General features: G+C 70.7%; 211 protein-coding genes and 3 pseudogenes (2 of these 214 running past the window's edge). 133 read left to right on the top strand and 81 right to left on the bottom strand.

Annotation, left to right across the window (positions count from 1 at the left end):
* The 7 genes and pseudogenes from YWY_RS0101840 to YWY_RS24970 all read left to right on the top strand — a co-directional run.
* Positions 1–182: the final stretch of an NAD-dependent epimerase/dehydratase family protein gene (locus YWY_RS0101840; RefSeq protein WP_028846239.1), read on the top strand. The gene continues 961 nt to the left of window position 1, outside the view; only the last 182 of its 1,143 coding nucleotides appear in the window; its start codon lies beyond the left edge, outside the window; the stop codon is at positions 180–182.
* Positions 182–1,492: a UDP-glucose dehydrogenase family protein gene (locus YWY_RS0101835; protein WP_028846238.1), complete on the top strand. Its 1,311-nt coding sequence runs from the start codon at positions 182–184 to the stop codon at positions 1,490–1,492. Before YWY_RS0101840 ends, YWY_RS0101835 begins: the two co-directional genes overlap by 1 nt.
* A gap of 170 nt (positions 1,493–1,662) precedes the next feature.
* A complete protein-coding gene (locus tag YWY_RS19690) occupies positions 1,663–2,943 on the top strand; it encodes an MATE family efflux transporter (protein WP_051309490.1) in 1,281 nt (426 codons plus the stop codon).
* A 33-nt stretch (positions 2,944–2,976) separates the two neighbouring features.
* Complete coding sequence (locus YWY_RS0101825) at positions 2,977–3,867, top strand: glycosyltransferase family 2 protein (protein WP_028846237.1); 891 nt, start codon at positions 2,977–2,979, stop codon at positions 3,865–3,867.
* Complete coding sequence (locus YWY_RS0101820; RefSeq protein ID WP_051309488.1) at positions 3,864–5,114, top strand: polysaccharide pyruvyl transferase family protein; 1,251 nt, start codon at positions 3,864–3,866, stop codon at positions 5,112–5,114. Before YWY_RS0101825 ends, YWY_RS0101820 begins: the two co-directional genes overlap by 4 nt.
* Positions 5,111–6,427 carry a glutamate-1-semialdehyde 2,1-aminomutase gene (locus YWY_RS0101815; protein ID WP_028846235.1) on the top strand — a complete coding sequence of 439 codons (1,317 nt, stop codon included), beginning with the start codon at positions 5,111–5,113 and terminating at the stop codon, positions 6,425–6,427. Before YWY_RS0101820 ends, YWY_RS0101815 begins: the two co-directional genes overlap by 4 nt.
* Before the next feature lie 21 nt (positions 6,428–6,448).
* A pseudogene (locus YWY_RS24970) lies at positions 6,449–6,586 on the top strand (VOC family protein); the annotation flags it as partial.
* Positions 6,587–6,921: 335 nt separating this feature from the next.
* On the opposite strand, the gene YWY_RS19685 reads toward YWY_RS24970, so the two are convergent.
* From YWY_RS19685 to YWY_RS0101715, 20 genes are all read right to left on the bottom strand, one after another.
* Positions 6,922–7,080 carry a hypothetical protein gene (locus tag YWY_RS19685; RefSeq protein ID WP_156899051.1) on the bottom strand — a complete coding sequence of 53 codons (159 nt, stop codon included), beginning with the start codon at positions 7,078–7,080 and terminating at the stop codon, positions 6,922–6,924.
* A 29-nt stretch (positions 7,081–7,109) separates the two neighbouring features.
* The gene (locus YWY_RS0101805; RefSeq protein ID WP_028846234.1) at positions 7,110–8,612 is read right to left on the bottom strand and encodes a right-handed parallel beta-helix repeat-containing protein; all 1,503 of its coding nucleotides are present in this window, start codon (positions 8,610–8,612) and stop codon (positions 7,110–7,112) included.
* A gap of 1 nt (position 8,613) precedes the next feature.
* Positions 8,614–9,267, bottom strand: a complete 654-nt coding sequence (locus YWY_RS0101800; RefSeq protein ID WP_028846233.1) for a phosphatase PAP2 family protein — start codon at positions 9,265–9,267, stop codon at positions 8,614–8,616.
* 77 nt (positions 9,268–9,344) lie between these two features.
* Entirely contained in the window at positions 9,345–9,629 is a 285-nt protein-coding gene (locus YWY_RS19680; protein ID WP_051309484.1) for a hypothetical protein, read from the bottom strand.
* 207 nt (positions 9,630–9,836) lie between these two features.
* On the bottom strand, positions 9,837–10,187 hold the full coding sequence (locus YWY_RS23915; protein WP_156899049.1) for a hypothetical protein: 351 nt from the start codon (positions 10,185–10,187) through the stop codon (positions 9,837–9,839).
* 81 nt (positions 10,188–10,268) lie between these two features.
* Positions 10,269–10,529 carry a hypothetical protein gene (locus tag YWY_RS23910; protein ID WP_156899048.1) on the bottom strand — a complete coding sequence of 87 codons (261 nt, stop codon included), beginning with the start codon at positions 10,527–10,529 and terminating at the stop codon, positions 10,269–10,271.
* 86 nt (positions 10,530–10,615) lie between these two features.
* Complete coding sequence (locus YWY_RS0101780; RefSeq protein ID WP_028846230.1) at positions 10,616–11,605, bottom strand: GHMP family kinase ATP-binding protein; 990 nt, start codon at positions 11,603–11,605, stop codon at positions 10,616–10,618.
* The gene (locus YWY_RS0101775; protein ID WP_028846229.1) at positions 11,602–12,309 is read right to left on the bottom strand and encodes a nucleotidyltransferase family protein; all 708 of its coding nucleotides are present in this window, start codon (positions 12,307–12,309) and stop codon (positions 11,602–11,604) included. The genes YWY_RS0101780 and YWY_RS0101775 overlap by 4 nt, the downstream gene beginning before the upstream one ends.
* Positions 12,306–13,424, bottom strand: coding sequence for an NAD-dependent epimerase/dehydratase family protein (locus YWY_RS0101770; RefSeq protein ID WP_028846228.1), 1,119 nt, complete (start codon positions 13,422–13,424; stop codon positions 12,306–12,308). The genes YWY_RS0101775 and YWY_RS0101770 overlap by 4 nt, the downstream gene beginning before the upstream one ends.
* Entirely contained in the window at positions 13,421–14,566 is a 1,146-nt protein-coding gene (locus YWY_RS0101765) for a glycosyltransferase family 4 protein (RefSeq protein WP_028846227.1), read from the bottom strand. Before YWY_RS0101765 ends, YWY_RS0101770 begins: the two co-directional genes overlap by 4 nt.
* Positions 14,567–14,587: 21 nt before the next feature.
* Complete coding sequence (locus YWY_RS23500; RefSeq protein ID WP_028846226.1) at positions 14,588–15,799, bottom strand: HAD-IIIA family hydrolase; 1,212 nt, start codon at positions 15,797–15,799, stop codon at positions 14,588–14,590.
* Positions 15,796–17,034 (bottom strand): O-antigen ligase family protein, encoded by a 1,239-nt coding sequence (locus YWY_RS0101755; protein ID WP_028846225.1) that lies wholly within the window; start codon positions 17,032–17,034, stop codon positions 15,796–15,798. The genes YWY_RS23500 and YWY_RS0101755 overlap by 4 nt, the downstream gene beginning before the upstream one ends.
* A complete protein-coding gene (locus tag YWY_RS0101750) occupies positions 17,031–18,551 on the bottom strand; it encodes a right-handed parallel beta-helix repeat-containing protein (protein ID WP_028846224.1) in 1,521 nt (506 codons plus the stop codon). Before YWY_RS0101750 ends, YWY_RS0101755 begins: the two co-directional genes overlap by 4 nt.
* A 13-nt stretch (positions 18,552–18,564) precedes the next feature.
* Positions 18,565–20,604 carry a heparinase II/III family protein gene (locus YWY_RS0101745; protein WP_028846223.1) on the bottom strand — a complete coding sequence of 680 codons (2,040 nt, stop codon included), beginning with the start codon at positions 20,602–20,604 and terminating at the stop codon, positions 18,565–18,567.
* Positions 20,601–22,796, bottom strand: coding sequence for a bi-domain-containing oxidoreductase (locus YWY_RS0101740; RefSeq protein ID WP_028846222.1), 2,196 nt, complete (start codon positions 22,794–22,796; stop codon positions 20,601–20,603). The genes YWY_RS0101745 and YWY_RS0101740 overlap by 4 nt, the downstream gene beginning before the upstream one ends.
* Positions 22,793–24,724: an asparagine synthase (glutamine-hydrolyzing) gene (gene asnB, locus YWY_RS0101735; RefSeq protein ID WP_028846221.1), complete on the bottom strand. Its 1,932-nt coding sequence runs from the start codon at positions 24,722–24,724 to the stop codon at positions 22,793–22,795. Before asnB ends, YWY_RS0101740 begins: the two co-directional genes overlap by 4 nt.
* Before the next feature lie 8 nt (positions 24,725–24,732).
* Positions 24,733–25,929 carry a glycosyltransferase family 4 protein gene (locus YWY_RS19675; RefSeq protein ID WP_038044304.1) on the bottom strand — a complete coding sequence of 399 codons (1,197 nt, stop codon included), beginning with the start codon at positions 25,927–25,929 and terminating at the stop codon, positions 24,733–24,735.
* Complete coding sequence (locus YWY_RS0101725) at positions 25,926–27,257, bottom strand: nucleotide sugar dehydrogenase (RefSeq protein WP_028846220.1); 1,332 nt, start codon at positions 27,255–27,257, stop codon at positions 25,926–25,928. The genes YWY_RS19675 and YWY_RS0101725 overlap by 4 nt, the downstream gene beginning before the upstream one ends.
* Positions 27,254–28,819: a Wzz/FepE/Etk N-terminal domain-containing protein gene (locus tag YWY_RS19670; protein ID WP_051309482.1), complete on the bottom strand. Its 1,566-nt coding sequence runs from the start codon at positions 28,817–28,819 to the stop codon at positions 27,254–27,256. Before YWY_RS19670 ends, YWY_RS0101725 begins: the two co-directional genes overlap by 4 nt.
* A complete protein-coding gene (locus YWY_RS0101715; RefSeq protein WP_028846219.1) occupies positions 28,816–30,219 on the bottom strand; it encodes a YveK family protein in 1,404 nt (467 codons plus the stop codon). Before YWY_RS0101715 ends, YWY_RS19670 begins: the two co-directional genes overlap by 4 nt.
* 273 nt (positions 30,220–30,492) lie before the next feature.
* On the opposite strand from YWY_RS0101715, the gene pgsA reads away from it, so the two are divergent.
* Genes pgsA through YWY_RS0101695 form a run of 4 tightly spaced genes read left to right on the top strand, consistent with a single transcriptional unit; the run spans position 30,493 to position 33,693 of the window.
* Positions 30,493–31,104 (top strand): phosphatidylinositol phosphate synthase, encoded by a 612-nt coding sequence (gene pgsA, locus YWY_RS0101710; protein WP_028846218.1) that lies wholly within the window; start codon positions 30,493–30,495, stop codon positions 31,102–31,104.
* On the top strand, positions 31,101–32,033 hold the full coding sequence (locus YWY_RS0101705; protein ID WP_028846217.1) for a phosphatidylinositol mannoside acyltransferase: 933 nt from the start codon (positions 31,101–31,103) through the stop codon (positions 32,031–32,033). Before pgsA ends, YWY_RS0101705 begins: the two co-directional genes overlap by 4 nt.
* Positions 32,030–33,202 (top strand): glycosyltransferase family 4 protein, encoded by a 1,173-nt coding sequence (locus tag YWY_RS0101700; RefSeq protein ID WP_028846216.1) that lies wholly within the window; start codon positions 32,030–32,032, stop codon positions 33,200–33,202. The genes YWY_RS0101705 and YWY_RS0101700 overlap by 4 nt, the downstream gene beginning before the upstream one ends.
* Positions 33,203–33,219: 17 nt before the next feature.
* Positions 33,220–33,693, top strand: a complete 474-nt coding sequence (locus tag YWY_RS0101695) for a LemA family protein (protein ID WP_169725204.1) — start codon at positions 33,220–33,222, stop codon at positions 33,691–33,693.
* 170 nt (positions 33,694–33,863) lie between these two features.
* Here YWY_RS0101695 and YWY_RS0101690 read toward each other — a convergent pair whose 3' ends face one another.
* A complete protein-coding gene (locus tag YWY_RS0101690) occupies positions 33,864–36,002 on the bottom strand; it encodes an elongation factor G-like protein EF-G2 (RefSeq protein WP_028846214.1) in 2,139 nt (712 codons plus the stop codon).
* Positions 36,003–36,263: 261 nt separating this feature from the next.
* On the opposite strand from YWY_RS0101690, the gene pdxS reads away from it, so the two are divergent.
* Positions 36,264–37,112 carry a pyridoxal 5'-phosphate synthase lyase subunit PdxS gene (pdxS, locus tag YWY_RS0101685; protein WP_245566520.1) on the top strand — a complete coding sequence of 283 codons (849 nt, stop codon included), beginning with the start codon at positions 36,264–36,266 and terminating at the stop codon, positions 37,110–37,112.
* A gap of 114 nt (positions 37,113–37,226) precedes the next feature.
* Here the strand turns inward: pdxS and YWY_RS19665 are convergent, their stop codons facing one another.
* Both YWY_RS19665 and YWY_RS0101675 read right to left on the bottom strand, forming a co-directional pair.
* Positions 37,227–37,433 (bottom strand): hypothetical protein, encoded by a 207-nt coding sequence (locus YWY_RS19665; RefSeq protein WP_038044229.1) that lies wholly within the window; start codon positions 37,431–37,433, stop codon positions 37,227–37,229.
* Positions 37,426–37,980: a helix-turn-helix domain-containing protein gene (locus YWY_RS0101675; protein ID WP_028846212.1), complete on the bottom strand. Its 555-nt coding sequence runs from the start codon at positions 37,978–37,980 to the stop codon at positions 37,426–37,428. Before YWY_RS0101675 ends, YWY_RS19665 begins: the two co-directional genes overlap by 8 nt.
* Before the next feature lie 76 nt (positions 37,981–38,056).
* On the opposite strand from YWY_RS0101675, the gene YWY_RS19660 reads away from it, so the two are divergent.
* From YWY_RS19660 to YWY_RS0101605, 14 genes are all read left to right on the top strand, one after another.
* Positions 38,057–38,749, top strand: a complete 693-nt coding sequence (locus YWY_RS19660) for an AzlC family ABC transporter permease (RefSeq protein ID WP_051309480.1) — start codon at positions 38,057–38,059, stop codon at positions 38,747–38,749.
* The gene (locus YWY_RS0101665) at positions 38,746–39,072 is read left to right on the top strand and encodes an AzlD domain-containing protein (protein WP_028846211.1); all 327 of its coding nucleotides are present in this window, start codon (positions 38,746–38,748) and stop codon (positions 39,070–39,072) included. The genes YWY_RS19660 and YWY_RS0101665 overlap by 4 nt, the downstream gene beginning before the upstream one ends.
* Positions 39,073–39,137: 65 nt before the next feature.
* Positions 39,138–39,761, top strand: a complete 624-nt coding sequence (pdxT, locus tag YWY_RS0101660) for a pyridoxal 5'-phosphate synthase glutaminase subunit PdxT (RefSeq protein WP_028846210.1) — start codon at positions 39,138–39,140, stop codon at positions 39,759–39,761.
* Between the two features lie 17 nt (positions 39,762–39,778).
* On the top strand, positions 39,779–40,528 hold the full coding sequence (locus tag YWY_RS0101655; protein ID WP_028846209.1) for a YebC/PmpR family DNA-binding transcriptional regulator: 750 nt from the start codon (positions 39,779–39,781) through the stop codon (positions 40,526–40,528).
* A gap of 39 nt (positions 40,529–40,567) precedes the next feature.
* On the top strand, positions 40,568–41,437 hold the full coding sequence (locus YWY_RS24340) for a hypothetical protein (protein ID WP_211227455.1): 870 nt from the start codon (positions 40,568–40,570) through the stop codon (positions 41,435–41,437).
* A 111-nt stretch (positions 41,438–41,548) separates the two neighbouring features.
* Positions 41,549–42,118: a DUF4262 domain-containing protein gene (locus tag YWY_RS0101645; RefSeq protein ID WP_084608774.1), complete on the top strand. Its 570-nt coding sequence runs from the start codon at positions 41,549–41,551 to the stop codon at positions 42,116–42,118.
* A 91-nt stretch (positions 42,119–42,209) separates the two neighbouring features.
* Positions 42,210–42,782 (top strand): crossover junction endodeoxyribonuclease RuvC, encoded by a 573-nt coding sequence (gene ruvC / locus YWY_RS0101640; RefSeq protein WP_028846207.1) that lies wholly within the window; start codon positions 42,210–42,212, stop codon positions 42,780–42,782.
* Between the two features lie 15 nt (positions 42,783–42,797).
* A complete protein-coding gene (gene ruvA / locus YWY_RS0101635) occupies positions 42,798–43,403 on the top strand; it encodes a Holliday junction branch migration protein RuvA (RefSeq protein WP_028846206.1) in 606 nt (201 codons plus the stop codon).
* Positions 43,403–44,461, top strand: a complete 1,059-nt coding sequence (gene ruvB / locus YWY_RS0101630; RefSeq protein ID WP_028846205.1) for a Holliday junction branch migration DNA helicase RuvB — start codon at positions 43,403–43,405, stop codon at positions 44,459–44,461. Before ruvA ends, ruvB begins: the two co-directional genes overlap by 1 nt.
* Before the next feature lie 197 nt (positions 44,462–44,658).
* Positions 44,659–45,063: a preprotein translocase subunit YajC gene (gene yajC / locus YWY_RS0101625; protein WP_028846204.1), complete on the top strand. Its 405-nt coding sequence runs from the start codon at positions 44,659–44,661 to the stop codon at positions 45,061–45,063.
* A 153-nt stretch (positions 45,064–45,216) separates the two neighbouring features.
* On the top strand, positions 45,217–47,037 hold the full coding sequence (gene secD, locus YWY_RS0101620) for a protein translocase subunit SecD (protein WP_028846203.1): 1,821 nt from the start codon (positions 45,217–45,219) through the stop codon (positions 47,035–47,037).
* Between the two features lies 1 nt (position 47,038).
* Positions 47,039–48,313, top strand: coding sequence for a protein translocase subunit SecF (gene secF / locus YWY_RS0101615; protein ID WP_051309478.1), 1,275 nt, complete (start codon positions 47,039–47,041; stop codon positions 48,311–48,313).
* 62 nt (positions 48,314–48,375) lie between these two features.
* Positions 48,376–50,694 (top strand): RelA/SpoT family protein, encoded by a 2,319-nt coding sequence (locus YWY_RS0101610; RefSeq protein WP_028846201.1) that lies wholly within the window; start codon positions 48,376–48,378, stop codon positions 50,692–50,694.
* Between the two features lie 603 nt (positions 50,695–51,297).
* A complete protein-coding gene (locus YWY_RS0101605) occupies positions 51,298–52,083 on the top strand; it encodes an enoyl-CoA hydratase-related protein (protein ID WP_028846200.1) in 786 nt (261 codons plus the stop codon).
* 105 nt (positions 52,084–52,188) lie between these two features.
* On the opposite strand, the gene YWY_RS0101600 is transcribed toward YWY_RS0101605, so the two are convergent.
* The gene (locus YWY_RS0101600; RefSeq protein ID WP_028846199.1) at positions 52,189–53,130 is read right to left on the bottom strand and encodes a peptidylprolyl isomerase; all 942 of its coding nucleotides are present in this window, start codon (positions 53,128–53,130) and stop codon (positions 52,189–52,191) included.
* A 122-nt stretch (positions 53,131–53,252) separates the two neighbouring features.
* Between YWY_RS0101600 and YWY_RS0101595 the strand changes: the two genes are divergently transcribed.
* Positions 53,253–53,909 carry an MBL fold metallo-hydrolase gene (locus YWY_RS0101595; RefSeq protein ID WP_028846198.1) on the top strand — a complete coding sequence of 219 codons (657 nt, stop codon included), beginning with the start codon at positions 53,253–53,255 and terminating at the stop codon, positions 53,907–53,909.
* Positions 53,906–54,589 carry a hypothetical protein gene (locus tag YWY_RS0101590; protein ID WP_028846197.1) on the top strand — a complete coding sequence of 228 codons (684 nt, stop codon included), beginning with the start codon at positions 53,906–53,908 and terminating at the stop codon, positions 54,587–54,589. Before YWY_RS0101595 ends, YWY_RS0101590 begins: the two co-directional genes overlap by 4 nt.
* On the opposite strand, the gene YWY_RS19650 is transcribed toward YWY_RS0101590, so the two are convergent.
* The gene (locus tag YWY_RS19650; protein WP_084608773.1) at positions 54,561–56,159 is read right to left on the bottom strand and encodes a YibE/F family protein; all 1,599 of its coding nucleotides are present in this window, start codon (positions 56,157–56,159) and stop codon (positions 54,561–54,563) included. The genes YWY_RS0101590 and YWY_RS19650 overlap by 29 nt on opposite strands.
* 271 nt (positions 56,160–56,430) lie before the next feature.
* Between YWY_RS19650 and aspS the strand changes: the two genes are divergently transcribed.
* Positions 56,431–58,206 (top strand): aspartate--tRNA ligase, encoded by a 1,776-nt coding sequence (gene aspS / locus YWY_RS0101580; protein WP_028846196.1) that lies wholly within the window; start codon positions 56,431–56,433, stop codon positions 58,204–58,206.
* 9 nt (positions 58,207–58,215) lie between these two features.
* On the opposite strand, the gene YWY_RS0101575 is transcribed toward aspS, so the two are convergent.
* Positions 58,216–58,746, bottom strand: a complete 531-nt coding sequence (locus YWY_RS0101575) for a DUF309 domain-containing protein (RefSeq protein ID WP_051309475.1) — start codon at positions 58,744–58,746, stop codon at positions 58,216–58,218.
* A gap of 32 nt (positions 58,747–58,778) precedes the next feature.
* Between YWY_RS0101575 and YWY_RS0101570 the strand changes: the two genes are divergently transcribed.
* The gene (locus YWY_RS0101570) at positions 58,779–59,951 is read left to right on the top strand and encodes a phosphotransferase (RefSeq protein ID WP_028846194.1); all 1,173 of its coding nucleotides are present in this window, start codon (positions 58,779–58,781) and stop codon (positions 59,949–59,951) included.
* A gap of 49 nt (positions 59,952–60,000) precedes the next feature.
* Positions 60,001–61,356 (top strand): replication-associated recombination protein A, encoded by a 1,356-nt coding sequence (locus tag YWY_RS0101565; RefSeq protein WP_028846193.1) that lies wholly within the window; start codon positions 60,001–60,003, stop codon positions 61,354–61,356.
* A gap of 30 nt (positions 61,357–61,386) precedes the next feature.
* On the opposite strand, the gene YWY_RS0101560 is transcribed toward YWY_RS0101565, so the two are convergent.
* Complete coding sequence (locus YWY_RS0101560; RefSeq protein WP_038044227.1) at positions 61,387–62,109, bottom strand: PE-PPE domain-containing protein; 723 nt, start codon at positions 62,107–62,109, stop codon at positions 61,387–61,389.
* Positions 62,110–62,315: 206 nt separating this feature from the next.
* On the opposite strand from YWY_RS0101560, the gene YWY_RS0101555 reads away from it, so the two are divergent.
* The 7 genes from YWY_RS0101555 (at position 62,316) to YWY_RS0101525 (ending at position 70,686) form a co-directional block, all read left to right on the top strand.
* Positions 62,316–63,275, top strand: coding sequence for an LLM class F420-dependent oxidoreductase (locus YWY_RS0101555; protein WP_028846191.1), 960 nt, complete (start codon positions 62,316–62,318; stop codon positions 63,273–63,275).
* Positions 63,276–63,356: 81 nt separating this feature from the next.
* Positions 63,357–63,761, top strand: coding sequence for a DUF948 domain-containing protein (locus YWY_RS0101550; RefSeq protein WP_028846190.1), 405 nt, complete (start codon positions 63,357–63,359; stop codon positions 63,759–63,761).
* Positions 63,758–64,090, top strand: a complete 333-nt coding sequence (locus YWY_RS0101545) for a hypothetical protein (RefSeq protein WP_028846189.1) — start codon at positions 63,758–63,760, stop codon at positions 64,088–64,090. Before YWY_RS0101550 ends, YWY_RS0101545 begins: the two co-directional genes overlap by 4 nt.
* A 78-nt stretch (positions 64,091–64,168) precedes the next feature.
* A complete protein-coding gene (alaS, locus tag YWY_RS0101540; protein WP_028846188.1) occupies positions 64,169–66,838 on the top strand; it encodes an alanine--tRNA ligase in 2,670 nt (889 codons plus the stop codon).
* Positions 66,835–67,344, top strand: coding sequence for a Holliday junction resolvase RuvX (ruvX, locus tag YWY_RS0101535; protein WP_028846187.1), 510 nt, complete (start codon positions 66,835–66,837; stop codon positions 67,342–67,344). The genes alaS and ruvX overlap by 4 nt, the downstream gene beginning before the upstream one ends.
* Before the next feature lie 1,070 nt (positions 67,345–68,414).
* Positions 68,415–69,818, top strand: a complete 1,404-nt coding sequence (gene mltG / locus YWY_RS24255; protein ID WP_051309473.1) for an endolytic transglycosylase MltG — start codon at positions 68,415–68,417, stop codon at positions 69,816–69,818.
* Positions 69,808–70,686: a shikimate dehydrogenase gene (locus tag YWY_RS0101525; protein ID WP_051309531.1), complete on the top strand. Its 879-nt coding sequence runs from the start codon at positions 69,808–69,810 to the stop codon at positions 70,684–70,686. Before mltG ends, YWY_RS0101525 begins: the two co-directional genes overlap by 11 nt.
* 1,059 nt (positions 70,687–71,745) lie before the next feature.
* Here YWY_RS0101525 and YWY_RS0101515 read toward each other — a convergent pair.
* Genes YWY_RS0101515 through YWY_RS0101505 form a run of 3 tightly spaced genes read right to left on the bottom strand, consistent with a single transcriptional unit; the run spans position 71,746 to position 73,854 of the window.
* Entirely contained in the window at positions 71,746–72,576 is an 831-nt protein-coding gene (locus YWY_RS0101515; RefSeq protein WP_028846185.1) for a hypothetical protein, read from the bottom strand.
* Between the two features lie 16 nt (positions 72,577–72,592).
* Positions 72,593–73,414 carry a serine hydrolase domain-containing protein gene (locus YWY_RS0101510; protein ID WP_038044226.1) on the bottom strand — a complete coding sequence of 274 codons (822 nt, stop codon included), beginning with the start codon at positions 73,412–73,414 and terminating at the stop codon, positions 72,593–72,595.
* Positions 73,411–73,854: a Rieske (2Fe-2S) protein gene (locus YWY_RS0101505; RefSeq protein WP_028846183.1), complete on the bottom strand. Its 444-nt coding sequence runs from the start codon at positions 73,852–73,854 to the stop codon at positions 73,411–73,413. The genes YWY_RS0101510 and YWY_RS0101505 overlap by 4 nt, the downstream gene beginning before the upstream one ends.
* 153 nt (positions 73,855–74,007) lie before the next feature.
* On the opposite strand from YWY_RS0101505, the gene YWY_RS19640 reads away from it, so the two are divergent.
* The 7 genes from YWY_RS19640 (at position 74,008) to YWY_RS0101470 (ending at position 80,112) form a co-directional block, all read left to right on the top strand.
* Complete coding sequence (locus tag YWY_RS19640; protein ID WP_051309470.1) at positions 74,008–74,418, top strand: hypothetical protein; 411 nt, start codon at positions 74,008–74,010, stop codon at positions 74,416–74,418.
* A gap of 189 nt (positions 74,419–74,607) precedes the next feature.
* The gene (locus tag YWY_RS19635; RefSeq protein ID WP_169725201.1) at positions 74,608–75,240 is read left to right on the top strand and encodes a prepilin peptidase; all 633 of its coding nucleotides are present in this window, start codon (positions 74,608–74,610) and stop codon (positions 75,238–75,240) included.
* Between the two features lie 34 nt (positions 75,241–75,274).
* On the top strand, positions 75,275–76,468 hold the full coding sequence (aroC, locus tag YWY_RS0101490) for a chorismate synthase (RefSeq protein ID WP_028846182.1): 1,194 nt from the start codon (positions 75,275–75,277) through the stop codon (positions 76,466–76,468).
* The gene (locus YWY_RS0101485; protein WP_028846181.1) at positions 76,465–76,977 is read left to right on the top strand and encodes a shikimate kinase; all 513 of its coding nucleotides are present in this window, start codon (positions 76,465–76,467) and stop codon (positions 76,975–76,977) included. Before aroC ends, YWY_RS0101485 begins: the two co-directional genes overlap by 4 nt.
* Complete coding sequence (gene aroB / locus YWY_RS0101480) at positions 76,977–78,083, top strand: 3-dehydroquinate synthase (RefSeq protein WP_028846180.1); 1,107 nt, start codon at positions 76,977–76,979, stop codon at positions 78,081–78,083. The genes YWY_RS0101485 and aroB overlap by 1 nt, the downstream gene beginning before the upstream one ends.
* Positions 78,080–78,520 (top strand): type II 3-dehydroquinate dehydratase, encoded by a 441-nt coding sequence (aroQ, locus tag YWY_RS0101475; RefSeq protein WP_028846179.1) that lies wholly within the window; start codon positions 78,080–78,082, stop codon positions 78,518–78,520. Before aroB ends, aroQ begins: the two co-directional genes overlap by 4 nt.
* Before the next feature lie 101 nt (positions 78,521–78,621).
* The gene (locus YWY_RS0101470) at positions 78,622–80,112 is read left to right on the top strand and encodes a glycoside hydrolase family protein (RefSeq protein ID WP_038044296.1); all 1,491 of its coding nucleotides are present in this window, start codon (positions 78,622–78,624) and stop codon (positions 80,110–80,112) included.
* A 125-nt stretch (positions 80,113–80,237) separates the two neighbouring features.
* On the opposite strand, the gene YWY_RS23005 is transcribed toward YWY_RS0101470, so the two are convergent.
* Positions 80,238–80,936: a hypothetical protein gene (locus YWY_RS23005; protein WP_156899043.1), complete on the bottom strand. Its 699-nt coding sequence runs from the start codon at positions 80,934–80,936 to the stop codon at positions 80,238–80,240.
* 201 nt (positions 80,937–81,137) lie between these two features.
* Here YWY_RS23005 and YWY_RS0101460 point away from each other — a divergent pair, with 201 nt between their 5' ends.
* Genes YWY_RS0101460 through nusB form a run of 3 tightly spaced genes read left to right on the top strand, consistent with a single transcriptional unit; the run spans position 81,138 to position 83,315 of the window.
* Positions 81,138–82,262, top strand: coding sequence for a M24 family metallopeptidase (locus tag YWY_RS0101460; protein ID WP_038044294.1), 1,125 nt, complete (start codon positions 81,138–81,140; stop codon positions 82,260–82,262).
* A gap of 52 nt (positions 82,263–82,314) precedes the next feature.
* Positions 82,315–82,878 carry an elongation factor P gene (gene efp, locus YWY_RS0101455; protein ID WP_028846176.1) on the top strand — a complete coding sequence of 188 codons (564 nt, stop codon included), beginning with the start codon at positions 82,315–82,317 and terminating at the stop codon, positions 82,876–82,878.
* Complete coding sequence (nusB, locus tag YWY_RS0101450) at positions 82,869–83,315, top strand: transcription antitermination factor NusB (protein WP_038044225.1); 447 nt, start codon at positions 82,869–82,871, stop codon at positions 83,313–83,315. The genes efp and nusB overlap by 10 nt, the downstream gene beginning before the upstream one ends.
* A gap of 593 nt (positions 83,316–83,908) precedes the next feature.
* Here nusB and bldD read toward each other — a convergent pair.
* Positions 83,909–84,403, bottom strand: a complete 495-nt coding sequence (bldD, locus tag YWY_RS0101445) for a transcriptional regulator BldD (protein ID WP_028846174.1) — start codon at positions 84,401–84,403, stop codon at positions 83,909–83,911.
* A 263-nt stretch (positions 84,404–84,666) separates the two neighbouring features.
* On the opposite strand from bldD, the gene pyrR reads away from it, so the two are divergent.
* The 12 genes from pyrR (at position 84,667) to metK (ending at position 97,378) form a co-directional block, all read left to right on the top strand.
* Complete coding sequence (gene pyrR, locus YWY_RS19625) at positions 84,667–85,275, top strand: bifunctional pyr operon transcriptional regulator/uracil phosphoribosyltransferase PyrR (protein ID WP_051309464.1); 609 nt, start codon at positions 84,667–84,669, stop codon at positions 85,273–85,275.
* Positions 85,272–86,225, top strand: coding sequence for an aspartate carbamoyltransferase catalytic subunit (locus YWY_RS0101435; protein WP_028846173.1), 954 nt, complete (start codon positions 85,272–85,274; stop codon positions 86,223–86,225). The genes pyrR and YWY_RS0101435 overlap by 4 nt, the downstream gene beginning before the upstream one ends.
* Positions 86,226–86,301: 76 nt before the next feature.
* A complete protein-coding gene (locus tag YWY_RS0101430; RefSeq protein WP_028846172.1) occupies positions 86,302–87,594 on the top strand; it encodes a dihydroorotase in 1,293 nt (430 codons plus the stop codon).
* Positions 87,594–88,076: a PH-like domain-containing protein gene (locus YWY_RS0101425; protein ID WP_028846171.1), complete on the top strand. Its 483-nt coding sequence runs from the start codon at positions 87,594–87,596 to the stop codon at positions 88,074–88,076. The genes YWY_RS0101430 and YWY_RS0101425 overlap by 1 nt, the downstream gene beginning before the upstream one ends.
* Complete coding sequence (carA, locus tag YWY_RS0101420) at positions 88,073–89,203, top strand: glutamine-hydrolyzing carbamoyl-phosphate synthase small subunit (protein WP_028846170.1); 1,131 nt, start codon at positions 88,073–88,075, stop codon at positions 89,201–89,203. The genes YWY_RS0101425 and carA overlap by 4 nt, the downstream gene beginning before the upstream one ends.
* Complete coding sequence (gene carB, locus YWY_RS0101415) at positions 89,196–92,513, top strand: carbamoyl-phosphate synthase large subunit (RefSeq protein WP_028846169.1); 3,318 nt, start codon at positions 89,196–89,198, stop codon at positions 92,511–92,513. Before carA ends, carB begins: the two co-directional genes overlap by 8 nt.
* Positions 92,510–93,358: an orotidine-5'-phosphate decarboxylase gene (gene pyrF, locus YWY_RS0101410; protein ID WP_028846168.1), complete on the top strand. Its 849-nt coding sequence runs from the start codon at positions 92,510–92,512 to the stop codon at positions 93,356–93,358. The genes carB and pyrF overlap by 4 nt, the downstream gene beginning before the upstream one ends.
* 196 nt (positions 93,359–93,554) lie before the next feature.
* The gene (gene mihF, locus YWY_RS0101405; protein WP_028846167.1) at positions 93,555–93,872 is read left to right on the top strand and encodes an integration host factor, actinobacterial type; all 318 of its coding nucleotides are present in this window, start codon (positions 93,555–93,557) and stop codon (positions 93,870–93,872) included.
* A 17-nt stretch (positions 93,873–93,889) separates the two neighbouring features.
* Entirely contained in the window at positions 93,890–94,462 is a 573-nt protein-coding gene (gmk, locus tag YWY_RS0101400) for a guanylate kinase (protein WP_342665083.1), read from the top strand.
* Between the two features lie 72 nt (positions 94,463–94,534).
* Positions 94,535–94,810, top strand: coding sequence for a DNA-directed RNA polymerase subunit omega (rpoZ, locus tag YWY_RS0101395; protein ID WP_028846165.1), 276 nt, complete (start codon positions 94,535–94,537; stop codon positions 94,808–94,810).
* Between the two features lie 27 nt (positions 94,811–94,837).
* Positions 94,838–96,061, top strand: a complete 1,224-nt coding sequence (coaBC, locus tag YWY_RS0101390) for a bifunctional phosphopantothenoylcysteine decarboxylase/phosphopantothenate--cysteine ligase CoaBC (RefSeq protein ID WP_028846164.1) — start codon at positions 94,838–94,840, stop codon at positions 96,059–96,061.
* A 108-nt stretch (positions 96,062–96,169) separates the two neighbouring features.
* Positions 96,170–97,378, top strand: a complete 1,209-nt coding sequence (metK, locus tag YWY_RS0101385) for a methionine adenosyltransferase (protein ID WP_028846163.1) — start codon at positions 96,170–96,172, stop codon at positions 97,376–97,378.
* A gap of 20 nt (positions 97,379–97,398) precedes the next feature.
* Here metK and YWY_RS0101380 read toward each other — a convergent pair whose 3' ends face one another.
* Positions 97,399–98,022, bottom strand: coding sequence for a PadR family transcriptional regulator (locus YWY_RS0101380; protein WP_028846162.1), 624 nt, complete (start codon positions 98,020–98,022; stop codon positions 97,399–97,401).
* 54 nt (positions 98,023–98,076) lie between these two features.
* On the opposite strand from YWY_RS0101380, the gene YWY_RS0101375 reads away from it, so the two are divergent.
* The 9 genes from YWY_RS0101375 (at position 98,077) to YWY_RS0101335 (ending at position 107,606) form a co-directional block, all read left to right on the top strand.
* Positions 98,077–99,270: an FAD-dependent oxidoreductase gene (locus YWY_RS0101375; protein WP_028846161.1), complete on the top strand. Its 1,194-nt coding sequence runs from the start codon at positions 98,077–98,079 to the stop codon at positions 99,268–99,270.
* Between the two features lie 114 nt (positions 99,271–99,384).
* Positions 99,385–101,370 carry a primosomal protein N' gene (locus tag YWY_RS0101370; RefSeq protein ID WP_245566513.1) on the top strand — a complete coding sequence of 662 codons (1,986 nt, stop codon included), beginning with the start codon at positions 99,385–99,387 and terminating at the stop codon, positions 101,368–101,370.
* Between the two features lie 73 nt (positions 101,371–101,443).
* Positions 101,444–102,376, top strand: a complete 933-nt coding sequence (fmt, locus tag YWY_RS0101365) for a methionyl-tRNA formyltransferase (RefSeq protein ID WP_028846159.1) — start codon at positions 101,444–101,446, stop codon at positions 102,374–102,376.
* Between the two features lie 143 nt (positions 102,377–102,519).
* Positions 102,520–103,860, top strand: coding sequence for an RsmB/NOP family class I SAM-dependent RNA methyltransferase (locus tag YWY_RS0101360; protein ID WP_028846158.1), 1,341 nt, complete (start codon positions 102,520–102,522; stop codon positions 103,858–103,860).
* 108 nt (positions 103,861–103,968) lie between these two features.
* Positions 103,969–104,631, top strand: coding sequence for a ribulose-phosphate 3-epimerase (gene rpe, locus YWY_RS0101355; protein ID WP_028846157.1), 663 nt, complete (start codon positions 103,969–103,971; stop codon positions 104,629–104,631).
* Positions 104,632–104,660: 29 nt separating this feature from the next.
* Complete coding sequence (locus tag YWY_RS0101350; protein ID WP_028846156.1) at positions 104,661–105,275, top strand: riboflavin synthase; 615 nt, start codon at positions 104,661–104,663, stop codon at positions 105,273–105,275.
* 35 nt (positions 105,276–105,310) lie between these two features.
* Complete coding sequence (locus tag YWY_RS0101345; RefSeq protein ID WP_028846155.1) at positions 105,311–106,633, top strand: bifunctional 3,4-dihydroxy-2-butanone-4-phosphate synthase/GTP cyclohydrolase II; 1,323 nt, start codon at positions 105,311–105,313, stop codon at positions 106,631–106,633.
* Positions 106,630–107,136, top strand: a complete 507-nt coding sequence (gene ribH, locus YWY_RS0101340) for a 6,7-dimethyl-8-ribityllumazine synthase (protein WP_028846154.1) — start codon at positions 106,630–106,632, stop codon at positions 107,134–107,136. Before YWY_RS0101345 ends, ribH begins: the two co-directional genes overlap by 4 nt.
* Complete coding sequence (locus YWY_RS0101335; RefSeq protein ID WP_051309462.1) at positions 107,133–107,606, top strand: PH domain-containing protein; 474 nt, start codon at positions 107,133–107,135, stop codon at positions 107,604–107,606. Before ribH ends, YWY_RS0101335 begins: the two co-directional genes overlap by 4 nt.
* Here the strand turns inward: YWY_RS0101335 and YWY_RS0101330 are convergent, their stop codons facing one another.
* From YWY_RS0101330 to YWY_RS24495, 3 genes are read right to left on the bottom strand one after another with little or no spacing between them, the layout of a single operon-like run.
* Positions 107,607–108,416: an exodeoxyribonuclease III gene (locus YWY_RS0101330; protein WP_028846152.1), complete on the bottom strand. Its 810-nt coding sequence runs from the start codon at positions 108,414–108,416 to the stop codon at positions 107,607–107,609.
* A gap of 58 nt (positions 108,417–108,474) precedes the next feature.
* Positions 108,475–108,690, bottom strand: coding sequence for a hypothetical protein (locus tag YWY_RS0101325; RefSeq protein WP_028846151.1), 216 nt, complete (start codon positions 108,688–108,690; stop codon positions 108,475–108,477).
* On the bottom strand, positions 108,687–109,076 hold the full coding sequence (locus tag YWY_RS24495) for a hypothetical protein (RefSeq protein WP_245566512.1): 390 nt from the start codon (positions 109,074–109,076) through the stop codon (positions 108,687–108,689). Before YWY_RS24495 ends, YWY_RS0101325 begins: the two co-directional genes overlap by 4 nt.
* Positions 109,077–109,214: 138 nt before the next feature.
* Here YWY_RS24495 and YWY_RS19620 point away from each other — a divergent pair, with 138 nt between their 5' ends.
* Both YWY_RS19620 and YWY_RS19615 read left to right on the top strand, forming a co-directional pair.
* Entirely contained in the window at positions 109,215–110,456 is a 1,242-nt protein-coding gene (locus tag YWY_RS19620; protein WP_084608767.1) for a helix-turn-helix domain-containing protein, read from the top strand.
* Positions 110,453–111,016 carry a GNAT family N-acetyltransferase gene (locus YWY_RS19615; protein WP_038044224.1) on the top strand — a complete coding sequence of 188 codons (564 nt, stop codon included), beginning with the start codon at positions 110,453–110,455 and terminating at the stop codon, positions 111,014–111,016. Before YWY_RS19620 ends, YWY_RS19615 begins: the two co-directional genes overlap by 4 nt.
* A 36-nt stretch (positions 111,017–111,052) precedes the next feature.
* On the opposite strand, the gene YWY_RS0101305 is transcribed toward YWY_RS19615, so the two are convergent.
* Positions 111,053–111,817, bottom strand: coding sequence for a maleylpyruvate isomerase family mycothiol-dependent enzyme (locus YWY_RS0101305; protein ID WP_028846149.1), 765 nt, complete (start codon positions 111,815–111,817; stop codon positions 111,053–111,055).
* 476 nt (positions 111,818–112,293) lie between these two features.
* Between YWY_RS0101305 and uvrC the strand changes: the two genes are divergently transcribed.
* The 4 genes from uvrC to whiA are packed head-to-tail and all read left to right on the top strand — an operon-like array spanning position 112,294 to position 117,157.
* Positions 112,294–114,240 (top strand): excinuclease ABC subunit UvrC, encoded by a 1,947-nt coding sequence (uvrC, locus tag YWY_RS0101300; protein WP_028846148.1) that lies wholly within the window; start codon positions 112,294–112,296, stop codon positions 114,238–114,240.
* Between the two features lie 41 nt (positions 114,241–114,281).
* A complete protein-coding gene (gene rapZ, locus YWY_RS0101295; protein ID WP_156899066.1) occupies positions 114,282–115,142 on the top strand; it encodes an RNase adapter RapZ in 861 nt (286 codons plus the stop codon).
* 19 nt (positions 115,143–115,161) lie between these two features.
* Positions 115,162–116,112, top strand: a complete 951-nt coding sequence (locus tag YWY_RS0101290) for a gluconeogenesis factor YvcK family protein (RefSeq protein WP_028846146.1) — start codon at positions 115,162–115,164, stop codon at positions 116,110–116,112.
* A gap of 58 nt (positions 116,113–116,170) precedes the next feature.
* Complete coding sequence (gene whiA, locus YWY_RS0101285; RefSeq protein ID WP_028846145.1) at positions 116,171–117,157, top strand: DNA-binding protein WhiA; 987 nt, start codon at positions 116,171–116,173, stop codon at positions 117,155–117,157.
* 121 nt (positions 117,158–117,278) lie between these two features.
* On the opposite strand, the gene YWY_RS0101280 is transcribed toward whiA, so the two are convergent.
* Positions 117,279–117,920 carry a LysE family translocator gene (locus tag YWY_RS0101280; RefSeq protein WP_028846144.1) on the bottom strand — a complete coding sequence of 214 codons (642 nt, stop codon included), beginning with the start codon at positions 117,918–117,920 and terminating at the stop codon, positions 117,279–117,281.
* 199 nt (positions 117,921–118,119) lie between these two features.
* Between YWY_RS0101280 and YWY_RS0101275 the strand changes: the two genes are divergently transcribed.
* The 7 genes from YWY_RS0101275 to YWY_RS19610 all read left to right on the top strand — a co-directional run bounded on the left by YWY_RS0101275 (position 118,120) and on the right by YWY_RS19610 (position 123,786).
* Complete coding sequence (locus YWY_RS0101275; RefSeq protein WP_028846143.1) at positions 118,120–119,298, top strand: winged helix DNA-binding domain-containing protein; 1,179 nt, start codon at positions 118,120–118,122, stop codon at positions 119,296–119,298.
* A gap of 51 nt (positions 119,299–119,349) precedes the next feature.
* On the top strand, positions 119,350–120,354 hold the full coding sequence (gene gap / locus YWY_RS0101270) for a type I glyceraldehyde-3-phosphate dehydrogenase (protein ID WP_028846142.1): 1,005 nt from the start codon (positions 119,350–119,352) through the stop codon (positions 120,352–120,354).
* A gap of 18 nt (positions 120,355–120,372) precedes the next feature.
* Positions 120,373–121,575 carry a phosphoglycerate kinase gene (locus tag YWY_RS0101265; RefSeq protein ID WP_028846141.1) on the top strand — a complete coding sequence of 401 codons (1,203 nt, stop codon included), beginning with the start codon at positions 120,373–120,375 and terminating at the stop codon, positions 121,573–121,575.
* Entirely contained in the window at positions 121,572–122,357 is a 786-nt protein-coding gene (gene tpiA / locus YWY_RS0101260; RefSeq protein WP_028846140.1) for a triose-phosphate isomerase, read from the top strand. The genes YWY_RS0101265 and tpiA overlap by 4 nt, the downstream gene beginning before the upstream one ends.
* A gap of 68 nt (positions 122,358–122,425) precedes the next feature.
* The gene (gene secG, locus YWY_RS0101255) at positions 122,426–122,656 is read left to right on the top strand and encodes a preprotein translocase subunit SecG (protein WP_028846139.1); all 231 of its coding nucleotides are present in this window, start codon (positions 122,426–122,428) and stop codon (positions 122,654–122,656) included.
* Between the two features lie 72 nt (positions 122,657–122,728).
* The gene (locus YWY_RS0101250) at positions 122,729–123,076 is read left to right on the top strand and encodes an RNA polymerase-binding protein RbpA (protein ID WP_028846138.1); all 348 of its coding nucleotides are present in this window, start codon (positions 122,729–122,731) and stop codon (positions 123,074–123,076) included.
* Positions 123,073–123,786 (top strand): hypothetical protein, encoded by a 714-nt coding sequence (locus YWY_RS19610; protein ID WP_051309454.1) that lies wholly within the window; start codon positions 123,073–123,075, stop codon positions 123,784–123,786. Before YWY_RS0101250 ends, YWY_RS19610 begins: the two co-directional genes overlap by 4 nt.
* 3 nt (positions 123,787–123,789) lie before the next feature.
* Here YWY_RS19610 and YWY_RS0101240 read toward each other — a convergent pair whose 3' ends face one another.
* From YWY_RS0101240 to tkt, 7 genes are all read right to left on the bottom strand, one after another.
* Complete coding sequence (locus YWY_RS0101240) at positions 123,790–124,989, bottom strand: sensor histidine kinase (protein WP_084608763.1); 1,200 nt, start codon at positions 124,987–124,989, stop codon at positions 123,790–123,792.
* Positions 124,990–125,384: 395 nt separating this feature from the next.
* Positions 125,385–126,161 (bottom strand): 6-phosphogluconolactonase, encoded by a 777-nt coding sequence (gene pgl / locus YWY_RS23900; protein ID WP_038044223.1) that lies wholly within the window; start codon positions 126,159–126,161, stop codon positions 125,385–125,387.
* Positions 126,158–127,099 carry a glucose-6-phosphate dehydrogenase assembly protein OpcA gene (opcA, locus tag YWY_RS23895; protein ID WP_051309452.1) on the bottom strand — a complete coding sequence of 314 codons (942 nt, stop codon included), beginning with the start codon at positions 127,097–127,099 and terminating at the stop codon, positions 126,158–126,160. The genes pgl and opcA overlap by 4 nt, the downstream gene beginning before the upstream one ends.
* Positions 127,096–128,634: a glucose-6-phosphate dehydrogenase gene (gene zwf / locus YWY_RS0101225; protein ID WP_028846135.1), complete on the bottom strand. Its 1,539-nt coding sequence runs from the start codon at positions 128,632–128,634 to the stop codon at positions 127,096–127,098. The genes opcA and zwf overlap by 4 nt, the downstream gene beginning before the upstream one ends.
* Positions 128,634–130,241: a glucose-6-phosphate isomerase gene (locus YWY_RS0101220; protein WP_038044222.1), complete on the bottom strand. Its 1,608-nt coding sequence runs from the start codon at positions 130,239–130,241 to the stop codon at positions 128,634–128,636. The genes zwf and YWY_RS0101220 overlap by 1 nt, the downstream gene beginning before the upstream one ends.
* The gene (tal, locus tag YWY_RS0101215) at positions 130,238–131,344 is read right to left on the bottom strand and encodes a transaldolase (protein WP_028846133.1); all 1,107 of its coding nucleotides are present in this window, start codon (positions 131,342–131,344) and stop codon (positions 130,238–130,240) included. The genes YWY_RS0101220 and tal overlap by 4 nt, the downstream gene beginning before the upstream one ends.
* Positions 131,345–131,361: 17 nt before the next feature.
* Positions 131,362–133,467 (bottom strand): transketolase, encoded by a 2,106-nt coding sequence (tkt, locus tag YWY_RS0101210; RefSeq protein ID WP_028846132.1) that lies wholly within the window; start codon positions 133,465–133,467, stop codon positions 131,362–131,364.
* A gap of 316 nt (positions 133,468–133,783) precedes the next feature.
* Here tkt and YWY_RS0101205 point away from each other — a divergent pair, with 316 nt between their 5' ends.
* The 3 genes from YWY_RS0101205 (at position 133,784) to YWY_RS19600 (ending at position 137,798) form a co-directional block, all read left to right on the top strand.
* The gene (locus YWY_RS0101205) at positions 133,784–134,734 is read left to right on the top strand and encodes a heme o synthase (RefSeq protein ID WP_028846131.1); all 951 of its coding nucleotides are present in this window, start codon (positions 133,784–133,786) and stop codon (positions 134,732–134,734) included.
* A gap of 156 nt (positions 134,735–134,890) precedes the next feature.
* Positions 134,891–137,176, top strand: a complete 2,286-nt coding sequence (locus YWY_RS0101200; protein ID WP_084608762.1) for an ATP-binding domain-containing protein — start codon at positions 134,891–134,893, stop codon at positions 137,174–137,176.
* Positions 137,177–137,225: 49 nt separating this feature from the next.
* Complete coding sequence (locus YWY_RS19600) at positions 137,226–137,798, top strand: FKBP-type peptidyl-prolyl cis-trans isomerase (protein WP_051309449.1); 573 nt, start codon at positions 137,226–137,228, stop codon at positions 137,796–137,798.
* A 37-nt stretch (positions 137,799–137,835) separates the two neighbouring features.
* Here YWY_RS19600 and YWY_RS0101190 read toward each other — a convergent pair whose 3' ends face one another.
* A complete protein-coding gene (locus tag YWY_RS0101190) occupies positions 137,836–138,507 on the bottom strand; it encodes a response regulator (RefSeq protein ID WP_028846129.1) in 672 nt (223 codons plus the stop codon).
* Positions 138,504–140,084: a sensor histidine kinase gene (locus YWY_RS0101185; protein ID WP_028846128.1), complete on the bottom strand. Its 1,581-nt coding sequence runs from the start codon at positions 140,082–140,084 to the stop codon at positions 138,504–138,506. The genes YWY_RS0101190 and YWY_RS0101185 overlap by 4 nt, the downstream gene beginning before the upstream one ends.
* 215 nt (positions 140,085–140,299) lie before the next feature.
* Here YWY_RS0101185 and YWY_RS0101180 point away from each other — a divergent pair, with 215 nt between their 5' ends.
* From YWY_RS0101180 to YWY_RS0101170, 3 genes are read left to right on the top strand one after another with little or no spacing between them, the layout of a single operon-like run.
* Positions 140,300–141,244 carry a Bug family tripartite tricarboxylate transporter substrate binding protein gene (locus tag YWY_RS0101180; RefSeq protein ID WP_245566516.1) on the top strand — a complete coding sequence of 315 codons (945 nt, stop codon included), beginning with the start codon at positions 140,300–140,302 and terminating at the stop codon, positions 141,242–141,244.
* Entirely contained in the window at positions 141,241–141,753 is a 513-nt protein-coding gene (locus tag YWY_RS0101175) for a tripartite tricarboxylate transporter TctB family protein (protein ID WP_028846126.1), read from the top strand. The genes YWY_RS0101180 and YWY_RS0101175 overlap by 4 nt, the downstream gene beginning before the upstream one ends.
* Positions 141,754–143,259, top strand: a complete 1,506-nt coding sequence (locus YWY_RS0101170) for a tripartite tricarboxylate transporter permease (RefSeq protein WP_028846125.1) — start codon at positions 141,754–141,756, stop codon at positions 143,257–143,259.
* Between the two features lie 43 nt (positions 143,260–143,302).
* On the opposite strand, the gene YWY_RS0101165 is transcribed toward YWY_RS0101170, so the two are convergent.
* Both YWY_RS0101165 and YWY_RS0101160 read right to left on the bottom strand, forming a co-directional pair.
* A complete protein-coding gene (locus tag YWY_RS0101165) occupies positions 143,303–144,010 on the bottom strand; it encodes a hypothetical protein (protein WP_028846124.1) in 708 nt (235 codons plus the stop codon).
* Positions 144,011–144,172: 162 nt separating this feature from the next.
* Positions 144,173–145,135, bottom strand: coding sequence for a quinone oxidoreductase family protein (locus tag YWY_RS0101160; protein WP_028846123.1), 963 nt, complete (start codon positions 145,133–145,135; stop codon positions 144,173–144,175).
* 105 nt (positions 145,136–145,240) lie between these two features.
* Here YWY_RS0101160 and YWY_RS0101155 point away from each other — a divergent pair, with 105 nt between their 5' ends.
* The gene (locus YWY_RS0101155) at positions 145,241–146,119 is read left to right on the top strand and encodes an ATP-grasp domain-containing protein (protein WP_028846122.1); all 879 of its coding nucleotides are present in this window, start codon (positions 145,241–145,243) and stop codon (positions 146,117–146,119) included.
* Between the two features lie 28 nt (positions 146,120–146,147).
* Here YWY_RS0101155 and YWY_RS19595 read toward each other — a convergent pair whose 3' ends face one another.
* The 4 genes from YWY_RS19595 to mptB form a co-directional block, all read right to left on the bottom strand.
* Entirely contained in the window at positions 146,148–147,131 is a 984-nt protein-coding gene (locus tag YWY_RS19595) for a COX15/CtaA family protein (RefSeq protein WP_038044221.1), read from the bottom strand.
* A gap of 77 nt (positions 147,132–147,208) precedes the next feature.
* On the bottom strand, positions 147,209–148,006 hold the full coding sequence (locus tag YWY_RS0101145; RefSeq protein WP_028846121.1) for an ABC transporter permease: 798 nt from the start codon (positions 148,004–148,006) through the stop codon (positions 147,209–147,211).
* Positions 148,003–148,929: an ABC transporter ATP-binding protein gene (locus YWY_RS0101140; RefSeq protein WP_028846120.1), complete on the bottom strand. Its 927-nt coding sequence runs from the start codon at positions 148,927–148,929 to the stop codon at positions 148,003–148,005. The genes YWY_RS0101145 and YWY_RS0101140 overlap by 4 nt, the downstream gene beginning before the upstream one ends.
* On the bottom strand, positions 148,922–150,544 hold the full coding sequence (mptB, locus tag YWY_RS19590) for a polyprenol phosphomannose-dependent alpha 1,6 mannosyltransferase MptB (protein WP_211227460.1): 1,623 nt from the start codon (positions 150,542–150,544) through the stop codon (positions 148,922–148,924). Before mptB ends, YWY_RS0101140 begins: the two co-directional genes overlap by 8 nt.
* A gap of 200 nt (positions 150,545–150,744) precedes the next feature.
* Between mptB and YWY_RS19585 the strand changes: the two genes are divergently transcribed.
* From YWY_RS19585 to YWY_RS0101070, 13 genes are all read left to right on the top strand, one after another.
* On the top strand, positions 150,745–151,494 hold the full coding sequence (locus YWY_RS19585) for a helix-turn-helix transcriptional regulator (protein WP_084608760.1): 750 nt from the start codon (positions 150,745–150,747) through the stop codon (positions 151,492–151,494).
* Positions 151,491–152,939: a Fe-S cluster assembly protein SufB gene (gene sufB, locus YWY_RS0101125; RefSeq protein ID WP_028846119.1), complete on the top strand. Its 1,449-nt coding sequence runs from the start codon at positions 151,491–151,493 to the stop codon at positions 152,937–152,939. The genes YWY_RS19585 and sufB overlap by 4 nt, the downstream gene beginning before the upstream one ends.
* On the top strand, positions 152,939–154,129 hold the full coding sequence (gene sufD, locus YWY_RS0101120) for a Fe-S cluster assembly protein SufD (RefSeq protein WP_028846118.1): 1,191 nt from the start codon (positions 152,939–152,941) through the stop codon (positions 154,127–154,129). The genes sufB and sufD overlap by 1 nt, the downstream gene beginning before the upstream one ends.
* Before the next feature lie 51 nt (positions 154,130–154,180).
* Positions 154,181–154,951: a Fe-S cluster assembly ATPase SufC gene (gene sufC / locus YWY_RS0101115; RefSeq protein WP_028846117.1), complete on the top strand. Its 771-nt coding sequence runs from the start codon at positions 154,181–154,183 to the stop codon at positions 154,949–154,951.
* A gap of 35 nt (positions 154,952–154,986) precedes the next feature.
* Positions 154,987–156,273: a cysteine desulfurase gene (locus YWY_RS0101110; protein WP_028846116.1), complete on the top strand. Its 1,287-nt coding sequence runs from the start codon at positions 154,987–154,989 to the stop codon at positions 156,271–156,273.
* A 46-nt stretch (positions 156,274–156,319) separates the two neighbouring features.
* Positions 156,320–156,784, top strand: a complete 465-nt coding sequence (gene sufU / locus YWY_RS0101105; RefSeq protein WP_028846115.1) for a Fe-S cluster assembly sulfur transfer protein SufU — start codon at positions 156,320–156,322, stop codon at positions 156,782–156,784.
* A complete protein-coding gene (locus tag YWY_RS0101100) occupies positions 156,781–157,185 on the top strand; it encodes a metal-sulfur cluster assembly factor (protein WP_028846114.1) in 405 nt (134 codons plus the stop codon). Before sufU ends, YWY_RS0101100 begins: the two co-directional genes overlap by 4 nt.
* 343 nt (positions 157,186–157,528) lie before the next feature.
* The gene (locus YWY_RS0101095) at positions 157,529–158,128 is read left to right on the top strand and encodes a LemA family protein (RefSeq protein WP_028846113.1); all 600 of its coding nucleotides are present in this window, start codon (positions 157,529–157,531) and stop codon (positions 158,126–158,128) included.
* Positions 158,129–158,173: 45 nt separating this feature from the next.
* The gene (locus tag YWY_RS0101090; protein ID WP_028846112.1) at positions 158,174–160,279 is read left to right on the top strand and encodes a M48 family metallopeptidase; all 2,106 of its coding nucleotides are present in this window, start codon (positions 158,174–158,176) and stop codon (positions 160,277–160,279) included.
* Between the two features lie 88 nt (positions 160,280–160,367).
* Positions 160,368–161,930, top strand: coding sequence for a deoxyguanosinetriphosphate triphosphohydrolase family protein (locus YWY_RS0101085; RefSeq protein WP_084608814.1), 1,563 nt, complete (start codon positions 160,368–160,370; stop codon positions 161,928–161,930).
* Positions 161,927–162,598, top strand: a complete 672-nt coding sequence (locus YWY_RS0101080) for an acVLRF1 family peptidyl-tRNA hydrolase (protein WP_028846110.1) — start codon at positions 161,927–161,929, stop codon at positions 162,596–162,598. The genes YWY_RS0101085 and YWY_RS0101080 overlap by 4 nt, the downstream gene beginning before the upstream one ends.
* A gap of 224 nt (positions 162,599–162,822) precedes the next feature.
* Positions 162,823–164,451 (top strand): ABC-F family ATP-binding cassette domain-containing protein, encoded by a 1,629-nt coding sequence (locus YWY_RS0101075; RefSeq protein WP_028846109.1) that lies wholly within the window; start codon positions 162,823–162,825, stop codon positions 164,449–164,451.
* Between the two features lie 466 nt (positions 164,452–164,917).
* Complete coding sequence (locus YWY_RS0101070; RefSeq protein WP_028846108.1) at positions 164,918–165,130, top strand: helix-turn-helix domain-containing protein; 213 nt, start codon at positions 164,918–164,920, stop codon at positions 165,128–165,130.
* Between the two features lie 7 nt (positions 165,131–165,137).
* On the opposite strand, the gene YWY_RS19580 is transcribed toward YWY_RS0101070, so the two are convergent.
* Complete coding sequence (locus YWY_RS19580; RefSeq protein WP_038044220.1) at positions 165,138–166,382, bottom strand: glycosyltransferase 87 family protein; 1,245 nt, start codon at positions 166,380–166,382, stop codon at positions 165,138–165,140.
* A gap of 253 nt (positions 166,383–166,635) precedes the next feature.
* On the opposite strand from YWY_RS19580, the gene YWY_RS0101060 reads away from it, so the two are divergent.
* The 3 genes from YWY_RS0101060 (at position 166,636) to YWY_RS19575 (ending at position 170,577) form a co-directional block, all read left to right on the top strand.
* Positions 166,636–168,507 carry an ABC transporter ATP-binding protein gene (locus YWY_RS0101060; RefSeq protein ID WP_028846107.1) on the top strand — a complete coding sequence of 624 codons (1,872 nt, stop codon included), beginning with the start codon at positions 166,636–166,638 and terminating at the stop codon, positions 168,505–168,507.
* A 7-nt stretch (positions 168,508–168,514) separates the two neighbouring features.
* Entirely contained in the window at positions 168,515–169,216 is a 702-nt protein-coding gene (locus YWY_RS0101055; RefSeq protein WP_028846106.1) for an alpha/beta hydrolase, read from the top strand.
* Between the two features lie 302 nt (positions 169,217–169,518).
* Positions 169,519–170,577: an LCP family protein gene (locus tag YWY_RS19575; RefSeq protein ID WP_342665082.1), complete on the top strand. Its 1,059-nt coding sequence runs from the start codon at positions 169,519–169,521 to the stop codon at positions 170,575–170,577.
* A gap of 30 nt (positions 170,578–170,607) precedes the next feature.
* Here the strand turns inward: YWY_RS19575 and YWY_RS0101045 are convergent, their stop codons facing one another.
* The 3 genes from YWY_RS0101045 to YWY_RS0101035 form a co-directional block, all read right to left on the bottom strand.
* Positions 170,608–171,069 carry a peroxiredoxin gene (locus YWY_RS0101045; protein ID WP_028846105.1) on the bottom strand — a complete coding sequence of 154 codons (462 nt, stop codon included), beginning with the start codon at positions 171,067–171,069 and terminating at the stop codon, positions 170,608–170,610.
* Positions 171,070–171,362: 293 nt separating this feature from the next.
* Positions 171,363–172,979, bottom strand: a complete 1,617-nt coding sequence (locus YWY_RS19570; protein WP_051309447.1) for an EAL domain-containing protein — start codon at positions 172,977–172,979, stop codon at positions 171,363–171,365.
* A 252-nt stretch (positions 172,980–173,231) separates the two neighbouring features.
* Positions 173,232–174,602 carry a cytochrome P450 gene (locus YWY_RS0101035; RefSeq protein WP_084608813.1) on the bottom strand — a complete coding sequence of 457 codons (1,371 nt, stop codon included), beginning with the start codon at positions 174,600–174,602 and terminating at the stop codon, positions 173,232–173,234.
* Between the two features lie 193 nt (positions 174,603–174,795).
* Here YWY_RS0101035 and YWY_RS0101030 point away from each other — a divergent pair, with 193 nt between their 5' ends.
* Genes YWY_RS0101030 through YWY_RS0100990 form a run of 9 tightly spaced genes read left to right on the top strand, consistent with a single transcriptional unit; the run spans position 174,796 to position 185,222 of the window.
* Positions 174,796–175,587, top strand: a complete 792-nt coding sequence (locus YWY_RS0101030) for a TIGR03084 family metal-binding protein (RefSeq protein WP_028846103.1) — start codon at positions 174,796–174,798, stop codon at positions 175,585–175,587.
* The gene (locus tag YWY_RS0101025) at positions 175,584–177,296 is read left to right on the top strand and encodes an acyclic terpene utilization AtuA family protein (protein ID WP_028846102.1); all 1,713 of its coding nucleotides are present in this window, start codon (positions 175,584–175,586) and stop codon (positions 177,294–177,296) included. The genes YWY_RS0101030 and YWY_RS0101025 overlap by 4 nt, the downstream gene beginning before the upstream one ends.
* On the top strand, positions 177,293–178,441 hold the full coding sequence (locus YWY_RS0101020) for an acyl-CoA dehydrogenase family protein (protein WP_028846101.1): 1,149 nt from the start codon (positions 177,293–177,295) through the stop codon (positions 178,439–178,441). Before YWY_RS0101025 ends, YWY_RS0101020 begins: the two co-directional genes overlap by 4 nt.
* A complete protein-coding gene (locus YWY_RS0101015) occupies positions 178,438–180,036 on the top strand; it encodes an acyl-CoA carboxylase subunit beta (RefSeq protein WP_028846100.1) in 1,599 nt (532 codons plus the stop codon). Before YWY_RS0101020 ends, YWY_RS0101015 begins: the two co-directional genes overlap by 4 nt.
* Positions 180,017–182,041 carry an ATP-binding protein gene (locus tag YWY_RS0101010; RefSeq protein ID WP_245566510.1) on the top strand — a complete coding sequence of 675 codons (2,025 nt, stop codon included), beginning with the start codon at positions 180,017–180,019 and terminating at the stop codon, positions 182,039–182,041. The genes YWY_RS0101015 and YWY_RS0101010 overlap by 20 nt, the downstream gene beginning before the upstream one ends.
* Entirely contained in the window at positions 182,038–183,198 is a 1,161-nt protein-coding gene (locus tag YWY_RS0101005; protein WP_028846098.1) for an acyl-CoA dehydrogenase family protein, read from the top strand. Before YWY_RS0101010 ends, YWY_RS0101005 begins: the two co-directional genes overlap by 4 nt.
* 35 nt (positions 183,199–183,233) lie before the next feature.
* Positions 183,234–184,130, top strand: a complete 897-nt coding sequence (locus tag YWY_RS0101000; RefSeq protein WP_051309445.1) for an SDR family oxidoreductase — start codon at positions 183,234–183,236, stop codon at positions 184,128–184,130.
* Position 184,131: 1 nt separating this feature from the next.
* Positions 184,132–184,758 (top strand): TetR/AcrR family transcriptional regulator, encoded by a 627-nt coding sequence (locus YWY_RS0100995; RefSeq protein WP_028846096.1) that lies wholly within the window; start codon positions 184,132–184,134, stop codon positions 184,756–184,758.
* Between the two features lie 11 nt (positions 184,759–184,769).
* Positions 184,770–185,222 carry a MaoC family dehydratase gene (locus YWY_RS0100990; RefSeq protein ID WP_028846095.1) on the top strand — a complete coding sequence of 151 codons (453 nt, stop codon included), beginning with the start codon at positions 184,770–184,772 and terminating at the stop codon, positions 185,220–185,222.
* Positions 185,223–185,226: 4 nt separating this feature from the next.
* Here YWY_RS0100990 and YWY_RS0100985 read toward each other — a convergent pair whose 3' ends face one another.
* A complete protein-coding gene (locus YWY_RS0100985; RefSeq protein WP_028846094.1) occupies positions 185,227–186,204 on the bottom strand; it encodes a helix-turn-helix transcriptional regulator in 978 nt (325 codons plus the stop codon).
* A 409-nt stretch (positions 186,205–186,613) separates the two neighbouring features.
* Between YWY_RS0100985 and YWY_RS0100980 the strand changes: the two genes are divergently transcribed.
* Both YWY_RS0100980 and YWY_RS19565 read left to right on the top strand, forming a co-directional pair.
* Positions 186,614–187,801: a hypothetical protein gene (locus YWY_RS0100980; protein WP_156899041.1), complete on the top strand. Its 1,188-nt coding sequence runs from the start codon at positions 186,614–186,616 to the stop codon at positions 187,799–187,801.
* Between the two features lie 96 nt (positions 187,802–187,897).
* Positions 187,898–188,167, top strand: a pseudogene (locus YWY_RS19565) (helix-turn-helix domain-containing protein).
* A gap of 12 nt (positions 188,168–188,179) precedes the next feature.
* Here the strand turns inward: YWY_RS19565 and YWY_RS25065 are convergent.
* From YWY_RS25065 to YWY_RS19560, 4 genes are all read right to left on the bottom strand, one after another.
* Positions 188,180–188,458 carry a hypothetical protein gene (locus tag YWY_RS25065; protein ID WP_028846092.1) on the bottom strand — a complete coding sequence of 93 codons (279 nt, stop codon included), beginning with the start codon at positions 188,456–188,458 and terminating at the stop codon, positions 188,180–188,182.
* A gap of 361 nt (positions 188,459–188,819) precedes the next feature.
* Complete coding sequence (locus tag YWY_RS0100965; protein ID WP_028846091.1) at positions 188,820–189,251, bottom strand: heavy metal-responsive transcriptional regulator; 432 nt, start codon at positions 189,249–189,251, stop codon at positions 188,820–188,822.
* Positions 189,252–189,286: 35 nt separating this feature from the next.
* Entirely contained in the window at positions 189,287–191,377 is a 2,091-nt protein-coding gene (locus YWY_RS0100960; RefSeq protein WP_156899040.1) for an acyltransferase family protein, read from the bottom strand.
* Positions 191,378–191,465: 88 nt separating this feature from the next.
* Positions 191,466–192,542 carry an AraC family transcriptional regulator gene (locus YWY_RS19560; RefSeq protein ID WP_084608755.1) on the bottom strand — a complete coding sequence of 359 codons (1,077 nt, stop codon included), beginning with the start codon at positions 192,540–192,542 and terminating at the stop codon, positions 191,466–191,468.
* 106 nt (positions 192,543–192,648) lie between these two features.
* On the opposite strand from YWY_RS19560, the gene YWY_RS0100950 reads away from it, so the two are divergent.
* Entirely contained in the window at positions 192,649–193,602 is a 954-nt protein-coding gene (locus YWY_RS0100950) for a beta-ketoacyl-ACP synthase 3 (protein ID WP_028846089.1), read from the top strand.
* Between the two features lie 60 nt (positions 193,603–193,662).
* Positions 193,663–193,911 carry a hypothetical protein gene (locus tag YWY_RS0100945; RefSeq protein WP_156899039.1) on the top strand — a complete coding sequence of 83 codons (249 nt, stop codon included), beginning with the start codon at positions 193,663–193,665 and terminating at the stop codon, positions 193,909–193,911.
* A 15-nt stretch (positions 193,912–193,926) separates the two neighbouring features.
* On the opposite strand, the gene ligD (YWY_RS0100940) is transcribed toward YWY_RS0100945, so the two are convergent.
* A complete protein-coding gene (gene ligD / locus YWY_RS0100940; protein ID WP_028846087.1) occupies positions 193,927–194,838 on the bottom strand; it encodes a non-homologous end-joining DNA ligase in 912 nt (303 codons plus the stop codon).
* Positions 194,828–196,246 carry a non-homologous end-joining DNA ligase gene (ligD, locus tag YWY_RS0100935; RefSeq protein ID WP_038044216.1) on the bottom strand — a complete coding sequence of 473 codons (1,419 nt, stop codon included), beginning with the start codon at positions 196,244–196,246 and terminating at the stop codon, positions 194,828–194,830. Before ligD (YWY_RS0100935) ends, ligD (YWY_RS0100940) begins: the two co-directional genes overlap by 11 nt.
* A 184-nt stretch (positions 196,247–196,430) precedes the next feature.
* Between ligD (YWY_RS0100935) and ku the strand changes: the two genes are divergently transcribed.
* Positions 196,431–197,303 (top strand): non-homologous end joining protein Ku, encoded by an 873-nt coding sequence (gene ku, locus YWY_RS0100930; RefSeq protein WP_028846085.1) that lies wholly within the window; start codon positions 196,431–196,433, stop codon positions 197,301–197,303.
* Positions 197,304–197,432: 129 nt separating this feature from the next.
* Here ku and YWY_RS0100925 read toward each other — a convergent pair whose 3' ends face one another.
* From YWY_RS0100925 to YWY_RS0100915, 3 genes are all read right to left on the bottom strand, one after another.
* The gene (locus tag YWY_RS0100925; protein ID WP_028846084.1) at positions 197,433–197,633 is read right to left on the bottom strand and encodes a hypothetical protein; all 201 of its coding nucleotides are present in this window, start codon (positions 197,631–197,633) and stop codon (positions 197,433–197,435) included.
* An 81-nt stretch (positions 197,634–197,714) separates the two neighbouring features.
* Positions 197,715–199,430 (bottom strand): GAF domain-containing sensor histidine kinase, encoded by a 1,716-nt coding sequence (locus YWY_RS0100920; RefSeq protein ID WP_245566509.1) that lies wholly within the window; start codon positions 199,428–199,430, stop codon positions 197,715–197,717.
* Positions 199,431–199,520: 90 nt separating this feature from the next.
* Complete coding sequence (locus YWY_RS0100915; protein ID WP_028846082.1) at positions 199,521–199,994, bottom strand: tRNA (cytidine(34)-2'-O)-methyltransferase; 474 nt, start codon at positions 199,992–199,994, stop codon at positions 199,521–199,523.
* A gap of 135 nt (positions 199,995–200,129) precedes the next feature.
* On the opposite strand from YWY_RS0100915, the gene fabG reads away from it, so the two are divergent.
* From fabG to YWY_RS0100900, 3 genes are all read left to right on the top strand, one after another.
* On the top strand, positions 200,130–200,834 hold the full coding sequence (fabG, locus tag YWY_RS0100910) for a 3-oxoacyl-ACP reductase FabG (RefSeq protein WP_028846081.1): 705 nt from the start codon (positions 200,130–200,132) through the stop codon (positions 200,832–200,834).
* 24 nt (positions 200,835–200,858) lie between these two features.
* Entirely contained in the window at positions 200,859–201,629 is a 771-nt protein-coding gene (gene fabI, locus YWY_RS0100905; RefSeq protein WP_028846080.1) for an enoyl-ACP reductase FabI, read from the top strand.
* Positions 201,630–201,748: 119 nt separating this feature from the next.
* Positions 201,749–202,774, top strand: coding sequence for a ferrochelatase (locus YWY_RS0100900; protein ID WP_028846079.1), 1,026 nt, complete (start codon positions 201,749–201,751; stop codon positions 202,772–202,774).
* Between the two features lie 239 nt (positions 202,775–203,013).
* Here the strand turns inward: YWY_RS0100900 and YWY_RS0100895 are convergent, their stop codons facing one another.
* The 3 genes from YWY_RS0100895 to YWY_RS0100885 form a co-directional block, all read right to left on the bottom strand.
* Complete coding sequence (locus YWY_RS0100895) at positions 203,014–203,799, bottom strand: hypothetical protein (protein WP_028846078.1); 786 nt, start codon at positions 203,797–203,799, stop codon at positions 203,014–203,016.
* A 67-nt stretch (positions 203,800–203,866) separates the two neighbouring features.
* Entirely contained in the window at positions 203,867–204,109 is a 243-nt protein-coding gene (locus tag YWY_RS0100890) for a hypothetical protein (protein ID WP_038044283.1), read from the bottom strand.
* Positions 204,110–204,165: 56 nt separating this feature from the next.
* Positions 204,166–205,368, bottom strand: a complete 1,203-nt coding sequence (locus YWY_RS0100885) for a S8 family serine peptidase (RefSeq protein ID WP_028846076.1) — start codon at positions 205,366–205,368, stop codon at positions 204,166–204,168.
* Positions 205,369–205,587: 219 nt separating this feature from the next.
* Between YWY_RS0100885 and YWY_RS0100880 the strand changes: the two genes are divergently transcribed.
* Complete coding sequence (locus YWY_RS0100880; RefSeq protein WP_028846075.1) at positions 205,588–206,190, top strand: TetR/AcrR family transcriptional regulator; 603 nt, start codon at positions 205,588–205,590, stop codon at positions 206,188–206,190.
* A gap of 111 nt (positions 206,191–206,301) precedes the next feature.
* Positions 206,302–207,540 carry a cysteine--1-D-myo-inosityl 2-amino-2-deoxy-alpha-D-glucopyranoside ligase gene (gene mshC, locus YWY_RS0100875; RefSeq protein ID WP_028846074.1) on the top strand — a complete coding sequence of 413 codons (1,239 nt, stop codon included), beginning with the start codon at positions 206,302–206,304 and terminating at the stop codon, positions 207,538–207,540.
* Positions 207,541–207,546: 6 nt separating this feature from the next.
* Here mshC and YWY_RS0100870 read toward each other — a convergent pair whose 3' ends face one another.
* Positions 207,547–208,788 (bottom strand): GDSL-type esterase/lipase family protein, encoded by a 1,242-nt coding sequence (locus tag YWY_RS0100870; RefSeq protein ID WP_038044215.1) that lies wholly within the window; start codon positions 208,786–208,788, stop codon positions 207,547–207,549.
* A gap of 3 nt (positions 208,789–208,791) precedes the next feature.
* Entirely contained in the window at positions 208,792–209,667 is an 876-nt protein-coding gene (locus tag YWY_RS0100865) for a PAC2 family protein (RefSeq protein ID WP_028846072.1), read from the bottom strand.
* 50 nt (positions 209,668–209,717) lie between these two features.
* Between YWY_RS0100865 and metH the strand changes: the two genes are divergently transcribed.
* Positions 209,718–213,263: a methionine synthase gene (gene metH / locus YWY_RS0100860; RefSeq protein WP_028846071.1), complete on the top strand. Its 3,546-nt coding sequence runs from the start codon at positions 209,718–209,720 to the stop codon at positions 213,261–213,263.
* Between the two features lie 41 nt (positions 213,264–213,304).
* Here metH and YWY_RS0100855 read toward each other — a convergent pair whose 3' ends face one another.
* Entirely contained in the window at positions 213,305–214,087 is a 783-nt protein-coding gene (locus tag YWY_RS0100855; RefSeq protein WP_038044214.1) for a thioesterase family protein, read from the bottom strand.
* Positions 214,088–214,116: 29 nt separating this feature from the next.
* On the opposite strand from YWY_RS0100855, the gene YWY_RS19555 reads away from it, so the two are divergent.
* From YWY_RS19555 to hisG, 3 genes are all read left to right on the top strand, one after another.
* Complete coding sequence (locus tag YWY_RS19555; protein ID WP_051309519.1) at positions 214,117–214,836, top strand: HAD family hydrolase; 720 nt, start codon at positions 214,117–214,119, stop codon at positions 214,834–214,836.
* An 86-nt stretch (positions 214,837–214,922) separates the two neighbouring features.
* Positions 214,923–215,186 carry a phosphoribosyl-ATP diphosphatase gene (locus YWY_RS0100845; protein ID WP_028846069.1) on the top strand — a complete coding sequence of 88 codons (264 nt, stop codon included), beginning with the start codon at positions 214,923–214,925 and terminating at the stop codon, positions 215,184–215,186.
* Between the two features lie 9 nt (positions 215,187–215,195).
* Positions 215,196–216,050: an ATP phosphoribosyltransferase gene (gene hisG / locus YWY_RS0100840; protein ID WP_028846068.1), complete on the top strand. Its 855-nt coding sequence runs from the start codon at positions 215,196–215,198 to the stop codon at positions 216,048–216,050.
* Positions 216,051–216,167: 117 nt separating this feature from the next.
* Here hisG and YWY_RS0100835 read toward each other — a convergent pair whose 3' ends face one another.
* From YWY_RS0100835 to YWY_RS0100825, 3 genes are all read right to left on the bottom strand, one after another.
* Positions 216,168–216,836: an O-methyltransferase gene (locus YWY_RS0100835; protein WP_028846067.1), complete on the bottom strand. Its 669-nt coding sequence runs from the start codon at positions 216,834–216,836 to the stop codon at positions 216,168–216,170.
* Positions 216,837–216,948: 112 nt separating this feature from the next.
* The gene (locus tag YWY_RS0100830) at positions 216,949–217,875 is read right to left on the bottom strand and encodes a ParA family protein (RefSeq protein WP_028846066.1); all 927 of its coding nucleotides are present in this window, start codon (positions 217,873–217,875) and stop codon (positions 216,949–216,951) included.
* Between the two features lie 112 nt (positions 217,876–217,987).
* Positions 217,988–218,890, bottom strand: coding sequence for a RecB family exonuclease (locus tag YWY_RS0100825; RefSeq protein ID WP_038044213.1), 903 nt, complete (start codon positions 218,888–218,890; stop codon positions 217,988–217,990).
* A 231-nt stretch (positions 218,891–219,121) separates the two neighbouring features.
* On the opposite strand from YWY_RS0100825, the gene YWY_RS0100820 reads away from it, so the two are divergent.
* Entirely contained in the window at positions 219,122–220,288 is a 1,167-nt protein-coding gene (locus YWY_RS0100820) for a site-2 protease family protein (RefSeq protein ID WP_425426096.1), read from the top strand.
* A 27-nt stretch (positions 220,289–220,315) separates the two neighbouring features.
* Positions 220,316–221,152 carry a tRNA (adenine-N1)-methyltransferase gene (locus tag YWY_RS0100815; protein ID WP_028846063.1) on the top strand — a complete coding sequence of 279 codons (837 nt, stop codon included), beginning with the start codon at positions 220,316–220,318 and terminating at the stop codon, positions 221,150–221,152.
* Positions 221,153–221,354: 202 nt separating this feature from the next.
* On the opposite strand, the gene YWY_RS22995 is transcribed toward YWY_RS0100815, so the two are convergent.
* Positions 221,355–222,044 (bottom strand): hypothetical protein, encoded by a 690-nt coding sequence (locus YWY_RS22995; RefSeq protein ID WP_028846062.1) that lies wholly within the window; start codon positions 222,042–222,044, stop codon positions 221,355–221,357.
* Positions 222,045–222,344: 300 nt separating this feature from the next.
* Entirely contained in the window at positions 222,345–223,142 is a 798-nt protein-coding gene (locus tag YWY_RS22990) for a hypothetical protein (protein ID WP_028846061.1), read from the bottom strand.
* Between the two features lie 388 nt (positions 223,143–223,530).
* Between YWY_RS22990 and arc the strand changes: the two genes are divergently transcribed.
* Complete coding sequence (arc, locus tag YWY_RS0100800) at positions 223,531–225,381, top strand: proteasome ATPase (RefSeq protein ID WP_028846060.1); 1,851 nt, start codon at positions 223,531–223,533, stop codon at positions 225,379–225,381.
* An 852-nt stretch (positions 225,382–226,233) separates the two neighbouring features.
* Here arc and YWY_RS24845 read toward each other — a convergent pair.
* The 3 genes and pseudogenes from YWY_RS24845 to YWY_RS0100790 form a co-directional block, all read right to left on the bottom strand.
* On the bottom strand, positions 226,234–226,485 hold the full coding sequence (locus YWY_RS24845; protein WP_342665085.1) for a carbohydrate-binding protein: 252 nt from the start codon (positions 226,483–226,485) through the stop codon (positions 226,234–226,236).
* A pseudogene (locus tag YWY_RS19540) lies at positions 226,480–227,706 on the bottom strand (glycoside hydrolase family 18 protein); the annotation flags it as partial. The gene YWY_RS24845 and the pseudogene YWY_RS19540, both read right to left, overlap by 6 nt.
* 469 nt (positions 227,707–228,175) lie before the next feature.
* A complete protein-coding gene (locus YWY_RS0100790) occupies positions 228,176–228,922 on the bottom strand; it encodes a GntR family transcriptional regulator (RefSeq protein ID WP_038044212.1) in 747 nt (248 codons plus the stop codon).
* A gap of 116 nt (positions 228,923–229,038) precedes the next feature.
* Here YWY_RS0100790 and dop point away from each other — a divergent pair, with 116 nt between their 5' ends.
* Together dop and YWY_RS0100780 are read left to right on the top strand one after the other, a co-directional pair.
* Positions 229,039–230,541 carry a depupylase/deamidase Dop gene (dop, locus tag YWY_RS0100785; RefSeq protein WP_028846058.1) on the top strand — a complete coding sequence of 501 codons (1,503 nt, stop codon included), beginning with the start codon at positions 229,039–229,041 and terminating at the stop codon, positions 230,539–230,541.
* A gap of 94 nt (positions 230,542–230,635) precedes the next feature.
* Positions 230,636–230,686, top strand: the start of a protein-coding gene (locus tag YWY_RS0100780; RefSeq protein ID WP_028846057.1) for a ubiquitin-like protein Pup. It continues 162 nt past the right edge of the window; 51 of the gene's 213 nt are visible here — the first part of the coding sequence; the start codon lies at positions 230,636–230,638; its stop codon lies beyond the right edge, outside the window.

Below are 230,686 nucleotides of genomic sequence, written 5' to 3'. Positions count from 1 at the left end.
AGCTCGCCGTCACGCACCAGCCGAGCCCGGAGTCGGCCTACCTGGTCGACAACCCCAACCGGCGCTGCCCGGACATCGGCAAGCTGCGCGCCCTCGGCTACCGGCCGCGGGTCGGCCTGGAAGAGGGCTTGCGGCGCACGTTGCAGTGGTATGCCGGCAATCCCGGCGGGACGGAGCAATGATGCGGATCGCCGTCATCGGAGCCGGATACGTCGGGCTGGTCACCGGCGTGGGCTTGGCCGAGCACGGGCATCGCGTCGTGTGCGTGGACGTCGACGCGGCTCGGGTCGATGTGATCAACGCCGGCCGGGCACCGATCTTCGAAACCGGTTTGGACGACCTGCTGGCACACCACATCGGGGCCGGGTTCACCGCCACGACCGACCTGGCCGGCGCCGTCAGCGGCAGCGACGTCACGTTCATCTGCGTGGGTACGCCCGCCAGGCCGGACGGCAGCATCGACACGTCGTTCGTGACCGCCGCGGCCGCGGAGGTGGGCGGCGCATTGCGGCCGGGGAGCAGTGTGGTCGTCAAGAGCACCGTGGTGCCTGGGACGACCGACGGCCCGCTGACGGAGGTCTTGGCGGAGACGTCCGGGCTGCGGCCCGGGCAGGACTTCGGTGTCGGCGCCAATCCCGAGTTCTTGACCGAGGGCCAGGCGGTCGCGGACTTCCTCGACCCGGACCGCATCGTCATCGGTGGCGACGACCTGGCGGTAGCGGCACTGCGCGAGGTGTACGCGGGCTTCGCGGGCACTCCGCTGGTGCAGACCAACGCGCGCACCGCCGAGATGATCAAGTATGCCTCCAACGCCATGCTCGCCACGGCCATCTCGTTCACCAACGAGCTGGCCAACCTGGGAGCGGCGCTGGGCGGCGTGGACACCACGGAGGTCATGCGCGGCGTGCACTTGTCGCGCTACCTCACCGCGGAATCGCCGGGCCCGGCGGGCCTTGCGGCGTTCTTCGCGGCCGGATGCGGCTACGGCGGGAGCTGTCTGCCGAAGGACGTCGCCGCGCTGACCGCATTGGGCGAGCAGGCAGGTTCGCCGCTGCGCGTGCTGCAGGCGGTCGCGGCGGTCAACGACGAGCAGCCCGTGCGACTGGCCGACATCGCCGAACGTGCCCTGGGCGGGCTCGCCGGCCGCCGGGTGACGGTTCTGGGCTTGGCCTTCAAACCGGACACCGACGACACCCGGCACTCGCCGGCGTTCCCGGTGATCCGTCAGTTGCGCAGCAGGGGCGCGGACGTGGTGGTGCACGACCCCGTGGTCGGCGCCGAGGCCGTGGCCGGCATCCCCGGCGTCACGCACGTGGCGGATCTGCCGGTCGCGGTCAAAGGTGCCGATGCGGTCGTGCTGGTCACCAGGTGGGAGCAGTATCAGCGGCTGCCGGAGGTGCTGTCCGGCCTCGGAGCGAATCCGCTGGTGGTGGACGGCAGGCGGGCGCTCGCCCCGTCGTCGGTGCCGCGTTATGCGGGGATCGGGCGGTAACGGGTGGCAGTCACCACGAGCAGATCGGCGAGCGACGCGGCGAGCGCATCGGTGCAGGCGCCGGGCGGCGGGCCACTCGGCAGCCGGGCAGGCCATCCGCAACCCGGCTCGCCGGCCGGAGCTGCCGCCCGGCCGGGCAGCGGATCGACGGCGAGGCCGGTGAGCGCCGCATGAGCACCGTCATCCGGCTGACCTGGGGCCTGGCCGACCAGGCCGTGTCCAGCATGACCAACTTCGCCGTCGGCGTCTTCGTGGCCAAAGCGCTCGGTCCGGTGGAGTTCGGTGTGTTCAGCCTGGCCTGGGTCACCTACACCGTCGTGCTCAACATCTCGCGCGGGGTGTCGACCGACCCGCTCGTGGTCCGGTTCAGCGGCGTCGCCCCGGCGCGGTGGGGGTTGGCGGTGTCCCGGTCCACGGCCACCGCGCTGCAGGTGGGACTGGTCGCCGGAGCCTTGTGCGTCGCGGTGGGGCTGATCCTCGGCAGCACGGTCAGCGGATCGGTCGGCACCGCCTTCGCCGGCCTGGGTGTCGTGCTGCCCGCGCTGATGCTGCAGGACAGCTGGCGGTTCGCCTTCTTCGCCGCCGGGCTGGGCAAACGAGCCTTCGGCAACGACATGGTGCGTGGCGTGGCGCTGGTCCCGCTTATGGTGCTGGCAGCCCAGCACGGCAGCATGCTCGGTTTCCTGCTGGCCTGGGGTGGATCGGCGGCCGTCGCCGCCGGATACGGCTGGTGGCAGACCGGCCTCCGGCCCGCCTGGTCGGGGACCAGGTCCTGGCTGCACGATCATCGCGAACTCGGCCCGCGCTACCTGGTGGAGAACGTCTCCATCAGCGGTGCGACCCAGCTGCGCGCCTACGGGCTCGGCGCCGTCGCCGGGCTGGCCGACGTGGGCGCCGTCCGCGGTGCCGAACTGCTGCTCGGGCCGTTCCTGGCGGTGCTGATGGGGCTGAGCCTGGTCGCCGTGCCCGAGGCAGCGCGCATGCTGCGCCGGGGCAGGCGGCAGCTGGTGTCGTTCTGCCGCTGGCTTGGCGGCATTCAGGCCGGGGCCGCGCTGCTGTGGGGCGTCGCCCTGCTGGTTCTCGTCGACGACGATCTCGGGCGGCTGGTGCTGGGCGACGTCTGGCCGCTGGCCTCGGAACTGATCGTGCCGGTGACGCTCGACGTGGCCGCGGCGGGGCTGATGAACGGTGCCGCGGCGGGCGTGCGCGCGCTGGGCGCGGCGCGCCGGAGCCTGCGCGCTCAGCTGATCACCGCCGGTGCCTATCTCACCGCGGGCCTGGCCGGAGCGGTCGCCGGCGGGGCCGCGGGGTCGGCGTGGGGGGTCGCCGTCGCGCTCGGCCTGGGGGCGGCCGCGTGGTGGTGGCAACTCGCCGCCGGACTGCGTGAACACGACTTCGCCGCCGGGGTCGCAGCCGGCACCGGCGAATCGGCGGCCACCCGACAGCGATGACGACATGAGCGACCCGAGCGAAATGAGGACACCATGACTGCCGCACCCCGATTGAGCGTCGGCCTCCCGGTGTACAACGGCGAGAACTACCTCGCCAAGGCACTCGACGCGCTGCTGTCCCAGACCTACACCGACTTCGAGCTGATCATCTCCGACAACGCCTCCACCGACGGCACGCCGGAGATCTGCCGCAAGTACGCCGCGGCCGACTCCCGCATCAGGTATCTGCGCCAGGAGGTCAACATCGGCGCCGGGCCCAACCACAACGTGGTCGTCCAGTACGCTCGTGGCGAATACTTCAAGTGGGCCGCGCACGACGACCTGTACGGCGCCGACCTGCTCCGCCGCTGTGTGGAAGCCCTCGACGAGATGCCGGACATCGTGCTGGCGCACGCCTACATGGGCACGGCAGGCGAGCACGGTGAGGTCATCGGCACCTACGACTACACCCTGGCCACCGATTCACCGTACGCCCCGGAGCGCTTCCGCAGCTTGCTGCTCACCGAAGGCGGAGACGACTTCTACGGCGTGATCCGCACCAGCGTGCTGCGGCGGATCGCACCGCACGCCAGCTACCACAACGCGGGACGGAAGCTGGTGATGGAGCTGTCCTTGCACGGGCCGTTCCACCAGGTACCGGAAGTGCTGTACTTCCGGCGCGAGCACCCGGGCCGGATCGAGAACTCCGGGTCGGTGCCGTCGGTGTGCGCCAAGCTGGAACCTCGCCGCGGTACGCAGTCCACTGCCCGGCTGTACGCCGAGTTCCTGGCCGGCCTGGTCCGTGCCATCTACCGAGCTCCGCTGTCCGTGGCCGATCGGCTGACGTGTTACCGCCATCTGACGCAGTGGCTTGCCTGCCGGGCCGGTGTGCGCCGTGCCGACGTCGCCGGCGCGCCCGCCGTGCTGCAGAACCAGGAGTCATGACCTTGCTCCGTTTCTTCCGGAAGAGGACGTCGCCCGGCGCGGCCCGGGTCGGCATGTTCGGCATCCTTTGTTCGGGCAACCTCGGTAACGACGGGTCGCTGGAAGCCGTCGTCACCGACCTGCGGGCCCGGTATCCCGATGTCCAGCTGGGCTTCTTCTGCATGGGGCCCGAGGAGGCGTCGGCCCGCTACGGTGCGTCGGCGACCTCGATGCAGTGGTACGAGGCGCATGCATGGTCGACCAGGGGTCTGCCGTCGGCCGTGCTCAAGATCGTCGGCAAACTGCTCGACCCGTTCCGCACGTTCGCCTGGGTACGCAAGTACGACGTGGTGATCGTGCCCGGCATGGGTGTGCTGGAGACGACGACCCCGGTGCGTCCGTGGGCGTTTCCGTACTCGCTGTTCTGGCTCGGCGTGGCGGCCAGGCAGTTCGGCACCAAGGTGGCGCTGATCAGCGTCGGGGCGAACGTGATCCGGGAACGCGTGACCCGGTGGTTGTTCGCCAAGGGGGCGCAGCTGGCGGACTACCGGTCGTACCGGGACGAGCTGTCGCGTGATGCGGTGGCCGACATGGGTGTCGACGTCTCGGCCGACAAGGTCTATCCGGATCTGGCCTTCGCGCTGCCGTCGCCCAGCCCCAGCAGGAATCCCGCAGGGCGTGTCGGTGTCGGGCTGATGGCCTACCGCGGCGGGAACGAGGACCGGCAGCACGCCGACGAACTGCAGCGCAACTACGTGGAGACGATGAAGAAGTTCGTGCACTGGCTGTTCGACGCCGGCTACGACGTCCGGCTCTTCCTCGGCGACGTGGAGGACGACGAGGTCCGTGTCGAGGTCCTGGCGGACGCGCTCCGCTACCGGCCGGACAAGGCCGCGTCCATCGGCGCGCCGCGAGCCACCACACTGGGCGAGCTGATGGAGCAGATGGCCAACGTGGAGATCGTGGTGGCCACCCGCTACCACAACGTGCTCTGCGGGCTGAAGCTCGGCAAGCCGACGCTGTCGATCAGCTACGCGGACAAGCACGACGTGTTGATGTCCGCCATGGGCATGGGCGAGTTCTGCGTGCCCGCGCGCTCGATCACCCTGGACGACCTGATCGACCGGTTCACCAAGCTGCAGGCCGTCCGCACCGAGCGCGCCGAACAGTTGCGCGAGCGCAGCAGGCAGGCCAGGGGGGAACTGGACCGTCAGTTCGCGGTGCTGGACCGGACGTTGTTCGCGAACCGAGCAAGGAGTTCGCCATGAATCACCCGCTGCCCAAGTCGGCCGAGCTCAACCAGCGCCTGCACGCGCTGATCCCCGGCGGCGCGCACACCTACGCCAAGGGATCCGACCAGTATCCGCAAGCGCTGGACCCGGTGATCTCCCACGGTCGCGGTGCCTACGTGTGGGACGTCGACGGCAATCGCTACATCGAATACGGCTCGGGGATGAAGTCCGTGACCCTCGGCCACGCCCACCCCCGGGTGCTCGCGGCGGTGCGCCGGGAGCTGGACCGGGGCAGCAACTTCGTCCGGCCCAGCGTGATCGAAGCCGTGGCCGCCGAGCGGTTCCTCGCCACGGTGCCCACGGCGGAGATGGTCAAGTTCGCCAAGAACGGCTCCGACGTGACCACCGCGGCCGTCCGGCTCGCCAGGGCCGCGACCGGCCGCCGCCTGGTGGCGCTGTGCCGCGACCAGCCGTTCTTCTCGGTCGACGACTGGTTCGTGGCGACCACGCCGATGGCGGCTGGCATCCCCGACGAGATCGCGGCGCTGACCGTCACCTTCCCGTACGGCGATCTCGCCGCGGTGGAGGAGCTGCTGCGACGGCACCCGGGCGACATCGCGTGCCTGGTGCTCGAGCCGGCCGCGATGCGCGAACCTCCGCCCGGCTATCTGCAGGGGTTGCGGCAGCTGGCGGACCAGTACGGCTGCCTGCTCGTCTTCGACGAGATGATCACCGGATTCCGGTGGTCGGCCTCCGGTGCGCAGGGTCTGTACGGGGTGGTGCCGGACCTGTCCACGTTCGGCAAGGCGCTGGGCAACGGCTTCGCCGTCTCCGCGCTGGCCGGGCGTCGGGACGTGATGGAACTCGGCGGGCTGCGTGATCACCGGGAACGGGTGTTTCTGCTGTCGACGACCCACGGTGCCGAGACGCATGCGCTGGCCGCCGCGGTGGCGGTGATGGACGTCTACCGGGAGCAGGACGTCGTCGGGAACATGCACGCGTTGGGGGAGCGGCTCGCTGCCGGGGTTCGCGAGGTCACCGAGGCCATGGGGGTGGGTGAGCACCTCGTGGTGCGCGGCAGGCCGTGCGCCTTGGTCTTCGCCACGCTCGACGAGAACAAGCAGCCGTCGCAGCAGTACCGGACGCTGTTCATGCGGCAGCTGATCCTCAACGGTGTCATCGGCCCGTCGTTCGTGGTGAGCAACGCCTTGACGTTCGCCGACATCGACAAGACGGTCGACGTCGTCGCACAGGCCTGCGTCGTGTATCGGAAAGCGCTCGAGGCGGGCGACCCGACCCCGTGGATGGGTGGCCGTTCGATCAAGCCGGTTTTCCGTCGCTACGCCTGACGCCCGCCGCTAGGCGGCCGGATGGCTGAGGTACGACAGTCCCGGGTCACGTTCGATTGCGCCGACCCGAGAGCGGTGGCGGAGTTCTGGAAGGCTGCCTTGGCCATGTCGACCCGCCCGCTCTCAGGAGGTTCGGCTGGTGGGACGGCTTCGACGCTTCGCCGCCGTCGGAGGAACAGGGCGCGCTTGCTGGGCGTGCCAGAATCCGCCCGGCGTCGGCCCACGGCGGTTCCTCCGGCGCGTGCCGGAGGGCAAGGTGGTCGAGATCCGCCCGGCACGCCGTCCAGCCGGCCCAGGACCGGCGCACCGTGGACCCGGGACGAGCTTGCCCCTCCCGTTCACCCAGCACCAGCGCACCCGCGCACCCGGGACGAGCTCACCCCTCCCGTTCACCCAGGACCGGCGCACCCGCGCACCCGGGACGAGCTCACCCCTCCCGTTCACCCAGGACCGGCGAGCCGTGCCCGTGGGGCTGGCACCGCAGGCGGCCCCGGTCAGTCCAGGCGGATCTCATTGCCCTCGACGTCCTGCATGGTCAGGCACGACTCGTTGAAGGCGTCCGCGGTCTGCAGGTACAGCTTCTTGCCGTCGAGGCTTTCCAGCCGCGCGCACTCGGCCTCCAGCACCGCCAGCCCCGTGGCCGCGTAATCCACGCCGACACGGATGTCCAGGTGGACGCCGGTCAGGACGACCCGGGGTCCTGCCGGTAGGGCGCTGCCCGCCACTTGTCGAACGTCAGATACCTGCCCGGCTCGTAGCCCACCCACTGCCACGGCCCGCGGTAGCGGTTGTCGTACCACCGGTTGTCCTGGCGGAACGTGATCGCCTGCTGCACCCTGCGCCCGTGGTACGGGGACCACTCCGGCCAGGTCCCGACGTTGGCCACCAGCGCGTGCACGGCACAGAAGCGGGGTTCGCATCCATCGTCCACTTTGTCCGCGTCGAGGATGAACGTGTTGTCGTGGATTCGCAGACGCTGCGTCTTCCACCGACAGTCGTCGTACCACGGTTCACGTTCGATGGCTGACCCGGTGCAGCGGTCGCCCTCGTCCTCGCCGACCAGCAGCGTGCATTCCGACGTGGTGTTGGTGCCGCAGAACCGGTCGGAGTTCTCCCAGCCGACGACCCCGCCCCAGTTGTTGTCGAAGACGTTGCCGGTGACCTCCAGCACCGACGTTCTGGCTTGCACGCGGGGCTCACCACCGGCCTCGGACAGGTAGACGGTGCCGACCGGGAACCAGTCGTCCTGGTCGGCGAAGTCACGGCCTTCCCGCCACGTGTTGCGACGCAGCACGTTGTTGCGAATCGTGGCGTTGTAGCTGATCTCGTAGAAGATCGCCTGCGCGTCGTTGGCCTCGATCAGGTTGTCCTCGATGAGGAAGTCGTTGTTGTTGGTGTCGGCCCAGATCCCCGGCCCGTGGTTGCGGTGGATCCAGTTGCCGCGGATGTCGGCGCCGTCGACCGACCAGAACTTCATCGCGCCGGTGCAGCCGCAGCCGTCGACCTTCGCTTCCCAGTCGTCGGTGTTGTTGCCGGTGAACTCGTTGCCTTCCACCAGCAGGCCGGTGAGCTGGTTGCCCGCCTGGTAGGCGTTGAGCCCGTACTGGCCGTTGTGCGCGACGCAGTTGCCGACGATCCGCTGGCCCGAGCCGGCCATCATGGCCGCCCCTTTGTTCCGGGTGAACGTGTTGTGCTCGATCCGCCATCGGTTGCCGGAGTCGTGGTTGACCACGCCCTCGTCGCGTGGTGCCGCGAAGTTCCGCACGGTCAGATGCCGGATGGTCACGCCCGCCGCGTTGCCGCCGAACGCGTAGCGGTTGACTCCGCGTCCGTCCAGCACGGCGCCGGGAGCTCCGACGAACGTGGTGTCGTCGGCCGGGCCGATCTGGGCGAATTCGTCGTCGCCCAGCGTGTGCGTGCCGGGCGCGAGCCAATACGTGGTGCCGGGGCGGGCGAAGTCGACGTCGCTGTTGTCGCCCGCGGGGACCTCGACCGCTCCCGCGGGTGGCTTGGCCGGCCCCCGCAGGGAGCCGGTGCCGCACACCTTCCCGGCCGCCGCGGCCGGGGTTTCGTGCGATGCCGCCGCGCCCACGGGTGGCGCCGGGGCTCCGCTGTCGGCCGCCACGGCGACGCCGAGCCCGACGGCCACCACCGCCAGAACGATCCAGGGTGCCCGGCCTGCCATGTCATGTCCTTCCCAGCTGCGGTAGATGGTCGATGGCCCAGCCGGTGGCCGGGACGACGACCAGCGCCGCGCACAGCCCGCCGACGGTGTCGGTCAGGTGGTGGGACACGAGCACCGTCTGTGCCCAGCCCATGGCCACACCGCACGCCAGGGCGGACCCCACCGCGACGACGGCGGCCTTCCGGCGATTCGCGGTGATCCGGCTTCCCACCAGCAGGCCGCCGACCAGGCCGACGGCGGTCAGCATCCCGGTGTGGCCGCTCGGGAAGGCCAGGTTGTCACCGTGGATCACGCGGCCGGTGAGCGGTTTGAGCGCCGAAGTCACGGCGACGGTCAGCACCGGCCCGGCGACGGCCAGGGCGGCGAGCCGTCGGTGGCCAAGCAGCCAGCACACGGCAGCGAGCGACGGGATGACGACGACCGCACCGAAGGGTTCGCCCAGCGCGTCGACGGCTACCGCGAGGGCGCGCAACGGTGGCTCGATGGCCGGGCCTTCCACTCCGTCGGTCGGCCACAATCGATGCCCGCTGACGTAGACGGCGGTCAGCGCGCTGAGCACCGTCGCGGCGAGCACGCCGGCGACGGACAGCAGCGGCCGCAACGTCCACGGCAGCGCAGGCGGGGCACCGGGGGACGTCGGGTTCCGGGAATGCATACCTGAACGTCGGAACTGCCGTCCGCCGCGTTTCCGTGCTCGCCGAGCTGTTTTCCGGGGCCGGGAACGGAACGCCTTCAGTGCGGTAGGAGTGTGAAGTAGGGCACGTGCCTCGGCTGCACCGTGTGGAATCCTCGGTTGTCAATCGTCGCCACCGTGGTGACCCGCAGCCGCTCCGCGACGGCGATGACTGCCGCGTCGCTCCCACCGAGAGGGAGATCGGCATACTTCAGTACGAGTTCGGCCATGCGGCGGTCATCGCACTCGACCAGCTCGACCGGAACGAACTGGCCGTCAGCCAACGATCGGAGAAGGCTGGCTTCGACCTGCGCGCCTGCATGTTCACCCAGGTGGCAGCACACTTCGGCGACTGTCGGGGACGGGACGAGAAGCGGTGCCGGACGGGCGGCCTCCCCGCCGTCCGAGCAGCGCTCCGACGGAGCCGGCGAGGGCGGTCGCCGCACTCGCAATCGGTTTCAGCGAGCTCGCCGAACATTGCTACCCACCGGCTGTGATCTGGGTCCCTTGTGAGCGCGGCAGCAATGAGGGGCCGCTGCCACGAACACCTTTCACTTACCGAAATCGTCGCCGAGGAATTCCTTCGCGTGCGCACCGATCGCCGATCCGTCACTTTCGTCACCGGCGAACCACTTGGGTGGCCATTGGCGAGCCTTGGTGCCAGGAACGTTCCCGGACTTCTCTTTGTGGCTGTTGGCCCTGGTGAGCTGGAAAGTGACCGCAGTTTTCACTTCGCGGACAGTGTGGAGGCGTTGCATTCGGCGGCCACCGGTCCGGCGGGGCAATGACACGACCTTGCTGACGGGGGTACTCAGCGCAGGCGTCACCTTTCCCACGACCGTGTCGGTCGTGGTTGCGGTGACGACGTGGTTCGGACCGTCCGCAGAGGCTGCGATCGTCATGCGGTGTCCTGTCGGTGGCGTCATCGTGCCGGTCCGCAACCTGCTGCAGCAGGTCGATGAGTTCGCCGACCCGCTCACGCGTCAGGTAGTAACGGCCATGCACGTCCACCGGCAGCCTCCCACCCAGGTGGGATGGCTCTCTTGCTGTCCGGCCGCGTCCGTTGCGGAGACGACCGGAAGAAAAAGGGCACAGGACGAGGTGGATGCCGTCGGGTTGTTGCCCGACATCGCTCCCAGCTGCACCATGAACTGATTGACTGGTTGCACGAGCAGCGTCGTGGCGTGAGTCCAGCCGACTTTGAGCCGGACGTCGGCCTCAGCGAGGTGTTCGTCCTGGGTCACCCGGCGAGTGTTGCCACGGCGAGCAGTGAACGGCCGGTCGTGGGCGGCGGCCGTACCTGGGCTCGTCCGTCGCTGCGAGTCTCCCGTCAGCCCCAGATGTCCCGGTGCACGTTGAAGATCACCCGCGAGCCCACCGGTTCCAGCTTGATCGGCAGCTCCCGCATGCCGGACAGGCGCTCCCGGACCGCGCGCTGGTGTCCCACCGGGCAGGTCACCAGCAGGAACCCGCCGCCGCCCGCGCCGGTCACCTTGGCGCCGGTCGCGCCCGCCGCCAGTGCCGACTCCACGGCGGCGTCGATGGCCGAGTTCGACACCCCGGAGGCCAGCGTCCGCTTCGCCTGCCAGCCCTTGTGCAACGCCACCCCGAGCGCATCGACCTGTCCTGCCCGCAACCCGTCCGCCGCCTCGCCCGCCAGATCGCGCAGCAGCTCCAGCTGCGGGATCCGGTCGCTGGTGTTGGCGTTCTGCTCCGACAGGATCGTCGTGGCGCTGCGCGTGCTCCCGGTGAAGAACAGCATCAGCTCCGCCTGCAACCTCCGCCGCGCCTCCACCGCCATGACCACCGGCTCCAGCCGGACCTGGTCGCCCGGCCCGAACCGGATGTCGTTCACCCCGCCGAAGGCGGCCGCGTACTGGTCCTGCTTGCCGATCGGTTTGCGGCACCGGTCGATCTCGACGGCACATGCGCGGTCGGCCAGCTCCTCGGCGCTCAGCTGCCGCCCGCGGTAGGCGAACAGCGCCTGCAGCAGGCCGACCGTGACGGCGGAGGAGGACCCGAGGCCCGAGCCAGCCGACGGGATGTCGGCGAGGGTGGTGATCTCCACACCGCCGTGCACACCCGCCATGTGCATGGCCTCGCGCACCAGTTCGTGCTCGAGGTCGGCGACGTGCCGGACGATCTCCTTGCGCGAGTAGTTGACGTAGATGTCGTCGTCGAAGCGCTGCTTGACGATGACGTAGACGTACTTGTCGATCGCGGCGTTGAGCACCCGGCCGCCGTACTGGCGGTAGAACGACGGCAGGTCCGTGCCGCCGCCGACCAGGCCGATCCGCAACGGGGTCTGCGTGATGATCATGACGCGCCTCGCCATTCCCGCCGGGCGCGCTGCAAGGCGTCCGGCGTACCGATGTCGATGAAGTAACCGTCGAGTTCCACCGCCCGCACCCGGCCGGAACGGCCGGCCAGCCGGGGGAGCAGGTGGTGACCGATGTCCGCGGGGATCCCCAGCGGGATGCGGTCGAGGACCGCCGGGTGGAAGGCGTAGATTCCCGCGTTGGCCAGGTTCGACCGCGGTGCCGCGGGCTTCTCCACGAAGCTGTGCACCACGCCGTCGTGCGTCTCGACGGTCCCGCACTGTGTCGGGTCGGCGGCTTGGAACACCGTCAGCGTGGCGAGCGCGGACGCCCCCGCGGCCCGGTGCGCGTCGACGAGCTGGCCGATGTCGAACGTGGTGAGGTTGTCGGCGTTGATCGCCAGGAACATTTCGTCGCCGGCGACGAACCGGCGATGCGCGCGGAGAGTGCCCGCACTGCCGAGCAACTGCGGCTCGTAGGTCAGCGTCACCGCGGGGCCCGTGGTGCGCGCGGACACGTGCCTGCGCACCTGGTGGGCGTGATGATGGGTGTTGATCAGCACCTCGTCCACCCCGGCCTTGGCCAGCGCGTCCAGCCAGATGTCCAGCATCGGCACACCGCCGACGGACACCAGGCATTTGGGCATGTGGTCGGTCAGCGGCCGCAAACGCGTGCCCAGGCCCGCTGCCAGCAGGAACGCCTTCATCCGTGGCTCCTGACGCTGCGGACGACCCCGAGCGAGCGCATGGCGGCGTCCGCCTCGGCCAGCACGTCGTCCAGATCCGGCATGGTCGGCAGCCACGCGGCGTACTCGGCGACCGAGTCCTCCGGGGTGCGCTGGGGCCGCCAGCCCAGTTGCTTGAGCGCGTCGATGTCCGAGCAGATGTGCCGGGTGTCGCCGAAGCGGTACTCCCCGGTCACCCGGGCGCGCTGCTCCGAGCCGAACCGCTTCCGCACGATCTCGGCCAGTTGCTCGGTGGTGTACGCGGTGCCGCCGCCGACGTTGAACACTCGCCCGACGGCCCGGTCGTCCTCGAGCACCAGCAGGTTCGCGTCGACGACGTCGTGGATGTTGACGTAGTCGCGTAACGACTGGCCGTCCTCGTACAGTGTCGGCGCGCTGCCCAGCAGGTAGTGCAGGCTGAAGATCCGGCAGGCTCCGGAGTAGGCGTTGTAGACCGACTGCCGGGGGCCCTGGACGATGCTGTAGCGCATGGCCGTCGTGGGGATCCCGTAGCGGCGCCCCAGGTTGAGCGCCAGCACCTCGGAGGCGTGTTTGGACATGCCGTAGGCGTTCTGCGGGTTGGCCACCCGCTCCGGCGTACGGCACACCGTCATCGAGCCGTCGCACACCGGGCAGCCGATGTCCCAGCGCCCCGCGCGCAGCACCTCGTCGGGCCGCATGGTCGGCAGCTGCTCCCCGTGCTCCGGACACCGGTAGAGCCCTTCTCCGGCGGCTGCTTGCGACGAAGCGACGACGACTCGCTGCAGGTCCAGCCGTTCGGCCACCGCGATCTCGTACAGCGCTGCCACGGAGGTGACGTTGACGTCGGTGAAGCGCGAGAAGTCCGGCAGATAGTCCTGGTAGGCCGCGAAGTGGTACACCGCATCGGTCCGGCGCAGGAGGTTGGCCAGCAGGTCGCGATTGCGCACGTCCCCGATGTAGAGGTCGGCGCCCGGCGTCACGTACATCGGCCTGCCACCCCGATGGACCGGGGCTGTGACGGCGTCCAGCACTGTGACTTCGTGGCCGCGCGCGACGAGTTGGTCGCACGTGTGCGATCCGATGAACCCGGCGCCGCCGGTGACCAGAATTCTCATCGCGACCTCCGGTTCGCATGCACCTCGCGGTAGACCTGCAGGGTTTGTTCGGCGGTGGCCTCCCAGGTGAACTTCGCCGCGTGCGCAAAGCCCCGTTCGCGCAGCGCGTTGCTGTCCTTGGTGGCCTGGATCAGTGCTTCGGCGATCGACTCCGGACTGCCGGGGTCGGCCAGCAGCGCGGCGTCGCCCGCGGTCTCCGGCATGGCGGTGACGTCGGAGGTGACCACCGGGCACCCGGTGGCCATCGCCTCCAGGATCGGCAGGCCGAACGTCTCGTTGAACGACGGATATGCGAACACCTCGGCGCAGCGGTAGAACCACACCGTCTCCGCCTGGGGGATCGCGCCGATCCACACCACGTCCCCGGCGACGCCGAGGCGGCCGGCCAGGTCGTGCAGCTCGCGCACGTAACCGGCGTCGCGGCCCGCCCCGACGACGACCAGCTGCATGTCGTCGCCCAGCTGCGGCTTGGCCCTGGCGAACGCCTCGATCAGGCCGTGGCAGTTCTTGTACCGCCACAACGAGGACACGAACAGCACGAACGGCTTGCGCACCTGGTAGCGGGTCATCAGGTGGTGCCACGCCTGGTCGGGGTCACCGGGCCGGAACCGGTCGTGGTCCACGCCCTCGGTGATCAGCCGCAGCTTCGACTCGTCGACGTCCAGGTACTGCTGCACCTCGGCCTTGAGGCTCTGCGAGTTGATCACGATCGCGTCCGCGGCCCGGGCCGTGTGCGGATAGCTCAACCGCCGGTACACCCGCGTGGGCAGCCCGATCGCGCCCGGCGTGGTGTAGGCGTGCAGCGTCTTGATGTGCGCGACCAGCCCGGGGGCGGGTTTGACGACCGGGGCCAGCAGCGTGTTGAACACGTCGATCCCGGCCCGGGGGAGCCGCACCGGCGCGTAGAGGTGTTCGCTCAGCGTGCGCGGCCAGCGGCGCTCGTTGGACCAGGGGAACATGATGTAGTGCACGTTCGGCCCGTAGCCGGTGTGCAGCGGCCGCATCTTCGGGCTGACCAGCAGGTGCAGTTCCTCGTCCCCGGTCATCCGCTTGGCCATCTCCGGGATGATGCGGGTCCAGAACCAGTGCGCGCCGGACGGATGCGCCGGGTCGTCGGTCAGCAGGTTGATGGCTACGCGCATGGGTGCTTCCCTCCGGGGCGCTCAGAAGGTCGTGGTGGCGACGGCGTCGGCGGGCATGCGCGACTGCCGCACGTACTGGGCGAGCAGGTGCATGCAGGCCTGATGGGTGTCCTCGATGACGCCGTAGTTGGTGGAGTCGACGTGCACCGCAACGGTGGCCCGCCTGCGGGCCGGGCCACCGCCGAACCCGGTCAGCGCGATGGTCGTCATGCCGTGGGCGTTCGCCCAGTCCACCGCACGCACGATGTTGGCCGAGCTGCCCGACGACGAGACGGCGATCAACACGTCGCCCGGCCGGGCCAGCGACTGCAGCTGGTACTCGAACACCTGCTCGTAACCCAGGTCGTTGGCGATGGCGCTGAGCAGCTCGATGTTGGTGCTCAGGCTCTGCACCCGGGCGGTCAGCCCGGTACCGGTGCGGACGCCCTTCACGTGGTCGCACTGCAGGTGATTGGCGATCGAGGCGGACCCGCCGTTGCCGCAGGCGAAGACCCCGGCGTCGCGCGAATACGCGTCGTCGAGGATCTGTGCCGCCCGGCTGATCTGTTCCAGGTCGACGGTGGCGAAAGCGCGCGCCAGCTCGGTGACGTAGGCGCTGCCGAAGCTGTCCGCCCGGTGGAACTGCTCGGCGGGGAACTTCACCGGGGTGGCCTGCGCGGACGCCCGCCGCGGTTCGTCGCCCGTCCGCCCGTCGCCGAGGACGAACCGCACGGCCGCCAGCAGGTCGGGGAAGCACGCCACCTCCGGGTCGAGCGGCGTCGCGGACCCGACCTGCAGCGGCCGGGCGCCCACCGCCCTGGCCAGGCCGATGTCCGCCGGGCTGTCCCCGATCACCCAGCTGCGGGCCAGGTCGAGGTCGAGCGCCCGCGCGGCGGCCAGCGCCATGCCGGGGGCGGGCTTGCGGTCGTTGCTGGTCCTGGCGAACGCCTCGACCGTGCCGTCCGGGTGGTACGGGCAGAACAGCCACTGGTCCACGTGCGCGCCGGCACGGGCCATCTCCGCGGCCATGAACTTGTGCACCTGCTGGACGTCGGCGATGTCGTAACGGCCGCGCGCCACGCCCGCCTGGTTGGTCACCACCGCCACCGGGATCCCCGCGGCGTTCAACGCCGCGATCGCCTCGATCGCGCCCGGGATGAACTCCACCCGGTCGACCGAGCCGACGTAGCCGGTGTCGACGATGATCGTGCCGTCGCGGTCGAGAAGCACACCGGGACGAGGGAGTCGGCTCATGACGCTCCTCCTGTCTTCGAAGCTGTTCGTGCGGTGCCGGGGCGGGAGGCCTGTGGGACCAGCAGGGCGGCGGCCACCGCCAGATGCAGCAGGTACGGGGACGCGTCGGCCAGCCCGGCCTCGGTGTAGGAGGCGACCAGGCAGTACGCGACGAGGAACAGGGCGCAGGCACGTTGCGGGGACGGCGGCCTGGTCACCGCCACGACCAGCAGCGTGATCAGGAACAGGGCCACCAGTGACGCGCCGATCAGGCCCTGCTCGTGGTAGGCGGCCAGCCAGCTGTTGTCGATCGGCAGGCCGCCGAACGACTTGTTGGACAACCCGGTGCCGAACAGCTCCTGGTACAGGGTGCGCGGCTCGGCCAGCAGCGCGTCCCACACCTTGGCGCGGCCGGTCAGCGTGCCGAAGTCGTCCTCGTCCTGGCCGCGCAGCACCCATGCCTGCAGCACGGGCAGGAAGACCACCAGGGCCACGCCTCCGGTGATCGCCCCCACGGTGAACACCCTGCGGGCGCGCGGATTGGTCAGCAGCGACGACAGCAGCGCCACGGTCAGCCCGGCGACGAGGCCGAATGCTGCGGTGCGGGTGTGCGTGAGGAGCAGCACGCCGATGGACGGGATCGCGACGAACGCGGCCACGCTGCCCGGGGTGAGCTTGCTCAGCCACAGGATCAGCACCAGGCCGGCGAGGACCGCGGCGTACTGGCCGACCTGCGGCGCGGTCAGCGGCCAGATCGCGCCGACCAGCCTGCCGTCGTAGTACTCGGGCAGTGCGTGCCCCGGCGAGACGAGCAGCCCGATCACCACCGACGCCACGACCACCATCAGCACCCGGACGTGGTAGCGCACGAACGCGAGCGACCCGTCCCACCAGCGGCTGATCAGCCACAACGTGGCGACGAACCCGATCAGCCGTGCGCACCGGAACAGCCCGCCGAGGCCCGATTCCAGCGGCATGCTCGCGGCCACGGCGACCGCGGCCAGCGCGGTCAGGATGAGCAGGTACGCGCTGGGGCGCACCAGCAGCCGCGGGTTGAGCAGCAGCGCGACGACGAACGCCAGCGCCACCGCCCCCATGGTGATCATCTGCGTGACCGTGCGGGGGATCGGGATGATCGTGTCCGCGCCCTGCGACCCGAGCGTGTTGACGATCAACAGGGCCCACACCGCGCCGACCAGCCGGGGCGGCCTGCCGGTGCCTGCCGATGTGCTCGAGCGGACGTCCTGGGTGGTCATGGTTCCTCCGCCCGGAGCGAGAAGACGCTGCCGCGGTCCTGGCGGTGCGGCGCGGATTGCCAGACGCTCGGTTCCAGCAGCCTGCTGGTGTCGTAGGCCATGAAGCGCCACGGGCCGACGTAGACGTTGTCGTGCCACTCGTTGCCCTGATGCCACGTGATGGCCTGCTGGATGCTCGCGCCGTGGTAGGGCGACCAGGCCGGGGAGGTGCCGAAGTTGGCCAGCACGGCCATCCGGGCGCACAGGTGTTCGCAGCCGAGCTTGACCGGGTCGACTTCGAACCGGTTGTGGTGGATGTCCACCCGCTTGGTCTTCCAGCGGCAGTCGTCGAGCAGCGGCTTGCGCTGGATGGCCGGGCTGCGGCATTGCCTGACGTCGTCGACCAGCAGCGTGCAGTACCCGGACGAGGTGTTGTGCGGGCTGTTGCAGAACCGGTCGGCGTTCTCCCACAGCGTGATGCCCGACCAGTTGTCGGTGAACCGGTTCCCGGTGATGACGAGCTTGTCGGTGCGCGCGGGCACCCGCGGCTCGCCGCCGGATTCGGAGACGTAGACCGCCGCCACCGGGAACGGGTCGCCCTCGGTGACGAACCTGCGCCCGTCCGCCCAGTTGTTGCGCAGGATCGTGTTGCCGGCGATCACTGCGTTGTAGCTGGTCTCGTAGATGATCGCGGGGCCTTCGTTGTCGCTGATGACGTTGTCGCGGATGACGAAGTCGTTGTTGTTGGTGTCCGCCCACAGCCCGGGGCCGTGGTTGTGGTGCACCCAGTTGCCGGTGACGTCGGCCCCGTCCACGGCCCAGAACTTGGCACCGCCGGTGCACCCGCACCCGGCGATCCTGGCTTCCCAGTCGTCGGTGTTGTTGCCGGTGATCTCGTTGCCGTGCACCACCAGGCCGGTGATGGTGCCGGAGTCCTGATAGGCGTTGATGCCGTACTGGCCGTTGTCCCGCAGGCAGTTGAACCGGATCCGCTGATGCGCCCCGGCGGCCAGCGCGGCGCCGCCGTTGTCGCTGATCGTGTTGTGCTCGACCACCCAGTGGTCGGCCGAGTCGTGGTTGACCACGCTCTCGTTGCCCGGCGCCACGAAGTTCCGCACGGTCAGGTGCCGCACGGTCACCCGCTCCGCCTTGCCGCCGAAGGCGTAGCGGTTGATCCCCTTGCCGTCGAGCACCGCGCCGGGGGCGCCGAGGTAGGCGTTGCCCTTCTTCGGCACGATCTGGGCGAATTCGTTCCCGCCGAGCGTGTGCACGCCTTCGGCCAGCCAGAACGTCGTTCCGGCCGGACGCTGCCGGGTCAGTGCGGCCACGTCGTCCACCCCCGGCTGCACCACGACCGCCCCGCCGGGCGGGCTGGCCGGTCCCGGCTCGACCCGGTCGCACACCCTGATCGGCCGCTCGGCCCGATCAGGGGCCGGTCCGCCCGCGGTGCACGACACCAGCCCGGTCACCGCGACCACGCCTGCCAGCACGGCGGCAAAGCGGCCGGGCCGGGGACGGGAAGACGGGCGGACGGGCACGACAGCCTCCAGGTCAACTGGTGAAGCGCAACAGCGTGGTGAACGTGGTGTGACCGCGGGCGCGGCCGACGCCGAGCAGGGTGGTGGCGGGTACACGCGTGCCGAAGCCTGCGGAATACCAGCCGAGCGGCGGATCGGTCTCGCCGCGATGCGCCGACCAGTGCAAGCCGGGGGGCAGCGCGAGGACGGCCGTGTGGCACGCACCGGGGATACGCCGGTGCGGCCAGCTCAGCCACGCGGTGTCCCCGATCAGCTCGGCGGTGATGAGCGGGCCGAGATGGAACGCGATGGTGCAGCGGCGCAGCGCGAACCCGCAGATCTCGTCGACCACGCGCAGTTGCCGGCACGCCTCGGACAGGTGCACGGTGCGCTTGTGCACCGCCGGGTGCTCGCCGTAGGCGTAGCCGTCGTGCGCGGCCTGCCAGAACCCGTGCTCGGGATCGGCCACCAGCACCGAGCTGCGGGCGTGCCGGGTCCACAGGAACGGCCCGCCGGAGACGGACTGGTCGGTGCCGTTGAGCTGCACGGTGTTGTGGCCGAGCGTGGAGCGGAAGTACGACCGCCAGGCGGGCCGGCCGTGGTAGCAGTAGGTGCCCGGGTCGGCCAGCACGTCGACGCCGTCGTGCCGCACCTCGATGGACAGCGCGTCGGCGTGGGCGTGCGCGGCGATGGACAGAAACCCGTGCGGGCCGCCGTCGCAGCGACACCAGATCTCGCCCAGCTCGCCGTGGTTGGTGGTCCGCAGCAGCGTCATGCCCGCGTCCGGGAAATGGTCCGGGCGGGTGGCGGGACGGGCAGATGGCCGAGTCGCCGGGTGCAGGCCAACACCCGGCGACTCGGCCGCACCTCCGGTGCGCACCGGACCCGCGGTGCGCCATGGTCGCGCCAGCGCCGCCAGCACGCTGGAGCGGACATCACCACCCGGAGGTTTCGGCCACCACGGCAGGCGCCCGAACAGGGCGTCGCCGGTGGCCAGCAGGGACGCCCAGCGGTCCGTGCCCGGGCCGTCGATGATCAGCCCGTGTCCGTCGTCGGCGTCGCCCTGGCGGGGCGGGCGGCCGGTGTCGTCGAGCATGGCCGCCACCGCGTCGGTCATCCTGATCAGCACGTCGTGGGTGCTGCCGGGCACGGTCACCCCGGCGCACTCGGCCTCGACGACCGCGGCCAGACCGAGTTCGAGCACCAGCGCGTGGTACTCGGTGGCCAGCTCCCGGTTGATGCCGGACGGGAACGTGTTGTTGCGCAGTTCGGTGTCCAGGGTGCGCAGCGCGCTGACCCGCCAGCGCGGCGACTCGGCGAACCAGCCGAACGCGCAGGCGGCGGACAGTTGCCCCGCGGCTTCGGCGATCACGTGGTTGTTGGCCGACGATCCGTGGCTGGAGAACGTGGCCAGCCAGCGCTGGTGCCAGTACAGCTGGCGACGGAACTCCGGGTTGTCCTCGAACAGCCTGCTCGCCGCGGGCCAGGCGTGCAGCAGCCGGCGGGTCCACACCCACGAGATCAGCCGGATGCCCAGCTCGATCCCGCTCACCCAGTGCACACCGCGCAGCGGGGGATTGGCCGCCCACCACGACCGCAGATGACGGGCGACCCGGGTGGCGTACCGTTCGTCGCCGGTGATGGCGTAGGCGGCGGCGAGCACGGTCAGGTGCTGGTGCCGGGACGGCTCCCAGATCTGCTTGATGTCGCCGACGGCGTCCTCGTCCCGGTACGGGATGTCGAACGCGTAGGTGACCGGCGCGTTCCGTCCCGTGCGCGGGTCGTGGTGCCAGTCGGGGTTGGCGAAGTCGGTGCGTTCCACGCCGAAGAACTCGGCCCGGCCCGCCATCAGCCGGTCTGCGGCGGCCAGCAGGGCGTCGACGGCGTCCGCGGGTGCGGCTTCCCACCAGTCCGCGGGCGGCGGTGCGGTGAATCGTGGCAGGTGCACCGTGTGCGGCACGGCGGCGGTGTCGGCGTGCCGCCACCGGCGGATCTCGACCGCGGTCGCCGTTCGGTGGGCGACTTCTCGCGGGCTCATGGCGGTCAGGCGGCGGAGGTACCAGGCGATGTTCATGACGGCGCTCCGTTCGGGCTGAGCGGGATCGGCGCGCCGCTGGCCAGGCTGTCGAACACGGCCAGCGTGGCGAGGGTGGTCGCGGTCAGCGACGACAGCGGAACCGGCATCGGGGAGCCGGAGCGCACGGCCTCGACGAACGCCGCGAGTTCGGCGGCCTGGCCCTTGTCGCGTCCGCGCGGCAGTCGGCCGGCCGCGCCCGCCCAGCGGCGGCCGCGGTAGACGCGAGCGCGCACGAAGTCGTCGAAGCGCAGGACCTTGCCGTCGGCGATCAGGTCGATCGTTTCCTTCGCGAACGACGCGTGCCCGGAGCCGGTGTAGGTGATCACCGCCGTCGATCCGTCCGGGTAGCGCAGCGTCGCCTGCACGTCCTCGTGCCCGCGGGTGGCCGAGGCGTAGACCGACACCGGGTCGGCGTCGAGCAGCCAGCTCACCGTGTCGACGAAGTGCCCGCCTTCCCCGGCGAACCGGCTGCCCTCGGTGTCTTTGCGGCGATACCAGCTGGACGACTCGAGCGGGCCGGCGTTGACCAGGTAGCGCACGGTCGCCGGGCCCACCCGCTGCCCGAACCGCTGCTTGGCCTCCACCAGCAGCGGAGCGAACCGGCGGTTGAACCCGACCTGCAGCCGGTCGTTGCCCGACTCGGCCACCGCGGCCAGCACCTTCTCCAGCTCCTGCTCGGACAGCGCAAGCGGCTTCTCCACGAACACCGCCTTGCCTGCCAGCAGGGCCCGGCGGGTCAGCTCGGCGTGCGAACTGTGCCTGGTCACCACGAACACCGCGTCGATCGTGTCGTCGCCGAGCACGGCGTCCAGATCGGTGGACGCCGCGGCGAAGCCGAACTTCCGGCGGGCGTTGGCCGCCGACAACGCGGACGTGGTCACCACGTGGACCAGCTGCACGTCCTCGCGGTCCGCCAAGTGCGGCAGCAGCATCGACGATGCGTAGTTGCCCGCGCCGACGAAGGCGACGCGCAGCGGCCCCCGGATCGGCGTCGCGGCCTGCGGCGGCGAAGCCGCTGCGGACAGCGCCTGCGGTGCGGCCGGAACCGCTGCGGGCTCGGGCCGCGCGCTGGGGTAGGCGAACAGGACACCCACACCGCCGAGCTCACCGCTGTGCAACCGCTCGTAGGTTTCCACGGCGGAGTCGAACGGCGCGATGTGCGCAATCAGCGCGGACACGTCGACCCGGCCGCGGTGCACCAGGTCGAGGAAGCACTCGAGGTTGCGGCGTTCGGTCCACCGCACGTAGCCGATGGGGTAGTCGTGGCCGTCCAGCTCGTAGCCCGGGTCGTACCGGCCGGGCCCGTACGAGCGGGAGAACCGCACGTCGAGCTCCTTTTCGTAGTAGGCGTTCCACGGCAGGTCCAGGCGGCACTTGCCGATGTCGACCACCACCGCGCGATCCCGGCTGAGCCGGGCCGCCAGCTCGACCGGCTGGTTGGTGGACCCGCCGGCGGCCAGGTACACCTGGTCCACCCCGGCGCCGCCGGTGAGCGCGGCGACCGCGCCGTCGACCTCCTCGGAGCCGGGCGCCCCGCACGCCAGCGCGCCGTGCTCGCGGGCCAGCTCGCAGCGCTGCGCGTCCGGGTCGACGCCGATCACCCGCACCCCTGCCGCGTCCAGCAGCTGCACGACCAGCTGGCCGATCAGCCCCAGCCCGATGACCAGTGCGGTTTCACCGAGGGCCGGCTCGCCGCGCCGCACGCCCTGCAGCGCGATCGCGCCGACCGTGGCGAACGCGGCGTGCCGGGGATCGACTCCGTCCGGCACCCTGGCGTAGAGGTTCTTCGGCACCCAGTTCAGTTCCGCGTGCACCGCATGGTCGTTGCCCGCGCACGCGACCAGGTCGCCGACCGCTACGTCGTCGACGCCCGCTCCGACCTGCTCGACCACCCCGCACAGCGAGTAGCCCAGCGGCGTGAGCGAGTCGAGCTTGCCCATCGCCTTGCGGTAGGTCGCGGCCAGCCCGTTGGTGGCCACGCTCTGCACCACCTTGGCCACCTGGTCCGGGCGCGCCTTGGCCTTGCCCAACAGCGACATGCCCGCCTCGGACACCTTCATCAGCTCGGTGCCGGTGGAGATCAGCGAGAACGCCGTGCGCACCAGCACCCCGCCCGGCTTCACCGCGGGCCGCGGCACGTCGATCAGCCGCAGCTGGCCGGACTTGTAGTTCTGCACGATCTGTTTCACGCGATCTCCTTCCACGGCCGGTGACCGGCCGTCGGGTGCTCGGTGGCGCGGCGGAACCAGTACTCCAGGGCCAGCACGTGCCACAGGTGCTTGCTGCGGTCCTGACGGCCGGCGGCGTCCTCGTCGGCCAGCAGCTGCAAGGCGTCCCGGCGCAGCAACCCGGAGCCGACCAAGGCGCCGTCGTGCACCACCTCGCGCAGCACCGGCGCCAGATCGCGGCTCATCCAGGCGCGCAGGGGAGCGGAGAACAGGCCTTTCGGGCGGTAGACGATCTCCCGCGGCAGCACCGCTTCGGCGGCCTTCTTGAGCGCGAGCTTGCCGTGGCGGCCCGCGACCTTGCGGTTGCCGGGCAGCGCGAACGCCGCCCGCACCACGTCGACGTCGACGAACGGGACCCGCACCTCGGTCGACGCGGCCATGCTGGCCCGGTCGGTGTAGGCCAGGTTCAGCCCCGGCAGGAACAACCGCGCGTCGGCCAGGCACATGCGGTTGACGAAGTCGTCCAGCGCCTGGTCGTGATAGACGTCGGCGTGCTCGGTGAGCACGTCGTCCACCGCGCTCGCCAGGTCGGGGTGGACCAGCCGCAGCAGCTCCGCCCGGTCGTACATCGTGTAGCTGCGGCGGAACGCCGTTTCCTCCGGCAGTTCGGCGAACGACAGGAAGCGTTTGGCGAAGCGCACCGACCGGTAGCCGCGCCGGGAGCTGGCCACCGGCAGCCTGGCCACCGTGGCCGAGACCGGTGTGCGCACGGCGCGCGGCAGCCGCTGGTACCGCACCGCCAAGGTGTTCGCCAGGTGCTTGCGGTAGCCGCCGAACAGCTCGTCGGCACCCATGCCGGACAACATCACCTTCACGCCTGCGGCGCGCGCCGCCTGGCAGATCAGGTACGTGTTGATGGCCGCGGGATCGCCGATCGGCTCGTCCAGGTGGTACGCCATGGCCGGCAGCAGCGACAGCACGTCCGGGGCGATCTCGATCTCGCGCAGGTCGACCCCGAACTTTTCGGCGACCACCCTGGCGTAGCGCAGGTCGTCCGGCATGGCCTCGAACTTGGCGTCGGCGGCGCGGAAGCCGATCGTGTACGCGGCCATCCCGCCCAGGTGCTGCGCCGCCAGCGCGGTGACGTAGCTGGAGTCGAGGCCGCCGGAGAGGAACGAGGCGACCTCGACGTCGGCGAGCAAGTGGCGCCGGGTGGACTCCGCGATCACCTCGTGCAGGTCCGGGGGCTCGGCGTGGGCGGCTTCCTCGGCCACCTCGCGCAGCGAGTAGTACCGCGCATGCCGCACCTCGCCGTCCGGCCGGATGGTCAGCCAGGTGCCCGGCGGCAGCTTCTCGACCTCGCGATACACGCACCTGCCGTCCGGCACCCAGTAGTACAGCAGCGACGCCACCAGTGCGGTCTGGTCGATCTCCAGCTGGTCGCCCAGCTCACCGGCCAGCGCCTTCAGTTCCGAGGCGAACAGCAGCCGCTCCCCGCGCCGCAGGTAGAACAGCGGTTTGATGCCCAGCTGGTCACGGGCCAGGGTCAGTTCACCGGTGCGCTCGTCGAACACCGCGAACGCGAACATCCCCCGTAGCCTGGGCAAGCACGCCGGACCCCACCGCCGCCACGCCTGAAGCAGGACTTCGGTGTCCGACGTCCCGCGGAAGCGCACCCCGGCGGCCTGCAGTTCGGCGCGCAGATCCGGCGCGTTGTAGATCTCGCCGTTGTAGGTCAGCGCCAGGCCGTCGGCCACCATCGGCTGGGCGCCTGCGTCGGTCAGGTCCAGGATGGCCAGCCTGCGGTGCCCCAGGTGCACCTCACCCGCCGCGGTGCGATGGCTGTACCGGCCGGACCCGTCCGGCCCGCGGTGGGCGACGGCGGTGGTCATCCGGTCGGTGACCGGCCCGCCGCCCGGCCACCCGTAGCTTCCGGCAATACCGCACATCGGTGCTCCTAGCTGCCCAGCAGGCGGTCGTAGACACCGACATAGGCGGGAATCTGGTGGCGCCAGGCGAGCACGTCCTCCACCCGGCGGCGGCCGAGCGCGGCCATCTGCTTGCGCCGCACCTCGTCGTCCAGCAGCCACACGATGACGTCGGCGTACTCGGCGACATCGTTCGCAGTGGCGTAGGCGGCCGCGTCGCCGGCGGACACCCGCGTCTCGACCAGGTCGAACGCCACCACCGGCAGCTCGAACGCCATGTACTCCATGGTTTTGTTCATCGTCGAGACGTCGTTGAGCGGATTGCGCGGGTCCGGGGACAGCCCGATGTCCGCGGTGGACAACAGCGCCGCCACCTCCGCGTCCGGGACACGGCCGGTGAAGTGGACGTACGGTTCCAGCCGCAGCTCCTTGGCCAGCGCGCGCAGCTCCGGCCCGGCATCGCCGTCCCCGACGAGGGTCAGGCCGATGTCGGTCCGCCCCCGGTCGTGCACGATGTGCGCCATCGCGCGCAGCGCCAAGTCGACGCCGTCCTGCGGGCCCATCACGCCCAGGTAGGCCAGCAGGTGGGCGAAGCTTCGGCGCAGCCCGGGCTGCGCCTCGCCGCGCCGCATGCGGTCCGGGTCCGGGCCGGTGCGCACCACGGTGACGTCGGACGGCTTCTTCCGGCCGCGTGTGACGGCGACCCGCTTGTAGGAGTCGTTCGTGGCGATGACCCGTGACGACAGCCGGTAGGTCATGCGTTCGGCGAGCAGCAGGGCCCGGTAAGGCAGCGCCGCCCGGGTGCCGAACCGGGACTCGTACAGCTCGGGGCACAGGTCGTGCTGGTCGAAGACCAGCTTCACCCCGCGCACCAGGAACGGCAGCGCCGCCACGAACAGCACGTCCGGCGGGTTGCACAGCTGGATCGCGGCGAACCTCCGCCGCCGGTAGGCCCGGACGAGCCCGAGGAACGTGGCCACGATCGAGTAGGTGTACTCGGCCAGGAACATGATTTGGCGGGTGATCGGCGGGAACGCCCGGTACTTGAACAGGTGCACGCCGTCCAGCTGCTGGTAGGAGGGATCGCCCTTGGCCTTCGGGCACACCACCGACACCTCGTATCCGGCGTCGCGCAGCGCCTGGCACTCCAGCCAGACCCGGCGGTCGAACGGCACCGGCAGGTTCTGCACCACGATGCAGACGTGCCGGCCGCGGGCGGCGCTCACCACCCCACCCCCTGGTAGCCGGCGAGCCGTTCCACCTCGGCGCCGAGCCTGCCGTTGAGGTCGAGCACGACCGGTGGCTCGGCCCGCCGCAGGGCGGCCAGCGCCTCGGGGTTCGCGGTGGAGACCACGACCACGTGGGAGCCGCGGATCGCGTCCTCGGCCCGGTCGTGGAGCACCCGGCCCAGGTGCGGCAGACGCTCGGTGACGTACCGCAGGTTCGACCCGGTCAGCCGCGACATGGTGACCACCGGGTCGTGCACCCGGACGTCGAGGCCCTTGCCGATGAGGATCTCCGCCAGCGCCACGTTGGGGCTTTCCCGCAGGTCGTCGGTGTCGTGCTTGAAGGAAAGGCCGAGCAGCGTCACCTGCCTGCTGCCGCCGCCTTCCTCCACGGCGTGCAGCACCCGGTCCGCGACGTCCCGGATGTGCATCTCGTTGGAGGCCAGCGACGCCTGCAGCAGGGGCAGGTCGACGAAGCTGGTCCGGCCCAGGTACAGCAGGCTGCGCAGGTCCTTGGGCAGGCACGACCCGCCGAACGCGAACCCGGGCCGCAGGTAGGCGGGGGAGATGTTCAGCTGCCGGTCCTGCACGAACACGTCCATGACCTGGCGCGAGTCGATGTCCAGGATCCGGTACAGCCGGGCGAGCTCGTTGGCGAACGACACCTTGAGCGCGTGGAAGCTGTTGCATGCGTACTTCAGGCTCTCCGCGGCGCGGGTGCTCACTTCGTGCACCGAGCACGCCTCGCCGAGGAAGGCGAACAGTCTGCGCACCACCGCGGCCGCCTCCGGTGTCCCGCCGATGACCAGGAACGGCGGGTGGAAGAAGTCGGAGACGCTGGTGCCCTCCCGGAGGAACTCGGGGACCATCGCCACCTGCAGGTCGTCGCCGACCCGGCGGCCGGACCGGCGCTCCAGCAGCGGCACGATGGCCTCGTCCACCGTTCCGGGCGGCACCGTGGACCGGATGATCACGGTGTGCGGCCGATCCTGGTCGACCAGCGCCGCCCCGATGTCACCGACGACCCGCAGCACCGAGCTGAGGTCGGTGCTGCCGTTCGGTGCCGACGGCGTGCCGACGCAGACGATGGACACGTCCGACTCGCGGACGTTGTCACCGACCGTGCGGGTGGCGTGCAGCGCGCCGGAGCGCACCGCTTCGGTCAGCAGCTCGGGCAGGTCCGGCTCGACCACCGGCGGGATGCCCGCGTTGACGTCGGCGACCTTGCCTTCGTCGGTGTCGATGCCGACGACGTGGTGTCCACGGGCGGCCAGACATGTGGCAGTGACCGTCCCGACGTAACCGAGTCCGAAGAGTGTGACGTTCACGTGACCTCCTGGTGCGCTGATGCCGTGCTGGCCGGGGCGGGCAGCGCGCCGGGGTCCTGGGCGCGGATGCCGGTCGTGATGTCCGAAGCCGCCCGGTGCTCCACCGGGGCGGTCGCGCCGCGGCGTCCGCGCAGCGCGGTGTGCAGGGCGTCCCACAGCGTTCCGTCGGTGCGGTCCCTGGGGTCCGGGTCGATCAGCACCACGCCGATCACCGCGATGCCTGCGTCGGCGAGCTGCCGGGCGACGGTGTGCAGCCACTCGGCCGGCGCCCAGCCTGCGCGGACCACCAGGACGGCTTCCGAGCCGAGGCGGGGCAGATCGGTCCACGCCGTGCCCGGGCGGACCGAGCCGACACCGACGACGTGGCCGGGGGCGTCGCCCGGTGCGTGCGGCCACTCGTGCGACGGCCAGTCCGCGCCGTCGGTGACCCGCACGAGGTCCGGGTCGTCGTCGGCCGGTTCCAGGGCGGACCGGTCGGCAAGGTCATTGATCAGGACCACGGGCGTGCCGTCGGCGGCGAGATCCGCGGCGATGTCCTTGGCGAGCGCGGCGGCGGCTTCCTCGGCACCGAGCTCCAGCACCGCGATCCGGCCCGGTGGGCCGCTCACGGTGCGGGCCAGTGTCGCCGCCACGCGGCGTCGGTCCTGGTCGCGGCTGCTGCGGCGGAAGAGCCGCGGGAGCCGGCGACGCGGCGACAGCTGGGCGATGACGGACGCACCGAGGTGGGCGGTGATCTCCCGGCGCAGTACCGGGCGGTCCTGCACGACGGTGGCGACCGCCGCCAGCCCCAGGCCGAGCACCAGGCCGAGCCCGAGCCCCACCAGCACCATGATCCCGCCGGCCACCAGCGGCGACTGGGGGAGCAGGCGGGGTGCGTCGACGACCTTGGTGCCCGCGATGATGCGGCCGGTACCGGCGCCCGCGGTCTCCGCTTGCGCGATCAGCTCCTGGACTTTGGCCTCGAGCGTGCCCTTGCGGCTGAACAACGACGACTGCCTGGTCGTCGAGGCCGGGTCGGTGGCGTCGGACAGTGCCGCGATCTGCTGGTTGACCGTGTTCAGCTGTTGCTCGGCCCGCCGCTGGCGATCCTGGATCTCGCGCACCGCCGCCTGGCTGGACGCCCGCACCCTGCGGGCGTGGTCGGCGATGAACACGCTGCTCAACGCGTCCGCGCGGGCCAGGGCCTGCTCGCCGGTGCCTGCTTCTACGGTGATCTCCATGACGTTGTTGGACAGCGGCGCGCCGCGGTAGTCCTCGACGAAGTCGTCCGGCTTGTCGGTCGCGCCGACCTTGTCCAGCGCCTGCCCGGCGATGCGCACCGTCTGCAGCAGCGCGATGTCGGTGGCGATCAGCGCCCCGCCGTCGTTGGGCTGGTCGTCCTCGTGCAGCACCAGCACCTTGACGGATGCGGTCGGCTGCGGCGGGGCGACGACGGCCACCGCGATGCCGGCCAGCAGGCCGAGCGCCACCATGGGCAGCCAGAGCCGTTTGCGCCACCGGATCCCGGCGATCAGCCGCTGCAGGTCGACGAGCGGTTCGGCGTAGGTGCGTGCGCTCGTCATGAGGCCCCCACGAGTTCGTGGCCGGCGGCGGCGTCCGTCCGGTCGTCCGGCGGTCGTCCGGCGGCCCTGACCGGCCGGGCCACCACGACCCCGGCGAGCCGGTGCCCGGTGTCCCGGCAGGCTTCGGCGAGTGCGACCAGCTCCCAGTCGGTCCGCCTGCCCGCCGAGGTGATCAGCAGGGCCCCGGACACGCTGTGGTCCTCCGGGACGTCCGGCTGCCGTGCGGACACCTCGGCCAGCCGCAGCGTGGGCCGCTGGGCGACCGGGGGATGAGACAGCCCGATCGCCTCGGTGCTGTGCCCGTTGCCCGCCACCACGGCGTCATGTGCCTCGGCGATCAGCCGTTGCGCCACCGCCCTGGCGTCGGGGTCGTCGTCGGCGATCACCACAAGCAGGCGCAGCGGCACGCCCTGCCCGGTGCGGAGCTTGGCCAGGATGCGCTGGTAGCGCCCGGGCCCGGTGACCTCGCCGTCCGGGGTCTGCCATGGGCGGTCGGTGCCGAGCAGCCTGGCGAGCCTGCGTCGGGAGGACGAGCCGTTCGCGCGGTGCTCGTGGTGCTCGTCGACGGTCACTTCGCCGACGGGCCTGGCGCCGAACGCCGACGCGATCGTGGTGGCGTCGCGCACCCTGCGGTCGGCGCGCGCCGCGATCAGATGTGCGGCGACGCCGATCAGGAACCCGGCAAGGGCCCCGGCCGCGGTCAGCTGCCAGGCACTCGGCGGCGCCGGTGAGCTGGGCACCTCGGCGGGCTCGACGATGACGGCGTTGGTGGCGGTGCCTGCCGCCTTGGCCTCCTCGAGTTCTTCGACCGCCCCGGTCAGCGCGTTGCGCACCTGCTCGAGCTCGGTCCGTACGTCCACCTCTTCCGACGTGAGCTGGTTCGAGGTCAGCTCGCGGTGCAGGGCGGTGAGCTTGCGCAGCGAGTCGCGCACCTCCACCTGCAGTGCGTTCCGCTGCTCGGCGATCACCTGCGCGGCTGCGTTCGCCGGGCTGCTGGCCAGCTGGCTGGAGTAGCTGACGAACTCCTTGGCCACCTGGTCGGCCAGCGCCTGGGCGCGGCGGGGGTCGTCGTCGGTGGCCCTGATCTCGATGACGTTGCCCTCGACGACCTCGGCGGTCACGTCGTCCCGCAGCTCGCGGACCGGATCGTCCCAGCGCAGCGCCGCCGCGGCACGCTCGAGCACGGTGGAGCTGACCGCGATCTGCGACTCGGTCAGCATCTCGTCCGCCTCCCGCGAACCCTGCATCAGCACCTGGCTGCTCGCCTGGTAGCCGGGCGAGATCACCAGGGAGACCAGGTAGCCGAGCAGCGCACCGAGCACCGCGGCGGCGACGAGGACGCGCCAGCGCCTGCGGATGACCTGCCCGACGACGGACAGCCGTACGACATCGTCATTCACCGCACGAGATCCCCTCTGCGTGCTGCGACGCTCGCCGATGGGAGAACCCCGCAGCGAGCTTGGCCTGTGTAAACGCCATTCGCGCAGATCGGGGTGTTGGTTACGATGTCAGCTGGTTGTCTGTCTTATCCGGTATGTCGGTAACGTTCGCGGCGGCGGAGGCGAAGAAGGCCCCGGCTCACCTGCGGTCGCGATCAGGGCGGCGCGGACGCGCCGGAAGCAGCCGTCGGAGCCTGCGGCCGTGGCGAACCCCACGTCGCTAGGCTGTCAGTGATGTTGAACGTCTTCGCTCGTGCGTCGGTGTCCCGTGTGCTCGACCCGATCGGTGCGATGCTGGTGCGGGTCGGGCTGACCCCGAACGCCATGACGGTGATCGGCGCCGTCGGGGTCATCGCGTGCTCGCTGTCGTTCTTCCCCAACGGCTTGCTGCTGTGGGGGACGTTCACGGTATGGGCCTTCGCCATGCTCGACCTGCTGGACGGTGCCATGGCCAGGGCGTCCGGGCGCAGCACCCCGTTCGGCGCGGTGCTGGACGCCACCTGTGACCGGCTGGCCGACGGTGCCCTGTTCGGCTCGATCACCTGGTGGTGCATCGCCAGCGGCGAGCACCGTGCGGCCGCGGCAGGCCTGGTCGTGCTGGTGCTTGCGCAGGTGATCTCCTACATCAAGGCGCGCGCGGAGGCCTCCGGGCTGTCCGCCGACGGCGGCCTGGTGGAGCGGGCCGAGCGGCTCATCGTCGCCCTGCTGGGCACGGGGCTGCAGGGCCTCGGCGTGGCGCACGCGATCGAGGTGTCGCTGTGGCTGCTGGCTGCGCTGTCGGTGCTGACCCTGGCGCAGCGGATGTGGTCGGCGATCGTGGCCGCGCGGGAGGTGCGATCGCCATGAGCAAGCTCACCGCGAAGGTGACCGACCTCGGGTTCGCCCTTGGCTGGTGGCTCACCCCACTGGTGCCCGCAGGCATGGCGCGCACCGTGTTCAACGTGGCAGGTGAGTTCGCAGCGGCCCGAGGCATGAACCGACGCGGTGGCGTGGCGCAACTGCGCCGCAACTTGCAGCGCGTGGTGCCCCAGGCGGGCTCCGCCGAGCTGGACGAGCTGACCCGGCAGGCGATGAAGTCCTACGCCCGCTACTGGCGGGAGGTCTTCCAGCTGCCGTCGTGGAACCGGGGCGAGGTGGCCGACCGGCACGTGGTGGAGGGCAGGGAGAACCTGGACGCCGCGCTGGCCGAGGGCAACGGTGTGGTGGTGGCGATGCCGCACACCGGCAACTGGGACGCCGCGGCGGTGTGGATTGTGCACTACTACCGCACGTTCACCACGGTGGCCGAACGGCTCCGACCCGAGTCGCTGTACCAGCGGTTCCTGCGGTTCCGGGAAGGTCTCGGCATGGAGGTGTTCCCGCTGACCGGTGACGGCCCGGTGGCGCCGCGGCTCACCGCGCGGCTGCGGGAGAACCGGATCGTGGTGCTGCTGGCGGACCGGGACCTGACCGGCAACGGCATCGAGGTGACCCTGTTCGGCGAGAAGACCACGATGCCCGCGGGTCCGGCGTACCTGGCGGCCCGTACCGGGGCGGCGCTGCTGCCGATGAGCACTTGGTTCACCGACGACGGCTGGGCGCTGCGCTTCCACCCGCCGGTGCGAGTGGCCAGCGTCCGGGAAGCGCCGTCGGCGACTCAGCAACTGGCCGACACGTTCGCCGGTGCCATCGCGGCCCACCCGCAGGACTGGCACATGCTGCAACCGCTGTGGCTGAGCGACCGGCCGGGCGGTGGGCAGCGGCAGGCGGAGACGGACCAAGCGGATGCCCGGTGAGTGACCAGCGACGGACCAAGCTCAAGATCGGCATCGTCTGCCCGTACTCGTTCGCGGTGCCGGGCGGAGTGCAGAACCACGTCGCCGACCTGGCCAAGGCGTTGCTGGCGCGCGGGCACGAGGTGTCCGTGCTCGCCCCGGCGGCCGCCGACGCGGAACTGCCGCACTTCGTCCAGCAATCCGGGCGCGCGGTCGGCGTTCCGTTCAACGGGTCGGTGGCCAGGCTCCAGTTCGGCCCGGTGGCGTATGCGCGGGTCCGCCGGTGGATCAGGGAGAACGCCTTCGACGTGCTGCACCTGCACGAGCCGGTGGTGCCCAGCCTGTCGATGCTGGCGCTGAAGGTCGCCGACGGGCCGATCGTGGCCACGTTCCACATGTCGACCAGCCGGTCCCGCACCATGCTCGGCTTCCGCCCGGTGCTGCGGCCGCTGTTCGAGAAGATCACCGCCCGGATCGCGGTGTCCGAGCTGGCCCGCAGGGTGCAGGTGGAGCACCTGGGCGGCAACGCGGTGGAGATCCCCAACGGAGTCGACGTCCCGTTCTACGCGGGGGCCGAGCCGCTGGACGGGTACCCGCGCCCGGAGCCGACGATCGCGTTCGTCGGCCGCTACAACGAGCCGCGCAAGGGCATGCCGGTACTGCTGGAGGCACTGCGGCTGCTCACCGCGCGGCTGCCGGACGTGCGCCTGCTGGTGGTCGGCCGCGGCGAGGAGGACGAGCTACGGGAGTCAGCCGGGCCGGACCTGTCGTCCCGCATCGACATGCTCGGCCAGGTCGACGACGCGACCAAGGCCAGGGCGCTGCGCAGCGCCCATGTGTACTGTGCGCCCAACCTGGGCGGCGAAAGCTTCGGCATGATCCTCACCGAGGCCATGGCGGCGGGCACGCCGGTGGTCGCCAGCGCGCTGGATTCGTTCCGGCGTGTCCTGGACGACGGCGCGGCCGGGGTGCTGGTGCCGGTCGGTGACCCGGTGGCCCTGGCGGACGGGTTGTACACGGTGCTCAGTGATCGCCGGCGGGCCGCCGAGCTGTCGGCCGCCGGGTCCAAGCTGGTGTGGCAGTACGACTGGTCGACGGTATGCGACCAGATCCTGCGCGTCTACGAAACCGCCGTCGCCGCCGACCCGCGGCGCGTCGCGGAAGTGCCGGTGCGGCGGGAGGTGCGGTGACCGGGCTCGACCAGACCGTGCTGATCGTCGTGGGCGTGGCGGCCCTGCTGTTGCTCGCGCTGCTGGTCACCACCGCGAACCGGCTGGACCGCCTGCACATCCGCACCGACGCCGCGTGGGCGGCGCTGGATGCGGCGTTGGCCCGCCGGGCGGTGGTCGCACGGGCAGTCGCCAGCACGCTGGCGGACGCCGAAGAGCTGCGAGCGGCCGCGTACGCCGCGGAGTCGGCGCCGCGGCGGGAACGGGAAGCGGCGGAGAACCGGCTGACCCGGCTGCTCGCCGACGTCGACCGCGGAGCGCTGCCGGAGGGCATCGCGGCCGAGCTCGCCGACGCCGAGCAGCGAGTGGTGATCGCCCGCCGCGTCTACAACGACGCGGTGCGCGACACGCTGAGCTTGCGCCGCCGCCGGAAGGTGCGCTACTTCCGGCTGGCCGGGTCGGCGCCTGCCCCGGAGTACTTCGAGATCGCCGAGCCGGACATCGCCACGTAGCGTGCCCGAGGCCCGGCTGGCCGTCGACGTTCGGCCACCGGCCGGAGCTGGCTGATCGCTTTTCCGGCCACCCCGGCAGGCGGGCACCACCGCCCGGCGGCGCGGCCCGCACCATCGTCCGGCGACGGGGCCCGCACGGCCGTCCCGCAGGCGGTTCGTACCGCCGTCCGCTAGTGCGCCGAGGCGAACGCCCCCTGTGGTACCGGCTCGTAGCGGGCGAACTTCCGGGTGAACGTCGCCGTTCCGGACGTCAGCGACCGCAGGTCGATGGCGTACCTGACCAGTTCCACCGCGGGTACCTGGGCTTTGACCACCGTGTGGCCGTTGTCCGCCGACTCGGTGCCCATCACCCGGCCGCGCCGCGACGACAGGTCACCCAGGACCGCTCCGAGGTATTCGTCCGGCAACGTGATCTCGACGTCGTCCAACGGTTCCAGCGGTACGACGTTGCCCGCGGCGGCAGCCTCCTTGACGGCCAGTGCCCCGGCCGTCTGGAACGCCGCATCCGACGAGTCCACGCTGTGCGCCTTCCCATCGACCAGCGTCACCCGGACGTCCACCACGGGGTAGGGATCGTCGGTGACGCCTTTGGCCAGCTGGGCCCGCACCCCCTTCTCCACGCTCGGGATGAACTGGTGGGGGATTGCGCCGCCGACGATCTTGTCGACGAACTCGAACCCGGATCCGCGTGGCAGCGGCTCGACGTCGATCTCGCAGATGGCGTACTGGCCGTGCCCGCCGGACTGCTTGACGTGCCGCCCGCGGCCGTGCGCCTTGCTGGTGAACGTGGCCCGCATCGGGATCCTGACGTCCTCGGTTTCCACCTCGGTGCCGCCCGCGCGCAGCCGGGACAGCGCGACGTCGGCGTGCGCTTCGCCCATGCACCACAACACCAGCTGGTTGGTCTCGGCGTTGCGTTCCAGCCGCAATGTGGGGTCGCCGGCCACCAGGCGGGAGAGGTTGCGCGCCAGCGCGTCCTCGTCCGACCGGTTCTTGGCGACCACGGCGATCGGCAGCAGGGGCTCCGGCATGGCCCACGGCTTCATCAGCAGCGGCTCGCGCGGATCGGAGATGGTGTCCCCGGTCTCGGCCGAGCCCAGCTTGGTGAGCGCGCACAGGTCGCCGGCCACGCAGTACGGCACTTCGTTCAGCTGCGCGCCCAGCGGGGAGTAGATGTGGGCGACCCGCTCGTCGGTGTCGTGGTCGGCGTGCCCGCGCTCGGCCATCCCGTGTCCGGACACGTGCACCGGGCGCTCCGGCCGGAGGGTGCCGGAGAAGACCCGCACCAGGGACACGCGGCCGACGTAAGCGTCCGCGGTGGTGCGGACGACTTCGGCGGCCAACGGGCCGGCCGGGTCGGCGGTCAGCTCTGCGTGTTCTTTGCCGTCCACAGTGGTCACCGGCGGCACCGGACGCTCCTGCGGCGAGGGGAAGCCCTTGGTGACGACTTCGAGCACTTCGGCCAGTCCCACCCCGGTGAACGCGCAGGCGGGCACGACCGGGTGGAACGACCCGCGGGCCAGGGCGGTCTCCAGGTCGTTGATCAGCGTCTCCACCGCGATCTCTTCGCCCGCCAGGTAGCGGTCCATCAACGTCTCGTCTTCCGACTGCTCGATGATGCCCTCGATGAGCTGGTTGCGGGCCTCGGTGAAGCGGCCCCGATCGGCTTCCGGCACGTCGCCGATCCGTGGCGCCGGTCCCGCGGAGTAGTCGATGAGCCGCTGGGTGATCAGGCCGAGCAGCGCCTGGGCGCCGACCGGCAGGTACAGCGGCTGCACACCGGCACCGAACGCGGACTGGCACGCGGCGAGCTCGCCCATGGCGTCCGCTCGTGGGTGGTCGAGCCGGGAGATCACCACGGCGCGGGGCATGCCGACTTCGGCGCATTCCCGCCACAACGCCGCGGTGGCCTCGTCGACCCCGTCGGCGGCGCACACCACGAACAGCGCGGCGTCGGCCGCGCGCAGGCCTGCGCGCAGTTCGCCGAGGAAGTCCAGATAGCCCGGGGTGTCGATGAGATTGACCTTGATGCCCTCGTGCACGAGCGGAGCCAGGGCCAGCGCGACGGAGCGCTGCTGCCGGACCGCGACCGGGTCGTGGTCGCACACCGTGGTGCCTTCGGTGATGCTGCCCGCCCGGGAGATCGTGCCGGTGTGCGCCAGCAGGGCTTCCACCAACGTGGTCTTGCCCGACCCGGACGGTCCGACCACCGCGACGTTGCGCACAGCCGTGGGGGAGTCGACCACCAGCGACGCGGCGCCGGCCTTGCCGTTGTGCCTGCCGCTGGAGTGGGTATGTCTGTCAGCCATGGCGGCCTCCTACCTGGCGCGATGCGAGCTGTCGGGTGTGTCTCCGATCACACACCCCGGCCGCCCGGGGTGCAAGGGGCCGGATGAAGTGGCCTGCCGAAACAGCTCGCCACTGGCCCGCCCGAAGGGGCCACAACGGCCGTACCATCGGAACGTATCCCCCGGAAGAGAGAAAGGCGTGAAGCGTTGACCGCTGAGCAGACCTCGACCGCTGGACAGCAGCCGAACTCCGAGACCGGCACGCCGCGGGTCAAGCGTGGCATGGCCGAGATGCTCAAGGGCGGCGTGATCATGGACGTGGTCACTCCCGAGCAGGCCAAGATCGCCGAGGACGCCGGGGCGGTCGCCGTGATGGCGCTGGAGCGCGTGCCTGCCGACATCCGGGCGCAGGGCGGGGTGGCCAGGATGTCCGACCCGGACCTGATCGAGCGGATCATCGACGCGGTGTCGATCCCGGTGATGGCCAAGGCGCGCATCGGGCACTTCGTCGAGGCCCAGGTGCTGCAGGCGCTCGGCGTGGACTTCATCGACGAGTCGGAAGTGCTCACTCCCGCCGACTACGAGCACCACATCGACAAGTGGCAGTTCACCGTGCCGTTCGTGTGCGGTGCGACCAACCTGGGGGAGGCGCTGCGCCGCATCGCCGAGGGCGCGGCCATGATCCGGTCCAAGGGCGAGGCGGGCACCGGGGACGTGTCCAACGCCACCACGCACATGCGCCGGATCCGCTCCGAGATCCGCAGGCTGACCTCGCTGCCCGAGGACGAGCTGTACGTCGCCGCCAAGGAGCTGCAGGCGCCGTACGAGCTGGTCAAGGAGGTGGCGCAGACCGGAAAGCTGCCGGTGGTGCTGTTCACCGCGGGTGGCATCGCCACCCCGGCGGACGCGGCGATGATGATGCAGTTGGGCGCGGAAGGCGTGTTCGTCGGCTCCGGCATCTTCAAGTCGGGCGACCCGGCCGCGCGCGCCGCGGCGATCGTCAAGGCGACCACGTTCTACGACGACCCGGACGTGATCGCCAAGGTGTCCCGCGGGCTGGGCGAGGCCATGGTCGGCATCAACGTGGAAGAGGTGCCGCAGCCGCATCGGCTGGCCGAACGCGGCTGGTGATCGTGGCGGGTGACGGCCCCGGCGCGCGGCGCTGGGGCCGCTCGGCGCACCCGGGACCGCACCGGGTCGCTGCGGGCTTCTCAGGCCGAGCGGCCCGGTCCGCGGACCTGGCGATCACCAGAATTCGGCAGGCAGCTTGCTTTCGATGTCGCGGACGTGCTCGCGGGCGCACCGGTCGCACAGCCACTGCGGCTGAGCCCCGGAGCGGTCGCACACCCAGCTGAGCGCTTCCAGCGGGTCGGCGTCCGTTCGCGCTCGCCCGCAGGTGCGGCAGCGGGCGCCCGTGTCGTCGCCCGGGGTGGGCTTCGCCGCGTCAGACATGCTCGGACACCAGGACGGCCGTGGTTCCGGGCTCGATCGCCTCGAACACGTGGGGCAGGTCGCCGGGGTAGGCGATGTAGTCACCGGGCTCGAGCTCGACCGGATCGTCCAGCAGTCCGATCCTGGCCCGGCCCGAACACAGCACGACGTGCTCGACGACGCCCGGCATGTGCGGATCCGACTCCCGGGCCGATCCGGGCTCGGCCGAGATGAAGTACAGGTCACGGCGGGCGCCCGGCGGGCACGCGGACAGCACCGTCGCCACGTAGTCGGCGCGCTCCGAGGCGACCGTGGGTCCTTCGCCGCGCCGCAACAGCTGCACGGTCGGCCGCGGCGGGTCGACCAGGCGCGCGAACGGCACGTCGAGCGCCACCGACAGCGCCCACAGAGTCTCCACGCTGGGATTGCCGGTGGCCGACTCCAGCTGGGACAACGTCGACTTGGCGATCCCGGCCCGCTTGGCCAGCTCGGACAGGGACAACCCGGCGCGTTCGCGCTCGCGGCGCAACGAGCGGGCGATCGCGGCCAGCGGTGGGGCGGACTTCACGTCGGACACTTGGTTCGCTCCATCGGTCAATCGTTCGCCTTGACGAACACTCCGGTATTCGTTCATTATAGAAGTCATGCGTTCGATATGGCGATCGCTCGATCCGGGGCTGGCCCGCGACATCGCGCTGGTCCTGGCCGCCGACACACTCGTCGGCGTGTCGTTCGGGGCGATCACGGTGAGCGCGGGCCTCCCGTTCTGGCTGCCCATGGTGTTGTCCGTGGTGGTCTTCGCCGGTGCCGCGCAGTTCATCTTCGTCGGCATGGTCGCCTCCGGCGGCAACCCGGTAGCGGCGGTGCTCGCCGGGCTGCTGGTCAATGCGCGGCACTTACCGTTCGGCTTCGCGGTGGCCGACACGCTGGGCACGGGGTGGCGCCGGCTGGTGGGCGCCCACCTGATCATCGACGAGTCGGTGGCCTTTGCGCTCGCGCAGCCGAGCCCGGACCAGCGGAAACGGGCCTTCTGGGTCACCGGGGTGAGCCTGTTCGTGTGCTGGAACCTCGGCGTGGTCGCAGGCGCTGCCGCGGGCACGGCCATCACCGACACCGACGCGCTCGGCCTGGACGCGGCATTCCCCGCCGTGCTGTTGGCACTGGTGCTGCCGTCGCTGCGGGACCGGCATGCCCGGCGCGCCGCGATCGCCGGCGCGGTCGTCGCACTGGCCACCACGCCTTTCCTGCCCGCGGGACTGCCGGTACTGCTCGCTCTGGCCGGGGTCGCCGTCGCCGAGGTCTCGCGGGGCCGTGAGCGCTTGCCGGAGTCGTCATGACCGCGACGGCGACGACCCTGCTGGTGTCCGCCCTGGTGCTCGGGCTCGGCACGTACGGGTGCCGTGTCGTCGGTCCGCTGCTGCGCGACCGGTTCTCGCTCTCGCCGCGCGTCGAACGCCTGATGGTGACCGCCACGGTGGTGCTGCTCGCGGCTCTGGTGGCCACCGCGGCGTTCGTCGAGGGGAAGGCGTTCGCCGGGTGGGCCCGGCCCGCCGGGGTGCTGGTCGGTGCCGTGCTGGCGATTCGGAAAGCCCCGTTCGTGGTGGTGGTGCTGGCCGCCGCCGCCACTGCGGCGCTGCTGCGGCTCGCCGGCGTTCCCTGACCCGGTCACCGGTGCGGGGCGCCGGACAACTACGCTGGTAGAGGCCGTTCAGGAAGGTTTCGCCGTTGACCACGAACAAGCCGCACGTCGGTGTTCTTGCCCTGCAAGGTGACGTCCGCGAACACCTCACGGCATTGGAGTCGGCAGGCGCGCGGGTCAGCGCGGTACGCCGGGTGTCCGAACTCGAGGCCGTCGACGGGCTGGTGATCCCCGGTGGCGAGTCCACCACCATGTCCCGGCTGCTCGACGTGTTCGGCCTGCTCGAGCCCTTGCGTGCCAGGCTGGCCGGCGGGATGCCCGCCTACGGGTCGTGCGCAGGCATGATCCTGCTGGCCGACAAGGTGCTGGACGGCAGGCCGGACCAACACCAGCTGGGCGCCGTGGACATGCTGGTCCGCCGGAACGCGTTCGGCAGGCAGGTCGATTCGTTCGAGGCCGACCTGGACTTCGCCGGGTTAGCCGAGCCGCTGCACGCCGTCTTCATCCGGGCACCGTGGGTCGAGTCGGTCGGGGCGGACGTCGAGGTGCTGGCCACGGTTCCGGACACCCCGGCTGCGGGACCCGCCGCGGGTAAAATCGTCGCGGTTCGGCAGAAGGCGGTGCTGGCGACCGCTTTCCACCCGGAAATCACCGGGGATCTGCGGGTGCACGAGCTGTTCGTCGGCATGGTGTCCGCCGCACGAGCGTAGGGAAGAGACGAGGAGAAATGGCCGGACACTCCAAGTGGGCGACGACCAAGCACAAGAAGGCCGCGCTGGACGCCAAACGAGGCAAGCTGTTCGCGCGGCTGATCAAGAACATCGAGGTGGCCGCGCGTACCGGCGGCGGTGACCCGGACGCCAACCCGACGCTGTACGACGCGATCCTCAAGGCGACCAAGAACTCCGTCCCGAAGGACAACATCGAGCGGGCCCGCAGGCGCGGAGCGGGCGAGGAGGCGGGCGGCTCCGACTGGCAGCCGGTGACCTACGAGGGCTACGCGCCCAACGGCGTCGCGGTGCTGATCGAGTGCCTGACCGACAACAAGAACCGCGCGGCGTCCGAGGTGCGCACCGCGCTGACCCGCAACGGCGGCTCGCTGGCCGATCCCGGCTCGGTCTCCTACCTGTTCAACCGCAAGGGCGTCGTGGTGGTGCCCAAGGGCGACCTGACCGAGGACGACGTGCTGATGGCGGTGCTGGACGCCGGCGCGGAAGAGGTCAACGACCTGGGCGAGAGCTTCCAGATCATCAGCGAGGCGACCGACCTGGTGGCGGTCCGCGACGCGGTGCGGGCGGCGGGCATGGAGTACGAGTCCGCCGACGTCAGCTGGATCCCCTCGGTCACCGTTCCGCTGGACGCCGAAGGCGCTCGCAAGGTCTTCAAGCTGATCGAGGCGCTCGAGGACTCCGACGACGTACAGAACGTTTACGCCAATTTCGACGTTTCCGACGAAGTGCTGGCCGAGGTCGGTTAGGCTGCACCCCGCAGTGAAGGGGGTTCGATGCAGCCTGGGATGCAGCCTGGCCTGAGTGGTGTTCAGCCGCCGCAAGCGCAGCCGTTTTCGCCGCAGCCGGCACCGCCGGTCACCAGGATTCGTCCGGGTGTCCTGCTCGGCGTCACCCTGTGGCGGCTGCTGATCGTCGCCTTCGCGCTCATCGGCGTCATCGCGGCGGTGCAGCAGGACGGCAACCCGTGGCCCGGTCTGAGCCTGCAGGCCAGCCTGTTCACCGCGATCGTCTACGGCGTGCTGATGCTGTGGCCGCTGTTCACGCTCGGTCGCAGCCACGAACCCCCGTCGGCGTGGATTCGCGGCGGCACCGCAGTGCTGTTGCTGCTGGTCATGTCGGTGTACATGACGCTGCTGGACGGCGACCTGAGCGAAACCTGGTCGCTGTTCGAGCACCTGCTGACGCCGCTGGTGGTGTTCGCCGACGCGTGCTTCGTCGGCGCGAGCGCGGCGCGGATGAAGTGGTGGTTCCCGTTCACCTGGGTGTCGCTGCCACTGGCCTACCTCATCTACTACATCGCCGACGACCTGAAGATGTACGGCGGCATGCTCCGGCCGGACAGCGACAAGTTCTTCGTCTACGTGCCGGTGCTGCTGGTGGTCACCATCGCGCTCGGATTCGTGGTGTTCGGGCTGGGCAAACTGCGCGGCCTCGTTGCGACGTCGGCTGTCACGCCCGGTGGCGGGCAGGCCCCCTTCGGTGGTCCCGCTCCCCAGCACTGGGGGACGGCGCCCCAGCCCGGCATGCCGCCGGCGGGACCGCAGCCCCCGGCCGGTCGTCCCGCTCCGCAGGGCGGGCAGCCGTACCCACCGCAACCGGTGCCGCCGTCGGGCGGTTTCCCGGGCCCGCAGCACTCGCCCGGCGGTCCGCGGTGACGTGATCCCGGCCGGGCGTGCTGCCGTCGGGCGGCTGGGCTGAGCCGTTCGGCGCAGGCGCCGCGGGAATGCCCGGCGGGCCTGTGCCGGTCACGATACGGATACGGCAAGATGTCCGCTGTGACGACCGACTCCTACGCCGACGCTTCTCGTACCCCGAGGCCCGCGCCGCGCCGGGCGCCCGCCTCGCCCGTGGACGCCGTCCTGAGCCCGGAAGAAGCAGAGCTTAAGGAGTGGATGCTCGAACAGGCGCAGACCCGCGGCAACGCGGTGATCTCGGTGCAGCCGGGCGACGGGGTCGGCAACTTCGAGTTCACCGCGGGGGCGTGGCGGACCCACGGGGTGGCCGAGGCCGTGGTGATCGGCCTGCCCAGGCCGATGGGCACGGTGCTGCTGGACGCCTACGTCGACCGGGCGGCGACCGGCGAGCAGTTCCGCATCGGCGTGCCGTACGAGGACTTCTTCGACGGGGTCCCGGTGCTGTTCCAGAAGGTCGCCGAGCGGTACTACCCGCAGTACTTCGGGTCGGCGTTCCTGCTGTACCCGATGGGTGACTTCCCCGCGCTGCAGATCGTCGTGCCGACGCCGCAGGGGCAGTGGCCGTGGAGCCCGGACGCCCCGCCGGGATTCCGCCGCTGGCAGCCGGTGCTCACCGACACCGGGCAGCCGGACCTGGCCTGACGCGGCGCGTCGCCGGCCGGGTGCGCGGCCGGTGGCGGTAGCCTGCGTGTCGAACGGATGTTCGTCGGCTCGGAGGGACGGAGGCGAGAGGGTGCGCGTGCTCGGGGTCGACCCGGGGCTGACCCGGTGCGGGATCGGCGTGGTGGACGGCGGCCCCGGCAGGCAGGTCACCTGCGTGCACTACTCGGTGGTGCGTACGCCGGCCGACGCCGAGCTGCCGTCCCGGTTGCTGGCCGTGGCCGAGGCGGTGGACCAGGCGCTCGAGCAGCACCGGCCCCAGGCAGTGGCCATCGAGCGGGTGTTCAGCCAGCACAACGTGCGCACGGTGATGGGCACCGCGCAAGCCAGCGGCGTGGTCGCGCTGTGCGCCGCGCGGCGCGGCCTGCCCGTCGGCTTCCACACGCCTAGCGAGGTGAAGGCGGCCGTGACCGGGTCCGGTGCGGCGGGCAAGGCCCAGGTGACGACGATGGTGACGCGGCTGCTGTCGCTGCCCCAGCGGCCCAAGCCCGCGGACGCCGCGGACGCGCTGGCGCTGGCCATCTGTCACCTGTGGCGGGAACCGCTGCGCAAGCGGCTGGCCGAGGTGGAACGGCACGCGGCCGAGCTGGCCAGGCAGCACAAGGCCAGGCTGAAGGAGGCGGCCCGGCTCCGGGCCCGAGCATGATCAGGGAGTGAGGAGATGATCTCGTCGGTACGCGGCACGGTGCTCTCCGTCGCGCTCGACCACGCGGTGGTGGAGGTCGGTGGCGTGGGACTGGCCGTGCAGGCCGCGCCGGCGACGCTGGCGACGCTGCGGGTGGGGGAGCAGGCGCAGCTGTTCACCTCGCTGGTGGTGCGGGAGGACTCGCTCGCCCTGTACGGCTTCTCCGACGTGCAGGCCCGTGAGCTGTTCGAACTGCTACAGACGGTGTCCGGTATCGGGCCGCGGCTGGCGCTGGCCGCGATCGCGGTGCTGGAGCCGGAGACGCTGCGTGCCGCCATCGCCGACGGCAACATCTCCGTGCTCACCCAGGTTCCCGGCATCGGCCGCAAGGGTGCCGAGCGGTTGAGCCTGGAGCTGCGGGACAAGATCGATGCCGCCGGCCAGGCGACCGCAGCGGCCGGGCCCGCCGCCGCGACGGCGAACTCCGCCGTGCGCTCCGAGGTGGTCGAGGCGCTCATCTCGCTCGGCTTCCCGGCCAGGCAGGCGGAGCAGGCGGTCGACGGCGTCCTGGCGGCCAACGGCGACGGTGACAAGTCGGCGGTCTTGCGGGCCGCGCTGAGCAGCATCGGGAAGCAGCGCTGATGAGCGACGAGGACTACGGCGAGTTCGGCACCGCGCGCTCTCCGGTCTCCGCGCTGCCGGAGACGGGGGAGCGGGAGCTGGAGACCGCGCTGCGGCCGCGCAGGCTGAGCGAGTTCATCGGCCAGGCCAGGGTGCGGGAACAGCTGGAGCTGGTGCTGGAGAGCGCCAAGCGGCGCGGCAGGCCGCCGGACCACGTGCTGTTGTCCGGTCCGCCGGGGCTCGGCAAGACGTCGCTGTCGATGATCATCGCCGAGGAGCTGAACAGCACGATCCGGATCACTTCGGGGCCGGCGCTGGAACGCGCAGGCGACCTGGCGGCCATGCTGTCCAACCTGGCCGAGGGCGACGTGCTGTTCATCGACGAGATCCACCGCATCGCCCGGCCCGCCGAGGAGATGCTGTACATGGCCATGGAGGACTTCCGGGTCGACGTGGTGGTGGGCAAGGGCCCCGGCGCCACCAGCATTCCGCTGGAGATCGCGCCGTTCACCCTGGTCGGTGCCACCACCAGGTCCGGTGCGCTGACCGGGCCGTTGCGCGACCGGTTCGGGTTCACCGGGCACATGGAGTTCTACGAGCCGGAAGAACTCGAGCAGGTGCTGCACCGCTCGGCGGCCATCCTGGGCGTGCCCATCGAGCCGGACGGTGCCGCGGAGATCGCCCGGCGCTCCCGGGGGACGCCACGGATCGCCAACCGGCTGCTGCGCCGGGTGCGGGACTACGCCGAGGTGCGGGCGGACGGTGTCGTCACGCTGGAGACGGCGCGCGCCGCGCTCGAGGTGTACGACGTGGACGAGCTGGGCCTGGACAGGCTGGACCGGGCGGTGCTCAAGGCGCTGGTCGAGTCGTTCGGTGGCGGTCCGGTCGGGGTGTCCACGCTGGCGGTGGCCGTCGGTGAGGAGGCGGCCACCGTCGAAGAGGTCTGCGAGCCCTACCTGGTGCGCGCGGGCATGCTGGCCCGCACCCCGCGTGGCCGGGTGGCCACCCCGGCGGCGTGGCGGCACCTCGGCCTGATCCCGCCCAAGGAGCAGCCGGAAGCCCCGACGCTGTTCGACTAGCAGCCTCCAGCGCGCGGTTCGCACGTGGCAAAGACCGATTCCCGGCACTGTTCGCCGAGGCCAAGGCCGGGGACGGGGACCTGCCGACCGGGTGCGGGGCGTACACTGGCACACTCGGCTGCGACGCGGACTTGACAGCCGGTCACAGACGGACGTTGACACAACCGGGCGCCGCGAGTGCCCGACAAGGGAGCAACATGGAAATCCTCCTTCCCATGTTCGTTGCGCTGCTGCTGGTGATGGTCTTCAGCGCGCGCAAGCAGAAAAAGGTGATCGCCGCCCAGCAGGAGATGCAGGACAGCCTCAAGCCGGGCGACCGTGTGATGACCACCTCCGGCTTGTATGCCACGGTGGCCGACGCCAGCGACGACACCACCATCGACCTGGAGATCGCCGACGGCGTGGTGACCACGTGGCTGCGCCAGGCCGTCCGGGAGAAGGTCGGCCCGGTCGTCGAGGACGACGAGGAGCTGACCGACGGCGACACCGACGGCTCCGCCGAGGCCGAGCTGTCGGCCGACGGCTCCGCCGAGGACAAGGCCGAGACCAAGACCGAAAGCGGCGCGCAGGTCGCCCCTCCGCTGGAGCACGGCACGAAGTAGCCATCGGCCATGGTGTCACACCGGGCTCACGCGGCACGGAGTAAAGTCTCCGTGCCGCGAGGTGAGGTGTGACCGTTCCCACGCGGCATCTCGTCGAACGTCAACTTCGGGCAGCCTCGTCGTGCGGCCCTGTCGAGGAGGAGTAGCACTCCCGTGGCACCACCTGCCGGGACCATCAGACCCTGGCGCCATCTGGCGATATTCCTGCTGATCGGCATCGTCCTGTACGGCTTGGTGTTCTTCACCGGCGACGGCAAGCCGGTGCCGAAGCTGGGCATCGACCTGCAGGGTGGCACCAGCGTCGTGCTGACCGCGCGTACCCCGGACGGCTCGGACCCGTCGCGGGAGTCGCTGAACACGGCGCGAGCGATCATCAACCAGCGTGTGGACGGCCTCGGCGTCGGCGGTGCCGAGGTGGTGCTGGACGGCAACAACATCGTCATCACCGTGCCCGGATCGGGCAACGCGGAGCAGGCCAAGACGCTCAGCCAGACCGCCAAGCTGGGTTTCCGCGAGGTCATCGCGGGCCCGTTCGACCCGGCCGCGGTTGCCGCCGGTGGTGACGAGAAGAGCGAGGCGGACGACGAGAAGGCGGAAAAGGGAGACAAGTCCTCCGGCTCCTCCGGTGACAAGCCGGATTCCGGGAAGAAGTCCGGCTCCGACGCCGACAAGGGCAGCAGCTCCGGCGGCGGCAGCGCCCCGGCCGGCCAGGGCGCGCTCGCGCAGCAGCCGGACAACGACGACGACCTCGACGAGCAGACCAAGAAGGAGATCGCCGCGGCGCGCAAGGTGCGCCAGCACAAGGACCTGGCCTCGCAGGACCCGGCCAAGCAGCGCGCGGCCATCGAGCGGGCGGTCAAGGAACTGCAGGGCTGCGCCAAGAACTTCGACGACCCGCTGCGCGGCAACGACCTGCCCGACCTGCCGCTGGTCGCCTGCCAGCGGCCGAGCGACGCCGCAGGATCCAGCGAGGACGCAGCGGACGAGCCGCGCCAGGCGTACGTGCTCGGCCCGGTGGTGCTGGACGGCACCATGGTGGCCAGCTCGACGTCCAGCGTGAACCCGGACAGCGTCGGCTACCAGGTCAACATCGACTTCACCAGCGAGGGCAACGACAAGTGGTCCGAGCTGACCGCCAAGCTGGCGCAGAAGTCGCAACTGCAGGGCCTGGACAACCCGGCCCGGGTGGCGTTCGTGCTGGACACCGAGGTGGTGTCGGCGCCGTCGGTGACCCAGCAGATCAGCGGCAGCACTCGGATCACCGGTGACTTCACCGAGCAAGAAGCTCGTGAGCTCGCCGAGATCCTGAAGTACGGATCACTGCCGCTGTCGTTCGAGACGCAGGACGCCCAATCGGTGTCGCCGACGCTGGGCCTGTCGTCGCTGCGGGCCGGGCTCATCGCCGGTTTCATCGGCTTGGCGCTGGTGGCGTTGTACTGCCTGTTCTACTACCGCTTGCTCGGGGTGCTGCTGTTCGCGTCGTTGATCTTCACGGCGGCCGTGGTGTACCCGGTGATCGTCCTGCTCGGCCGGTCGGTGGGCTACACCCTGGATCTGGCGGGCGTCGCCGGTCTGATCATCTCCATCGGTGTCACCGCGGACTCGTTCATCATCTACTTCGAACGCATCAAGGACGAAATCCGCGACGGCCGGTCGGTACGGTCGGCCGTGCCGCGGGCGTGGGTGCGCGCCAGGCGCACCATCCTGTCCGCCGACGCGGTCGTGCTGATCGCCGCGGTGGTGCTCTACATCCTCGCCATCGGGCAGGTGAAGGGCTTCGCGTTCACCGTCGGCCTGTCCACCGCGCTCGACCTGACCGTGGTGTTCCTGGTGACGCACCCGCTGATGGTGCTGGCCGGCAACTGGAAGATCTTGAGCAACCGGGCGCTGTCCGGGCTCGGACTGGTGCAGGACGAGGGCAACCTTGCGGCCGCCCGGCGCAAGGCTCGTACGGCGACGGCGAAGGGGGTCTGACGTGGCGGACGAGAAGACGTACTCGCTGGCGACCCCGATCGACCAGGAGCCGAAGAAGCACAGCGTGTTCGCCCGGCTCTACATGGGCACCGGCGCGTTCAACATCGTCGGCAGGCGCAAGATCTGGTACTCGGCGACCGTGGTGCTGCTGCTGGTGTGCATCGGCAGCATGATCTTCCGCGGATTCAACCCGAGCATCGAATTCGTCGGCGGGACGAAGATCCAGCTGCCCGCGGTCTCCGCGGAGGGCAGGCTCGACGTCGACCGGGTGGAGGAGGTGTTCGCGGACACCCTTGGCAAGGACCCGGTGGCGGTGCAGGAGGTCGGCAGCGGCCCGGACGCCACGATCGACATCCGGTCCGAGACACTGACCAACGCCGAGGTCGCCAAACTCAAGGACGCGCTGTACGAGCAGCTGCAGCCGCTCGGCACGGACGGGGAGCCGGATCGGGCGGCGATCAGCGACCGGGCGCTGAGTGGATCCTGGGGCGGCGAGATCACCGAGCAAGCGATCATCGCGCTGGTGGTGTTCCTTGCCCTGGTCGGGCTCTTCCTGGCGTTCTACTTCGAACGCTGGATGGCGGTGTCCGCGCTGCTGGCCCTCGGTTTCGACCTCACCACCACCGCGGGTGTGTACTCGCTGGTCGGTTTCGAGGTGACCCCGTCGACCGTGATCGGTCTGCTCACCATCCTGGGCTTCTCGCTGTACGACACCGTGGTGGTGTTCGACAAGATCAAGGAGAACAGCAAGAACCTGCTCGATCTGACCAGGATGACGTTCCCCGAGGCGGCGAACCTGGCGGTCAACCAGGTGCTGATGCGGTCGATCAACACGTCGTTGGTCACCCTGCTGCCGGTGCTGGCGCTGCTGGTGATCGGGGTCGGCATGCTCGGCGCGGGCACGTTGAAGGACCTGGCGCTGGTGATGTCGGTCGGCACCGTGGCCGGCACCGTGTCGTCGGTACTGCTGGCCACCCCGCTGCTGGTGGACTTCAAGATGCGCTACCCGGAGTACCGGGAGCACGAACGCCGGGTCATGGAGCGGCGGGCGCAGACCCAGCAGCGGAAGGGCCAGCTGAACGAGCAGATCTCCGTCGACGAGGAGACGCTGGAGGCCGAGATGCGCCGGGAGCGGGCGTACGCGGCGGCTTCCAGCGTGCCCGGTCGCACGCTGCGGCGGATCGACCAGCAGCGAGTGGCCGGTAAGGAGGCCAGGCGGTCCGGCCGGGGCAGCGGCCGCCCGACCGGTAAGCCAACCGGGAAGCGTCGTCGTTGAGCCGAGCGAGCTAACCTGGGTATTCATACCGACCGCGCCGGGACGACGTGAGGGAGGTGCGGGTGAGCCAGGAGCTCGACTCGACGGCGGGCGCGTCGACTGTCGCGCCCACACCAGGGTCCGGCAGGCCCGCGACTCCGTCGGCGACCAAACGGGTGCGGGCCCGGTTGGCCAGGAGAATCACCGCCCAGCGTGCCGCCTCGGTGAAGCAGGTGCTGGAACCGCTGGTGGCGGTGCACCGGGAGCTGCACCCGAACGCCGATCTCGCGCTGCTGCAGCGGGCCTACGACGTCGCCGAGGAGCTGCACCGCGGTCAGCGCCGCAAGTCCGGCGACCCGTACATCACCCATCCGCTGACCGTGGCCACCATCCTGGCGGAGCTGGGCATGGACACCACCACGCTGGTGGCGGCCCTGCTGCACGACACCGTCGAGGACACCGGGTACTCGCTGGAGCAGCTGCGCCGGGACTTCGGCGACGAGGTGGCACACCTGGTCGACGGTGTCACCAAGCTGGACAAGGTCAAGCTGGGCACGGCGGCGGAGGCGGAGACCATCCGCAAGATGGTGGTCGCCATGGCGCGCGATCCTCGCGTGCTGGTGATCAAGCTGGCCGACCGGCTGCACAACATGCGCACGATGCGCTTCCTGCCGCCGGAGAAGCAGGTGCGCAAGGCGCGGGAAACTCTCGAGGTGCTCGCGCCGTTGGCGCACCGGCTGGGCATGGCGACGGTCAAGTGGGAGCTGGAGGACCTGGCGTTCGCCATCCTGCAGCCGAAGAAGTACGACGAGATCGTCCGGCTGGTGGCCAAGCGCGCGCCCAAGCGTGACGAGTACCTGCGCCGGGTCATCGACGAGCTGAACAAGAACCTGTCCGAGGCGCGGATCGAGGCCAAGGTCGAAGGCAGGCCGAAGCACTACTACTCGATCTATCAGAAGATGATCGTCCGCGGCCGCGACCTGGACGAGATCCACGACCTGGTCGGGGTGCGGATCCTGGTCGAGGACGTGCGCGACTGCTACGCCGCCATGGGCGTGGTGCACGCGCTGTGGCAGCCGATGCCCGGCCGGTTCAAGGACTACATCGCCCAGCCGCGGTTCGGTGTCTACCAGTCGCTGCACACCACGGTGATCGGCCCGGACGGCAAGCCGCTGGAGGTGCAGATCCGCACCTACGAGATGCACCACACCGCCGAGTACGGCATCGCTGCGCACTGGCGGTACAAGGAGACAGGCGGCACGCACCGCGGCTCGGCCGACATCGACCAGATGGCGTGGATGCGGCAGCTGCTCGACTGGCAGCGGGAGGCGGCCGACCCCGGGGATTTCCTCGAGTCGCTGCGCTACGAGATGGCGACCAAGGAAATCTTCGTGTTCACCCCGAAAGGCGACGTGATCACGCTGCCCGCGGGCTCGACGCCGGTAGACTTCGCCTACGCCGTGCACACCGAGGTCGGCCACCGGTGCATCGGGGCGAGGGTCAACGGCAGGCTGGTCCCGCTGGAGCGCAAGCTGGAGAACGGCGAGGTCGTCGAGATCTTCACCTCGAAGGCGGAGAACGCGGGCCCGAGCCGGGACTGGCTGAACTTCGCCGGCTCGGCCAAGGCCAGGGCCAAGATCCGCCAGTGGTTCGCCAAGGAGCGCAGGGAAGAGGCCATCGAGGCGGGCAAGGAGGCCATCTCCAAGGAGATCCGCCGGGCGGGCCTGCCGCTGCAGCGGCTGATCTCCGCCGACGTCATGGGCGCACTGGCCACCGAGCTGCGCTACAACGACATCACCGCGCTGTATGCCGCGGTGGGCGAGGGCAACATCAGCGCCAAGCACGTCGTGCAGCGGCTGGTGGCGTTCATCGGCGGCCTGGAGGAGGCGGAGGAGGAGCTGGCCGAGCGCTCCACCCCGTCCACCATCAGCCGCCGGCGCAGCACGAACGACGTGGGCGTGATCGTCAAGGGCGCCGACGACGTCTGGGCCAAGCTGGCCCGCTGCTGCACTCCGGTGCCGGGGGACGAGATCCTCGGTTTCGTCACTCGCGGCGGCGGGGTGAGCGTGCACCGCACCGACTGCACCAACGCCGACGATCTGCGCAAGCAGCCCGAGCGGCTGGTCGAGGTGGAGTGGGCGCCGTCGGAGAACTCGGTGTTCCTGGTGGCGATCCAGGTCGAGGCGCTGGACCGGCACCGGCTGCTGTCCGACATCACCAAGATCCTGGCCGACGAGAAGGTCAACATCCTGTCGGCGTCGGTGACCACCTCGCGCGACCGGGTGGCGATCTCCCGTTTCTCGTTCGAGATGGGCGACCCGAAACACCTCGGCCACGTGCTCAACGCGGTGCGCAAGGTGGAGGGCGTCTACGACGTGTATCGCGTGACATCGGCCTCGTGACCGCGCAACCGGTTTGTGACGATTACGCTGAGTTGTCTTTGTCACGTTCGGTGAGCTGAACCCCGTCGCGTGCGGCCGACGTGTAGCGAGTGACAGCGCCGGACAGCAGTCGCGGCGGCTCCCCGCACGGCGCACAGCGTGCCGGTGCCGGGGATGTCGTCGGCTTCGGCCCACCGACGCTGTCGGGATTGACGCGAGACTGCGAACTCCGGTCGATCGCCCAGAGGTCACGAGTGGCCATCGCAGACGGGTGCCATCGGGTGAACGGGAGCGGACGGACGGCACGACGGGAATTCGCGGCTCGGTCGGGACCACTGGTGTGGTTTCTGCGCGCCACACCAGTCCTGGCGTCCGGCAAGCGAGGGGCATCGTTTCGCGCGACATGTGACGATGCAGGCAGGGACCTCGCTTGCCGGCGCCTTCGACCCCGTTTCGTGTGCGGAGGTCATCAGCACGCCGCGCAGCGCTAGTTGATCGCGTCTCGACCCGTTTCGTATGTGGAGGTCATGCTCGCTTGTGTCCGCGTGTCCGGTGCGTGGCCGGGTGCGTGAGCCTGACAACGTGTGCGGCACCGCGGGCCGCTGACGCCGTAATGTGCTGGACATGGTTGCCGGCCTCGAGTTCTCGGTCGATGCCGACTCCGGCATCGCGCGCTTGACGTTCAACCGTCCGGACAAGCACAACGCGATCACCCTCGACATGTGGCGGGCCATCCCGGAGCTGGTCGCAAAGGTGGAAGCCGACCCGACGGTCCTGGTCCTGCAGCTCACCGGCGCGGGCGGCTCGTTCTCCGCGGGCGCCGACGTCGCCGAGTTCCGCCACCTGCGGGCCGAGCCCGCCGACGCCGCCCGCTACGACGAGGCGGTGCTCGGCGCCGTCCGAGCCCTGCGCGAGATGGTGAAACCCTCGATGGCCGTCCTCCGCGGGAACTGCATCGGCGGCGGATGTCAGATCGCCGTCGCGTGCGATCTGCGGTTCGCCGCGGAGGGGGCCCGGTTCGGCATCACGCCTGCCAAGCTCGGCATCGTCTACGACTTCGAGTCGACCCGGCAGCTGGTGTCGCTGGTCGGCCCGGCGCGCGCCAGGTACCTGCTGCTGTCCGGCGAGCTGATCGACGCGGCGCGGGCCAGGGAGATCGGCCTGGTCGACGACGTGGTCCCGGCCGGCGAGCTGGAGCAGGTGGCCGACCGCTTCGCGGCCACCATCGCCAGTCGGTCGCAGGCGTCCGTGCGCGGGATGAACCGCATCATCGGCAAGATCGCGGCGGGCCAGCACGAGCCGGACGACGAGGTGCGGGACATTCGCCTGCGCGCGTTGACCGGCGAGGACTACGCCGAGGGTGTTGCCGCCTTCCTCGAGCGCAGGCCGCCGCGATTCACGTTCCGCTGACCGCCGGCGCGGCTGCGCTCGGTGCCGGTGTGCTTCGCCGCCGCGACCGGACGCAAGCTTCGAAAAGATCCGCGGGGCCGCGGCGGCGGGGCAGGCCCAGCTCGTTCAGTCGTCCTTCACCGAAACCTTGGTGAACTTCACCTCGAGTACGGGCTTGGCCGTCCCGTCGGCGTACTCGAGGTAGGACTTCGGATCGAGCCCCTTGCGGGCCACCTTCTCCAAGGTCTTCAGCCCGGTGTCGGAGATGGTGCCGAACACCGTGTACTGCCGCGGCAGCATCGAGCCGTCGGACATGGTGGCGGAGCCGTAGATCAGGAAGAACTGCCCGCCGCCGCTGTTCGGCGCCCCGGTGTTGGCCATCGCCACCAGGCCCCGGCCGTACTTCAGCTTGCTGTGGAACTCGTCCGGCACGGTGTACCCCGGCCCGCCACGGCCGGTTCCGGTCGGGTCACCGCACTGCAGCATCTGCAGCCCCTGGATGCCCAGCCGGTGGCACGACGAGCCGTCGTAGTAGCCCTGCTCGATCAGGCTGACGATGCTGTTGACGGTGCAGGGCGCCATCGACCGGTCCAGCGTCAGGCCGATCTCGCCCGCCGTGGTGTCGATGGTGACGTCCACCGTGCCGGACGCGGGCACCGTGGTCTGCTCGGGCGGATCGACGTCCTTGGCTGCTTCTTGCGCCGACTCGGGGTACTTGCACGTCGACGGGTTCGGCAGCGGCTTGGGGTGGGGGACCGGCTCGGTCCGCTTGCCCGGGATCTTCAGCTTGCGGACCATGTCGTCGATCTCGGCCTTCGCCTTGTCCAGCCGCTCCTTCTCGCTCGCCTTCTGCTCCGCGGCCGCCTTGGCCTGGCGAGCGGCTTCGGCCTCCGCTTCCTGCCTGGCCTGGTTGACGAAGATCAGCACCAGCGCGATGACGGCGACCACCGCCACCCCGGTGGCGACGGCGGCGATGATCCGGTTCCGCCGTGCCCGCGCCGCTCTGGCCTTGAGCTGGCGTTCCAACTTGCGCTTCGCGGCTTCGCGGCGCTGCTGGTTGGTCGACACAGGCCCTCCTGATCATGTTCGCCGATGGCGTGTCGGGGCGGATTCTAGGGCGAGCGGGTGTCAAGCCCTCGTGTAGGTCGCCTGCGCCTGGCCCGATGGAGCAGGACCGGTACCCTGACGGCGTGCTTGTGGTGGGGTTTCCGACCGGGGCGTTCCAGGCCAACTGCTACGTGGTGGCCGCGGACACCGGGCAGGACTGCGTGATCATCGACCCGGGGCAGGATGCCGAGCAGGGCATCGAGAAGGCGCTGCGCGAGCACCGGCTCGACCCGGTGGCGGTGCTGGCCACCCACGGGCACTTCGACCACGTGTTCGCGGCGCAGACCGTGGCGGACGCGCACACCATCCCGGTCTACATCCAGCCCGAGGATCGCGTGCTGTTGTCCGACCCGTTGCGCGGGCTCGGCCCGCAGCTGGCGGCCGTGTTCGCCGGCCAGGTCAGCATGCGCGAACCGCGTGACGTCGTGGAACTCACCGAGGGCACGCTGCGCGTCGCCGGATTCGAGTTCACCGTCGACCACGCCCCCGGCCACACTCCCGGTTCGGTCATCTACCGGGTGACCAGCGACGAGGGCGGCCAGGTGGCGTTCACCGGCGACGTGCTGTTCGCCGGCTCGATCGGCCGCACCGACCTGCCCGGCGGCGACCCGGAAGTGATGCAGCGTTCACTGAAGGAGAAGGTGTTGACGCTGTCCGACGACACGGTCGTGCTTCCCGGCCACATGGGAGCGACGACGATCGGTAAAGAACGCGCGAGCAACCCGTTCCTGCCATCATGAGCGAAACACCCGAACAGGCTTCCCGGCCCGGACCGGAGAAGGGGCCGGGCGAGCGGATCTTGTTGCACGGCTCCGATCCGCAGCAGCGCCGCAGGCGAGCCGTCGGCGCGATCGTCGTGGTGGGCGTGCTGGCCGCCGCGGTCGGCGGCATCGTCGGGTTGTTCGCCGACCGCACCGGCGGGCTCATCGCGGCCGCCGTGGTGGGGCTGCCGTTGTTGCTGCTCACCCTCTACTCGGTGCGCAGGCAGGTGTGGCTGGACGGCAACGACCTGGTGGTGCGCACGTGGGGAACGCGGCGCCTGCCGATCGCCGAGGCCACGCGGGTGGACGTGGTGATCACCCAGATGCGCGGCGCCCGCACGGTCGCCCTGCTGTTCGGCGGCAAGCGCACGTCGGTGAAGGTCGACCTGGCCGTCTACCAGGGGTCCGGCCTGGCCGCCACCGGCCGGGAGATGGGCATCGTGCCGCTGCGCAGGCTGGCGAACGCCCTGATGAACAACACCGAGGTCAACGGCATGGTGTTCGCCGAGCTGCTGGTCGCTCAGCTGCGCTCGGAGGCCAAGGGGGACGGGCTGGAGGACCGGCCGCTGTACCGGCTGGCCACCGCGGCCCCGGGGGATCGGCTGGCGCAGCGGTACAGCATGCAGGCGATCAGTCGGTTCGTCGCTTCGCTCGACTGACCTGCCCCGGCCTGCCCGCGCGCGCCTGCCGGGCCTGCCGGGCCTGCCGGTCGGGGGCGGGCCGCTTGGCTCCCGGGGCGCCCGGCTCGGGCTGCGTGGCGTGGGAAGCGGTCGGTTCGGCGGGCCGAAACCGCTGGGGCCGTTCGGCCGGTGCCGGCCCGGGATGGCGGCCGGGTTGGTCGGTCCGGGCGGCGGACGACCCGGAGCGCTGCGTATGTGGCTCGGCTGCTTGCTCGTCGTCGGTCTCGGCCGAGCCGGCGAGCCGTTCGCGGTGCACCACCAGCGCGGCCAGGGCCGTCGTGACCGGGACGGCGGCGATGATGCCCAGGCTGCCCGCCAGCGTGCGCAGGATCTCCTGCGCGATGTCCTGCGAGGTCAGGATGGTGCCGAGGCCGACGCCCGAGATCGCCGTGTACAGCATCACCGGCAGCGCGGCACCGGCGTAGGCGAGCACCAGGGTGTTCACCGCCGAGGCGACGTGGTCCCGGCCGATCCGCAAGGCCGAGCGGTACAGGCGCGCCCAGCCCAGCCCGGCGTTGGCCTGCTTGAGTTCCCACACCGCGCTGGCCTGGGTGATGGTGATGTCGTCCAGCACCCCCAGCGCGCCGATCACCACCCCGGCCAGCAGCAGGCCGCGCGCGTCGATGCCGTGCCCCAGCGCGCTGATCAGCGCCGCCGTCGGCTCGTCCAGGCCGGTGAGCACGGCCAGCCAGGAGAACAGTGCGGCGAACAGGCCGATCAGCGCCAGGCTGATCAGCGTGCCGAGCACGGCGACCGTGGTGCGCGCCGAGATGCCGTGGGTCAGGTACAGCGTGGCGAACATGATCAGCCCGGCCCCGGTGATGGCCACCAGCAGTGGGTCCCGGCCGTCGAGGATCGCGGGCAGGACGAACACCGCCAGCGCACCGAAGGTGAACGACAGCCCGGCGAGCGCGCGCAGTCCTTTCCAGCGCCCCAGCGCCAGCACCGCGAGCACGAACACCGCCGCGAGCAGCAGCAACGGTGTGGCGCGCTGGAAGTCCTTGATCTGGTAGGCGTCCGGTGAGGTGGGGTCGCCGCCGGTGTAGGCGAGCACGACGTCGTCCCCTGCGGTGAACCGGGGCATTGCCGGCTGGATCGGGACGATCTTGTGCAGGGTTTCCCCCGCGGCCGGGCCGTCGGTCAGCCGGAGGGTCACCGTCAGGCACTTCTTGCCGTCGGCGCCGTCGTCCGGGCTGTCGTCGACGGTGATCTCGCCCGGCTCGGTGCACGACCCGGACGCCACGGCGGTGACCGTGGCGTCGACCGGGTCGCCGGAGTCGATGGTGCTGCTCGGCAGATCGCCCGACGGCCACAGCAGCACCAGGCCGACCAGGGTGGCCAGGATGAACGGGGCCAGCAGCGTCCCGAGCAGCGTGCGCAGCCGCGCCGAAGCCGGTGGTGGCGGTTCGTGGGAGTGTGCGTGGCCGTGCGGCGGTTCGGGGCGCTCGGCCTGCTGATCGTCTCGTGGCGGCGCCGTGCGAGTTCGGGTCGGTCGTTGCGCGGGCCGGGAAGTGCGCGCCGCACGAGTGGCGGAGCCGCGGTGCGGCATCCCTTCTCCGGGCGTCGCCGGCACGCGCGGAATCAGATGGGTGGCGTCGTTCGGTCGTCGTGGACGGCCGTGCTGCGGGGGTTCGGGTCGCGTCACCCCTCGACTCCTGTCTGTTCGGACTGCTGGTGATCCCGGCGCCGACGTCGGCCCGGCGGCAGTATGCCAGCGTCGGCCGGTGGCCGTGACCGAAACCGGTGGCAGGCCGCGCGCGGGCGTTGGTTAGCCTTGCCGTCTGGGGAGAACAACGACCAACCGAGAGGCAGCGATACTCGTGCTCCGCACCCACGAAGCCGGCACCCTGCGTGCCGAGCACGCCGGCCAGACCGTCACGTTGAGCGGTTGGGTGGCCAGGCGGCGCGACCACGGCGGCGTCATCTTCATCGACCTGCGGGACGCGTCCGGCGTGGCGCAGGTGGTGTTCCGGGAAGGCGAGATGGCCGAGCGCGCGCACGATCTGCGCTCGGAGTACTGCATCCAGGTCACCGGCGAGGTGGCCAAGCGGCCGGAAGGCAACGAGAACCCGGACATCGCCACCGGTGAGATCGAGGTGCTGGCCACCGAACTGACCGTGTTGTCGGAGTCGGCCCCGCTGCCGTTCCCGGTGGACGACCGGGTGGACGTGGGGGAGGAGACCCGGCTGCGCTACCGCTACCTGGACCTGCGCCGGTCCGGCCCGGCCCGGGCGCTGCGGCTGCGCAGCGAGGTCAACCGGGTGGCCCGCGAGGTGCTGCACAAGCGCGGCTTCGTCGAGGTGGAGACGCCGACGATGACCCGCTCCACCCCGGAAGGTGCGCGGGACTTCCTGATCCCGGCCCGGCTGCGCCCCGGCAACTGGTACGCCCTGCCGCAGTCGCCGCAGCTGTTCAAGCAGCTGCTGATGGTGGCGGGCGTCGAGCGGTACTACCAGATCGCCCGCTGCTACCGCGACGAGGACTTCCGCGCCGACCGGCAGCCGGAGTTCACCCAGCTGGACATCGAGCAGAGCTTCGTCGACCAGGACGACGTGATCGCGCTGGCGGAGGAGATCCTGGTCGCGCTGTGGCGGCTGATCGGGTACGAGATCCCCACCCCGATTCCGCGGATCAGCTACGCCGACGCAATGGCCAGGTACGGCACGGACAAGCCGGACTTGCGCTTCGGGCTGGAGATCACCGACCTCACCGAGTACTTCGCCGACACGCCGTTCCGGGTGTTCCAGGCGCCGTACGTCGGTTCCGTGGTGATGCAGGGCGGGGCGTCCCAGCCGCGGCGCACGCTGGACGCCTGGCAGGACTGGGCACGGCAGCGCGGCGCCCGTGGCCTGGCGTACGTGCTGGTGCAGGAGGACGGCACGCTGACCGGCCCGGTGGCGAAGAACCTGTCCGAGTCCGAACGGGCGGGCCTGGCCGAGGCAGCGGGCGCCAAGCCGGGCGACTGCATCTTCTTCGCCGCGGGCAAGCCGAACGAGGCGCGTGCCCTGCTGGGCGCCGCCCGGGTGGAGATCGCCAACCGGCTCGGGCTGATCGACCCGAACGCCTGGTCGTTCGTGTGGGTGGTGGACTTCCCGCTGTTCGAGTCGGCGGAGGAGGCCGAAGCAGGCGGCGAGGTGGCGGTCGGCAGCGGGAACTGGACCGCGCTGCACCACGCCTTCACCTCGCCGACCCCGGAGTGGCTGGACAAGTTCGACAGCGACCCGGCGAACGCGAAGGCCTACGCCTACGACATCGTGTGCAACGGCAACGAGATCGGCGGTGGCTCGATCCGTATCCACCAGCCGGACGTGCAGCGCCGGGTGTTCAAGGTGATGGGCCTGTCCGAGGAGGAGGCGCAGGAGAAGTTCGGCTTCCTGCTGGACGCGTTCCAGTACGGCGCGCCGCCGCACGGCGGCATCGCGTTCGGCTGGGACCGCATCTGCGCGCTGCTGACCGGCGCGGAGTCGATCCGCGAGGTGATCGCCTTCCCCAAGACCGGTGGTGGGTACGACCCGCTCACCGGGGCTCCGGCGCCGATCACCGCCCAGCAGCGCAAGGAAGCCGGGGTGGACGTCAAGCCGCAGGCGCAGAGCTGAGCCGCGGCGTCAGCACGCCCGCAGCCGGGGGCTGCAGCTGGCGACCGAGTTCGGCATCCGGCCGGCTTGCACCTGGTCCGCCAGCGCTTGCGCCCACGTGCGCAGGCCGTCGACGTCGACACCGTAAGGCCGCTGCCCGGCATACGGCTGGAGGTTGGCCGCGCCCCGGCGCAGCAGCCGGACGCTGCCTTTGGGATTGCCTCGTCCGACGTGGGTGAGCCCGACAGCCAGCTGGGCCAGCGCCTGCCACAGCGGTTCGCGGCCGCCCGGCAGCCCGTCTCCGGCCTTCCACGCGTCCTCGAACACCTCGTGGGCGTGGAACGGTTTTCCTTCGTCCAGCAGCCGCTGAGCCTCGTCGAGCGTCTCGGACGGCGTGCGTGCAACGCCCTCCGGTTGCCGCGGCACACCCGCGGCACCGTAGGGCAGCGGGCGGCCGAGGCCGTCGCGCGGCCGCCGGTTGTGCGGCCTGCCTGATTCGTCCCGGTCTCGGTCGGGGAGTTCCCCCGAACTGCCCGCCGATGCCGTCCCGATGCTGGTCATGGTGACTGCCACGCTAGTAGGGTCGGCCGTTGATGCGTGTGAACACTCCGTCAACCGGCGACGATCTGCTCGCTGACGGGCCGGAGGAGGATCAGCTGCAGGCGGCGGTCGCGGCCGCCGAATCGGTTCTCGCTGATCGGTTCGGGTCGCCCATCGCGCTGACCGAGCCGGAGACTCTGGCCGGCAGCGGCCCGGCCGTGGTGGTGCGGGTCCGGGTGGCGTCCTCGCCGTTCGCCCTGCCGAAGACGCTGGTGGTCAAGCACTATCGCCGCCCGGCCGAGTTCGCCACTGAGGCGGCGAGCTACCAGCTGTTCACCGCGCTGACCTCCGAGGAGCGAATGTGCCCCGAGCCGATCGGGCACGACAAGACGCGCGGCGTGCTGGTGCTGTCCGATCTCGGCTGGGCACCGACCCTGAAGGACAAGCTGCACCAGCGCGATGCTCGCGCGGCCGAGCGTGCGTTGTTGTCGTGGGCACGCGCACTGGGCCGGATGCACGCCACCACGGCGCGACGTGAGGCGGACTTCCTCGCCTTGTTGCGGCGGCTGGGCGGCACGCCGGCCTGCGCGGACGACGAGCAGGCGGCCGTTGCCGCGCAGTTGCCGGGTCTGCTGCAGAACGAGCTCGGTGTCCCGACGTCGGACGTCGTTCGAGAGCAGGTGTCGGCCGCGCTCGCCCGGGTCCAGGCTGCGACGTTCCGCGCCTTCTCCCCGGTGGATCTGTCCCCGGAGAACAACCTGGTCACCAGCAGCGGGGTGCGGTTTCTGGATTTCGAGCACGGCTGTGTGCGCAACGCCCTGCTGGACGTGGCGCACATGCGGGTGCCGTTCGCGTTCTGGGAAGGAGCGCTGGCACTGCCCGCGGGCATGAGCGAGGCGATGATCGCCGGATGGCGCGCGGAAGTGGTGTCGGTGTGGCCCCGGCTGGCCGACGAGTCGGTGTTCGCCGAGGCGCTGCTGGACTGCCAGTTGCTGTGCGTCTGGCAGCAGACGCATCGGGAGCTGCCGGGCCTGGCGGGCAGCGCGCCCGTGCCGGGGACGAGCAGCAGGCCCGCCGCACTGCGTTCGTGGTGGCTGGAGCTGTCCCGGCAAGCGGCCATCTTCGGGGCGGACGACCTGGCCGATCACGCCGGGGCGGTGGCGTCGGGCCTGGACGACCGGTTCGGCCCGGGGCTCGAACTCGCCCCGTATCCGGCGTTCGCGTGACGGCGGCGTGACCGCTGGAGATGTGGCAGCGGCGCGGTAGCGTCGAGGCGTGCAGGACGAACTGTTCACCGTCAATCCCGCGCTGGACGAGTCGCCGGCGGTGGCGGGGGAGCCGGGGCCGGTCGACCCGATGGACCCGCTGGCGGTCCGGATGCGGCCGCGCACGCTGGACGAGGTGGTCGGCCAGGACCATCTGCTCAAGCCGGGCGCGCCGCTGCGCCGCCTGGTGGAAGGCGCGACCCCGGCGTCGGTGGTGCTGTTCGGCCCGCCGGGCACCGGCAAGACCACGCTGGCCTCGCTGATGGCCGGGGCGACCGGCCGCCGCTTCGTGGCCCTGTCGGCGCTCAACTCGGGCGTGAAGGAGCTGCGCGCAGTGATCGCCGAGGCGCGGCGCAGGCGGTCGCACGCGGCGGAGAACACGGTGCTGTTCATCGACGAGGTGCACCGGTTCTCCAAGACGCAGCAGGACGCCCTGCTCGGCGCGGTGGAGGACCGCACGGTTCTGCTGGTGGCGGCGACCACCGAGAACCCGTCGTTCTCCGTGGTGGCGCCATTGCTGTCGCGTTCGCTGGTGTTGCAGCTGCGTCCGCTGACCGACGACGACATCCGGCTGGTGCTGCACCGTGCGCTGACCGACGAGCGGGGGCTGGCCGGGAAGTTCGAGCTCACCGAGGAAGCCGCCGATCACCTGGTGCGGTTGTCGGGTGGAGATGCCCGGCGTGCGCTGACCGCGCTGGAAGCGGCGGCCGACGCCGCGGGGGAGGGCACCATCGACCTGGCCACGGTGGAGGCGACGGTCGACCGGGCGGCAGTCCGCTACGACCGGGACGGGGACCAGCACTACGACGTGATCAGTGCGTTCATCAAGTCCATCCGCGGCTCGGACGTCGACGCAGCGCTGCATTACCTGGCGCGGATGATCGAAGCGGGGGAGGACCCGAGGTTCATCGCGCGCAGGCTGATCGTGCACGCCAGCGAGGACATCGGCATGGCCGACCCGACGGCGCTGCAGACGGCCGTGGCGGCCGCGCACGCGGTGCAGTTCATCGGCATGCCGGAGGGCAGGCTGGCGCTGGCGCAGGCGACCATTCATCTGGCCACCGCGCCCAAGTCCAACGCGGTGATCTCGGCGATCGACGGCGCGCTGGCGGACGTCCGGGCGGGCAAGGTGGGCAGTGTGCCGCCGCATCTGCGCGACGGGCACTATGCCGGTGCCGAGCGGCTGGGCCACGCGCAGGGCTACCGCTATCCGCACAACGTGCCGGAAGGTGTGGTCGAGCAGCAGTACCCGCCGGACGGCTTGGTGGGCAGGGACTACTACCACCCCACCGAACGAGGCGCGGAGCGCCCGATCGCCGAACGGGTGCAGCGGCTACGCCGGATCGTGCGCGGCGAACGGGCGTGAGCGAAAACGGTCAGCCGCGGGCTGCGGCGCTTAGCACGGCCCGACCCGCGGCCACCAGTGGTTGCCGTGCACGACCTCGTCGGTGAGCGTGTGCGGCATGACCTTGGCCGGATAGCAAGGGTGCTGGACCAGGTAGCCGCCCGGTGCCTCGATGGTGGTGAAGTGACACACGCCGTCGGTCTCGATGCAGTACCGCTCCACCGGGATGCCGCCGAAGTCGGTCCGGCCGGGGCCCGGCGAGGTGAACCCGAACACGCCGATGCCCTTGGGCACGACGGCGCCGATGCCCGTGCCCGGATGCATCGGGTCGCCGTACAGCGAGCCGGACACCTGCGACTTCGGCACCCCGATGCGGCCGTCTGCGACGTCTTCGAGCACGAGGTTCGCCACGTGTGCACCTTGCGAGAAACCGACGATGACGAATTGGCCCGCCGGATCGTCGGCGTAGGTCTGTTCCAGCACGGCGCGCGCTGCCCGGTGACCTTCGGCCACGCTGGCGTCGTAGGAGATGCCGATCGGGCTGCAGAGCGGATTGCCTGCCGCCGGGTACTCCACCCGCAGCCGCACGCCGCCGCGCAGGTCGATGCCGTTGTAGGCGTCGGCGTGCGGATCACACGTGCCGCCGATCAGGACGAAATACCGCGCCCCGGCGGCGTTCTCGGCCTGTGCGGGTTCGGCCGCTGCCAGCCCGCCGGTCAGCGGCAACAGTGCCGTCGCGGCTGCGGCGGCCAGGCCGGCGAGGTGTCTGCGCATCACGTGTCGTGCCCTTCCGGTGGAGGATGCCCGGCAGGCACATTAGCGAACAAGATTGTTCACAAGTAATCCGGCGATCGGGTGGCGCGGTTGCCGGACGCAGGCGACGGGTCGTCGGAGCACGGGTGGGCGGATGGCGACGGGCGCCGGCGCGGCGGGTGCGTCGCTTCCTGCCGGGCAGGCGGCTTCGTGCCAGACTCGTGGCCATGAGCGTGCGCTTCGGAGTTTTCGTGCCGCAGGGCTGGCGGCTGGACCTGACCGAGATCGCCGACCCGGTCGAACAGTGGGAGGCCATGACCGCGGTGGCCAAGGCCGCCGATGCCGGCCCGTGGGACTCGATCTGGGTGTACGACCACTTCCACACCACCCCGGAGCCGACGCAGAACACCACGTTCGAGGCCTGGACCACCACCGCGGCGCTGGCCAGGGACACCCGCCGGGTCAACGTCGGGCAGATGGTGGGGTGCAACGGGTACCGCAACCCGGCGCTGTACGCCAAGATGGCCTCCACGGTGGACGTGCTCAGCCACGGCAGGCTCTACGCCGGGCTCGGCGCGGGCTGGTACGAGCACGAATGGAAGGCCTACGGCTATCCGTGGCCGTCGCTGAAGGACCGGATGGGCGCCTTCGCCGAGGCCACCGAGATCATCTACCGCATGTGGACCGAGGACGAGGTGGTCTTCTCCGGCCGCTACCACTCGGTCGACAAGCCGATCAACGAACCGAAGGGCGTGCGCAAGCCGCACCCGTCGCTGTGGCTGGGCGGCGGCGGCCCGAAGGTCACGCTGCGGCTGGTGGCCCGGTTCGCCGACGCGGCCAATTTCGGCGGCGGCGAACCGGAGCGGATCACCGAGAAGGCGGACATCCTGCGCAGGCACTGCGACGAGGTGGGCAGGGACTACGACGAGATCATCAAGTCCACCAACATCAACATCCTGCCCATCGACCGCGGCGACGACCCGGAACGGGCCATGGCCAGGGCGCACGTCGGCGACCCGGCGCGGTGGCGCTCCGGCTGGGGCCTGGTCGGCACCGAGGACGAGATCGTGGCCAAGGTGGAGTCGGTGCTCGCAGCCGGCGCGGACTATGTCAACTTCTACATTCCGGGCCTTGCCTACGACCTGGACCTGCTGGCGCGGGCGGAGGCGGTCGTCCGGCGGTTCTGACCGCTGGCCCGCTCCTGCCCGCGCGGACCGGTCGCGGTAGCCTGACCTGCATTCTCGGCAGCTGACGTCACTGGAGGAACGTTGTCCGCTGGCCACATCGCGGCGTTGATCGCCGCAGGCGCGTTCGTGCTGCTGGTCGTCCTGCTGGCGGTACCGCTGCTGAAGCTGGGCCGCGCGCTGGACGAGGCGACGATCGCGATCCGGAAAGCCCACGAGAACACCGACCCGATCCTGCACGGCGCCAACGACACGCTGACGCACGTCAACACGCAGCTGCAGCGGGTCGACGGGGTGACGGCCAATCTCCAGCAGGCCTCCAGCAACGTGTCCGCCCTGACATCGGTCTTCACCGCCACCCTGGGTGGGCCGTTGGTGAAGACCGCGGCCCTGGCCTACGGTGTGCGCAAGGCCGTCAAGGCCCGCAGGCAGGCCAAGGAGGAGCGGGCGGGCCGCCGGCCGCGCGCACGGAAGCGGGGCCGCCGATGAAGCGCACGTTCTGGTTCGGCCTCGGCGTCGCCGCGGGTGTCGCGCTGACCAGGAAGGCCGCCAAGTCGGCTCGTCAGGTCACGCCTGCCGGGTTAGCCTCGAACGTGGGCGAGGCGATTCGTGAGCTCGCCCAGGCCGTCGGTTCGTTCGGGGCGGACGTCCGAGCCGGGATGTCCGAGCGTGAGCAGGAGTTGCAGGAGCAGGTGACACGAGACACCGGGATTTCCCTCCGGCACCAGGAGGTGCGGTCGCGTGCGGGCAAGCACGCGGCGTCCGCGCGCCCGGACCAGCGGGCGGTGTCTCGCCGAGCGCCCAGGGCAGACGCCTGACGCGCCTGCGCGCGAGGCGCCTGCCGCCCCACTCGCTCACCCACAGCCGCCGCTTGATGAACCCGTAGGACTGTAGCCGTGCAGACACATGAGATCCGAGATCGCTTCCTGAAGCACTTCACCGCGCGCGGGCACACCGAGGTGCCGAGCGCGTCGCTGATCCTGGACGACCCGAACCTGTTGTTCGTCAACGCCGGGATGGTGCAGTTCAAGCCGTACTTCCTGGGCGAGGCGCCGCCACCGTACCCGCGGGCGACCAGCGTGCAGAAGTGCGTGCGCACCGCCGACATCGACGAGGTGGGCAAGACCACCCGGCACAACACGTTCTTCCAGATGGCGGGCAACTTCTCGTTCGGCGACTACTTCAAGGAAGGCGCCATCGAGCACGCCTGGGATCTGGTCACCAAGCCGCAGTCGGACGGCGGCTACGGGTTCGACGAGAGCCGGCTGTGGGTCACCGTCTACGAGCACGACGCCGAGGCGGCCGCGCTGTGGCGCAAGATCACTGGGATCCCCGAGGAGCGGATCCAGTACCGCAGCGCCAAGGACAACTACTGGGACATGGGCGTGCCCGGTCCTGGCGGCCCGTGCTCGGAGATCTACTTCGACCGGGGGCCGGAGTACGGCCGTGAGGGCGGTCCCACCGTGGACGAGGACCGCTACCTGGAGATCTGGAACCTGGTGTTCATGCAGGACCTGCGCGGCGAGGTCAGCCCGAAGGACGGCGGCCCGGTGCTGGGTCCGCTGCCGAAGAAGAACATCGACACCGGGATGGGCATCGAGCGGGTGGCCTACCTGCTGCAGGGGGTGGCCAACGTCTACGAGACCGATCTGGTCCGCCCGGTGATCACCAAGGCGGAGGAGATCTCCGGCCGTCGGTACGGTGCCAACCACGCCGACGACGTGCGGTTCCGGGTCATCGCCGACCATGCCAGGTCCGGCGTGATGCTGATCGGCGACGGCGTCACCCCCGGTAACGAAGCCCGCGGCTACGTGCTCCGGCGGCTGCTGCGGCGGATCGTGCGCTCGGTGCGGCTGCTCGGCGTGCACGAGCCGGTGCTCGGCGAGTTCGCCGCGGTGGTGCGGGACGCGATGGCCCCGTCCTACCCGGAGATCGCCCGCGACTTCGAGCGCATCAGCGAGGTCATGCGCAACGAGGAAGAGGCGTTCCTGGCCACGCTGACCAGCGGCTCGCGGATCTTCGACCTGGCCGCCGCGGAGACCAAGAAGAGCGGCAGCGGCGTGCTGAGCGGGGAGAAGGCCTTCCAGCTGCACGACACCTACGGCTTCCCGATCGACCTGACCCTGGAGATGGCCGCCGAGCAGGGGCTGCGGGTCGACGAGGAGGGCTTCCGCGCCCTGATGGAGCAGCAGCGGCAGCGCGCCAAGGCCGATGCGGCCAGGCAGAAGGTGGGCGTTGCCGACCTGTCGGAGTACCGCAAGCTGCTCGAGCAGCACGGCGAGACCCAGTTCCTCGGCTACACCGACCTGCAGGCCGAGGCCAGGGTGATCGGCCTGCTGCGGGACGGCCAGCCGGTCAGGTCGGTGCGTGCCGGGGAGCAGGCCGAGCTGGTGCTGGACCGTACCCCGTTCTACGCCGAATCGGGTGGCCAGATCGCCGACACCGGCGTGCTGGTCGGCGCGGGCGGCGAGGTCGAGGTGCTCGACGTGCAGAAGGTCGTCCCCGGCCTGTTCGTGCACAAGGTCAAGGTCACCCAGGGCGAGATCGGGCTGGACACCACGCTGACCGGCTCGGTCGACGAGGCCAGGCGCATGGCCATCCAGCGGTCCCACTCGGCCACCCACCTGGTGCACGCCGCGGTGCGCGGCGCCTACGGTCAGCGGGCGGCCCAGGCCGGTTCGCTGAACTCGCCGGGGCGCCTGCGGTTCGACTTCACCGTGCCCACGTCGGTGTCCACCGACGTGCTGACCGAGGTCGAGGAGGAGGTCAACGACTACCTGCTCTCCGACATCGAGGTGAAGGCCTACGTCACCTCGAAGGACAAGGCGCTGGAGATGGGCGCGATCGCGCTGTTCGGCGAGAAGTACGGCAGCCAGGTGCGGGTGGTCGACATGGGCGACTACTCGCGGGAGCTGTGCGGCGGGACGCACGTGGAGCGCATCGGTCAGCTCGGCCTGGTGAAGCTGGTGTCGGATGCGTCGATCGGTTCCGGGGTGCACCGGGTCGAAGCGCTGGTGGGTACCGACGCGCTGCGGTACGTGCGCAAGGAGCAGCTGCTGGTGTCCCACCTGGCCACAACGTTCAAGGTTCCGCCGGACCAGCTGCCCTCCCGGATCGAGGACGTGCTGACCAGGCTGAAGAACGCCGAGCAGGAAGTGGAGCGGCTGCGCACCGAGCAGGTGCTGTCGTCGGCGGGCAGCCTGGCCGGCCAGGCGCGCGAGGTCGGCGAGTTCACGCTGGTGGCCACCCAGGTGGCCGACGGGGTGGACGCGGGTAGCCTGCGCAAGCTCACCGCGGAAGTGCGCAACCGGCTGGGTTCCCGTCCCGGCGTGGTGGCGCTGTTCTCGGCCGCCGACGGCAAGGTCAGCTTCGCCGTGGCCACCACCGAGCAGGCCAGGGACAAGGGCCTGGCCGCGGGCAAGCTGATCGGGCACTTCGCGGGCGAGGTGTCCGGCCGCGGCGGCGGCAAGCCGGACCTGGCCCAGGGCGGTGGCAGCAATCCGGCCGGAGTGGAGCAGGCGATCGCGGCGCTCGAGCACGCCGTGCGGTCGGGAGCGGCCGGTTGACCCGGGGTCCGGACACGCCCGGCGCCGACGATCCGGGGCCGGGCAGGCGGCTCGGCGTGGACGTCGGGTCGGTGCGGGTCGGCGTCGCGTTGAGCGATCCGGCTCCGGTGCTGGCCACGCCGCTGGTTACCCTGGCTCGCGATGCCGACAACGATTCCGACCTCGCCACGCTGGCTGAGCTGGTGGCCGAACACGACGTCGTGGAAGTAGTCGTGGGCCTGCCGCGCACGCTCGCCGACCGGCACGGCGCTGCCGCCGATGCCGCGGTCGACTACGCGCAGAGGCTGGCTGAGCGCATCGGAAACGTTCCGGTGCGGCTTGCCGACGAGCGGCTGAGCACGGTCACGGCGTCACGGATCCTGTCCCAGCGCGGCGTGAAGGGGCGCAAGCAACGAGCGGTGATCGACCAGGTGGCGGCGGTGGAGATCCTGCAGGGGTGGCTCGACGCGCGCGCGTCGTACCGGGCCCGCCACGCCGGCCGAGAGCAAGGCGGGATGCCGAAGTGACTGGCAGGTACCCGGACGACGAGCAGAACGAGCGGTCACCGCGCAGGCAGCAGCCGCGCCGGATGCCGCCGCCGGGGGCTCGTCGTGCTGCTCGCGCCTCGGACGGCCCGCGGCGTGCCGAGCCGCAGCGGGTGCGCAGGGCGTTCGAAGGCGCCGACGACAGGACGTCGGCAGAGCGATCGGAAAGCGGGCAGGTGCCGAGGCAGCAGCCGAGGTCGCGGGCGCCGGTCCCCGATGATTCGCACACCCAGCCGTTGGCCAGGATCCGGCGCGGCCGGCCTCCAGCGGCCGACGACCGGGAAGCACAGCCTGCTGGTGAGGGCCCGCGTGGCCGTGAGCCCGGGCGCCGGAATGCGGGACCGCGCGCCGACAGGGCCGAGCAGCGGCGTGCCGGGAGACTGCCCCGGGCGCCGCAAGGTGATACCACGCAGCCGAACAGGGCGTCGCGGGTGCACGGGGATTCGCCGGCCCGCAGTGGACGCGCACCTGTGACAGGCCCCGAGTCTCGCCGCTCTGGTGCCGCGTGGGCAGGTGGCCCTGAACCTGCGATGCTGGGAGCACCGCGTCCGCATGGGCAGGGCTCGCCCGGCTCGGGCGCGGTCCCGGGTGGCCGGGGCCCGGACCGGCGTCCTGGTGGCCGTCGTCCGGTGGACGGTGACGCGGCACGGCCCGGTGGACGTCCGCGCGTGCCCGATGCCCCAGCCGGCGGGGGACGCGGTGAGCTACCCCCACGGCAGCGCGGTGCCCATCCGGCCTCACTGCCGGCAGGCGGCGTCCCCCCAGTCTCGTTGCCGCAAGGTGGGGTTCCTCCGGTCTCGTTGCCACCGGGCGGGGTTCCTCCGGTGCACGGGCCGCCGGGCCCGCCGGGGACGCGGCCGTCGATGCCGGCGGCACAAGCGGCGTCTGCGGGCGAGGCCGGTGGGTACCCGGGGCACCCGATGCGGCCGGGCCCACCGCCTGGGCACGGCAGATACGGAGAGCCGGATGAGCCCTCGCCCGGACCGCAGCACGGGAACGATTCCGTCGACGAAGACGTACCGTTCGATCCGGACATCGCCAGGAACCCAGCGATGCGCTACGAGGATGACGCAGGTCGCGGCGCCGGTCGGACGCCCGAACCCGGCGATCGGCAGGACGGGCTGTCATTCGGTGGCGACGAGCGGGACGAACGCTACGCAGACGACTACGAAGGCCGCGGCGAGGAGCACGACGAGGACTACGACGCGGACTACGGCGAGGACTACGAAGCGGACTACGGCGAGGACTACGACGATCATCCGGTCGATGCCCTGCTCGCCGACGAGGAGTCCGAGGAGGCCCCGGAGCCGGGCAAGCTGCGCGGCAGGCGCCGGTCGGCCGTTCGCCGGCTGGCCGGATGGGCGGCGGCGATCGCGGTGATCGCGGCGATGGCCGGTGGCGCGTGGTTCGGTGCCAAGGAACTGCTGGGCTTCGGGTACGAGGACTACCAGGGCGCTGGGCAAGGCGACGTCGTGGTTCAGGTGGAGCAGGGTGACTCCACGGCGGCGATCGCCGCGCGGCTGGTGAAGGCCGGAGTGGTGGCCAGCAGCGAGGCCTTCCTGGAGGCGGCGGAGAACAACGAGGACATCCGGAGCATCCAACCCGGGTACTACCAGTTGAAGAAGCGCATGTCCGGCGCGGCCGCGGTCCGGGCGATCGTGGCCGACGAGGCCAGGGTCGGGCACGTGCAGATCCGCAGCGGAACTCAGCTGGACGACCTCCGGCAACCCAACGGCGAGAAGATCCCGGGGATCTACAGCCTGCTGTCGAAGGCGACGTGCGCCAAGATCGACGGCAAGAGCACCTGTGTGCCGGTCAAGGAGCTGCGCAAGGTCGCGGAGACCGCGGACCTGACCAAGCTGGGCGTGCCGCGGTGGCTGGCCAGCGGTGCCAAGAAGGCGCCGAAGGAGCGGCGGCTGGAGGGCATGGTGCTGCCCGGCGTGTACGACATCAAGCCCGGCTGGAGTGCCGAAGAGGTGCTGAAGGAAGTGCTGTCGGCGTCGGCAGCCCAGTTCGAGGCCGTCGGCCTGCCCGACACGGCCAAGGCCACCAAGCGCACGGCGTACGAGGTCGTCGTTATCGCCTCGATCGTGGAGCGGGAGGCGGTGAAGAACGACTTCGGCAAGGTGGCCAGGGTCATCTACAACCGGCTCGACGACGGCATGCGGCTGGAGATGGATTCCACGATCAACTACGTGCTGGACCGCCCGCACATTCGCACGTCGCCGAAGGACAGGGCCAGGCCGGGCCCGTACAACAGCTACCAGAACACGTCGCTGCCGCCGACGCCGATTTCGTCGCCGAGCACCGACGCGATCAACGCGGCACTGAAGCCGCCGCGGGGGTCGTGGCTGTACTTCGTCAAGTGCGAGAAGAACGGCCTGTCGTGCTTCTCCACGAGCTTCGACGAGCATCAACGGAACGTCGCTGACGCGAGGAAGCGTGGTGTCTGGTAACGGCGATCGGCGGTCACCGGGCGCGCGCCGCGCGGCGGTGCTGGGCAAGCCGGTGGCGCATTCGCTGTCCCCGGTGCTGCACCTTGCCGCCTATCGTGCGCTCGGTTTGACCGACTGGACCTACGAGCGTGTCGAGGCCGATGCCCAGCGGTTGCCGGAGTTGCTCAGTGGCTTCGGGTCCGAGTGGGTGGGCGTCTCGGTGACCATGCCGGGCAAGCACGCAGCGCTGGAATTCGCCACCGAGGCGACTCCGCGTGCCCGGGCGGTCGGTGCGGCGAACACGCTGGTGAAGCTGGGTGATGGCGGCTGGCGCGCGGATTGCACGGACGTCGACGGTGTAGCGGGAGCTGTGCTGGCCGTCTGCGGCAAGCCGCGGACGGATCGGCCCGCTGTGGTGATCGGCGGGGGTGGCACGGCGTCGGCCGCTGCGGTGGCGTGTCACCAGCTGAGGCTGTCCGAGGTGCTGTTCGTCGTACGTGAACCTGCGCGCGCCGCCGGCGCAATGGCCGCCGCCCAGCGCGCCGGCTTGTCGGCCGAGGCACGGCGCTGGGCCGACGCGGACTGGGCGGAGCTGGCGGCGACGGCGAGCGTGGTGATCAACACGGCACCGGCCGACGCGGTCCGGCCGCACGCAGCGGAGCTGGCGACTGCGGCGAGCGTGCTCGACGTGATCTATCACCCGTGGCCGACACCGTTGGCGGAGGCGGTGCTGGCGGGCGGCGGCCGGCTGGCGACCGGGCTGGACATGCTGCTGCACCAGGCGTTCGGGCAGGTGGAGCAGTTCACCGGCAAGCCGGCGCCCCGAGCGGAGATGCGGGCTGCGCTGCGGGAAGCGACCGGGGGAGTGCACGAGCTTCCGCTGGGCTGAGTACTGAGACGGCCGCACCCGGCCGTGGAAGGCGCGTCGTGCCGCTCTGCGATCCGCGTGTCACCGACGCGATTGTCGGGGGCATGGCTCCTGGTGACGCGATCTCGGCGACGCGATGCCTCGGCGACGCGGTGGAGAATGCCGCCGTATCGCTGCGGGATCGCGATCCGGGGCATGGAACCGTGGAACCGTGCCCTGGAACGGTAGAACCGTGTCATGGAACCGTAGGCGCCGCTTCCCGGCCGGGCGTCCACCCAAGCTGGCTCCAAAGCTGTCGGCATCCCTCCGGCCGCGGTGGGCGGGCGTGATCGGGGTGTTCGCGGCTGTCCGGACTTCAGCTGTGTCCGGCCAGGCGTCCGGTCACTGAGCAGGTCCGCTGGCCGCCCCCTCGGCGGGCTGGAGCGCGAGCTGCCCCGTGTCCTCCAGTGGTCTGCGGGCTCCCGAGCGTTCAGCGGGTCGCTGGCAGGTCCGTCAGCAGTGTGCCGACCCAGGCCCCATCGTCTCCGCTACACCGGGCGTTCAGCGGTTCGTCAACTCGCTCTTGTGTGGGTCGTCGACTCGAGCCTGCAGTGGGCCAGCCAGCTCCGAGCGTTCAGCCGACGCGCTGACCGATCCTCTTGGTGGGACTGCCGGCTTGGTGGGACTGTCAGTGTCTCCGGCCCCGAGCGTTCAGCTGGTCTGTTGGCGCGAGCCCTCAGTGGACCGGTCGACTCGTCTTCAGTGGGTCGTCGACTCGAGCCTGCAGTGGATCTGCCGGCTCAGTGTGTTCAGCCGACCCGCTGGCCGATCCCCTCGGGGTTGCCGAGCCCCGGCTCTGCGTCGCTTCGCCGACCCGAGCCGCTTCGCCGACCCGAGCTTGCCGCAAGTCTGTCGGCTGCGAAGCCTCCGTGGATCTGTCGGTCGGGTTCTCAGCCGGTTCGCCGGCTCGGAGGCTTCAGCCGGTTCGCCGGCCCGAACCTCAGTAGGCCTGCCGGGTCGAGCCCGCGGGCAGGCTGTCGGCCCCGGTCATGCCGTTCGCGGCTACCAGGGCCGGCGGACCATGCGACTGCCTGACAGGAGTCAGCTCGGCGGTGGCCCCCACAGCTGACCGGCCGGAAGCTGGTCGAGCAGGTCGTTGAGGTAGTTGGCCTTGACCTTGCCGACGTTGGTGTCCGTGCCGGTGCCCCACGTGATGATTTCCTGTCCGTCGCACCACACGACGTACTTGCGGGCCTTGTCGGACTTCAGCAACCAGGCCCGTGCCTGCGGGGTCAGCAAGGCGCGAACCCGATCCGGTTCGGTCGACCGCACGACGAACACGTCGTCGAACTGCGGATCACCCATCTCGACCTTTCCGCCGGTGTAGTCCTTGCCGAACAGCAGCTGGCCCGCCTTCGCACCGATCACGTTACCGGCGATGTTGCCGACAAGCTGTTCGGTGAACCGCGACCGTTCTTGCCGCAACCGTTTGCCCTGTCGTTCTTTGGCGCTGAGCTCGAACTTCGGCAGCTCGGTCGGCACGCCGACGGAAACCACGCCGTAGGACTTCTTGACCTGGCGCGTGTCCCGCTTGCCGTCGTTGTCACGGTCCCCGTCGTCGAAGATGTGGCGGGACTTCACCGGCTCCTCACGCCTGAATGCGAGGGTGAACATGGTGATCGGGCGACCGCGGTACTGGCCGCGCATGACGTGCTTGGCCCGCACCGAGTCACCGTCGACGATCGGCAGGTGCCGGTACTTGCGGCGCAGGCCCTTGCCGAATCGCTGGTAGGTCCAGCCGTTCTTTTCGGCCTCGCGCTTCTTCTTCTCGTACGTCCGCTTTTCCTGCTGGAACCACAGCCACAGCGCGACGCCCACGAACAGGACCCCACCGACGGTCAGCAGAATCTGCTGGATGTCGATCGTGACCACCTCCCCCGAGACCCGGTCAGCGCCGGGCGTACTCCGCCAGTACCGCGTCGGTGAACCGCGGCCACGCCTCCTTCGCCCAGTCCCCGAAGTCGCGGTCGGTCAAGGTTACACAGCCGAGCCCGGCCTCGGGGTCGATCCACAAGAACGTCCCGGACTGTCCGAAGTGTCCGAATGTGCGCGGTGAACTGGTGCTGCCGGTCCAGTGCGGATCCTTGTGGTCCCGCAGCTCGAAGCCCAGGCCCCAGTCGTTCGGACGCTGGTGACCGAAGCCGGGCAGCACACCGTTGAGTCCGGGGAACTGCACCGTGGTCGCCTCGGTGAGCGTCTGCGGGCTGATGAGGGTCGGCCGTTGCAGCTCGTGCGCGAAACGAACGAGGTCGGCAACCGTCGAGTAGCCATCGGCCCCCGGGGAGCCCGCCAGCCGGGTGCTGGTCATCCCCAGCGGGGTCAGCAGCGCTTCCTGCTGATAGGTGTCGAACGCGATGTCGGCGTGCTCGGTGAGCGCCTCGGCCAGCATGTCGAACCCGGCACTGGAGTACAGCCTGCGGGTGCGCGGGGCAGCCACCACCTTCCGCTGGCTGAACGCGACCCCGGCGGTGTGCGCCAACAGGTCCCGGACGGTCGCCCCTTCCGGGCCCGCGGGCGTGTCGAGCTCGAACACGCCTTCCTCGACCGCGATGAGCACGGTGTAGGCGGTGAGCAGCTTGGTCACCGAGGCCAGGTAGTACTCCCGCTTGTCGTCGCCCACTGCTCCGAGTACCCGGCCGTCAGCTGCGACGACAGCGGCCGCGGCGTTGGAGACCGGCCACTGTGCGACCTGATCCAGTGCGCCCGTCACGCCGACCCCGTCATGATCCAGCCGTCTGCGATGTGCACGTCGATCGTCGCCAGCGGCTTCGGCGGCGGTCCCTGGATGACCTCGCCCGTGGCCGGGTCGAAGTCGGCTTCGTGGCACGGGCAGTGCAGGGTCTTGCCCTTCGGCTTGACCAGGCACTCGGCGTGGGTGCACAGGTTGCTGTAGGCCTTGACGGTCTTTTCGTCCGTGCGCACCAGGATGATCTGTTCGAACTCCTGCCCGGGCAGCATCCGGCCGTTGGGGTGCTTCACCAACTTGGGCTTGCCGATCTCCACCTCGTCGGCCTTGACCAGCCGTTTGGGCGGCTCCTTCGGCTGCTGTGGCTCCTCGCTGCCGCAGCCCGCGATGGACACGGCTCCTACGGCGCCGACGGCGACGCCGAATGTCAACGCGTCGCGGCGGGTGTGACGTTCGGGGCTCATGGACGGTCATGCTAGGAGCACAAGGCCGTCACAACCTGACCGGGGCGCGGAGCGTCCGGTGTTCTGGCAGCACACTCGGGTGTCTACTGGTTGAACCGGTAGCAGGAACCACCGCGTTGTGGTGATATGGGTCACCGAGCGAAAGGACGCGTGATGGCCAGAGTCGTGCTGGTTGCGCTACTGCTGTTCGGACTTCTCGGTTCGGCTGTGGTGCATTTGCTCGAGTGGGACGACTGGGCCAACACGCACGAGGTGATCGGCCCGCTGTTCCTGGTGAACGTGGGTGCCGGCATCGTGATCTCCGGTGGGGTGCTGTTCTGGCGGCACTGGCTGCCGTTGCTGGCCGCGGTGGGATTCGGGGCGGCGACATTGGGGGCGTACCTCCTTGCTCTTACGGTCGGTTTGTTCGGCATCCAGCAGCAGCTGACGACGTCGGCCGAGGTGTGGGGACTGGTGACCGACATCGCGTGCATCGTCTTCGGCGGGTTGCTGTTGGCGCGCCGGGATTGGCGCTCCGCGTCGACCACTGGAGCGGAAACCCCGGGATCGACGGCCGCCGGCTAGCCGCCGTCCCGATCGGCTCCGACGGTAGGTCCAAGTCGGCCCCGTGTCACCATCCGGCGCCGCGAATGGCGCATCCCGGGTCGGAAATCGCCGGTTCAGTGACGCGAGTGGCGTCCTGGGTGTCGTCGTGCGTTGTGGACTCGGCGTCGCGTCCCGATGCTGGGCGGCATGACATGGCAACTGACATGCGTGTTCGCCGCGATCGGCGTCCTGCTGGGCGCTGTCAGCCGGTGGGTCCTCGCGGCTCTGCCGCGTGGGTGTCGGATACGACCGGGGCCGCTCGAAGTGACGTCCGCTCTGCTGTTCGCTGTCGTCGCCGCTCGCGCCGGATCGTCGTGGCCGGAGTGGTGGCTCCCCGTGCCGGTTGCGCTGACGGCATTCGCGGTGCCTCTGACGGCCGTGGATCTCAAACACATGCGCCTGCCCGATGCGCTGACCATGTCGGCGACGGTCGCTGTCGGGTTGGCCGTCGGTGCAGCGGCGGTGGCAGTGCAGAGCGCGTGGCTGATGGTTTCCGCGGCCGCCGGGGCCGTTGGCTTCTTCCTTTGCCACTGGTGCGTCCACACGCTACGACCGGCGTCATTGGGCGCGGGTGACGTCAAGCTGTCCGGCGGATTGGGTGGTGTCCTCGGTGCGCTCGGCTGGGCCTCGGTCCTGGTGGGTGCGGCGCTGGCGGCCATGACCACGGCAATGCTCGCGCTGGCCGGACGGCTGTCCGGCAGGCGCGCTTGGCGCGATGGCGTGCCGCACGGACCGGGCCTGCTGGTGAGCACGTGGGTGATGGCGGTGTTTCCCGGGGAGAGATTCGGTGTGGGCCCGTAGCGAGCGCAGGTGCGCGACATGACACGATTCATGGGTGTTGCGCTGGATCACCGCAGGAGAGTCCCACGGTCCGAGCTTGACCGCCGTGCTGGAAGGCATGGTGGCCGGGGTGCACATCACCTCGGCCGAGATCAGCGAGCAACTTGCTCGCCGCCGGCTGGGCTTCGGCCGCAGTCCTCGTATGGGTTTCGAGAAGGACACGGTCGAGATCACCGGAGGCGTACGGCACGGTGTGACGCAAGGCGGGCCGATCGCCATCCACATCAGCAACACCGAATGGCCGAAGTGGGAAAAGGTCATGGCGGCCGATCCGGTGGATCCCGGCGAGCTGGAGGGCCTGGCGCGGAACGCTCCGCTGACCCGGCCGCGGCCCGGCCACGCAGACCTGCCAGGGATGCTCAAGTACGGCTTCGACGACGCCCGTCCCGTGCTCGAGCGGGCCAGCGCGCGGGAGACCGCCGCACGGACCGCGCTCGGTACGGTGGCCCGCGCCTACCTGCGTCAGCTGCTCGGCGTGGAGATCGTCAGCCACGTGGTGGCGATCGGCGGGGCAACGGCCCCGGAAGGGCCGCTGCCGCGGCCGGAGGACCTGCCCGCGATCGACGAAAGCCCGGTGCGGGCGTTCGATCCGGCGGCGACCGAGGCCATGGTCGCGGAGGTCGAGGCCGTGCGGAAGGCGGGCGACACCGTGGGCGGGGTGATCGAGGTGATCGCCTACGGGCTTCCGCCCGGGCTGGGCTCACACGTGCACTGGGACCGGAGGCTGGACGCCCGGTTGGCCGGGGCGCTCATGGGTGTGCAGGCGATGAAGGGCGTGGAAATCGGCGACGGATTCACCACGGCCCGCCGATGGGGTTCTCAGGCGCACGACGAGATCGACCTGGGCACCGGGCCTGCCGGGGTCACCAGGCGGTCGAACCGCGCGGGCGGCCTGGAGGGCGGCATGACCAACGGTGAGCCGCTGCGGGTGCGTGTCGCCATGAAGCCCATCTCCACCGTGCCCCGCGCGCTGGCCACGGTGAACACGGCCACGAAGGAGCCTGCCGTGGCCATCCACCAGCGCTCCGACGTCTGTGCCGTGCCCCGTGCGGGTGTGGTGCTCGAGTCGGTGGTCGCCCTGGTGCTGGCCGACGCCGCTGCGGAGAAGTTCGGTGGCGACTCGCTGGCGGAGAGCAAGCGCAACGCCGAGTCCTACCTGGCCGCACTGGAAAAGTGGTGGGCGCGATGAGCCCGGTCGCCGTCATCGTCGGCCCACCCGGCTCGGGCAAGAGCACGGTCGGGCCCCTGCTGGCCGAGCGGCTCGGTGCCGCGTTCGTCGACGCCGATGCCGAAATCGAGCAGACGGCGGGAAAGTCGATCCCGGACATCTTCGCCGAGGACGGCGAACCGCGATTCCGCGAGCTGGAGGAACAGGTCATCGCCGAAGGACTGCAACGCCACGACGGTGTCTACTCGCTGGGCGGAGGAGCCGTGCTCTCGGCGGCCACCCGGGAGCGCCTGGTGGGCCACCGGGTCGTGTTCCTCAACGTGGGGATGCCCGTCGGGGTCAGACGGGTGGGCCTGTCGACGGCGCGGCCGCTGCTGGCCGGGGTCAACCCGCGGGCAACGTACAAGCAATTGCTGGAGGCTCGGCTCCCGCTCTACCGAGAGGTCGCGACCGTGCAGGTGGACACCGACCAGTTGACGCCGGACGAAGTGGTCGACGCCGTGGTCGCCGAGCTGAAGAAGGTGTCGTGATGACGGAGCCGACGCGTATCGAGGTGAAGACGGCCCAGCCGTACAGCGTGATCATCGGTCGCGGGCTGCTCGGGGAGCTCGCCGAGGCGGTGGCCGGGGCGTCCACGGTCGCCATCGTCCATCAGCCGACGCTGGCCACCACCGCCGAGGCGGTACGCGAAGACCTCACCAAGGCCGGGCACGACGCGCACCGGATCGAGATCCCGGATGCCGAGGACGGCAAAGCCCTGGCGGTGGCGGACTTCTGCTGGAACGTCCTCGGCCAGATCGGCCTGGACCGCAAAGGCGTGGTGGTCGGTCTCGGTGGGGGAGCGGTGACCGACCTGGCCGGCTTCGTCGCCGCGACGTGGATGCGCGGCGTTCGGTTGGTCAACGTCCCGACCACGTTGCTCGGCATGGTGGACGCGGCGATCGGCGGAAAGACCGGCATCAACACCGACGCCGGGAAGAACCTGGTCGGTGCCTTCCACGAGCCGAGCGCAGTGCTGGTGGACCTGACCACCCTGGAGACCTTGCCGCGCAACGAGCTCGTCGCAGGCATGGCCGAGATCGTCAAGGGCGGGTTCATCGCCGATCCGGTCATCCTGGACCGCATCGAGGCCGATCCGGCGGCGGCGACCGACCCCACCGGGGACGTCCTGCCCGAGCTGATCCGCCGCAAGATCCAGGTCAAGGCGGACGTCGTGGCCGCCGACCTGACCGAGTCCAGCCTGCGCGAGGTGCTGAACTACGGGCACACCCTGGGGCACGCCATCGAGCGGCGGGAGCGCTACCGGTGGCGGCACGGCGCGGCGGTCAGCGTGGGCCTGGTGTTCGCCGCCGAGCTGGCCCGCTTGGCCGGGCGGCTCGACGACGAGACCGCGGCGCGGCATGCCCGGGTGCTGACCGCCCTCGGGCTTCCGGTCAGCTACGACCCGCAGGCCCTGCCGGAGCTGCTGGAGATCATGCGCAGGGACAAGAAGACACGCTCCGGGGTGCTGCGATTCGTCGTGCTGGACGCGCTGGGCAAGCCGGGCAGGCTGGAGGGCCCGGACCCGGCACTGCTCGCGGCCGCCTACTCGGCGGTGTCCGGAGAACCGGGCGAGACGAAGAAGGTGCTGCTGTGAACGTGCTGATTCTCAACGGCCCCAACCTGAATCGCCTCGGCAAGCGGGAGCCGCACATCTACGGCGAGACGACTTACGACGACCTGGTCGACTACTGCCGCTCGACAGCGGCCGGGCTGGGGCTCCAGGTCGATGTCCGGCAGACCAACCACGAAGGCGACATGGTCGAGTGGTTGCACGAAGCCGCCGACAACCAGTGGCCGGTGATCCTCAACGGGGCGGCGTGGACGCACTACTCGATCGCCCTGCGGGACGCGTGTGCGCAGCTGACCGCACCGTTGGTCGAGGTGCACATCTCCAACATCCACGCACGGGAGGAGTTCCGGAGGCACAGCGTCACCGCGGCGGTGGCCGACGGGGTGATCACCGGCTTGGGCATCACAGGGTACGGTTTGGCGCTGCGATGGATCGCCGAACGGGTGAAATCAGCCGACTGACCCCCGCTGTGGCGGGTGTCGGAGGCAGGGGCGGGAGGCTCGCCGCGAAGCGTGCCGCGCGGCGTCGGCGGGTGGCCGCGGTCGTTCAGATCGTTCTCCTGATGACGCTGGCCGTGCTGTCGGGCTGCGACGACGGCAGTTCGGAGGCGCTGCCCGCCCAGTCGCCGGCGTCGCCGTTGCACGGGCAGCAGCCACGACAGCATCCGGCACAGCAGCAGGTCGAGCCGAAACTGAAGCTGCGCGCGGTCAACCACCGCCAGAGCCCAGGGGTGGTCGCCGCCGGCTGGGCAGATGCACCGTACAACTACGGCCCGACCGTGATGGTCGAGGGCGACCGCAAGCGCATGTGGTGGTGCAGCCAGTACGGCGCGGCGAAGCCTGCAGGCGACGACATCCTGTACGGGGAAGCGCGGACGCTCGACGGGCCGTTCCGTGACGCCGCGGGCACTCAGGGGCCGAAGGCGGTGTTCAGTGGCAGCCGTCGGGGTTTCGACGCCAAGCACACGTGCGACCCGTCGGTCATCAAAGTCGACGGGGTCTACTACCTGTACTACACAGGCGCCCGCAACGACGACCACAACTTCGGCAACGCGATCGGCGTGGCGACCAGCCGCGACGGCATCACGTGGCGCCGGGCCAACGGCGGCAAGCCCATCGTCACCCCGTCGCACGGCCGGAAGCGCGACAACGCCTACGGCGTCGGCCAGCCGTCGGCCGTCTACCTGGACGGCTGGTTCTACCTGATGTTCACCGACACCACGGCCGAAGCGGCGGGGTGGAACGGCGCAGGTCAGTTCCTGCTCAGGTCCCGTGACCCGCGCTTCAACTCCGGGGTCGAAGCGCTGGCGCCCACCGGGTTCAAACCGGTTCCCAACACCGCGGCCCCTCGGGAGAGCTCGCTGGTCGACGCGTTCAGCGCGGATCTGATGTGGGTGGACGTGCTCGACGCGTTCGCGATCGCGCACCAGACGAAGGCAGGCACCACACTCACCTTCTGGGACCGGCATTTCACGGTGAACCCGTTCCCGCCGGTGTCGATCCGCGGTCCGTGGCGGGAAGGCCCCGGCTTGGTGCGCACCGCGCACGGCCACGCGCCGTTGTCCGAGGACGATCCGTGCGGAACCGTGCCGCTGGACGTCATCAGGGCAACGCAGAATTCCGAAGCGCCCACGGACATGCGGCACTTCGGCATGGACCTGGAAGGTGCACGCGGGTGCCAGGACCCGCAGCGAGCGCTCCGCATTCTCGACGGTTACACCTTCCCGTCGCCCGAGCGGACCATGGATCTGGTCACGAACGGCAAGCTGATCAGGGTGGACCGGCGGTCGGTCGCCGAGGTCCTGGCCAGGCACGTGCTGGAGGAACGACCCGCGGATTTGCCCGAGCTGCCGGTGGCGGCCCGGCTGCGTGCGGGAGCGCCGATTTTGCAGTCACCCGACAACAAGGCGGGCATGTTGCTGGAGGACAAGCGGCTGTGGCTGGTGCCCGATCAGCGGCTCGTCTCGAAGCTTGCCCAGCTGAACGGCTCGAAGTCGCGCACCGTCAGCGACAACGCGTGGAGCTCGCACCCGCACGGTGGCTCGCTCGGCTGACGTCGTCCGCGGCCATCCGCCTGGCGGTGTTGATCAACTGTGGCGGAATGTGATCACTTGACGCCTTCGGCCGTGGGGGCGCGGGGCAGCCGGGGTGTGGCGAGCGCCCGCGCAGCGGTGACCGCCTAGTCCTCGGACCCGGACCGACCGGACGAATCCCGGTCCGGGCGCGGACGAGGAGACGGAGTTCTGTTCGCCGGGCCGGACGTCCCCCGGCTTTTTCCCGCCGAACCCGGACGCTGCGCAGTCCGCGAAGCCGGCTCGTCGCGCTCTTGAAGGGCGGTAGGCGACGGTTTGCGATTATGGGGCGAGGGCCGCACCTTGGCGGTTCGCGTTGCCGCACGGGAGCGCGCCGCTTCTTTCGCCGATGCGGCCCGATCCCGGGGAGCGGCTGCGGATGAGACCGCGCCCGCGGCCCCAGGCTCCTGAGCAACGGGCGGATCGAGCCGTGCGCCGATCGCGACCCCGACCCAGGCCGGCACCATGATCAACAGCGCGGTGAACGCCGCCCCACTGGTCAGCTGGGCAGGCAACTGCGACACCCCGGTCTGGTCGACGAACAGCGCGCGCCCGGCCACGTTGAGTACACCACCGAGCAGGCCGCCGACGACGCCCGCGACGAACCAAGTGACCACCGGCCGGTCGATCCGGCGCCAGCCGTCGACGGAGCCCCACAACCACGCGACCCCGATCAGGACCGCGATGGTGATCCAGGTCAGAAACGTCGGTGGCATGACCCCGGCCAGCTTCAGCTTGAGCAGCACGACCGTGCCTGCGGCGTGCACCACCGCCATCACGGGACCCCGAACCGACCACGCACTCATGACCAGCACCCTAGTCGGTGCCACGGGGTGGGGGCGCCGTGCTGTGGGGGTGCCACGAAGGCTTGGGCGCCGTGCCGAGGGAGGTGCTGCGGGGTGGGGGCGCAGTGCCGAGGGAGGTGCTGCGGGGCTTGGGCGCCGTGCCGAGCGGGTGCCACGAGGCTTGGACGCTATGCCGAGCCGGTGCCACTAGGCTTGAACGCCGTGCCGCGAACACACACCGAGGACGTCCACCCCCGCCGCCGCGCCGCGCTGCGCCGCCTGCTGGCGGAGCGGGACGTCGACGCGATCCTCGTCACCGACCTCCGCAACATCAGGTACCTGACCGGGTTCACCGGCTCGAACGCCGCGCTGCTGGTGCACGTCGCAGACGAGCCGGCCAGCGAGCAGCGCACGGTCTTCTGCACCGACGGCCGCTACACGACGCAGGCGAAGGCCGAGGTCCCCGACCTGCAGACGGTCCTCGACCGGGCCAGCGCGGCCGCCCTGGTGCGGCACGCCGCGAGCGATGCCCAGGCCTACCGGCGGCTCGGCTTCGAAAGCCAGCACGTCAGCGTCGACTTCTACGACACGATGACCGAGCTGGCGGACGGCATCGACCTGGTCCGGACCCCGGGACTGGTCGAGCAGCTGCGCGCGGTCAAGGACGCCGGGGAGATCGAGGCGCTGCGGATGGCGTGCGCGGCCGCCGACCGTGCCCTGGCCGACCTGATCGAACACGGCGGGGTGCGCGCGGGCTGGACCGAGCGGCAGGTCGCCCGCGAGCTGGAGAACCTGATGCTCGATCACGGCGCCGACGCCATCGCGTTCCCGTCGATCGTGGCCACCGGGCCCAACTCGGCGATCCCGCACCACCGGCCGACCGACGCCGTGCTGGCCGAGGGCGACTTCGTCAAACTGGACTTCGGTGCCGTAGTGGGCGGTTACCACTCCGACATGACCCGCACCCTGGTCATCGGGCGGCCCGCCGCGTGGCAGCGCGAAATCTACAGCCTGGTCAGCACCGCGCAAGCGGCCGGCCGCCAGGCGGCCGTGGCAGGGGCCGACCTGGCCGCGGTGGACGCGGCCGCCCGCAGAGTGATCGACCGCGCCGGATACGGGGACGAATTCCCGCACGGTCTCGGGCACGGCGTCGGCCTCGACGTGCACGAGGCGCCGCGCATCGCCAAGACCGGCGCCGGTAAACTTTCCGCTGGTATGACGGTCACCGTGGAGCCCGGTGTGTATCTGGCCGACCGCGGGGGCGTACGGATCGAGGACACCCTCGTCGTCGCCGAGGGCGACAACGAAGTTCTGACCTTGTCGATTAAGGAATTGGTGACCGTTTGACAGAGCATGGCGCGCGCCGGCGCGCACGACGAACACGGGAGAATGGCAACCAGTGGCCACCACCAATGACCTGAAGAACGGCATGGTGCTCAACCTGGACGGTGAGCTGTGGACCGTCCTGAACTTCCAGCACGTCAAGCCCGGCAAGGGCGGCGCGTTCGTGCGCACCACGCTGAAGCACGTGCTCAGCGGGAAGGTGCTGGACAAGACCTTCAACGCGGGTGTGAAGGTGGACACCGCCACGGTCGACCGGCGCGCCATGACGTACCTGTACAAGGACGGCGACGACTACGTGTTCATGGACGCCAAGACCTACGACCAGGTGCCGGTCTCGGCCGAGGTCGTCGGTGACGCCGCCAAGTACATGCTGGAGAACACCGAGGCCACGGTGTCGTTCCACGAGTCGACGCCGCTGTTCGTCGAGCTGCCCACCTCGGTCGAGCTGGTCGTGGAACACACCGACCCCGGCTTGCAAGGGGACCGGGCCACCGGAGGCACCAAGTCGGCCAAGCTCGAGACTGGCGCGGAGATCCAGGTGCCGCTGTTCGTCAACACCGGTGACAAGGTCAAGGTCGACACGCGTGACGGCCGCTACCTCGGCCGTGCATCCAGTTGAGCGGGCGGGCATCCCGGCCTGCTGGGCGCCGCGCGGCGCGCCAGCGGGCCGTCGAGCTGCTTTACGAAGCGCACCTGCGCGGCGTCGAGCCGGCCGAGGTGCTGTCCGCACGTGTCGGGTCGCCGGACGCTGACCCGGTCCCGGACTACGCCATCACCTTGGTCGAAGGGGTGGCCGAACACCGGGAACACATCGACGAGCTGCTGGCCGAGTACGCCAAAGGCTGGACGATCGAGCGTATGCCGCCGGTCGACCTCGCCGTGCTGCGCATGGGCGTCTTCGAGCTGCTGTGGGCCGAGGACGTGCCGGATCCGGTCGCCATCGACGAGGCCGTCAGCATCGCCAAGATGCTCTCCACCGACGACTCGCCCCGTTTCGTCAACGGCGTGCTGGGCCGGATGGCCACGGTGGCCGACAAACTGCGCTCCGTGCTCTGACCGCCGGGGTGCGGCTCTGGTCGGCCGGGGTGCGGTGTTCTGACCGCCGGGGCGCGGCGCTCTGACCGGCCGCGGTGCGGCGCTCTGTCGCCAGGGTGCGGTGCTCTGACCGGCCGGGGTGTGCTCCGGGCAGACCGGCTGCCGACTTCGGGCGACTGGAGCCGACGCCGGATGGAGCGTGTGCAGGACTCCGATCCGGTGTTACGCGCTCCGGTCACCTGGGCTGCGCGTTTCGGGTCCGGGCAACGGGGTTTCGGACGGTCGCGACCGGCTGTGTTCGCGCTCCAACTGGCTGCGGTGATCGTCCCTGCACGCTGTGCTTGCCGCCACCAGCCTCGCTGGTTGCGATCCGAGCACCGCTTTCCCGGTCGCCCCGAGCTTGCCGGCTACGCCGACCCCCAGCCGCGCTCACGTCCGCGTTCCCTTGCCCCGGCGGCTGCGTTCCGTACCGATTGCCACCTGACCCACTTGAACAGCAAAGCTCGGTGTTCTGCGCAACCACCGGCGCACACCGTGCTGGCCGCTGCGCGGGGCGCCGGACAACGACCAAGGCTCCGGCCCGCCCAGCGTGCCGGAGCCTTTCGTGCGACGTGTCAGTTGTTGTCGTCCTTGGCCGGTCGCGCCTCCGGCGGCAGCACACCCCACTCGATCAGCTGCTCGGTCAGCTCACCCGGCGTCATGTCGTAGATGATCGCCAGCGAGCGCAGGTCCTCGGTCCGGATGGACAGCACCTTGCCGTTGTAGTCGCCGCGCTGGCTCTGGATGGTCGCCGCGTAGCGGGCCAAGGGGCCGACCTTCTCGGCGGGTAGCTGCTGCAATCGCTCCAGGTTGATCACGATCTTGGTGGCCGGCTCGGCACCGGACGGCACGCGTCCCTCCGGCAGCAGCTCGACCACCGGCACGCCATAGAAGTCGGCGAGTTCGGCGAGCTTCTGGACGGTTACTGCCCGGTCGCCCCGTTCGTAGGAGCCGACCACGACCGCTTTCCACCGGCCACCGGACTTCTGCTCGACGCCGTGCAACGACAGCCCTTGCTGCTGCCGGATGCTGCGGAGCTTGGCGCCCAGCGCCTTGGCGTAATCGCCCATGTGCTCATCTCTCCGTTCCCTGTGCCCCGCCACTGTTGTCGGACGGGCGAGCTTCGTGAGGTGAATACTCAGCGTAATGGTTACCGCTCGTGGTCACCAGTTCAACCCGATCATCCGGGGGAATCGTCCCAAATTCTCGACACCACCCAGTCGGCTGAGTAACGGACCCTGCTACTGTCGGGGCGACGCTGCCGCGCACACGCGGGGTAGCCGATCTGGAATCCTTTAACGACCCGTCCCGTGAGGCGGGGAAGGAGCTGCACGTGGCGCCGCGCACCCGCGGCGCGACGGGACCGGCAGAGCGCGAGCTGCTCTCCGCCGGTGACGTCGCGCGCACCATCGCCCGCATCGCGCATCAGATCATCGAGAAGACGGCCATCGGGCCCGGAGGCGAACCGGTCCCGGTCCTGCTGGGCATCCCCACCAGGGGAGCGCCGCTGGCGGCTCGCCTCGCCGGGCGCATCACCGAGTTCTCCGGTCAGCCGGTTCCCCACGGCAGCCTCGACGTCACCCTCTACCGGGACGATCTGCGCCGTCGCCCGCCGCGTCCGCTCGAACTCACCCAGCTGCCGGAAGGCGGCATCGACGACCGGACCGTCGTCCTGGTCGACGACGTGTTGTATTCCGGCCGCACCATCCGCTCCGCGCTGGACGCGCTGCGCGACATCGGCAGGCCGCGCGTGGTGCAACTGGCCGTGCTGGTGGACCGCGGCCACCGTGAGCTGCCGATCAGGGCCGACTACGTGGGCAAGAACGTGCCGACGTCGCGCCGGGAAGAGGTCGCGGTGCTGCTGTCGGAGGTGGACGGGCGCGACGCGGTGCTGCTGCGCGCGGCCGCGCCGGATGCAGGCGGGGGAGAGGGTTCGCGGTGAAGCATCTGCTGACCACCGAGGGACTGGACCGGGACACCGCAACGGCGTTGCTGGACACCGCCGACGAGCTCAAGCGCACCTTGCTGGGGCGCGAGGTGCGCAAGCTGCCGACGCTGCGCGGCCGCACCGTGATCACCATGTTCTACGAGAACTCCACCCGCACCAGGGTGTCGTTCGAGCTGGCGGGCAAGTGGATGAGCGCCGACGTGGTGAACGTCTCGGCCAGCGGCTCGTCGGTGGGCAAGGGCGAGAGCCTGCGCGACACGGCGCTGACCCTCTCGGCGGCGGGCGCGGACTGCGTCATCGTGCGGCACCCCGCGTCGGGCGCCGCCCAGCGGCTGGCCGAGTGGCTGGCGGATACCCCCACTTCGGTGATCAACGCCGGTGACGGAATGCACGAGCACCCGACACAGGCGCTGCTGGACGCCGCCACGCTCCGCGAACGGCTTGGGCCGTTGGAGGGACGGCGAGTAGTCATCGTGGGTGATGTGCTGCACAGCCGGGTCGCCCGCTCCAACGTCCACCTGCTGACCACGCTCGGTGCCGAAGTGGTGCTGGTCGGCCCGCCCACGCTGGTGCCCGCCGCGCTGACCGGCTGGCTGGCGTCACGCCGGGTGCGGGTCAGCTTCGACCTGGACGCCGAGCTGCCCGCCGCGGACGCGGTGATGATGCTGCGGGTGCAGGCCGAGCGGATGCACGGGGCGTTCTTCCCGTCGGCCCGCGAGTACTCGATCAACTACGGCCTCAACGCCGCGCGGGCCGCCTTGCTCCCGGAGCACGCGGTGGTGATGCACCCCGGCCCGATGCTGCGCGGCATGGAGATCGCCGACAGCGTGGCGGACGCGGCCAATTCCGTGATCGTCGAGCAGGTGCGCAACGGCGTACACGTGCGGATGGCCGTCCTCTACCACTTGCTGGCCGCGCAGACCCGGGCCGGCGAGGACGCATGACCAGCCGAGCGCAGCACACGGCAGGCGGGGGACGCATGGCCTGCCGGGAACGAGCACCGAGACGAGCGGAGGCCCGATGACCGACGTTGTGATCAGCGGCGCCCGGCCCTACGGCGAGGGCGACCCGGTGGACGTGCTGGTGTCGGACGGGGTGATCGCCGCGATCGAGCCGAAGATCACGCCACCGGACGGCGCGGAAGTGATCGAAGCGGGCGGCCAGGTGCTGCTGCCCGGTTTCGTCGACCTGCACACCCACCTGCGGGAACCCGGGCGGGAAGACGCCGAGACGATCGCCACCGGCAGCGCGGCCGCCGCTCTCGGCGGGTACACGGCGGTGTTCGCGATGGCCAACACCGACCCGGTTGCGGACAACGCCGTCGTCGTCGAGCACGTCCGCCGGATCGGCGAGTCCGTCGGGCTGGTCGACGTGTACCCGGTCGGTGCGGTGACCGTCGGGCTGGAGGGCGAACAGCTCGCCGAGCTCGGCACCATGGCCTCCTCCCGGGCCCGGGTGCGGATGTTCTCCGACGACGGTTTCTGCGTGCACGACCCGCTGATCATGCGCCGCGCGCTCGAGTACTCCCGGGCGCTGGATGCGGTGATCGCGCAGCACGCGGAAGAACCCCGCCTGACCGTCGGGGCGCAGGCGCACGAAGGTGAGCTGGCGGCGCGACTCGGGCTCGCCGGCTGGCCCGCGGCCGCTGAAGAAGCGATCGTCGCCCGCGACTGCATCCTGGCGCAGCACGTCGGCGCCCGCTTGCACATCTGCCACGTCTCCACCAAGGGGACGGTCGACGTCCTGCGCTGGGCGAAGGAGCGCGGCACCCAGGTCTCCGCCGAGGTGACCCCGCATCACCTGCTGCTCACCGACGAGCGGCTGACCAGCTACGACCCGGTGAACAAGGTGAACCCGCCGCTGCGCACCGAGCCGGACACCGCGGCCCTGCGCCAGGCACTGGCCGAGGGCATCGTCGACTGCGTGGCCACCGACCACGCCCCGCACGCCCCGCAGGACAAGGACGTGGAGTGGCAAGCCGCCCGCCCGGGCATGCTCGGCCTGCAGACCGCGCTGTCGGTCGTCGTGCAGACCATGGTCCGCCCCGGCCTGCTGTCCTGGCGCGACGTCGCGCGGGTGATGAGCGAGCGGCCCGCGGAAATCGGGCGGCTGGCCGACCAGGGCAGGCCGGTGGCCGTGGGTGAGCCCGCGACGCTGGCGTTGGTCGACCCGGACCGGGAGTGGACGGTGCACGGCGACGAGCTGGCCAGCATCGCCGCGAACACCCCGTACGAGGGGATGACGCTCCCCGGCGTCGTGACGGCGACCATGTTGCGTGGGCGAATCACCCAGTTGGATGGGAAGGTTCGCTAGTGGAACGTTTTCTGCTCACGCTGCTGGTGCTCGCGGTCTTCCTGCTCGGGGTCTGGGCGATGTGGCTCGGCTGGCGGCGCAAGGCTCGCGAACAGAGTGTGCTGTACCCGCCTTTCCCGGACGTCCCGGAAGATCTCGGGCCGGAGCTGGCGGCGATGGACGGCGTGTACGTGGCGACCACGCCGCACGGCCGATGGCAGGACCGCATCGTCGCCCGTGGGGTGGGGATGCGCGGCCCGGCCACCCTGCGGCGGCACGACAGCGGCGTCGTGGTCGAGCGGCACGGTGCGCGCAGCTTCTTCATCCCGGCTTCGGCGATCACCGAGGTCGGCACCGCACGCAGGATGGCGGGCAAGGTGATGGGCATCGACGGTCTGCTGGTGATCACCTGGCGGCTCGGTGATGCGCTGCTGGACACCGGCTTCCGTGGCGACGACATGGACGCATATCCCGAGTGGACGAGCATGAAAGGTGCGGCATGAACGGCACCGTGACCCCCTCGGCCGCGCTGGTGTTGGAAGACGGCCGCATCTTCCGCGGCGAGCCCTTCGGCGCGCGTGGGACGGCGCTGGGCGAGGCGGTGTTCTGCACCGGCATGACCGGGTATCAGGAGACGCTGACCGACCCTTCGTACTACCGCCAGATCGTGGTGCAGACCGCGCCGCACATCGGCAACACGGGGTGGAACGACGAGGACGACGAGTCGGCACGCATCTGGGTGGCCGGCTACGTGGTGCGCGATCCCGCGCGCATCCCGTCGAACTGGCGTGCCACCCGCACCCTGGCGGACGAGCTGGACCGGCAGGGCGTGGTCGGCATCGCCGGGGTGGACACCCGGTCGCTGACCCGGCACCTGCGAGAGCGCGGCGCGATGCGAGCGGGCGTGTTCTCCGGTGAGACTTTGCCGCCCGAGCAGGAGATGCTGGAGCAGGTGCTGGCTTCGCCGCCGATGGCCGGTGCGGACCTGGCCAAGCACGTCACCACCGCCGAACCCTACGTGGTGCCTGCGCACGGTGAACGGCGGTTCCGAGTGGCCGCGCTCGACCTCGGCATCAAGTCCAACACGCCGCGAATGATGGCCGAGCGGGGGATCGAGGTGCACGTGCTCCCGGCGTCCACGTCCGCCGAGGAGCTGCTGGCCATGGAGCCGGACGGGGTCTTCTTGTCCAACGGGCCGGGCGACCCGGCGACGATGGATCACGCCACCGAGGTGACCAGGCAGGTGCTGCGCCACGAGGTGCCGTTGTTCGGCATCTGCTTCGGCAATCAGATCCTGGGCCGCGCGCTGGGCATGTCCACCTACAAGCTGCGCTACGGGCACCGCGGCATCAACATCCCGGTGATCGACGTGCGCACCGGCACCGTGGCGATCACCGCACAGAACCACGGTTTCGCGCTGGAAGGCGAACCCGGCGAGCGCTTCGACACCGACTTCGGCGCGGCCGAAGTCAGCCACTACTGCCCGAACGACGGGTGTGTGGAAGGTGTGCGCGCGCTGGACGTGCCCGCGTTCAGCGTGCAGTACCACCCAGAGGCGGCGGCCGGACCCCATGACGCGGCGCCGTTGTTCGACCAGTTCGTGGCTGTGATGGAGGCCAAGGGTGCCTAAGCGCGACGACATCGAGCATGTCCTGGTGGTCGGCTCCGGCCCGATCGTCATCGGTCAGGCCGCCGAGTTCGACTACTCCGGGACGCAGGCCTGCCGGGTGCTGCGCGCCGAAGGGCTGCGGGTGAGCCTGGTCAACTCCAACCCGGCGACGATCATGACCGACCCCGAGTTCGCCGACGCCACCTACATCGAGCCGGTCACGCCCGAGTTCCTGGAGAAGGTCATCGAACGGGAGCGCCCGGACGCGCTGCTGGCCACGCTGGGCGGGCAGACGGCGCTGAACGCCGCCGTCGCGCTGCACGAGCGGGGCGTGCTGGACGCCTACGGCGTCGAGCTCATCGGCGCCAACATCGACGCCATCCAGCGCGGCGAGGACCGGCAGAAGTTCAAGGACATCGTCCGCTCCATCGGCGCCGACGTGCCGCGCAGCCGGGTGTGTCACTCCATGGACGAGGTCCGCCAGACTGTCGCCGAGCTCGGCCTTCCGGTGGTCATCCGGCCGTCGTTCACCATGGGCGGCCTCGGCTCCGGCATGGCGCACACCGAGGAGGACCTGGAGCGGATGGCCGCCATCGGCCTGGAGGAGTCGCCGGTCACCGAGGTGCTGATCGAGGAGAGCGTCCTCGGCTGGAAGGAATACGAGCTCGAGCTGATGCGCGACAAGCACGACAACGTGGTCGTGGTCTGCTCGATCGAGAACGTCGACCCGATGGGCGTGCACACCGGCGACTCGGTCACCGTGGCGCCCGCGATGACCTTGACCGACCGCGAGTACCAGCACATGCGCGACGTCGGGATCAAGGTGATCCGTGCGGTCGGGGTGGACACCGGCGGCTGCAACATCCAGTTCGCGGTGCACCCGCGGACCGGCCGCATGGTCGTCATCGAGATGAACCCGCGGGTGTCCCGGTCGTCTGCGCTGGCCTCCAAGGCCACCGGTTTCCCGATCGCCAAGATCGCCGCGAAGCTGGCCATCGGCTACACGCTGGACGAGATCCGCAACGACATCACCGGGGAGACGCCCGCGTCGTTCGAGCCGACGCTGGACTACGTCGTGGTCAAGGTGCCGCGGTTCGCGTTCGAGAAGTTCCCCGGTGCCGACCCGACGCTGACCACCACGATGAAGTCGGTCGGCGAGGCGATGGCGCTCGGCCGGAGCTTCACCGAAGCGCTCGGCAAGGCCCTGCGGTCGCTGGAGACCAAGGCGGCGGGCTTCTGGACGCAGCCGGATCCGGCAGGCGCCACGCTGGAGTCGACGCTGGAGGAACTGCGCACCCCGCGCGACGGAAGGCTGTATGCGGTGGAGCGGGCGCTGCGGCTCGGCGGCACCGTGCAGCAGGTGGCCGAGGCGTCCGGGATCGACCCGTGGTTCGTCGACCAGATCCAGTCGCTTGTGGAGCTGCGCAAGCAGATCGTGGACGCGCCGGTGCTGGACGAGCCGCTGCTGCGGCGGGCGAAGCGCTACGGCATCTCCGACCAGCAGATCGCCGCGCTGCGGCCGGAACTGGCCGGGGAGGACGGCGTGCGTGCACTGCGGCACAGGCTGGGGGTGCGGCCGGTGTTCAAGACGGTCGACACCTGCGCCGCGGAATTCGCCGCGCGGACGCCGTACCACTACAGCGCCTACGAGCTCGACCCGGCCGCCGAGTCCGAGGTCGCCGAGCAGCGCGAGCGGCCCAAGGTGATCATCCTGGGCAGTGGGCCGAACCGGATCGGCCAGGGCATCGAGTTCGACTACTCGTGCGTGCACGCCGCGCTGGCGTTGCGGGACGCCGGCTACGAGGCCGTGATGATCAACTGCAACCCGGAGACGGTCTCCACCGACTACGACACCTCGGACCGGCTGTACTTCGAGCCGCTGACGTTCGAGGACGTGCTGGAGGTCGTGCACGCCGAGCAGCAGAGCGGCACAGTCGCCGGGGTGATCGTCCAGCTGGGCGGGCAGACGCCGCTCAAGCTCGCACAACGGCTGGCCGACGCGGGGGTGCCGATCGTCGGCACCCCGCCGGAGGCGATCCACCTCGCCGAGGACCGGGGCTCGTTCGGCGAGGTGCTGCGGGCCGCCGGGCTGCCCGCGCCGAAGTACGGCACCGCCACGTCGTTCGAAGGCGCCAAGCGCATCGCGGACGAGATCGGCTACCCGGTGCTGGTCCGCCCGTCCTACGTGCTGGGCGGCCGTGGCATGGAGATCGTCTACGACGAGCAGCACCTGGCCAGCTACATCGAGCGCGCCACCGAGGTCACGCCGGAGCACCCGGTGCTGGTGGACAACTTCCTCGACGACGCCATCGAGATCGACGTGGACGCGCTGTTCGACGGCGAAGAGCTCTACCTCGGCGGCGTGATGGAGCACATCGAGGAAGCCGGTGTGCACAGCGGCGACTCGTCCTGCGCACTGCCGCCGATCACGCTCGGTGTCACCGACCTGGAGAAGGTCCGGGCGTCCACCGAGGCCATCGCCCGCGGGGTCGGCGTGCGCGGGCTGCTCAACGTGCAGTACGCCCTCAAGGACGACGTGCTGTACGTGCTGGAGGCCAACCCGCGCGCGTCACGGACGGCGCCGTTCGTCTCCAAGGCCACCGGTGTCCCGCTGGCCAAGGCGTGCGCGCTGCTGATGATGGGGCAGTCCATCAAGCAGCTGCGGGAAAGCGGTGTGCTCCCGGCCCATGGCGACGGCGGCACGCTCCCGCCGGAGGCTCCGGTGTCGGTGAAGGAGGCGGTGCTGCCGTTCCACCGGTTCCGCACCCCGGAAGGCCAGGGCGTCGACTCGCTGCTCGGGCCGGAGATGAAGTCCACCGGCGAGGTGATGGGCGTCGACTCGTCGTTCGGGATGGCCTTCGCCAAGTCCCAGGCGGGCGCCTACGGCTCGCTGCCGACGTCCGGCCGGGTGTTCGTGTCGGTGGCCAACCGGGACAAGCGCGCGATGATCTTCCCGGTGAAACGGCTGGCCGACCTCGGCTTCGAGGTGCTGGCCACCGCGGGCACGGCGGCCGTGCTGCGCCGCAACGGCGTCCCGTGCACCGTGGTGCGCAAGCACTACGAGAGCGCCGGCGACGGCGAGCCGAACATCGTCGAGATGATCCTCGACGGCGCGGTGGACATGGTGATCAACACCCCGTACGGCAACAGCGGGCCGCGCATCGACGGCTACGAGATCCGCACCGCGGCGGTGTCCAGGGACATCCCGTGCGTCACCACCATCCAGGGCCTGGCGGCGGCCGTGCACGGCATCGAGGCGGCCATCCGCGGTGACATCGGTGTGCGGTCGTTGCAGGAGTTGCAGGCGGCGTTGCGGGCGGAGCGGTCATGAGTGCGGGTACGAGGTTCGGTGAGCGGCTGCTGGCCGCGATCCGGCGGCGCGGGCCGCTGTGCGTGGGCGTGGACCCGCATCCGGAGCTGCTGCGGTCCTGGGGCCTGCCGGACGACCCGTTCGGGCTGGCCCGGTTCGCCCAGACCTGTGTGGACGTGTTCGGGCCGGAAGCGGCGGTGGTCAAGCCGCAGTCGGCGTTCTTCGAAAGCTACGGTGCCGCGGGCATCGCGGTGCTCGAGCGACTGATCGACGGCCTGCGCGCCGCCGGGGCGCTGGTCCTGCTGGACGTCAAGCGCGGAGACATCGGCTCGACCATGGCCGCCTACGCGCGCGCCTACCTCTCCGACAAGGCGCCGCTCGCGGCCGACGCGATCACCGTCTCGCCGTATCTGGGATTCGGGGCGCTGCGGCCCGCGGTGGAGCTGGCCGCGGAAACCGGCCGCGGGCTGTTCGTGCTGGCCAGGACGTCCAATCCGGAGGGGCACCAGCTGCAACGGCAGGTGGCGCAGGAAATCGTCGACGCGGCGGCGGAGCTGAACGCCGGGCGCGCGCCGCTCGGCGACGTCGGCCTGGTGATCGGCGCCACGCTGCCGGAGCTGGACGTCGACATCGGCAGGCTGAACGGTCCGGTGCTCGCCCCCGGATTCGGCGCTCAGGGCGCCACAGCGGACGATTTGCGGCGGTTGTTCGGTGCCAGCCCTGGGAACCTCGCCAACGCCGTCCACGGCGCTTCTGGCGGCCGGAACGTGGTGCTTCCGGCGTCCGCGCGGGACATCCTGCGGCACGGTCCGGACCCGGACGAGCTGCGCGCTGCCCTGCGTCGCGTGGCCGCCGGCGTGACGTGATTCATCCGTCGTCTCCGACGATCACCCGGTCATTGGCAGGCCGGGGTTTTTATGTTGGGATAGACCCCGATCCGCGACGGCCACCGACCAGCACGTCTGGCAGCGGTCACCCGATGCAGACCCCGCGTTGAGGTGGTCGGTCGCAGGTAGGTAACGTCGCGGCGACGAAGCGACCGTAAGCAAATCGGAGGACATCGTGGCACTTCCCCAGCTGACCGAGGAACAGCGCGCCGCTGCCTTGGAGAAGGCTGCTGCGGCTCGCCGGGCCCGGGCGGAGCTCAAGGAGCGGCTGAAGCGAGGTGGCACCACTCTGGCCGACGTGCTCAAGCAGGCCGAGACGGACGAGGTTCTCGGCAAGATGAAGGTCTCTGCGCTGCTCGAGGCGCTGCCGGGCGTGGGCAAGGTGCGCGCCCAGGCGACCATGGAGAAGCTGGAGATCGCCGCCAGCCGTCGGCTGCGCGGGCTCGGTGAGCGGCAGCGCAAGGCTCTGCTCGCCGAGTTCAGCGGGGAGTGAAGCGCACCGGTGAGCCGGTGTCGGGCCGCCCGGCCCGGCGCCGGCTCACTGTCGTCTCCGGTCCGTCCGGGGTCGGCAAGTCCAGCGTCATGGCGGTGCTGCGTGAGCTGGCGCCGGAGATCTACTTCAGCGTCTCGGTGACCACCCGCCCGCCGCGGGAGGGCGAGGTCGACGGGGATCACTACCACTTCGTCGACCGGGAGACGTTCGCAAAGATGGTCGCCAACGGCGAGCTGCTCGAGCACGCCGAGTACGCGGGCAATTTCTACGGCACGCCGCGCGCACCGGTGATCGAGGCGCTGGAGTCCGGCAGACCCGCGGTGCTGGAGATCGAGCTGCAGGGCGCCCGCCAGGTGCGCGCCGCCATGCCCGACTGCCAGCTGGTGATGCTGGTCCCACCGTCGTGGGAGGAACTGGTCGACCGGTTGACCGGGCGAGGCACGGAGGAGGACGCCGCCGTGGCGGCACGGCTGGAGGCCGCCAAGCGGGAACTGGCCGCCGCAGGCGAGTTCGACGCGTGCGTAGTCAATGCCGACGTGCAGCGTGCCGCCCGCGAGTTGCTAACCTTGGTTGTTGCAGACCGTGAGTGAGGCATGGCGGGGATGACGCTGTCCGGGCGCATGTCCGATTCGCCGGCCGGTACAGGCAAGGAGACGAAGCGAGTGACCACCACCACGCAGGAAACGACGGGCGAGAAGCTCGAGGGCATCATCAACCCGCCGATCGACGACCTGCTGGAGAAGGTCAGCTCGAAGTACGCCCTGGTCATCTACGCGGCCAAGCGGGCGCGGCAGATCAACGACTACTACGCCCAACTCGGCGAGGGCCTGCTGGAGTACGTCGGTCCGCTGGTCGAGCCGGGCCCGCGGGAGAAGCCGCTGTCGATCGCGCTGCGGGAGATCCACGCCGGTCTGCTCGAGCACACCGAGGGCGAGTAACGGCCCCGCCGCACGAAAGGTCCGGCGATGACCGACCGGAAGCCGAGCGTCGTGCTCGGCGTGGGCGGCGGGATTGCCGCCTACAAGGTGTGCGAGGTGCTGCGCGGGCTCACCGAGTCGGGCCACCGCGTGCGGGTCGTGCCGACCGCGGCCGCGTTGCGGTTCGTCGGCGCCGCCACGTGGGAGGCGCTGTCCGGTCAGCCGGTGCACACCGACGTGTTCTCCAACGTCCCCTCGGTCGAGCACGTGCGCATCGGCCAGGAGGCCGACCTGGTGCTGGTCGCGCCCGCGACGGCGGATCTGCTGGCCAAGGCCGCGCACGGCGTGGCGGACGACCTGCTCACCGGCACGCTGCTGACCGCGCGGTGTCCCACGATCTTCTTCCCCGCGATGCACACCGAGATGTGGGAGCATCCGGCGACCCAGGAGAACGTGGCGACGCTGCGGCGGCGCGGGGTGGTCGTCCCGGACCCGGACACCGGCAGGCTCACCGGTCCCGACACCGGCAAGGGCCGCCTGGCCCATCCGGCGGAGATCGTGGATCTGGCCAAGCTGCTGCTGGCCGACGCGGATGCGCTGCGCCGCGATCTCGAAGGGCTGTCCGTGGTCGTCTCGGCCGGGGGCACCAGGGAGCCGCTGGACCCGGTGCGCTACCTGGGCAATCGTTCGTCCGGCAAACAGGGCTACGCGCTGGCGCGGGTGGCGGCCGCGCGCGGCGCGAAGGTCACGCTGGTGGCCGGTCACACCGTGACGTTGCCCACGCCTGCCGGGGTCGATCTGGTCTCGGTGTCGACGGCGCTGGAGATGCGCGAGGCGATGCTGGAAGCGGCGAAAGAGGCCGACGTGGTGGTGATGGCCGCCGCGGTGGCCGACTTCCGTCCCGCCAGGTTCACCCAGCACAAGATCAAGAAGACCGGCGACCGGCCGGCGCCGATCGAGCTGGAGACCAATCCGGACGTGCTGGCCGAGCTGGTCGCGCAGCGCAGACCGGAACAGGTCATCGTCGGCTTCGCGGCCGAGACCGGGGACGAGAGCGCCGACGTGCTGGAACACGCTCGCGCCAAACTGCGCCGCAAGGGAAGCGACCTGCTGGTGGTCAACGCCGTCGGCGACGGGCAGGCGTTCGAGGTCGAGCACAACGCCGGGTGGCTGCTGGCGGCGAACGGGACTGAAACACCCATCCCGTTCGGATCGAAATCGCAACTGGCGGCCGCAGTGTGGGACGCGGTAGCCGCCGTCGCCGGCGCTTGAGTGGATAGTGACCGGTGGGTACCGGGTATTCAGGCGTTCCGAAGTAGGCTTTGTGGCAAGCCGTGCGCGCCGATCGCAGCGGCCGCATCACAACGGAAGGTAAGTGTCGTGACCGGATCGCAGAACAGGCTGTTCACCTCGGAATCGGTGACGGAAGGGCATCCGGACAAGATCTGTGATGCCATCAGTGACGCGATCCTGGACGCGCTGCTGGAGAAGGACCCGCGGTCCCGCGTGGCGGTGGAGACGCTGATCACCACCGGCCAGGTGCACGTCGCGGGCGAGGTGACCACCGAGGCCTACGCCGACATCCCGACGATCGTGCGGGACACCATCCTCGACATCGGCTACGACTCGTCGGCGAAGGGCTTCGACGGCAATTCGTGCGGTGTGAACGTCGCGATCGGTTCGCAGTCGCCGGACATCGCCCAGGGTGTCGACGAGGCGTACGAGGCGCGCGTCGGCGCCGACGCCCGCGGCGACGAGCTGGACCGGCAGGGCGCCGGGGACCAAGGCTTGATGTTCGGCTACGCGTGCAGCGACACCCCGGAGCTCATGCCGCTGCCGATCGCGCTGGCCCACCGGCTGGCCCGGCGGCTGGCGACGGTGCGCAAGACCGGCGTGCTGCCGTACTTGCGTCCGGACGGCAAGACCCAGGTGACGATCGAGTACGCGGGGGACCAGGCCGTGCGACTGGACACCGTGGTGGTGTCCACCCAGCACGCCGAGGGCATCGACCTGGACAAGATGCTCGGCGTCGACGTGCGCGAGCACGTGATCGGCCCGGAGATCGAGGACCTGCCGATCGACACCTCCGACTTCCGGCTGCTGGTCAACCCGACCGGCCGGTTCGTCATCGGCGGCCCGATGGGCGACGCAGGCCTGACCGGCCGCAAGATCATCGTGGACACCTACGGAGGCATGGCCCGCCACGGCGGCGGCGCATTCTCCGGCAAGGACCCGTCGAAGGTGGACCGTTCGGCCGCGTACGCCATGCGCTGGGTGGCCAAGAACGTGGTGGCCGCGGGCCTGGCCGGCCGGATCGAGGTGCAAGTGGCCTACGCGATCGGGAAGGCGGCACCGGTCGGGTTGTTCGTGGAGACGTTCGGCACCGAGACGGTCGACCCGGCCAAGATCCAGCAGGCCATCACCGAGGTGTTCGACCTGCGGCCGGGCGCCATCATCCGCGACCTCGACCTGTTGCGGCCGATCTACACCCCGACCGCCGCGTACGGCCACTTCGGCCGCACCGACCTCGATCTGCCGTGGGAGCGGACCGACCGGGTGGACGAGCTGAAGGCGGCCGCCGGGGCCTGACCGGCGTCCGCGGGCCGGGATCATCCCGCGCGGTGCTCCTGCCCTTCCATCCTGGCGGCGATCTCCCTGATCCACTCTTCGGACCAGGTCAGCTCGCCGGACCGGAGAGCGTCGACGACTCCCTCGACCCATCGCAGTTCCGCGCGCTTGATGGTCAGGGTGTATTCGTCGTCGAGCGTGAACAGGCGCGGCAGGTCACCCACCGCGGCGAGTTCGGCGCTCCGCTCGTCGATCTCCGCCTTGAGCTTTTCCGCCCTGGCCGTCAGCTGAGCGAGCACGTCGTCCGGGCTGAGCACCATCAGTGACGCCAGCGCCGCCGGGAACTCCGGGAACTCGCGCGCCACGTCCGACAGCATGGCCCGGGTCCACCGGCGCAGCGTGTCGCGACCGGCGTCGGTGAGTTCGTACACCGTGCGCTCCGGGCGGCGTTCGTCCTGCTCCGTCTCGCGAATCGTGATCAGTCCTGCCCGGTGCAGCCGGTCGATCGTTTGGTAGACGCTGTTGCGCGCCGCGACGTTGGCGATCCGGTCCTTGCCGCGTGCCTTGATCATCTCCCGCATCCGGTACGGGTGCATCGGCTCCTCCGCCAGCAGCGAGAGCAGCACCAGGGCGAGGGGAGAACGACGGTCGGTGTTGCTGGCCACGTCATCACCCTATATGGGAATGACATGAATAGTCATGCTATGTATAGTCATAACATGACTAAAGTCAAAGTCACGAACGTGATGATCGTCGGCGGCGGGGTGGCCGGGCCGGCGACGGCCATGGCGCTGCAACAGGCCGGGATCGACGCGACCGTCTACGAGGCTTACGACCGCACGGCGGACGGCGTCGGCGCGTTCTTGACGCTGGCCGTCAACGGCATGGACGTCCTGCGCACCCTCGGCATCTCGGACCAGGTCCGTCGGCGCGGCTTCGACACGCCGAAGATGGTGATGGAGATGGACGACAAGCGGCTCGCCGAGTTCCGGTTCGGCGACCCGCTCCCGGACGGCACCGTGAACCAGACGATCACCCGTGCCGACCTCTACACGGTCCTGCGCGACGAAGCGGTGCGTCGCGGCATCCGGATCGAGTACGGCAAGCGGCTGGTCGGCGCCGAGCCGTCCGGCGCCGGTGTGGTGGCAAGGTTCGAGGACGGCAGCACCGCCGAGGGGGATGCGCTCGTCGGGGCGGACGGGCTCCGGTCGGCCACCAGGCGCATTATCGACCCGGAGGCGCCCGAGCCGCGGTACGTGCCGCTGCTGAACGCCGGCGGCTACGCGCGTGGCGTGGACGTGCCCGGCGAGCCCGGTGTGATGCACATGTTCTTCGGGCGACGGTGCTTCTTCAGCTACGTCAAGCGCCCGGACGGCGAGATCTGGTGGTTCGCCAACCCGCCGCAGAAGCGCGAGCTGTCCCAGAAGGAGGTCGCCGCGATCACTCCGGAGCAGTGGCGGGCACGGCTGCACGAGCTGTTCGCCGACGACAAGTTCCCGGCGCTGCGTGTCATCGACGCCACCGACCACATCTTCTCCGGCTGGAACACCTACGACTTCCCGCGGGTGCCCACCTGGCACCGGGATGGGATGGTCATCGTCGGTGACGCGGCGCACGCCACGTCACCGGCATCCGGCCAGGGAGCCTCGATGGCCCTGGAGGACGCCCTCACGCTCGCCAAGTGCCTGCGCGACTTGCCGGTGGGCCAGGCCCTCGCCGCGTACGAGGGCCTGCGGCGCAAGCGGGTGGAGCGCATCGTCGCCATGGGCAAGCGCAACGGTGACGGGAAAGCGGCAGGCCCGATCGGCCGCCTGCTGCTGCCGCTGTTCATGAAGTTCGCCGCCAAGGCCGCAGCCAAGCAGGACTGGGTGTACGGCTACCGCATCGACTGGGAACAGCCGGTCGCCGCGTAGCCGGACCGGGTGCTGGTCGCAAGGGGGTCGGGCTGTGGCGGTGACCAGGGGGCACGGTCACAGCCCGTCGACCGGTGCCGTTCGTCGTCGCCTGCAGCGATTACCGTGATCGGCGTGACCGAGCGCCGTCCCGCCGACCAGCTTCCGATCGCCCGGGTGCTGGTCGACGTGCCTCTGCCGCACCTGGATCGGCCGTTCGACTACCGGGTGCGGCAGGAGCACGCAGGCGACGCCGCGCCGGGCTGCCGGGTGAAGGTGCGTTTCGCCGGGCAGCTGGTGCAGGGCTACGTGCTCGACCGGGTCGAGACCACCGACCATCCCGGCAGGCTGGCCTACCTCGAGCGCGTGGTCTCGCCGGAGCCGGTGCTGTCACCGGATCTGGCCTCGATGGCCCGCGCGGTGGCCGATCGCTACGCGGGCACGATGGCCGACGTGCTGCGCCTGGCGGTGCCGCCACGCCATGCCCGGGTGGAGGCCGAGCCGTCCGAGCCGGGACAGCGGCCGCCCGCGCGCGGCGTGCCCGCCGAATGGCGGCGCTACGAGCGCGGAGCCGCCCTGGTCAAGGCGCTGGCTTCCGGGGTGAAGGCGCGCGCGGTGTGGCAGGCGCTGCCGGGCGAGGACTGGCCGCGCCGCCTGGCCGAACTGGCCGCAACGGTGTCGGCGGCGGGACGGTCGGCTCTGCTCGTCGTCCCGGATCATCGGGACCTCGCCCGCCTGCACGCCGCGTGCCTGGATCTGATGCCCGAGGACGGCGTCGTGGCGCTGTCGGCCGACCTCGGTCCCGCCCGGCGGTATCGGCGATGGCTTCGCGCCCGCCGCGGGGCCGCGCACGTGGTCGTGGGGACCCGGGCCGCGATGTTCGCTCCACTGCATCAGCCCGGGCTGTTCGTGGTGTGGGACGACGGCGACGATCTGCACGCCGAACCTCGCGCCCCGTATCCCCATGTGCGTGACGTGCTGGTGCTCCGCGCGCACCAGACCGGGGCGAGCTTCGTGGCCGGCGGGTTCGCCCGGACCGCGGAAGCGCAGCTGCTGGTGGACAGTGGCTGGGCGCACGAGGTCGTCGCATCGCGTGAGGTGGTGCGTGCCCACGCACCACGGGTGTCCGGGACCGGCGACGACTTCGAGCTGGCCCGGGATCCGGCCGCGCGCACCGCACGGCTGCCCGCCGTGGCTTTCGAAGCCGCTCGCGCGGCGCTCGACGCAGGGGCACCGGTGCTGGTGCAGGTTCCCCGGCGCGGCTACGTCCCGGCTCTGGCATGCGGTCACTGCCGCACGCCGGCGCGCTGCCGCCGATGCGCGGGGCCGCTGAGCCTGCCCGCCGGGTCCTCGGACGAGGCCCGCCCGCCGTCGTGCCGCTGGTGCGGGGCGCCGGAGCCGGGATTCCGTTGTGCCGCGTGCGGATCGGCGCGGTTGCGAGCCCAGGTCGTCGGAGCAGGACGCACGGCCGAGGAGCTTGGGCGCGCCTTCCCGGGCACGACGGTCCGCACGTCAGGGGGAGACGAGGTGCTGGCGTCGGTACCGCCCGGGCCTCAGCTCGTGGTGGCGACCCCAGGCGCCGAACCCGTCGTCGAAGGGGGCTACGGTGCGGCGCTGCTGCTCGACGGCTGGGCGCTGCTCGGCCGCCCCGATCTCCGCGCGGCGGAGGAGACCTTGCGCAGGTGGATGGCCGCCGCGGCCATGGTCCGTCCCGCCGAGCAGGGCGGACGAGTGATCGTGGGCGCCGACAGCGCCTTGCGCACCGTGCAGGCGTTGATCCGCTGGGACCCGGCAGGGCACGCGCAACGAGAACTGGCCGAGCGCGCCGAGCTCGGCTTCCCGCCTGCGCGGCGGATGGCGTCGGTGCAGGGGACGCCACACGCGGTGGCGCGTGTCGTGGACGAGGTGCAGCTGCCGCCCTCGGCCGAGGTCCTCGGCCCGGTCCCCGTCCAGGTGCCACGCGCAGCCGGGAACGAAGAGCACGAGCGCGTGCTGATCCGGGTGCCACGCAGCGACGGCAAGGCGCTCGCGGTCGCGCTCGCCCGCCTCCAGGCGCAACGCACCGCCCGCAAGGAACCGGACGCCGTGCGGATCCAGCTCGACCCCCTGGAGGTGATCTGAGCATGCACCATCCCGCCGAGCCGCCGTGCGATGCACGTCACCTCGCCGTGCGCCCCGTAGACTTCGGCGCACTATGCGTGTGGTGTTCGCCGGTACTCCCGAGGTTGCGGTTCCCTCACTCAAGCTGCTGATCGAATCGCCGCGGCACGAGGTGGTCGCGGTGCTCGCGCGCCCGGATGCGCCCGCCGGTCGTGGGCGCAAGGTGCAACGGTCACCGGTCGGCAGGCTCGCCGACGAGCACGGCATCGACGTGCTCACCCCGGCCAGCCCGAACGACGCCGGATTCCTCGACCGGCTGCGCGCGCTGGCGCCGGACATCTGTCCGGTCGTCGCCTACGGCGGGCTGCTCGGTTCCGAGGCGCTGGAGATCCCCAAGCACGGCTGGGTCAACCTGCACTTCTCGTTGCTGCCCGCATGGCGGGGTGCCGCCCCGGTGCAGGCGGCCATCCGGGCAGGCGACGAGATCACCGGCGCGTCGGTGTTCCGGATCGTGCGCGAGCTGGACGCCGGACCGGTGTACGGGGTGGTGACCGAAGCGGTGCGCCCGGACGACACCGCGGGTTCGTTGCTGGGCAGGTTGGCCGAGGCCGGGGCGGAGTTGCTGCTGCGGACGCTGGACGGCATCGAGGACGGCGTGCTGCGGGCCGAGCCTCAGCCTGCGGACGGGGTGAGCTACGCGCCCAAGGTGACGGTGGCGGACGCCAAGATCGACTTCTCCGCCCCCGCGGTGGCGATCGAACGGCTCATCCGGGCCATGACACCGGAACCGGGGGCGTGGGCCGAGTTCCGCGGGCAACGGCTGAAGATCGCCCCGGTGCGCCTGGTGGACCAGCCGGAGCAGCCGTTGCAGCCGGGGGAGGTGCGGGTGGAGCGCAAGCGCGTGCTGGTCGGCACGACCACGGCCGCGCTGTGCTTGAGTGAGGTGCAGGCGCAAGGCCGCAAGCGGATGGCGGCCACCGACTGGGCGCGTGGCGCGCGCATCGAGCCGGGAGAGCGGTTGACATGAACGCACAGCAAGGTGGATCGGAGCGGCCCAAGCGCCGGTCCGGCCACCCCGGCGGCAGGCATCAGGACCGGAAGCAGCGGCCGGGCAGGCCGGATCGCCGCAGGCCCGCGCCGCGCCGGGCGAACCCGCCCCGGCTGAGCGCCGTGGATCCGGCTCGCCAGGCGGCCTACGACGTGCTGCGCGCGATCCGCGAGCGGGACGCCTACGCGAACCTGGTGCTGCCGAAGATGCTGCGTGAGCGCCGGATCACCGGCCGCGATGCCGCGCTGGCGACCGAGCTCGCCTACGGTGCGGCCCGGACGCGCGGGCTGTTGGACGCGGTCATCGACGCGTGCGTGGACCGCGACATCGCCAAGGTCGACGGTGCGGTGCTGGACGTGCTGCGGCTGGGCACCTACCAGCTGCTGCGCACCCGGGTTCCGGAACACGCGGGCGTGACAGCGACGGTGGACCTGGCGCGGGAGGTCGTCGGCTCGTACGTCACGGGCTTCGTCAACGCCGTGCTGCGCAAGATCGCCGAGCACGACGAAGCGTCCTGGATCGACCGGCTCGCGCCGCCGGCCGACGAGGATCCGATCGGTCACCACGCGCTGCGCACGGCGCATCCGCGCTGGATCGCCCGGGCGTTCGCGGAAGCGCTCGGCGACAAGGGGGCCGAGCTGGCCGCCGCGCTGGAGGCCGACGACGAGCGACCCGAGGTGCATCTGGTGGCCAGGCCGGGGGAGATCAGCGCGGCCGAGCTGGCGGCGATCACCGGTGGGGACGTCGCCCCCTACTCGCCCTACGGCGTGCGGCTGGCCGCGGGCGCCGGAGACCCGGCCGAGCTGGAGCCGGTCAAGGAAGGGCTCGCGGCGGTGCAGGACGAAGGCAGCCAGCTCTGCGCGCTCGCCCTGGCTTCGGCCCCGGTGACGGGATCCGACGAGCGGTGGCTCGACCTGTGCGCCGGTCCCGGTGGCAAAGCGGCGCTGCTCGGCGCGCTGGCCGCCACCACGGGAGCGACCCTGGACGCGGTGGAGCGAGCCCGGCACCGGGCCAAGCTGGTGGAGCGGGCCACCGCAGGGCTGCCGGTGCGGGTGCATGTGGCCGACGGCAGGACGAGCGGCCTCGAGCCGGGCTTCGACCGGGTGCTGGTCGATGCGCCGTGCACCGGGCTCGGTGCGCTGCGCAGGCGGCCCGAGGCGCGGTGGCGGCGGCAACCGAGCGACGTTCCGGATCTGGTCACCCTGCAGACCGAGCTGCTGAGCGCGGCCGTGCAGCTGGCTCGGCCCGGCGGGATCGTCGGCTACGTGGTGTGCTCGCCGCACCTGGCCGAGACCGAGGGCGTGGCCGGCGAGGTGGCCCGCCGCACCGGTGCCGAAGTGCTCGACGCCAGGGAGTACTTCCCCGGGGTCGACCGGCTGGGCGACGGCCCGTACGTGCAGCTGTGGCCGCATCGGCACGGCACCGATGCGATGTTCTGCGCACTGCTGCGGAAGAAGCGGTGAGGGCTCGGGGTGCAGGCAAGTGACGAAGGAGACGACGTGACGGGTGCGACGCGGGAAACCGCTGGTAACTCGGCAGTAACTAGAATCCGGAACGTGAGCAGACGTCCGATGATCGCGCCCAGCATCCTGTCCGCCGACTTCGCGCGGCTCGGCGACGAGATCCGCGCCGTGTCCGGTGAGGGCGATGAGCGGGCGGACTGGGTGCACGTGGACGTGATGGACGGTCACTTCGTCCCGAACCTGACGCTCGGCCTGCCGGTGGTGCAGTCGCTGATCGCGGTGAGCGAGGTCCCCATCGACTGCCACCTGATGATCGAGGACCCGGACCGGTGGGCGCCGGCATACGCCGAGGCGGGTGCGCACAACGTCACGGTGCATGCCGAGGCGGCGACCGACCCGGTCATGATCGCCAAGAACCTGCGTGCGGCGGGCGCGAAGGCCGGTTTGTCCATCAAGCCGCAGACGGCGCTGGACGACTTCGTCGACGTGTTGAAGCACTACGACACGCTGTTGATCATGTCGGTGGAGCCGGGCTTCGGCGGCCAGGCGTTCATCCCGCACGTGCTGGAGAAGGTGCGTGCGGCGCGCAACCTGGTGGACACCGGCCACCTGCGCTTGCTGGTGGAGATCGACGGCGGCATCAACGCCGACACCATCGAGCAGGCCGCCGAGGCGGGTGTGGACTGCTTCGTGGCGGGCACCGCGGTCTACGGCGCCGACGATCCGGGCAAGGCCATCGCGGCGTTGCGGCGCAAGGCCGCCGAGGTCTGACGGGCCCAGGGCAGAGAAAGGAAGATGCCGTGTTCACCGGACTGGTCGAGGAGGTCGGCGAGATCGTCGGCATCGACGAGGTGCCGAACGCAGCACGACTGACGATCACCGGTCCGACGGTGACCACTGACGCCGGACACGGCGATTCGATCGCGGTCAACGGCGTGTGCCTGACGGTGGTGGACGTCGCGGGGACGTCGTTCACCGTGGACGTGGTGCACGAGACGCTGGAGCGCACCAACCTGGCGAAGGCCCGGGTCGGCGACCGGGTGAACCTGGAGCGCGCGGCGGCGGTGGGGGACCGACTGGGCGGGCACATCGTGCAAGGACACGTCGACGGTGTCGGCACGTTCGTCGACCGCGACCCGTCCGGCGTGACCCGGTTCACCTTGCCCGCCGGGCTGCACCGGTATGTGGTGGAGAAGGGCTCCATCGCCGTCGACGGGGTGTCGCTGACCGTGGTCTCGGTGACCGATCCCGGCGAGGGCGGTGAGCCTGCCGAGTTCAGCGTGGCGTTGATCCCGACCACCTTGGAGATGACCATCCTTGGCGGTCTGGTGCCCGGTGATCCGGTGAACATCGAAGTCGACGTGCTGGCGAAGTACGTCGAGAGGCTGATCGGACGGGCGGGTGATGTGCAGTGACCGGCGCACAGGGTGCTGAGGTCCACGGGCAGGCCGTGGACGGCAAGCCGGCGGAGGAACGTTTCGCGGCGATCGAGCGGGCCATCGCGGACGTCGCCGCGGGCAAGCCCGTGATCGTCGTCGACGACGAGGACCGGGAGAACGAGGGCGATCTGATCTTCGCGGCCGAGAAGGCCACACCCGAACTGCTGGCCTTCATGGTCCGGTACACCTCCGGCTACATCTGCGTGGCGCTGACCGAGGCGGACGCCGACCGGCTCAACCTGCCGCCGATGTACTACCAGAACCAGGACAAGCGCGGCACCGCCTACACCGTGACCGTGGACGCGCGGGAGGGCGTGACCACCGGTATCTCCGCGGCCGACCGGGCGCACACCATCCGCCTGCTGGCCGACCCGGATGCCACCGCCGACGACTTCAACCGCCCCGGTCACGTGGTTCCGCTGCGCGCCAAGGAGGGGGGCGTGCTGCGCCGCCCCGGCCACACCGAGGCATCGGTCGACCTGGCCCGCCTTGCCGGCCTGCGCCCCGCGGGCGTGCTGTGCGAGGTCGTCTCGCAGAAGAACGAAGGCGACATGGCGCGCTACGACGAGCTGCGCGTGTTCGCCGAAGAGCATCACCTGACGTTGATCACCATCGCCGACTTGATCGCCTACCGGCGGCGGACGGAGAAGCAGGTGGCCAAGGCGGCGGAGGCTCGGATCCCGCTGCAGTGCGGCACGTTCCGTGCCATCGGCTACGAAAGCCTGCTGGACGGCAACGAGCACGTGGCGTTCGTCTACGGCGACATCGGTGACGGGGAGAACGTGCTGGTCCGAGTGCACTCGGAGTGTCTGACCGGGGACGTGTTCGGTTCCCTGCGCTGCGACTGCGGCCCGCAACTGAGGGCGTCGCTGAAGGCCGTCGCCGACGAGGGCCGCGGTGTCGTGCTGTACATCCGCGGACACGAGGGCAGAGGCATCGGGCTGCTGCACAAGTTGCAGGCCTATCAGCTGCAGGACCTCGGCGCGGACACCGTCGACGCCAATTTGCAGCTCGGGGTGCCCGCCGACGCGCGGGACTACGGCACCGGCGCGCAGATCCTGGCCGACCTGGGCATCAAGTCGATGCGGCTGCTGACCAACAACCCGGCCAAGCGGGTGGGCCTGGAAGGATACGGGCTGCGGGTGGTCGGCCGGGTGCCGCTCCCGGTCTCGGTGAACCCGGAGAACCTGCGGTATCTGAAGACCAAGCGGGACCGGATGGGCCACGACCTGGCCGAGCTGGACGAGCTCGACGGGGTCGACCCGCGGTGGCTGGATCTGGGGGTGGACGTGGACACCCCGAACGGTTCGCAGGACGGAGGCGTGCGGGCATGAGCGGCGAGGGGCGCCCCGAGGTGCGCCTGGACCCGGAGAGCTGCCGGAACCTGAAACTGGCCGTGGTCGCCACCCGCTGGCACAAGAAGATCACCGACAGCCTGGTGGAGCGGGCGCTGGCGGCTGCCGAGGATGCCGGGCTGACGGAGAAGCCGACCGTGGTGCGGATCGCCGGGGCGATCGAACTCCCGGTGATGGCGCAGGCGCTGGCGCGCAACCACGATGCGGTCGTTGCGCTCGGGGTGGTGATCCGTGGCGGCACGCCGCATTTCGAGTACGTGTGCGACGCGGTGACCGCCGGCCTGACCCGGGTGGCGTTGGACGAATCGACGCCGGTCGCCAACGGGGTGCTGACCTGCGACACCGAGGAGCAGGCGTTGGACCGAGCGGGGCTTCCCGGGTCCGCCGAGGACAAGGGCTACGAGGCGGCGGTCGCCGCGCTGGACACCGCACACCAGTTGCGCGCGGTGCGGCAGCCGTGGACGGAGCGAGGGTTCGCGTGAGTGCAGTGACCGGCGAGCGTCAAGCGGGCAAGCAGGTGGTGTTCCGGCCGCGTCGCGCGGCGTGGATCTCGGGTGCGTGCGCCGCCGTGATCGTCGCGGTGTTCACCGTGGTCGCGGTGCTGTTGCGGGAGTCGAACACCGGCGTGGTGTTCCGCACCTCCGACCAGGTCGCGATGGTCGTGCTCGGGCTGCTGATCGCCGGCGGCATCATGCTGTGGGCGTCGCCACGGGTGGTCGCCGACGCCGAAGGTGTCGAGGTGCGCAACGTGCTGGTCAAGCGGCGGTTCGCGTGGTCGGATGTGCTCGCGATCAGCTTCCCGGACGGTGCGTCGTTCGCGCGGCTGGAGCTGCCGTACGACGAGTACTACGCGATGCTGGCCATCCAGGCCGTGGACCGGGAGCACGCGGTGCATGCCGTGCGTACTTTGCGCAAGCTGCATCGTGCCGCCCGATCGGCCAAGGGCGAGTAGTCAGCTCGGGAACGCGAGGTCGACCACGACCGGTGCATGGTCGGACGGCGGGCCCGCGGGGCTGTCCTTGCGCGCGTTGCGATCGACGTAGGCGTCCTGCACGGCTTCGGTGAATGCCGGGTTGCCCAAGATCAGGTCGATCCGCATGCCGTTGTCCTTGGCGAACGCCAGTTGGCGGTAGTCCCAGTAGGTGTAGGGGCGGTCGCCTTTCAAGGCGCGGGGCACGATGTCGGTCAGGCCCGACGATCGCAATGCGGCGAGTGCCTGCCGTTCCGGCTCGGTGACGTGGGTCGAATCGGCGAAATCCGCGATGTCGTAGACGTCGTCGTCGGTCGGCGCGACGTTGAAGTCGCCGAGAAGCGCCAGTGGCTGGTCGCCGTTCTCGGCGGTGACCGTGTGTTGCAGGGCGGCCAGCCACTCGAGCTTGTACCGGAAATGCGGATGGCCGGGCGCGCGCCCGTTAGGCGCGTACAGTGACCACACCCGGACGCCGTTGCAGGTGGCGCCGATCGCGCGGCGTTCCCGTGCCCCGAACAGCGCCCCTTCGTCGACGAATTCCGGTTCGTCGGCCAAGCCCCGGGTGACGTCGCCGAGGCCGGCCCGGGAGAGGATGGCCACGCCGTTCCACCGTCCCGCGCAGTAGGTGGCTGCCCCGTAGCCGAGTTCGCCGATCGCGTCGTAGGGGAAGGCGGCGTCGGAGCATTTGAGTTCTTGCAGGCAGAGCACGTCGGGTTCGGCGGCTCCGAGCCAGTCGAGCAGCCGGGGGAGCCGGGCGGTGATCGAGTTGACGTTCCAGGTGGCGATCCGCACGCGCCGAGCTTGGCACACCCGGCGGCCGTCATCGAGCCACACGCCGGCGATGGGCCGGTCAGCCGGACGGCGTGTCCCCGGTGCCGAGGCGTTCGGCCCGTGCGATCACCGTCTCGCCGATGCGCCGGATGAGCTCACCGAGTCGGCGCAGCAGGTCGGGCTCCAGTTCCGGGTCGGTGAGCTCACCGATGAGCAGGCCGAGGGTGCGCACGATGCCAGGCTCGGTCTCCGCGATGCGGGCGAACAAGATGGCGTCGCGTTCGATGTCGTTCATCGGCTGTACTTGTCCAGCTCGCTGTGCGCCCATCGTTGGCCGAAGTCCGCCAATACGCGTGGAGACCAGTTGCCGCTGATGGTGATGCCGTCGCGCAGGCGCATGTACTTGCCGATCCGTCCGTGGCCGACGTCGACCTGGGTCGTCCCCTCGGGCCAGCGGAACACGTACGCGGCGCACATGTAGCAGAGGACGCGTTGGCCATCCTCTGTCAGCACGAGGGGGCCGTCGCTTTCGTAGGGCGCGCGATAGATCGTCGCTTTCCGGCCGTCGGCGTGGGTGAAGGTCTCTGCCCGCACACCGGGTGGGAGATGGGTCAGTGGCACGTCGATCACCTGAACAGCAACACAGTCGGTCACGGATCTGTGTGGCGTGATCTGCAGCACACGTCTTCATGGAACGGCGCACTGGGTGATGTTCGAAAGGCGGTGCGGGCCGGAACGAACACGAACGAACACGAAGAGTGCGTGTTCGGCTACGCTGAAACCGCACGTCATGCGCTGGGGGAGGGCGCGAAGTGAACGATGTGGATCTCGGCAGGCAGCTGGCGAAGCGCCGGAAAGCGGCGGGGATTGACGCAAGAACGGCTGGCCGAGGCGACGGGTTGTTCACGTTCGCGGATCGCGGCGATCGAGAACGGGCGGGCGACACCGGATGAGCGCTTTTGGCGGCTTGCCGACGAGGCGACGGGTGCGCATGGTGCTCTGTACGGGGCGTACCTGGTGTGTGTGCCTCGATCGGGGTGCCAGGGGGAGGCGGACCGAGACGACATGGATCGCCGCACACTCCTTGGGTTGGCCGCGGCTGCGCCGTTGCTTGGCTCGCTGGAGCAGGTCCGGCGCACGTTCGATCACGCATTGCCGCTCGTCCCCAGCGAGTTGGACACAGACGAGTGGGAACGGGTTGCCGCGGACTATGCCGTGCGCGTGCTGGTGGAACCCCCGGAACGGCTGTTCGCCGGCTTGGCCGCGGATCTGAATGACTTGCGGGCTCGGATGGCCGAGTCGTCAGGCACGGTCCGTACCGACCTGACGCATGCGTTCGCGCAGCTGGCAGCGCTGTGTGCCATCGCTCTCGTGCAGGTGCATGAGACGGACGCGGCGAACCGCTGGCGGCGGACTGCGTCGCGGGCAGCGGCGGCGACCGGTGATCGGGAACTGGCTGGGCTGATCGCAGGACGGCAGGCCGTTTTCTCGCTGTACTCGTCGTCGCCGGCAACCGTCCTCGCTTTGGCTGACCGTGCGGTGGCTGTGTCGCCGCCCGACGGTGTGGGCCGGATCTCCGGGCTGGCAGCGCGAGCGCAAGTCCACGCTCGCACGGGGAACGACGGCGCGGCGCTGACGGCGCTCCGTGAGGTGACGGAGATGTTCCCGGATCTGCCCGCCAGCACGGCGCCGTATGGCGTGTGGTCGTGGCCAGAACAGCGTTTGCGGTTCGTTGCCTCGGAAGTTCATTCCCACGCGGGCCGTACCCGTGAGGCGTTTGCAGAGCAAGAGGCGGCTTTGCGGCTGTACCCGTCGTCATCGTGGGGTGGCCCGGCTCAGCTCCACGCCCATCGTGCGACCGCCTTGATCAAGGCCGGGGACTTGACCGCTGGCACCGAACATCTCGCCGGTACGCTGGCCGAACTGAAGCCATGGCAGCGGCGGGACGCACTGGTCCACCGCTCGGCGGCCGCTGCTCTGGCGTGCGTCCCACCCAAGCAGCGAGGGCTTCCGTCGGTGCGGCGGGTGCGAGCTCTGCTGGCCGAGGAGAGGCAAGCGTGAACCTCACCTTCAGGCACTACGACCACGAGACCGCCCCGGCCACGGTGGACGACGTGATCGTGCCGCTGTACCTGGCGACGCATCCCCAGGCCGCGACGGATCCGTTCTATTCCGTCGAGCGGTTCACCGAGCGCGTCGAGGGATACATGCGCTCGCCGGGATTCGGCATGTGCGCGGCCTTCGACGAGGACAAACCCGTCGGGCTGGCCTTCGGTTACGCGCTGCCGGAGAACGCGCGGTGGTGGCGCTCGCTCCAGCCTCATGATCCGGAGCTGACGATCGAGACCGGCACGCGCACGTTCGCCATCAACGAGATCATGACGCACCCGGATCACCAGCGCAGGCATGTCGCGCGCGACACCCATCGCGAGTTGCTGGCCACCCGCCGGGAGGAACGCGCCACGCTGCTCGTCGACGAGGCCAACACTCCGGCCGTGACCGCCTACCGGCGCTGGGGCTATCGCAAGGTCGGCACCATCAAGCCGTTCCCCGACTCGCCCACCTTCGCGGCGATGATCCTCCCGCTGCCGCCCGGGGGTCACGAGTCGTTCGACGGGTGATCACGGCGCCGGTTCGCTCGGCGGTGGCAGCCTGCGTCAATTCCACGTGACCTGCACGGATGCCGACCAGCTACGCAGCAGCTGTTCGTCGCCGGAGGTCTCCACGGAGGACAGGGGCGCCCGGTTCCACAACGCCAGGTACAACCGCTCCGCAGGGCCGCGCACGAACGCATCCGCCTCGCCCGGGTCGAGCACCGGTTCGCAGACGACGGGCTCGGTGCTGATGCTCAACCGCCACGCCAGCGGCCGGTCGGTGGTCTGCACGACCATGGTCTTCGGCTCGTCGCTGCGCAGCTTGTGGCGCCGCCGGGGCAGGAACCCGATCAGCAGCTCGTTGAGGCCGTCCAGTGCGACGTCCGGGTCGATCGGCGTGATCGATCCGCCCGCCTGCTCGGCGTCCACCCGGTGCACGATCGTCTCGTGCGTCTGTCGGCGCACCCAGAACGACAGCGGCGTCGAGGCGGGCAGGAAATGCCAGACGTCCAGGTCCTCCGGCGCTGCCTCCAGCGTGCGCACCAGCTCGGCGTGCCCTTCGCGGAACCAGGTGAGCAGCTTGTCGTCGGCGGGCCGGTACTCGGCGTCCTTGAGCGGGTCGCCGCCGATCACGCGCTGGTGCTTGTCCCCGGTCTTGCCGACGATGCTTGCCGCCCACCGGTGCACACTCCCGGTGTGGAACAGCAGATCCCGGACCGTCCACCCTGGGCAGCTCGGAACCGAGGCGGACAGCCCGGCTTCCTCGGCGGCCTCGGCCATGCGTTCGCCCGCCGCCCGGAGCGCGGGAAGAAGCTGAGAGGTCTGCACGTCTGCGAGCATGCCACGAATGCCGATGCGACGGCACGGACGAACTCCTGAGGATGCCAGGCCCGATCGGCTGACCGGCGGTCGTCGTCCGGCCTGGGTTGGGCCGCCGGACGCGGACCCGGCGCGGGCATCGTGGCCTGGGATCGGGCACGGCCCGCCCGGGACGGGGATTCCGTGACCCGGGCGCCGAGCGGTCTCTGCCGAGGCCGGTTTGCCCTCATGCCGCGGAGCGGAACGTGGCCGCACGCCGGACCCGGCGCGGCTTCATGCCACCGGGCGTCGCAACGGCTGCGTGCCCAGGCCTTGTCCGGCATTGGATCAGGGCGGCGCAGACCCGGGTCCGCTGCGGGAACCGGGTCTTCCGCTCGCCGGGGGCGGGGAATCGCGTTGTCGCCGGGCCGGACGGGGCACGCGCCGATCGCGCCAGGTCGGCCGGTCGTCCGATCGATGTCCGCCGACGGTCGTAGGCTGGAGGCGTGCCCCGAGTCGACTACCGCCCGTCCCCGGGCACGATCCCCGATGCCCCAGGTGTCTACAAGTTCCGGGACGCCAACAACCGGGTCATCTACGTCGGCAAGGCCAAGAGCCTGCGCAGCAGGTTGAGTTCCTACTTCGCCGACCCGGCCCAGCTGCACCCGCGTACCCGGCAGATGGTCACCAGCGCAGCGGGCGTCGAGTGGACCGTGGTCTCCACCGAGGTCGAGGCGCTGCAGCTGGAATACAACTGGATCAAGGAGTTCGACCCGCGGTTCAACGTCCGCTACCGAGACGACAAGTCGTACCCGGTGCTGGCGGTGACGTTGAACGAGGAGTACCCGCGGCCGCACGTCTATCGCGGCCCGCGGCGCAAAGGGGTGCGCTACTTCGGCCCGTACGCGCATGCCTGGGCCATCCGCGAGACGCTCGATCTGCTCCTGCGCGTGTTCCCGGCGCGGACATGCTCCAACGGCGTGTTTCGGCGGCATCAGCAGATCGGCCGCCCGTGCCTGCTCGGCTACATCGACAAATGCTCCGCGCCGTGCGTCGGCCGCGTCTCGGCCGAAGAGCACCGGCAGATCGTCGAGGACCTGTGCGAGTTCCTGGCCGGCCGCACCGACGCGATGCAGCGCCGCCTCGAGCGGGAGATGAACGAGGCGGCCGAGGCATTGGAGTTCGAGCGCGCCGCCCGGCTGCGGGACGATCTGAGCGCGCTGCGCCGGGCGAACGAGAAGCAGGCGGTGGTTTTCGGGGACGGCACGGACGCGGACGTCATCGCTTTCGCCCACGACGAGCTGGAAGCCGCGGTGCAGGTCTTCCACGTACGGGGCGGCCGGGTGCGCGGCCAACGCGGCTGGGTGGTCGACATCGACGAGATCCCCGGCGACACCGAGCAGGTGCAAGCCCGGTTGACCAGCCAGTTCCTGGCGCAGTTCTACGGCGAGGAAGCCGACGTCGCCGAGCGCACCGCCGACGTCGGTTCGCCGGTGCCCAAGCAGGTGCTGGTCCCCGCGATCCCGGAGGACGTCGAGGCGCTGCAGGAGTGGCTGTCCTCCTTGCGCGGATCGAAGGTCACGATCCGCGTTCCGCAGCGCGGTGACAAGCGGGCGCTGGCCGAGACGGTGGAGCGCAACGCCAAGGAAGCCCTCACCCAGCACAAGCTGCGCCGCGCCGGAGACCTGACGGCCCGCTCGGCCGCCCTGAACGAGCTGCAGGAAGCCCTCGGGCTGGACACCGCGCCGCTGCGCATCGAGTGTGTCGACGTCAGCCACATCCAGGGCACCGACGTGGTGGCGTCGCTGGTGGTGTTCGAGGACGCTTTGCCGCGCAAGTCCGAGTACCGCCGCTTCGCCATCCGGGAGGCGGCCGACAAGGGTGACGTCGCCGCCATCGCGGAGGTGGTGCGGCGCCGGTTCGCCCGCTACAAGGCCGAAACCGAAGGCGACGACGCCGAGCGCCCCGGCATCGACCCGGAGACCGGCAAGCCGAAGAAGTTCTCCTACCCGCCGAACCTGCTGGTGGTCGACGGTGCGGGACCCCAGGCGACGGCGGCCGCCGAGGTGCTGTCCGACATGGGCATCACCGACGTGGCGGTGATCGGGCTGGCCAAGCGGCTGGAGGAAGTCTGGCAGCCCGCCGAGCCGTATCCGGTGATCCTGCCCAGGTCGTCCGAGGCGCTGTACCTGCTGCAGCGGGTGCGTGACGAGGCGCATCGCTTCGCCATCAGCTACCACCGGGACAAGCGGGCCCGGCGCGTGCGAGCATCGGTGTTGGATGCGGTGCCCGGCCTCGGCCAGGCGCGCAAGCAAGCCTTGATCAAGCACTTCGGGTCGGTCAAACGGTTGAAGCAGGCTTCGGCGGAGGAGATCGCCCAGGTGAAGGGCTTCGGCAAGACCACGGCGGAGAAGATCTACGCCGCACTGCACGACGAACAGGGGACGACATGAGTCAGCCGCAGGATGAGCGGTCCGCCCGCAGCGCGTCCGGCATGCAGGTCGCGGTGGTGACCGGCCTGTCCGGTGCGGGTCGGAGCACGGCAGCCAAGTGCCTGGAGGACCTCGGCTGGTTCGTGGTCGACAACCTCCCGCCGGAATTGATCGCCACGATGGTCGAGCTGGGCGCCCAGGCCCGCGGAGCGGTCACCAAGATCGCGGTGGTCATGGACGTCCGGTCGCGCGCGTTCACCGACGACCTCGCGTCGGTGATCAAGGAACTGGACGCGCAGGGCTACAAGCCGCGCGTGCTGTTCCTGGAAGCCACCGACGAGGTGCTCATCCGCCGGTTCGACCAGGTGCGGCGCGGTCACCCGCTGCAGGGGGACGGCCGGCTGGTCGACGGGATCGCCGCGGAACGTGCGTTGCTGGCCCCGCTGCGCAACGAGGCCGACCTGGTGATCGAGACGTCGACGCTGTCGGTGCACGACCTGCGTGCCAAGATCGAGGACGCGTTCGGCACCGACGCGTCCTTGCGTACCCGCATCACCGTGCTGTCCTTCGGCTACAAGTACGGGCTGCCGATGGACGCCGACCTGGTGATGGACGTGCGTTTCCTGCCCAACCCGTTCTGGATCCCGGAGCTGCGCGACTTCACCGGCAAGGATCCCGAGGTGCGCAACTACGTGCTGTCGCAGGAGGGCGCGGAGGATTTCCTCGATCGCTACCAGGAGCTGCTGCGGCTGATCGGTGCGGGCTACCGGCGGGAGGGCAAGCGCTACCTGACCCTGGCGGTGGGCTGCACCGGCGGCAAGCACCGCAGCGTGGCGATGGCCGAGGAGCTGGCCCGCAGGCTGTCCGCCGAGGACGACAACGCGATCGTGAAGGTGGTGCATCGCGACCTTGGGCGGGAATGACCGTGGTGCGCTCCGCGCGGTGGCGTTGGGTGGCGGCCACGGTCTGCACGCGACGCTGCGAGCCCTGCGCCTGCTGACCCCGCACGTGACGGCGGTGGTGACGGTCGCCGACGACGGCGGGTCGTCCGGGCGGCTGCGGAACGAGCTGGGCGTGCTCCCGCCGGGGGATCTCCGCCAGGCGCTGTCGGCGCTGGCGACCGCGGACGTGGGGCCCACCGGCGACAACCTGTGGTCACGGGTGTTCCAGCGCCGGTTCGGCGGTACCGGCGCGCTCGCCGGGCACGCGGTCGGCAACCTGCTGCTGGCCGGGTTGTTCGAGGAGGTCGGCGACCCGGTGGTGGCGCTGGACGAGGCGTGCAAGCTGCTCGGGCTGAGCGGCCGGGTGCTGCCGATGTCGCCGGAACCGCTGTATATCGAAGCCGACGTCACCGGCCTGGACGAGTCGGGTGACCCGGACGCGGTGAGTGTCATCCGCGGCCAGGTCGCGGTCGCCGCCACGCCGGGCCGGGTGCGGCAGATCCGGTTGCACAACGCGGACGGGAAGCCGCCGCGGGCCTGCCAGGCGGCGGTGCAGGCGGTGCTGGACGCGGACGTGGTGCTGCTCGGCCCCGGATCGTGGTTCACCAGCGTGCTGGTGCACCTGCTGGTCCCGGACCTGCACGAGGCGCTGATCCGCACCACAGCGCGTAAGGTGATCGTGCTCAACCTGGTTCCCCAGCCGGGCGAGACGGCGGGTTTCTCGCCGGAGCAGCACCTGCACGTACTGGGACAGCATGCGCCGGAACTGAAAGCCGAAGCGGTGATCGCCGACCGGAAGTCGGTGCCCGCGCCGAGCAGGCTCCGGGCGGCTGCGGAGCGGCTCGGTGCCCGCGCGGTGCTGGCCGACGTGGCCGACGGCAACGGCCGCAGGCATGATCCAAATGCGCTGGCGGCCGTGGTGCGTAACGCTCTGGGGATGGAGAGGGAGTAGGACTGATGAAGGACGAGGCGGCGGGGCCGCCAGGGCCGTGGGGCGGGGGTGATCAGCGGTGGCGATGACCGCAGCGGTGAAGGACGAACTGAGCAGGCTGCAGATCACCAAGATCGGGCCGCGCAAGTCCGAGGTGGCCGCGATGTTGCGGTTCGCGGGCGGCCTGCACATCGTCGGCGGCCGGGTGATCATCGAGGCGGAGCTGGACACCGGGTCGGTGGCGCGGCGGCTGCGCAAGGAGATTCACGAGCTGTACGGGCACCAGTCCGACGTGCACGTGATCACCTCCAGCGGCCTGCGGCGGGGGACCAAGTACGTGGTACGGGTGGTCAAGGACGGAGAGAGCCTGGCCAGGCAGACCGGGCTGATCGACCACCGCGGCCGTCCGGTGCGCGGCTTGCCCGCGTCGGTGGTGTCCGGCGGCATCGCCGACGCCGAAGCGGCGTGGCGGGGCGCCTTCCTCGCGCACGGCTCGCTCACCGAACCCGGCCGGTCGTCGTCGCTGGAGATCACCTGCCCGGGCCCGGAAGCGGCGCTGGCGCTGGTCGGGGCGGCGCGGCGCATGGGAATCCAGGCGAAGTCCCGCGAGGTGCGCGGGGCGGACCGGGTCGTGGTCCGGGACGGCGACGCGATCGGAGCGCTGCTGACCAGGCTGGGCGCGCACAGCAGCGTCCTGCAGTGGGAAGAGCACCGCATGCGGCGGGAAGTGCGGGCCACGGCGAACCGGCTGGCCAACTTCGACGACGCGAACATGCGCAGGTCCGCGCGGGCGGCGGTGGCCGCGGCCGCGCGCGTGCAGCGGGCGATCGAGATCCTGGGGGATTCCGCACCCGAGCACCTGATGGCCGCCGGGAAGCTGCGGCTGAAGCATCGCCAGGCCTCGCTGGAGGAGCTGGGCCAGCTGGCCGATCCACCGATGACCAAGGATGCCGTGGCGGGCCGCATCCGCCGCCTGCTGGCGATGGCCGACAAGCGCGCCGCCGAGCTCGGCATCCCGAACACCGAGTCGGCGGTGACCGAGGAAATGCTCGAGGAGCACTCGTAGGCGCCACCGTGTGGACAGGCGCCACCGGGTGGAGCGCGCACGTGCGCAGCGGGCTCCACCTGGCCCGGCATCTCAGCGCGCGGACACACGAGCGGGGCGGCGCCGCCCCGCTCGGCGCGGATCAGCTGCGCGAGGTCATCAGCAGCCCGGTGCCCAGGCCGATCATGACCGCGCCGCCGGAGCCGCTGACCGTGGCCAGCCGGCGCGGGGAGCGGGCCAGCCACTGCCGGGCGGTACCCGCGGCCAGCGCCCACGTGCTGTCCAGCACCAGGGCGATCGCGGGCACGGCCAACCCGAGCAGCAGCACCTGCTGCGTCACGTTGCCCGCGGTGTGGTCGACGAACTGGGGCATGACCGCAGCGAAGAACACGATGGACTTCGGGTTGCAGAACCCGAAGACGACACCGTCGCGCAAGGCCGCCAGGGCTCGCCGGGGAGTCAGCGCGGGCGGCTCCGCGGCCGCCGCGACGAGCGCGCGGCGGTTCCGGATCGCCTGCACCCCCAGGTACACCAGGTAGGCGGCGCCGGCCACCTTGAGCACGGTGAAGGCGACCACGGAGCGTTCCACCAGCGCCCCGAGCCCGAACGCCACACCCACGACCTGCAGGTACACGCCGGCGGCATTGCCTGCCACGGTCATCAGCGCCTGCCTGCGCCCGGTGGTCAGCGCACGGCTCACCACGAACATCACGCTGGGGCCCGGTGTGGCCACCAGGACGAAGGCCAGCGCGGAGAACGCCACGACTTGTTCCCAGCTCACCATGACCGCAGCGTATGCGGCAGACAGCGGGGTGCCCAGTGAATTTCGCCAGGCGCCGCGAACGTCCGCCCCAGGTCGGAGCGGAACCGCACGCGCACCGAAGCTGCGTCCACTGGATGCACGACGAAATCCAGACCGGAGCGGAACCGCACGCGCGTCGAAGCTGCCCGGTTCTGTCGGCTGTCCTTGTTAGAAACGACGCATGCGGATCGACGAGGCGCAGCGCCGCGCGCGCCTTGCCCGGCGGCACATGCTGGCCGCCCAGGACAGGGCGGACGACATCACCCAGGTGGCCGATGGGTTGGTGGCGCTGCATGCCACCAACCCGTCCTCGGTGTTCCTGTCGGCTCTCGTCCGCATGCGCAAGCCGTCCACAGCTGCGGTCGAGCAAGCCCTGTACGACGACCGGTCGCTGGTGCGCGTGCTCGGCATGCGGCGGACCGTGTTCGTCGTCCCCAGGGAGCTGGCGCCGGTGGTGCAAGCGGCGTGCACCGACGACGTCGCCGCCCGGGAGCGCCGCAGGCTGGTGCAGCAGCTGACGCGGAACGGTCATCCGGAGCCCGTGCCCGACGCCGAAACATGGCTGGCGACGGTGATGGACGAGACCGAGCGGGCACTGCGGGCCCGCGGGTCGGCGACCACGCAACAGCTCGCCGGCGACGTTCCCTCGCTGCGGCAGAAGCTGCTGTTGTCACCGGGCAAGAAGTACGAGTCGTTGGTCAATGTCGCGGGAAGTGTGGTCGCGTTGTTGGCCGCCGAGGGGCGCATCGTGCGCGGCCGTCCCCGGGGCAGCTGGTTGTCCTCGCAATACGTCTGGGAGCCGATGGACAGCTGGCTGGGCGACCAGGAGAAGCCGGACCCGGACGCGGCCAGGGCCGAGCTGGCCCGGCGCTGGCTGGGTGCGTTCGGGCCCGCGCAGGTTGCGGACCTGAAGTGGTGGACCGGCTGGACCATGGCGCAGACCCGCAAGGCGCTTGCCGCCGTCGGCCCGGTCGAGGTCGAGCTGGACTGCGGTCCCGGCATCGCCCTGCCGGACGATCTGGCCCCGGTGCCGGAGCCCGAGCCGTGGGTCGCACTGCTGCCCGAGCTCGATCCCACCGCGATGGGCTGGGCGGAACGCTCCTTCTACGTGGGTGAGCACCGCAAGGCGGTGTTCGACGGCAGCGGCAACGTCTGCCCGACGGTGTGGGCGGACGGGCGCATCGTCGGCGTGTGGGGACAGCGGCCCGGTGGCGAGATCGTCTACCGGCTGCTGACCGACGTCGGAGCAGACGTCATGGCCCGGGTGGACGCCGAAGTTGCCCGGTTGGGCGAGTGCCTCGGTGACGTGCGGGCCGTGCCGAAGTTTCCCACCCCACTGGCACGTGAGCTGACCGGGTGACCCGCTATGGTGGAGGGGCAGAGCCGATTCGATTCAGAGGAGATATCACTCGTGACGGTGCGCGTAGGTGTGAACGGCTTCGGCAGGATCGGCCGCAACTTCTTCCGGGCCGTCCAGGCGTCCGCTTCCGACATCGAGATCGTGGCGGTCAACGACCTGGTTGACAACGCGACGTTGGCGCACTTGCTGAAGTACGACAGCGTGCTCGGCAAGCTCGATGCCGAGATCAGCTCCGACGACGACGGCATCGTCGTCGGCGGCAAGCAGGTGCGGGTGTTCGCCGAGCGCGACCCGGAGAACCTGCCGTGGGGCGACCTCGGGGTGGACGTGGTGGTGGAGTCCACCGGCCGTTTCACCAAGGCCGAGGACGCGGCCAAGCACGTCAAGGGAGGCGCCAAGAAGGTCATCATCTCCGCGCCCGCCAAGGGTGAGGACCTGACCGTGGTGATGGGCGTCAACCACGAGGCCTACGACGGGTCGCAGACCATCATCTCCAACGCGTCCTGCACCACGAACTGCCTGGCGCCGCTGGCCAAGACGCTGCACGACGCATTCGGTATCGAACGTGGCCTGATGACCACGATTCACGCCTACACGCAGGACCAGAACCTGCAGGACGGTCCGCACCGCGACCTGCGCAGGGCTCGTGCCGCGGCGCTGAACATCGTGCCGACCTCCACCGGCGCGGCCAAGGCGATCGGCCTGGTGCTGCCGGAGCTGAACGGCAAGCTGGACGGGTACGCGCTGCGTGTCCCGGTGCCCACCGGTTCGACCACGGACCTGACCGCGACGCTGTCCCGCGAGACCACCGTGGACGAGGTCAACGAGGCCTTCCGGGCCGCGGCCGAGGGCCCGCTGAAGGGCATCCTGACCTACAACGAGGACCCGATCGTGTCCGCCGACATCGTCACCGACCCGGCGTCGTGCATCTACGACGCGCCGCTGACCAAGGTGATCGGCAACCAGGTCAAGGTGGTCGGCTGGTACGACAACGAGTGGGGCTACTCGAACCGGCTCGTCGACCTGTGCAAGCTGGTCGGCGCCAAGCTCAGCTGACGGGATCGGGCGACTGTGCTGAAGACGCTGGACGACCTGCTGCAAGAGGGCGTGTCCGGCCGCACGGTGCTGGTCCGTGCCGACCTGAACGTGCCGCTGGACGGCGACAAGATCACCGACGACGGCCGGGTGCGGGCCGCCCTGCCTGGCATCGCCAAGCTGGCCGAGGCCGGTGCGCGCGTCGTGGTGACCGCGCACCTGGGCCGCCCCAAGGGCAAGCCGGACCCGGCGTTCTCGCTGGCTCCGGTGGCCGCCCGGTTGGGCGAGCTGCTCGGCAAGGACGTGCGGCTGGCCGCCGACGTGGTGGGCGAGAGCGCCAAGGCCACGGTGGCCGGGCTGGCCGACGGTCAGGTGGCGCTGCTGGAGAACGTACGGTTCGACCCGCGGGAGACCAGCAAGGACGACGCGGAGCGCGGCGAGTTCGCTCGTGAGCTCGCCGCGTTGGTCGGTGCCGGCGCCGCATTCGTCTCGGACGGCTTCGGCGTCGTGCACCGCAAGCAGGCCTCGGTGTACGACGTGGCGCGCGAATTGCCCGCGTACGCCGGCGGTCTGGTGCTGTCCGAGGTCGAGGTGCTGCGCAAGCTCACCGAGGGCGAGGTGGAGCGGCCGTACGTCGTCGTGCTCGGCGGCTCGAAGGTCTCCGACAAGCTCGCGGTGATCGAGGCGCTGCTGCCCAGGGTGGACAAGCTGCTGGTCGGCGGGGGCATGTGCTTCACGTTCCTGGCCGCCCAGGGCCACGCGGTCGGCGGCTCGCTGCTGGAAGAGGACATGATCGACACCTGCAAGCGGCTGCTCGCCGACGCGGGTGACAAGCTGGTCCTCCCGCAGGACGTGGTGGTCGCCGACAAGTTCGCCGCGGACGCCAACACGCAGACCGTGGCCGCCGACTCGATTCCGGAGTCCTGGCTCGGCCTGGACGTCGGGCCGCAGACGGTGGCGGCGTTCGGCCAGGTGCTGGCGGAGGCGCGCACGGTGTTCTGGAACGGCCCGATGGGTGTGTTCGAGATGGCGCCGTTCGCCGCGGGCACTCGCGGCGTGGCCGAGGCGATCGGGAAGTCCGAGGCGTTCTCGGTGGTCGGTGGTGGCGACTCCGCCGCTGCGGTGCGCCAGCTCGGCCTGGCCGAGGAGTCCTTCTCGCACATCTCCACCGGCGGCGGCGCGTCGCTGGAGTTCCTGGAGGGCAAGACGCTGCCCGGTATCGACGTTCTGGAGCGCTCGTGAGCCGCAAACCGCTGATCGCCGGCAACTGGAAGATGAACTGCACCCATCTCGAGGCGATCGCCCTGGTGCAGAAGATCGCTTTCACGTTGCCGGAGAAGTACTACGCCAAGGTGGACGTGGCCGTGCTGCCGCCGTTCACCAGCATCCGCAGCGTCCAGACGCTGGTCGACGGGGACAAGTTGCTGCTCACCTACGGTGCGCAGGACTTGTCCCCGCACGACAGCGGCGCCTACACCGGCGACGTGTCCGGCCCGATGCTGGCCAAGCTGGGCTGCTCGTTCGTCACGGTCGGCCACTCGGAGCGGCGTGAGTACCACGCGGAGTCCGACGAGCTGATCAACAAGAAGGTGCGGGCGGCGCTCAAGCACGGCATCAGCCCGATCCTGTGCGTGGGGGAGAAGCTCGAGGTGCGGGAGGAGGGCAAGCACATCGAGCACACCACCGCCCAGGTGGTGGCCGGGCTGAAGGGGCTCAAGGCCGAGCAGGTCGAGAACGTGGTGATCGCCTACGAACCGGTGTGGGCGATCGGCACCGGCCGGGTGGCCACCCCGTCGGACGCGCAGGAGGTGTGCGCGGCGATCCGCTCCACCATCGCCGCCAAGTACGGGCAGGAGCTGGCCGACGGACTCCGCGTGCTCTACGGCGGATCGGTGAAGGCCAGCAACATCGCCGACTTGATCAAGCAGCCGGACATCGACGGCGCGCTGGTGGGCGGGGCGAGCCTGGACGCGGACGAGTTCACCAAGCTGTGCGCGCTCGCCGCCGGAGGGCCGCTGCCGTAGCGGTGAACCGGCCCGGGTAGCCTTGACCAGCACGTGACGCGAAAGCCGACATCCGCAACGAGGACACGATGAAGCTCTTCCTGCAAATCCTGCTGGTGGTCTCCAGCATTCTGCTGATCATCGCCGTTCTGCTGCACAAGGGACGCGGTGGCGGCTTGTCCTCGCTGTTCGGTGGTGGCACCCAGTCGAGCCTTGCCGGGTCCAGCGTGGCGGAGAAGAACCTGGACCGCATCACGCTGTTCATCGGAGCGATCTGGATGATCTGCGTGGTGGGGCTCGGCCTGCTGCTCAAGGTGTGACCGTCGGCGTTCCACGCTCGCGGCATGTCAGCGCGATCAGTCAGCGCGAAGGTAGGGGTGTGAACACCTATGGTGAGTGGCGGTAGCGCTATTCGGGGAACCAGAATCGGTGGTGGCGGCCCAAGCACTGAGTCCGAGCGTGGCGAGCCGGTTCCGCGCGTGCCGGTCTCGTACTGGTGTCTGAACAAGCACGAATCGCGGCCGTACTTCGCCGTCGGCGCGGAAATTCCCGACGAGTGGGAGTGCCCGAGCTGCGGGCTGCCTGCCGGGCGTGACCCGGAGAACCCCCCGAAGCCGAAACGGCCCGAGCCGTACAAGACGCATTTCGCGTACGTGAAGGAACGCCGCACCGACGAAGAGGGCGCCGCTATCCTCGCCGAAGCCCTGGAGCGGTTGCGCAAGCGTCGCGAAGGGAAGTGACCACGCCGGATCCGGCCGTGGACCCGCTCGGCTACCCGGGCAGGCCCGCGGCCGGTTCCGGTTGTCTCGTGCACGGCCGGTTCGAACGGGTCGCCGATCGTCGGCAGCTGGCAGAGGACCTGGCCGCGCTGGACGCCGTGCCACTCGAAGCGCGCCATCCGGTGCTCGCCGTGGGGGCGAACGCGTCGCCGGAACGCCTCGCTGCGAAGCTGGGTTCGCCGGCCGTCGTGCCCATGACGGCCGCTGAGGTCGAGGGTCTGGCGGTCGGCGTGTCGGCCCACGTCAGTCCGCAACGCTATGTCCCTGCGGCGCCGATCAGTGCTCCCGGGGAACGGCACCGCCTTGTCGTGGTGTGGTTGGACAGCGATCAGCTGGCTGCCGTGGACCGGACCGAGCCCAACTACCGGCGTGTGCCCTTGCCGATGCCGGTCCAGGTTCCGCTGGTGGGCGGGACGGTCGACTGTGACGTGTACGCCGGCCGGTGGGGCTGCCTCGTCGACGAGAATGGTCGGCCGCGTCGGCTCGGCGATCAGCGCGCCTTGCTGCGTGATCTGCTCGGTCGCTCGCCCGAGCTTCGCGCGCTGTTCGGCAAGACACCGGAAGAATTCGTGCGAGCGGCGGGCGACCCGGCGAGGCGGGCCAGGGCGCGGGACATCATGGTGGCCGAGGGATGGGTCGCGCCTCAGCCGGAGTTCGCGGTCACGCCATGACCGTCACTGTTTCAGCGGGTAGTGCGCCCGCACCTCGAATCCACCGTCGGCTGTCGAGCGGGCGTGGAACGTACCGTTCAGCAGCATGGCGCGCTCGGCCAGCCCAGCCAGCCCATGGCCGCCGGACGGCAGTTTGGGCGTGCAGCGGGGCCGTTCGCGTGGCTTGTCGTTGCGCACCTCGACCCGCAGCTCCTGGTAGGCGTAGTGCACTCGGATCGTGGCGGTGGCCCCGGGAGCATGCTTGTGCACGTTGGTCAACGCCTCTTGCACCGTGCGGAAAGCAGCGGCGGAGACCTGCGGCGGGATGTCGGCCGGCAACTGCTCGACGGTGAGGCGTACCGGAACGTCGACGTCACGAACCAGTCTGCCGAGCGCATCCAATCCCGGTGCGGGCAGCTCTTCGTCACTGTCCGCCCGCAGCATGCCGAGCAGGGAACGCAACTCCTCGAGGGCGCGCGTGCTGAGCGAGCGGATCGACTCCGCTGCGCGCTTCATGGCGTCCGGGGAGCTCGCACATTCCATCGCGTTGGCCTGCATGGCGATCAACGTGACTTCGTGGGAGACGACGTCGTGCATCTCCCGCGCCAGCTTGGCCCGCTCGTCGGCGCGGACTGCGCGAGCGTAGGCGTGCCGCTCACGAAGCTGGTTCTCTTCCAGCTCGCGATACCGGCGGAGCAGGTCCTGCCGCATCGCAACCAGCAGCCCGATGGCGACCGGCATGGCGGCCACCACGCCGCCGTAGATCACGTCCAGCCCGTACTGCTGCCAAGGCAGGTCGGCCATCTCCGGCAGTGGCCAGGTGACGAAGCGGCACAGGAACACCAGGCCGGCGCCCAGCCAGGTCTTCCAGGACATGCCGACGCGGTAGGCCAGATAGCCGACGGCGATCATGGCGGCGAGCTGCGCCCAGCCGGCGAAGAACCCGGGTACCGTGCCGAGCACGGCCGCCAACGGGAACCGGCGGCGGAACAGCAACGCGGCGCAGGCCAGCCAGGACAGCACCGTCGACTCGGTTCCGACGGGTACACCGGGGACGGCAAGCCAGACGTCCAGTGCGGCGATCGCGATCACGGCCACGTCGATCAGCAGGGTCCGCGTGCTCGGTCGACGCAGCAGCGCGGGCACGTCCGGCCATGTGAGGACCCTAACCGGCCGCACATTCCCGAACCGCAACGGCGGTGTCGAGATGTTCTGGATGCTCATGTGTCCCCGACCTCCAGTTGATCTCACTGCACAACCACGGCAGGCCTTGCGTCGCGGACGAAGGCCGTCGTGAATGCACACGGTGCGCGGCACCGCTCTCACTTGTGGAGATGCCGGAGATCACTCGAAGGGGACGCGCAGTGGTCAACTTTCCCAAATTGTGTGCAGATGCAAAGGTATATTTCCGGCGATACCCGGCAAGGCCAATGAAGTTGCCGCGTACGGGTCCTGCGAACGCGTGTCATCCTGCCCGGGAAGGCGTTACCCCAAGTGGACGCTTGCCGGCCCGGAACCCGTCACCGGCCGGGTAGCGGGCACGGTCATTTCACCTGCCCAGGTGGACGACAGGGCCCGTCACGGGTGACCGGACAGGGGAAGAGCCGGCCGGACAGCCGTCAGGCCAGCAGCGGGAACTCTGCGCGCGGAATGCGACTTGCCGCCGCCGCGTCGATCAGCCACCGGGTGCGCACCTGACCGCTCACCCCGGCCACCGGGATCTGCACCTCACCCGCCCCCGACAGGGCCAGGGCCACCGCGTCGGCCTTCGACTCACCCGCGGTGATCACCCACACCTCGGCAGCCCGGCGAATGGCAGGCAGGGTCAGCGAAATCCGTGTCGGCGGCGGCTTGGGGCAGTTGCGTACCGCCACCACCGTGCTGTCCACCGCATACACGGCGGGCGATTCGGGGAAGATCGACGCGGTGTGGCCCTCCCCGCCCATGCCGAGCAGGAGCAGGTCGAACACCGGGACGCCACGATGGTGGCTGCGCCCGGCATGCTCGGCGAGCAAGTCCGCGTAGGCGGCCGCCGCAGCTTCCGGGTTGTCCCCGTACGGCCCGTCGGACGCCGGCATCGGATGAACGCGATCGGGATCGACCGGCACGTGGTCCAGCAGCGCCTGTCGGGCTTGCAGCTCGTTGCGCTCCGGGTCGCCTGCCGGGACGAAGCGCTCGTCCCCCCAGTAGATGTCCACGTTGGACCAGTCGACGGCATCGCACGCGGGGGAGCGGCGCAGCTGCTCCAAGGTGGCGATCCCGACGCCGCCGCCGGTCAACACCAACGACGCCGAGCCCTTCGCCGCTTGCACGTCGACCAGCTTCGTCACCAGCCGCGCGGCGGTGGCCGCAGCCAGCGACTCGGCGTTGCGATGCACCACGATGTGCCGGGTCACGCCACCCCTGCCTTCCTCCTGGCCTTCAACTGCCGCACACCGGCCAGCGCCCTGGCGTAGATCTCGTCCGGATCCAGCCGGTGCAGTTCCTCGGTCAACACGTCCGACACGCTGCGCCGCTGCAGAGCGATGCGACGGGTCGGCTGGCCGGGCTGCGACAGGGTGCCGATCCGCCCGTCCGGCCGGTACAGCTCGATCGGCCCGGAGGCGCGCTCCAACCGCACGCCCACGATGCCCTGCTGGCCTTCCTCGGCCTTCATCCGGCGCACCGGCACCTGCAGGTAGTCGAGCAGCCAGCCGGCCAGCAGCTCGGTCGACGGCGAGTCGGACTGCCCAGTCACGGTCGCGCTGGTCACCGGCTCGAACGGGGGCAGGTCGAGTGCGGCCACCAGCTGCGCCCGCCACAGCGTCAGCCGTGCCCATGCCAGGTCGGTGTCGCCGTCGGCGTAGTGCTCCGCCCGTGCCCGCAGGGCGCGCACGGGATTGCGTTCCGCTGCCGAATCGGTGATCCGGCGCTGCGCGAGCGCCCCGAGCGGGTCCGCCGACGGATTGCGCGGGCCCGCACCCGGCCACCACGTGACGATCGGAGCGTCCGGCAGCAGCAGCGGCATCACCGCCGTCTCGGCTTCCCTGGCCAGCGCCCCGTACAACCGCAGCACGATCACCTCACCGGCGCCGGCGTCGCCGCCGACCCGGATCTGCGCGTCGATCCGCGGTGCCGCGGACCGGGATCCGCGGGCCGCCACGATGATCCGCGCCGGGTGCATGCGCGAGGCGTCGTTGGCCGCCTCGATGGCGTCCTCCAGCTCGGTGGAGTCGTCCGTGACGATGACCAGGGTCAGCACCCGGCCCAGCGCCACCGCGCCACCACGCAGCCGCAGGTCGACCAGCTTGGCGTTGATCTGGGACGCCGTGGTGGACGGCAAGTCGACGATCACGGCCGCCTCCAGTGTCGTCCGGTCCTGGCCAGCAGCGCGTCGGCGCTCGGCGGGCCCCAGCTGCCCGGCGGGTACGGTTCCGGCCGGGTGCCGGAGCGTTCCCAGTGCTTGAGCACCGGGTCCAGGATCTGCCAGGACAGCTCGACTTCCTCGTTGCCGGGGAACAGCGACGGTTCACCCAGCAGCACGTCCAGGATCAGCCGCTCGTAGGCCTCCGGCGAGGACTCGGTGAACGCGTGCCCGTAGCCGAAGTCCATCGTCACGTCCCGGACTTCCATGGTCGAGCCGGGCACCTTGGACCCGAACCGCAGCGTGACCCCCTCGTCCGGCTGGATGCGGACGACCAGCGCGTTCTGGCCCAGCTCCTCGGTGGCGGTGTGGTCGAACGGCAGGTGCGGCGCGCGTTTGAACACCACCGCGATCTCCGTCACCCGGCGGCCCAGCCGCTTGCCGGTGCGCAGGTAGAACGGCACCCCGGCCCAGCGGCGGTTCTGCACGGCCAGCGTCACCGCCGCGTAGGTCTCGGTGGTCGAATCCTTGGCGAACCCTTCCTCCTCGAGCAGGCCGCGCACTTTCACGCCGCCCTGCCAGCCGCCGGTGTACTGGCCGCGCGCGGTGGTCTCGTCGAACGGCTCGACCGCCTTGGTGGCCCGCAGCACCTTGACCTTCTCGGCGCGCAGCTGAGACGGCTCGAACGACAGCGGCTCCTCCATCGCGGTGAACGCCAGCAGCTGCAGCAGGTGGTTCTGGATCACGTCCCGCGCGGCGCCGATGCCGTCGTAGTACCCGGCGCGGCCGGCCAGGCCGATGTCCTCGGCCATGGTGATCTGCACGTGGTCGACGTAGTTGGCGTTCCAGATCGGCTCGAACAGCTGGTTGGCGAACCGCAGCGCCAGGATGTTCTGCACCGTCTCCTTGCCCAGGTAGTGGTCGATGCGGAACACCGACTCCTCGTCGAACACCGAGTTGACCACCTGGTTCAGCTCGATCGCCGACTGCAGGTCGTGGCCGAACGGCTTCTCGATCACCACCCGCCGCCACACCCCGGGCGGCTGCCCGCCACCGGCCAGGCCGTGCTCGGCCAGCTGCCGGGTGACCGTGGGGAACGCGCCGGGCGGGATGGACAGGTAGAACGCGTGGTTGCCGCCGGTGCCGCGCTGCTCGTCCAGCTCGGCCACCGTCTTGGCCAGCTGCCGGAACGCTTCGTCGTCGTCGAACGAGCCCTGGACGAACCGGATGCCTTCGGCCAGCCGGGCCCACACGTGCTCGCGGAACGGCGTGCGGGCGTGCTCGCGCACCGAATCGTGCACCAGCTGACCGAAATCCTGGTCGGCCCAGTCCCGGCGGGCGAAGCCGACCAGCGAGAAACCCGGCGGCAGCAATCCGCGGTTGGCCAGGTCGTACACCGCGGGCATGAGCTTCTTGCGCGACAGGTCACCAGTCACCCCGAAGATCACCAGGCCGCACGGCCCCGCGATGCGCGGCAGCCGCTTGTCGCGCTCGTCACGCAGCGGATTGACCCAGTTGGCGGGCATCACAGTCCCTGGATCGCCCGGACCACGTCGGCCAGGCCTGCCGCCCGGTCGGCCAGGTGCAGCCGCAGCACCGGCCGCTGGAGGTCGCTCAGCACCTGGCCGTCACCGAGGGCCTGCGCCAGCTGCAGCTCGCCCAGCGTGTACGGCCGGCCGGGCACCTCCAGGTCGTCCGGCGAGTCGCCGGTGATCTGCAGGAAGGCGCCGTTCGGATGGCCGCCCTTGTGGTACTGGCCGGTGCTGTGCAGGAACCGCGGCCCCCAGCCGAAAGTCACCTGCCGCCCGGTGCGCTTGGCCAGCTCGGTGCGCAGCAGCGAAGCGGACGCATCGTCCTCGCGATTCAGGTACGCCTGCACGGCCAGGTAACCGCCCTCGGGAATCTGCTCGGCGAACTTCCGTATCGTCTCGGTGAGGTCGCCACCTGCGCTGACCCCCGGCCCGGGGAACACCTGCACCGCGCCTGCGGTCAGCGCAGGCTCCGGCTGCTCGGCACCGGGGGAGTCGAGCAGACCGCGGGCCGCCTTCTTGGCCGCCTCGACGTCCGGCTGGTCGAACGGGTTGATGCTCAGCAGGCTGCCCAGCAGTGCCGTGACGTACTCCCAGAACAGGAACTGCTCGCCCAGCTGCAGCCGCACCGACACCGCCGCACCGTCGACGGGCTCGCCGATGGCGACGGTGGTGGCGTCCGCACCCGCGTCGGCGAAACCGGGCGCGTCCACCGATTCGACGATCACCGGCAGCACACCGGTGCGGTCCTTGCCGGTGGACTCGGCGATCAGCTGCTCGATCCAGTCACCCAGGCCGGGAATGCCGGAGTCGTGATCGGCGATGACCAGCTTCTCCGCGCCGTTGTCGTGCGCCGCCGCCAGCGCGGCGGCCAGCCGGATCGCCGGGTTCTGCGGATCGTCCGCGGCCAGCTTCTCCCGGATCACCGCCGCCTGGTCCAGCAGGCGGGCGATGTCCGCACCGGCCAGCCCGGCGGGCACCAGGCCGAACGCCGACAACGCCGAATACCGGCCGCCGACGTTCGGGTCGGCCAGGAACAGTCTGCGGTAGCCCTCCTTGTCGGCCAGCTCGGCCAGCGGGGACCCGGGGTCGGTCACCACGATCATCCGGCGCCCCGGGTCGACGCCCGGGTTCTGCTCGGCGAACGCCTGGGCGAAGATCCGGCGCTGGCTGTCGGTCTCCACCGTGGTGCCGGACTTCGACGACACCACCAGCACGGTGCGGTTCAGGTCGCCGGCCAGCGCGTCGGCCACCTGGCCGGGGTCGGTGGTGTCCAGGATGGTCAGCGGGACCCCTTCGGTGCGGCTGATCACCTCCGGGGCCAGCGACGAGCCGCCCATGCCTGCCAGCACCACCCGCTCGATGCCTTCGCCTGCCAGCTCGGATCGCAACGTCGCCACGTCGCCGATCAGATCGCGCGACGTGGCGTGCAGCTTCGTCCATCCCAGCCGGATCGCGGCCTCGGCCTCGGCCGCCGGTCCCCACAGCGTGGGATCCTGCTCGCTGATCCGGGACGCGGCCCGCTGCTCGACGAGCCGCTGAACATGGCCTTCGGCAGCCGCCGCGAGCTCCGCGGCGATCGTCACGCTGTCGGTCACACTCACCCCTCGCTGGCGGCCACGAGCTGACCGTTGACCGTCTCCAGCAGCTCGGACCACGACTTGTCGAACTTGCTCACGCCTTCGTCCTCCAACACCCGGAAGACGTCGTCCAGGTCGACGCCGAGGTCGGCCAGCCGCTGGAAGACCTCGTCCGGATCGCTGTCGTCGGAGGCCTCCAGCTTGGCATGATCGGCCGCGGCGAGCAGCGTCTTCTCCGGCATCGTGCTGACCGTTCCCGGGTAGATCAACTCGTCGACGTAGAGCGTGTCGGAGTACTCCGGGTTCTTGGTGCCGGTCGACGCCCACAGCGGGCGCTGCGGGTTGGCCCCCGCGTCCTTCAGCGCCTGCCACCGCTGGCCGGCGAAGACCTCCTGGTAGGCCGCCCATGCCCGCCGGGCGTTGGCCACCGCCGCCTTGCCGAGCAGCGCCTTCGCCTCGTCGGTGCCGATCTCCTGCAGCCGCTTGTCGATCTCGGTGTCCACCCGGGACACGAAGAACGACGCGACCGAGTGGATCCGGCTCAGGTCGTGTCCGTTGGCCTTGGCCTGCTCCATCCCGGCGAAGAAGGCCTCCATCACCTGGCGGTACCGCTCGATGGAGAAGATCAGCGTGACGTTGACGCTGACCCCTTCGGACAGCACCCGGGTGATGGCAGGCAGCCCCTCCTCGGTGGCCGGGATCTTCACCAGCAGGTTGGGCCGGTCGATGGTCTTGGCCAGGTCCAGCGCCTCCACCACGGTCTTCTCGGCGTCCCGTGCCATACGCGGGTCCACCTCGATGGACACCCGGCCGTCGACACCGCCGGTGGACTGGAACGTCTCCAGGAACACGTCGCACGCGTCGCGCACGTCGGTGGTGGTGAGCTCACGCACCGCCTGCTCCAGGTCGGCGCCGCGCTTGGCCAGTTCGCGCACCTGCTCGTCGTAGGCCTGCCCGTTGGCGAGCGCGTTGGCGAAGATGGTCGGATTCGTGGTGACGCCGACGACGTGGTACTCGGCGATGAGCCGGGCCAGCTTGCCGGACCTGATGTGCTCGCGAGACAGGTCGTCCAGCCAGACCGAGACCCCGGCGGCGGACAACCCGGCGAGGCGGGTGGGTGAAGTCATGGTGTCGGTGACCCTTCTCATCCGTTGCGCTGCTTGACCTTCTCGAGCGACCTCTTGGCGGCGTTCACCACCGCCTCGACGGTGATGCCGAACTCGCGGAACAGCGTCTGCCAGTCGGCCGATGCGCCGAAGTGCTCGATGCCGACCACCTCGCCCGCGTCGCCGACGAACCGGTGCCACGGCTGCGCGACACCCGCCTCCACGGCCACCCTGGCCCGCACGTTCGGCGGGATGACCGAGTCGCGGTAGGACTGGTCCTGCGCGTCGAACCACTCCACGCAGGGCATCGACACCACACGGGCCGCGATGCCCTCGCCGGCCAGCTGCTCGGCCGCCTTGACCGCCAGCTGTACCTCCGATCCGGTCGCGATGAGCACGACGTGCTCGTCCTCCGGGTTGCCGTAATCACCGAGCACGTAACCTCCCTTGGCCACGCCTTCGGCCGAGGTGTTGGCAAGTACCGGAACGTTCTGCCGGGTCAGCGCTATTCCGGTGGGTGCGTCGGTGATCTCCAGCGCGCGCCGCCACACCGCCGCCGTCTCGTTGGCGTCGGCCGGGCGCGCCACGTTCAGGCCGGGAATCGCCCGCAGCGCGGCGAGGTGCTCGATCGGCTGGTGGGTCGGGCCGTCCTCGCCGAGTCCGATGGAGTCGTGCGTCCAGACGTAGATCACCGGCTGCTTCATCAGCGCGGCCAGCCGCACCGCCGGGCGCATGTAGTCGGAGAAGATCAGGAACGTGCCGCCGTACGGCCGGGTGCCGCCGTGCAGCGCGATGCCGTTGAGGATCGCGCCCATGGCGTGCTCGCGCACCCCGAAGTGCAGGTTGCGGCCGTACGGGGTGGCCTTGAACATCCCGGTGCTGGCCTTCTCCGGGCCGAACGAGTCGGCGTCCTTGATCAGCGTGTTGTTGCTCTCCGCCAGGTCGGCCGAACCGCCCCACAGCTCGGGCAGCACGCCGGCGATGGCGTTGATCACCGCGCCGGAGGCCTTGCGGGTGGCGATGCCCTTCTCGTCCGGCTCCCAGGAGGGCAGCTTCTCGGTCCAGCCGGCAGGCAGCTCGCGGGCGGCCAGCCGGTCGAACAGCCGCTTGCGCTCCGGGTTGGCCTCCGCCCAGGCGTCGAACTTCCGCTGCCACTCCGCGTGCGCCTGCTTGCCGCGTTCCACCGCCTTGTGGGTGTGCGCCAGCACGTCGTCCTCGATCACGAAGTGCTGCTCGGGGTCGAAGCCGAGGATCCGCTTGACCGCGGCGACTTCCTCCTCGCCCAGCGCCGCGCCGTGCGCCTTGCCGGTGTTCTGCAGCTTCGGCGCGGGGTAGCCGATGACCGTGCGCAGCAGGATCAGCGACGGACGCCCGGTCTCGGCGCGCGCCTGCTTGATGGCCTCCTCGATGGCCACCACGTCCTCGCCGCCCTCGACGACCTGGACGTGCCAGCCGTACGCCTCGTAGCGAGCCGCGGTGTCCTCGGACATCGCGATCGACGTGTCGTCCTCGATGGAGATCTTGTTGTCGTCGTAGATCACCACCAGGTTGCCCAGCTCCTGGCGGCCGGCCAGCGACGACGCCTCGGACGTCACGCCCTCCTCGATGTCGCCGTCGGAGGCGATCACGTAGACGAAGTGGTCGAACGGGCTCTCGCCGGGCGCGGCGTCCGGGTCGAACAGGCCGCGTTCCCGCCGGGCGGCCATCGCCATGCCGACCGCGTTGGCCAGGCCCTGGCCGAGCGGCCCGGTGGTGGTCTCCACCCCGGCGGTGTGTCCGTACTCCGGGTGGCCGGGGGTGCGCGAGCCCCACTTGCGCAGCTGCTTGAGGTCCTCCATCTCCAGGCCGTAGCCGGCCAGGAAGAGCTGGATGTAGAGGGTGAGGCTGCTGTGCCCGGCCGACAGCACGAACCGGTCCCGGCCGGTCCACTCCGGATCGCTCGGGTCGTGCCGCATCACCCGCTGGAACAGCGTGTAGGCGGTCGGCGCCAGCGACATGGCCGTGCCGGGGTGGCCACTGCCACAGTGCTGCACCGCGTCGGCGGCCAGCACCCGGATGGTGTCCACCGCGCGGGTGTCCAGATCGGTCCAGTCGGCCGGGTAGTTCCGGCGAACCAAGGGGTTGATGTCTGCGCTGTCGGACACGAAGCCAGAACCTTTTCTCTCTTGCGGAAAGCGGAAGACGGCGGGCATGCACGTGACGGCGCCGAGCCGGCACCGCATGCCCGGGCCGTGTGCCATGGCGGCCGCCTCCAGCCTAGTCGAGGCAGGGCGGGGTGCACAGTGACGCGGCACGCGGGTGCGCTGCGCACCGAACGGGTGATACGCCGTCGCTGACCCGGACGGTCGGGAAAAAAGGGGTGGACTACGATCTGTGGTGGTCGCGGGCGTCCGCCGGGCAGATCGCCGGGCACACCCGTGCCGTTCCCAACCGACTTGTCACCGCAGCCCAGGGAGCGATATGACGCTGGCGGGCACCACGCAGCGCTCCCGCGCCGTTGCCACGCCCGGGGCCATCGGGCTCCGGCGCCGGATAGCTGGTTACCTCGCCCTGGCCAAGCCGCGTGTGGTCGAGCTGTTGCTCGTCACCACGATCCCGGCGATGTTCCTGGCCGGGCGGGAGTTCCCGGACCCGTTGCTGGTCCTGTTCACCCTGCTCGGCGGCACCATGGCCGCCGGCAGCGCCAACGCGCTCAACTGCGTGCTGGACGCCGACATCGACAAGGTGATGCACCGCACCAAGCGGCGCCCGCTGGTGCGGGACGCGGTGTCGCTGCGCGGCGCGGCGATCTTCGGCGTGGTGCTCGGGATCGCGTCGTTCGCGTTGCTGTACGCGACGGTGAATCTGCTGGCCGCGGTGCTGGCGGTGGCGACCATCCTGTTCTACATCTTCGTCTACACGCTGCTGCTCAAACGGCGCACGCCGCAGAACGTGGTGTGGGGCGGCGCCGCCGGGTGCATGCCGGTGGTGATCGGCTGGGCGGCGGTGACCGGCACCGTGGAATGGCCCGCGCTGGTGATGTTCGGCGTCATCTTCTTCTGGACTCCGCCGCACACCTGGGCCCTGGCGATGCGGTACCGCGAGGACTACGAGCGCGCGGGCGTGCCGATGCTGCCTGTGGTGGCGACCCCGCTGGCGGTGGCCAGGCAGATCCTCGTCTATTCGTGGGTGATGGTGATCTGGACGCTGTTGCTGCTGCCCGCGACCTCGTGGCTGTACGGGACGTTCGCGGTGGTGGCAGGCGCCTGGTTCCTGTACTACGCGCACCGGCTGTACCGTGGCGTTCGGGTCGGTGAGCCCACCAAGCCGATGGCGCTGTTCCACCGCTCCAACACGTACCTGATGGTGGTGTTCGTGGCCATCGCGGTGGACTCCGCCGTCGGGTTGCCGGTGCTCGGCATGCCGTTCTGACGGCCGGCGGCACCGGCGGGTGGCCGCGGTCGTCGTCCGTGCGGCCGCAGGTGAAAATCGGTACCTTGGATCATTGGCCACTCGGCCGCAACAACTCGTTCCTGGTTCCCCCGACGTCCGTTCGCTGCTGTCGCGTTTCGTGAGGATGGAGTTCCCTTGCCCGACTCCGCTGAGGTTCGCACGTCATCGACCGCCGGCATCGATGCCGAACTGGCCGCCGAGCAGGCCTACACCGACACCGTGTACGCCAAACTCGACGCCGAACGCGCCGACACCGCGGTCCGGCTGTCCCGGGTCCTGGCCGACCAGCCGGGCAGCGCGCCGCAGGCGCGCACCGAGCGGGAAGTCGCGGCCGCGATGTACCGGGAGCGGCTCGCGCAGCTCAACGGGGTCGAGGCCGGCCTGTACTTCGGCAGGCTGGACAACACCGACGGCTCGATCACGCGGATCGGCCGGATCGGGTTGTTCGACGAGGACGCCGACTACGAGCCGTTGCTGATCGACTGGCGCGCGCCCGCCGCCCGGCCGTTCTACCTGGCCACGGCCGCCTCACCGCAAGGAGTGCGCAGGCGCAGGCACGTACGGCTGAGGCTGCGCGAGGTCGTCGGCTACGACGACGAGGTGCTGGACCTCGACTCCGACGAGCAGGGCTCCGACCTCGGCCTGGCGGGCGAGGCGGCGTTGCTGGCCGCGCTGAACCGGCAGCGCGGCGACCAGATGCGCGACATCGTCGCCACCATCCAGGCCGAGCAGGACGAGATCATCCGTTCCCCGATGGGCGGTGTCCTGGTGGTGCAAGGTGGTCCGGGCACCGGGAAGACCGCCGTGGCGCTGCACCGCGCGGCGTATCTGCTGTACGAGCACCGTGAGCTGCTGTCCAGCCGGGGCGTGCTGATCGTCGGCCCCAACCGGACGTTCCTGCACTACATCGGCCAGGTGCTGCCGTCGCTGGGAGAGACCGGCGTGCTGATGGCCACCATGGGGGAGCTGTTCCCCGGCGTCCGCGCGCAGGCCCAGGAGTCCCCGGAAGCGGCGGAGATCAAGGGCCGCAGGGTGATGGTCGAGGTGCTGCGCCGTGCGGTGGCCGACCGGCAGCAGGTGCCGCCTGCCCCGTGGGAGCTGGAAACCGAGTCCGGTGCGGTGACGCTGCACCCGGAGATCGCCCGTGCCGCCCGCGCTCGTGCCCGGGAGGCGGATCGTCCGCACAACATCGCCCGCAAGGTGTTCGCCGACGCCGTCCTGGACGCACTGGCCCAGCAGGCCACCCGACGGCTGGCCGATGCCATCGAGGACGGGTTGGACGAGATCCCCTTCGTGGACGGCGAGGACCCCCACGCCGAGCTGATGGACCAGCAGGACGTGGCGGAAGCGCGAGCCGAGATCCACGACGCTCCCGCGGTGCGCAAGGCGTTGGACGCGCTGTGGCCGGAGCTGACGCCGCAACGGCTGCTCGCCGACCTGTTGAGCGACCCGGCTCGGCTGGCCTCGGCCGCGGACGGGCTGTTGACCGAGGCCGAGCAGCGAGCCGTCCTGCGCGAGCGCGGTGGGGCGTGGACCCCCTCCGACGTGCCGCTGCTGGACGAACTGGCCGAGTTGCTCGGCGAGGACCGCACCGAGGAGGAAGCGCGCCGGGAGCGTGAGCGCCGGGAGCAGCTGGCCTACGCGCAGGGCGTGCTGCACATCCTCGAGCAGGACGACGAGATCGCCGACGAGGAACGGCTGCGCGTCCGCGACATCCTGGACGCGGAGATGCTGGCCGAGCGCGAGGCGCACCGTGCCATGCTGACCGCCGCCGAACGCGCCGCTGCGGACCGCACCTGGACGTTCGGGCACGTCATCGTCGACGAAGCCCAGGAGCTGACCCCGATGGACTGGCGCGTGCTGATGCGCCGGTGCCCCAGCCGCTCCATGACGGTGGTGGGCGACATCGCGCAGACCGGCGCCATGGGCGGCGCGAGGTCCTGGCAGGAAGTGCTCGAGCCGTTCGTCGGCGACCGGTGGCGGCTGGCCGAACTGACCGTCAACTACCGGACCCCGGCGGAGATCATGGCGGTCGCGGCCGAAGCGCTGCGTAAGGTCGACCCCGCGCTGCAGCCACCACGGTCGGTGCGGGAGACCGGGGTCCCGCCGTGGGAGGAGACCATCGCCGGTGACCGCCTGGTAGGCAGGCTGTCCGAGCTGGTCGACCGGGAGCTGGCCGCGGCCGACGGCGGGACGGTGGCGGTGCTCGGGCCGCCGCGGCTGGTGTCGTCCTTGCGGCCGAAGCTGCACCGGGAGCGGGTGTCGGTGCTGACCGTGCAGCGCGCCAAAGGCCTGGAGTTCGACGCGGTGATCGTGCTGGAGCCGGAGGAGATCGCCGCGGCGAGCCCGCGCGGCTACTCCGACCTGTACGTGGCGCTGACCAGGGCTACTCAGCGGCTCGGAGTGATCCGCACCGAATGACGGCGAGGCGGTGTCGGCTCACCGCCGGTGACTGGATAGTCTGCCAGCCATGAGGAACGCACGTGCCGCAGCGGTGGTGGCCGCCGCCGGAGCGATGGTGGCCCTGGCGGCTTGCTCGCCGTCGTTGGAGGAGCCCTCGCCGCTGCCCCCAGGTACCGAGCCCGACCTGACCATCGACGCGCCGAGCAGTGCCGCGCCGGCGGACGAGCAGGGCAGCGAGCCGTGCGCGATCGAGGACTTCACGGTGGCCGCCGAGCCGGACCGCAAGCCGGAGATCACCGTGCCCAGCGAGCCGTGCGCCGCACCGGAGTCCCCGCTGACCAAAGTCCTCGAGGAAGGGGAGGGGCCGGCCGCCGAGCAGGGCGACACCGTGTCCTACGACTACGTCGTCGTGGGTGTCACCAGCGGAACGGAGGCCACGAACTGGTCGGCCGACGGCCCCGAGCTGGCGCGGCTGGAGGTGGCCGGCGACGACGACACCGGCTGGAGTGAGCTGCTGGAAGGGATGCGGCCCGGCGCGCGCAAGCTGGTGGTGCTGAAGGCGGACCAGCTGGACTCGACGGAAACGGGCGGTTTCCGCGCCGACGAGGCCGTGGCCGTGGTGGTCGGCCGGTCCGAGTGATCCTGGACCGTCCCGGATCCCACAGCGGCCGTGCCGGCTAGCCGATCCAGCGGTAACGCCGTTCCGGCCGCCCGCTCCCGCCGTAGCGCAAACGTACCTCGGCGCGCCCGGTCGCGACGAAGTGCTCGAGGTACCGGCGGGCGCTGACCCGGGAGAGCGCCGTCAGCTCGGCGCACTCCGCCGCGGACAGGTCGGAGCCGGCTGCCCTGAGCGTGCGCTCCACGACCGTGGACGTCTCGGCGCTGAAACCCTTGGGCAGCGTCCCGGTGGCGGACGGCCGGGCACTGAACACCCGGTCGACGTCGGCCTGCGTGGCTTCGGACAGCTCCCCCAGCTTGGCGTGCAAGGCGGCGAAGTGCTGCAGCTGGTCGTACAGGGCCCCGTAGGTGAACGGCTTGATCAGGTAGTGCAGCACGCCGCCGCGCATGGCCTGCCGGACGGTGTCGACGTCCTTGGCCGCACTGATCACGATGACGTCGGTTTCCTGGTCCGGATCGGCGCGGATGGCGCGCAGGACGCTGACACCGTCGATGTCCGGCAGGTAGATGTCCAGCAGCACCAGGTCCGGTCGCAGGCTTTCCACCTGCCGGATGGCCTCCGCTCCGGTGTGCGCGGTGCCGACCACCCGGAACCCGGGCGTCTTCTGCACGTATCCGCTGTGCACCTTGGCGACCATGAAGTCGTCGTCCACGACCAGCACGTCGATCATGCCGGCACCCCCGGAGCGATCGGCAGCTGCGCGGTGAACACCGCGCCGTTGGCGTTGCTGACGTCGACCGTGCCGCCGCGCCGGCGGCAGGTCTGCCGGGTGATGGCCAGCCCGAGCCCGCGCTGACCACCTTGCTCGGCCACCTTGGTGGTGAACCCGTGCCGGAACACCTCCCGGGCGATGTCCGGCGCCACCCCGGGCCCGGTGTCACGCACCCGGACCACGACCCGGCCGTCGACCGTGCGGAGCTCCACCTCGATGCTCTGATCCGGCGCGGGGTGGCCACGGAAAACGTCCAGCGCGTTGTCGATCAGGTTGCCGAGCACCGTGACCAGGTCCGCCGCCAGTTGCTCGTCGACGTCGCCGAGTTCGGTCTCCGGCGTCAGGCGCAACGCCACGCCCTGTTCGGCGGCCTGGCTGGCCTTGGCGATGAGCAGCGCGGCCACCGCCGAGTTGCGTACCTTGCCAGTGACCTCGGCCTGCAGCTGCCCGCGGGCGTCGGAGAGGCGGGTGACGAAGCGCTTGACGTCGTCGTACTCGCCCAACTCGATCAGTCCGGCGATGGTGTGCAGTGTGTTGCTGAACTCGTGCGCCTGGGCACGCAGGGTCTCCGTCGTCGTGCGTGTCACGTCGAGCTGGTCGCGCAAGTGTTCCAGCTCGGTGTGGTCGCGCAACGTGACGACCGAACCGATCGGCACGCCGTCCCGCTTGATCGGCATACGGTTCATCACCAGCACGCGGCCGCGACGCAACACGATCTGATCGGCGCCTTCGGCCCGTCCGGTCAGCACGTCGACCAAACGCTCGTTGAGGTCCAGCTCCTCGACGTGACGGCCGACGGCGTCGGCGGGCAGCGACAGCAGGGTGGCCGCCTGGTCGTTGATCAGCGTCACCCGGTGCTGCTGATCCAGGCCGACCACGCCTTCCTTGATGCCGTGCAGCATCGCCTCGCGATGCTCCACCAGGCCGACGATCTCGCCGGGCTCGAGCCCGAGGGTCTGCTTCTTCACCCACCAGGCCAGCCACACCGACGCGGCCGCCCCGAGTGACGTGGCGATCCCCAGCACGATCAGCATGTCGGCGGGCGACTCGGTGAGCATCTGCCACACGCTCGGCCGGGCCTGCTCGGCGACGACGTAGCCGACGATCTGCTGGTGCTCGTTGAGCACCGGGACGCGCGCGGTGATGTCGTCGCCGATCTCGCCGACCCATGCGCGGCCGTCGAGCCGCGCCGATTCGGCCAGCGGGAGCGGGCGGCCGACCTCGTCCGGGTCGGGCGAGGTCAGCACGCGACCGTCCCGGTCGGCGATGAGCACCGCGGTGACCCCGGACAACGCCCGCGCGTTCTCCGCGAACGGTGCGACGTCGTGCGCCGCCGCCGGGACGCTGAGCGTCTGCCCGACCGACGGATTGGCCGCCACGCTCTCGGCGATGCTCAGCAGCTTGCGGCCCTCGGTGCGCCGGAACGTCTCGCTGGACTGCGCGACGCTCACCGCCGCCACCGCTGCCAGCAGGCCGAGCACGATCAGCAGCTGCAGCGCGAGCACTTTGCGGCCGAGCGAGCCCTTCTTGCCCACCGCCGTGCACCTCCTGGGTGGATCACCGGATGACACAGTCTGGCGCGCCTGCCTCCGCCCGGAGAAGACGGGCGGCCGTGAACACAACGACCACAATGACCGAAGCGGACGTAACGCAGACGCGACAACGGTCCGGCCCGCACCATTTTCGGCACCCTCCCACGAGACCGAGAGACAGGAGCGACATGAAGGTGCGCAGCGTTGCCGCCGCGATCATGGCCGGGGTCTTGCTCGCCGGGTGCGGGGCCGGTGCGGAGCCCGGGGACGAGGTCACCGGCCTGCGGATCATGGTGCCCAACTCGCCGGGCGGCGGGTACGACATCACCGCACGCACGGCGGCCAAGGTGATGGAGGAAGCCGACCTGGCCCGCAATGTGGAGGTGTTCAACCTGCCCGGCGCCGGCGGCACGGTCGGGCTCGGCAGGCTGGTCGGCGAGAAGGGCAACGGCAAGCTGATCATGTCGATGGGGCTCGGCGTGGTGGGCAGCGTGTTCACCAACAAGTCGCCCGCGACGCTGCAGGACACCACGCCGGTGGCCAGGCTGATCGAGGAGCCGGACATCATCGCGGTGTCGGCCAAGTCGAAGTACCGCGACATCAAGCAGCTGCTGGCGGACTGGAAGGCGAACCCGAGCGGGCTGGCGGTCGGCGGCGGCTCGTCCCCCGGCGGGCCGGACCACCTGGCCGCGATGCTCACCGCCAAGGCGGCCGGGATCGAGCCGAAGCGGGTCAACTTCGTCTCCTACGACGGCGGCGGCGACCTGCTCGCCGCGATCCTCGGCAACAAGCTCGCCTTCGGCGTCTCCGGGGTGAGCGAATGGCGCGACCAGATCGACGCCGGGCAGCTGCGCGTGCTCGCGGTGACCAGCGCGGAACGGGTGGAAGGCATCGACGCGCCGACGCTGAAGGAAGCGGGCCTGGACGTCGAGTTCACCAACTGGCGGGGGATCGTGGCCCCGCCGGAGCTCGGCGACGCCGACCGGGAGAAGCTGGTCAGCACGATCACGCGGATGCACGACTCCGAGCAGTGGCAGCAGGCGCTGGACAACAACGGCTGGACCGACGCGTTCCTGCCCGGTGAGGACTTCGGCACGTTCCTGAAGGACCAGAACGAGCAGGTCGAGGGCGTGCTGCGGGATCTGGGGCTGGGCCAGTCATGAGCCGCGCCCGGAACGTGAGCAGATGGCTCGGTGAGCATTCCGAACTGGGCGTCGCGGGATTCCTGGCACTGCTGGGTGTGCTGGTGATCGCCGACGCGGCCATGCTGCCACCCGCGGTCGGCCAGGTCGGGCCGATCGGCCCGGACGTGGTGCCGTACGCCATCGGCGGCCTGCTGGTGGTGACCGCCGTGATTCTGGCCGTCGACGTGCTGCGCGGCGGGCACGGGGAGGCGGAGTCCGGCGAGGACGTCGACCTGTCCGAGCCGCCGGAGTGGCGCACCGTGCTGCTGCTTGCCGCCGCGTTCGCCGCCAACATCGTGCTGATCGACTCCGCCGGATTCCTGGTGTCCGGGACGGTGCTGTTCTGGGGCTCGGCCTACGCGCTCGGCAGCCGCAAGCCGGTCCGGGACGGCCTGATCGCGGTGGGCCTGACCGTGGCGACGTACTTCCTGTTCGCCCATTGGTTGGGCGTACCGTTGCCGCTCGGCCCGTTCGAGGGGGTGCTGTGAATGGACGTGCTCGGCAATCTTCTCGACGGCTTCGCCACCGCGCTGACCCCGGAGAACCTGCTGCTGGCAGGCCTGGGCGTACTGCTGGGCACGGCCATCGGCGTGCTGCCGGGCATCGGGCCCGCGATGGCCGTCGCCTTGCTGCTCCCGGTCACCTACACCGTCGAGCCGACCGGCGCGTTCATCATGTTCGCCGGCATCTACTACGGCGGCATGTTCGGCGGCTCGACCACGTCGATCCTGCTCAACACGCCGGGGGAGACCGCGGCCGTGGTGACCGCGATCGAAGGCCATCCGATGGCCAAACGCGGCCGCGGCGCCCAGGCACTCGCCACCGCGGCCATCGGCCACTTCGTCGGCGGCCTGGTCGGCACGATCCTGCTGGTGGCGCTGGCCCCGGTGGTCGCGGACCTGGCGGTGAACATCGGCGCGCCGGACTTCGTCGCGGTGATGCTGCTGGCCTTCATCGCGGTGACGTCGGTGCTGGGCAAGTCACGGGTGCGCGGCTTCGCCTCGCTGGCCATCGGGCTGGCCATCGGCCTCATCGGCCTCGACCCGGTCACCGGCCAGCAGCGGCTGACGTTCGGCTCGCTGCACCTGGTCGACGGCATCGACGTGGTGGTCGTCGCGGTCGGGTTGTTCGCGGTGGGGGAGGCGCTGTGGGTGGCCGCGAACCTGCGGCGCACCGCAGGCCGTCCGATTCCCGTCGGCAGGCCCTGGTTGAGCCGGGAGGACGTGCGGCGGTCCTGGAAGCCGTGGCTGCGCGGGCCGGTGATCGGGTTCCCGTTCGGGGCGGTCCCGGCAGGTGGCGCGGAGATCCCGACGTTCCTGTCGTACGTGACGGAGAAGCGGCTGTCGCGACGCGCCGACGAGTTCGGCAAGGGCGCCATCGAGGGCGTGGCGGGCCCGGAGTCGACGGCCAGCGCGTCGGCGGCGGGCACGCTGACCACCATGCTCACCCTCGGCCTGCCGACGACGGCGGTCGCCGCGGTGATGCTGGCCGCCTTCCAGCAGTACGGCATCCAGCCGGGGCCGTTGCTGTTCGAGCGGGAGTCCGAGCTGGTGTGGGCGTTGATCGCCAGCCTGTTCGTCGGGCTGACCCTGCTGTTGCTGCTGAACCTGCCGCTGGCCCCGCTGTGGGCGAAGTTGCTGCGCATTCCGCGGCCGTACCTGTACGCGGGGATCCTGTTCTTCGCCAGCGTCGGGGCCTACGCGGTCAGCTCGGACGTGGCCGATCTGATCATGCTGCTGGTGATCGGCCTGGTCGGGTTGATGATGCGCCGGTTCGGGCTGCCCGTGCTGCCCGCGATCATCGCGGTCATCCTCGGCCCCAACGTGGAGCTGGAACTGCGGCGGGCACTGCAGCTGTCCGGCGGTGACCTCAGCGGGCTGGTGAACACCACGTTCTCCGTGGTGGTGTACTGCGTCATCACGGTCATCCTGGCCTGGCCGCTGATCGCCCGGCTGGTGCGCAAGCAGTCGAGAGAAAAGACACCGGCCTCCTGAGGTCGCTCGCATCGGCCGGTACCCGCCTCGGCCGGGCTCGTGTTCAGCGAGGCCGGCCGAGGACCGCGTCCGCCATCCTGCGGGCGTAGTCGACCGCACTCGCCGCATCGACGTGTCGCGCGGAGGTCACTGGCACCCGGTTGCAGGCGGCCTGCGTCTTGCGGAGCAGGTCGTCCACCGCGTTGCGCAGCGACTCCGGGTCAGCACTCGTGGCAAGCGTGTCGATGCCGTGCCGGGACTGGTAGGCCCGGAATGCCGATGCCATGGCGTCAGCGGCAGACGGCTCGGCGGCATGCAGCCGTCTGATGGCGGCCGCAAGCTGGTTCTGCCACAGGATGACGTGGGTCTGCGGGGCGGTCTTCGGCACGACCACGGCGCGCAGGTCCTTTTCGTCCAGGGACGGCGGAAGAACCCGAAGGGGGTACTTCGCTCGCGAGAACAGCGCCGCCACGGTGAGTGCCACGGTGAGCACCAGCGCCGTGATGCCGACTGGCCCGCTCGGGAAATCCGGCAGCACGTCCGTGTACACGAAGATGAGGACCAGCGCGATCGCATGGGTCAGCCAGAACAGGATCGCGGGCCCAGCGCGGAGGGGGCCGATCAGCCTTCCCACGGTCCTTGCCGAGCTGACGAACCACACCGCGAAAAGACCCGCGTTGCTGTCTGCCGGCGCGTCCAACCAGTACGCGAGCGCCAGGCCGACCCACGCCATCAGGATCGCGAACAGTGCACCTTGATCTCGCCGCCACATGTCGCCCTACCTCGGGGCGACAGTAACCAGGCGTGGGCACCCTGCGTGACCGACCGGCGGCAGAAGGCAACAAGCTGCCAGCGGGCCACCCGGTCTGTCGCGGGCGGCCCGCCGGCAGGCCGGTACCGGGCTGCGCGACCATTCTGCGCGCAGCCGTCCCGGTCAGGGCTCCAGCAGCAGCTTGCCGGTGGTCCCGCGGGACGCCAGATCGATGTGCGCCTGCGCCGCCTCGGCGAGCGGATACCGCTTCCCGATGCGCACCCGCAGATGACCGGCGGCGATCGCGGCGAACAGGTCCGCCGCCCGCTGGTCCAGCTCCTCGCGGGTGGCGATGAAGTGCTTGAGCATCGGCCGGGTCAAATACACCGAGCCGGCGGCGTTGAGCCGCTGCGGGTCCACCGGATCGACCGGGCCGCTCGAGGCGCCGAACAAGGCGAGCGTGCCCCGCGTGCGCAGCGACTGCAGGCTGCCGTCGAACGTGGCCCTGCCGACCCCGTCGTAGACGACGGCCACGCCCTCGCCGCCGGTGGCTTCCCGCACCCGATCGACGAAGTCGTCGTACCCGAAGACCTCGGTGGCGCCCAGATCGAGCGCTTCCTGGCGCTTCTCCGGGGAGGTCGTCGCGTAGACGGTCGCGCCGAGGTGCCTGGCCCACTGGGTGAGCATGCCTCCGGTGCCACCGGCAGCGGCGTGGATCAGCACCGCATCGCCCGGCTGCACCGCGTACACCGAGTGCAGCAGGTAGTGCGCGGTCATGCCCTGCAACAGCGCGGCAGCCGCGTCGGCCAGTTCCACGTCGTCCGGCACTTTCACGGCGTGGGCGGTGGGCACCACGACTTGTTCGGCGTAGCTGCCGAGGGTCATCGTCCACGCCACCCGGTCACCCACCGCGAACTCCGTCACGTCTGGGCCGACCTCGGCCACCACGCCCGCGCCCTCCACGCCGTTGGTGAACGGCACGTCGACCGGGTAGCTACCGGTGCGGTAGTAGATGTCGATGAAGTTGACCCCGGCGACGGAGACGTCGACCAGCACTTCCCCTTCGCCCGGCCGACGGACCTCGACGTCGGTGTACGACATCACCTCGGGGCCGCCGGGCCGGACCACCTGAACGCCTTTGGGCATGCGTGCCTCTCCTCCGTTCACCCTCTGCTCGTCACCGTGCCTGAACAGTAGGCGGTGCGATCTTGTTCCCCAGCACCGGTTGGTGTCCTGCCTACACTCGGCGGTGTGACGGACTCTCCGACGGTGTTGCTGGCCGGGTGCGCCGCCTTGCCGCGCGGCGACGGCGACGAGGAAGTGCTGCTCGCCGCTCTGGCGGACGCAGGCTGCATCGCAGACTGGGTGGTGTGGGGCGAACCCCGCTCGCTCCAGGCCGACTTGGTCATCCTGCGTGCGACCTGGGATTACGACTCGCGACGCGACGAATTCCTGCAGTGGTGCGAGGCCGTGCCGCGACTGCGCAACGACGCCGCGGTCGCGCGGTGGAACACCGACAAGACGTATCTGCTGGACCTGCAGGAGCGCGGTGTGTCCATCGTGCCGACCGTGCTCGCCGAGCCGGGGCAGCCGGTGGAGTGGCCGGACACCGAGTTCGTGATCAAGCCGACGATCGGTGCGGGCTCCCGCGGTGCGCAGCGGTTCCCGGCAGGCACCAGGCGGCACGCCGAAGAGCATCTGGCCACGCTGCACGCCAAGGGCACCAGCGCCCTGGTGCAGCCGTACCAGTCAACCGTCGACCGGCACGGGGAGACGGCCGTGGTGTTCATCGCCGGCGAGCTGTCCCACACCTACGTGAAGGGTCCGCTGCTGGTCCCCGGGGCCTGGCTGGACGGTTCCGGATTGTTCGCGACCGAGACGCTGATGCCGGTCGAGGCCACCCCGGACGTGGTGCGTTTCGCCGACCGGACCGTGGACGTCGCCGCGGACCTGCTGGGCATGGACCGGGGTGAGCTGCTCTACGCCCGGGTGGACGTGGTCAGATCGGACGAGGGCGAGCCGTTGCTGCTCGAGTTGGAACTCACCGAGCCGTCACTGGGGTTCGCCTTCGGCGGCCGTCCCGCCGCCGACCGGATGGCCAAGGCGGCCAGGGACATCGCCCTGTCCTGAGCCCAGGACGCTGCTCCCGACGCCGAGTTCAGACGGCCACCGGCTGGTCCGACTCCGGCGGTGCGGGCTCGGTGTCGGGAACCTGCGGTGCCGGTCCGCGGTCACGCGCGGCGCACCACAGCCGGGCGGTGCAGATCACCACCAGCGCGGCGCCGAGCACGTGCAACGAGACCAGCTCCTCCGGCACGCCGAGCTGGTACTGCAGCGATCCGAGGAAGCCCTGCGCCACGGATGCCACCCACACCAGCGCATAGGCGACGACGAACGGTCGCGGCGCGAGGGAGCGGAGCAACGAGAGGCCGAGCACCGTCAGCACCGCGAGGAAGGCCACCAGCAGCCCGCCGTGCACCTTGGCCAGCACGTCGATCGACATGTCCAGCCGTGGCGTGTCCGGGTCACCGCCGTGCGGGCCCGCGCCGGTCACCATCGTGCCGACCACCAGCAGCGCGGTCAGCGCCACCGTCAGCGCCTGCAGCAGGCGGCGGCTGACCGAGCCGATCAGCCATCGTGGTTGCCGCTCGCCCTCGGTGAAGCCGCGGAGCAGCAGCACGGCGATCCAGACGAGCACGGCCGTGGCCAGGAAGTGCAGCGCCACCGTCCACCACAGCAGCCCGGCCAGCACGGTGATACCGCCGAGCACACCCTGGAAGCCGGTGCCGGCCAGCGCCGCCACGGCCAGGCCGAGCACCCGACGGCGGCCGTGCGCCAGGTGGATACGCCACGCGACGACCACCGCGGCCAGCGCCGTCAGCGTGACCACCACGGTCAGCAGTCGGTTGCCGAACTCGATCCACTGGTTGAGCGTCTCGTACTCGGGGTGCTCGGTGGGGAACATCGTCCCCTCGTGGCAGCCCGGCCAGGTGCTGCAGGCGAGGCCGGATCCCGTCACGCGCACCACCGAGCCGGTGACCCCGATCGTGGTCTGGGTGATGACGACAAGCAGCCCGACGACGTACTGGAGCCGGGCCGACGGATAGGGCAACCGGGCGACGAGTTCGGCGAGACGCTGCACGAGCCGATGGTAGGCAGCAGCCGGTCCGGGCGGCCCGCCGGGCCGGTCCGATGCGGGCTGGGCCACGTCGGGTGACGTCAGGTGAGCTTCGTGGTACGGGTGGCAAGACCTGCGCCGACGACGCCCCAGACGACGAGCACGGCCACGGAATCCCATGCCGCGGCGCCGTGCATCAGAGCGGCCCGCAGTCCTTCGGCCAGCGCACCGGACGGCAGGAACTCGGCCACGGTGGACAGGCCGGGCGGGAGGCTTTCCGGCGCCAGCACGATGCCCCCGGCCAGCAGCAGGACGAACCACAGCAGGTTGGCCACCGCGAGCACGATCTCCGCCCGCAGCGAGCCGCCCAGCAGGACACCCAGCGCGCCGAAGCCGACGATGCCGGCCAGCACCAGCACCACTGCCATCGGGACGCCCGCGAGCACCGGCCGGAAGCCGAGTGCGGCCGCGACGCCGCCGAGGATCAGCACTTGCAGCGTCGCCACGCACAGCCCGGCCACGATCCGGCCGCCGATCAGCACCCACAGCGGCAGTGCGGTGGCGGCCAGCCGTTTGAACACCCCGTACTTGCGGTCGAAGCCCAGCGCGATCGCCTGGCCGGTGAACGCCGACGACATCACCGCCAGCGCCAGGATCCTCGGGGTGGTCCAGCCGACCGGATCGGCGTCGTCCAGCTGATCGGCGGGAACGAGGTCCAGCACGGTCATGCCGATCAGCAGCGCGAGCGGGATGAGCAGCGTCAGCAGGATCTGCTCGCCGTGCCGCAAGGTCAGCAGCGTCTCCACCTTGGCGTGGGTGCGCAGCATCCGCCAGGTGCTGCCGCGCCCGGGCGCCGGGGTGAACGTGCCGGGGCGGAACGAGCCGTCGAACGTGGTCATGCGCGTAGCTCCCGCCCGGTGAGTTCGAGGAAGACGTCCTCCAGGTCCTTCGAGCCGACGTGCAGCTGCTCGGCGAGCACGCCGTGCTGGGCGCACCACGCGGTCACGGTGGACACCACCTGGGGATCGATCTTGCCGGTCACCCGGTAGGACCCCGGGGCGGTCTCGGTGACCGTGTAGCCCTCGGGAAGCGCCTCGATCAGCAGCCCGACGTCCAGCCCCGGCCGGGCGCGGAACGTCAGCTGCTCGGCGTCGCCGTCGGAGGCGGTCAGTTCCGCCGGGGAGCCCTGGGCCACCACCCGGCCCCGGTCGATGATCACCACCTGGTCGGCCAGCGTCTCGGCTTCCTCCATCAGATGGGTGGTGAGCAGGATGCTCACCCCGTCGGCGCGCAGGGCCGCGAGCAGATCCCACACCAGGCGCCGCGCCTGCGGGTCCATTCCCGCGGTCGGCTCGTCCAGGAACACCAGCTCGGGGCGCCCGACGATGGCGCACGCCAGCGACAAGCGCTGCTGCTGGCCCCCGGACAGCCGTTTGAACGGGGTGCGTGCCGCCTTGGCCAGGCCGAGCACGTCCAGCAGCCACCGCACGTCGAGCGGATCGGCCGCGCAGCTGGCCACCAGCTGCAGCATCTCGGCGGTGCGGACACCGGGATAGGCGCCGCCGCCCTGCGGCATGACCCCGATGCGCGGGCGCAGCCGGGCGCGGTCGCGGTGCGGGTCCAGCCCGAGCACGCGCACCGTTCCGGCATCCGGGCGCTGCAGGCCTTCGGCGATCTCCACCGTCGTGGTCTTGCCTGCACCGTTCGGGCCGAGCAGGGCAAGCAGCGTGCCGCGCGGCAGCTCCAGCCCGACCCCGTCCACCGCGACGGCCGAGCCGAATCGTTTCACCAGCCCCGAGATCTGCAGCGCGGGCTCACTCACGATTAGCCAGCCTAGATTCCGCCGTCACGTCCGCCGAAGCACCCTGTCCGGTGGTGGCCCGCGCCGCAGGGTCACGCCACAGCGGCACCGTGCGGCGCACCACCAGCAGCGCCACCACGGCGACCAGCAGCGCGGCCAGGTAGGCCTGCGACAGCACAAAACCCCGGCCGTCGAACGGGCTGCCGGTGGGCGTGATGGCCACGGCCAGCACGGCGCTGCCGATGGTGGCGGCGACGCGGAAGCGGGAGGTGCCTGCCGACGCGGCCAGCGGGACCACCGCCCACAGCATCCACCACGGGTGGGTGGCCACGTGCAGCCCCATGAAGACGCCCATCCCGACGCCGAGGCCGATGATCGGCCGCAACTTCCACCGGAAGCTGCGCAGCAGCAAGACGACCGTGATCACCGCGGCGGCGGCCATGCCGAGCAGGCTGAACACGTCCATGATCGCGTGCGTGTGCACGCCGAGGTCGAGGGCGATGCCCATGCCGCCGGTGAGGTACCCGATCAACGTGACCGGGGAGATGAGCGTGCGGCTGCGGCCCGGGGTGCCGAGCGCGCCGATCCAGCCGAAGCCGAGGCCGGTGGCCAGGCACACCGCGACCAGCACCACCACGAACACCACGGTCAGGCCGACGGCCGCCTTGACCAGGTCGGTGACCCTGCCGTGCCAACGCCGGGCGATCATCACGCCGAAGAAACCGAGCGCCAGCGCGGCGTTGATCTTCACCGCGGCGGCCAGCGTCATCACCGCGGCCCCAAGGACGATGAAGGTGATCTCCCCCTTGGCCAGCGGGGGAGGGGTGTCCCCGGCCACCCGGATGGGCAGCCGCCGCAGTCCCAGCTCCAGCCCGGCCATCATCAGGCCGATGCCCAGCGCCTCGTTGTGGGCGCCCGCCACCAGGTGGAAGATCACCAGCGGATTGGCCGCGCCCAGCCACAGCGCGGTGGTCGGCTGGACGCCGAAGCGCTGCGCCAGCCGCGGCAGCGACCACACGATGAGCGCGACGCCGGCCAGCGCGATGCCGCGCTGCAGCAGCACGCCGAACGCCACGTGGTTGCCGCTGATCCCGGCCATCCAGCTGCCGATCTGCAAGAACAGCGGCCCGTACGGGGCCGGCGTCTCCCGCCAGACGTTCGACACGCCCATGGTGATCGGATCGGCGACGCCCAGCGCCTGGGCAGGCCCCAGCGTGTACGGGTCCATGCCGCGATGCACGATCTCGCTCTGCGCCAGGTAGCTGTAGACGTCCCGGGAGAACAGCGGCGGGGCCAGCAGCAGCGGCGTCACCCACATGACGACCGTGCGGAACGTCTGCGCGGGCGTGGCCATCCGCTCCCGGCCGGGGCGCGCGTACCGCCCGTAGAGCAGCCAGGCGGCGACCATCATCACCATGCCGGCCAGTGCGATCGCCAGCGACACCGTGGTGGCCCTGGCGAACAGCCGCACGACCGGGATGTCGTGGGCGGGGTTGAGCACCGGCACCGCCCCGGCGCCGATCGAGCCGATGGCCAGGAACAGCGCTCCGACGATGCCCAGCCTGCGAATCGTGGTGACCGCACGCAGCTCGGCGGCGGACAGCGGCGCAGGCTGCGGGCCGATCAACCACGGCAGGACCTGACCGGTCCCCGTTCGTTCCCGCTCACCGACCGCCACCAGGGCAGCGTAGCGAGCCGGTCCGGGCGGGCCTTCCGGTGGCCGGGTGTGGCCGGAGCCGTCGCACTCGGTCACCCCGGCCGGGCGAGAGGTGATCGCGGCCACGCCGTGTCGGGGGTCTCTTTGCCACGCGCGAGGAAATACGACACACTTGTGTTGTGAAAAACCGCGGGCGCGCTGCACAGCGACCACCGCAAGCACCGGCGAAGGCGCCTGCGGCGGCGATCGTGCCCGCGCAAACGGGACCGGAAGGCCGCACCAGGCTGGAAGTCGCCCGGCTGCTGCTGGAAAAAGGGCCGATCACCGCTGCGGCCATCGCCCAGCGGCTCGGCATCAGTCCCACGGCGGTGCGCAGGCACCTCGACGCGCTGATCGCCGCGGGCGAGGCCGAGGCGCGCAGGCCCTCAGCCAGGGCACGCCGTGGTCGCGGCAGGCCGGCCAAGGAGTTCCTGCTCACCGATGCCGGGCGGGCCCGGTTCGGGCACGCCTACGACGACCTGGCCGTCGCCGCGATCCGTTTCCTGGCCGAGCACTCCGGGCCGGAGGCGGTACGGGCGTTCGCCGAGCACCGGGTGGCGACCCTGGTCGGGCTGCACGCGGCCGAGATCACCGCGGCAGGTGATCCCGCGCGGCGAGCGGAGGCCCTCGCCTCGGCGCTGAGCCGGGAGGGCTACGCTGCCACGACGGAGCAGGTGGGCGCGGGCGAGCAGCTGTGCCAGCACCACTGCCCGGTTGCTCACGTGGCGGCGGAGTTCCCGCAGCTGTGCGAAGCGGAGACGGCGGTATTCGCCAGACTGCTCGGCACCCACGTACAGCGGCTGGCGACCATCGCCCGCGGCGACGCGGCGTGCACCACACACGTTCCCGTCAACAACGCAGGACCCCGAGGAGAAGGGAAGCCCGCATGACTGCCGCTGCAGAGCAGCGCACCACCACCACGCAGCCGTTGTCCCAGGAGGAGACGATCGCCTCCCTGGGCAAGTACCAGTACGGGTGGGCTGACCGTGACGTGGCCGGTGCCAGCGCAAGACGAGGCCTCGACGAGTCCGTCGTGCGCGACATCTCGGCGAAGAAGAACGAGCCCGAGTGGATGCTCGAGCAGCGGCTGAAGGGCCTGAAGCTGTTCGAGCGCAAGCCGATGCCCACCTGGGGCGCGGACCTGTCCGGGATCGACTTCGACACCATCAAGTACTTCGTCCGCTCCACCGAGAAGCAGGCCACCAGCTGGGACGAGCTGCCCGAGGACATCAAGAACACCTACGACAAGCTGGGCATCCCGGAGGCGGAGCGCAAGCGGCTGATCGCGGGTGTGGCCGCGCAGTACGAGTCCGAGGTCGTCTACCACAAGATCCGCGAGGACCTGGAGAGCCAGGGCGTGATCTTCCTGGACACCGACACCGGGCTGAAGGAGCACCCCGAGCTGTTCAAGGAGTACTTCGGCTCGGTGATCCCGGCGGGCGACAACAAGTTCGCCGCGCTGAACACCGCGGTGTGGTCCGGCGGGTCGTTCATCTACGTGCCGCCGGGCGTGCACGTGGAGATCCCGCTGCAGGCCTACTTCCGGATCAACACCGAGAACATGGGCCAGTTCGAGCGGACGCTGATCATCGTCGACGAGGGTGCCTACGTGCACTACGTCGAGGGCTGCACCGCGCCGATCTACAAGTCCGACTCGCTGCACGCGGCGGTGGTGGAGATCATCGTCAAGAAGAACGCCCGGTGCCGCTACACCACGATCCAGAACTGGTCGAACAACGTCTACAACCTGGTGACCAAGCGGGCGCGCGCGGAAGAGGGTGCGACCATGGAATGGATCGACGGCAACATCGGTTCCAAGGTCACCATGAAGTACCCGTCGGTCTTCCTCACCGGCGAGCACGCCAAGGGCGAGGTCCTGTCGGTGGCGTTCGCCGGCGAGGGACAGCACCAGGACGCGGGCGCGAAGATGGAGCACCTGGCCCCGCACACGTCGTCGACGATCATGTCCAAGTCGGTGGCGCGCGGCGGCGGCCGGACGTCCTACCGCGGTCTGGTGCGAGTGGCCAAGCGTGCGCACCACTCCAAGTCGTCGGTGATCTGTGACGCCCTGCTGGTGGACACGATCAGCCGGTCGGACACCTACCCGTACGTGGACATCCGCAACGACGACGTGTCCATGGGGCACGAGGCGACGGTGTCCAAGGTGAGCGAGGACCAGCTGTTCTACCTGATGTCGCGCGGGCTGAGCGAGGAAGAGGCGATGGCGATGATCGTCCGCGGCTTCGTGGAGCCGATCGCGCGCGAGCTGCCGATGGAGTACGCGCTGGAACTCAATCGACTCATCGAACTGCAGATGGAAGGGTCCGTCGGCTGATGACGGTGGCAGAGAACACGACCGAGAACAACGTCCGCTCGGCCCTGCGCGAGGGCGCCGTGGTCCCGCCGAGCTCCCGCGGCGAGCGGTTCACCGGCTACGACGTGGAGGCCTTCGAGGTGCCCACCGGCCGCGAGGAGATCTGGCGCTTCACGCCGATGAAGCGGCTGCGCGGCCTGCACCAGGGCGGCGACGCCGTGGTGCCGACGGGCAAGGTGACGCTGTCGGTGGACGCCCCGCCGGAGGTCACCGTGGAGACCGTGGGCCGCGAGGACGAGCGGCTCGGCCAGGCGGGCGCGCCGGGTGACCGGGTGGCCGCGCAGGCCTACAGCTCGTTCACCGAGGCCACGATCGTCAGCGTCGGCGCGGAGACCACGCTGTCCCGGCCGGCCGTGATCACCGTGACCGGCCCGGGCAAGGACCTGCTGGCCTACGGGCACCTGCAGATCCGGCTCGCCCCGTACGCGCAGGCGTCGCTGGTGCTCGACCACCGCGGTTCCGGCACCTACGCGGACAACGTCGAGTTCATCACCGGTGAAGGTGCGCGGCTGACCGTGGTCAGCGTGCAGGACTGGGACGACGACGCGGTCCACGTCAGCGAGCACCACCTGCAGCTTGGCAAGGATTCCACGGTCAAGCACACCGTCGTGACATTGGGCGGTGATCTGGTGCGCCTGTCGCCGACGGCGCGGTTCGCCGCGCCGGGCGGTGACGTGGAGCTGCTCGGCCTGTACTTCGCCGACGCCGGCCAGCACCAGGAGCACCGGCTGTTCGTCGACCACGCTCAGCCGCACTGCAAGTCGCACGTGACCTACAAGGGCGCGCTGCAGGGCGAGGGCGCGCACAGCGTGTGGATCGGCGACGTGCTGATCCGGTCCGCCGCCGAGGGGACCGACACGTACGAGCTGAATCGCAACCTGCTGCTCACCGACAGCGCGCGGGCCGACTCGGTGCCGAACCTGGAGATCGAGACCGGCGAGATCGAAGGCGCCGGCCACGCCAGCGCCACCGGCCGGTTCGACGACGAGCAGCTGTTCTACCTGCAGTCCCGCGGCATCGACGAGGCCACCGCACGGCGGTTGGTGGTGCGCGGCTTCTTCTTCGAAATCCTCAACCGCATCGACGTTCCCGAGCTGCGCCAGCGGCTGGAAGCGGAGATCGACGAGGAGCTGCAGGCCATCGGCCACTGACCGGCCGCGTGACCCGACCACACCGCCCACGACAAGCAACAAAGGAACACCATGGCCACTCTGGAGATCAAGGACCTGCACGCGTCGGTCACCACCGACGAGGGCACCAAGGAAATCCTCAAGGGCGTCAACCTCACGGTCCGTTCCGGTGAGGTGCACGCCATCATGGGCCCCAACGGCTCCGGCAAGTCGACCCTGTCGTACGCCATCGCCGGTCACCCCAAGTACGAGGTGACCTCCGGCGAGGTGCTGCTGGACGGCGAGAACGTACTGGAGATGAGCGTGGACGAGCGGGCCCGTGCGGGTCTGTTCCTCGCCATGCAGTACCCGGTCGAGGTGCCGGGCGTGTCGATGTCCAACTTCCTGCGCTCGGCGGCCACGGCCGTCCGCGGTGAGGCGCCCAAGCTGCGCGAGTGGGTCAAGGAAGTCCGCGAGGAGATGGCGAAGCTGGACATTCCCAGCGAGTTCGCCGAGCGCAGCGTGAACGAGGGCTTCTCCGGCGGGGAGAAGAAGCGGCACGAGATCCTGCAGCTGGCGCTGCTGAAGCCGAAGATCGCGGTGCTCGACGAGACCGACTCCGGCCTGGACGTCGACGCGCTGCGGGTGGTGTCCCGCGCGGTGAACGAATTCACCGCCGGCAACGACGCGGGCGTCATGCTGATCACCCACTACACCCGCATCCTCAAGCACATCAAGCCGGACGTGGTGCACGTGTTCGCCGACGGCCGGATCGCCGAGTCCGGTGGCACCGAGCTGGCCGACGAGCTGGAGGAGCACGGCTACGTCAAGTACGTCGGCAAGGCGGAGGCGGCCGCGCTGTAAGTCCCGGGGCCGGCGAGGAGATGGAGGCACCTGCGATGACTGCGACACCACTTCGGGCGGCGCTGGACGTGGCCGCCGTGCGGGGCGACTTCCCGATCCTCACCCGCACGGTCCGCGACGGCAAACCGCTGATCTACCTGGATTCCGGGGCGACGTCGCAGCGGCCGCGGCAGGTACTGGAGGCCGAGCGCGCCTACGTGGAGAGGTCGAACTCGGCAGTTCATCGCGGTGCCCACCAGCTGGCCGAGGAAGCCACGGACGCCTACGAGCACGCGCGGGAACGCGTCGCAGCATTCGTCGGCGTGCAGCCCGGGGAAGTGGTGTTCACCAAGAACGCGACCGAGGGCGTGAACCTGGTCGCGTACGCGATGAGCAACGCGGCCACCGCGGGCAAGGAAGCGGAGCGCTTCCGCGTCGGCGAGGGCGACGAGATCGTGGTGACCGAGATGGAGCACCACGCCAACCTGGTGCCGTGGCAGCAGTTGTGCCAGCGCACGGGCGCCACGCTGCGCTGGTTCGGCGTCACCGACGACGGCCGCCTGGACCTGTCGGACATCGACACGCTGATCACCGAGCGCACCAAGGTGGTGGCCTTCACCCACCAGTCGAACGTGCTCGGCACGGTGAACGACCCCGCCCCGCTGGTGGAGCGCGCCCGCCGGGTCGGCGCGCTCACCGTGCTGGACGCCTGCCAGTCGGTGCCGCATCAGCCGGTGAACCTGCGCGAGCTGGGGGCGGACTTCGCGGTGTTCTCCGGGCACAAGATGCTCGGACCGTCCGGCGTCGGCGTGCTCTACGGCCGCCGGGAGCTGCTCGAGGCGATGCCGCCGTTCCTCACCGGTGGCTCGATGATCGAGACGGTGACCATGGAGCGGTCCACGTTCGCCCCGCCGCCACAGCGGTTCGAGGCCGGTGTGCCGATGACGTCGCAGACGGTCGGCCTCGGCGCGGCGGTCGACTACCTGACCAAGATCGGCATGGGTGCGGTCGCCGAGCACGAGAAGCAGCTGACCGAAGCGGCGTTGTCCGCGCTCGGCGAGATCGACGGCGTGCGCATCGTCGGCCCGACGACGGCCGACTCGCGCGGTGCGGCGGTGTCGTTCGTGGTCGACGGCATCCACCCGCACGACGTCGGCCAGGTGCTGGACAGCCTGGGCATCGCGGTGCGGGTCGGCCACCACTGCGCGTGGCCGCTGCACCGGCGGATGGGAATACCCGCGAGCGTGCGGGCGTCGTTCTACCTGTACAACAGCGTGCACGAAGTGGAGGCGCTGGCGGCGGGTGTCCGCGAGGCCCAGCGGTTCTTCGGAGTGGGTAAGTGAACGCGGCGGCCCAGTGCCGTCCTGACAGCTGCCGGAGCCGACGGCGATGAACTTGGATGCGATGTACCAGGAGATCATCCTGGACCACTACAAGAACCCGCACGGCCGTGGCCTGCGTGAGCCGTTCGACGGCGAGTCGTACCAGGTCAACCCCACGTGCGGTGACGAGTTGCAGCTGCGGGTGCGGCTGGACGGCGAGCAGGTCGCGGACGTGTCCTACACCGGGCAGGGCTGCTCGATCTCGCAGGCGTCGGCTTCGGTGCTGACCGACCTGGTGGTCGGCCGGTCCGTGGACGAGGCGCTGAGCAAGCTCGCCGCGTTCACCGAGCTGGTCAAGGGCCGCGGCAAGGTGGAGCCGGACGAGGACGTTCTCGAGGACGGCGTGGCGTTCGCCGGGGTGGCGAAGTACCCGGCCCGGGTGAAGTGCGCGCTGCTCGGCTGGATGGCGTTCAAGGCCGCGCTGGTGCAGGCTGGAGTCGACAAGGCGCGAGAGGGAGCTGAGATTTCGTGACCGAGAACCCGACCCGCGACGGCCGGACCGCGGCCGATCTGCCCGAGCAGCAGGAGCCGGCCGCCGGCTCGCCCGGCGGTGTGGCCACGGTCGACGAGGTCGAGGAAGCCCTGCGCGACGTGGTCGACCCCGAACTGGGCATCAACGTCGTCGACCTCGGCCTGGTGTACGACATCCGGGTCGGCGAGGACAACGTCGCCACCATCGACATGACGTTGACTTCTGCGGCGTGCCCGTTGACCGACGTGATCGAGGACCAGACCCGGTCGGTGCTGCTCGGCGGGCAGAAGCCGATCGTGTCCGACTACAAGATCAACTGGGTGTGGATGCCGCCGTGGGGGCCGGAGCGGATCACCGACGAGGGCCGGGAACAGCTGCGCGCCCTCGGCTTCACGGTCTGACGGGGACCGCTCTCCGGCGAGCAGGCGCATCGGCAAGCAGGAAAGGCCCGCGCGCCTGCGCACTGATCGGGCTGCGCGCTCGCCGGCATTCGCTTTCCGGTCAGTCGATGTGCGGTGGCTTCCGGTGCGCTGTCGTGCCGAACACCGCGGCGGCGATACGCCACGTTTCGGCGTGTGGCGCAGTCGCATTGCGGCAGGTGTACGTACCACCCAGCCGCGCAGATCACGATCTGGCGGTTCGTCCACCAACGCCCGGCCCGATGAGTATGCTGACGCCCGAATCCGGTGGGCCCGGGGCGCGGCCTGGGGGAAGCCGGTCCGGAATCGTTCAGGAGGGTCTTCGTTGAGTACCGGAGCGATCATCGCGATCGTCGTCGTGGCGATCTTGCTGATTCTGATCATCTATGCCATCTCGACCTACAACGGCCTGGTCAAGCGGCGCAACGCGTTCAAGAACGCGTTCGCGCAGATCGACGTGCAGCTGACCAGGCGGCACGACCTGATCCCGAACCTGGTCGAGGTGGCCAAGGGCTACATCAAGCACGAGCGCGAGACCCTCGAAGCGGTCATCGCCGCCCGCCAGGGCGCGGTGCAGGCGCAGCAGGTCGCGCGCGCCAACCCTGGTGACCCGCAGGCGATGAACCAGCTCGGCCAGCAGGAGAACATCCTCACCCAGACGCTCGGCAGGCTGTTCGCGCTGCAGGAGAGCTACCCCGACCTGAAGGCGAACCAGAACATGATGCAGCTGTCCGAGGAACTGACCTCGACGGAGAACCGCGTCGCGTTCGCCCGCCAGGCCTACAACGACTCGGTCATGGTCTACAACAACAAGCGCGAGTCGTTCCCGGCGAACATCTTCGCCGCCATGTTCGGCTTCCAGCCCGCGGCGCTGCTCGAGGTGGACCGCCCGGAGATGCGGCAGGCGCCGCAGATCTCGTTCTGACGTAGCGGTGCAGCGATCCCGGCTGCCGGGGGGAAGTAGTCCAGGATGAACTTCTTCGAGCGCCAGATCCAGGTTCGCAAGGCGTCCGGGCGCCTGGTGTTCCTCTTCGCCGTGGCCGTCGTCGGCATCGTCACGGTCATCGACCTGGTGGTGTGGCTGCTGATGCTGCGCGGCCTGCCGCCGGAGACCGTCGCGTCCGTGCTCGCCGTGCTCACCGTGGTCGTGGTGCTGATCATCGGATTGGCGTCGCTGTTCCGGCTGGCGAGCTTGAAGAAGGGCGGCGGCGGCAAGGTGGCCCGCGCGCTCGGCGGCGTCTACGTCCCGGAGGACACCACCGACCCGCAGCTGCGCAGGCTGCGCAACGTGGTCGAGGAGATCGCCATCGCGTCCGGCACGCCGGTACCGGAGCTGTACGTGCTGCCGCACGAGCCCGGGATCAACGCGTTCGCGGCCGGCTGGTCGCCCGCCGACGCCGCGGTGGCGGTCACCCGCGGGTGTTTGGAGCGGCTGAACCGCGACGAGCTGCAAGGGGTGATCGCGCACGAGTTCAGCCACGTGGTCAACGGCGACATGCGGCTGAGCATCCGGCTGATGGGCGTGCTGTTCGGCATCCTCGGCCTGGCCGTGGTCGGGCGGGTGCTGCTGCACACCCGCGGCGAGCGCAACCCGCTGCCCCTCGTGGGGTTGGTGCTGCTGGCCGCAGGCAGCATCGGCCTGTTCTGCGGCAAGCTGATCAAGTCCGCGGTGTCCCGCCAACGGGAGTACCTGGCGGACGCCTCCGCGGTGCAGTTCACCCGGCAGACCGAGGGCCTGGCCGGCGCGTTGAAGAAGATCGGCGGCCTGCCGGACGGCTCGCACCTGAACAGCGGCAAGAAGGACGACGTCAGCCACATGCTGTTCAGCGAGGGCTCGAAGTTCGCATCGCTGTTCGCCACCCACCCCCCGCTGGTGGAGCGGATCCGCGCGCTGCAGCCGAACTTCGACCCGCGCGAGCTCGAGGCGCTCAAGCAGCGGTGGTCGGCGGCGCCGCCGTCCGGCCTGCAGGAGGACGCGGCGATGGGGTTGGCCCCTGCTGCGCCGTCCGCCCCGCCGTCCGGTCAGCCGGTCGCCGGATTGGCCCCGCCTCCGCCGGCCGGGCAGCAGCCGGTGGCCAGGATGGCGCCGCCGCAGCAGCAACCGCAGCAACCGGCCCCCGGCGCCATGCCTCCGCCGAGCGGCCAGCCGGTGCCTGCGCCCCCGCCGTCCGGCGCACCGGTGCCTGCGCCCGCCGCACCGCAGGGACCGATCACCATCCGTCCGGACCAGGTGGTCGCGGGCATTGGCGATCCGTCGGCGACGACCTACGAGCACGGCGAGAACCTGCTGCGCCGGATCCCGGAGGAGTTCAAGGCCAAGGCACGGCGGACCGACGCGGTGGTTCCGCTGGTGTTCGGCCTGCTGATGTCCGTCCACCCCGAGGTGCGGCAGCGCCAGCACCAGGTGCTGGTGCAGCGGCACGGCAAGCAGCTTGCGGACGCGGCCTGGAACGAAGGCGGCGCGCTGCAGCAGCTGGCGCCCGACCTCCGGCTGCCGCTGTCGGAAATCGCCTTCTCCGCGCTGCGCAGGCGCAGCCCGCAGGAGCTGGAGCAGATCATGGGCAGCCTGGACGCGTTGATCAAGGCCGACGGCCGGGTCGACGTGTTCGAGTTCTGCCTGTCCACGCTGCTGCGTACCGAGCTGCACGAAGTGATCCACCACCGGCCGCCGTGGGGCAAGCAGCGCCAGACGCTGGCCAGTGCGGCGCAGCCGATCGCGACCCTGCTCGCCGTGCTGGCCAGGGTCGGCCACGACGATCCACGGCAGGGCGAGTCGGCGTTCCGTGCCGGGCTGTACCGGGTGCTGCCCGGTCACCATGTCCCGTTCGCGCCGCCGCAGCAGGGACTGTCCGCGCTGGACCCGGTGTGGCCGGCGTTGGACGGCCTGCAGGGGTCGGACAAGGCGGCACTGGTGGAGAGCCTGGTCATGGTGATCAGCCACGACGGCGTCATGACCACGCAAGAGGTCGAGTTGCTGCGCACGGTGTGCGGTGTGTTGCACTGCCCGGTCCCGCCGCTCGCCGGTCACCCGCAGGCAGCCGCCGGCACCCCGGCGCAGTCCGGCGGTCGCGGCTGAGCCCGTCCGGGCAGCCCGGCGCGGTGGGCGATGCACCGTCCCGCGCCGCCCCCTGGCCTGGCCGACCTGAACGATTACGGTGAACGACATGCGGATCGACAGGACGCGTCGGCGGGACGCCGGGGAGAGCCCTGCCGCGTCGGTGCGGCGTGGCGGGTCCGGGCAGGCGGACGCCGCGGCCGAGTTCCGGGTGGACCGGGACCGCATCGCCGCGTCGCCGTTCTTCGCCCGGCTCGGCGGGGTCACCCAGGTCGTCAGCGCCGCCGACTCCGGGCTGCTGCACAACCGGCTCACGCACAGCCTGAAGGTCGCCCAGGTGGCACGCACCATCGCCGAGCGGCTGACCGCGTCGCCGGAGCACGCCCGCCTGTGCGAGAAGCTCGGCGGGTGCGACCCGGACGTGGCGGAAGCCGCAGCGCTGGCGCACGACCTCGGCCACCCGCCGTTCGGGCACCTCGGGGAACAGGTGCTGGACCGGATCGCCCGGCATCGGCTGGGGCTGGCCGACGGCTTCGAAGGGAACGCGCAGACGTTCCGCATCCTGACCACCACCGACGTGCGCGGCCCTTCCGGTGTCGGCCTTGATCTCACTGCGGCCGTCCGCGCGGCCGTGCTGAAGTACCCGTGGCTGCGGCTGCCGATCCACCGGCCGCATCCGTCGGAGATGGAGGTGCCGCCGCGGGGTGCGGCCGAGCCGGCCGATGCGCCGGGCACCGGCTCGAGCAAGTTCTCCGCGTATGTCACCGAGGTCGGCGACTTGCTGCAGGCGCGGGAACCGTTCGCCGACAAGATCGAGCCGTGGCAGCAGACGCTCGAGGCGTCGGTGATGGACACCGCCGACGACATCGCCTACGCCATCCACGACCTGCAGGACTTCCACCGCATCGGGGTGCTGCAGCACGCCCCGGTGGCCGGTGAGCTCCGGGCGTGGGCGGAGCAGGCGCACCAGCTGCGCGAGCTGGACGACGCGCAGCTGTCCGGGTCGCGCAAGCCGGGGCATTCGCTGGAGCGCTTGCGGCGCCGGATGCACGTCAAGGACAAGCCACTGGTCGACGACGATGCTTTCCACGCCGCGGTGGCGCGCGTTCGCGAGACCCTGGTCGACGGGCTGCTGGCCAGGGCGTTCGACGGGTCGATCGAATCCGAGCAGGCCATTGCAGCCTTCTCCGAGCAGTGGCACGAACGCCTGGTGGACGGCGTCGAGGTGGTCGCGGCCCCGTCCACGCGCAGCGGGCACGTGACGCTCCGGCCCGAACAGTGGCACGAGGTCCAGGTGCTGAAGTTCGTGCACAAACGGTTCGTGCTGGAGCGCGCGGACCTTGCGCTGCACCAGCGCGGGCAGGCGTCGCTGTTGTCCACCCTGGTGGACGAGCTGCGGCAGTGGCTGCTGGACGAGCGCGAGGCGCATCGCATTCCGCGGCGGCTGCACGACCTGGTCGAGCTGGCCGAGGCGGAATACGCGCAGCTGGTCCGCGACCATCCCGATCTGGTGTCCGGGCCCGGTTCCGGTCCGGTGGACGTCGGATCGCTGGCGCGCGGCCGGTCGATCGTGGACTTCGTGGCATCGCTGACCGACAAGCAGGCCGTCGTGCTGCTCGACGCGCTCGCCGGGCGGTCGACGGCACCGTGGTCGGATTCGTTCGTGTTGTGAGCAGGGTCCGCCAGGTCGCCGGAGGAGGGCGCGCCGTCGAGGTCCCGCCGGAGCGGCTGTCCAGGTGGTTCGACGGCTTCGCCGAACGCAACGGCGGCGTGGCGGGCACGGTGCTGAGCGATCGGCGCGTGCTCGTCACCGCCGCGGACGGCACGACGGCGACGGTCGACCTGCCCTTCGAACCACTGGGCAGCCGGGCCGAGCACGCGGGCCTGGAGATCGCCCCGCTGGTCGAGTACGCCGTGCGCCCGCGTCGTCTCGGGCTGGTCCTGGTGCGCAAAGGGGCGCATTCGATCGGAATCGCCGAGGGCTCCCGGGTGGTCGTGTCACGCACCGACCGGCACCACGTGCAGGGCCGCACGGCAGCGGGCGGGTGGTCCCAGCAGCGATTCGCCCGGCGCCGCCGTCGGCAAGGCGAGCAGGCGCTGGCCAAGGCGGCCGACGACGTGCTGAACGTCCTCGGGGATCAGCTGCCAGGGCTCGACGCCGTGGTCTTCGGCGGGGATCGCCGTGCGGTGGATCAGCTGCGTGCCGACCAGCGCCTGGCATCGGTGTTCGCCAAGGCCGTCGACCGGTTTCTCGACATCGGGGAGCCGCGCCGTGCCGTCCTCGACGTGGCAGCAGAGCGGGCACGCGCACTCGAGATCGTCGTGCGGGATCCGCGCTGAGCGCACGGGTGACCGGCGCGATGGCGTCTGGACACCACGAAAATCGCTGGCGGACGCCCCGTACCATGGGAAACGTGGTCGCCACGCCCAGGACAGCCAGATCACGCGTGCCGGAGCGGTCCGCCGCGGCGCGCGGGTGGCTCGTTGCACGCTTGGAGTGACGCGCGCGGGCCCCTGTCGTCCTGTGCACCTTCGATTGTTTCTCTCGACCACGGAGCCTCATCGTGATCACGGCTACCGGCCTCGAGTTGCGCGCGGGTTCGCGCACCTTGCTGGCCGACACCACCCTCCGCGTCCAGCCCGGCGACCGCATCGGCCTCGTCGGCCGCAACGGCGCGGGCAAGACGACCACCCTGAAGGTCCTCGCCGGCGAAGGCCAACCGCACGCGGGAGACGTGCGCATCAGCTCACCGATCGGCTACTTGCCGCAGGACCCGCGGGAAGGCGACCTGTCGGTGACCGCGAGGGACCGGGTGCTGTCCGCCCGCGGCCTGGACGTGATCGCCCGCGACATGGAGAAGGCGCAGATCGCCATGGCCGAGCTGGCCGACGGCCCGGAGCGGCGGAAGGCCATCGCCAGGTACGGCAGGCTGGAGGAGCGCTTCGCCGCGCTCGGCGGGTACACCGCGGAGAGCGAGGCGGCGCGGATCTGCGCGAACCTGGGGCTCGAGCAACGGGTGCTCGGCCAGCCGTTGTCGACGCTGTCCGGTGGCCAGCGGCGGCGGGTGGAGCTGGCCAGGATCCTGTTCGCCGCCTCCGAGGCCGGACCGGACGGCAAGTCCGACCGCATCCTGTTGCTGGACGAGCCGACCAACCACCTGGACGCCGACTCGATCTCCTGGCTGCGCGGTTTCCTCAAGCAGCACACCGGAGGGTTGGTGGTGATCAGCCACGACGTCGGCCTGCTCGCCGAGGTCGTGAACAAGGTGTGGTTCCTCGACGCAATGCGCGGCGAGCTGGACATCTACAACATGACCTGGCAGCGCTACCTGGACGCGCGCGCCACGGACGAGAAGCGCCGCAAGCGGGAACGCGCCAACGCCGAGAAGAAGGCCGCCGCGCTGCTGCAGCAGGCCGCCAAACTGGGCGCCAAGGCCACCAAGGCGGTCGCCGCCAAGAACATGGCCCGCCGGGCCGAGCAGATGCTCGCCGCCCTGGAGCCGGAGCAGCGCGCGGAGAAGGTCGCCAGGATCAGCTTCCCGGCCCCCGCGCCGTGCGGGCGAACTCCGCTGACCGCGGCGGGCCTGTCGAAGAGCTACGGCTCGCTGGAGGTCTTCGCCGGGGTGGACCTGGCCATCGACCGGGGATCCCGGGTGGTGGTGCTCGGCCTCAACGGTGCGGGCAAGACGACGCTGCTGCGGTTGCTCGCCGGCCTGGAGCAGCCGGACACCGGCACCGTCCGGCCCGGACACGGCCTGCGCATCGGCTACTACGCGCAGGAGCACGAAACACTCGACCACGACGCCACGGTCTGGGAGAACATCCGGCACATGGCGCCCGACGCGAGTGACCAGGAACTGCGCACGTTGCTCGGCTCGTTCCTGTTCGGCGGCGAGCAGCTCGACCAGCGGGCGGGCACGCTGTCCGGTGGGGAGAAGACCAGGCTGGCGTTGGCCGGGCTGGTCTCCAGCGCGGCCAACGTGCTGCTGCTCGACGAGCCGACGAACAACCTCGACCCGGCGTCCCGGGAGCAGGTGCTGTCCGCGCTGCGCAGCTACACCGGCGCCGTCGTGCTGGTGACGCACGACCCGGGCGCGGTCGACGCGTTGGAGCCGGAGCGGGTGATCGTGCTACCGGACGGCACCGAGGACCACTGGTCGGACGACTACCGCGAGCTGGTCGAGCTGGCCTGAGGTCGGACGGCGGCGAGTCGGCGCGCCGCGGGCTGTCGCGGTGGCGGGGCCGACCGGGCACGGCCCCGGTACGCCCGATCCGCACGAACCATCTGGACGAAAGCCGCCGGGTTCGCGCAGCTCGGGCACCCGGCGAACAGGGGAGTCGGTACGGGCGCGGATCGGGGGGGGGGCCGATCCGCGCCCGTACCGACTCCGGGTTCCGATGTGCGGCCGGGTGACAAGGCTGCGTCGGCGGCGTCACGATCGCCCGCTTCCGGACCGTGCCTGCCGTGCCCCGCAGGCCGGGCCCGCTTGATCGTTTCGGGTGAGGCGAAGATCGTCCTTTTGGCGGGTGGGTTAGGCCGTCCGTGGCGGCTTTCCGGCGATTTTGTCCTCCATCTGGCGTTCCGTCGCCTCCTGTTCGATCATTGGCCACAAGGGGCTTGTGTGGCCCAGAACACTCTCCGGCGAGGAGGCGTGAAGAGTGGCTGACTTGAAGAAGGGCGCGCGCGTCACCGGTAGCACGCGCACCAAGCTTGCCAACGACCTGCGGAAGAAGTACGAGAAGGGCGCGAGCATTCGGGCCCTGGCGGAGTCGACCGGTCGTTCGTACGGCTTCGTGCACCGGGTGCTGTGCGAATCCGGGGTGCAGCTGCGGGGCCGTGGCGGCGCGACCACCAGGAAAAAGAAGAAGTAGCGCGCCGTCATCCTTCGGCGTCGTCTTCCTGGGGGAAGCACCACCGCGCGCCGAGCAGGGCGAGCGGATAGACAACGTAGCCCCAGCGCGTCGCTGGGGTGAGCATGATCGCCGCGCCGAGGCCGACGGCGAGTCGTAGTGCGGCGTCCGCGCCCGTTCGTGGCGGGCGCAGCACCACCCACAAGCCGATGACCACCGCCGCGGCGGCGAGCAGCCCGAGCGCGACGGCGTGGCCGACGGGCCCGGTCTCGGCGATCAGGTGACCCGGCAGGGGGCTGGCCGCGGGGGAGGGCACGGCGCCACGCCCGGCCGGGAAGGCCAGCACGTGCTCGGCGAACGCGGCCGGGTCGACCAGCACCGGGACGTGCACCACGGCGGTGGTGCCGGTGAATGCCGCCGTGAACCGGCCAAGGCTCGCCCAGCCACCGCGAGCGACGATCAGCGCCCCCGCCACCACGACGGCGGGTGCGGCGGTGAGCTTGGCGCCCACGACCACGGCCAGCAGCACCCCGGCGGCCACGTAGTTGGCTCGCACGGCCAGTACCAGGGCCAGGATCAGCATGCCGATCACGGCCAGGTCCGGCCCGGCCACCGCGAACGTCATCGCGGTGGCCGGGCACAGCACCGCGATCTGTGCCGCGGCGATCGGCACGGGAGGGCTGCCGAGCAGGCGCAGGCCGAGCCAGACGCACAGGGCCGCCACGGCCACGAACCACAGCCGGGCGTCGGTGATCACCTGCACCACCGCGAGGTCGCTGACGCCGAGCTGGGTCGCCACGGCCCTGGGCAGCCCGAACAGGGCCATCGCCGGGCCGTAGGGCGTGTAGTCGTCGACCTCGGGCGGCCTGCCGAGTGCGAACACGTCGACGTACGGGGTGCCGGTCTCCAGCAGCAACAGCCCCGAGCGTTCGATGACCCAGACCTCAGGCTGGGCCGCCCAAGCCGCTGGGCTGTCCGCCCAGTCGCCGCCGTCGAGCCGGGCGGCCACCAGAAAGCCGAGCGGTGCAAGCATGCCGACCACGAACGCGGCGGCCGCGCCGGTCCATCGCGAGCCCCACCAGCCGGTCCGGGCGCCGGAGGCCAGCAGGACCACCGTGTGCGCCGCGGCCAGCAGGTATCCGGCGGTCGCGAAGGCACCCCAGATGCTGTGCGTGCGATAACCCGACGCGAGCGCGGTGATCAGGGCGAACGCCGCGAAACCCACGTACACCGCAAGGTCGAGGCGCAGTGGGCGAGTGATCGGCGAGAACATGGTCGCCGCATTATCGCCGATCTTCCTCCGCGGATGCCCGCCGCGTGCTCCTTTGCCCGGTGTCCGGCAGGCGGCCGGCCGGTGCCGTCACGTCTGTCCGGAAGGGACCGGATGGACCCCGGCGGCGCCCGGCATGCCCTCCCGGTGCCGTTCCGCTCACGGCGAACAGCAGAAGGCGCGGGAATGATCGCGTCGGAGGGTGGCGTTACGCTGGGGAGACAGCTGCGAAACCTCCACTATAGATGAGGTATTCATGGACAACACGTGGCATCTGCTGCGCAGCAGCATGCACGCGGAGGAGGCGCCGAAAGGGCTGGCGCCCGGAACCGTGCGGCGGGTGGTGCGCTTCGCGCGGCCGCACTGGCGGCGGCTGGCCGTCTTCGGCCTGCTGACCGTCGTCGCCGCGGTGCTGGCGGTGAGCACGCCGTTGCTCGCCGGGCGGGTCGTCGACGTGATCGTCAGCGGTGAGTCCGCTGAGACGGTCGTGACGTTGGCTCTGATCATCGCCGGGGTCGCGGTGGCGGACGCGGCGGTCGGTCTGGCGGAGCGCTGGCAGTCGGCGCACATCGGCGAAGGCATCATCTTCGACCTGCGGCGGGCGGTGTACGAGCACGTGCAGCGCATGCCGATCGCGTTCTTCATGCGGACGCGCACCGGCGCGTTGGTGAGCAGGCTGAACAACGACGTCATCGGGGCGCAGCGCACGTTCACCGCGACGTTGTCCGGCCTGGTCACCAACGTGGTCCAGCTGGCGCTGTCGCTCGGCGTGATGGTGGCCCTGTCCTGGCAGGTCACGCTGCTGGCGCTGGTGCTGTTGCCGGTCTTCGTGCTTCCCGCGCGGCGGATCGGGCGGCGCATGGCCAACCTGCAGCGGGAGGCGTCCCGGCACAACGCGACCATGACCACGCAGATGACCGAGCGGTTCTCCGCACCAGGTGCCACGCTGGTCAAGCTGTTCGGCCGGCCGGATGCCGAAGCGGAGGAGTTCGCCGAGCGAGCGGGCCGGGTGCGCGACATCGGCGTGCGCACCGCGATGCTGACCCGCTGGTTCATGACGTTGTTGACGTTGGTGTCGGCGCTGGCGCTCGCCCTGGTCTACGGCCTGGGTGGCTGGCTGGCCATCGCCGGGACGCTGGACGCGGGCACGGTCGTCTCCTTGGCGCTGCTGCTGACCAGGCTGTACTCGCCGCTGACCGCACTTGCCAACGTCCGCGTCGACGTGATGACGGCGCTGGTGTCCTTCGAGCGCATCTTCGAAGTGCTGGACCTCAAACCGATGATCACCGAGAAGCCGGCCGCGGTCGACGTGCCCGCGGGGCCGGTCTCGGTGGAGTTCGACGACGTGCGCTTCTCCTATCCGTCGGCGGACAAGGTGTCGCTGGCGTCGCTGGAGGAGGTCGCGACGCTCGACACGCGCGGCGGCGAGGAGGTCCTGCACGGCATCAGCTTCACGGCGGCGCCCGGCCAGATGGTCGCCCTGGTGGGATCCTCCGGCGCGGGCAAGTCCACGATCGCGTCGCTGGTTCCCCGGCTCTACGACGTCGACAGCGGCGCCGTGCGGCTGAGCGGTGTCGACGTCCGGGACCTGACGTTCGCCTCGTTGCGGTCCACGGTGGGGGTGGTGACCCAGGACGGCCACCTGTTCCACGACACGATCCGGGCCAACCTGGCCTACGCCGCGCCGGAGGCCACCGATGCGGAGATCTGGGCCGCGCTGGAGCGGGCTCGCCTGGCGGACTTGATCCGCAGCCTGCCGGATCAGCTGGACACCGTGATCGGCGAACGGGGCTACCGGCTGTCCGGCGGTGAGCGGCAGCGGCTGACCATCGCCCGGCTGTTGCTGGCCAAGCCGAGGGTGGTGGTGCTGGACGAGGCCACCGCGCATCTGGACTCCGAGTCGGAGGCCGCGGTGGGCGAGGCGCTGGCGGACGCCCTCGACGGGCGAACCGCCCTGGTGATCGCCCACCGGCTGTCCACGGTCCACGCCGCGGATCAGATCCTGGTGGTCGAGGGCGGCCGCATCGTCGAGCGCGGCACCTACGACGAACTGCTCGTCGCCGGCGGCCGGTTCGCCGAACTGCACCACACCCAGTTCGCCGACAAGGACGCAGCGGCTGCGGCATGATGGCGGCATGACCGACGCCGCGATCAAGCCTCCTGGGCTGCGGACGCTGGCGCCACCCGGCCGGGTGAACGCGGTGGTCATGCTGCTGCACGGCGGCGCGGAGTCCAGCCACGAGCCGATCCGCTGGTGGTCCGGGCCCTGCCTGCGGATGACCGGCTTCGGGGTGGACGTGGCGCTCACCGGCCGGTCGTACGGCGTCGCGGCCGCCTTGGTACGGAACCGGGTGCGGGGATGGAACGCACCGGCGCTTGATCCAGTGCACGACGCCCGGTGGGCGCTGGAGCGGATTCGCCAGCGCTACCCGGACACGCCGGTCGTGCTGGTCGGCCACTCCATGGGCGGCCGGGTCGCCATGCACGTGGCCGACGACGAGGCCGTGGTCGGCGTCGCCGCGCTGGCCCCGTGGACACCGGCCGAGGACGGGGTCGGCGCGCTCCGTGGCGTGCCGGTGCTGATCGCCCACGGTCTGGAGGACACCATCACCAAGCCCGCGGATTCGCTCGACTTCGCCCGGCGCGCCACGGCTGTCACCGACGTCGTGCGGTTCGAGCTGGCCGGGGAGACGCACGCGCTGGTGTGGCGGGCGCCGACCTGGCACCGGCTCGTCCGTTCCTTCGTGCTGCACGTTCTCGGCAAGCGGGAACCGGCGGGCCCGCTGCGCTACGGGCTGAGCCTGTCGGGTGACCGCAGGCTACGCGTGCGGGTGTAATCGGCCGGCGCGCGGCGGGGTCGTCACATCGGGCATATGTCGGCAATGCGATGATGCCGGGCAACCGCAGTGCACATGTCACGAGGTAACGAGAGACGGGCGAGCGCATGGTCGAGCCACAGGGACCGGGAGCCAACCGTCCACCTGGGCGGGATCCACGCCGACCGGGAAGCGGCGGCAGGCCGCCGCACCAGTCGACCCGGATGATGCCGTTGCCGGGTGGCCCCGGCGGGCCACGGCGGCCCGGGGTCAGGCCACCGGGCCCGGCCGCGGGCGCGAACGCCCACCGGCCCACGGAGCCGATGCCTGCCCGGCCCCGTCCGCAGCGGCCGGGACCGGAGCGGTCACGGCCGGAGCCGCCGCAGCGCGCGGAACCGCGTCCTCGGCGCCGCCGCCGGGTGACGTTCGGCAAGGTCCTCGGGATCTTCGCGCTGGTGCTTGTGCTGTTCCTGGTGGGCGTGTGGATCTACCTGGACGTGTCCATCCGGCGGGTGAACGCCATCGGCGACTATCCCGGCCGCCCGGCCGCCGGAGAGGGCACGAACTGGCTCATCGTCGGGTCGGACAACCGCAAGGGCCTGTCCAAGGAGGAGATCAAGCGGCTGCACGTGGGCAGGCCGGACAGCAACGCCACCGACACGATCCTGCTGGCCCACTTGCCGGACAACGGCACCAAGCCGACGCTGGTGAGCTTCCCGCGCGACCTGATCGTCACCACCCCGGACTATCCGAACGGCATCAAGATCAACGCCGTGTACGCGTCGGGCAAGGGCCCGCGGCGGCTGGTGAAGACCATCGAGCAGGTGACCGGCCTGCGTATCGACCATTACGCCGAGATCGGCCTCGGCGGCTTCGCCACCATGGTGGACGCCATCGGCGGTGTGGAGATGACCATCCCGAAGGACATGGTCGACAGGTCCAACGGGCAGCGGCTGAAGGCCGGTACCTACAAGCTGGACGGGGCGCAGGCGCTGACGTTCGTGCGTATGCGCAAGAGCGACGCAACGCCGCGGTCGGACCTGGACCGGGTGGCCAACCAGCGCAAGTTCATCGGGGCGCTGGCCAACGAGATCGCCAGCCCCGGCACGCTGCTGAATCCGTTCGACGTCTTCCCGCTGCTCGGCGAGATCCCGGACGCGCTGAGCATCGACGAAGAGGACCACCTGCACCACCTGTTCTGGCTGGCGTGGGCGGCACGTGGCATCTCCGACGGCGGCATGGTGACCACCACGGTGCCGGTGACCGGGTGCGACGCCACGACGACCGACGAGGCCAAGGCGAAGCAGATGTTCGACGCGTTGCGCAACGACCAGGAGCTGCCGGACAGCGTGATCAACGCGACCGACACCAACTGCGGGTGACCGCGCACGCGGCCAGGCAGTCGTGCCGGTTCAGTCGCGGCTGCGCGCCCGGCGCAGCACCTCCAGTGCTCGGTCGGCGTGCACGTTCATCCGCACTTCGCTCTTGATGACCTCGAGCACCGACCGGTCGGAGTCGATGACGAACGTCTGGCGCTTGACCGGGAGGATCGCCAGCTTGCGGTCCACGCCGAACTGCCTGGCCACCGTGCCGTCGGCGTCGGACAGCAGCGGGAAGTCGAACGAGTTCTGCTCGGCGAACCGGGCCTGCTTGCCGACCGGGTCGCGGCTGATTCCGACGCGCTGTGCCCCGACGGCGGCGAACTCGGCCGCCAGGTCGCGGAAGCGACAGCTTTCCGCGGTGCATCCCGGTGTCATCGCCGCCGGGTAGAAGAACAGCACGACCGGGCCGCCGGCCAGGAACTCGGACAGGCTGCGCGGCCGGCCGGTGTGGTCCGGCAGGGTGAAGTCCTCGACGATGTCGCCCGGTTTCATGCCGTCATCATGCCTCAGCCGCCTTGGTGACGCTCGGGCACGCGTTGGTGTCCGCTGGCACGTAAGCGCGGGTCCGTGCTGCTTGCCGGTGGCACCCGTGGCCGGTGCGTGGTGACGTATGGCCGCGGGCCAGCTGGTTCCCGGTGACGCGTGGCCGCGCGTCCTGGCGGGCCGCTGGTCGTGGACACATCCGCCCGGCCGCCGCTGCTCTTCCCGTGAGTGGGAATCGAAGCCGCGACGGCCCTGCGGGTCACCGGCGGCTCGTCCCGCCGGTTCGAGCAACTTGCGCTTGGTCACGTGTCGTGCTGCGGGCCGGCGGAGACGTTGGCGGGGTCACCGGCCTCGGCCAGCAGCTTCTCCATCGCCGACGCGGTGAGCGGCTGATGAATCGCCGGGCCGCGCACCGCGCTGACACCCAGTTCGGCCAACCGCTGCATCTGATCCCGGCTTTCCACGCCCTGGGCGGACACCCGGATGCCCTGCTCGAACGGCTTGGCCAGGAAGTCGTGCAGACCGCGCATGGTCGCGCTGGTCTCCACCGGGTAGTCCGCCGAGACCAGCTCCACCATCGACTCGGCCAGGATCACGTCGTGCAGGGGCAGGTCGCCGGTGAACACGTCGAACTGCGACGGGTGGGTGATGAGCAGACCGACGCGGACCCCGAGATCCGCCAGCAGCGCGTAGGACTCGCGCACGTCACCGCGCTCGTCGTCGAGCGTCGTCGCCTTCGTCCACACGCTCAGCGACTCGGCGGGCAGCTGGTGCTCGTCCAGGGCGGACCGCACCATGCCGACCAGGTCCTGGTCGATGGCCAGGCGGGACGGCAGCCGGACGGCCAGCTCGGCCACCGCCGGGCCGAACTGGGCACGCCAGCGCGCCAGCGTGGCCACCGCGTCGTCGATCATCCACCGGCCGATCGGCACCGTCATGCCGGTCAGGTCGGCCATCGGGATGAACTCGTGCGCCTCGAGCACACCGTCGTCCGGGTGATTCCACACCAGCTCGGCCTGGATCAGCACCAGTTCGCCGGAGCCGTCCGGGCGCACCGTCGGCTGGTAGCGGAACTCGAACTCGCCGGTCTCCAGCGCGCCGCCGAGCACCGCACCGCGCTTGGCGAGGTGCCGTTCCCGCCGGTCCTGTTCGGCGTCGAACATCATCCACTGCGCCCGCCCCGCGGATTTCGCCCGGTGCACGGTGATCTCCGCGGCGCGCAGCAGATCGTCGGCGGAACCACCGGTCGAGCGCACCACGATGCCCACGCTCGCACTGAGCGCGATGCCGTTGCCGTCGAGGTAGAGCGGTTCGGCGAGTTCCTTCAGCACTTCCTCGGCCTGCCTGGTCAGCGCCTGGCCGGTGAACGAGCCGCGGAGCAGCACGCCGAACCGGTCGCCGATCATCCGGCCGATCACCGCCTCCGCCGGGAAGATCTCCCGCAGCTTGTCCGCGACCCGGCTGAGCATCCGGTTGCCCACCTCGGGGCCGAGGCCGTCGTTGATCAACCGGAACCCGTCCAGGTCGAACACGATGAGCGCCAGCTGCGGGTGGGTGCGATCCACCATCGCGGCTTCGACCTTGCCGCGGAAGCTGTCGGCATTGGGCAGCCCGGTCAGCGGGTCGTGCACATTCTGGTGGCGCAGCATTTCCTGTAGCAGGTGCAGTTCGCTGGTGTCGCGCACCACGACGGCCGGGTAGCGCTGCTTCGGGTCGTCGCCGGTGAGGATCTCGACGAAGGGTTTGCCACGCAGCTCGGCGGGGTCGACCCCGAGGAACCGGCCGAGGGCCTGGTTGGCCTCGGCGATGATGCCCTGCCGGTCGGTGAGCGCGATCCCGAACGGCGCCGCGGCGAACAGGGCGACGAACCGATCGGCGGACGGGGTCGCCGAGCCTGGCTGTTCACCAGGAGAAGTCAAGGAAGCACCTCGTGTGCAGTAGTCGTCGACGCCAGCACACGGGCCCCGAACACCATGTGCCGGCACGGATGGGACGGGATGGGGGGTTCTGCCAGTAGACACCCGGTCGCACCCCGCGATCAAGCCGCCATGCCACCCTCGGCCGCTCCGAGGCAAAAAAACCTTCACGAACGGCTCCGCGTCGCCGTGGGTGGTTCACCCGGCTTGGTGGTCGTATCACCGGGTGGAGCTCTTGGGCGCCGGGCGTGATGATCACCGTCGGTACAGGCGGACCGGAAGGCCGTCGGCGGGCACGGGCAGCGCGGTGTGGTCCCAGCGCAGCTGGTACGACTCCGGCAGCCACCATCGGTAGCGCATCAGCATAGCGTGCAGCAGTGCCTTCACCTCGTACATTCCGAAGTGCATCCCGATGCACTTGTGCGCCCCTCCGCCGAACGGGACCCAGGCGAACCGGTGCGAGCGGTCCTCCCGGCGCGGTTCGGCGAACCGCATCGGGTCGAACGCGTGCGGATCCGTCCAATATTCACTCAAGTAGTGGTTGAGTGTGGGGGAGAGCACGACGAGGGTGCCGGCCGGGACGTAGTGCCCCATGAGGTCGGTATCCCGCACGGTCTTGCGCATCAGGCTGGGTACCGGAGCCGCCAGGCGCAGCGATTCCTTGATCACCAGCTCCAGCGTGCTCAGCGCATCCAGCTCCGCCAGGCCGAGCGGCCCGGGGCCGACGGTGCGCGCTTCCTCGCGCACCCGCTCCTGCCAATCCGGGTGTTTCCCCAGGTAGTACACCGTGGCGGTGGTGGTGATGGTGGCCGTGTCGTGCGCCGCCATCATCAGGAAGATCATGTGGTTGACGACGTCGGTGTCGGTGAACCGGGCGCCGTCGGCGTCCTCGGCGTGGCACAGGGCCGCGAACAGGTCGGACGAGTCCGAGGCCCGCTTGGCGGGCAGCCGCTCGGCGAAGTAGCGCTCCAGCAGCTCGCGGCCACGCACGCCTGCCCACCAGCGGCCACCCGGGATCGGTGCGCGGACGAACGACGTGGTGGCCCGTACCGCGTCGACGAACGCCTTGTTGATCTCCTTGGACGCACCGCTGGGTGTGTCCATGAAGACGCGTGCGGCCACGTCCAGGGTCAGCTGCTTCAGCTTCCAGTACAGCCGGACCGGGCGGTCCGTCGGCAGTGCGGTGACCCCGCGGTCGACGACCGGTCCGAACTGCTCGGCGTAGCCGGCCAGGCGCTCGCGGGTGAACGCATGGTTCATGATCCGGCGGTGCCGCAGATGCTCGTCGAAGTCGAGCAGCATCAGGCCGCGGTGGAAGAACCGGTCGATCAGCGTGGCCCAGCCCTGCTGGGAGTACACCCGGTCCTTGTTGACCAGCACGACCTGGGTGGCGTCCGGGCCGGCGGCGGCCGCCGCACGCCGGCCGAGCATGCCGCCCCACGACACCGGGCCCAGGCGCCGGTAGCGGGCCAAGGCGAAGTCGACCGGGTGGCGCATGTGGGCCAGCGTGTGACCGATGAACGGCAGGCCGAAGTCGCCGAGCACCGGTTTCAGGCCGCTGCCCGCGGGCGGGGTGGCCAGCGGGGTGGGGGAGGCGTGCCCGTGCAGCAGCTTGCGGTCTACCATGCCGGGCAGGCTCACGGTGGCGAGGGTGGGTTTGTGCTGCCGAAGCACCACGGCTGCCTCCGTGCGGACGGACTGGACAAGCGTCCAACTCACCGTCCACCGGTGCCGCCTGGGCTGTCAATGCACCAAAGCGGTTATGCTGAAACAATCAAGCACGCTTGATTTTTGTTGCCGGGGATGCGAGGCTGGCCGCATGGTGGACGTTGCCGCGGTGGTGCGCGACTTCGAAGCCGAAGCCGCGGAGCTGGACGGGGTGGTGAACCGGCTGACGCCGGAGCAGTGGCAGCTTGCCACGCCCGCGCCCGGCTGGACGATCGCGCACCAGATAGCGCACCTGGCGTGGACCGACGAGATCGCCGTGGTGGCGGTCACCGAGCCGGAACGATTCTCCACCATGGCCGAGCGGGCCGCGGAGAACGTGGACGAGTATGCGGACCGGTCCGCGCACGAGGGGGCCAAGGCGCCTCCGGAGGAACTGCTGGCGCGCTGGCGCGCGAGCAGGAGGAAGCTGGCCGATGCGCTGCTTGCGCTGCCTGCCGGGCGCAAGATCCAGTGGTTCGGCCCGCCGATGAGTGCGGCGTCGATGGCCACCGCTCGCCTGATGGAGACGTGGGCCCACGGCCAGGACGTCGTCGACACGCTGGGGATCGAGCGCGTTCCGACCGAGCGCCTCCGGCACGTGGTGCACATCGCCGTGCGTACCCGGGACTTCGCGTACTCGATCAACGGGCTCACGCCGCCCGGCGAGCAGTTCCGGGTGGAGCTGACCGGGCCCACCGGCCAGGTGTGGACCTGGGGGCCGGAGGACGCCGGGCAGCGCGTCACCGGCAACGCCCTGGACTTCGCGTTGCTGGCCACCCAGCGACGGCACCGGGACGACTGTGCCGTGCACGCGGTCGGCCCGGACGCCGAGCGCTGGCTGGAGATCGCCCAGGCGTTCGCGGGCCCGCCGGGCAAGGGACGACAGCCGGGGCAGTTCGCATGAGTGCGCAACGACCGGTGCGGATCGGCAACGCCTCCGGGTTCTACGGTGACCGGTTCGCGGCCGTGCAGGAACAGCTGACCGGCGGGGAGCTGGACTACCTGACCGGTGACTACCTGGCCGAGCTGACGATGCTGATCCTCGGCCGCGACCTGCTGAAGGACCCCAGCCGCGGGTACGCCAGGACGTTCCTGCGGCAACTGCGGGAGAACCTGGCCTTGGCGAAGGACCGCGGGGTGAGGATCGTGGTCAACGCCGGGGGCCTGAATCCGGCCGGCCTGGCCGACGCCGTGCGGTCGCTGGCGCGGGAGCTCGACGTCGACGCCGCGGTCGCCCACGTCGAAGGGGACGACCTGCGGGCCCGCGCGGGGGAACTGGGATTCGGCAAGCCGCTGACGGCGAACGCCTACCTGGGCGCGTGGGGGATCGTCGAGTGCCTGCGCCAGGGAGCCGACGTGGTCATCACCGGCCGGGTCACCGACGCCTCGCTGGTCGTCGGCCCCGCCGCGGCCCACCACGGCTGGGGCCGCGAAGACTACGACGCCTTGGCCGGTGCCGTCGTGGCCGGGCACGTGGTGGAATGCGGTGCCCAGGCCACCGGCGGCAACTACGCGTTCTTCGACGATCGGTCCGAGGTGCCGGATCTGCGGCACCCCGGTTTCCCCATCGCGGAGGTCTACACCGACGGATCGAGCGTCATCACCAAGCATCCAGGCACGGGGGGAGCGGTCACCGTCGGCACCGTGACCGCGCAGCTGCTGTACGAGATCGCCGGTGCGCGTTACGCCGGTCCGGACGTGACCGCGCGATTCGACACCATCCGGCTCAGCAGCGACGGTCCGGACCGGGTACGCATCAGCGGGGTGCGGGGCGAGCCGCCACCCCCGGAGCTGAAGGTCTGCCTGAACTCGCTCGGCGGGTACCGCAACGCGACGACGTTCGTGCTCACCGGCCTGGACATCGAGGCCAAGGCCGCCCTGGTACGCGACCAGATGGAGCAGCTGCTGGCGAAGGCGCGCCCCGCCGAAGTGCGGTGGACGCTGGCTCGCACCGACAAGCCGGATGCGGCCACCGAAGAAGAAGCCAGCGCGTTGCTGCACTGCGTGGTCAAGGACACCGACCCCGCGAAGGTGGGCAGGGCGTTCAGCGGCGCGGCCGTGGAACTGGCGCTGGCCAGCTATCCGGGCTTTCACGTCACCGCGCCGCCGGGCGATGGCAGCCCGTATGGCGTGTACACGCCCGCCTACGTCGACGCGCGCAAGGTGCCGCACGTTGCGGTGTTGCCCGATGGGGCACGCGTCGAAATCGCCCCGGCGCAGCGGACGCAGGAGCTGACCGACCTGCCGGAGCCGGAGCTCCCCGAACCGTTGCGGCCGCAGTCGTACCGCCGGGCGCCGCTCGGCCTGGTCGCCGGTGCCCGCAGCGGTGACAAGGGTGGCGACGCCAACGTCGGGGTCTGGGTCCGCACCGAGGCGGCGTGGCGATGGCTGGCCACCACCCTGACCGTGGACGAGTTCCGGCGGCTGCTCCCGGAAACCGCCGACCTGCCCGTCCGCCGGTACCTGCTGCCGAACCTCAAGGCGATGAACTTCGTGGTCAGCGGCCTGCTGGGGCAGGGGGTCGCGTCGCAGGCCCGCTTCGACCCGCAAGCCAAGGCGCTCGGCGAATGGTTGCGCAGCAGGCACGTCGACATTCCGGAGGAACTGTTGTGACCAGCCCGTTCGACACCCCGGAACGCAAGGCACTGCGGGAGATGACCGCCCGGTTCGCCGAGGAGCACATCCTGCCCTACCAGGACCAGTGGGAGCGCGACGGCGAGTTGCCGCGCGAGCTGCATCGCAAGGCCGCCGAGGTCGGACTGCTCGGGGTGCCGTATCCGGAAGAGGTCGGAGGCGGTGGCGGCGACATCATCGACGCGACCGTGGTCGCCGAGGAACTCGGCTACCGGGGCGTCGCCGGTGGCGTGCAGGCGTCGCTGTTCACGCACAGCATCGCCCTGCCGCACATCATCGCCGCGGGCAACCCGGCTCAGATCGACCGCTGGGTACGCCCGACGCTGGCGGGCGAGAAGATCGGCGCGCTGGCGATCACCGAACCCGACGGCGGCTCCGACGTGGCCAACCTCCGCACCACCGCCCGCCGCGACGGTGACCACTACGTGGTCAACGGGGCCAAGACCTACATCACCTCCGGAGTCCGCGCGGACTTCGTCACCACGGCGGTGCGCACCGGTGAGCCCGGCGCCCACGGCATCTCGCTGCTGGTGATCGAGAAAGGCACGCCGGGGTTCACCGTCAGCCGCAAGCTCGACAAGATGGGGTGGCTGTCCTCGGACACCGCGGAGCTGTCGTTCGCCGACTGCCGGGTGCCTGCGGAGAACCTGATCGGGGTGGAGAACACCGGATTCGCACAGATCGCGCAGCACTTCGTCACCGAACGGCTGTCGCTGGCGGTCCAGGCCTACGCCGCCGCGCAACGCTGCCTGGATCTCACGGTGCAGTGGTGCCGCGACCGGTCCACCTTCGGCCGCCCCCTGATCTCCCGGCAGACCGTGCAGCACAGGCTCACCGAGATGGCCAGGCGGGTCGACGTCGCCCGGGTGTACACCCGGGACCTCGCGGTGCGCTACGCGGCGGGGGAGAACGTGCTGGTCCAGGTGGCGTTCGCGAAGAACACCGCGGTGGAGGCCGGCCAGTGGGTGGCCAACGAGGCGGTGCAGCTGCACGGCGGGATGGGGTACATGCGGGAGAGCGAAGTGGAGCGCCAGTTCCGCGACATGCGCATCATCGGCATCGGCGGCGGCACCAACGAGATCATGCTGCAACTGGCCGGAAAACTGCTGGGATACTCGGCATGACCGTTCTGACCACCCGCGTCGACACCCGCAGCGACGAGTTCGCGGCCAACCGCGACGCGATGCTGGCCAAGCTCGACGAGCTGGCCGCCGAGCACGCCAAGGCCGTCGCGGGCGGCGGCGAGAAGTACGTCGAACGCCACCGGAAACGGGGCAAGCTGCTCGCCCGGGAACGCATCGAGCTGCTGGTCGACGAGGACTCGCCGTTTCTGGAGCTGAGCCCGCTGGCGGCATGGGGGACCGACTTCGCCGTCGGCGCCAGCATCGTGACCGGCATCGGCGTGGTCGAAGGCGTGGAATGCATGATCATCGCCTCCGACCCGACGGTGAAGGGCGGCACCTCGAACCCGTACACGCTGCGCAAGTCGTTCCGCGCCGCCGACATCGCCGCGCAGAACAACCTGCCGACCATCAACCTGGTCGAATCCGGTGGCGCCGACCTGCCCACCCAGAAGGACATCTTCATCCCGGGCGGGCGCATCTTCCGTGACCTCACCAGGGCCTCGGCCGAGCGGCGCCCGACGGTGGCCCTGGTGTTCGGCAACTCGACCGCGGGCGGCGCCTACCTGCCGGGCATGTCGGACTACGTGGTGATGGTCAAGGAGCGCGCCAAGGTGTTCCTCGGCGGCCCGCCGCTGGTGAAGATGGCCACCGGGGAGGAGGCGGACGACGAATCGCTGGGCGGTGCGGACATGCACGCCCGCCAGTCCGGCCTGGCCGACTACCTCGCTGTGGACGAGCAGGACGCCATCCGCCTCGGCAGGCGCATCATCGCCCGGCTCAACTGGCGCAAACAGGGGCCGGCGCCCAAGCCGGACTACGCCGAGCCGCTGGCGGACCCGGAGGACCTGCTCGGCATCGTGCCCACGGACCTGAAGGTGCCGTTCGATCCGCGCGAGGTGATCGCCCGCGTGGTGGACGGCTCGGAGTTCGACGAGTTCAAGCCGCTCTACGGGACGTCGCTGGTGACCGGCTGGGCGGACGTGCACGGCTACCCGGTGGGCATCCTGGCCAACGCCCAGGGGGTGCTGTTCAGCGAGGAGTCGCAGAAGGCCGCCCAGTTCATCCAGCTGGCCAACCAGACCGACACCCCGCTGATCTTCCTGCACAACACCACCGGCTACATGGTGGGCAGCAAGTACGAACAGGGCGGGATCATCAAGCACGGCGCGCAGATGATCAATGCGGTGTCCAACTCGAAGGTCCCGCACATCTCGATCCTCATGGGCGCCTCCTACGGCGCCGGGCACTACGGCATGTGCGGCCGCGCCTACGACCCGCGGTTCCTGTTCGCGTGGCCGTCGGCGAAATCGGCGGTGATGGGCGCCCAGCAGCTGGCGGGCGTGCTGTCGCTGGTGGCGAGGGCGGCCGCGGAAAGCCGCGGCACACCGTACGACGAGGACCAGGACGCGGCCATGCGGGCGATGGTCGAGCAGCAGATCGAAGCCGAGTCCATGCCGATGTTCCTGTCCGGGCTGCTCTACGACGACGGGATCATCGATCCCCGGGACACCCGGACGGTGCTGGGCATGTGCCTGTCGGTGATCCACAACGCGCCGGTGAAGGGGGCGGACGGCTTTGGCGTCTTCCGCATGTGAGCCCGGGGAGCTGACCTCGGTGCTGGTGGCCAACCGCGGCGAGATCGCCAGGCGGGTGTTCCGCAGCTGCCGGGCACTCGGCCTGTCCACCGTGGCGGTCCATTCCGACGCCGACGCCGATCTCCCGCACGTCCGCGAAGCCGACGCCGCCATCCGGCTCCCGGGCAACACACCGGCCGAGACCTACTTGCGCCCGGAACTGATCATCGAAGCGGCGCGGGCGGCAGGCGCCGACGCCGTGCATCCCGGCTACGGCTTCCTGGCGGAAAACGCCGAGTTCGCGCGCGCCGTCGTGGACGCGGGCCTGACCTGGATCGGGCCCAGCCCGGAGGCGATCGCCGCGATGGGGTCGAAGGTGCGGGCCAAGCGGCTGATGGCGGAGGCCGACGTGCCGGTACTGCCCGAACTCGACCCGGCGTCGGTGACCGCGGACGACCTGCCGGTGCTGGTGAAGGCCTCCGCCGGAGGCGGCGGCCGCGGCATGCGGGTGGTGTCCGACCTGTCCGCGCTGCCGGACGCGATCGCGGCGGCGCAAGCGGAGGCGGGTTCGGCGTTCGGCGATTCGACCGTGTTCTGCGAGCACTACCTGACCTCGGGCAGGCACATCGAGGTGCAGATCCTGGCCGACCGGCACGGCACGGTCTGGGCGGTGGGGGAGCGGGAGTGCTCGATCCAGCGGAGGCACCAGAAGGTCGTGGAGGAGGCCCCCTCGCCGCTGGTGGACGCGGTGCTGCGGGCGGAGCTGTTCGAGGCCGCGCGGGCCGCGGCGAAGGCGATCGGCTACGTCGGCGCGGGCACGGTGGAGTTCCTGGCCGCCGAGCGCGACGGGCGGGTGGAGTTCTTCTTCCTGGAGATGAACACCCGCTTGCAGGTCGAGCACCCGGTCACCGAAGCGACCACCGGGCTGGACCTGGTGGCATGGCAGCTGCGCATCGCACGTGGCGAGCGGCTTCCTGCGGAACCGCCTGCCACTCGCGGCCACGCCATCGAGGTGCGACTCTACGCCGAGGACCCGGCGAAGGACTGGCAGCCGCAGAGCGGCACGCTGCACCGGTTGTCCGTGCCGGACGCGGTGGAGTTCACCAACCCCGGTGAGGCGGGCCTGCGGCTCGACTCCGGCTTCGCGGGCGGTGAGCGCATCGGGGTGCACTACGACCCGATGATCGCCAAGCTCGTCGCCGTCGCGCCGACCCGGCACGAGGCGGCCACCCGGCTGGCGGGTGCCCTGGCCAGGGCGCAGATTCACGGCGTCACCACCAACCGCGACCTGCTGGTCCGCGTGTTGCGCCATCCAGCGTTCCTGGCGGGTGAGACGGACACGGCGTTCTTCACCAAGCACGACCTGGCCACGCTGGCCACGCCGCTCGCCGGCCCCGAGGTCCGCGACCTGTCGGCCCTGGCCGCGGCGCTGGCCGACGCCGCGGAGAACCGCCGCGCCGCCCGGGTGCTCGGCAGGCTGCCGAGCGGCTGGCGCACGGTCCCGTCGCAGCCGCAGCGCAAGGTCTACACCGACGGTGAGCGGGACATCGAGGTCACCTACCGGTGGGGGCGGCACGGGCTGACCGACCTGCCGGAGTGGGCGGCCGGCCGTGGCGTCGAGGCGGTGTCGGCCGAGCCGCACCGGGTCGTGCTGATCGTCGACGGGGTCCGACGCACCTTCTCGGTGGCCCGGTACCCGGACGGCCTGGTGTGCGTGGATTCGCCGCTGGGCTCGGTGAGCCTGCGGCGCCGTCCGCGCTTCGCCGAGCCGGAGCATGCCGCGCCGCACGGGTCGTTGCTGGCGCCGATGCCGGGCTCGGTGCTGCGCGTTGCGGTGGCCGTCGGCGAACGCGTCAAGGCAGGCCAGCCGCTGTTGTGGCTGGAGGCGATGAAGATGGAGCACCAGATCTCCGCCCCGGGTGACGGGGTGGTCACCGAACTGCACGTCGCGCCGGGTGAGCAGGTCGACGTCGGCACGACCCTGGCGGTCGTCCAGGAAGACGAACAGGGAGGGACGGACGCGTGAGTTTCGTCGAGAGCGCCGAACGCCAGGCGCTGCGAGCCGCGGCATTCGAACTGGCCAGCAAGTACGGGCACGAGTACACCCTCAAGCAGGCCCGGTCGGGCGGGAAGACCAGCGAGATGTGGGCAGAGGCGGGCAAGCTCGGCTATCTCGGCGTGGCCGTGCCCGAGGAGTACGGCGGCGGTGGCGGCGGGATCGGCGACCTGGCCGCGGTGTGCGAGGAGTTCTGCGCGGCAGGCGTGCCGCAGCTGCTGATGGTGGTCTCCCCGGCCATCTGCGCGACGGTCATCGCCCGCTACGGCACCGAGCGGCAGAAGCAGCGGTGGCTGCCCCGGTTCGCCACCGGCGAGCTGAAGATGGCCTTCGCCATCACCGAACCGGACGCCGGGTCGAACTCGCACCGGATCGCCACCGTCGCCCACCGCGACGGCGACGACTGGGTGCTCAACGGGCAGAAGGTGTTCATCTCCGGGGTGGACGAAGCCGAAGCGGTGCTGGTGGTCGGCCGCACCGAGGACGCCCGCACCGGCAAGTTGCAGCCGGCGCTGTTCGTGGTGCCCACGGACACCCCCGGCTTCACCGCCCGCAAGATCGAGATGGACATCGTCTCGCCCGACTGGCAGTTCGAGATCTTCCTGGACGACGTGCGGCTGCCCGCGGACGCGCTGATCGGGGAGAGCACCGACACCGCGTTGCTGCAGCTGTTCGCCGGGCTCAACCCGGAGCGCATCATGGGCGCGTCGTTCTCCATCGGCATCGGCAGGCTCGCCCTGCGCAAGGCCGTCGACTACGCCAACACCCGCAAGGTGTGGGACGTGCCCATCGGGGCGCACCAGGCCATCCAGCACCCGCTGGCCAAGGCCAAGGTGGAGCTGGAGCTGGCCAAGCTGATGACCCAGAAGGCCGCCTGGTTGTACGACTCGGGCGACGACATGGCGGCAGGCGAGGCGGCCAACATGGCCAAGTACGCGGCCGCGGAAGCCGCCGTGCACGCGGTCGACGCGGCGGTGCACACGCACGGCGGCAACGGGCTGACCGCCGAATTCGGACTCGGCGCACTGGTCACCGCCACCCGGGTCGGCCGGATCGCCCCGGTGAGCCGGGAGATGATCCTCAACTTCGTGGCGCAGCACTCGCTCGGCCTGCCCAAGTCCTACTGACACGTCCACGCAAAGTCCCAGCGAAGGAGCGCACCATGACGTCCAGCACCGACACGGCGCAGGCAGGCGAACGGGCCGAACGCACACTGGCCGGCAAGACGCTGCTGATCTCGGGAGGCAGCCGCGGCATCGGCGAGGCCATCGCGGTGCGCGCGGCGGCCGACGGCGCGAACGTGGCGTTGATCGCCAAGACCGCCGAGCCGCACCCGAAACTGCCCGGCACCATCTACACCGCGGCGGAGGCCATCGAGCGGGCGGGCGGCCAGGCGTTGCCGATCGTCGGTGACATCCGCAACGACGAAGTGGTCGAGAAGGCGGTGGCGCAGACGGTCGAGCGGTTCGGCGGCATCGACATCGTGGTGAACAACGCCAGCGCCATCAACCTGTCGCCGACCGAGCACATCCCGATGAAGGCCTACGACCTGATGCAGGACATCAACACGCGCGGGGCGTTCCTGCTGTCGAAGGCCTGCATCGAGCACCTGCGCCGCTCCGCGGCCGCCGGCCGGAACCCGCACATCCTGACGCTGTCGCCGCCGATCCGCACCGAGCCCAAGTGGTTCGGCACGATCGGCACCGCGTACACCATCGCCAAGTTCGGCATGAGCCTGGTGACGCTGGGACTGTCCGAAGAGCTGCGTGCGGACGGCATCGCGGCCAACTCGCTGTGGCCGCGCACGACCATCGACACCGCGGCGGTGCGCAACCTGCTGTCGGACATGGCTGCGACGTCGCGCACTCCGCAGATCATGGCGGATGCCGCGCACGCTATCCTCACCAAGCCGTCGACCGAGGTCACGGGGCAGTTCTTCATCGACGACGAGGTGCTGCGCGCGGAAGGGATCACCGACTTCGCGCAGTACCGGTTGTGCGAGCGCGAAGAGGATCTGTCCCTGGACCTGTGGGTCGATCCACCCGCCGTGAAGTCGTGACGTGACCAGAGTTCGCCAACCGCAGCAGGAGCGCAGCATCCAGACGCGCAGGCGGCTGCTCGAGGCCGCCGTGGCCGCGCTGGGGGAGCTGGGCTGGTCCGGCACGACCGTGGCCGTGGTGGCCGAACGCGCAGGCGTGTCCCGCGGCGCCGCGCAGCACCACTTCCCGACCAGGGAGGACCTGGTCACGGCGGCGATGAACTACATGTCCGAGGCGCAGCACGAAGACCTCGAGCGACGAGCCGCCGAGCTGCCGACCGGCCCGGGGCGCCGTCGCGCGGTCATCGAGATGTTGCTGAACCTCTACGCCCAGCCCGCGTTCGTGGCCGCCTTGCACCTGTGGGTGGCCGCGGCCACCGACGAGCGGCTCGCCGAGAAGATCAAACCGCTGGAGCGGGAGGTCGGCAGGCGCGCGCACAAGAAGGCCGTCGAGCTGCTGGAAGTGGACGAGTCCAAGCCAGGGGTACGGGAGACCGTGCAAGCCACCCTGGACCTGGCGCGCGGACTGGGGCTGGCGAACCTGCTGACGGATGACACCGCGCGCCGGGCACGCATCGTGCGGCAGTGGACGGCGATGGTGGAAGCGGAGCTGTACGGCGAGAAATCCGACGACCGACCAGGCAAGTGAGGGCGAGCAGCATGCGCACTTTCTCCACTCCCGACGACCTGCTGGACGCGGTGGGCGAGCAGCTGGGCACCAGCGACTGGCTGGAGATCACCCAGGAGCGGGTGAACCAGTTCGCCGACGCCACCGACGACCACCAGTGGATCCACGTCGATCCGGAACGGGCCAAGACAGGGCCGTTCGGCCGCACCATTGCCCACGGCTACCTGACACTGTCGCTGCTGCCGGTGCTGCTGCGGCAGATCTACCGGGTCGAGAACACCAGCATGGTGATCAACTACGGGCTGAACAAGGTGCGCTTCCCCGCCCCGGTCCCGGTCGGATCGCGGATCCGGGCCACCTCGACGCTGTCCGACGCCAAACCCGTCGACGGCGGCGTGCAGGTGGAGCTGACCACGACCGTCGAGGTCGAGGGCGGCAGCAAGCCCGCCTGTGTCGCGGTGAACGTGGTCCGGATCTACCGCTGACGGCTCAGATCCAGCCGTTCCGGCAGGCGTAGACGGCCAGCTGGAAGCGGTTCACCACGCCTGCCCGCGTGGTGAGGTTCTCCAGGTTGCGGGACAGCGTGCGGCGGCTGATGCCGAGCAGTTCGGCGATGGCGTTGTCGGTGATCCCGCTGGCCAGCAGCTCGATGATCTTGCGCTCGATCGGCCGCAGCGACGACGGTTCCTTGGTGCCGAGGTGCATCGGCAGTGCCGACCGCCACGACGTCTCGAACAGCCCGATGAGCGCGTCGAGCAGGCTGGACTGCCGGATGATCAGCGACGACCGGATGATCTCCGCGTTGGTGTCGGTCAGCGCCACCATCGCCAGCTGGCCGTCGAAGATGCTCAGCTTGACCGGCACCTCGGGCATCACCCTGGCCTCTTCGCCGGCGGCGATGCACGGTTGGATGTTCTGCGCGTAGTAGTCCGGCTGCTGGACGGCGGCCTTGGCGTAGACGCACCGGTAGCGCACGCCGCGCTTGAGGTTCTCCACCTCGATGTCGTTCGGGCCGCGCTGGGTGGTGTACGGGGGAGAGTCGAACCGCAGCACCTCCTTGGTCGCGGCCGACTCCTCGAGCTTGACCCGCTCGGCGATGTGCGGCGCGGTGACCACCTCGACCAGGTCGTCCGGCGACTGCTGCGACACCGTGCGCCGGTACACCCGATAGGCGTTCGCCGCGGCCAGCTCGGCGGCCTTGACCTCGGCCTCCCTGGCCCTGGCCAGCCGCTGCAGGCCGGTGGTCGGCTCGATGGGGGCGACCTCGTCGGAGTTGGTCCTGCCGACCATGCCGAAGTTGGTCAGCGACTCGACCCGCTCGGCGACCTGCTCGGTGGTCAGCCCGAGCTCGTCGCCGATGGCCTGCGGCGTCATCGGGCCCTTGTCCAACAGCAGCAGGTACATCTCGGTGTCCGCCGCGGGCAGGCCGAGAAGTTGCAGATGCTCGGAAAGCTGCTGGTCAGCCATGCACCCTCACCACGCGTTGCGGGTCCGACGAGGATCATCCTACGTGGGAAGGCAAGCACGCGACCACCGCCCCGCCTGCTCGCGGCGACGGGGCGGCGATGCGGTTCTCGGGCAGGCGCGCCGCAGGGCCTGCCGGGGCTTGGCTCGAGCACGTGTCTACCCCAGCGGGTGCGGTGACGGTGGCCAGTCGCGGTCACTGTCCGCCATTCGCCACGTTGGCGTAGCCGGTTCGGCAGGCTCGGGGCGGGTCGGCTACCCGTGGCTCGGCGCATAGGGAACGATGGACCCAGCTGCCGAGTCAGAAGGACACCGGGCTCGGACGACGGGCGCGAGGAACCCTGGAGGCGACCCGGACGGTCCTGACCGGGGCCGGTCACCTGCCGGGCGCGCTGGTGGAAGTGAGGCGATGATGGCACGGGCTCTCGGCAAGCGGGCCGCGGTCGTTGCGGCGGTGTTCGGGCTCGCCGCGACGGCGTGCGAATCGACGGTGCCCGGAACGCCCACCGCGGGTGACGACAAGGTCGAACTGCTCGCCCAACGGGCGTTCGACGAGGCGGTCGGCGCGCTGGCCGCCCGGCCGCTGATGCGCTACGTCAGCACCGTGGCGGGAGCCGACGGCGAGGAGGTCAGCGTCGCGGTGACACGCTCCGGCTCGGTCTACGGCACGTCGACCATCGACGGCCGCAAGATGACCTTCGCGGCCCTCGGCGGGAAGCTGTACGTGCGGACGAGCAAGCAGGTGTGGCAGGACCTGGGGGCCAAGCCGAACGAGGCGAACCAGTTCGCCAACCGGTTCGTGGTGACCGATCCGGCGGACGTGGGCTTCGATCCCGGTGCGCTGCTTCCGCCGGAGAAGGTGGCCGCGCGGCTGCGGGAGGAAGCCGCCACGCAGCAGGGTCAGGACGGTGCGCAGCCCGGTGAGCCGCCGCCGTCGGGCGAGCCGCAACTGAACCGCAAGCGCGTCGAGCAGATGAAGCTCGACGACGGGACCGAGGTGTACCGGATCCCGGTCGGCAAGTACACCGCGGACGTCACGGTCGCCCAGCCGCACCGGCTGGTGAGCACCGACGTCCCGCTCGGCCAGGCAGGCGGCAACCCGCTCCTGCCCAGCGGCGCGCGCACCTTGTTCACCGAGATGGGAGAGCAGCAGGTACGTCAGCTGTTCGCCTCGCTGTCCAAGGCCGCACGCGGGGTGCGGAACGCGGGCGTCCTGGTGCCGAACTTCGAGCTGCGCCAGGGCAACGGGAAGCTCAACTGCGCGGTGGGGGGCAAATGCACCGCGAAAGTCCCGGTGTCCAACTCGTACTCGGGCGGAAAGAACGTGCCGGTCACCCAGTTCGACGTGACGATGCGGGTGACCATGAGTGCCAGCGGCCTGGGCACGCGGACCTGCTCCGACCGGGCGGGGATGAAGCCGAACTCCAGCATCACCATGGCCTGCACGGCGGACTTCAAGCTGGAGCCGAGCTACACCCCGCGTTCGTACCCGGTGCGCGCCACGTGGCGGATCAGCGCGACGGCACGGTACAAGCCGCAGGTGGCCAAGCTCGAGGCGGCCGTGCAGCGAGAGCTGAAGGACCTGCTCGAGGACATCTGACGGCGGGCCGGCTCACCGTGCGGGGAGCTTCGCCGGGCGGCACGACGCGTGTCGACTTTGGCTGACGCATCGGAAGTGTCAACGTGGGTTGACGCCATGGGGGAGGCGACGGACCTGGCAACGGCAGCGGGCGCCGACGATCCACGGGTGGACTGCGCGCTGTGGCGGCCTTGCGCAAGCTGCTGGAACGCCTGGAGGCGGTGCAAGTACGCAACGCACGGGTGCACGCGCTCCGATGGCGCCGCGGACCAGGTCGTCCCAGTGCAAGCACGCAACGCACGGGTGCAGGGCTTGTCGTGGCAGGAGATCGTCAAGGAGCTCGGCGTCACCAGGCAGGCCGCGCACAACAAGTACGGGAGGCGCTGATGGTCGAGAGGTTCACCAAGGTGGCGCGCCGTCGTCGACGGTGCGGTCCACCACGCCGAACGCGCGGGTGATGCCGAAGTCGAACCGGCGCACCTGCTGACGGCCGTGGTGGGATCGCAGGACGGCCGGGCGGCCCAACTGCCGGCCGGGCGCGGGCTGACGCCTCGGATGGTGGCCGCGGAAGCTGCGGAGGCGGCGCGCCGCGCCGGGCTGTAGGAGGAAGAAGTGGCCGCACTGCGTCGCATGGGCATTGACGTGGAGCAGGTTGCCGACCCCGTCGAGCGCGTGCACGGACGGGAGCCTTACGGGCGCCGTGGGGAACGCGGCGGAAGGCGCCCGGGTTCAGCCAGGCAGCCGAGGAGATCCTGGCGAAGGCGCTGCGGGAAGCGATCGATCTGCGCAACGACGACATCGGCAGTGGGCATCTGCTGCTGGCCACGGCAGCGGTGCCGGGGGCAGGGAGATCCTGCTCGAGCACCGGGTGACCGACCAAGCGCTGCGCGCGGCCCACGCCAGGGCGAGCTGACCGCCCTCGGGCACGGCCCGGTGGGCGCCGCACCGGGCCTGTCACGGCGAACGCGCGCGGTCAGCAGCAACCGCATTCGGCGCCGCAGTCGCAGCAGCCATCGCAGCAGGCGCAGGTCATCGTCGCTCACCTCCTCTCGGCGGATGCGGGTTCGGGACACCATTCGCCGGGGCTGATGTCCGGGCAGCGGCCGCGCGGCAGGTCGCGGACCATGCCTGCCAGGGTGTCGCGGAGCGCGGTGAGCCGAGACAGTTCGGCGTCGAGCTCGGCGATCCTGCGCTGCAGAAGCGTCTCGGCGGGCTCGCACGGGCACACCCCGGTGTCGCGCACCGCCAGCAGGTCGCTGATCTCGCGCAGGCGCAGGCCGAGGCGACGGCACCCCTGGATGAACCGCACGCGGTCGACCGCCGACGGGGGATAGGCCCGGTACCCCGAGGATGTGCGCGGCGGCGGGGGGAGCAGGCCGACGCGCTCGTAGTAGCGGATGGTGTCCGGGCGTACACCGGTGGCCTTGGCCAGATCGGCGACGCGCAGCCCGGCGGCAACGGTCGTGCTCATGTCCACGACGGTAGACCTTGGACCCGGCTCCAAGGTCAAGTCGCCGACCTGCTCCTGGCCACCAGGGGTGCGAGCTTTTTCGCCAAGCGCGGCTCGAGGGTCTCCACGTAGGTCCGGGTCAGGTGGGCACCTTGGCGGTAGACCAGCACGTTGCCGATGACCGGCGGGCACACCTCGCCCGGGCAGATGTAGTCGTTGAGGTCGACGATGTGCACGCCGCGCAGCCCGCGCGCGGCCTCGGTCTGGGCGGGCTGCCCGCTTTCCCGCTCGCCGAGCGAGCGCGGGAACACACACGGCGTCAGGTCGTCACGGTTGGCATCCACGCACTCGTACACCGGCTGCAGGCTCTCCGGCGGCTTCGGGTTGTCCCGCAGCACCACCACCGTGCTGCCCGCTTCCACCAGGCGCGACCAGCGTTCCCGCAGCGCCGAGGACATCGCCTCGCGGGTCGCTGCGGAGTCCGGGTCGGCCGGGTCGGTCAGCGCGGTCGACCGGATCTGCGACGTCAGCACCAGGTCAGGCGGATCACGCAGCAGCTCGGCTTCGACGTTGTGACCCCATTCGGTGCAGTTGACGTAGGGGCGGCCGTCCAACGCGATCGTCGCTGGCGTGAACGGGCACGACGACTTGGTGTAGGTGCGCACCCGCCAGCCGCGCTCCTCCGCGATGGTGTCCAGTGCGGAGATCCATTGCAACGCCTTGGAGTCACCGACCAGGGCCATGTCGACCCTGCCGTCCGGGTCGCCGTACGTGCAGGAGATCGGCTCGGAGGAGGCCTGATCGACCTGACAGCCCCGGTCGTAGGCGTCGGGGACGTCCTCGGCCGCCTCGAGCGGGTCCGGGCTGACGCCGTCGGCGACGGTCGGGAAGCGATAAGTGTCGGCGGAACGGATGGCCGCGGCGCCGAGCGGGTTGGCCACCGGCTCGTCGGTGGCCAGCTCGGTCGCCCCGATCAGCCCGGATCCGCAGGCCAGGCCGAACGTGGTGAGCAGCGCGCCTGCCCGCAGCGTCAGCATCGGGCGGGCGGAGAACCGCGGGTCGAACCGCACCGGGTTCTCCACCACGCGCAGGGTCAGCCAGGCGGGCAGGATGCTGACCAGCGCCACCGCGAGCCCTTCGGCCTGCGTCAAGCCGCCGAAGGCCTCCGCGGCGACGACGATGAGCGGCCAGTGCCACAAGTACAGCGAGTAGGAGATCCCGCCGATCCACGTCCACGTCGGACGGCCCAGCAGCGCGACAGGTCCACCAGGTCCTGCCGCGGGTCCGGCGGCGATGACGGCGGCGGTACCGAGCGTCGGCAGCAGCGCGTGGTACCCCGGCCAGGGTGTGCTGGTGGTGAGCACCACGGCGGAGGCGATCACGGTCAGCAGGCCCGCCCAGCCCAGCACCAGTGCCACGGGGCGCGGAAGTCTGGCCAGCCGGGCCGCGCCGAGTGCGATCGCGGCTCCGACGGCCAGCTCCCACATCCTGGTCGTGGTGACGAAGTAGGCCTGCTGCGGGTCGGCGGCTGTGTAGTAGACGGACCAGGCGAACGACGGCAGGGCGACCACGGCCAGGCCCGCGCACATCGTCCGGCGCAGACCGGAGCCCAGCCGCCGAGCAGTGACGACGGCCAGGACGACCAGCACCGGCCACACGAAGTAGAACTGCTCCTCGACCGCCAGCGACCAGAAGTGCTGCACCGGGGAGACATCGGAGTCCTCGGCGAGGTAGTCGACCTCGTTGGCGGCCAGCCGCCAGTTGACGAAGTACAGCGCCGCTGCAGCGATGTCTCCGCCGATGTCGGTCCACCGGGTACGCGGGATCACCAGGAACGTCAGCAGCACGGTGACCGCGAGGACGAGGGCGGCGGCGGGCAGCAGCCGCTTGACCCGGCGGGCGTAGAAGTCGGCCAGCGACACGCGTCCGCTGCGCTCGGCTTCCTTGACCAGCAACCCGGTGATCAGGAAGCCGGAAATCACGAAGAAGACGTCCACGCCGACGAACCCGCCGGGCACGAACGGCAAGCCCGCGTGGTAGAGCAGCACCGAGCCGACGGCGACGGCCCGCAAGCCTTCCACGTCGGGGCGGAACCCCGGCGCCGGTCGGGTGCGCCGTGCGGTGGCCTGGCCGGATGGCGGGATCACTGCTCTCCTTCTGCTGCGGATCCTTCCTCGTGCAAGTGGGACGACTTACGCAAATCTCCACGGTAGCGGCGCGGCGGTCGTGCCCGGCTTACCGGGTACCCCGCGACCGGGCCCGGTCAGGCATGGGCCGCGCGCGCCGCACGGCAGACGGTGCACCGGAGGGCTGCCCGTTGGCGGCACGATACGACCCGGGCGAGCTTCCGGTCCACCGCTTGAACGCCCGGTGGAAGGCGCTGGAGTCGGCGAAACCCAGCCGGGCCGCGATGTCCTCGACGGTGTCGTCGGTGCTCGTGAGCGCGTCGATGGCGGCATCGCGTCGAACCTCGTCACGCAGCTGCCGGAACGACATGTCGTCCTCTGCCAGCCGCCGGCGCAACGTCTGCGGGCTGATGCTCAGCCGGCTGGCCACCGCGTTCACCGACGGCAGGGCCGCCGGGGAAGCCGTGGCCAGGATGCTGCGCACGGCTTCGGAGGTGGATGTGGCGTAGTCGGGCGGCGAGGCCAGATCGGCGGGCGCGTCGCGAAGGAATTCGCTCAGCGCACGGCTGTCCCTGATCACCGGCATGTCCAGGTACTTGCGGTCGAACGTCGCCGCCGTGACCTTGCTGCCGAACTCCGAGCGGCACCCGAAGGCCAGGTCGTACTCGGTGGCGTGCGGTGGCCGCGGATAGCGGAACTCCATGCGCAGCAGCGGGATGCGCTGCCCGATCAGCCAGCTGGAGAACCCGTGCCAGATGAGCATGATGCCTTCGCACATGAAGTGGTCCGGGTCGCGCACGCCGCGGATGTCCAGCTGCACTTTGGCCGTACCGCCGGTGTAGCGGATACGGAAGCGAGGCGTGCCGGGAAACAGCTCGTAGAACTTCGTGGCCCGCAGCAGCGCCGAGCGCAGTGTCTTCGAGTGCACCGCCGCGTGGCACATCATCGCGAAGGTGCCGCGTTTGCTGGGGTACGGGCCGAGGCCGAGGAATTCGTCGTCGAGCGCCGCGACGAGCACGCGCACCAGACGTGCCGCTTGCTGGCCCGTGACCCGGGAGCGCGGGTCCTGCAACAGTGCCGGGGCGATGCCTGCGGCGTGCAGCAGCGCGTCGAGGTCCAGGCCGGCACGACGCGCACCCGCGAGCGCACCCCGGATGTGGTGGATGGATATCGTGCGCGCGTGCATGTCAGGAATGAACGGTACTCATCGTGGTCGCGTGAGCGCTTCGGACACCAATACCGAGCAGTAGTGCCGTGGCTACCGGCGCGGGGATTCGGTGAGGGTTGACAGCATGCGCATGACCCAGGGGAGCAGGGCCGCCAGGATGATCGGCGTCGGCGGGTTCGTCCCGCAGGGCGTGGTGGACAACGAAGAGCTCGCCGCGCGCTTCGGCAAGCCGCCGGAGTGGTTCGAGTCCCGCACCGGGATGTCCACCCGGGCCAGGGCGGGCGAGACGACGCTGACCGAGATGGCGGTCGAGGCCGGAGCCGCCGCGCTGGCCGACGCCAAGGTGGACCCCGAGCAGATCGACCTGGTCATCACCGCCACCTGCAGCGCCGACGCGCCGATCCCCGCGGTGGCCTACGAGGTCATCCGCGACCTGGAGATCAAGTCCGCGGCGGCATTCGACCTGAACACCGCGTGCTCGGGGTTCTGCTACGCGCTGACCGTGGCCAACGATCTGATCCGCGCGGGCACGGCGAACACGGTGCTGATCACCGCGGCGGAACGGATGACCGCGATCACCGACCCGGACGACCTGCCGACCTCGGTGGTGTTCGGCGACGGCGCCGGGGCCGCGGTCGTCACCGGCTCGGACGAGCCGGGAATCGGGCCGGTCGTGTGGGGCAGCGACGCCTCGGGGACGGATCTGATCGTGCAGGACCCGGGCGACCGGTACCTGCGGATGGAAGGCCAGAAGGTGTTCCGCTGGGCCACCACCCAGATCCACCCGATCGCGCTGAGCGCCTGCGAACAGGCCGGGGTGCATCCGAGCGAGCTGGCGGCGGTGGTGCCCCACCAGGCCAACCTGCGCATCGTGGACGCGCTGGCGAGCAAGATCGGCGCGACGAACGCGGTGGTGGCCAGGGACGGCGCCCAGACCGGCAACACGTCGGCGGCGTCGATCCCGCTGGCGCTTCGCCGGCTGATGGACACCGGCCAGGTGGCCTCGGGGGATCTGGCGCTGCTGGTCGGTTTCGGCGCAGGCCTGTCGTACGCCGCACAGGTGGTCCGGGTGCCCTGACCGGTTTGCTTCCGGCCGGAAGTCGGGCATTCTGGACTCCTCCGGCGGAAGGAGGCGGCGATGTCGGCTGCCGCAGCGAACCACGTGGGGCCGGGACGTGCCGTGTCCGTCCGGTATGCCCGGGAGCAGTACGCCATCGGCTACTTGCAAGGACGGGGAGACGCCCGCTTCACCGACGAGGCGCTGGACTTCGCCAGGTTCTACGGCGCCCGATGTGAACGGGCGGGCCGGCTGGTGGACGTGGCCGAGGCATACCGGCAGTGGCGGACGCGCACCCAGTCCGCGCAGCTGCCGTTGCTCGCCGGCTGACCCGGCGAGCGGCTTTCAGCCGGCGAGCAACGGCTCGAGCAGGTCGCCGTGCTCGGCGACGCGGTCCAGGACCTCGTCACTGGTGAAGCGCAGCTGGTGCTCCGCCCGGCAGGCGGCGACCTCGTCCCAGGTCACCGGGGTCGACACGGTCGGTTCGCTGCGGGCACGCAGCGAGTACGTCGCCACCGTGGTCTTGAACGCGTTGTTCTGGCTCCAGTCGATGAAGACCTTGCCGGTGCGCAGCCGCTTGGTCATCTTCGCGGTGACCAGGTCCGGGTGCGCCGCGGCCAGTTCCTCGGCGACCTCCTTGGCCAGCTCGCTGGCCTGCGCAGAACTGTGCCCGCTGATCCTGGCCAGCAGCTGCATGCCCTTGTTGCCGGACGTCTTGGCCAGCGGGTCCAGCCCGCGGGCGGTCAGCGCCGGCCGTAGCAGCTCGGCGACCCGGCAGCACTCCACGATCGTGGCGGGCGGTCCCGGGTCGAGGTCGAACACCACCAGGTCCGGGTCGGGTGTCCGCTCCACCGCGCGGACGTCGCCGGGGAGCCGCCACTGCGGGGTGTGGATCTCCAGGTTGGCCAGGTTGGCCGCCCAGATCAGCGTGGGCAGGTCGTCCGCGACGACGTAGGTCACCTGATCGCGGTTCATGGTCGATCCCGGTGCCGGGACGCGGGCGGTGCGGACCCAGTCCGGCGTGCCTTGCGGGACGTTCTTCTGGTAGAAGAACTCGCCGTCCACGCCGTCCGGGTAGCGCTTGAGCGTCAGCGGCCTGCCCGCGATGTGCGGCAGCAGCACCGGGGCGATCTTCACGTAGTACTCGATGACCTGCGCCTTGGTGAACCCGGTGGCCGGATAGAGCACCTTGCCCAGGTTCGACACCACCAGTTGGCGGTCCGCCACCCGGACGCGCACCCTTTCCTCATTCGGCACGGCGCACCTGCTTGGGGTCGACGTCCGGGCGCAGACCGCGATACGTGGCGTGCCGTAGCCGGTTGTCCGAGGTCCACGAGCCGTAGGTGACTTCGGCGACCAGCTCCGGGCGGACCCAGCGAGCGTCCCGCAGGTGCTCGCGTGGCACGTCGTTGGTGAACGGGTTCACCGTCGTGGCCAGCGGGGCGAGGCGGGTGGCGAGGGTGTCGAGTGTCCGTTCGTCGAATCCGGTGCCGACCCGCCCGGCGTAGGCCAAGCCGTCGTCGGTCTGCACCCCGACCAGCAGGGAACCGATCCGCCCCGACCGGCTGCCCTGGCCGGGGCGCCAGCCGCCGATCACCACCTCCTGGTGCTTGGCGTGCTTGATCTTGCGCCAGTCGGGCGAGCGGGTGCCCGGCCGGTAACGCGACGCCAGCCGCTTCGCCACGACACCCTCCAGACCCTGCTGCAGCGAGGCAGCCAGCACCGCGTCCCCGCCGGCGTCGACGAACGTCGGCGGCGTCAGCCAGGACGGGCCGGACAGGTTCAGCCCGGTCAGGATGTCCCTGCGCTCGGCGAACGGCAGGTCGACCAGCGGCCTGCCGTCCAAGAACAGCACGTCGAAGATCAGGTACGTGGCCGGGTAGGTGTCCATGAGCCGGGACGCCTCGGTGGGGGAGGAGTTCATCCGGTGCTGCAATGCGCCGAAGTCGGGGCGCCCGGAGACGAACACGACCACCTCGCCGTCGAGCACGGCCGATCGCGGCGCCAGTGCACGCCCCAACGGCGCCAGCTCGGGGTAGGTGGCGGTGATGTCCCGGCCGGTCCGGGACTGCAGCCTGGCCCGGACTCCGTCGACGAACGCCAGCACCCGCTGGCCGTCCCACTTCATCTCGTAGGCCCAGCCGTCGTCACCCGGGGGCATCCCGGTGCCGCCGGCCAGCATGGGAAGCATCGTGGCCGGCAAGGGCTCCCGCTCGCGGTGGATCATCCAGGTGTCGCCGTCGGTCCGGAACAATGCCCAGCGGCCCCGCAGCTTGCGTCCGTGCAGCGCGAACTTCACGTCGGAGTCGGACCACTTCGAGCACTCGTAGCGGCCGGTGTCGTAGATCCGCATCCGGCCGCCGCCGTACTCGCCCGCCGGGATCTCGCCTTCGAACTCGGCGTACGCCAGCGGATGATCCTCGGTGTGCACCGCCAGGTGGTTCACCGCCGGGTCGAGCGGTAGGCCCTTGGGAATGGCCCACGACACCAGCACGCCGTCGCGTTCCAGCCGCAGGTCGTAGTGCTTGCGCCGCGCGTGATGCTCCTGGACGACGAACAGCCCGCCGCCCGGGTCGCCGGGGGAGCCGTCCAGTTCGGCGTCGGACGGCCACGGCTCCGTGGTGCGTTCCCGGTTCCGCTTGCGGCGGTAGGCGTGCAGGCTCACGGGTCCAACGTAGTGACTTCGCCGCACTTGGCGCAGGTCGGCGCGGTGCAGGTCGCCGGGCACGGGCAGGTCACCCGGCGCCGGTGAAGACCTCGATCCCGGCCGTGCGCTGCAGTAGCGTCGTGCTTGGGTGCTTCACCTGGCGTACGGTGATCACCAGCGACTCCGGCTGGAGGTGGGCGCGGTGCGGGCGATGTGGAAGGGCAGCATCAGCTTCGGGCTGGTCTCCATCCCGATCAAGCTCTATGCCGCCACCGAGGCCAAGAACGTCTCGTTCCGGCAGGTGCACGCCGCCGACGGCGGCCGGATCCAGTACAAGCGGGTGTGCACCGTGTGCGGCGAGGAAGTGCCCTACTCCGACATCGCCAAGGGGTACGAGCTGGCCAACGGCGACATGGTGGTGCTCGACAACGAGGATCTGGCGAGCCTGCCGCTTGCCTCGACCAGCGGCATCGAGGTGCTGGAGTTCGTCCCGCTGGAGTCGGTCGACCCGATGTACTACGACCGCGGCTACTACCTGGAGCCGGACAAGGGGGCGGCCAAGCCGTACGTGCTGCTGCGCGATGCGCTGCACAAGTCCGGGCGGGTGGCCATCGTCAAGGTGGCGTTGCGGCAGCGCGAGACGCTCGCCCTGCTCCGGGTGTGGTCGGACGTGCTGGTGCTGCAGACCATGCTGTGGCCGGACGAGGTGCGGGCCGCCGACTTCGACTTCCTGCACGAGGACGCCCCGCAGTTGCGGCAGGAGGAGATGTCGATGGCGGGCATGCTCATCGAGTCGCTGTCCGAGGACGTCTTCGAACCGGACAAGTTCCACGACGACTACCGCGAGGCCGTCCTCGAGCTGATCGACGCCAAGGCCGAGGGCCAGACCGTCACCCAGCCGGCGAAGGAAACGACCGGCGAGGTCGTCGACCTGATGGCCGCGTTGCAGGCCAGCGTGGAGAGCGCCAAGAAGGGCGACAAGAAGATGGCCGCGGAGGGCGCCGGGGGAACGGCGGCCAAGGGCGGGAAGAAGCCGGCCAAGCGTGGCAGGGCGAAGAAGAAGGAGACCGCCTGACGGGGCGGCGACCGGGTCAGGTGAACGCGGTCAGGTGAATGCCGCCGGCTCGGGTGCCGGGGCCGCCCGGCCCAGGCGGCGGGGCTCCGGCCGCATGCCGGTCCGAATCGCCTCGGGTCCCGGTTCGGCTCAGGCAGCGGCTACCTGGGCCAGGCGGGCGCAGTCGCAGCCGCCCATCACCGAGCCGCAGTCGATCCGCAGGTCGTGCCTGGCTTCGTCGGTGTCGGTGCAATCCGGCTGGGTGCAGTCCGCAGGGCCGGTGGCGTGCACGACCAGCGTCCCGTGGCAGTGGTCGACCCCAGTGGCGCAGTGGGTACACGGCGTGCTCATGACCCTTGGGTACCACTTGCGGGCAGGCGAGTGTGGGAGGTCACGGCTCGCGTGTCGCCGTGCCGTCCCTGTCGTGGCCGCTCACGGGAGGGGAGCCGACCAGACCAGCCGGGTTCCGCCGGCGGCCTGCTGGTGCACGTCCAGCGTTCCCTGCATGGCTTTGGCCCGTTCGGCCAGGTTGTGCAGGCCGGAGTGGGCGACCCGGTCCGGGATGCCCCGGCCGTCGTCGCTGACGTCGATGGTGAACTCGTCGCCGACCGAGATGGTCACGACGACGTTGCTGGCGTCGGCGTGCCGGACCACGTTGCTCACCGCCTCGCGTAGCACGGCTTCGGCGTGCTCGGCCAGGTCCGGCGTGATCACCGACAGTGGCCCGGACATCCGGACCGTGGTGCGCAGGTCGCTGTGGTCGGTCAGCTCGTTGATCGCGTCGGTCAACGCGTCCCGCAACTGCCTGCCGTCGGCACCTTCGTGCAGGTCGAAGATGGTGCTGCGGATGTCGCGCACGACGTCGTGCAGGTCGTCCACCGCCCGGCCGAGCTTGCTCTGCAGGCCGGGGTCGGTGCTGCGCTGCAACGTGCCGTTGAGCGACAACCCGACCGCGAACAGCCGCTGGATGACGTGGTCGTGCAGATCGCGGGCGATCCGGTCGCGGTCGGCGAGGATTTCCAGCTCGCGGGCGCGCCGCTGGGCGGAGGCCAGTTCGAGCGCGATCGCCGCTTGATCGGCGAAGGTGGCGGCCAGCGGCAGCTGGTCGTCCTCGAACGGCGAGGCGTGCGCGGCGCGGAACGCCAGCAGCACGCCGGTCACCTTGTCCCCGGTGCGCAGCGGCACGGCCAGTGTGGGCCCGAGTTCCACAGCCAGCTCAGGGGTGGGGGCGTAGTCCGGCCGGTCCACGCGCAGCGGGCTGCGCTCCCGGTACGCCCTGCCCGCGGTGGACTGCGCGACCGGCAGATGATGGCCGGTGACGATCTCCGCCAGCCGCCCGGAGGCCACCCGCACGACGAGTTCGGTGACCTCTTCCGACGGTGATGCCGGGGGTTTGGGCACCGCCAGCGCGGTCGTGGTCGCCCCGGTCAGCTCCAGCGCGCTGTCGGCGATGAGTCGCAGCACGTCCACCGGATCGGCGCCGGACAGCAGTTCGGTGGTGATCCGCCCGGTGGCTTCCAGCCACATCTGCTGGGTCAGCGCCGTCTCGTACAGCCGGGCGTTCTCCACCGCGATCGCGGCCGCCGCCGCCAACGCCTGCAGCACCAGCTCGTCGTCGGCGGTGAAAGGGGCGCCGTGCGCCTTCTCGGTCAGGTAGAGGTTGCCGAAGATCTCGCCCCTGATCCGGATCGGCACGCCGAGGAACGTCCGCATCGGCGGATGATGCTCCGGGAAGCCCACCGAGTCGGGATGCTTGCTCAGATCGTCCAGCCGCAACGGCCCGTGGTGCCTGGTGACCGCGCCGAGCAGCCCGTGGCCCTCCGGCAGCCTGCCGATCAGCCGCCGGGTCTCCTCGTCCATGCCTTCGTTGATGAAGGCGGTGAGCTTGCCGTCGGGGCCGCGGATGCCCAGTGCGCCGTAGCGGGCGTCGACCAGGTCGACCGCGGCGCGCACGATGCGGCGCAGCGTCGCGTCCAGGTCCAGCCCGGAATTGACCGCGAGCATCGCCTCGGTGAGGGCGTCGAGTCGATCACGCGTGTCGGAGATCTGGTCGATGCGGCGCTGGACCCCGGCCAGCAGCTCGCGCAGACGTGGTTCGGCCAGCGGGCTCCGTGACGGAACCCCGTACTCGCTCGCCCCACCCGTCACCCCAACGATGCTCGCACTGGTTACCGTGCGTTGCAACGATTTGCGGCTTTGTGGGTTATTTGCGATGTTCACCGTTCCGTTCAGTGACGGTCACCGGCCCGATGCGGCGCCGGCGAATCCGTGCTGCCGCCACGCCTCGTACACCGCCACCGCGGCCACGTTGGACAGGTTGAGCGAGCGGGACCCGGGCACCATCGGCACCCGGACCCGGGCGGTGACCCGGGGATGCCGCTGCACCTGTTCGGGGAGGCCGGTGGACTCCGGCCCGAACATCAGCACGTCGCCCGGCTGGTACGCGACCGAGGTGTAGGTCAGGTCGGCGTCGGTGGTGAAGGCGTAGACCGCGGCGTCGCCGCACGCCCGCAAGGCGGTGTCCAGGTCCGGGTGGACATGGGTCGACGCCAGCTCCGCGTAGTCCAGCCCGGCGCGGCGCACCGGTTTGATGTCCAGCGAGAAGCCGAGCGGTTCGACCAGGTGCAGTTCGCAACCGGTGTTGGCGGCCAGCCGGATGGCGTTGCCGGTGTTGGGCGGAATCTCCGGCTGGAAGAAAAGAATGCGGAACATGGCGGTCATGGCGGACATCATCGCGACCCGGCCGGGCGGGTGCTGCGTGCCACTCGCTGATCCCGACTGATCGGTAACTCGCTAGCCTCTGCCTGGTAACGGCACGGCAGGAGACTGTGGCTTAAGGAGACACACGTGGCACGTTCGGTACTGGTCACCGGAGGCAACCGGGGGATCGGCTTGGCGATCGCACGCAGCCTGGCGGAAGCCGGCCACCGGGTGGCGGTGACACACCGGGGGTCCGGTGCCCCGGAGGGGCTGTTCGGCGTGCAGGCCGACGTGACCGACACTGAGCAGATCGATGCCGCGTTCAAGCAGGTGGAGGAGCACCAGGGGCCGGTGGAGATCCTGGTGGCCAACGCCGGGATCACCGACGACACCCTGCTGATGCGCATGTCCGAGGAGCAGTTCACCCGGGTCGTGGACACCAACCTGACCGGGGCGTACCGGGTGGCCAAGCGCGCCAGCCGGGGCATGCTGCGGGCCAAGTGGGGGCGGTTCATCTTCATCTCGTCGGTGGTCGGGCTCTCCGGTTCGGCCGGCCAGGTCAACTACGCGGCGAGCAAGGCGGGCCTGGTGGGGATCGCGCGGTCGCTGGCACGGGAGCTGGGCTCGCGCAACATCACCGCGAACGTGGTGGCGCCGGGCTTCGTCAAGACGGACATGACCGACGTGCTGACCGACGAGCAGAAGCAGTCCGTGCTGGCGCAGATCCCCGCGGGCCGGTACGCCGAACCCGCGGAGGTGGCGGCCGCCGTCGCCTTCCTGGCGTCGGAGGAAGCGGGCTACATCAACGGTGCCGTGCTGCCGGTCGACGGCGGGCTCGGCATGGGGCACTGAAGCGGCGAGAACGGAGCAGGAGACGTGGCAGGACTTCTCGAGGGTAAACGGCTGTTGATCACCGGGGTGATCACCGACGCGTCCATCGCGTTCCATGCGGCCAAGGTCGCGCAGGAGCAGGGCGCGAAGGTGGTGCTCACCGGGTACGGGCGGCTGCGCCTGGTGGAGCGGATCGCCCAGCGGTTGCCGCAGGCGGCCCCGGTGATCGAGCTGGACGTGACCAACCAGGAACACCTGGACACCCTCGCCGAACGAGTCAGCGAGCACGTCGACGGGCTGGACGGCCTGCTGCACTCGATCGGGTACGCCAACCCGGAGACCTGCCTGGGCGCGCCGTTCCTGGACGCCCCGTGGGAGGACGTCGGCCCGGCGCTGCAGATCTCCGCGTACTCGTACGCCTCGCTGGTCAAGGCGGTCGCGCCGCTGCTGGCTCCCGGTGCCTCGGTGCTGGGCATGGACTTCGACGCGCGGGTGGCCTGGCCCGCCTACAACTGGATGGGCGTGGCCAAGGCGGCGCTGGAGTCGGTGAACCGCTACCTGGCCAGGGAGCTGGGACCGCGCGGGGTGCGCGCGAACCTGATCGCCGCCGGGCCGGTGAAGACGATGGCGGCCAAGTCGATCCCCGGCTTCTCCGAGCTGGAGTCCGGCTGGGGCGACCGCGCTCCGCTGGGCTGGGACAGCTCCGACCCGACGCCGGTGGCCAAGACGATCGTGGCGCTGCTGTCCGACTGGCTGCCCGCCACGACCGGCTCGATGATCATGGTCGACGGCGGGGTGCACGCGCTCGGGCAGTGAGCCGCGCCGGGCGCGGACGGCGGGAGTCCGCCTGGCGCCCGGAACCGCTCGGGTAGGCGCACGTCACGTCGGGGTCGGTGCCCGGCAGCGGGACGTGTCCGGTCGAGTACCGTCGGGGCATGGACTTCGACGCGCTGCTGTGGCTGTCCTTCGGCGGCCCGGAGGGCCCCGACGACGTGATGCCCTTCCTGGAGAACGTCACCCGAGGGCGCGGTGTGCCGCGGGAGCGGTTGCTCGAGGTGGCCGAGCACTACCACCACTTCGGCGGTGTCTCACCGATCAACGAGCTGAACCGGGCGGCGATCGCCAACGTCGAGGCCGAGCTGGCCAAGCAGGGCATCGACCTGCCGGTCTACTTCGGCAACCGGAACTGGACCCCGTACGCCGAGGAAGCCGTGGCGGCGATGCACCGCGACGGGGTGCGCCGGGCCCTGGTGTTCGCCACCAGTGCGTACGGCGGCTACTCGTCGTGCCGTCAGTACGACGAGGACATCGTGCGAGCTCGGGCGTCGGTCGGGGAAGACGCCCCCGAGCTGGTGAAGCTGCGCCAGTTCTACGACCACCCGTTGTTCGTCGAACTGTTCGCCGAAGCCACCCGCAGCGCCCTGGCCACCGTGCCGGACGACGCGCGGCTGGTGTTCACCGCGCACTCCGTCCCGATCGCGGCGGACCGTGCGGCGGGCCCGCCGGAACTCGGCGGCGGGCTGTACTCGCGGCAGATCTCCGAAGCGGCAGCGCGGGTCGCCGAGGCCGTCGGGGTGTCCGAGTACGACGTGGTGTGGCAGTCCCGTTCCGGGCCGCCGTCGGTGCCGTGGCTGGAGCCGGACATCGTCGATCACATCGACGCGCTGCACGCCGCCGGTGTGCGGGCGGTCGTGGTGTGCCCCGTCGGCTTCATGTCGGACCACCTCGAGGTGATCTGGGACCTGGACAACGAGGCGGCCGACCGGGCCAAGGAGCTCGGCATGGGCTTCGCCAGGGCGGCGACCCCCGGGCAGCATCCGCGCTTCGCCGAACTGGTCGTGGACCTGATCCGGGAGCACCTGGAGGGCAGGGACACCGCCCGCGGGCTGGGATGCACGGTCAACGGCGAGCCGTGCGCGGTGGGGTGCTGCGCGCCTGCCCGGCCGAAGGCGCACGCCTGAGGGCACCTGGCAGGCACGGCGCAACCAGGCGCGATCGAGTAAAGGCCGACCGCATCCCCTGTGCGCGGACGCCTGCGTCGCGGGCGAGCCGGGCGGGCCAGCGGGCCCCCGCATCCCCTGGGCGCGTGGACGCCTGTGGCCAGGGCCGGATCCGGCACTACGCGAATATCCGCATCCCCTGGGCGCGCGGACGCCTGGCCGTGCTGCATCCGGCCCCACTGGCGCAGCGGCCGCGGAGATCAACGGCGATTCGGCTGCTCGGACAGGATGCGGACGGCTTCCGCAATAGCTGCCGTACGGGCCATTCGCACCGCGGCGGCAGGCCGGCGAAGCGCCGCCGCTCGCATGGCAGCAGCGCTCGCCGACAGCGCGCCGCCAGGGTTGTCCGCGTCCGCCAGCGCCAGGATCGCCGCGACTTCGTCCGCCTGCTGCAACACCCGCAAGCTCCGGCCGGGCATGGCATCGGGCCAGCTCAGCGGAGGGCGAGCACGCAGATGCGCGCGCAGCGCCTCGTGCGCGTCGGGCCGCTCGTTGGCGACTTGCAGCGCGGCCAGCTCGGCCGCACTGTCCCGGACGGCCACAGTCAGCTCTTCCTCGGCCTGCGCCAGCGTGACGTGGTCGAAGACCGGGGTGGCCAGCAGCCGATGGACGCGCCAGCGCATGACGTCCTCGGCTGTCGCCTGCGGAACCAGGCCGATGCCCGCGTCGGCGAGCACGACCGCTTCGCCTGCGCGCAACGCCTCCTTGGTGAACGGGCCGCCTGCATCGAGCCCACGCGGATCACCCGGGGCAGGCAGCACCAGCGCCGGCGGGCTGCCGAACGTGCGCAGCACCGGAAGGAGGCCGGCGGGTGAGGATGTCCGTGTGGCGGGCAGGCCGGTGATGTCGGCCGCCTGGTGATCGGCGACCTCCAGCTCGTGCCGAGCCGCCCAGACCTGCATGGCGTCCAGGACGTCGTCCGACGCGGCACGCCCGGCCAGCCACGCAGAGGACCACACCACCAGGGTCGCACTCGCTACGCACACGCTTGACCACGTTACCGATGCGGGCCGGTGGCCCGTCGGCGGTGCCGGGCGTGTGGTGGCGGGGCGGTCACTGCACGTCGGACTCGGGGGGCGCGATGCCGACCGAGCGCTGCCGCTCGATCTCCACGACGCCCGGGATCTGCTCCAACGCCCCGATGACGTCCTCGTCCGCCGTTCCGGTGATGACGGAGATCGTGTCGTGGACCGCGGACACGTCGAGCCCTGCCGCGGCGAGGCGGGTGGCGATGTCGCTGATCTGTTCGGGAACGTCGGTGTCGACCGAGATCAGGACCTGCTGCTGCGCGGCCACCACCACCTCCGGACTGCTGGAACGACGGGCAGCGGCCGGGTGCCGCATCCGGCGCGCTAGCCGGGCGCCTGGACCAAGCCCGCCCCAACATCGGTCGAAGGCAATGGTAATCGCATTGCGGACTGGGTCAATCGGGCCCAAAGCGCCCATCCGGCACAGTGGTACTTCTCGGCCAGCAGCGCGGCCACGCCGGTCACGTGCGGCGTCGCCATGCTCGTGCCGCTGATCGTGTTCACCCGTTGCGGCATCGGCCAGGCGGACAACACGTCGACGCCGGGCGCGACGACGTCCACCGCGCCGGTCCGCTCGACGGTGCCGCTGGAGAAGTCCGCCACCGCCAGCTCGGCGTCGATCGCGCCGACCGCCATGATCGACGGGCAGTTCGCCGGGTGGCTGACCGGCGCGATCAACCCGCTGGTGCGCTTGCTGTCGTTGCCCGCCGCGGCGACGATCAGCGTGCCTTTGTCCAACGCGCGCCGTGCCGCTCGCTCGAACGTCACCGAGTACGGCTGGCCGGGCCGCACCGGGGCGCCGAGCGACATCGACACCACCGCGCAGCCGTTCTGCAACGCCCACGCGATTCCGGCCAGGATGCTCCCGTCGGTGCCTGCACCGCTGTTGTCCAGCACTTTTCCGACGTAGATCTCGGCGCCGGGCGCCACGCCGTAAGCCGGATAGTCGGCAGGTTGTCGCGGCCCGCACACCGTGCCGGTGACATGCGTGCCGTGCCCGTGGACGTCCGTGGTGTCCTCTCCGTCGACGAAGGACTTGGCGACGATCATGCGATCGGCGAAGTCCGGGTGGTCGATGTCGAACCCGGTGTCCAGCACGCACACCCGCACACCTGCACCGGTCACCGTGCTGACGTCCGCGCGCACCGCACGCAGGCCCCACGTGTAGGACTCCTCCGTGACGGTTCTGGTGGGAGGATGCGGCGCCGTCAGCGCCAGCGCATAGACCGCTCGCTCCGGCTCCACCATCGTGATCGGGCCAAGCGACCCGGTGACCTCGCCCAAGGCGCTGATCTGATCGCTGGCCGCGCTCACCACCGCGACACCGAGGTCCTCCCACAGCACCCCGTCGACGTCGGTGTCGGTCTCCACGTGCGCCTGGGCGGTGTACTCCGCGCCGCGCATCGTCCTGATTCCCGCGACGGACGTCATGGTCCGTGCGCCGTCTTCCACTGCGTCGTCGGCGAAGAGCACCAGGTAACGCCCGGGCTCGCTCGCCGAACCGATTGCCGGCCCCGTTGCCGTCATTTCCAGCCACCCCCGTCGTCAGGCGTCACCGGCAGTGCGCCGTCAGGGACCTGATGAGTCGATCACCACCCGCCTGCCGCTGGTCCGGTCGCGCAGCATCACCCGTCTGACGGGCCCCCTCCCGGTGTTCCTGTATCACTACAAATAGTGATTTTACCGCACCTGAGAGTAATCGTCGGTCACGGCTGAATCACTCATGCCGAGGTTTACCCTGGGCAGGTGGGACATCGTGAACAGCTGCTCGCCGCCGCCCGGCGCCTGCTGGAGGACAAGGGCTACGCGCACATCACCGCGCGGGACCTGGTCGCCGCCTCCAACACCAACCTGGCGTCGATCGGGTACCACTTCGGGTCGAAGGCCGGCCTGCTCAACGAGGCGATCGGGGAGATCTACCGCGAGTGGGCCGAGCAGCTGACCGAGATCGCGCTGCACGCCGAAGTGCGCAATCCCGTGGAGCGGGCGCATGTGACCTGGTCCGCGTTCCTGGAGACGCTGGACGAGAAGCGCGCACTGCTGGTGTCCTTCCTGGAAGCGTTCACCCAGGCCGAGCGCACCCCTGAGCTGCGTGAGCAGCTGGCCGGGCACTACCGCAGGACACGCAGGCACGTCGCCCGGCTGGTGGCCGAGGAGCTGGGTGGTGACGTGCCGCCGGACGATCCCAGGGTCGAGGCGGTGGCCAGCTTCGTCATCGCGGTCTGCGACGGGCTGGCCGTACAGTGGCTGCTCGACCCGTCGCGAACACCGAGCGGCGACGAGCTGGTGGCCGGCCTCGACATGATCTGGGCCCGCTCGACCGCCGGGAAGCATCCGCGCGACGAATGACGCCTGCGGCACGCGGGCCTGCTGGGGGAGCGGCCTCGAATAGTGAGGGTCACAGAACCGTCCGTCGGTGATTGCGGCGGACGAACCCGGCGGACGGATACGCTCGGGGTCATGCAGACATGGGCTTCGACCGCGGTGCCGCGAGTTCCTGGACAGCCACGCCCGCTGCGGCTGTACGACACGGCGAGCGGCTCGGTGCGCCCCACGGCGCCGGGTCGTGTCGCGCGGATGTACGTCTGCGGAATCACGCCGTATGACGCGACCCATCTTGGTCACGCGGCCACCTACCTGGCCTTCGACCTCGTCCACCGGCTCTGGCTGGACGCCGGCCACGAGGTCGAGTACGTGCAGAACGTCACCGACGTCGACGACCCGCTGCTGGAACGCGCCGCGCGGGATCAGCAGGACTGGACCGTGCTGGCCATGTGCGAAACGGCGCTGTTCCGGGAGGACATGGAGGCGCTGCGGGTCCTGCCGCCACAGCACTACGTCGGCGCGGTCGAGTCCATCCCGACGATCGCCGAGGCGGTGGAGAAGCTGCTCGCCAGTGGCGCCGCCTATCGCATCGACGACCCCGAGTACCCGGACGTGTACTTCGATCACACCGCGACCGGCCGGTTCGGGTACGAGTCCAACTACGACGAAGCCACGATGCTCCGGCTGGCGGCCGAGCGCGGTGGTGACCCCGACCGTCCCGGCAAGCGGCACCCGCTGGACGCGCTGCTGTGGCGGATGGCGCGGGACGGTGAGCCCTCCTGGCCGTCACCGCTGGGGGAGGGCAGGCCCGGCTGGCACGTCGAGTGCAGTGTCATCGCGCTGGAACGCCTGGGCAGCGGGTTCGACGTGCAGGGGGGCGGGTCGGACCTGATCTTCCCGCACCACGAGTTCAGTGCCGCACACGCCGAAGCCCTGTCCGGGGACTACCCGTTCGCCAGGTTCTACGTCCACACCGGCATGATCGGCCTGGACGGCGAGAAGATGTCCAAGTCCAAGGGCAACCTGGTGTTCGTGTCCAAGCTGCGGTCGCAAGGGGTGGACCCGGCCGCGCTGCGGCTGGCCCTGTTCGCCGGGCACTACCGCAGCGACCGCTCGTGGACCCAGCAGCTGCTGGAACAGGCGGAGGCGCGGCTGGCTCGCTGGCGGGAGGCGGTGTCGCTGCCTGCCGGACCGCCCGCCGAGGAGACCGTGGCGCGCCTGCGGGACCGGCTGGCCGACGACCTCGACACGCCGCGTGCCCTGGACGTGATCGACGCCTGGGCGTCGGCGGCGCTGAACCGCTCGGGCACCGACACCGAGGCGCCGCGCCTGGTGCGCGACGCGGTCGACGCGCTGCTCGGCGTGCAGCTGTGATCGCCGTCAGCTCCCGATGAGCACGTCGGCCGGCATGGCCCTCGCGATGCGCCACATGCCCGCTTGATTGGGGTGAAGCCCGTCGCCGGAGTCGTACCGGGGATCCAGGCATGCCGGTCGTGACGGGTCACGCATCACCGCGTCCAGATCCGCGACCGCGTCGAAGTCCGGTGCCACTCGCAGCCAGTCGTCGACCGCCCGCCGGTGCTTCTCCGCGGCCGGAGACCACAAGCCGCCGCATGCGCGCGGCAAGATGGTCGCACCGACGACGGTCAATCCGGCGCGTCGAGCGCGTCGGGCGATGAGCCGAAGTCCGTCGATGACGTCCTCCGCCGACGCGCCGGCCGCCAAGTCGTTGGTCCCCTCCAGCAAGACGAGCGCACGCACGCCCGGCTGGCCGAGCACGTCACGCTCGAACCGCATCGTCGCCGGATCGCCACCACCCGGCCTGCTGCCGATCGCCGTCACGGCATTGGCCGAGATTCCGGCGTTGAGCACACCGACGTCGTGACTTGCCAGCCGGCGGGCGAGAACGTCCGGCCAGCGCCCGTGAGTGCCGGGTGTCGACGACGACCCGTCGGTGATGGAGTCACCGAGCGCGACGACCGCCCCACGGGAGTGCGGCGCCCACACGTCGATGCCGGTCAGGAAGTAGGTGCTCGACACCTGGCGGGTGAACTGCGCGCCCCGGGCGTCCGTGGTGACGTCGCCGGAACCGGGTGGGCTGAGGTAGTTGGTCACGAATGCCAGCGGATGCCTGGTCGCCACGCCCGAGACCACGTGCAACGACACGGCCACTTCGGTTCCCGCCCGCACCGGCAGATCGACCGGGTCACTGACCACCCCTCGCCCTGCTGGGACGGTGATCTGCGCCCGTCCCGCGAAACGCACGACGCGGTCGGTGGCGGGGGCGACCGCCGCCCCGGTCATGCGCCGCGCGACACGCACGTGGCCGAAGGTGACCGGGCCGGATCCGTACAGGTTGGACAGCCGCACTCGGAGGCGGGATCCGCCCAGCGTCAACCGGGCGATCATCCGGTACGACTGGTCGCGGACGAGCAGATGCGCGAGCTGCAGCTCGCGGACCGGCGCCGTCGCCCATGCACCCACCCAGTGCCGCTGGTCCCCGGCGCCCAGCGGTGGGTGAGCGGCGTCGTCAGCCGATTCCACCGGTGGCGCGGGAGCCGCCGACGATGCCAGGACGAGCACGCCGGCGACGACGGCGAGCAGCCGGCTCGCGCGCCGCACCGCTCACCGGGAGCCCGGCCGGCGGCGGCGCAAGTACCGCTCGATGTCGGCCGCGATCTGTTCCCCGGTCATCTGCGACAGGTCCAGCTCCGCGTCGTCCCGCTCCTCCAGCGTGCGGACGTACTCGATGACTTCCTCGTCGTCCTCGGCCAGCTCGGTCACCGTGCGCTGCCACTCGTCCGCCTGCTCGGGCAGGTCGCCCAGCGGGATCTCCCGGTCGAGGATGTCCTCGAGCTTGCGCAGCAGCGCCAGCGTCGCCTTGGGCGAGGGGGCGTGCGAGACGTAGTGCGGTACCGCGGCCCACACCGAGATCGCCGGGATGCCCGCCTGCACGCAGGCGTCCTGGAACACCCCGGTGATGCCGGTCGGTCCTTCGTACTTGCTGTGCGCGATGCCGAATCGCTTGGCCGCGTCCAGGTCGTACGCCGTGCCGGTCACCGGGACCGGACGGGTGTGGGCGGTGTCCGCCAGCAGCGCGCCCAGCGTGACCACGGACTCCACCCCCAGGCGGTCGGCGTGCTCGAGCAGCTCGTCGCAGAACTTCCGCCAGCGCATGTTGGGTTCCGGGCCGCACACCAGCACGACGTCGTCGGCGCTGCCCGGTGGGCGGCAGATCGACAGCGTGGTGGTCGGCCATTCCACCCGGCGGGTCACCCCGTCCACCATGTGGACAGTGGGCCGGGTGACCTGGAAGTCGTAGTAGTCGTCCGGGTCGAGCTCCGCGACCTTGGTGGCCTGCCAGCACCGATGCAGGTGCTCGATACCGGCACTGGCCGCTTCACCAGCGTCGTTCCAGCCCTCGAACGCCGCGATCAGCACCGGGCCGGTCAGCGCGGGGTCGGCTGCGGGTTGCTCGGGTCGTGGATCGGCATCAGTCACCTGCCTAGCGTACGACTCCAACGCCAGCCGCGAGACCGTACGCTGAGCGTATGTCTTCCTCGTTGCTGGAAACGCTCGCCACCCGGGTCGTCGTCGCCGACGGTGCCATGGGGACGGCGCTGCAGGCGCACGATCTGTCGCTGGACGACTTCGCCGGACTGGAAGGCTGCAACGAGATCCTGAACGTCACCCGCCCGGACGTGGTGCGTGGCATCCACCGCGGCTACCTCGAAGCGGGCGCGGACGCGATCGAGACCAACACGTTCGGGGCGAACTACGCCAACCTCGCCGAGTACGGCGTCACGGACCGGATCTACCAGCTCGCCGAGCGCGGGGCGGCGCTGGCCAGGGAAGTCGCCGACGAGTACAGCGCCCCCGGCCGCCCGCGGTTCGTGCTCGGGTCGGTCGGTCCCGGCACCAAGCTGCCCACGCTGGGGCACGCCCCGTTCGCCAGGCTCCGGGACGCCTACTACGACCAGGTCCGCGGATTGCTCGACGGCGGCGTGGACGCCGTGCTGGTGGAGACCTGCCAGGACATCCTGCAGGCCAAGGCGGCGCTGATCGGCGCCCGCAGAGCGATGAAGGCCACCGGCAGGACCGTGCCGCTGCTGGCGTCGATCACCGTGGAGACGACCGGCACCATGCTGCTCGGCACCGAGGTCGGCGCGGCGCTGGCCGCACTGGAGCCGATGGGCATCGACGTCATCGGGCTCAACTGCGCCACCGGGCCCGCCGAGATGAGCGAGCATCTGCGGCAGCTGTCGCAGCAGGCGCGCATCCCGCTGTCGGTGATGCCCAACGCCGGGCTGCCGGAGCTGGGGCCGGACGGCGCGGTGTATCCGCTCACTCCGGACGAGCTGGCCGAGGCGCTGAGCACGTTCGTCACCGACTACGGCGTGCAGCTGATCGGCGGCTGTTGCGGCACCACGGCCGAGCACATCCGGCTGCTGGTGGAAGCGGCCAAGGACCTCACCCCGGCCCCGCGCAGGCCGCGGCCGGAGCCGGGGCTGTCGTCGCTGTACCAGGCGGTGCCGTTCGCGCAGGACGCCAGCGTGCTGATGATCGGCGAGCGGACCAACGCCAACGGCTCGAAGAAGTTCCGCGAGGCCATGCTGGACGGCCGGTACGGCGACTGCGTGGAGATCGCCCGCGAGCAGACCCGCGACGGCGCTCACGTCCTCGACCTGTGCGTGGACTACGTGGGCAGGGACGGCTGCGCCGACATGGCCGAACTGGCCGGCCGGTTCGCCACCGCGTCCACGCTGCCGATCATGCTCGACTCCACCGAGGTGGACGTGCTGCGCACCGGGCTGGAGCGGCTGGGCGGCCGGTGCGCGATCAACTCGGTCAACTACGAGGACGGAGACGGCCCGGACTCCCGCTTCGCCAAGGTGATGGACCTGGCAGCCGAGCACGGCGCGGCGGTCGTGGCGCTGACCATCGACGAGGAGGGCCAGGCCCGCACCGCGCAGCGCAAGGTCGAGGTGGCCGAACGGCTGATCGCCGACATCACCGGCAAGTGGGGGCTGGCCAAGTCGGACATCATCGTCGACACCCTGACGTTCACCATTGCCACCGGGCAGGAGGAGTCCCGGCGTGACGCGCTGGAGACCATCGAGGCGATCAGGGAGATCAAGCGCCGCCATCCCGACGTGCAGACCACGCTGGGCATCTCGAACGTCTCGTTCGGGTTGAACCCGGCGGCGCGGCAGGTGCTCAACTCGGTGTTCCTGCACGAGTGCGTGCAGGCGGGCCTGGACACGGCGATCGTGCACGCCTCCAAGATCCTGCCGATGAACAAGATCCCGGACGAGCAGCGCGAGGTCGCGCTCGACCTGATCTACGACCGGCGCCGGGAGGGCTACGACCCGCTGCAGAAGCTGATGCAGCTGTTCGAGGGCGTGTCCGCGGCGGCGGGACGGGAGTCCCGGGCGGCGGAGCTGGCCCGGCTGCCGCTGTTCGAGCGGCTGGAACGGCGCATCGTGGACGGCGAGCGCAACGGCCTGGAGGAGGACCTGGACGCCGCGCTGCGCGAGAAGCCCGCGCTGGCCATCATCAACGAGACGCTGCTGGCCGGCATGAAGACGGTGGGCGAGCTGTTCGGCTCCGGCCAGATGCAGCTGCCGTTCGTGCTGCAGTCGGCCGAGGTGATGAAGGCGGCGGTGGCCTACCTGGAGCCGCACATGGAGAAGTCCGACGCGGCGGGCAAGGGCAAGATCGTGCTGGCCACGGTCAAGGGCGACGTGCACGACATCGGCAAGAACCTGGTGGACATCATCCTGTCCAACAACGGCTACGAGGTCGTCAACCTGGGCATCAAGCAGCCGATCTCGGCCATCCTGGAGGCCGCCGAGCAGACCGACGCCGACGTGATCGGGATGTCCGGGCTGCTGGTGAAGTCCACCGTGGTGATGAAGGAGAACCTGGAGGAGATGAACCGGCGCGGGGTGAGCGCCCGCTGGCCGGTGCTGCTCGGCGGTGCGGCGCTGACCCGCTCGTACGTGGAGAACGACCTCGACGAGTTGTACCTGGGCGAGGTCCGCTACGCCCGCGACGCGTTCGAGGGCCTGCGGCTGATGGACGCCATCATGGCCGCCAAGCGCGGCGAGAGCCCGCTGATCGACGAGGCGGAACAGGCCAAGCGCGCCGAGCGCAAGGCACGCCGCGAGCGGTCGTTGCGGATCGCTGCCAAGCGCAAGGCCCAGACCGCGCAGCAGCCGCCGGAGGAGCTACCGGCCCGTTCGGACGTGGCGACCGACGTGCCGCTGCCCACTCCGCCGTTCTGGGGCACCCGCGTGGTCAAGGGCATCCCGCTCAACGAGTACGCGTCGATGATCGACGAACGGGCCACGTTCATGGGCCAATGGGGCCTGCGCGGGGCCCGCGGCGGCAACGGTCCTACTTACGAGGAGCTGGTGGAGACCGAGGGGCGTCCCCGGCTGCGCTACTGGCTGGACCGGCTCACCGCGGACGGCGTCCTGGCGCACGCCGCGGTCGTCTACGGGTACTTCCCGTGCCTGGCCGAAGGTGACGACGTAGTGGTGCTCAGCGAGCCGCGGCAGGACGCCGACGAGCTGCTGCGCTTCACGTTCCCGCGGCAGGCGCGCGACCGGCGGCTGTGCCTTGCCGACTTCTACCGGCCACGAGAGCTGGCCGCGCCCGGCGAGGTGGACGTGCTGCCGCTGACCCTGGTCACCATGGGCCAGCCGATCGCCGACTACGCCGCCGAGCTGTTCTCCGCCAACGCCTACCGCGACTACCTGGAGGTGCACGGCCTCGGCGTGCAGCTGACCGAGGCGCTGGCGGAGTACTGGCACTGCCGGGTCCGGCAGGAGCTGCGGTTCTCCTCCGGGGCGACGGTGGCCGACGAAGACCCGGAGGACGTCGAGGAGTTCTTCCGGCTCGGCTACCGCGGTGCGCGCTTCTCCCTCGGCTACGGCGCCTGCCCCAACCTGGAGGACCGGGCCAAGATCGTCCGGCTGCTGGAGCCGGAACGGATCGGCGTCAAGCTCTCCGAGGAGTTCCAGCTGCACCCGGAGCAGTCCACCGACGCGATCGTCTGCCACCACCCGGAGGCGAAGTACTTCAACACGTGACGCGGGCGCACGGCGGCCGGCCGGTGCGCCCGGCGGGCGGGTCAGGAGCGCTCGCGCACCATCAGTGCCTGGGCACCGGTGCCGACCGGTCCCTCCAGGTCGTGCAGCACGGAGTTGGCGCACCCGACCCCGTGCGGGCCGATCGTGGTGGCGGCGTCCAGCCCGATCCACTCGCCCTGCGGTGGCCGGACGACGTGCACGGTGAGCTCGGTGTTGATGAACCACCAGCGATTCGGGTCCAGTCGGCCGGAGACGCCGTTGCCGGAGTCGGCCACGGTCATCAGCCGCTGCAACGGCGTGGGCTCCTCCCCGCGCACCAGCGGGATGCGCTGCCGAACCCACACCGTGGCCGGGCCGGGCTCACCCAGGCCACCCTTGACCGAGTGCCACTCCATCGCGTCGATGTAGCCGGGGTGCCAGCCCTCCGGGCGCCCGAACTCGTGCGCGTTCTCCGGCCCGGGCAGCCGGTCGGCGTGCGTGCTGAGCACCGAGGTGGTGTCGCTGTGGATGATCCGCCACGCCCTGGCCTGGGCGACGGTGCGACCGGCCGCGGTCATGTCCGCCTCCAGCATCTCCACCGACCGTCCCGGCCGCACCAGCCGTGCCGTGACGTGCAGCTCGGCGACGGGAACCGGGCCCAGGATCTCCACCGTCACGCGGGCGATCGAGCGGTCGTCGCCGCCCGGCACGCCCTCCAGCGCCCTGGTCAGCAGGGCCGACGGCGGCCCGAGGTGCTGCATGCCCGGGCCCCACGGGCCGTTGGTGTGCTCGGTGGAGGCGTAGGTCTCATCGTCCAGCTGCTGGTAAAAGGCCTCGTCGCTCACGCGGCTAGTCTGCCAGCGAAAGGAGCGTGATGGACTTCGAGCTGCCCGACGCGGTGTTGTGGGACATGGACGGCACCCTCGTCGACACGGAGAAATTGTGGGAGATCGCTCTCGCCGAGCTGGCCGGACGGCTCGGCGGCACGCTGTCGGCGGAGACCCGGGCGGCGATCGTGGGTTCCAACAGCAGACGGACCATGCGCCTGCTGTTCGACGACCTCGGCCTCGAGCTGACCGACGACGCCTACGCCGAGGCGAATGCCTGGCTCGAGGCCCGGATGCACGAGCTGTTCGCCGGCGACGTCCCGTGGCGCCCTGGCGCCGAGGAGGCGCTGCGCATGGTGCGCGAGACCGGGCTGCCCACGGCGCTGGTCACCTCCACGGTGCGGCCGCTGGCCGAGCGCGCGCTGGACCACATCGGCAGGCACTGGTTCGACACCACCGTGGCCGGGGACGAGGTCGACGGGCTCAACAAACCGCATCCGCGTCCGTATCTGCGCGCGGCCGAGCTGCTGGGCGTGGCGCCGAGCCGCTGCGTGGCGATCGAGGATTCCCCGGTGGGCAGCGCCGCCGCGCAGGCGGCAGGCTGCGGGGTGATCGTGGTGCCGAACGACGTTCCGGTGGAGCCGGGGCCGTCGATGCTGATGCTGGAGACCCTCGTCGGGCTGCGGCCGCGGCATCTCGGCGACGCCTTCGCCCTGGTCCGCCGTACGCGGGAGGGCGACGGCGACCGGGCTTGCCGAACCGCGTGACGGCACCGCCGCGTGAGTGTGACGCCCGACGCCGCGGCGTGGCCCGCGCACGCGGGCGACCGGGCGGAGTGCGAGGATTGGCGTCCGTGAAGACCTTCGACGAACTGTTCGCCGAGCTGACCGAAAAGGCCCGTACCCGGCCGCCGGATTCCGGGACGGTGCGGGCACTGGACGCCGGCGTGCACGAGCAGGGCAAGAAGGTCCTCGAAGAAGCGGGCGAGGTCTGGCTGGCCGCCGAGCACGAATCCGACGAGGCGCTGGCCGAGGAGATCTCGCAGCTGCTGTACCGCGTGCAGGTGCTCATGCTCTCCCGCGGCCTGACCCTCGACGACGTCTACCGGTACCTGTAGGGGAGAACCATGCTGAGAGTCGCCGTGCCCAACAAGGGCGCGCTGGCCGGCGCCGCATCCGAGATGCTTGCCGAGGCGGGGTACCGGCAACGCCATGAGCCGCGCGACCTGACGGTGCTCGACCAGGCCAACGACGTGGAGTTCTTCTTCCTGCGGCCCAAGGACATCCCGATCTACGTCGGATCCGGCGAGCTCGACCTGGGCATCACCGGCCGGGACCTGGCGCTGGACTCGGGTGCGCCGGTGGTGGAGCGGCTGGCGCTGGGCTTCGGCGGCTCGACGTTCCGCTACGCCACCACCGCGGGCCGCGACTGGGAGGTCTCCGACCTGCACGGCAAGCGCATCGCCACGTCCTACCCGCGGCTGGTGGCGGGCGATCTGGCCAAGCGCGGCATCGAGGCGGACATCATCCGGCTGGACGGGGCGGTGGAGATCTCCATCCAGCTCGGCGTCGCCGACGCCATCGCCGACGTGGTGGGCAGCGGCCGTACCCTGCGCCAGCACAACCTGGCCCCGTTCGGCGAGCCGATCTGCGTGTCGGAGGCGGTGCTGATCGAGCGGGCCAACGGCAGGCGGCCGGAATACGACAAAGCGAAGGACCAGCTCACCGCGCGGGTGCAGGGCGTGGTGTTCGCGCAGCAGTACCTGATGCTCGACTACAACTGCCCGCGCGACAAGCTCGACGCCGCCACGGCCATCACGCCGGGGCTGGAGTCGCCCACGATGTCCCCGCTGGCCGACGAGAACTGGGTGGCGGTGCGCGCCATGGTCGCCCGCCGCGAGGTCAACCAGATCATGGACGCGCTCGCCGAGGTCGGCGCCAAGGCGATCCTGGCGTCGGACATCCGCTCCTGCCGGTTGTGAGGCGCCCTGCTGGGGCGGCCGGTCGCGTCCGCGCTGGCCACCGGGGCCGCGTTCGGCCTGGTCCTGCAGCGCATCGAAGGCCGGCGAGCGGGCCGTGCCTGCGGGCGGCGTCGCCGGCTACTTCTTCACCGCCATGGTGAGCCCGTCGGCCACGGTCAGCAGCACCACGTCCACCCGCGTATCGGCCGCGACATGGGCGTTGAACGCGGCGATGTGCTCGGTCATCGGGTTGCCGTCCGGGTCCGCTCCCGGCACGACCCGCCCGCTCCACAGCGTGTTGTCCGCCAGCACCACGCCGCCGCGGCGCATACGCGGGACCAGCTCCTCCCAGTAGTCGATGTAGGACTCCTTGTCCGCGTCGATGAAGGCCAGGTCGATGATCGGGGCCCTGGGCAGCGACGCGAGCGTCTGCCTGGCCGGGGCGATCCGCAGCTCGATGCGGTCGGACACCCCGGCCAGCTCCCAGTGCTTGCGGGCGATGGCCGTCCACTCCTCGCTGACGTCGCAGCACAGCATCCGCCCGCCGTCGACGAGCCCGCGGGCGATCGCTAGCGACGAATACCCGGTGAACGTCCCGACTTCGACCGCGTAGCGCGCGGACATCACGCGCGCCAGCAAGGTGAGGAACACGCCCTGATCGACCGAGACCTGCATGGTGGCCGCATTGCCGGTCGCGCGTGCCGTTTCCTCGATGAGCGACCGCTGCACGTCGTCCGGCTGATTGCTGTGTGCGAGGACGTAGTCGTGCAGCTGCGGCGTGATGTTCAGCGTGGGTCGCGGCGCCATGCTTGGACCCTACTGCCGGATGCGGCCGTCCAGCGGTGGTCCTTCCGGATGAAGTGCGCCTCCGGCGGGCTGCGGTGCACGATGACGACGTCGCGCGCCAGGGCTCGGTGGGTCAGCGCCGAGTGCGCTTGGGCATCATGTCGTAGAGGTTGTTCCGTTGCTCGGCGTCCTGACGGCGCCGCTGACCGGCGACTTCGGTGATGAAGTCCTCGAAGTCGAACTCACGGCTGGGGACCTGCCGCCGGTGCACCCGCCTGGCCAGGTGCGAATCGACCACGCGAGCGATCTGCCGCATGGCGACCGCCTGCGGGCTCTGCGGCGCGTAGGTGGTCACGGGCATGCCCCGCTCGGCCGCCTCGTTCACCACCACGCCCATCGGAACGTGCGCCAGGATCGGCATGCCGACGCCCTGGAAGGCCCGCAGCACGGCTTCCGAGTAGGCGCTCAGCGGCCTGCGGTACAGCCCGGGCACCAGCCCGAAGTACTCGATCGGCGGGCGGTCGATGCGCTGCTCCAGGTGCCGCACCTGCTCGGTGAGCAGCCGCACCGCCCGGATGCTGGTGCGGTCCGGCTGCACCGGCACCAGGACGCCGTCGGTCGCCGCCAGCGCGTTGTTGGTGAGCAGGTCCAGCGCGGGCGGGCAGTCGATGATCACGTGCTGGTAGTCGGCGAACTGCAGGACCCTGGCCAGCTCCCACGGGGCGACCCGCAGCCGGTGCTGCCGCCGGATGAGGTCGAACATCGCCCGCGCGGTGGGCACCACGTGGAAGCACCCGCCGGGGCCGATGTTGCTGCGCTGGTGGGGGACGGCGAGCTCGGAGATCGGCCCCTTCCACATCTTGGTCAGCGCCATCGGCAGGCACGGCCGTCCTGGCGGGACCTCAGGCAGGCCGAGGAACTCGGTGGTGGCGTGTCCCTGGGGATCCAGATCGATCAACAGCACTCGGCGGCCCTGCTCGGCCAGCGCGGCGGCGACGCCCACCGACAGTGCCGTCTTGCCGACCCCGCCCTTCTGGTTGACCACCGAGGTGACTTGCATCGTCACGTTCGTCCGCTCTCCCTCACGGTGACAGCACGTGCTGACCCGCTCACAGCTGAGGTTAACGACGCTAGTTGATCACGTGCGCGCGTGGGTGATCCAGCCAGGCCGGTCAGTCGGCGCGATCGAGCGCCGTCTCGGTGCCGAGGTCGAGCGCGGGCCAGCCCGGGTAGGCAGGCGGGGTTCCGCCGAAGGCCGGGCAGTGCGCCTTGTGGTCGCACCAGTCGCACAGCTTGCTCTTCGACGGGCGGAAGTCGCCGGTCTCGCCCGCGCGCAGGATCGCGCGCCAGATCGCGCCCAGGGTCCGCTCGAACCGCACCAGCTCCGCCTCGTCGGGGGAGTAGGCGAGCGCTTCGCCGTCCTTCAGGTAGATCAGCTTCAGCTGGCGGGGCACCACACCGCGCAGCCGCCACAGCGCCACGGCGTAGAACTTCATCTGGAACAGCGCCCGCATCTCGCCGACCGCCCGCGGCGCGGCACCGGTCTTGTAGTCCACCACCCGCAGGTCGCCGGTCGGTGCCACGTCCAGCCGGTCGACGAACCCGCGGAGCAGCAGGCCGTCGCCGATCTCCACCTCGACCCGCAGCTCACACGCCTCCGGCTCCAGCCGCCGCGGATCCTCCAGCCGGAAATAGGTGTCGATCAGCTTGCCGGCCGACTCCAGCCACGCGGTCTCCGGAGTGACCTCGTCCTCGTGGAACACCCGTGCCAGTTCGGGCTGCTCGGCGGCGAGCTTTTCCCATGCGGGCACCAGCAGCGCCTTGGCGCGCTCGGGCACCCGCTCGGCGGCGGGCAGCGAGAACAGCCGCTCCAGCACCGTGTGCACCAGGGTGCCGCGGACCTGCGCCGGGGTCGGCCGTTCCGGCAGCTTGTCCACCACCCGGAACCGGTACAGCAGCGGGCACTGCTTGAAGTCGCCTGCCCGGGACGGGGACAGGGCGGGCCGGCGGACGGTGCCTGCCGCCTCCGGCGTCCCAGCGCGGGCGGGCTCTGCCGAGTCCGTGGCGGTGATCATGCGACGACCATAGGGCAGGGCGCCGACGAAGTGGCGCCCCGACACGGATCCGTTGCCGGCTCGTGGCGGGAGCGACCGGAGCCTGCTGGGGACCGGCCGGGCGTGGCGGGCGGGCCGAGCGGTGGGAATTCGCCCGGGCCGGCCGGGCGTGGCCGACGGGCCGAGCGGTGGGGAATTCGCCGGGTTCGCGCGTTCACCCCGGCCCCACACCGAGCGATCTAAGCTCGGAACATGGCACCGCAGCGGACACCACCCGGCACGCCCTACGGCGTGCGGCCGGCTGTGCCCGCCGAACCCGGCGAAGGGCTGCGGTTGTTCTCGGTCACCGGCGTGCCGGTGTTCCTGGCGCCGTCCTGGTGGGTGGGCTCGCTGGTGGTCGTCCTGCTGTATGCGCCGCTGGTCGAGCGCCTGCTGCCCGGTGCCGGTGCGGGGCTGTCCCTGGCCCTGGCTGCCTCGTTCGCGGTGCTGCTCGGGGTGTCGGTACTGGCCCACGAGCTGGGGCACACCCTGGTGGCGGTCCGGCTCGGCATGCCGGTTCGCCGCCTGAAGCTGTATCTGCTCGGTGGTTTGTCCGAGGTGGTGCGCACGCCGCGCAAGCCGAGGGAGGAAGGCCTGGTCGCGGCGGCCGGCCCGGTGGTCTCGCTGATCCTGGCGGGCGGGTTCGGGCTGTTGCTGCTCGTGGTGCCGCCGGGGGCGAGCTGGCTGCTGGTGGCGCAATGCGCGGTGGCCAACCTGGCCGTCGCGGTGTTCAACGTGCTGCCCGGGCTGCCGCTGGACGGCGGACGGATGCTGCGTGCCGGGGTGTGGGCGCTGACCGGGCGCCGTGCCATCGGAACCAGGGCGGCCGTCGTGGGCGGGTGGCTGGTCACCGTGGTGCTGGCCGGCTGGGCGGTCTGGGGGCTGATGGAGGGCAGCCAGGACCGGTGGCTGCGCCTCGCGGTGAGCGTGATCACCGGCTGGTTCGTGGTCACCGGGGCGCATGCCGAGCTCGTCGGCGAGCAGCAGCGGCGGCAGTGGCCGGCCGAGCTGGACGTGCGCAAGGTGATGCGTCCGGTGCTGCAGCTGCCCGCGGAAAGCCCGGTGTCGGCCGCGTGGGAAGCGTCGGCCGGACGAGGCGTGGTGCTGGTCCGGGCCGACGGGGTGGCCGCCGGCCTGCTCGACGGCTCGGCCGCACGCAGGCTGGCCGAGGAGACGCCGAACGCACCCGCCGAGCTGGCGGCCGAGCCGGTCCGCCCGGAATCGGTGCTGCTCGTCTCCGAGCCGGGTGACGAGATCGCCGCACGGGTGCGCGAGACCCCGGCGGTGCAGTTCCTGGTGGTGGACGACGACGGCAGGCCGGTGGGCGTCCTCCGGCGCGAGGACGTGCGTGCCGCCATGCTGGCCGATCGGGGCGCCTGACGCCGGGCTAAGTAGGCTGCTGCGGCGATGAACGAGGACGCGGCTCGCGGGTGCTTCCACCCCGGCGACAGAGTGCAGCTGACCGATCCCAAGGGGCGCAAGTACACGGTCGTGCTGAACAAGGGGGACGCCTTCCACACTCACCACGGCGTGATCGCGCACGACGACCTGATCGGCCTGCCGGAGGGGTCAGTGGTCACGTCCAGCGGTGGCACGGCGTTTCTGGCGTTGCGACCGCTGCTGGCCGACTACGTGCTGTCGATGCCGCGTGGCGCGCAGGTGATCTACCCCAAGGACGCGGCGCAGATCGTCATGTGGGGCGACATCTTCCCGGGAGCGCGCGTGCTGGAAGCCGGAGCCGGATCCGGTGCCCTGACCTGCTCGCTGCTGCGCGCGGTCGGCCGCGACGGCGAGGTCATTTCCTACGAGGTGCGCGACGACCACGCCAAGCACGCCGAACGGAACGTGGCGCGGTTCTTCGGCGAGATGCCGGAGAACTGGACTTTGCATGTCGCCGACGTCAGCACACACAGCGGTGACGTGGACCGTGTCATTCTCGACATGCTGGCCCCGTGGGACGTGCTGCCGACCGTGGCCGAGAACCTCGTTCCCGGCGGTGTTCTGGTGGTGTACGTGGCCACGGTGACACAGCTGTCCCGGATCACCGAGGCGCTGCGGGAACAGCAGTGCTGGACCGAGCCGCAGGCGTGGGAGACGCTGCAGCGGCCCTGGCACGTGGTCGGTCTCGCGGTGCGGCCGGAGCACAAGATGCAGGCGCACACCGCTTTCCTGCTCACCGCACGGCGGCTGGCCGACGGGGTGACGCCGCCGCCGGTACACCGGCGCCCGTCGGCCAGCCGGTAGCCCGCGCGCGGCCGGGTGCCTGGGTCTTCGTCGCTGACGCGGCCGCCCGCCGGGACGGTAGCCCGCGCGCGGCCGGGTGCCCGTCAGCCAGCCGGTAGCCGCGCACGGTCGCGGAGGTTCCACCGGAGAAGGCGCAGGCCCCGGAGCCGTCGGCGTCCGGGGCCTGCGGCCGCTACTTCGTGCGTCCGGGGGCCTGCGGGCGTTACTTCGTCACGCACCAGCCGCTGCTTTCCTTGCGCAGCGGCATCTTGCCGTCGAGGCTGGTGCCCTTGTTGACGATGTCGACCGGGACCTTGGCGGTCGTGCCGGTGATTTCCGGGTCTCCGGTGATGGTCATGGTGATGTCCGGCGCCTTGCTGAAGTCGACGTTGTGGAGTTCACCGGCGTCGGAACAGAGGGTCGTGACCAGGCGGTCCTTGTCCTTGGCGTTGAACGCGGAGACGAAGGTCTGCGCCACCGACATCACGGCGGCCGACTCCGCCCCGCCGCCCGCCGGGGGCACGTCACCACCGGGAGGCACGTCGCCGCCCGGCACGTCACCCCCGGGCAGCCCTCCCGGGGTCTTGATGTCGGGCTTCGGGGGCACCTGGCCGCTGGAGCCGGAGGCGGTCGTGGCCGGCGCCGCGACGTTGTCGTCGCCGTCCTTGCCGTCGTCGTCGGAGAGGAAGAACCCCGGCTTCCAGAATCCGGTGATCCCGACCGCGGCGAGGATCACCACCACCGCGACGACCACCCCGACGATCGCGCCGACGTTCTTCTTCGGCGGTTCGCCGCCCGGCTGGCCGGGGATCGGATAGGCGCCCTGCGGGTACGGCGGCTGCGGCGGGTGGCCCGGCTGTTGCGGCGGCCAGCCCTGCGGCTGGCCGTACGGCCCCTGCGGCGGGTAGCTCATGGTGACCCCTCCTGCGTTGTGTCGTGGTGCACATCCCGGCGCGTCGGGGATACCCCGCCGGCACCGCACAGCGATCGCACCAGCCGGCAGTCGGTCCGGCCGGATGAGACGAGGCGAAGACGTGCCGACCTGTCGGTCGATCACGCGACGCGCTGTCCGTGATCACAAGCGTCTGTGCACTCTACGACGTTTCCGGGGCCGGGATGGATCCGGGCGGGAACCGTCGGGTTTCGGACGGCGTCGTCGCACCAGGGCATGCGGCGGCGGAACCCGGCCACCTGCCAGGCGCAATCGTCCGCCTCAGCCGATGGACGAGGCGCACCAGCCGTCGCCTTCCTTGCGGAAGTTCAGCGTGCTGGTGCGTTCCCCGGCCGGGCCGGACACCTTGACCGGAATGGTCGCGCGCTGGCCGTTGATCGTGGCGTCACCGGCGATGCTCCACCGGATGCCGTCCGGGAACGAGTCGTAGTCGGACTGCCGCTCGTTCTCCGGATTGCACGACACCGTCTTGACTTTCGCGGAGTTCTTGGTGTTCAGGCCCTCGATCACCGTGGTGGCGATCTGCTTGACCCTGACGATGTCCGTCGCGGGGCCGCCGTCCAGCGGATGCGCCGGCCCCTGGCCGCCCTGCAGCGTCGGGCCGGTGCCTGCGCCGCCCGCCTGGCCGTCCTGCTGCTGGCCGGACTGAGCCTGGCCGGTGCCGGGCTCGTCGCCGAGGAAGAATCCCGGCGCCACGAACCCGGTGAACAGCACGACGCCGGCCACCACGGCGACTGCGCCCGCGGTGATGCCGATCAGGCGACCATTGCGCGGCGGCTCGTCCTCCGGGTACTCGTCGCCGATCTGGCCGGGGCCGTACGGGGCATAGGGATCATCCGGCCGGTTGCCGCTGCCGGTGGGCGGGCAAGGATGACCGTAGGGCCCGTAGTGCGGCTGTGCACGGTGAGGCTGCTGTTCGTACGGCTGGGCGGGCTGCTGCGCGAAAGCCGGCCCATACGGACCGGCGTGCCCGTCGTACGGTCCACCATGCTGGACGTCGAACCCGCCGCCGTACGGTTGCTGCCGGTACGGGTCTGCCGGGTGTGGTGGGTAAGACATGGCGCCCCTTGTCTGTCTGTCCGACCCCAGTGGGAACCTTCCTCCCTGCGTCGCCAACCGCCTCCAACAAGCGTTACCGAATGTTATCCAGCCGGTGTCCGAATGCAGTGAAATCGGCGCGTGCGGCCACCGCGGGTGGCCGGAAAGGCACCAGCCGCACCGGTTCGGACCAATGATCGATCGGACCGTTCCATGGTTCCGGCGCGGACATTGCCGGTGCGTGAACGGTCGGTAGCCGTGAGGTGTCGTCGGCTCTACCGCAACGGAGGATTGCGGGTCAGCCGATGATCACATTTGCGACTCGCCGGGCCGATTCCTTCTCGTGGAACCCCTTTGCATGTCGCCGCTCGTCGGTACCGTGGTAATCGAGAACGCAAGGAGGTGCCGCATGCACAACGAGCGCCCAGGGGGCCGGCACGAGGAGGACGGCGGCCTGACGGAACACGCGGAGACGGCCGGCGACACACCGGCGGCGGCCGGGGAGACCGACGGTGCGCTCAGCGGCGAGCAGGCCCGCGAGGTCAGGTACCTGCAGGAGGAAGCGTCCAGGCTGCGCCGCAGGGCGGCGTCGGCGCCGGACTCCGACCGGGTCCTGGAACAGCGACTGGCCGAGGCGTCGGAGCGGATCGCCCAGCTGACCGAGCGCAACGCCAAGCTGGTGGAGACGTTGCGGGACGCCCGCAGCCAACTGATCGCGTTGCGCGAGGAAGTGGACCGGCTTGCCCAGCCGCCGAGCAGCTACGGCACGTTCTTGCGGGCATTCGACGACGGCACCGTGGACGTGTTCACCTCGGGCAGGCGGATGCGCGTGGCGGTGTCGCCCACGATCGACGTCGAACAGCTCAAGCGCGGCCAGACGCTGCGGCTGAACGAAGCGCTGACGGTGGTGGAGGCGGGCGACTTCGAGCGCACCGGCGAGGTGTGCACGCTGCGCGAGCTGCTGCCCGCAGCCGCCGACGGCGAGGCGGAGCGTGCCCTGGTGGTCGGCCATGCCGACGAGGAGCGGGTGGTCTGGCTGGCCGATCCGCTGGTCGACTCGGAGACCAAGCTCAGGCCGGGTGACTCGCTGCTGGTCGACCTCAAGGCCGGGTACGCCTACGAGCGGGTGCCCAAGTCCGAGGTCGAGGACCTGGTGCTGGAAGAGGTGCCGGACGTCAGCTACGAGGACATCGGCGGCCTGCAGAAGCAGATCGAGCAGATCCGCGACGCGGTCGAGCTGCCGTTCCTGCACGCCGACCTGTACCGCGAGTACCAGCTGCGCCCGCCGAAGGGCGTGCTGCTGTACGGCCCGCCCGGCTGCGGCAAGACGCTCATCGCCAAGGCGGTGGCGAACTCGCTGGCCAAGCAGGTAGCCGCGGGCAAGGGCGGCAACCCGAAGGAGGCGAAGTCCTACTTCCTCAACATCAAGGGCCCGGAGCTGCTGAACAAGTTCGTCGGCGAGACCGAACGGCACATCCGGATGATCTTCCAGCGGGCGCGGGAGAAGGCGTCCGACGGCACGCCGGTGATCGTGTTCTTCGACGAGATGGACTCGATCTTCCGTACCCGCGGCAGCGGGGTGTCCTCGGACGTGGAGACCACGATCGTGCCGCAGCTGCTGTCGGAGATCGACGGTGTCGAGGGGCTGGAGAACGTCATCGTCATCGGGGCGTCCAACCGCGAGGACATGATCGACCCGGCGATCCTGCGGCCCGGCAGGCTCGACGTGAAGATCAAGATCGAGCGGCCGGACGCGGAAGGCGCCAAGGACATCTTCTCCAAGTACCTCAAGACCGGCCTGCCGATCCACGCCGACGACCTGGCCGAGTTCGGCGGCGACGAGCAGGCGTGCCTGGACGCGATGATCCAGCACACCGTGGAGCGGATGTACGCCGAGACGGAGGAGAACCGCTTCCTGGAGGTCACCTACGCCAACGGCGACAAGGAAGTGCTGTACTTCCGCGACTTCAACTCCGGTGCCATGATCCAGAACATCGTGGACCGGTCGAAGAAGGCGGCCATCAAGTCGGTGCTGGAGACCAACCAGCCCGGCCTGCGGGTGCAGCACCTGCTGGACGCCATCGTGGACGAGTTCGCGGAGAACGAGGACCTGCCCAACACCACCAACCCGGACGACTGGGCGCGCATCTCCGGCAAGAAGGGCGAGCGCATCGTCTACATCCGGACGTTGGTGTCGGGCAAGAACCAGGACGCCGGCAGGGCCATCGACACGGCCACCAACACCGGCCAGTACTTGTGACGCTCGGCGCGGGGCACGCCCCCACGAGCAGTGTTGTCGGAAGGTCGGAGGGCGCCCGGCACGCGGTTCGGACCGCGGCCGGGCGCCTTCTTCCTGCCGCGGCTGGCGCAGGTCGGCACGGTGGGATGCGGGAAGCGGCCGCGGCCTGACACGGGTTTGCTCGTCCGCCGGACGGACGGCGTCGTGCTGCCGTTCGACCGCGTGACTGGGGCGGTTTCGGGTCGTACGGGCTCCCGGTCGGTTCCCTTGCCCGTCAAGGCGGCCGCCGTGCCCCAGGTGCAGGCTCGAGCCCGGGAGCCCGGTCGTGTCTCGGCGCTACCGGGTTTCGGTCGGCCTGTGCTCGATGGCAGGCGCGATGCGCGTCCACAGGCCTCGTCCAAGGGGCGGCGGAGTGTTCAAGCCAGGGCTACCGCCGCTGAGCGGGGGAAGGCAAGTTCGAGCCACGGCTGCCACCGAAGGGCAGGGGAGCAGTGGGACGCGAGCCACAGCTGCTGTTCACGGGGCGGTGACCGCTGAGGTTCGAGCCGCACCTGCCGTCCGAGGGGGAGAGTGACCGGCGGGTGAGAGCGGTCGCACGGCGGGGAGCGGCGGGATGCGCGCCACGGTTGCTGTCGGACGGGAGAGTGACCAGCGGGATCCGAGCCACCCAGCCTGCACCGGTATCCGCCACGTGCGCCGAAGAGACTCCAGCCCGGGCGCCTACCTCTGCGCTTGCGCCCCGCCATGGAGGCACGTCGCCCCGCCACGGCGGTGAGCTCTCTGCCTCGTACATGGCGAACCGCCCGCCGGCCCGCGTGGTCGCGAGCCGGCGGGCGGTGTCGGCACACCGGAATTCGGACAGGAATCAGATCGTCATGCGCGCTGCCACAGTGCCGGAACGTTCGGCGGCTCCCAGCCGGTCAGCGCCGTGTGACCCTGCAGGCAGACGTAGGTGACACCGTCGTAGGTGACCTTGTCGCCGGCCTTGTAGGTCGTCCCTGGCTGCCATGCCTGGACGGTCCCGTCGCCGTCGTCTCCGCCACCGTTGTCGCCGTCACCGCCGTCGCCGTCGTCATCGTCATCGTCGTCCCCGTTGCCGGGGTTCCCCGGAAGACCACCGGCCAGTGCGGCGATCAGCTCACCGTTGGCGGTGTCGCCGCTGAGTTCCCAGAAGAACGCTCCGCCCAGGCCCTGGTCGCGGACGTAATCCATCTTGCCCGCGATGGTCTGCGGCGTGTCGTAGCTCCACCACTCCTGGCCGCAGTGCGCGTACGCGGTTCCGGCCACCTGCCCGGTCGGCGGGCACTTGGTCTTGAGCACCTTGTAGTCCTCGATGCCCTGCTCGTAGGTGCCCGGAGCGGGGCCGGAGGCGGAACCGCCGGGAGCGGACTGGGACACGCCGGTCCAGCCGCGGCCGTAGAAGCCGATGCCGAGCAGCAGCTTGTCCGCCGGGATGCCCTTGCCCTTGAGCTTCTGGATCGCCGCGTCCGAGTTGAAGCCCTGGGTCGGAATGCCGTCGTAGCTGGTCAGCGGTGAGTGGGGAGCCGTCGGCCCCTGTGCCTCCCATGCGCCGAAGAAGTCGTACGTCATCACGTTGTACCAGTCGACGTACTGTGCCGCGGCGGCGTAATCGGCGGCGTCGATCTTGCCTCCCGGGGACGCGTCGGCGGTGATGGCCGCGGTGACCAGGTTGTCCGGACCGAACCTGTTGCGCAGCGCCCGCATCAGGTTGGCGAACGCTTCCGGGCCGCTGTCGTCGCAGGTGTCCCCGCAGGCGTTCGGGTACTCCCAGTCGATGTCGATGCCGTCGAACACGTCGGCCCATCGCGGGTCCTCGACCAGCCGGTAGCAGGACTCGGCGAAGGCCTCGGGGTTCTTCGCGGCCTCGCCGAACCCGCTGGACCAGGTCCAGCCGCCGAACGAGTAGAGGATCTTCAGGTGCGGGTACATCTGCTTCAGCTTGCGCAGCTGGTTGAAGTTGCCCCGCAGGGCGCCTTGGTCCCAGGTGTCCGGCTGGCCGTCCACGCTGGACGCGGCGTCGTAGAACTTGTCGTAGTCGGCGTAGGCGTCACCGATCTGGCACTGGCCGTTGGTGACGTTGCCGAACGCGTAGTTGATGTGCGTCAGCTTCTCCGCCGACCCGCTGGTGTGGATGTTCTTGACGTGGTAGTTGCGCTGGTAGACGCCCCAGTTGACGAAATACCCCAGCCGGACGCCCGCCGCCGATGCGGACGGCGCCGACGCGGTGCCCTCGTTCTCCGATGCGCTGACCGGCCCGGCGAGCATGCCCGCCGTGGTGAGCCCAGCGGCCGCGAGTGCGAGCAGCCGCCATCGCTTTCTGGACATCCCGGTTCCTTCCGATAGCAGGGGTGTGTGGATCGGAAAGCGCAGCACGGGCCCGACGCTGCTCACGCTGTGTGACCTGATTCACAACGTATTAGGTAACAATACTTCCAGTTTTCGCGATGGTCCAGATCAAACGTGAAAACTTCTCGCTAAAGTTCTGTGTCAAGGACCGTGACCAGGCGAAACGCCGGTGCAGCGGGAAAGGTCGGTACTTCCGACCTGATCCAAGTGGTCCGTACGGGCAATCCGAGTGGCGACGAGCCGGAGCCGGAGGGCGCTGGGCGACGCGGCCTCACGCAGACGTTCGAGCACTCTGCGTGATGGGGTGCCGACGGACTTGGGCGATTGGCTGGACGTGCCGTGCGAATCGGTTCGACGGACAGCAGCGTGCGGGAGCCCGGTGGACGGCCCAATGGCTCGCCCAGACCGCCGTGACGCGATGCCACGCCCTTGCGTCGGCGTGCGGCCGTCAGCGCGGTGGCCGGTTCAACGTGGCGACGAACTTGTACCGGTCACCGCGATACACCGAGCGCACCCACTCCACGGGGGTGCCGTGGGTGTCGAACGAGTGCCGGGACAACAGCAGCATCGGCATGCCGATGTCGGCGCCGAGCGCGTGCGCCTCGTCCGGTCCGGCCAGGGCGGTCTCGATCGTCTCCTCGGCGTGCCCGAGCTCGACCTGGTAGCGGTCGCGCAGCGTCTGGTAGAGCGACTTGCCCGCCCGCAAGTACCGGCGCAGTCCCGGGTACCGGAAGTTGGCCAGGTGCGTGATCTCCACCGCCATCGGTTCGTCGTCGGCCAGCCGCAGCCTGCGGACCCGCAGCACGGTCTCACCCCGTCGCATGCCCAGCCGTTCGGCCAGCTCGGTGTCCGCCGGGATGTCGTCGATGGCGAGCAGCCGGGACGACGGCGTCTTCCCTTGCGCCTGCATGTCCTCGGTGTAGGAGGACAGCTGCAGGGGCTGCGCCACCTTGGGCTCGGCGACGAACGTGCCGCTGCCCTGCACCCTGCGCACCCGGCCCTCCACCGTGAGGTCGGCCAGCGCCTGGCGGACGGTGGTGCGGGAGGCCCCGAACTCCATGGCCAAGCTGCGTTCCGTCGGGATGGCGGTACCGGGCGGCAACGTGTCGAGCATGCGCAGCAGGCGCTGCTTGACCCCCCAGTACTTCGGTGCGCGGACTCGGCCGGAGGCGGTCGCAACTTCGTCGGACGTCAACGGGTCTCCCAGTCGATGCGGGCAGGGGGCGGCAATCGTGTCGAAGCACAGCATGCCTTGTCCGCCCCGGAGCGCCGCTATGTGTCCCACGAGCTGTCAACCCGTAGGGTGGAGGCATGCGCCGGATCATGGGAACTGAGGTGGAGTACGGCATCGCCGTTCCGGGGGATGCCACCGCCAACCCGGTACTGACGTCGACACAGATCGTGCTGGCCTACGCCGCCGCGGTGGACATCCCGCGCTCGCGCCGGGCCCGATGGGACTACGAGGTCGAGTCCCCGCTGCGGGACGCGCGCGGCTTCGACCTCACCGCCCCCAACCAGCAGCCCCAGGAGCCCGACGTGGACGATCTGGGTGCGGCGAACGTCATCCTCACCAACGGCGCGCGGCTGTACGTCGACCACGCTCACCCGGAGTACTCCACGCCCGAGGTCACCAACCCCCGCGACGCGGTGATCTGGGACAAGGCGGGCGAGCGGGTGATGGAGACCGCGTCGATCAAGGCCGCCACCGTGCCCGGCCAGCCGCGGTTGCAGCTGTACAAGAACAACGTCGACGGCAAGGGCGCCAGCTACGGCTCGCACGAGAACTACCTGATGGCGCGGGCCACACCGTTCACCGCGGTGATCAGCGGGCTGACCCCGTTCTTCGTCTCCCGCCAGGTGATCACCGGTTCCGGCCGGGTCGGCATCGGCCAGCAGAGCGAGGAGGACGGCTACCAGCTGTCCCAGCGTGCCGACTACATCGAGGTCGAGGTGGGCCTGGAGACCACGCTCAAGCGGGGCATCATCAACACCCGCGACGAGCCGCACGCGGACGCGGACAAGTACCGGCGGCTGCACGTCATCATCGGCGACGCCAACCTGTCCGAGTACTCCACCTACCTCAAGCTCGGCAGCACAGTGCTGGTGCTGGACATGATCGAGGCGGGGATCTCGTTCGAGGACCTGCGGCTGCGCGAACCGGTGCGCGCGGTACGGCAGATCAGCCACGACCCGACGCTGAAGACCACCGTGGAACTGGCCGACGGGCGCTGGTTCACCGGTCTGGACATCCAGCGCGCCTACCACGAGCGTGCGGTCGAGTGCGCCGAGCGGGGGCAGATCGAGCCGTCCGAGGAGTCGCAGAACGTGCTGCGGCTGTGGGGCGAGATCGTCGACGCGCTGGCCCGCGACCCGTTCGAGTGCGCCGACCGGCTGGACTGGGTGGCCAAGCTGCGGCTGCTGGAGCGTTACCGCGAGCGTGACGGGCTGAGCTGGGGATCGCCCCGGCTGCACATGATCGACCTGCAGTACTCCGACGTCCGGATGGACAAGGGCCTGTACAACCGGCTGGTGGCGCGTGGATCGATGAAGCGCCTGGTCGACGAGGACGAGGTGCAGGCGGCGATGACCAACCCGCCGCAGGACACCCGCGCCTACTTCCGCGGCAGGGCGCTGGAGAAGTACGCCGCGTCGATCGCGGCCGCATCGTGGGATTCGGTCATCTTCGACATCGGCCGGGAATCCCTGGTGCGGATCCCGACGTTGGAACCGCTGCGGGGGACGAAGTCGCACGTCGGGCAGCTGCTCGACGCCGCGGAGACGGCCGAGGAGCTGGTGAAAGCGCTGACCAGCTAGATCAGATGGGCAAACCGTGATCATTCGGATGGTCCCTTCCGGGACTACCGCTGGGTAGGCTGACGTCAGGACCCGATGCGAACCGGGAGGGGCAATGGCTCAGGAGCAGATCCCGAAGCAGCGCGAGGAAGAAGAGGAAGTTCAG

Origin of the sequence: Thermocrispum agreste DSM 44070 (assembly GCF_000427905.1) — a bacterium.
GTDB lineage: Bacteria > Actinomycetota > Actinomycetes > Mycobacteriales > Pseudonocardiaceae > Thermocrispum > Thermocrispum agreste.
Note: the sequence above shows the minus strand (reverse complement) of the source record. Positions and strands in the feature narration are given on the sequence as shown.

Coding starts and splice junctions, on each gene's coding strand:
- YWY_RS0101835 (WP_028846238.1), top strand. CDS start 182: ATGCGGATCGCCGTCATCGGAGCCGGATACGTCGGGCTGGTCACCGGC.
- YWY_RS19690 (WP_051309490.1), top strand. CDS start 1,663: ATGAGCACCGTCATCCGGCTGACCTGGGGCCTGGCCGACCAGGCCGTG.
- YWY_RS0101825 (WP_028846237.1), top strand. CDS start 2,977: ATGACTGCCGCACCCCGATTGAGCGTCGGCCTCCCGGTGTACAACGGC.
- YWY_RS0101820 (WP_051309488.1), top strand. CDS start 3,864: ATGACCTTGCTCCGTTTCTTCCGGAAGAGGACGTCGCCCGGCGCGGCC.
- YWY_RS0101815 (WP_028846235.1), top strand. CDS start 5,111: ATGAATCACCCGCTGCCCAAGTCGGCCGAGCTCAACCAGCGCCTGCAC.
- YWY_RS0101805 (WP_028846234.1), bottom strand. CDS start 8,612: ATGGCAGGCCGGGCACCCTGGATCGTTCTGGCGGTGGTGGCCGTCGGG.
- YWY_RS0101800 (WP_028846233.1), bottom strand. CDS start 9,267: ATGCATTCCCGGAACCCGACGTCCCCCGGTGCCCCGCCTGCGCTGCCG.
- YWY_RS23915 (WP_156899049.1), bottom strand. CDS start 10,187: ATGACGATCGCAGCCTCTGCGGACGGTCCGAACCACGTCGTCACCGCA.
- YWY_RS0101780 (WP_028846230.1), bottom strand. CDS start 11,605: ATGATCATCACGCAGACCCCGTTGCGGATCGGCCTGGTCGGCGGCGGC.
- YWY_RS0101775 (WP_028846229.1), bottom strand. CDS start 12,309: ATGAAGGCGTTCCTGCTGGCAGCGGGCCTGGGCACGCGTTTGCGGCCG.
- YWY_RS0101770 (WP_028846228.1), bottom strand. CDS start 13,424: ATGAGAATTCTGGTCACCGGCGGCGCCGGGTTCATCGGATCGCACACG.
- YWY_RS0101765 (WP_028846227.1), bottom strand. CDS start 14,566: ATGCGCGTAGCCATCAACCTGCTGACCGACGACCCGGCGCATCCGTCC.
- YWY_RS23500 (WP_028846226.1), bottom strand. CDS start 15,799: ATGAGCCGACTCCCTCGTCCCGGTGTGCTTCTCGACCGCGACGGCACG.
- YWY_RS0101755 (WP_028846225.1), bottom strand. CDS start 17,034: ATGACCACCCAGGACGTCCGCTCGAGCACATCGGCAGGCACCGGCAGG.
- YWY_RS0101745 (WP_028846223.1), bottom strand. CDS start 20,604: ATGAACATCGCCTGGTACCTCCGCCGCCTGACCGCCATGAGCCCGCGA.
- asnB (WP_028846221.1), bottom strand. CDS start 24,724: ATGTGCGGTATTGCCGGAAGCTACGGGTGGCCGGGCGGCGGGCCGGTC.
- YWY_RS19670 (WP_051309482.1), bottom strand. CDS start 28,819: ATGACGAGCGCACGCACCTACGCCGAACCGCTCGTCGACCTGCAGCGG.
- pgsA (WP_028846218.1), top strand. CDS start 30,493: ATGTTGAACGTCTTCGCTCGTGCGTCGGTGTCCCGTGTGCTCGACCCG.
- YWY_RS0101705 (WP_028846217.1), top strand. CDS start 31,101: ATGAGCAAGCTCACCGCGAAGGTGACCGACCTCGGGTTCGCCCTTGGC.
- YWY_RS0101690 (WP_028846214.1), bottom strand. CDS start 36,002: ATGGCTGACAGACATACCCACTCCAGCGGCAGGCACAACGGCAAGGCC.
- pdxS (WP_245566520.1), top strand. CDS start 36,264: ATGGCCGAGATGCTCAAGGGCGGCGTGATCATGGACGTGGTCACTCCC.
- YWY_RS19665 (WP_038044229.1), bottom strand. CDS start 37,433: ATGTCTGACGCGGCGAAGCCCACCCCGGGCGACGACACGGGCGCCCGC.
- YWY_RS19660 (WP_051309480.1), top strand. CDS start 38,057: ATGCGTTCGATATGGCGATCGCTCGATCCGGGGCTGGCCCGCGACATC.
- YWY_RS0101665 (WP_028846211.1), top strand. CDS start 38,746: ATGACCGCGACGGCGACGACCCTGCTGGTGTCCGCCCTGGTGCTCGGG.
- YWY_RS0101655 (WP_028846209.1), top strand. CDS start 39,779: ATGGCCGGACACTCCAAGTGGGCGACGACCAAGCACAAGAAGGCCGCG.
- YWY_RS24340 (WP_211227455.1), top strand. CDS start 40,568: ATGCAGCCTGGCCTGAGTGGTGTTCAGCCGCCGCAAGCGCAGCCGTTT.
- YWY_RS0101645 (WP_084608774.1), top strand. CDS start 41,549: ATGTCCGCTGTGACGACCGACTCCTACGCCGACGCTTCTCGTACCCCG.
- ruvA (WP_028846206.1), top strand. CDS start 42,798: ATGATCTCGTCGGTACGCGGCACGGTGCTCTCCGTCGCGCTCGACCAC.
- ruvB (WP_028846205.1), top strand. CDS start 43,403: ATGAGCGACGAGGACTACGGCGAGTTCGGCACCGCGCGCTCTCCGGTC.
- yajC (WP_028846204.1), top strand. CDS start 44,659: ATGGAAATCCTCCTTCCCATGTTCGTTGCGCTGCTGCTGGTGATGGTC.
- YWY_RS0101605 (WP_028846200.1), top strand. CDS start 51,298: ATGGTTGCCGGCCTCGAGTTCTCGGTCGATGCCGACTCCGGCATCGCG.
- YWY_RS0101590 (WP_028846197.1), top strand. CDS start 53,906: ATGAGCGAAACACCCGAACAGGCTTCCCGGCCCGGACCGGAGAAGGGG.
- YWY_RS19650 (WP_084608773.1), bottom strand. CDS start 56,159: ATGCCGCACCGCGGCTCCGCCACTCGTGCGGCGCGCACTTCCCGGCCC.
- YWY_RS0101575 (WP_051309475.1), bottom strand. CDS start 58,746: ATGACCAGCATCGGGACGGCATCGGCGGGCAGTTCGGGGGAACTCCCC.
- YWY_RS0101570 (WP_028846194.1), top strand. CDS start 58,779: ATGCGTGTGAACACTCCGTCAACCGGCGACGATCTGCTCGCTGACGGG.
- YWY_RS0101560 (WP_038044227.1), bottom strand. CDS start 62,109: ATGCGCAGACACCTCGCCGGCCTGGCCGCCGCAGCCGCGACGGCACTG.
- YWY_RS0101555 (WP_028846191.1), top strand. CDS start 62,316: ATGAGCGTGCGCTTCGGAGTTTTCGTGCCGCAGGGCTGGCGGCTGGAC.
- YWY_RS0101545 (WP_028846189.1), top strand. CDS start 63,758: ATGAAGCGCACGTTCTGGTTCGGCCTCGGCGTCGCCGCGGGTGTCGCG.
- mltG (WP_051309473.1), top strand. CDS start 68,415: ATGCGCTACGAGGATGACGCAGGTCGCGGCGCCGGTCGGACGCCCGAA.
- YWY_RS0101505 (WP_028846183.1), bottom strand. CDS start 73,854: ATGAGCCCCGAACGTCACACCCGCCGCGACGCGTTGACATTCGGCGTC.
- YWY_RS19640 (WP_051309470.1), top strand. CDS start 74,008: ATGGCCAGAGTCGTGCTGGTTGCGCTACTGCTGTTCGGACTTCTCGGT.
- YWY_RS0101485 (WP_028846181.1), top strand. CDS start 76,465: ATGAGCCCGGTCGCCGTCATCGTCGGCCCACCCGGCTCGGGCAAGAGC.
- aroB (WP_028846180.1), top strand. CDS start 76,977: ATGACGGAGCCGACGCGTATCGAGGTGAAGACGGCCCAGCCGTACAGC.
- YWY_RS0101470 (WP_038044296.1), top strand. CDS start 78,622: ATGACGCTGGCCGTGCTGTCGGGCTGCGACGACGGCAGTTCGGAGGCG.
- YWY_RS23005 (WP_156899043.1), bottom strand. CDS start 80,936: ATGAGTGCGTGGTCGGTTCGGGGTCCCGTGATGGCGGTGGTGCACGCC.
- bldD (WP_028846174.1), bottom strand. CDS start 84,403: ATGGGCGATTACGCCAAGGCGCTGGGCGCCAAGCTCCGCAGCATCCGG.
- YWY_RS0101430 (WP_028846172.1), top strand. CDS start 86,302: ATGACCGACGTTGTGATCAGCGGCGCCCGGCCCTACGGCGAGGGCGAC.
- carA (WP_028846170.1), top strand. CDS start 88,073: ATGAACGGCACCGTGACCCCCTCGGCCGCGCTGGTGTTGGAAGACGGC.
- pyrF (WP_028846168.1), top strand. CDS start 92,510: ATGAGTGCGGGTACGAGGTTCGGTGAGCGGCTGCTGGCCGCGATCCGG.
- coaBC (WP_028846164.1), top strand. CDS start 94,838: ATGACCGACCGGAAGCCGAGCGTCGTGCTCGGCGTGGGCGGCGGGATT.
- YWY_RS0101375 (WP_028846161.1), top strand. CDS start 98,077: ATGACTAAAGTCAAAGTCACGAACGTGATGATCGTCGGCGGCGGGGTG.
- fmt (WP_028846159.1), top strand. CDS start 101,444: ATGCGTGTGGTGTTCGCCGGTACTCCCGAGGTTGCGGTTCCCTCACTC.
- rpe (WP_028846157.1), top strand. CDS start 103,969: ATGATCGCGCCCAGCATCCTGTCCGCCGACTTCGCGCGGCTCGGCGAC.
- ribH (WP_028846154.1), top strand. CDS start 106,630: ATGAGCGGCGAGGGGCGCCCCGAGGTGCGCCTGGACCCGGAGAGCTGC.
- YWY_RS0101325 (WP_028846151.1), bottom strand. CDS start 108,690: ATGAACGACATCGAACGCGACGCCATCTTGTTCGCCCGCATCGCGGAG.
- YWY_RS19620 (WP_084608767.1), top strand. CDS start 109,215: ATGTGGATCTCGGCAGGCAGCTGGCGAAGCGCCGGAAAGCGGCGGGGA.
- rapZ (WP_156899066.1), top strand. CDS start 114,282: ATGCAGGTCGCGGTGGTGACCGGCCTGTCCGGTGCGGGTCGGAGCACG.
- YWY_RS0101280 (WP_028846144.1), bottom strand. CDS start 117,920: ATGGTGAGCTGGGAACAAGTCGTGGCGTTCTCCGCGCTGGCCTTCGTC.
- YWY_RS0101275 (WP_028846143.1), top strand. CDS start 118,120: ATGCGGATCGACGAGGCGCAGCGCCGCGCGCGCCTTGCCCGGCGGCAC.
- secG (WP_028846139.1), top strand. CDS start 122,426: ATGAAGCTCTTCCTGCAAATCCTGCTGGTGGTCTCCAGCATTCTGCTG.
- YWY_RS0101240 (WP_084608763.1), bottom strand. CDS start 124,989: ATGAGCATCCAGAACATCTCGACACCGCCGTTGCGGTTCGGGAATGTG.
- zwf (WP_028846135.1), bottom strand. CDS start 128,634: ATGCCCGCCAACTGGGTCAATCCGCTGCGTGACGAGCGCGACAAGCGG.
- tal (WP_028846133.1), bottom strand. CDS start 131,344: ATGACTTCACCCACCCGCCTCGCCGGGTTGTCCGCCGCCGGGGTCTCG.
- YWY_RS0101205 (WP_028846131.1), top strand. CDS start 133,784: ATGACGCTGGCGGGCACCACGCAGCGCTCCCGCGCCGTTGCCACGCCC.
- YWY_RS19600 (WP_051309449.1), top strand. CDS start 137,226: ATGAGGAACGCACGTGCCGCAGCGGTGGTGGCCGCCGCCGGAGCGATG.
- YWY_RS0101190 (WP_028846129.1), bottom strand. CDS start 138,507: ATGATCGACGTGCTGGTCGTGGACGACGACTTCATGGTCGCCAAGGTG.
- YWY_RS0101180 (WP_245566516.1), top strand. CDS start 140,300: ATGGCCGGGGTCTTGCTCGCCGGGTGCGGGGCCGGTGCGGAGCCCGGG.
- YWY_RS0101175 (WP_028846126.1), top strand. CDS start 141,241: ATGAGCCGCGCCCGGAACGTGAGCAGATGGCTCGGTGAGCATTCCGAA.
- YWY_RS0101170 (WP_028846125.1), top strand. CDS start 141,754: ATGGACGTGCTCGGCAATCTTCTCGACGGCTTCGCCACCGCGCTGACC.
- YWY_RS0101165 (WP_028846124.1), bottom strand. CDS start 144,010: ATGTGGCGGCGAGATCAAGGTGCACTGTTCGCGATCCTGATGGCGTGG.
- YWY_RS0101160 (WP_028846123.1), bottom strand. CDS start 145,135: ATGCCCAAAGGCGTTCAGGTGGTCCGGCCCGGCGGCCCCGAGGTGATG.
- YWY_RS0101145 (WP_028846121.1), bottom strand. CDS start 148,006: ATGACCACGTTCGACGGCTCGTTCCGCCCCGGCACGTTCACCCCGGCG.
- sufB (WP_028846119.1), top strand. CDS start 151,491: ATGACTGCCGCTGCAGAGCAGCGCACCACCACCACGCAGCCGTTGTCC.
- sufD (WP_028846118.1), top strand. CDS start 152,939: ATGACGGTGGCAGAGAACACGACCGAGAACAACGTCCGCTCGGCCCTG.
- sufC (WP_028846117.1), top strand. CDS start 154,181: ATGGCCACTCTGGAGATCAAGGACCTGCACGCGTCGGTCACCACCGAC.
- YWY_RS0101110 (WP_028846116.1), top strand. CDS start 154,987: ATGACTGCGACACCACTTCGGGCGGCGCTGGACGTGGCCGCCGTGCGG.
- sufU (WP_028846115.1), top strand. CDS start 156,320: ATGAACTTGGATGCGATGTACCAGGAGATCATCCTGGACCACTACAAG.
- YWY_RS0101090 (WP_028846112.1), top strand. CDS start 158,174: ATGAACTTCTTCGAGCGCCAGATCCAGGTTCGCAAGGCGTCCGGGCGC.
- YWY_RS0101085 (WP_084608814.1), top strand. CDS start 160,368: ATGCGGATCGACAGGACGCGTCGGCGGGACGCCGGGGAGAGCCCTGCC.
- YWY_RS19580 (WP_038044220.1), bottom strand. CDS start 166,382: ATGTTCTCGCCGATCACTCGCCCACTGCGCCTCGACCTTGCGGTGTAC.
- YWY_RS0101060 (WP_028846107.1), top strand. CDS start 166,636: ATGGACAACACGTGGCATCTGCTGCGCAGCAGCATGCACGCGGAGGAG.
- YWY_RS0101055 (WP_028846106.1), top strand. CDS start 168,515: ATGACCGACGCCGCGATCAAGCCTCCTGGGCTGCGGACGCTGGCGCCA.
- YWY_RS19575 (WP_342665082.1), top strand. CDS start 169,519: ATGCCTGCCCGGCCCCGTCCGCAGCGGCCGGGACCGGAGCGGTCACGG.
- YWY_RS0101045 (WP_028846105.1), bottom strand. CDS start 171,069: ATGAAACCGGGCGACATCGTCGAGGACTTCACCCTGCCGGACCACACC.
- YWY_RS0101035 (WP_084608813.1), bottom strand. CDS start 174,602: ATGGTAGACCGCAAGCTGCTGCACGGGCACGCCTCCCCCACCCCGCTG.
- YWY_RS0101030 (WP_028846103.1), top strand. CDS start 174,796: ATGGTGGACGTTGCCGCGGTGGTGCGCGACTTCGAAGCCGAAGCCGCG.
- YWY_RS0101025 (WP_028846102.1), top strand. CDS start 175,584: ATGAGTGCGCAACGACCGGTGCGGATCGGCAACGCCTCCGGGTTCTAC.
- YWY_RS0101015 (WP_028846100.1), top strand. CDS start 178,438: ATGACCGTTCTGACCACCCGCGTCGACACCCGCAGCGACGAGTTCGCG.
- YWY_RS0101000 (WP_051309445.1), top strand. CDS start 183,234: ATGACGTCCAGCACCGACACGGCGCAGGCAGGCGAACGGGCCGAACGC.
- YWY_RS0100990 (WP_028846095.1), top strand. CDS start 184,770: ATGCGCACTTTCTCCACTCCCGACGACCTGCTGGACGCGGTGGGCGAG.
- YWY_RS0100985 (WP_028846094.1), bottom strand. CDS start 186,204: ATGGCTGACCAGCAGCTTTCCGAGCATCTGCAACTTCTCGGCCTGCCC.
- YWY_RS0100980 (WP_156899041.1), top strand. CDS start 186,614: ATGGCACGGGCTCTCGGCAAGCGGGCCGCGGTCGTTGCGGCGGTGTTC.
- YWY_RS0100965 (WP_028846091.1), bottom strand. CDS start 189,251: ATGAGCACGACCGTTGCCGCCGGGCTGCGCGTCGCCGATCTGGCCAAG.
- YWY_RS19560 (WP_084608755.1), bottom strand. CDS start 192,542: ATGCACGCGCGCACGATATCCATCCACCACATCCGGGGTGCGCTCGCG.
- YWY_RS0100950 (WP_028846089.1), top strand. CDS start 192,649: ATGCGCATGACCCAGGGGAGCAGGGCCGCCAGGATGATCGGCGTCGGC.
- YWY_RS0100945 (WP_156899039.1), top strand. CDS start 193,663: ATGTCGGCTGCCGCAGCGAACCACGTGGGGCCGGGACGTGCCGTGTCC.
- YWY_RS0100925 (WP_028846084.1), bottom strand. CDS start 197,633: ATGAGCACGCCGTGTACCCACTGCGCCACTGGGGTCGACCACTGCCAC.
- YWY_RS0100915 (WP_028846082.1), bottom strand. CDS start 199,994: ATGTTCCGCATTCTTTTCTTCCAGCCGGAGATTCCGCCCAACACCGGC.
- YWY_RS0100900 (WP_028846079.1), top strand. CDS start 201,749: ATGGACTTCGACGCGCTGCTGTGGCTGTCCTTCGGCGGCCCGGAGGGC.
- YWY_RS0100885 (WP_028846076.1), bottom strand. CDS start 205,368: ATGACGGCAACGGGGCCGGCAATCGGTTCGGCGAGCGAGCCCGGGCGT.
- mshC (WP_028846074.1), top strand. CDS start 206,302: ATGCAGACATGGGCTTCGACCGCGGTGCCGCGAGTTCCTGGACAGCCA.
- metH (WP_028846071.1), top strand. CDS start 209,718: ATGTCTTCCTCGTTGCTGGAAACGCTCGCCACCCGGGTCGTCGTCGCC.
- YWY_RS19555 (WP_051309519.1), top strand. CDS start 214,117: ATGGACTTCGAGCTGCCCGACGCGGTGTTGTGGGACATGGACGGCACC.
- hisG (WP_028846068.1), top strand. CDS start 215,196: ATGCTGAGAGTCGCCGTGCCCAACAAGGGCGCGCTGGCCGGCGCCGCA.
- YWY_RS0100835 (WP_028846067.1), bottom strand. CDS start 216,836: ATGGCGCCGCGACCCACGCTGAACATCACGCCGCAGCTGCACGACTAC.
- YWY_RS0100830 (WP_028846066.1), bottom strand. CDS start 217,875: ATGCAAGTCACCTCGGTGGTCAACCAGAAGGGCGGGGTCGGCAAGACG.
- YWY_RS0100825 (WP_038044213.1), bottom strand. CDS start 218,890: ATGATCACCGCCACGGACTCGGCAGAGCCCGCCCGCGCTGGGACGCCG.
- YWY_RS0100820 (WP_425426096.1), top strand. CDS start 219,122: ATGGCACCGCAGCGGACACCACCCGGCACGCCCTACGGCGTGCGGCCG.
- YWY_RS0100815 (WP_028846063.1), top strand. CDS start 220,316: ATGAACGAGGACGCGGCTCGCGGGTGCTTCCACCCCGGCGACAGAGTG.
- YWY_RS22995 (WP_028846062.1), bottom strand. CDS start 222,044: ATGAGCTACCCGCCGCAGGGGCCGTACGGCCAGCCGCAGGGCTGGCCG.
- YWY_RS22990 (WP_028846061.1), bottom strand. CDS start 223,142: ATGTCTTACCCACCACACCCGGCAGACCCGTACCGGCAGCAACCGTAC.
- arc (WP_028846060.1), top strand. CDS start 223,531: ATGCACAACGAGCGCCCAGGGGGCCGGCACGAGGAGGACGGCGGCCTG.
- dop (WP_028846058.1), top strand. CDS start 229,039: ATGCGCCGGATCATGGGAACTGAGGTGGAGTACGGCATCGCCGTTCCG.